Below are 229625 nucleotides of genomic sequence, written 5' to 3' on the forward strand. Positions count from 1 at the left end.
TTCGAGGAGAGCCGGCCGGTCTTCGACGAGATGACCCGCACCTTCCAGGTGACCGGCAACGGATAGCCGTCGCCAGACCACCGGCGGCCCCATCCCGCTCCGGCGGGGTGGGGCCGCGGCGTATCCCGGCCGGATCCCGGTCCCGGCGGGACGGCCGGGCCGGGGCGGCATACCGGGCCGGCCCGTGTTATCAAGACGGGATGGCAACCGGCACCGGCACGACCGGACTAGACGAACTGCGCGAGCGCGCCCGGATCTGGCTCGACGACGACCCGGATCCCGCCACCCGCGACGAACTCCGGCAGGTGATCGACCGGCTGCCGGGCAGCGCGGCCGAACTCACCGACCGGTTCGCCGGGCCGCTGACCTTCGGCACCGCCGGGCTGCGCGGGCCGCTACGGGCCGGCCCCAACGGCATGAACCTCGCCGTCGTCACCCAGGCCGCCGCCGGCCTGGTCGCCTGGCTCGCCGCCCGCGACGCCGACGGCCCGCTGGTCATCGGGTACGACGCCCGGCACGGCTCCAGGGCGTTCGCCGAGCAGACCGCCAAGGTGGCGACCGGTGCCGGCCGGGAGGCCGTCCTGCTCCCCCGCCCGCTGCCGACCCCGGTCCTGGCCTACGCCGTACGACGGCTCGGCGCGGCGGCCGGTGTGATGGTCACCGCCAGCCACAACCCGCCCCAGGACAACGGCTACAAGGTCTACCTGGGAACCGCGCTCGGCGGCCCGTCCGGCGCCGGCGCCCAGATCGTGCCCCCCGCCGACACCGAGATCGAGGCGGCGATCCGGGCCGTCGGACCGCTGTCCGCGGTGCCGCTCGGCGACCCCGGCACCGTCCTCGGCGAAGACCTCGTCGAGTCGTACGTGGACAGTGCCGCCGCCGTGGTCGACCGGGACGGGCCACGCGACCTGACGATCGCCTACACGCCGCTGCACGGGGTCGGGGCTACCGTGCTCACCGCCACCTTCGCCCGCGCCGGCTTCGGCACCCCCGCCGTCGTCACCGAGCAGGCCGCACCCGACCCCGACTTTCCGACGGTCAGCTTCCCCAACCCCGAGGAACCGGGCGCCACCGACCTGCTGACAGCCCTCGCCGAGCAGACCGGCGCCGACATCGCCATCGCCAACGACCCCGACGCCGACCGGTGCGCGGTCGCCGTACCCGACGGCGGGAAGTGGCGGATGCTGCGCGGCGACGAGGTCGGCATACTGCTCGCCGACCACCTGATCCGCCGGGGCCGGGCCGGCCTCTACGCCACCACCATCGTGTCGTCGTCGATGCTGCGGACCATCTGCGCCGCCCGCGGCCTGCCGTTCGACGAAACACTCACCGGTTTCAAGTGGATCGTCCGGGCCGGGGCGGGCGACGAGCCCCTCGCCTACGGCTACGAGGAGGCGCTCGGCTACTGCGTCGCCCCCGACCACGTACGCGACAAGGACGGGATCACCGCCGCGCTGACCGTCGCCGAACTCGCCGCCGGGCTCAAGGCCGAGGGCCGTACGCTCACCGGCCGGCTCGACGAGCTGGCCGCCGAGTTCGGGGTGCACGCCACCGACCAGCTCTCGGTACGCGTCGACGACCTCTCCGAGATCGACGCCGCCATGACCCACATCCGCAACCGCACCCCCGACACGCTGCTCGACGAGCCGGTCACGTCCACGGAGGACCTGCTGCCCGCCGCCGACGTGCTGATCCTGCGCACCGCGTCGACCCGGGTCGTCGTACGCCCCTCCGGCACCGAGCCGAAACTGAAGGCGTACCTCGAGGTGATCGAACCGGTCGCCGCGGACGACGTCCCCGGGGCCCGGGGCCGGGCGGCCGCGTCGTTGCAGGCACTGCGCACCGAAACCGCCGCCGCGCTCGGTATCTGGTGACCGACACCGGGCGCCCGGGCCGACCGGTGCGGGCGCCCGGGCTGCTGTTGCCCGTCGGCCGGACGGCTCGAGGGCTCGGCGGCCGGGACGGTCAGGCGGCTCGAGGGCTCGGCGGCCCGCCGGCCGGGACGGTCAGGTGGCCCGGCGGCCGGTGGTCAGGCGCGGGCGCCGAGGGCGGCGTCGATGGCCCGGGTCAGCGTGGCGATCACCAGCGCCACCGACGGCCGTACGGTCGACTCGTCGAGGCTGACCGTGCCGCCGAACCCTGCGCTGCCGGCGATCTCCTGCAGCCGGCGGTGCGCGTCGTCGATGGCGGAGCCGCTGAGCCCGAGGGTCGGCTCCATCCGCACGGCGGCGATCAGGGTGGCCAGTGCGGCCGTACGCTCGTCGGGCGTCCCGTCCCCGGTGAGCGCCTTCGCCAGCCGGTCCCGGGCATCGGTCTCGGCCGTCGCGTCGGTCATCGGGTAGCGGTGCACGTGGATGAACCCGAGGGCGGTCTCGTCGACATCCTGGACGATCCCACGGGCGACCAGGCCGGCGAGCACGCGGTCGCGCAGGCCGTGCCGCAGCCGCTGCACCCAGGCGGCCGGGCTGTTCGGGGTGTCGGCCGCGATCCGGGCCAGCACCTCGTCGGCGAGCGGTGAGCCGGTCGGCGTCTCGTCGATCACGACCATCGAGCCATCGGAATAGGCCAACCGGCCGGCGAGCGCCAGGTCGACCAGCACCGCCGCGGCCATCCCCAGGTCCAGGCCGATCCGCGAGCCGGTCGCCTTACCGGACTCGTCGTCGTAGGCCAGCAGCAGCAGCTCTTCGGCGAGAGCAACAGACGTCATGGCCCGGAACGGTAGTCGGTCCGCGCATGTCCCGCATCCATCCTGGCCGTCCGATCGTAGACACGCTCCGTCGCCGCTGCCGGCGGCGCCGTATCCGGGTGTACCGACCGTCGCACCAGCGCCCGGGCCGGTCCCCCGCCACCGGGCCCGGTCACCGGACCGCTGTTCGCCACCGGACCGTTCCTCTCGGCCGGACCGTTCCTCTCGGCCGGACCGTTCCTCTCGGCCGGACCGCTCTTCGCGGTCGGGCCGCCGGACGGCCGCGCCTACGGTCCCCCCGGCCCGGCCGGACCGGTTCGCTTAAGGTGGCCCGGTGCAGGCCATCATCGCGACGCTCGGCTACGTGCTGTCCCCCGACCGCCGGCAGGTGCTGATGCTCCGCCGCGACGCCCGCCCCGACGACCTGCACTACGGGTATTACAACGGCCTCGGCGGCAAGCTGGAGCCGGGCGAGGACGTGGTCGCCGGCATGCGCCGCGAGATCCACGAGGAGTCCGGCCTGGACTGCGAGACCGTCGAGCTGGCCGGCACGGTGTCGTGGCCGGGCTTCGGGCGGTCCGGCGAGAACTGGTTTGGCTTCGTCTTCCGTATCCCGTCCTGGACCGGCGAGCCGAAGCAGGACTGCCCCGAGGGCACCCTGCTCTGGACCGACCTGGCCGACATCCTGGCCGGCCGGGTGCCGATGTGGGAGAGCGACCACCATTTCCTGCCCCTGGTCTTCGCCCCCGAGCCCCGCGTCTTCCACGGCGTCATGCCCTTCAAGGACGGCAAGGCCCAAAGCTGGAGCTGGAGCTGACGCCGCCTGCTGCCCTTCGCCGGCAAGCCGCCGAAGGATGTTGATCTGAGCGGGAGAGACCCTATCCGGGCTGGATAGGGTCTCTCCCGCTCAGATCAACAACGCACACCCTCAGACAAAGCCAACGATCCCGACAAAGCAGACAGCCACTCGCCCGCAACCACCGCAAACCGAAACACCCCGAAGAAGCAATCGACGGACAGCTCTGACCGTGACCGGAGTCGCGAGTCGACCGAGCGCCGCCGCACCGTCTGGAGCCCGAGGACCGCGCCGCGAAGCGGTCGCGGCCCGCAGGGCGAAGACGGTGCGATTAGGCGGCGCGAAGCGGAGCGAGCCAGCCCTCGCGGAGCGAGGGCCAGCCAGCTCAGCCAGCCGAGCCGCAGGCGAGGCCAGCAAACTCAGAACCGGGGCATACCGCCGAACTGGCGGTCGCCGGCGTCGCCGAGGCCGGGGACGATGAACTTCCGGTCGTTGAGCCCTTCGTCGATGGAGGCGGTGACGACGCGCAGCGGCAGGCCGGAGCGGCGCAGCCGGTCGATGCCTTCGGGGGCGGCGAGTACGCAGAGCACGGTCATGTCGGTGCAGCCGCGTTCGGTGAGCAGCCGGCAGCAGTGTTCGAGCGATCCGCCGGTGGCGAGCATCGGGTCGAGGACGAGGACCGGGATGCCGGTGAGGTCGGCGGGAAGCGACTCCATGTAGGCGCGGGGCTCGTAGGTGTGTTCGTCGCGGGCGAGGCCGACGAAGCCCATCGACGATTCGGGAAGCAGGGCGAGGGCGGCGTCGGCCATGCCGAGGCCGGCGCGCAGGACCGGTACGAGCAGTGGCGGGTTGGCGAGCCGGGTGCCCTGGGTGGGGCCGACCGGGGTTTCGATGGGGTAGCGCTCGGCGGGGAAGGTGCGGGCCGCCTCGTACACGAGCATGGTGGTGAGTTCGTGCAGGGCGGCGCGGAACGCCGCCGAGTCGGTGCGGGCGTCGCGCATCGCGGTGAGTCGCGAGCCGGCCAGAACATGATCAACTACGAGTACGTCCACGATCGCTCAACCTACCCGCCCGTACGCACCTGCCCTTACCGAGGCGTGGGCGTACCCGTCGGCCCCGTACCGGGCGTGAGTGGATGGGGCGTCCGTCGATGGGCGCGCGAGCCGGATCGCGGGATCGGCGCGTGCGTAGACTCGGGCGTATGACGGCGACAACGGTGTCCGAGCTGTCCCATGTGACAGGGTCAGAGGCGGCTCTTCGTGCTTTCCTGCACGGGTTGCCCGGTGTCGACCAGGTGGGCGCGGAGCAGCGGGCCGCGATGCTCGGCACCCGGTCGATCAAGACGACGGCCAAGGCGTGGGCGATCGACCTGGCGATCCGGATGGTCGACCTGACCACGCTGGAGGGCGCCGACACCCCGGGCAAGGTCCGCGCGCTGTCGGCGAAGGCGGTGCGCCCAGACCCGGCCGACCCCTCCTGTCCGGCGGTGGCGGCGGTCTGCGTCTATCCGGCGATGGTGCCGGTGGCGGCCGAGGTGCTGCGCGGGACCGGGGTGCACCTGGCGAGCGTGGCGACCGCGTTCCCGTCCGGGCAGGCGCCGCTGGAGGTCAAGCTCGCCGACACCCGGGCGGCGGTGGCGGCCGGCGCCGACGAGATCGACATGGTGATCAACCGGGGTGCCTTCCTGTCCGGCCGCTACCTGGAGGTCTTCGAGGAGATCACCGCCGTGAAGGAGGCGTGCGGCGCCGCGCACCTGAAGGTGATCCTGGAGACCGGCGAGCTGGCGACGTACGACAACGTGCGCCGCGCCTCGTGGCTGGCGATGCTGGCCGGAGGCGATTTCATCAAGACCTCCACCGGCAAGGTTCCGGTGGCGGCGACGCTGCCGGTGACGCTGGTGATGCTGGAGGCCGTACGCGACTTCCGGGCCCGCACCGGCCGGCAGGTCGGGGTCAAGCCGGCCGGCGGCATCCGCACCACCAAGGACGCGGTCAAATACCTGGTGCTGGTCAACGAGACCGCCGGGGAAGACTGGCTCGACCCGGACTGGTTCCGGTTCGGCGCGTCGACGCTGCTCAACGACCTGCTGATGCAGCGGACCAAGTTGACCACCGGCGCCTACTCCGGCCCCGACTACTTCACGCTGGACTGATCATGGGTGTCTTCGAATACGCCCCGGCGCCCGAGTCGCGCGCCGTGGTCGACCTCAAGCCGTCGTACGGGCTGTTCATCGGCGGCGAGTTCGTCGATCCGGCCGACGGCGGCAGCTTCAAGTCGGTGAACCCGGCGTCGGAGGAGGTGCTCGCCGAGGTCGCCGAGGCGGGCGCGGCCGACGTCGACCGCGCGGTACGCGCCGCCCGGAAGGCGTACGACAGGGTGTGGGGCCCGATGCCCGGCCGGGACCGGGCCAAGTACCTCTACCGGATCGCCCGGATCGTCCAGGAGCGCGGCCGGGAGCTGGCGGTGCTGGAGTCGCTCGACAACGGCAAGCCGATCCGCGAGTCGCGTGACGTCGACATCCCGCTGGTGGCGGCGCACTTCTTCTACTACGCGGGCTGGGCCGACAAGCTGACCCACGCCGGGTACGGCCCGGACCCGCGCCCGCTGGGCGTGGCCGGCCAGGTGATCCCGTGGAACTTCCCGCTGCTGATGCTGGCCTGGAAGATCGCGCCGGCGCTGGCGGCGGGCAACACGGTGGTGCTCAAGCCGGCCGAGACGACGCCGCTGTCCGCGCTGCTGTTCGCCGAGATCTGCCAGCAGGCGGACCTGCCGCCGGGCGTGGTCAACATCGTGACCGGGGCCGGCGAGACCGGCCGGGCGCTGGTGGAGCACGACGGCGTGGACAAGGTGGCGTTCACCGGGTCGACGCAGGTCGGCAAGCAGATCGCCCGCTCGGTGGCCGGCACCCGTAAGAAGGTCACCCTGGAGCTGGGCGGCAAGGCCGCCAACATCGTCTTCGACGACGCGCCGGTCGACCAGGCGGTCGAGGGCATCGTCAACGGCATCTTCTTCAACCAGGGCCACGTCTGCTGCGCGGGTTCGCGGCTGCTGGTGCAGGAGTCGGCGTACGACGAGGTGCTGGAGTCGCTGAAACGGCGGATGGCCCGGCTGCGGGTCGGTGACCCGCTGGACAAGAACACCGACATCGGCGCGATCAACTCGGCGGAGCAGCTGGACCGGATCCGTACGCTGTCCGACATCGGCGCCGAGGAAGGCGCCCAGCGCTGGTCGCCACCGTGCGAGTTGCCCGACCGCGGCTTCTGGTTCGCCCCGACGATCTTCACCGGGGTCACCCAGGCGCACCGGATCGCCCGCGAGGAGATCTTCGGCCCGGTGCTGTCGGTGCTGACGTTCCGCACTCCGGCCGAGGCGGTCGAGAAGGCCAACAACACGCCGTACGGGCTGTCGGCCGGGATCTGGACCGAGAAGGGTTCCCGGATCCTGTGGATGGCCGACCGGCTGCGCGCCGGTGTGGTGTGGGCCAACACGTTCAACAAGTTCGACCCGACCTCGCCGTTCGGCGGCTACAAGGAGTCGGGCTACGGCCGCGAGGGTGGCCGGCACGGGCTGGAGGCGTACCTCGATGTCTGAGCGGCAGCGGGTGGCGGTGCGTAAGACGTACAAGCTGTTCGTCGGCGGGAAGTTCCCGCGCAGCGAGTCGGGACGGTCGTATCTGGTGCAGGACTCGAACGTGGCGCTGGCCTCGCGCAAGGACGCCCGGGACGCGGTCGTCGCGGCGCGGGCGGCGGTGAAGGGGTGGTCCGGGGCGACCGCCTACAACCGGGGGCAGATCCTCTACCGGATCGCCGAGATGCTGGAGGGCCGCCGCGACCAGTTCGTCGGACTGGGGCTGCCGGCCGACGAGGTCGACGAGGCGATCGACCGGTGGGTCTGGTACGCCGGCTGGGCCGACAAGATCGCCCAGGTGTACGGCGGGGCCAACCCGGTCGCCGGCCCGTACTTCAACCTGTCGGCGCCGGAGCCGACCGGGGTGGTGGCGGTCGTCGCGCCGTCGACGCCAGCGCTGCTCGGCCTGGTCAGTGTCGTCGCGCCGGCGATCGTGACCGGCAACACGGTGGTGGTGCTGGCGGCCGAGGAGTCGCCGCTGGCGGCGATCACCCTCGCCGAGGTGCTGGCCACCTCCGACCTGCCGGGTGGGGTGGTCAACATCCTGACCGGCCGGGTGGCCGAGACCGCGCCGTGGCTGGCCGCGCACATGGACGTGAACGCCGTCGACCTGACCGGGGTGACCGAGCCGGAGCTGGCCGCCGACCTGGAGCGGGCGGCGGCCGAGAACCTGAAGCGGGTGCTCCGCCCGCCGGCGGACGCACCGGACTGGTCGGCCGACCCGGGCGTGCACCGGATGACCGCGTTGCTGGAGACCAAGACAGTCTGGCATCCCCGGGGGATCTGACCGCACCGGGCATCTACTACACGCTGTAGGCTTAGCCCGTGATACGACTGGGTGACCTCGAGCGGGCCGTGATGGACGTGTTGTGGGATCGCGGCCCCGCCGCTGACGGGCGGGTCGGGGTGAGCGTCCGCGAGGTCGCCGAGGCACTGCACGACCGCGAGCTGGCCTACACGACGGTGATGACGGTCCTCGACCGGCTGGCCGGCAAGGGCATGGTCGAGCGCGAGCGCGAGGGCCGGGCCTGGAGCTACCGGCCGGCGGCGACCCGCGAGGCATACATCGCCCAGTTGATGCTGGACGCGCTCGACCTGGCCGGCAGCCGGGACGCGGCACTGGTGCGGTTCGCCCGGTCGGTGACCGGAACCGAGGCCGACGTGCTGCGGGCGGCGCTGGCCGCCGAGGCCGAGCCGGCCATGGCGGACGAGGCCGCGGACCGGCGAGGCTGATCCGGTGGTTCAGGCCGTCCACTTCGCCGCGTCACTCCTGGCCTGTTATGTGACCGCCCAGGTGCTGCTGCGTACGGGTTGGTTGGGTCGCTCGTGGACGTGGCACAGTCCGCGGGTGGCGATCGTGTGCTGGCAGGCGCTCGGCCTGGCGTTCGGGTTGTCGGCGATCGGCCTGCCGATGGCGCTGGGGCTCGGGCCGTACGGGACGGGCACCGGCGCGGCCCTGTGGATGCTGGCGACCGACCTGTTCGGTGGCCGGCTGCCGGCGGGGATGACCGTGGTGCACCTGGGGCTGGTCGGGATCGGGTTCGGGGTGGCCGCGACGCTGCTCGGGACGCTGGCCCGCAGCCTGCTCGGCGCCTTGCGCGTCCAGCGCCGGCACCGCGACCTGCTGACCCTGGTGGCGCGGAACGATCCGGCGGTGCCGGGCGCGCTGGTCCTCGACCATCCGAGCGCGGCGGCCTACTGCCTGCCCGGGGTACGGCCGCGTGTGGTGGTCAGTGCCGGCACCCTCTCCCTGCTCGACCGGTCGCAGCTGGCGGCGGTGCTCAGCCACGAACGGGCGCACGCCGACGAGCGGCACGATCTGGTGCTGTTGCCGTTCACCGCGCTGTGCCGGGCGCTGCCCTGGGTGCGCTGGGTGCGTACGGCGCACGACGAGGTGGCGCTGCTGGTGGAGATGCGCGCCGACGACAAGGCGCGGCGGCTGCACGCCGACGAGTCGCTGGCGGCGGCGTTGCTGCGGTTCGCGACCGCGCCGTCGCGGGTGACCCCGGCCGGGGCGCTCGGCATCGCCGACAGCCATCTCGACGCCCGGGTGAGTCGGCTGCGGGTGACCGGCCGGCCGCCGCGACTGCGGGTGGCGTCGGCACTGGGCGTGGCGGCGCTGCTGGTGTCAATACCGGTCACCCTCTTCGTTTCCTGAGCCCGGCCAGCCGCCCGGGCACGCGAGATACCGACTCCTATAGGTAGGCAAACTACGTGTAGCCTGCCCCGCAATGGTGGCCCGACCTGGGCCCGAAGACCGGAGGGTGGCCATGGACCCGCTGCTCCTCGCGCGCCTGCAGTTCGCCACGACGACCTCGGCGCACTTCCTCTTCGTACTGGTGACGCTCGGCCTCGTGACCCTGCTCGTCTACCTGCACACCGCCTGGTTCGTGACCAAGAAACCGGAGTACGAGCGGCTGCTGCGCTTCTGGGGCACCCTCTACGTGATCAACTACGTGCTCGGCATCGGCACCGGCATCGTGCTGGAGTTCCAGTTCGGGCTCAACTGGAGCGGGCTGTCCCGCTACGTCGGCAACGTCTTCGGGGCGCCGCTGGCGATGGAGACGCTGGTCGCGTTCTTCCTCGAGTCGACGTTCCTCGGCATGTGGATCTTCGGTTGGCACCGGCTGCGGCGGGGCGTACACCTGGCGCTGCTCTGGGGCGTCGCGCTGACCGCGTACCTGTCGGCGTTCTGGGTCATGGTCGCGAACGCGTGGCTGCAGAACCCGGTCGGCTACCGGATCGAGGACGGCGTCGCGCACCTCACCGACTTCGGCGCCCTGCTCACCAACCCCGCGCTGGGCAGCGCGCTCGGGCACGTCGTCGCCGCCGCGCTGGTCACCGGCGGGATTCTGATGGCCGGCGTCAGCGCCTGGCACCTGATCCGGCGTACGCCCGACCACGACCTCTTCCGGCGGTCGCTGCGGATCGGCCTGGTCACCACGACGGTCGCCACGATCGCCACGGTCGGCTTCGGCTTCGCGCAGTTCGTCGTGCTCGCCACCACCCAGCCCACCAAGCTCGGCGGCGACCCGGCCGACAGCGCCGCGCTGATAGACGAGTGGACCACCCGGTTCGGGCCTGGCGACTACTCGCCACCGGCATGGACCGGTGTCCCGCTCGAACTGATGATCATGATCGGATTCGGTCTGCTGCTCCTCGCCGTGCTCGTGCCGCTCTGCTGGCGGGACTACATCATCCGGCTCCGGTTCCCGCTCTACCTGCTGCTGTTCGCCGTACCGCTGCCGTTCCTCGCCTCGATCTCCGGCTGGATCACCCGTGAGGTCGGTCGCCAGCCCTGGGCGGTCTACGGGCTGCTCAGCACCACCGACGCGGTCACCCCGGCCAGCGGCGGGCTCATGCTCGCCTCGCTGATCGGCTTCACCCTGCTGCTCGGCGCGCTCGTGGTCGCCAACTGGATCATCTTCGCCCGGTACGCGGCCCGGGGCGCGCACCCCGACCTGGCTCTCGGCCGGCCGGTCGACGACCAGCCCGCGGCTCCCCGCCCCGACCCGGCGCTCGTCTGAGGAGGCCCCGATGGAAACCCTCTGGTACGCCCTGTTCGGCCTCTTCTTCGCCACCTACCTGGTGCTCGGCGGCTACGACTACGGCACCGGGCTGCTGCTCGCCCGCACCCGGTCCGTCGACGGCCGGCGGGCCATCCTCAACGCCGTCGGACCCTTCTTCCTCGGCAACGAGGTCTGGCTGGTCGCGGCCATCGGCATCCTCATCGGCGCCTTCCCGTTCCTCGAAGGCGAACTCCTCTCCGGCCTGTACCCCGCCGTCGCGCTCGCGCTGGCCGGTGTCGTCGTCGTCACCGTCGCCGTACAACTGCGCAGCCGGCCGGCCAGCCCTCGGATCCGCACCGCCTGGGACCGCGCCGTCATCGCCGGTTCCGTGATCGCCGCACTCGGTTGGGGTGCCGTGCTGGCCGGGCTGCTCCAGGGGGTCCCGCTCCAGGCCGGGCGGCACGCCATCGGCGTCGGGCACGTCTTCACCCCGTTCGTCGCCGCCGGGGCGCTCGCCCTGCTGGCCCTGGTCACCGTGCATGGCGCCGCCTTCCTCGCGCTGCGCCTGCCGGCCGGGCCGGCCGACCACTTCGCCCGGCTCGGCCGCCGCCTGGCACCGGCCGCGATCGGCGCCGTCGGCCTGGCCGCCGCCGTCGGCGCCCTGTCCGACCGGGTACGCGCCGCCGTCCAGCAGCCGGGTGTGGCCGTACTCATGCTCGTGGTCCTGGTCACCGCACTGGCCGTCGCCGGCACCGCGATCACCCGGCGTCCCGGGCTCGCGTTCGCCGCCACCTCGCTCGCGGTCGCCCTGCCGGTGCTGCTCGTCGGGGCCGCGACCTGGCCGTACGCGCTGTTCTCCAGTGCCGACCCGGCCGCCGGCATCACCGTCGCCGAGGCCGCCGCCAGCGACCCCACCCTGCGCCTGCTGACCTGGGCGGCGCTGCCGCTCCTGCCGGCCCTACTAGGCTTTCAACTGATGAGCTGGTGGGTCTTCCGCGGACGCACCGACGGCCGGGCACCGGTGTACTGGTGAGCAACCGCCGCCCCTTCGATCCGCGCCTGCTGCGCCGGGTCCCCGCGACCCGGCGCCACCTGGCCGTGCTCGGACTCCTGGGGGTCGGCGCCGCCGCACTGGTCATCACGCAGGCGACCGCGCTCGCGACCGTGCTGGCCGAGGCGATCCACGGCCGGCTCGACCGCACCGCGCTCGCCGTCTTCGTCGTCACCGTCGCCGCCCGGGCCGGGCTGGTCTGGGCACAGGGCGTGGTCGCCGCCCGCAGCGCCGCCGCGGTCAAGGCGGCGCTACGGGTCGACCTGCTCGACGCGGTCGGCCGGCGCGGGCCGGGCTGGCTCGCCGGCCAGCGGGCCGGCACGATCGCCACCCTCACCGGGCGCGGGCTGGACGCGCTCGACGCCTACTTCACCGGCTACCTTCCCCAACTCGTGCTCAGCGTCACCGTGCCGATCGCGGTGCTGGCCCGGCTGACCTTCGCCGACTGGAGTTCGGCGCTGATCGTCGCGGTCACCCTGCCGCTCATCCCGATCTTCGGCGCGCTGCTGGGCTGGCAGGCCCAGGCCGCGACCGAACGGCAGTGGCGCCGCCTCTCCCGGCTCGGCGGGCACTTCCTCGACATGGTCGCCGGGCTGCCCACGCTGCGCGCCTTCGGCCGGGCCCGGGCCCAGGTCGACGTCGTACGCCGGATGGCCGACGGTCACCGTCGGGCGACGATGAGCACCCTGCGCATCGCGTTCCTGTCGGCACTCGTCCTGGAACTGGTCGCCACGCTGTCGGTGGCGCTGGTCGCCGTACCGATCGGGCTGCGGCTGCTCGGCGGCGGGCTGACCCTCCAGACCGCGCTGCTGGTGCTGCTGCTCACCCCCGAGGCATACCTGCCGCTGCGGGCCGCCGGCAGCCGCTTCCACGCCAGCATGGAGGGGCTGACCGCGCTCGACGAGGCGCTGACCCTGTCCACCCGGGAGAAGCCCGGGCCCGGTGTCACGGCCACCCCGCGCGAGGCGGCGGCCACCCCGGCGCCGGGCGGCGCGATCCGGCTGGAGTCGGTGACCGTCGACTACGGGCGTACGGTCGCCCTGCGCGACGTCTCGCTGACCATCCGGCCCGGTGAACGGATCGCGGTCGTCGGCCCCAGCGGCGCCGGCAAGAGCACGCTGCTCGGCCTGCTGCTCGGGTTCGTCACCCCGACCGGCGGGCGGGTCGTCACCGGCGCCGACCGGTGGCCGGCCACCGGCGACGAACCCGGGCTGGTGCTCGTCGACGGCGCCGGCCCCGCCGACGTCGACCTCGACGCCTGGCGGCGGCGGATCGCCTGGGTGCCGCAACGCGCCCACCTGTTCGCCGCCTCGCTGGCCGACAACATCCGGCTCGGCCACCCCGATGCCCCGGCCGACGCCGTACGGCGGGCGGTGCGCGCCGCGAACCTCGACGACGTCGTACTCGGCCTGCCCGACGGGCTCGACACCCTGCTCGGCGAACGCGGTCACGGCCTGTCCAGCGGGCAGCGGCAGCGGGTCGCCCTGGCCCGCGCCTTCCTGCGGGTCGAGTTCGCCGGCCCCGAGCCGCTGATCCTGCTCGACGAGCCGACCGCGCGCCTCGACGGTGCCGCCGAGGCGGTCGTCCTCGACGCCACCCGTCGCCTGGTCGCCGGCCGGACCGCGTTGCTCGTCGCCCACCGGCCGGCACTGCTGCGGGAGGCCGACCGGGTGTTGCGCGTCGACGACGGGACGGTCCGCGAACTGACCCCCGACCGTCCGGCGCCCGACGTGGTGGCGACCGCATGACGCCCACCACCGCCGCCGACCGGACGAGCGCAACGGTCCCGTCGCCCACGCCGGCCCCGGCCGGAACCGGCGGCCGGGCGGACACCCGCGCCGGTGGCCGGGGCGGCGGTGGCACCCCGGCCGGAGCGCGCCGGCTCGGCGCCGAGCGCACCGTGCTGCGGCTCGCCCGCCCCTACCTGCCCCGGCTGGTCGGCGCGGGGCTGCTCGCCGCCGGCACCGAGATCGCCGGGCTCGCCCTGATGGCGACCGCGACCTGGCTGCTGATGACCGCCGCCGGCCGCCCCGAACTCGACACGCTGACCGTCGCCATCGTCTCGGTGCGGGCGCTGGCCATCGGGCGGGGCGTGCTGCGTTACACCGAACGGCTCGCCGGCCACGACGCCGTCCTGCGGATGGTCACCGACGTACGGGCCCGGGTGTTCGCGACGCTGGCCGCCCGGCCCGGCCCGGTCGCCGGCCAACGTTCCGGTGACGCGCTCAGCCGGCTGGTCTCCGACGTCGAGGCCGTGCAGGACCTGGTGCTGCGGGTGCTCGTACCGGCCGCCGCCGCGACCGTGGTCGGCCTGCTGGCGGTCGCCGGCACGGCGTTCGTCTCCCCGGTGGCGGCGCTGTGCCTGCTCGCCGGGCTGCTGGTCGCCGGCGTCGCGCTGCCCGTCGCGGCGACCGCACTGACCCGCCGTACGGCCGACCGGGTGGCTCCGCTGCGCGGCGCGCTCGCCGTCGACGCGGTCGACCTGACCCAGGGCGCGGCCGACCTGGCCGCCTTCGGGGCGACCCGGGGAGCACTCGACCGGGCCGGGACGCGCGCCGCCGAACTCGCCCGGCTCGAACGCCGGCTCGCGGTCACCGGCTGGGCGGTCGACGGCGCCGGCACCCTGGTCGTCGGCGCGACGGTGGCCGCCGTGGTGGTCGCCGCGCTGGGCGCCGACGTCGGCGGGGTCCTCGTCGGGGTGCTGGCCGTCGGCACCCTCGCCGCGGTCGAGGCGACGCTGGCGCTGGTCGGCGCCGCCCGGCAGTGGACGCTGCTGCGCGCCGCGCTCGGCCGGGTCGCCGACCTGCTCGGACCCGACCGGCCGGCCGCGCCCGCACCCGCCGCCCCAGGCCCGCCGGTGCCCGCCGACCCGAGCCCGCCGATGCCCGCCGGGCCGGCCGGCGCCGGGTCCACGCCTGACCGGGCGCCGGGCGGCTCCGGTCACGACTGCCGGCTCGACGGCGTGACGGTGCGCTACCGGGCCGGCGCCGCCCCGGCGCTCGACGACGTACACCTCGACCTGCCCGCCGGCCGCCGGATAGCGGTCGTCGGGCCGAGCGGCGCGGGCAAGAGCACCCTGCTCGGCGTGCTGACCGGCACGGTCCGGCCGACCACCGGCACGGCCACCGTCGACGGCACCGACCTGTTCGGCCACGATCCGGAACGACTCCCCCGGCTCGTCGGCGGCCTGCTCGCCGAGGCGTACGTGTTCCACGCCACCGTCCGCGAGAACCTGCTGCTCGGCCGGGCCGACGCCGACGCCGACGAGCTGGCCGCCGCGGCGGCCGCCGCCGGCCTGCTCGACTGGATACGCCAGCAGCCCGACGGCTGGGACACCGTGGTCGGCGAGGACGGCGCCCAGCTCTCCGGCGGCCAGCGGCAACGGCTGGCCCTGGCCCGGGCGCTGCTCGCCGCGCCCGCCGTACTCGTGCTCGACGAGCCGACCGAGGGCCTCGACCCGACGGCCGCGGACGCGGTCCTCGACGGTGTGCTCGCCGGCCTCGACCCGCGACGCAGCCTGGTGCTGGTCACCCACCGGCTGCGCGGGCTCACGGGCGTCGACGAGGTGCTGGTCCTCGACGCCGGGCGGATCAGGCAGCGCGGGACCGCCGCCGAGCTGGCCCGCCGGCCCGGCTGGTACCGCGACCAGTGGCAGCTCCAGGAGGCCGCCGAGCGCGGCTACCTGGCGCTCGGCCCGGCCTAGAGGATGGCCGGGCGTGAGGCCGGCCACCCTGATCCGGATATCCGGACAAGTCCTGACCCGCCGGCGGGCCCGTCCGTGGCAGGCTGGCGACCATGCCCGTCCCCGCCGCCGAGATCGACGACTACCTGCGTACGCTCGGCCAACGGCTGCACGGACCCCGCCGGCTGAGGGCCGACCTGCTCGCCGAGGCCCGCGACAGTCTGGAGGACGCCGCGGCGGCGTACGAACGGGCCGGGCTGGCGCCGGTGGCCGCGCGGCGCCGGGCGGTGGCCGAGTTCGGCACCCCCGGCGAACTCGTCCCCGGATACCAGGCCGAACTGGCCGCGGCGGGGACCCGGACCCTGGCGCTCCGGATCCTGGTCGTGGCCATCGTGCTGCTCTCGTCGGCCGACCTGATGTGGCAGGGCGCGCCGTGGACCGGCGTACGGCCGCCGGCCGGATATCTGGCGCTGTCCGCCTCGCTCGACCTTTTCTGGATCATCACCGGCGTGCTCGCCGCCGGGGCCTGGCTCGGGCTGAGGTACGCCGCCCGGCGCGGTGCGCCGGTTCGGCTGCCCCGCCTGCTCGGCCGGTCGATGGCGGCGTGCGTCGGGCTGGCCGCCGGTGCCGGCGTGACCCTCTACGCCTGGTCGCTCGTGATGTGGGACGCCGCGGTGCGCTGGCCGCCGATGCTGGTCGGGATGGTCGCGACCGGCGTGGCGTTCGTTTGGCTGGCGGGGGCGGTACGCGGCTGCCTGGCCGGTACCCGCTGAACGGCGCCGGTGCCCGGCGCTTCAAAGCGGTGGTACGGACCGGCGGTCAGGTGGCGGCCGGCGGCGGCTCGTCGACGCCGAGGAAGCGGCCGACGGTGGCGCTGAACTCCTGCCATCCGGTCCGTTCGGTGCGCAGGGCACCGTGTCCGGCCCGGGTGAGGCGGTAGGTGCGCCGCTGCCGCCCGCTGACCGTGCTCCACTCGCTCTCGACCAGTCCGGCGCGCTCCAGCCGGCGCAGCGCCGGATAGACGGTTCCGGTCGGCAGGTCGAGCACCCCGCCGCTACGCGCCCTGAGGGCCTCGATGATGGCGTAGCCGTGCAGGGCGCCTCCTTCGAGCACCGCGAGCAGCAGTGCGTCGAGGTGACCGTGCAGCGCCTGCGCCTTCATAGGTAGCAAGGCTACTAATGGTTGGACCGATCTCCAACGGGGTGCGCCGTTCGCCGCCGACGGCCGCACACTAGGGTGTGCCCAGAGTCACCGACCCGACAGACCGGGTCGGCGTCGCAACCTGATTGGACCCGGAGGTCAGCGTGGCCCGCAAGTCGACTCACCGACCCGACGCCGACGAGCCCGAGGTCGAGGCCGAGGCCGCCCTCGACACGGACACGGACACCGACGACGTCGACCTCGACAAGGACGACGACGGGGCCGCCGCCCCGCCCGCCGACCGGTCGCTGTGGTCGGACGTACGGATCGACCCGATCGAGATCGCGCTGCCGTCGGGTGCGGGTTTCACCCTCCGCGCCTACCGGATGTCGTCCGAGGTCACGCCGACCGACATCGGCGAGCGGGAGGACGAGGACCTTTTCGCCAGCCGGACCCGTCCCGTCGTCGACGACGAGGACGACGAGACCGTGGTGATCCTCGACGAGGAGTTCGCCGCGCTGTCGGCGGAGACCGACGAAGAGGAAGAGCAGGACCGCAAGTCCCGCCGCGGCAAGGACAAGAAGAAGGCGGACGCCAAGAAGTCGGACGACGACGAGTCGGCGGACGAGCCGGAGGGCAAGGACGCCGAGATCGACACGGACGAGGCCGCCGACGCCGAGGAGGCCGAGGAAGCCGAGGACGAGGAGCCGGACGACGAGGAGGTCCCGGCCTTCCTGAGCCACCGCGGCAAGTTGCTGCTCTTCAAGACGCCAGAGGCGCTGGTCAGTTTCGTCCGGTCCGGGGCGCCCAACGATCTGACCCAGTTGGACGGTTGGCCCCAGCTTGTCGAGCGACTCCAGCCCGCCGACGTCGCACCGCTCGACGAGGACTCGTACGAACTCGACCTGGTGGTGGAGAACCTCCGCGGCGGCCACGACGTCTGGGACGCGACGCTGCTCATCGAAGCCGGTGAGGTGTCACGTGACCTGGCCTACGCCCTGCGCCTGCCGGCGGTTCTCGACATGCTCTCGCCCGGATCCAGCCTCGACGATCTCGACGAGGCGCTACGGTCGACCGTGAAGGGTGGCCTCGGTGGTTTCATGGGACGCCGCCGCCTGAAGAAAATCGGGGCACAAACGGCAAGTCTCGGTTGGCGCACGATTATCGGGAAGATCTCTGCTGCTGTGGACTGGCGCGACTGACCCCTCAACGGGGAACATCAGTCCTTGGCACACGACATGTGTCCCGGGAGGAGGACGACGCCGTGGCGCTCGTGCGGGTGTACTGCGGTCTCGCATCGGTGGATTCGGCAGCCGCACCGGCCTCGGCCGGCACGACGCTGACAGCCGCAGTGGTCGACGACGCCGGACGGCTGCTCGACGTATGCGAGATCGGCGACGATCCGGCTGGCTACGCCAAGCTCGGTGTCCTGCTCGCCGGCCGATCGAGCGGATCGAGCGGAGCGGTGGTCGCCGCCGACAGCGACGACCACCTGGTGACCTCGCTCCTCACCGCCGCGGGCCGGCCGCTGGCGATCGCCGACGACGACTCGGTGGACGACTACGCCGAGCGGTTCGCCGACGACGACTCGCCCACCGAGATCTCCTCCCCGGCCGGGACCCGTCGGGCCGTCGGCCTCGCCCGGGCACTCCAGGCGGGCGCGATCTCCGCGACGACCCTGCCCGCTCCCCGTGACCTCGCCGCGTTCAAGCCGGCACTCGCCGCCCACCTCGCCCTCGCCAGCGGTCGCCATTCGGCCGCCGTCGCACTGCGCGAGGTGCTGCGCGAGCTGTACCCGGCCGCGCTGCGGGCCTACCCCGACCCCGCCGAGCCGCTGTCGCTGGCGGTCCTCGACGCGCTGCCCGAGCCCGGCATGCTCGGCGGCTCCGGCGATCGGGGCCGGGACACGACGGTGGCGGCCGAAGCGGTCGCCGCCCACCTGGCCGCCGACGGCATCGCCGACACCGAGACGATCACCAATGCGGTGACCGCGCTTCGGCTGGCCATCGCCGAGACCCCGGCTCGTGGCACCAACACGACCGCGATCACGTCGGCGACCGCGGAGGCCGTCCGCCAGGCGGTCGCGGCCGTACGGGCATGTGACGCCGGCTGCGACGCGCTCGTCGCCACGCTCTCGGCCCGGGTCACCGCGCCACCGTCGACCGCCGGCCGTCGCACCCGACGGGCCGCGTCGGCGTCTTCGGAGGCCCCGACGTCGGCACCCCCGGCCGCCGGACCTCGCCCGGTCCACCCCGCCACGGAGCGCACCCCGGTCGGTGGCCGTCGCAATCGCCTCGCGCCCGAGGCCGGCACCGCTCCGGCGGCACCTCGGCCGCTCGCGCCGCCACCGGTGGCCCCCGATCCGGTCGCGCCACCGCCGGTGGCGCCCCGCCCGGCGGCTCCCGCCGCGGCGCTGACGCCCACCTCGGCTCCGCCGGTATCGGCCCCGCCGGTGTCCGGGCCGCCTTTCCCGCTCGCCCCGGCGGCCCAGCACCGGCTCGACCCGCCGCACAACCGGCCGATCTCGGCCCCGCCACCGCCTCCGCCGGGCATGACGCCGATCGTGCCGGCCCAGCGGGTCGCCTCCTCCGAGGTCGACACCGACAACCGTTCGCAGCGGCCGTCGCCGCCTTCCGAGCCGTCCGGCCCGGGCCGACGGGCGGCCGCGGCCCGCACGCCCGAAGGGCTGCCCCGACGGGGTGCCGCGCCCGACGCCGACGCGCCGTCCCGGCGTCCCGGCGTCCCGGCACCGTCCACGCCGGACCGGCCGGCCCGGCGTGGCCCGGTGCCGCCGGCCGAGGCGGGCGAGCCGTTCCGGGCGCCGATCACCGCCGCGGCGATCAACAGTGCCCGCGCCGAACGGCAGCGCCCGACCCCGATCGTGCCCCGCCCGAACACCAGGGGTGAGCAGCCGCCGTCGAAGGCCGGCTTCAACGCGACCGACTTCGTGGTGCCACTGCCGGCTTCCCGGCCGCCGGCAGACGAGACGCCGGCGCCGGAGCCCGGTTCCCGGGCGGCCTGGCCCCTGGTCGGCCCCGCCGACGAGAGCGGCGAGGGGACCGACCGGCGGGAGCCGGCGTACGACCTCGACAGCCGGGACCGGTCCCGTGGCGGCCCCGACGAGCCGACCGGTGAGACCCGGGTCAAGCCGCCGTGGCTGGCCGACGACCTGCCGCCGGAGCCACCCTCACTGCGGTTGGTCGAACCGCGCCCGGTCGCCGCCCCGGCGGCGCGCCAGGAGCAGCCGACCGGACCGGCGGGTGCCGCTCGCCCGGCTCCCCGGCCCGACAAGCCCCGCTCCGACGCCCCGCAGCCGGACCCCGCGCCCCTGCGCCTGGTCGAACCCGGGTCCGACCGCGGCCCCCAGCCCCGCCGGGCCGGGCCCGAACGCGCCGCGCCGCCCGTCGTGTCGTCCGAGGGCGACAACGACCTGCTCATCTTCGCCGCCGCGTCCGCGTGGTTCTCCGGGCAGGACGAGGAGGGCACCGAACTCGAGTGGTCGTCCACGGCCGACAGTGGCTGGCGGGCCGCCGAGCAGGCCGCGCAGCCGTCGGTGGGCGCGGAGACCGCCGCCGGGCTGCCGAAGCGCGTCCCCCAGGCCAACCTCGTACCCGGCTCTCCGCTGCGGGAGGAACGGCCGCTGCGGATCGTACGGGACGCGGCCCGGATCGCCGAGAACACGACCGGCTACTTCAGCGGCTGGCGGCGCGGGCAGGAGATCGGCGGATACGCCGTCGGTGGCCGTCCGGGCCGGGAGGCCGCCGGTGGCTGGGACTTCAGCCGGGACCACGGTGGCCGCGAGGAGAGCGACCGGGAATACGAGTACCGTTCGGCCGGCCACCGGTCCTGACGTCGCCCGTACGCCCCGGCTCGTCCGGGGCGTTTCCGGGTCGCCCGGTCCGGCGTCCCACCCGACGATGGGCGGCCATCACGGCCGCAGCCACTCTCGTCCATCCCTTTCGCAGCCGGAACACGAACGCGGCGGGCCCTCCAGATGGAGGGCCCGCCGCGTTGTTCGGTCTGTGCGTGCCGAGCCGTCAGGCCGGGGCGACGGCCCGCGACCGGCGCATCGTCAGGACGTATTCGACCAGCGAGATCAGCACGTGCTTCGTCGACTCCCGGTTCCGCGCGTCGCACGCCACCACCGGGACCTCGCTCGGGATCGCGAGGGCGTCACGGACGTCCTGCGGGTCGTGGTACTGCATCCCGTCGAAGCAGTTGATGGCGATCAGGTATGGCAGCCGGCGATGCTCGAAGAAGTCGATCGCGGCGAAGCAGTCGGCCAGCCGACGGGTGTCGACGAGCACGACCGCACCGATCGCACCCCGGACCAGTTCGTCCCACATGAACCAGAAACGCGTCTGGCCCGGCGTGCCGAACAGGTAGAGGATGAGGTCACGGTCGATCGAGATACGCCCGAAGTCCATCGCGACGGTGGTGGTCGTCTTGCCCGGCACCTGCCGGGTGTCGTCCACGCCGACACCCGCCGAGGTCATGATGGCCTCGGTGGTCAGTGGCGTGATCTCGGAAACCGAGCCGACCAGCGTCGTCTTCCCGACGCCGAAGCCACCGGCGATCACGATCTTCGCCGATGTCACGCGTCCGGCCATCGGACGTTGCGACATGTCAGAGCCTGCGAAGTCCACTCAGCACCCTCTCCAGCAGTTCAGTGCCCACCGCGTCGTTCGTGTCGTCCAGGGAGGTCGGCTCGTACACCGCCACGAGGCCGTCCGCGGCCATGTCGGCGATGAGGACCCGGGCCACTCCGAGCGGCAACTGCATCCGCGCCGCGATCTCGGCGAGTGATTGCAACCGGCCGTCACACAGCGCGGCGATGTATTGGTGCTCCCGGCCTTGGCCGCCCTTGGCACTGCCCGCGGATCGGCCTCGCACCGTCGTCTCGACGAGCGCCTCGAGCGCGATGTGCAACCGCGGCCGGGTCCGTCCGCGGGTGACGGCATAGGGCCTGACCAGCGCTCCGGTTGGCTCGTCGCGTTCGATCACCTAGCCGTTCACCCCCTTCTGCCCTGCCGACAGTACCCACCCGTCGCAGCTCGCCGTTTCCAGTTGTTGCGACCGTGCCGGTGGAGGCCGGCACGGTCCGGTTCAGCCGAGCATTCCCACCGCGGTACGCGGCTGCGGCGTCAACGCGTCGCCGACCCGGTCGACGAGCAGCGCCATCTCGTAGCCGACCTGGCCGACGTCCGAACTGCGCGCCGCCAGTACGGCGAACGACGAGCCATCCGAAATGGACATCAGGAACAGGAAGCCGTTGTCCATTTCGACCACTGTCTGAAGGACGGCACCACCCTCGAAGCAGCGGGCCGCTCCCTGTGTGAGGCTCACCAGTCCTGAAGCGATCGCGGCGAGCTGGTCGGCCCGGTCACGTGGCAGGTCGCGTGACGACGCGAGGAGCAGTCCGTCCGCGGACACCGCGATCGCGTGGGCGACCCCGGGCACACGATCGGCGAAGTTGGCGAGCAGCCAACCAAGATCCTGCGTAGATGTCATCCCTCATGCTCCTTCTGGCCGCGGGCGACCGAAGCCACCCGCACCCTGCGAAGATTGCTGCCCGTCCGAAGTGCGCTCCGGGCCGGGGTTTTCGTCTTTGGGCTGGGTACGACCGCGCTGCACACCGCGGTGGTATGCGGACAGCAGCCCGCGTACCGCCTCGGGGGTGCGTCGCTGCACCGAGCTCGTCGGCTTGTCCACCCCTCCGGGTACCAGTTGAGCCATCGGTACCCGCTTGGGGAGGCCCGTCTGGGTGGTCGCCGTGGCCGACACCTCGGCGGCGGCCGAAGCCGCCCGCCAGCCGTCGTCGGCCGCGGTCTGCCACCCGGCTGTTGTCGCGGCCTCGCCTCCGCGTGTCGCGCCGCCACCGTTGCCGGCGGCTGTCGCGCCCGCGCTGGTCGCCGCCGGCCCCCTGCCACGGGATTCGCCCGTGGACCACGGCGTGTTCGCCATCGCTGCGTTACCTGTCGTCCCCGTCGATGTGCCCTGCCCCGGTCCCAGGACGCGCGCGGCATCCGCCGTGACGAACTGGTCCGAGCTGTCATCCGCCCCCGTGGTCGTCGATGGCGACGCATCCTCGGGGACCGAGCGCCGGGTGCGGAACCACGCGGATTCCAACTCCCGGAAAATCGGCAGCTCCATCGTCTCATCAGCGAACCGCAGTCGGTTCTCGGGGACCGGAGGTACCGTCAGGCTGGTGTCGGCGGTCCGCCGCGGTATGCGGGGCAGCTCGGTGGTCATGTCCAGTGCCGCCGCCAGATCCTCCGGCACCTGCGGTGTCACCTGCTCCCGCTCACCACCGGCCGGCTCGCGGTCGTCGGCGGCGACCGGGGGCCACGCCGGCGGGACGGCGCCGGACGGCGCCGCGGCCGGGCCGGGCGGCGGTGCGACCGGAGGTGCCGAGACCGGGGGCGAAGTGGCCGGCGGCCCCGAGGCGACCGGCGGCGCAGACACCGGCGGCACCATTCCGGTGCGGGACTCGGGCGTCGCCGGAAGCTGGCGCGGGATGCCGGGCATGCCGCCACCGCTGGCCGCGATCTCGCCGTCGACCGTCCAGTGGTCGTTGGCCCGGCGCTGCGGCAGCGGCTCGTTCGGCTCGCCGTCCGGATGCTGGCGCGGGGTGAAAACATCGACGGGACGGCCACGCCCGTTGCCGTTGCCGCCGTTGGCCGCGGCCGCACCCGTCAGGTCGGACCATGCCGGCATGCCACGGCCGCCGGCACCGAGCCCACCGCCGTTGAGCGGCATGGGATCGAAGGGGCGCCCACCGAGGCCGGGCCCGGATGGCGCCGGATCGCCGGGCAGCGGGCCGGCGGCGGCGGGCCGAGCCGGCTCACCACTGCCACCCTCCAGCGCCAGCGGCGCGGCGAAGGGCGATCCCTTCGTCGGGGGCGCCTGAAGGGACATCTCCAGCGCGCCGGCCGCGGTCCGTCCGCTGGAGATGGAGCGCGGTACGAGCACCGACGGGGGCAGCGTGACCTCGGCGACGGTGCCGCGCTCGGTGCCGGGACGCAGTTCGACCCGGACGTCGTGCCGGGCGGCCAGCCTGGCGACCACGACCAGCCCCATCATCCGGGACACCGCGACGTCCATCTGCGGCGGCGAGGCGATCCGGTCGTTGAGTTCGCGGAGCAGGTCGGGTTTGATGCCGATGCCCTGGTCTTCGACGTAGAGCCCGACGTTGTCACCGACCCGGCGCGCCTCGACCATGACGTGCGAGTCGGGTGACGAGAACGCGGTCGCGTTGTCGAAGAGTTCGGCGACCAGGTGCACGAGGTCGTTGACGGCGGGTGCGGCGACCTCGATGTCGCGGTCGACGACTCCGAACTCGATCCGGGTGTAGTGCTCGACCTCGGCCTGGGCGGCCCGCAGCACGTCGATGAGCGCGGCCGGCTCGCGCTGCACCCGGGTCGAGTCGGCGGCGGCGAGCACCAGCAGGTTCTCGTCGTTACGGCGCATCCGGGTGACCAGGTGGTCGAGCTGGAAGAGTTCGGCCAGCCGGTCCGGGTCCTCCTCGCCGCGCTCGAGCCGGTCGAGGTGCCCGATCAGCCGGTCGACCAGGATCTGCGAGCGGCGGGCGAGGTTGACGAACATCGTCGACACGGAGGCCCGCAGGGCGGCCTGCTGGGCCGCGGTGCGTACGGCCTCCAGGTGCACGGCGTTGAACGCCTCGGTCACCTGGCCGAACTCGTCGCGGCTGCGGACCGGCAGCGGCTCGGCGACCTGCTCGGCGATCTGCTCGGGTGAGTACTGCCCGGCGATCTTCGGGTCACGCAGCCGGCTGACCGCCTGGGGCAGCCCGTAGCGGGCGACGTTGAGCGCGCCGTGCCGCAACTCCTGCAGCGAGCGGGCCATCGAGCGGGCCACCAGCCAGGCGAAGAAGATGGCCAGCAGCACCGTGCCGAGCAGCAGCCCGGTCTCGATCAACAACTGCCGCTGTACGCCGTCGCGCAGGTCGGTCGCCAGATCGACCACGTCGCCGTCGAGCTTCGTCTCGACCGCACGGATCAGGTTGGCGTTGCCGGCCATCGCCGCGTCCCACTCGTCGGCGTCGAACGGCGCGTCGTCGAGGTTGTCGGTGGTCTTGCCGCGCACGTAGCCGCTGTAGGAGTCGGCTTCCCGCTGCTCGGAGCCGGCGACGGTCTGCTCGTAGAACGCCGACTCGGACTGGTTGGCGGCCGCCTGGAAACTCTGCAGCGCCTGCTGCTGTCCGGTCTGGGTGGCGATGTAGTCGGTGCGCAGCACCGGGGTGAGTGCGCCCTGGATCAGGGCCCGGTGCACCACGATCCGCCGCAGGGACAGGTATTCCTTCGACCGGGAGATCGCGGCGGCGGCCCGCATCCGCTCGCTCAGTTCGGTGTCGCCGGCGAGCTGCGCGGCCGAGTCGCGGATGTCGAGCAGGTCGCTGATCAGCCCCTCGTACGACTGTGCGGCGTCGTTGATCCGCAGGGTGCCGTTGACCACCTGACTGCGGATGCCGGGCAGGTCCACGAGGGTCTGGTCGATGCGGCCGAGCAGGCCGGAGAAGTTGGCCGGCAGGCCGTCGAGCGCGTTGCGCTGCGTGGTGTACGGCCCGGTGGCGTCGTCGACGTTCTTGCGCTGGCCGTCGTAGGTCTGGAGGTAGCGCTCCTTGAGCTGGGCGTTCTCCCCGGCACCGAGCAGCATGACGGCGGCGGCCCGCTCGTCCTGCAACGTCTGGACGAGTTCGCCGGAGACCTGTGAAAGGCTGGCCAGGCTGCGGGCCCGGTCGGCGGTCTGGTGGGTTTCGAGGTGCGTGATGAGCCCGTTGGCACCGACGATCACGGTGGCCAGGATGGGCACTACCATGATCAGCCCGAGCTTGGACCAGATCGGCAGGTCGCGCAGCCGCCCGAGCGGTCGACGGAGCCGTGACACCATGGAGTTCGCCGGTTCCGGCTGGCTGCTCACGTCACCGCCCCCCTAGTTCGGCGCCGGTCGGCGGCACCGGGCGCCGCCCATCGTCCGCCCCGGTCGGGTCGGACCTCCGAGATTCCATCACGCCGCAAGTCAAGAAGAAAGCCCACGTTCTTCGGCCCGGAGCGTGTGATGGGATGTTCATGAGGTTTAATAGCTGAACGCACGCCCGGAGTTACCTACAGTGATCGATCCCCCTGTCGGAGTTGTTCTTCTCGCTGGTCCATCCGGCTCCGGGAAGTCCTACATCGCCCGTCGCACCGGACTCCCCGTGCTCTGCCTCGACGACTTCTACAAAGAAGGCGACGATCCCACCCTTCCGCGGACAAACGGGGTGATCGACTGGGAGTCACCGGCCGCCTGGGATGCTTCGGCAGCGGTCCAGACCATCGCCCAACTGGTCCGAGACGGCAAGGCCGAAGTGCCGGTTTACGCGATCGGCGCGGACCGACGGGTGGCCACGCGGGTTCTCGATCTCGCCGGATCGCCACTTTTCATCGCCGAAGGTATCTTCGCCGCCGAAATCGTCTCGGAGTGCCAACGTGCGGGACTTCTGGCCGGGGCGTACGCCCTGCGCCGGCCGCGAGGTGCCACCTTCCTCCGGCGCCTGGTCCGTGATCTCGCCGAGCGGCGCAAGCCGGCCGGGGTGCTCCTGCGCCGCGGACTCGACCTGCTCCGGTCGGAGCCACGGGTGCTGCGCCGGCAGACCAGCCTCGGCTGCCAGCCGGCCCGCGGCGGCGAGTTCGTCCGGCAGATCGTCGCCCGGGTCCCGAAGACCGACCCGCGGGCCTGATCCGTCCCGCACCACCAACCGGGCCGGCCCGCGCCCCGGACCCGCCGCCCGACGGGTCAGCCCAGCAGCTTCGCGTACGCCGGCTTGATGGTCTCGTTGATGATCGCCAGCCGTTCGTCGAACGGGATGAACGCGCTCTTCATCGCGTTGATCGTGAACCACTGGAGTTCGGCCCAGCCGTAGCCGAACGCCTCCACCAGCAGCGCCATCTCGCGGGACATCGACGTGCCGCTCATCAGGCGGTTGTCGGTGTTGACCGTGACCCGGAACCGCAGGTCACGCAGCAGCCCGATCGGGTGCTCGGCGATCGACGCCGCGGCACCGGTCTGCACGTTGGACGACGGGCACAGCTCGAGCGGGATCCGCTTGTCCCGGACGTACGCCGCGAGCCGGCCGAGCACCGGCTGCTCGCCGAGGGTGATGTCGTCGACGATGCGGACGCCGTGCCCGAGCCGGTCGGCTCCGCACCACTGGATCGCCTGCCAGATCGACGGCAGCCCGAACGCTTCCCCGGCGTGGATGGTGAAGTGCGAGTTTTCGCGCTGGAGGTATTCGAAGGCGTCGAGGTGCCGGGTGGGCGGGAAGCCCGCCTCGGCACCGGCGATGTCGAACCCCACCACACCGTGGTCGCGGTAGCGGACCGACAGCTCGGCGATCTCCTGCGACCGGGCCGCGTGCCGCATCGCGGTCAGCAGCGTGCCGATCCGGATCGGACGACCGGCCTCGGCGGCCTGCGCCGCACCGGACTCGAACCCGGCCAGCACCGACTCCACCACCTGCTCCAGCCGCAGGCCCAGCTCCAGGTGCTGCTCCGGGGCGTACCGCACCTCCGCGTAGACCACCCCGTCGGCCGCGAGGTCGAGCGCACACTCGGCGGCCACCCGGAACAGCGCGTCCTCGGTCTGCATCACCGCGACCGTGTGCGCGAACGTCTCCAGGTAACGCTCCAGCGAGCCCGAGTCCGCCGACTCGACGAACCACCCGCCCAGCTCGGCCGGGTCGGTGGCCGGCAACTGATGCCCGACCGCCTCCGCCAGCTCGACCACCGTCGCCGGCCGCAGGCCCCCGTCGAGGTGGTCGTGCAGCAGCGCCTTCGGGGCCTTGACGATCTCTTCGTAAGCGATTGCGACCATGTGGAGACACTAGTGGGCGGAGGAACGTGGTCGACATCGTTACGCCGTACCTGCGTTGCCCGGTCTGCCGGCAACCGCTCGCCGCCGGCGCCGCCGGCACCGCGCGGGCGTTGCGCTGCCCCCGGGGCCACAGCTTCGACCTGGCCAGACAGGGATACGTCAATCTCGTCGCCGGGCGGGTCGCGCATGCCGGCGACACCGCGCAGATGGTGGCGGACCGCGACGCCTTCCTGTCGGCGGGCCACTACGACTTCGTCTCCGGGGCGCTGGCCGCCGCGGCGGCCGACGCCGTCGCCACGGTCGACGGCGACCCCACCGCACCCGGCGACCGCCCGGCCGGGCCGCTCGTGGTCGACGCGGGTGCCGGCACCGGCCGGCACCTCGCCGCGGTTCTCGACGCCGTGCCGGGCGCGGTCGGGCTCGCCCTCGACGTGTCCAAACCGGCGGTACGCCGGGCGGCACGGGCACATCCACGGGCGGCGGCGGCGCTGGCCGACTCCTGGGGCACCCTGCCGGTCGCCGACGGGGCGGCGGCGGTCCTGTTCAACGTCTTCGCGCCCCGCAACGGTGCCGAGTTCCGGCGGGTGCTGCGCCCGGACGGGGCGCTGCTCGTGGTCACCCCCGCCGACGACCACCTCGCCGAACTCGTCGACCGGCTCGACCTGCTACGGGTCGACCCGGCCAAGGCCGACCGGGTCGCCGGCAGCCTCGCCGACCACTTCCAACTGGCCGAACGGTCCACGCACCGCCGGACACTGCCGCTCGACCGGGTCCAGGTGCGGACGCTGGTCGGGATGGGACCGAGCGCCTGGCACACCGACGGACGCGGGCTCGACGCGCGGATCGCCGGCCTGGCGGAACCGGTGGAGGTGACCGCGTCGGTCGTGCTCGGCCGCTACCGCCCGCGTGGTCGGGCCGCCCGGGCCTAGGTCGACAGGTCGACCTCTTCCCAGCCCGGCGGCGGGTCGTGGAACGGGCCCCGGAAGACCACCGCCCACTCCAGCGCCCACCGGCGCTGGCCGATCGCGTTCGCGTCGATCTGCCCCGGCAGCGGGGTCCCGGTGCGTTCCGCCTCCAGGTAGGCCCAGTCGAGGCAGTAGTAGAGGTCGAGCAGGGCGGCCGCCTCCACCGCGTCGCGGGGGGCGGCGAGCGTACGCGACCGCCACGCGGTGAACGTCTCCCCGGTCGACAGGTCGGGCAGCACGTCCATCAGCCGCTCGTCGGGTGGGGTCAGCGGGTCGAGGTGCTTGGTCAGCCCCAGCAGCCAGGTGAGCGCGAAGACGGCGTCGTAGTGCAGCACGAACGACCGGTGGTCACCGCGCCCGCCCATGACGTACTGCCACTCCGGCGGGGTCACCAGCTCCACGAGGTGCGACCCGAGCAGCCAGCCCATCGCGTCCTGCGGTGCCATGCCGAAGCAGCGGGCCAGCACCACCTGCAACACCGCGGTCCGGGCCTCGATCTCGCCGGTGGAGCGCAGCGCGACCTCGTCGCCCGGCTCCCAGACCAGCGGGAACTGCGGCGGGGGGACGGGCAGCCCGAGCCGGCGTACCTCTTCGACGTTGGCCAGCCGGACCGGGCGGGGATCGGGCGCGGGTACGGTCATCGCATCGTCCCCTGTCGACGGTGGCGTGGGCGGCCGGCTCCCCGGTGGGGCAGGTCAGCGGCTACCGGCCTGCTGGCGAGGGCAGGATAGCCGCTGCCGGACCGGCAATACACGCGGACCCGCGAAGACGCCCGGCTCAGCCGATCCGTTCGATCACCAGCGGGGTCGGGGTGGGCGCGGCCGCCGCCACCACCGTGACCGCCTCGGCGGTGGTGGCCAGTGCCGCCGTGAGCCGGGACGGGTCGTCGGTCCGCAGCTCGTAGAGCGGGTCGCCGGCGCGTACCCGGTCGCCCGGCTTGCGGTGCAACACGATGCCGGCGGCGGCGCTGACCGGGTCCTCCTTCCGGGCCCGGCCGGCACCGAGCCGCCAGGCGGCCACCCCGATCGCGTACGCGTCGACCGACGCGACGTAGCCGTCGGCCGCGGCGCGTACGGTCTCGGTCTCGTGGGCGACCGGCAGCGGCGCGTCGGGGTCGCCGCCCTGGGCCCGGATCATCGCCCGCCACGAGTCCATCGCCCGCCCGTCGGCGAGCGCGGCGGCCGGGTCGGCGGCCGGCAGCCCGGCGGCGGCGAGCATCTCGCGGGCCAGGGCCAGGGTCAGTTCGACGACGTCGGCGGGGCCACCACCGGCGAGCACCTCGACCGACTCGGTGACCTCGACGGCGTTGCCGACGGCCAGCCCGAGTGGGGTCGACATGTCGGTGAGCAGCGCGACGGTCCGCACGCCGTGCGCCGTACCCAGCTCGACCATGGTCCGGGCCAGTTCGCGGGCGTCGTCGACGGACTTCATGAAGGCACCGGAGCCGACCTTGACGTCGAGGACGAGCGCGCCGGTGCCCTCGGCGATCTTCTTGCTCATGATCGAGCTGGCGATCAGCGGAATGGCCTCGACGGTGCCGGTCACGTCGCGCAGCGCGTAGAGCTTGCGGTCGGCCGGGGCGAGCCCCTCACCGGCGGCGCAGATGACCGCGCCGACGTCGCGGAGCTGGGCGATGAACTCGTCGTTGTGCAGTGCCGCCCGCCAGCCCGGGATCGACTCCAGCTTGTCCAGGGTGCCGCCGGTGTGCCCGAGGCCGCGGCCGGAAAGCTGCGGTACGGCCGCGCCGCACGCCGCCACCAGCGGGGTCAGCGGCAGGGTGATCTTGTCACCGACACCACCGGTCGAGTGCTTGTCGGCGGTCGGCCGGTCGATCGCCGACAGGTCGAGCCGCTCCCCGCTCGCGATCATCGCGGCGGTCCACCGGCCGATCTCCGGCGGGGTCATGCCCCGCAGCAGGATCGCCATGGCCAGCGCCGACATCTGCTCGTCGGCCACCAGTCCCCGGGTGTACGCGTCGACCACCCAGTCGATCTGCGGGTCCGAGAGCACCCCGCCGTCCCGCTTGGTACGGATCACGTCGACGGCGGTGAACGCGCTCATCGCTCGGGCCTTTCTGTCGGATCAGGAATGTGGCGGGCGCGGGCGTCAGCCCGGCCAGCGGGTGGGGACGTCGACGGGTGGCTCGCCCTCACCCGCCCAGAACGTCGCGCCCTCGGCGTCGACCACCACCACCCGGGGCGTGCGGGCGTGTCCCCAGGCGACCGCGTCGGCCGGATCGGACCAGGTCGGCGCCTCCTCCAGGATGCCCGGCTCGACGGGTTCGCCCCCGCCGCCGGACCGCTCCCAGTAGCCGGTCCACACCTGCTCGCCGCCGGCGACGTCGGGGTGCACGAAGACGGTGCCCCGGCCACGCCAGGCGGCGAGTCCCGCCGGCACCGACGGGATCGAGGGGCGGGCCGCCGCCGTCAGGTCGTCGGCGCCGAACGCGTGCGGCAGCAGGTCGGACATCCGCAGCGGCGCCGGCCGGGCCTCGATCAGGCAGTCGGGTCCGCCGTGTTCCCAGAGCAGTTGCCGGCAGCGCCCGCACGGCATGAGCGGCTCGCCGTCGCCGCCGACGCAGGACAGCGCCACCAGCCGGCCGCCACCGCTGGCGTGCAGTGCCGACACCACCCCGCACTCGGCGCAGAGCACCACACCGTAAGCGGCGTTCTCGACGTTGCAGCCGACGACGATCCGGCCGTCGTCGACGAGGGCCGCCGCCCCGACCGGGAACTTCGAGTACGGGGCGTAGGCGTTTGCCATCGCGGCGACGGCGGCGTCCCGCAGCCGGCTCCAGTCGATCTCCATGGTCACGTCGTCCATCCTGCCCTGCTCCGGCCGGTGCGGCTGGCACCGGGCCGGGTCACCCCTTGATGTACGGCTTGCCGTCGGCGGCCGGCGCCCGGACCCGCCCGACCAGACCGGCGACGGCGAGGATCGTGGCGAGGTAGGGCAGCATCGCCAGGAACTGGCTGGGGATGATGCTGTTGATCGCGCCGAGGTAGGCACCGAGCTGGTCGGCGAAGCCGAAGAACAGTGCGGCGAGCAGCGCCCCGGTCGGGCTCCACCGGCCGAAGATCAGCGCGGCGAGCGCGATGAAGCCCTTGCCGCCGATCATGTTCTTGGTGAAGGAGTAGAGCAGCAGCGTGTACGAGGCACCGCCGATGCCGGCGACCATGCCGGCCAGCAGCACGTTGCGGTAGCGCAGCCCCAGCACCCGGATGCCGAGGGTGTCGGCGGCGGTCGGGTGCTCGCCGACCGACCGGGTGCGCAGCCCCCAGCGGGTGCGGAAGAGCGCGATCTGGAGGACGACCACCAGGATCAGCGCCAGGTAGAGGAAGATGCTGCCGCGGAAGAGCGCCGGACCGATGACCGGGATGTCGGACAGCAGCGGGATCTCCCAGGTGCCGAAGTGCGGCGGCTGGTTGTATTCCTGCTGGTTGGTCTGCATCAACCGCTCGTAGAGGAAGCCGGTCAGGCCGATCGCGAAGAGGTTCAGCACGACGCCGACGACGACCTGGTCGACCAGGTAGCGGATCGCGAAGACGGCGAGCAGCAGCGAGATGAAGGCGCCGCCGAGCGCCGCGGCGATCAGGCCGATCCAGATGCTGCCGCTCATCGTGCCGATCAGGGCACCGGCGAAGGCGCCCATCAGCAACTGGCCCTCGATCGCCACGTTGACCACACCGGACCGCTCGCAGAGCACGCCGGCGAGCGCGCCGAAGATGAGCGGCAGGGCGAGCAGGAACGTGCCGCGGACCATGTTGACCATCGGCATGAAGTTCTGGCCGGGCGGCGCGTCGGAGATCTGCCAGCACAGGAACGACAGGACCAGCCCGACGATGCCGACGCCGAGCGCCCAGAGGAAGAAGCGCTTGTCGAGGCCGGCGAGCAGCGCGGCGCCGGCCGCCGCCGCGATGATCCCGAAGAGGATCGCGCCGAAGGTGCCACCGATCTCCAGGGCCGCGCCGCCGGAGTCCTCGCTGAGGGTGAACCGGGCGGACTGCTCGGTGGCCAGGCTGCCGAAGATGATCGCGGCGAGGACCCCGGCGACGAGCAGCCCCAGGCCCACCTTGCGGCCCTTGGTCCAGAAGCCGGTCGCCACGGTCACGTTCGTCATGTCCTGTGCGGTCGTCGTGGACACGCCGCTCACCAGCCCTTCGCCATGCTCGTCTGGAGCCGCGCGGCGCGGGCGGCCCGGAGCTGGAAGATCGCCTTCACCAGGGCCGGCGCGGCGATGAAGATGACGATCAACGCCTGGAGGACGGTCACGAGTTCGAGCGAGATGCCCGCGAAGGACTGCATGGTGTTGCCGCCGGCGCGCAGGGCGCCGAAGAGCAACGCGGCCAGCAGGACTCCCCACGGTTTGACCCGGCCGAGCAGCGCGACCAGGATGCCGTCGAAGCCGATCTGGGCGACGACCAGGGCGGTCAGCGCGTTGGCGGTGGAACCGACGACCATGTTGGCCCCGCCGAGGCCGGCGAGCGCACCGGCGATGACCATGATCATGACGTACGTGGCGGTGACGCTGATGCCGGCGGTCCGGGCGGCGTCCGGGTTGGCGCCGACGGCCCGCAACTCGAAGCCGAACGTCGACCGGTTGAGCAGCCAGGCCACCCCGGCGGTCACGGCGACCGCGACGAGGATGCCGGCGTGCACCCGCAGGTCGTCGCCGAGCAGCCGGGGCAACTGGGCGGACGAGTCGACCGGGCGGCTGATCGCGTCGGTGCGGTCCGGGTTCTGGATCCCGCGCTGCACGATGAGCCAGCCGAGGAAGTAGATCGCCACGTAGTTGAGCATGATCGTGTTGATCACCTCGTGGGCGCCGGTGCGCGCCTTGAGGAAGCCGGGGATGAAGCCCCAGATCGCGCCGCCGAGGGCGCCGGCCAGCAGGGCCACGATCAGGTGGACCACCGGCGGCAGCGGCAGCAGGAAGCCGGCGAGCCCGGCAAGGACCACGCCCATGATCGCCTGGCCCTGGGCGCCGATGTTGAACAGGCCGCCACGGAAGGCGAGCGCGACCGACAGGCCGGTGAAGACCAGCGGGGTGGTGTAGGTCAGCGTCTCGGAGATCGGCGCGAAGACCGGCTTCCAGCCGCCGTCGCCGCCGATCCACGCGCTGACCGCGCCGGGGTCGAAGACCGCGCCCTTGAACAGGCTCGAGTACGCCTCGCTGACCAGGATCCAGCTCTCGGTGAACGCGTCGCTGGGCCGGGCGAAGATGTAGCTGTACGTGGCCAGCACGTCGGGCTCGGAGACGATGATCAGCACTGCGCCGATCAGCAGGGCCAGCACCACGGCGAGCACGGTGACGGTGAAGGTGTTGGCCGCCCACAGGTTGTGCAGGAAGAGCTGGCCGAGGGATTCGCGTCCGCCGTCGGGTTGCTTGCCCTTGGCGTCCGCGGCCGGCTCCACCGCGGCGGTCCGCTCCGTCTTGGCGAGTTCCGACTCGACCGCCGGCTTCTTGTCCGGCGACGGAGGGCTGCTTTCGCTCATGCGTCCCGCCTCGCTACGCTCGGCAGCCGCATGAGTTCAACTGCGCCAATGATTCGCTCGCTGCGCTCGCTCATGCCGATTCCTTATTCACGGGGGCGTCGTCGCCCGCGTCCGGCGTGATGCCGGCCATCAGCAGGCCGATCTCCTCACGGGGGGTGTCCGGGCCGACGATCGCCAGGATCCGGCCGCGGTACATCACCGCGATCCGGTCGGCGAGCCCGATGACCTCGTCCAGTTCGCTGGAGACCAGCAGTACGGCGGTGCCGGTGTCCCGCTCGTCGACGATCCGGCGGTGGATGAACTCGATCGAGCCGACGTCGACGCCCCGGGTCGGCTGGGCGGCGATGAAGAGCTTGAGCGGGCGGGACAGCTCCCGGGCGACGATCACCTTCTGCTGGTTGCCGCCGGACAGCGTCCCGACGGTCGCCTCGGCCGAGGACGTGCGCACGTCGAACTGCTCGATCCGCTCCTTGGCCGAGGCGGCGATCGCCTCGGGCTTGAGCGCGAGGCCGGCGGCGAACGGCGGCCGGTCGTAGATGTCGAGCACCAGGTTCTCGGCGACGGTGAACTCCTTGACCACGCCGTCGACGCTGCGGTCCTCGGGCACGTAGCCGACCCCGGCGCGCAGCACCTTCTTGGTCGTCCAGCCGTCGGTGCGCTGCCCGTCCAGGCTGATCGTCCCGGCCCGGACCGGGCGCAGGCCCATGATCGCCTCGATCAGTTCGGTCTGGCCGTTGCCCTGCACGCCGGCGATGCCGAGCACCTCGCCGCCGCGTACGGTCAGGTCGACGCCGTCGACGACCCGGGTCTGCCGGTCGTCGTCGACGACCAGCCCCTCGACTTCGAGGACCGCACCGGCCGGCCGCGCCGGGGTCTTCTCGACGGTCAGGGTGACGTTGCGGCCGACCATCAGCGCGGCGAGTTCGTCCCGGCTGGCGTCGGGGGTGGCGGTGCCGACCGTACGACCGCGCCGGATCACGGTGATCCGGTCGGCGATGGCCTTGACCTCACCGAGCTTGTGGGTGATGAAGACGATCGACTTGCCCGCCTCTTTGAGCGAGCGCATCACGGCGAGCAGTTCCTCGGTCTCCTGCGGGGTGAGCACCGCCGTCGGTTCGTCGAGGATGAGCAGGTCGACCTCACGGGTCAGGGCCTTGACGATCTCGACCCGCTGCTGGATGCCGACCGGCAGGTCCTCGATCACCGCGTCCGGGTCGACCTGGAGGCCGTACCGGGTGGAGACCTCGGTGACCTGGCGGCGGGCCCGGCGCTGGTCGAGCAGGCCGAGGAGGCCGCCACGCGTCTGCTCGGCGCCGAGCATGACGTTCTCGGCGACGGTGAAGACCGGCACGAGCATGAAGTGCTGGTGCACCATGCCGATGCCGGCGTTGATCGCGTCCCGGGGGCTGCGGATCTGGATCGGCTTGTCGTCGACCAGGATCTCGCCCTCGTCGGGCTGGAGCAGGCCGTACAGGACGTTCATCAGGGTGGACTTGCCGGCACCGTTCTCGCCAAGGAGGGCGTGGATCTCGCCGGGCTCGATGGTCAGGTCGATGTGGTCGTTGGCGACCAGGTCACCGAAGCGCTTGGTCATGCCGCGCAGTTCGAGTCTCAGCGGAGCCTCCTGACGGACGTGCGACCCGGGATACGGACCGGGCCTCGGACAGGACGCCCCCACGTACGGGCGGCTACGGCCCGCGGGTGGGGGTGTCCTGGTGTTCACGCACCGTGCCGGACCCCTCGGTGATGGTCACCAGTGGGATCCGGCACGGTGTCGCGTGGAACTAGTCGACCTTCGGCTGGGCCGCCGAGGTGACCTTGATGGTGCCGGCGATGATGTCGGCCTTGACCTTGTCGACCTCGGCCTTCAGCTCGGCCGGGACCTTGCTGTCGAACTCGTGGTACGGCGCGATCGAGACGCCGTTGTTCTCCAGCGTGCCGAGGTAGCCCGGGGTGCTGGCGAGGGTTTCGCCGTTGGCGCCCTTGACCACGGCGTCCTTCACCGCGTCCTTGATGTTCTTGACGACGGTGGTGAGGAAGGTGGAGCAGTACTGCTGGGCGCTCTCGCAGCCGTCGACGTCGACCCAGATCACGCTGTAGGCGCCGTTGGCGGCCTGCGCGGCGGCGGCGGTGCCGAGCCCGGCGCCACCGGCGACCGGCATGATCACGTCGGCGCCCTGGGCGACGAGGGTGTCACCGACCTTCTTGCCCTCGTCCTGCTTGACGAAGTCGTTGGTGAACGAGCCGTTCTGGCTCGCCTTGTCCCAGCCGAGCACCTGGACGTTGGCGCCCTTGACCTGGTTGTAGTGCGCGACGCCGTCGGCGAAGCCGTCCATGAAGATGGTCACCGGCGGGATCTTCATGCCGCCGTAGGTGCCGACCTTGCCCGCCTTCGAGTAGCCCGCGGCCAGGTAGCCGGCGACGAACGCCGCCTGGGCGGTGTCGAACTGCATCGGGAAGGCGTTGGTCGCCTCGATCTTGGCGTCGACGATGCCGAACTGCTGGCCGCTGTTGGCCGCCGCGACCTTCTGCGTCGCCTCGCCCATCAGGCCGCCGACCGCCAGGATGAAGTTGCAGTCCTGGTTGACGTACTGGGTCAGGTTGGGCTCGTAGTCGGCCTCGGCGGTGGAGGCGACGTACTTCGGGTCGACGTCCGAGTTCTCGGTCGCCGCCGCCTGGAGACCCGCCCACGCCGAGGCGTTGAAGGAGCGGTCGTCGATGCCACCGACGTCGGTGACCATGCAGGCGGTGTATTTCTCGGCGGCGGTGCCGCCCTCGTTGTCGTTGTCCTCAGGTGCCTCACCGCATGCGGCGGCGCCCAGGGCCAGCCCGCCCACCGCGACGAGCGACACGATCCGCATCCCACGCACAGAGCGCAAGACGGTCTCCTTCCATTGCACACCGCTCACGTCTGCGGTGAATCCACGCACGGGAGCGTACGCGCGCGCCCGCCCAACGGCCGACAATCGTGCACGACTGTTGAGGGCTCGTTACCCTCGCGTAACTCTGTCGTGCGCGAGCCGACCTTCCGCCTTTACCAGAGTCACCCTAACGGCCGACCCAAACGATCGTTTGCCCCTTTTGTCGCGTCCCGGCGCCTACCGCCAGAAGACCGCCACAGCGGCGTTGACCAGCGTCAAACCAATGATCGCAAGGAAGTGGCCCTTGTTGACCGTCTCCCGCTTCCGGGCGAAGAAGACCATCACGAAGATCATTAACCCGAGCACCAGTTTGATAACAAGCTTCGCCGGATCCGGCTCGGCACCGTCGCGCAGCGGCGCGGACAGCCCGAGCCCGGTCAGCACCTGGATCGCCGCACCCCAGAGCATCGCCTTATTGATCCGGATCTTTCCGGACAGATACTGCACGGCCGCGCCGCCGAGCAGCAGCGCGAACCCGATCAGATGGACATACAGCAGCACGAGACGTAGAGCTTCCACGCCGTTCATCCTCTCCTACCCCGGTCGGCGATCTCGATCCGCCGTCGCCGCCCGGTCCCGGGCTACACCCTGGCCAGCAGCGTGGCCCGGTCGATCGGATCGATCCCGGTGCTGGGTACGGTGCAGGCGTGCGCCCCGGCGACGGCGCCGTAGCGCAGGCAGGTGTCGACCGGCTCGCCGGCCAGGTGGCCGAAGAGGAAGCCGGAGACGAACGCGTCACCGGCACCGTTGGAGTCGACGACCGGCGCCGCCGGCCCGGCCGCCGCGAAGGGCCGTACCCCGTCCTCGCCACGCACCAGGGCGTAGCCGCCCTCGGCCCCGGCGGTGGCGACCACGACCCCGGCGCGGCCCCGGTCGATGATCCGGCGCAGGGTGGCGGGGCCGTCGGCCAGCGCGGTCGCGGAGACGAAGACCACGTCGGCGGCGTAGGCGAACGCCTCGTGGTACGGATTCTCGCCGTCCCAGTTGTGCAGGTCGGTCGAGACCAGCGCCGGCGCGCCGGCCAGCAGGGGCAGGGCGTGCTGGCACGGGTGGGTGATCGAGACGTGCACCAGCCGGACGGTGGCCGCGTACCCCTTCACCAGGTCGGCCGGCAGCCGGTCGGTGTCGCTGCCCCTCGGGTCGTAGAGCGACAGCCGCCGGCCGGCCGGGTCGACCAGGTTGACCGCCCGCTTGGTGCCGGCCGCCGTCGGCACCGTGTGCAGCGGTACGTCGTACGCCTCGTGCAGCGCCCGGACCAGGTCACCCTCCCGGTCCTCGCCGAGCACGTCGATGTGCGCGGTCCGCAGGCCGAGGGCCCGCAGCCCCACCGCCACGTTGTCGCCGGTCTGCCCCGCGCGCGGCTCGACCGCGGGCACCATGTAGCTGTCCCGCAGGGGCAGCGGCAGTTCGGGTACGTAGACGATGGTGTCGACGCCGGCGCCACCGAGCACCAGCACGTCGCTGTCGTCGGACAACTGATCTCCTTCAGGCCAGGGTGAGTATGTAGGCGACCCGCTGGGCGGGATCGATCTCGACCTTCTGCGTACGGCCCCAGAGCCACCGCCGCCGGTCGACCTCGTCGAGCAGTTCGTGGTCGGTGCCGTCGGCCGGCACCGGGGTGCGGCGGTCGAGGGCGTACGGGTCCAGGGCGCGGGGGTCGAGGGTCAGCACGCCCCGCTCGACGGCGTACGGGTTGAGCGTGACGACGCAGATCACGGTGTCCCCGGTCGCCGGATCGATCTTCGAGTAGGCGATCAGGGCGTCGTTGTCGACGTCGTGGAACCGCAACGTCCGGAGCTGGTGCAGGGCCGGGTGCGCCCGGCGGATCCGGTTCAGCGTGGTCAGCCACGGCTCCAGCGACCGGCCGGCGGCCCGGGCGGCGGCGAAGTCCCGGGCCCGCACCTGGAACTTGTCGGAGTCCAGGTGTTCCTCGCTGCCCGGCCGCCGCGCGGCGTCCTCGAACAGTTCGTAGCCGGTGCAGATCCCCCAGCTCGGCGAGAGGGTGGCGGCCAGCGTGGCCCGGATCGCGAACATCGCCGGCCCGCCCTGTTGCAGGTGTGCGGGCAGCACGTCGTGGGTGGTCGGCCAGAGGTTGGGGCGCAGGCCGGCGTCGAGTGCGACCAGTTCCTCGCCGAACTGGACCAGCTCCTCCTTCGTGGTCCGCCAGGTGAAGTAGGTGTACGTCTGGCTGAATCCGATCCGGGACAGCCCGCGCTGCACGGCGGGCCGGGTGAACGCCTCGGCCAGGAAGAGCACGTCCGGGTACGCCGCCTTGGTGTGCCAGATCAGCCGGGCCCAGAAGTCGACCGGCTTGGTGTGCGGGTTGTCGACCCGGAAGATCCGCACACCGCGGTCGATCCAGTGCCGCAGCACCCGGAAGATCTCGGCGAAGAGCCCTTCGGGGTCGTTGTCGAAGTTCAGCGGATAGATGTCCTGCCACCGGCGCGGCGGGTTCTCGGCACACGCGATCGAGCCGTCCGGCCGGGTGGTGAACCACTCCGGATGCGTGGTGACCCACGGGTGGTCGGGCGCGCAGTGCAGGGCGAGGTCCATCGCCACCTCCAGCCCCAGTTCCCCGGCCCGGGACACGTACGCGTCGAAGTCGGCCAGGGTGCCCAGCCGCGGCGCGATGCTGTCGTGGCCGCCGTCGGCCGACCCGATCGCCCACGGGCACCCCGGTTCGCCGGGCTGCGCGGTCGGGCTGTTGTTGCGGCCCTTGCGGGCCACCGTGCCGATCGGGTGCACCGGCGTGAGGTAGACGACGTCGAACCCCATTCCGGCGATCCGGGGCAGGTCGGCCAGTGCCGTGCGCAGGGTGCCGTGGACCGGCTCGCCGTCGCTGCCGAGCCCGCCCGTCGACCGGGGGAAGACCTGGTACCAGGCGCTGAACTGGGCGCGGGGCCGGTCGACGTACACCGGGCAGTCGGTGCCGGTGGTGATCAGCTCACGGGTCGGATAGCGGTCGACGACGGCGCGGACCTCGGCACCGAGGGCGGCCGAGATCCGTTCGGCCGGTTCGCGGCCGGTGTCGCGCAGCAGCCCGGCGGCGTCGGCGCAGGTCCCGGCCGCCAGCGGGTCGCGGTCGGCGTGCGCCCGGCCGGCGACCGTGTCCAGCAGCCGGGCGCCGAGTTCGAGGTCGTTGGCGAGTTCGGCGGGCGGCAGGTCGGCCGCCGTCTTCGCCCGTACGGCCCGGCACCAGTCGAGCCACGGGTCGTGCCACGCCTCGACGTGGAAGCCGGCCCGGCCGACCCGGTCCGGCACGACGGTCGTCGTCCAGGTGTCCCGGCCGGCGTCGAGCACGGCCATCGGGACCCGGACCGGGGCGGCGTCGCCGGGGCCGCGCCAGACCGCGGCGACGGACAGCACGCTGTGTCCCTCGCGCCAGACGGTGGCCCGCAGCGACAGGTACTCCCCCACGACCGCCTTGGCGGGGTGCCGGCCGCCGTCCACGACCGGCGCGACCGCCTCGATCACGATCCGGGCGGTCATCGTGGACCGGTCCGGACGAGCACCCGTACGCCGAAACCGTCGACGTCGACATCGGGCGACGGACCGACGTATCCGGGGTCGAGCGCGTCGGCCCACCGCCCGCCGGTGTCCAGCGCGACCCGGCGCGGCTCGTCGGCGGTGTTCAGCACCACGACCACCTCCTCGTCGCCGTGCCGGCGGCTGAACACGTAGCCGCCGGGCCCGTCCGGGTCGGACCAGCGGACGGCCTGATCGCCCCGGCGCAGCGCGACGAACCGGCGCCGTACGTCGGCGAGCCGCCGGGTCCAGCGGAACATCGCCGAGGAGGTGTCGAACCGGTCGCCGGCCGAACTCGCCGAGACGAAGCGGCCGGCGGCGAACATGTCCTCGCGGTTGCGCGGCGCCGCCCGGTCGGCCGAGCACTCCCGCTCCAGCCGCCGGGTGGGCTGGCGGAAGCCCTGCTCGGTGCCGTAGTAGAGCATCGGGATACCGATCGAGAACATCAGGAACGCCAGCGCCACCCGCAGCCGGCCGTCGGGTTCGCCGTCACGCAGGAACCGGTAGACGTCGTGGTTGTCGATGAACCGGACCAGCCGGGGCAGGTGCGGACCGAAGGCGTCGGCGGCGGTCGCCAGGCTGTCGGCCAGGTCGCGGGCGGGTGCGGCGCCGTGCAGCGCCCAACTCTGCCGGCGGTACTCGGGATAGTTGTAGGCACTGTCGAACCCGAGCGCGAGGCTGTCGACGATCGGGCCGTCGGCGGTGCTGGAGTATTCGCCGAGGACGAGGAAGTTGTGCTTGCCCATCGTGGCGGCGTACCGCTTGAGGTCGGCGGTCAACTCGCGGACGAAGTCCGGGTCGAGGTGGCGGATGGCGTCGAGGCGTACCCCGTCGGCGTCGGTCTCCCGCAGCCACCATCGGGCGACCCGCAGGAGCAGCGCCCTGGTGGCCGGGTTCTCGGTGGCCAGGCGCCGGTAGCCGGGGGGAAAGTCGCCGAGCGCGGCGTGGTCGGGGTCCTTCCAGTCGGCGATCTGGCCGCGCCGGGAGAAGTGCTCGGGTACGGCGAGTTCGACCGGCTTGAAGTCGGTGGTCCAGGCGCCGATCGGGGCCGGGTGGGCGGCGCCCTTCCAGCCGTCGTCGCCGCCCTCGTACTCGAAGATCCGGGCGGCGTGGTTGACGACCAGGTCGAGCACCACCCGGATGCCGTGCCGGTGCGCCGCGCCGACCAGTTCCCGCAGGTCGGCGAGGCTGCCGAGGTAGGGGTCGACGGCGAGCAGGTGCACCGGCGCGTAGCCGTGGTAGCTGTCCGGGGTGGTCCGGGTGACCGGCGACAGCAGCAGGGTGGTGACGCCGAGGTCGCGCAGGTAGTCCAGCCGGCTGGTGATGCCCGCGAGGTTGCCGCCGTGCCGGGAGTCGCCGTCGGCCGGGTCGCCGTACCCGACCGGTCGCGGCCCGGCCTCGAACCGGTCGACCAGGACCGAGTAGAGCACCTCGTCGCGCCAGTCGGCCGGCGACGGGTGGCCGGGTCCGGCGGGCCCGGCCGGGAGGCCGGCGAGCGAGTCGGGGGCCGGCTCGGGCGCCGGCCCGGTGCCGCCGGCCGGCGGCACCGGGGTGGCCCGGTCGTCGACGATCACCCGACGGCCTGACCGGTGCCGGCCGCACCGCGCAGCCGCCACACCCGCAGCGCCGGCCCGTCGCCGGGCAGGGTCACCGTTCCGTCCACAGGGGACACGTCGACCGCGTCGTGGAGACCGGTCAGCGGTGCGTCCAGCGGCAGCTCGATCGCACCGGTGGTCGACCGGACCGCGGCGACCAGCAGCGACTCCGTCGCGGTCTCGCGTACGAACACGATGGCGTCGGCACCGGTGTGCAGCCAGCGCAGGCCGCCGTCCCGCAGTGCCGGCTCGGTCGCCCGCAGCCGGATCAGGTCCTGGTACGACTTGAACAGCACGTCGTCGCGGTCCTCGGGGCGCTGCCACGGCATCGGGGTACGGGCGTGCTCGCCGTTGCGCCCGGTCAGCCCCCACTCGGCGCCGCCGCAGACCATCGGCGTGCCCGGCAGCGTCACCTGCAACCCCAGGCCGACCAGGTGCCGTTCGCGGGAGCCGGTGACGGTGCGGAACCGGGGCACGTCGTAGGAGTCCAGCAGCTGCCACGAGTGGACCAGCGACCGCCAGGAGACCTGGGCGGCGAAGGCCCGCATGGTCCGTACGACGCTCTCGCCGTCACGGCGGGGCACCCCACCGGGTACGCCGATGAAGTCGGGCAGGTCGAGCCCGTCGCCGCGCAGCCAGGTCCACACCGGACGGGTGAAGCCGGCGTGGTTCATCGTGCCCTGCCAGCCGTCGGCGTCGAGGTCGCCGGTGAAGTCGTGGGTGTGCTCGGCGATCAGCATCGCCTCCGGTGCCCGGGCCACGACCTCCCGGCGCAGGCTGGCACCGATCGCGAGGGTGTCCTCCTGGGCGCCGAACCGGCCGGTCATGTTGGCCACGTCGACCCGCCATCCGTCGTAGACGTCGAGCCAGCGGCGCATGACGGCGCCGACCCGCTCGTGGACCAGCGGGCTTCCCCAGTTCAGCTTCGGCAGGCTGGGTACGCCGTACCAGGCCTCGTAGCCGCCGTCGGCGTCGAAGTAGAACATCGACCGTTCCGGCGCGTCGGGGTCGGCCTGCGCGGCCTGGAACCACTCGTGGCCGTCGCCGCAGTGGTTGGTGGTGATGTCGCCGATCAGCCGCATCCCCCGGGCGTGCAGGGCGTCGGCCAGCCGGCGCAGCGCCGGGTCGCCGCCGACGAGCGGGTCGACCCGGTCGAAGCTGGTCGCGTTGTAGCGGTGGTTGGACCGGGCCGGGAAGACCGGCCGCAGGTAGATGGTGTTGGCGCCGAGTGCCTGGATGTGGTCGAGGTGTTCGACGATGCCGTCCAGGTCGCCGCCGAAGAACTGCAACGGCGTCTGCGGTCCCTGGTAGATCACCGCGTCGGTGTCCCAGTCGCAGGGGATCGCCCAGTCGGGCAGGGTCGCCGGGTCGAGCGGGCCGGCGGCCGCGGACCGGGCGAACCGGTCCGGGAACACCTCGTAGACGACGGCGTCGGCCATCCAGGCCGGCGGCGGGGCGTACGTGACCAGGCGAAAGTCCGTCCGGTCCGGCACGTCGTGGTCGACGACGCCGGCCGCGGTCAGCCAGAGCGGCGCCCCGGTGGCCCGTTCGAGATAGAAGCGGTAGCCGGTGACCGGGTTGTGCGCGGTCACCTCGACCTGCCACCAGGTGTCGTCGGCGCCGTAGCCACCCACCGTCGACCCGGTGCGCTCCGGGTCGACCGCCGCCGGGTGGAAGACCGGCTCACCGTTGACGACGACGCGGACGTGCACCATCGTGACGTCGGCGGCGGCCGGCACCCGTACCCGGACGGTCACGGTCCGGCCGAGGGCGGGCGCCGCGTCCGAGACGTACAGGGACGAGCCGTCGTGGTGCGGCAGGTGCAGCAACTGCATGGGGTTCCTTCGGCTTGTTCGTGGATTCGGCCGGGCCGGGTGGCACCGGACCGGTCAGTCGGCCAGCCGCCACACCTGGAAGGTGGGTCCGTCGCCGGGCAGTGGATCGCCGGGCGCCAGGTCGGGCGCTTGGCCGTAGATGTTGTCGGCGGCACCGATCCCGGGCAGCCGCAGCGGTTCGGGCACCGGTCGCCGGGTGGCCAGGACGAGGAGCCGGTCGTCGGCGGTCTCCCGCAGGTAGGCCAGCCGGTCGGCGCCGACGTGCAGGAGGCGCAGGCCGCCGTGGCGCAGCGCGGAATGCTTGCGGCGCAGTGCCAGCAGGTCGGTGTAGACGGCCAGCAGCCGGTGGTCCCAGCGCTCGCGGTCGTGCCACGGGACCGTACGGCGGCCGTCCTCCGGCCAACTGCCGGAAAGGCCCACCTCGTCGCCGTAGTAGACCATCGGGGTGCCGGGCAGCGTCGCCATCAGCCCGACCCCGACCTCGACCAGGCCGGCCGAACCGCCGGCCAGCGTGCGGAACCGGGGCGTGTCGTGCGAGTCCAGCAGCGACCAGGAGGTGGTCAGGCTGCGCCACGACATCCGGGCGGCGAAGGCCCGCATCGTCGCCACCATCGCCGTCGCCGGCAGGCGCGGCACCCCGACCGGTACGCCGAGGAACGGCAGCGGCTCGGTGGCCAGCCAGGTCCAGACCGGCCGGGTGAAGCCGGCGTAGTTCATGGTCCCGTGCCAGCCGCCGGCGTCGAGGTCGCCGGTGGCGTCGTGGGCGTTCTCGGCGAGCAACAGGGCATCCGGCCGGCTGCGGGTCATCGCTTCGAGGATGCCCCGGGCGACCTCGTGCGTGTTGTCCTCGGCGATCCGCCGGCCGGTGGTGTTGGCGACGTCGATCCGCCAGCCGTCGAGGCCGGCTTCGAGCCAGCGCCGGACGACCGAGTCGGGGCCGTCGAGGAACCGCCGGCGCAGTTCGGCCGAGGTCCAGTTGAGCTTCGGCATCCGCTTGACGCTGACCCAGGTCTCGTAGCCGAATTCGAGGTCGTCGTCGAAGTAGTAGAGGTCGCGGTGCCGGCCGGCGAGCGCGTCGCGGAACCAGTCGTGCCGGTCGCCGGTGTGGTTGGTGGTGAGATCGCCGATCACCCGCATCCCCCTGCGGTGGGCGGCGTCGGCGAGCCGGCGCAGCGCCGCGTCGCCGCCGAGCAGCGGGTCGACCCGGTCGAAGGTCGTCGGGCAGTAGCGGTGGTTGGCCGGGGCCGGGAAGAACGGGGTCAGGCAGATGGTGTCGGCGCCGACGGAGGCGATGTGGTCGAGCCGGTCCGCGATGCCGTCCAGGTCGCCGCCGTAGATCTCGCGGGGGCGGTCCGGCCCGTCTCCGGAGACCGGGTGGTCCCAGTCGCGGGCGACGGCCCAGTCCGGCAGTTGCCGGTCGGCGGCGGCGGCCGAGCGGGCGAACCGGTCCGGGAAGATCAGGTAGACGGCCGCGTCGGCCGCCCAGGCCGGTGGGGCGTGGCCGCAGACGATCCGGAAGTCGGTGTCGTCGCCGACGTCGTGCCCGAACACGCCGGCCGCGGTGAGCCAGCGGTAGCCGCCGGCCCCGTCGAGCAGGAACCGGTAGCGGGACACCGGGTTGCGCAGCGGCAGGCGGGCCCGGAACCAGCGTTCGCCGGTACGGGCGGCGGGCGGGCGGGCGTCGGTGGCGGCGACGAACCGGGGTTCCCGGTCGAAGGTCCAGCGGACCCAGACCCGTTCGACGCCGGAGTCGGCGGACGTCCGGACGTACACGTCGGTGGTGCCGCCGAGCGTCGGGGCGGGGTCGGGTACGTACAGCGCGGACCCGTCGTGGTGGATCATCGGCGTTTCCTCTGTGCGGTGCGGCCGGTGGCCGCCGCCGTTGCCGGGCGGCGGCCACCGGGTTGATCAGTACTGCCAGTTCGAGGTGGAGCTACCGGTGCCCGAGCACGGGACCGTGTAGCTGTGGTTGGCGCCGTTCTCCCAGGTCACCGCCCCTCCTGAGGTGATCTTCAGGAACTTGAACTGCACCGTCGAGCAGGCCGGCAGGCTGACCACGGTGTTCCAGTTCGGATAGTTCGGGGCCAGCATCGGGCCGATCGCCACGCTCTTGCTGGTCGACCAGTTGCCCAACTCGTGGATGCTGCCGGAGAGGTAGATGTTGTCGCCCCATCCGGTCGGTGAGGCGTTGTTGACGGTGAACTTCACCGGAATCTGTGCTCCCCCGACCACCTGCACCTGGTAGGCGTTGCTGGTGCCGCCCGACGTGGTGACGGTCACCGGCCGCAGGCCGGCGGTCACCCCGGCCGGTACGGTCGCCACGACCCGGTTCGGCGACCAGCTCACCGTCGTCGCGTTGACGCCGTTGACCTTGACGGTGCCGGTGGCGCCGAAGCCGCGCCCCTCGACAGTGATCTTGTTACCCGGCCGGGTCAGGGTCGGGCCGACACTGCCGACGGTCGGCGCGCTCGGCTCGGCCGCCTTGTACGACCACACCCCGACCTGGCCGGCGCCGAGACTGAACGGGGTCACCGGGTTGTTGCCACCGGTGCCGCTGCCGACCGTGATGCCGCCGGCGCCCATCAGGCCGGTGAGCTGGTCGGTGTAGCTGCCGGCCGGCAGTGCGGTGTTCAGCCCGGTGAGCGAGACCGCGCTGCCGCCCTTGTTGATCGCGGTCAGCACCACGTCGTTGAAGTAGCGGCGCTCGTAGACGTACACGTCGTTGTTGATCCAGCGGCTCTGGTGCGTGCCGAAGGACAGCGCCGGCTGGTTCTGCCGCAGCGTCGAGAGCTTGTTGATGAGCTGGTACGCCGTGGTGCCGGTGTTGAAGCCCGGCATCATCGGCCGGTTGTACGGGTCGCCGCCGCCGGCGGTGTTGTTGTGCAGGTACTGCTCGGTGCCGTAGTAGACGCACGGCGTACCGCGGACGGTCATCATGAAGGCGAGCGCCTGGTGCAGCCGGTTCTGGTTGTTGTTCAGCGTCAGGAACCGCGACATGTCGTGGTTGTCGACGAAGGTGACCAGGTTCTCCGGGTAGCGGTAGTCGGTCGCCGTCTTGCTGATCGCCGCGTCGAGGTTGTGCATCGAGACGTTGGAGCCGAACGTCTCGCGCATCGAGATGTTGAGGTAGAAGTCCAGCACCGAGATGCCGCTCTCGTTGGCGAAGCGGACGTTGTCGTCGTACAGCGGGTCGGTCTTGCTGCCGAGGTACCACTCACCGAACAGGAACGAGTCCTTGTTGGTCAGGAAGCGGTCGGCCATCGAGCGCTGCCAGCCGGACGTCATGTGCTTGACCGCGTCGACCCGTACGCCGTCGACGCCGCGGTTCATCCAGTAGTCGGCGGAGGTCTTGAGGTAGTTGTCGATCGTCGGGTGCTGCTGGTTGAGGTCGGCGAGGTCGGCCAGGTTCTTGTACTGGCTCTGGTAGCGGTCGTTGTAGTCGGTGATGCCGCCGTTGTGGTGGAAGTAGCCGTTGGTGTCGCCGGTCAGGCCACCCATCAGCGTGCCGTTGTCGTAGAGCCGGCCGTTCTCGGCGAAGCCCGGGTTGGACTCGTCCGCCGGCGAGGTGTGGTTCGGCGCCCAGTCCATGATCACCTTGATGCCCCGGGAGTGGGCGGCGGCGATCAGCGAGTCGAACTCGGCCAGGGTGCCGAAGTGCTCCTCGGTCTTCTTGAAGTCGCGGGTCCAGTAGCCGTGGTAGCCGGCGTTGGGCACCCCGCCGTACGTGGCGGCCACGTCGATGTTGTCGACGTGCGGCGAGATCCAGATCGAGGTGACGCCCAGCCCCTGGAGGTAGTCGAGCTTCTGCTGGATGCCGGCGAAGTCACCGCCCCAGTAGAGCTTCCAGTTGGACTTGCCCGCGTCGTAGAGGCCGGGGCTCTTGGCGGGGTTGTTGTTGCTCGCGTTGCCGTCGAAGAAGCGGTCGGTCGCGATCTGGTAGCAGAGGTCGGCCTTGAGGCTCGCCCGGTTGCTCACCGGGGCGTCGGCGCGGGCGACGCCGGCCGGGCCGACCGTGGCGACGGCCAGGCCGGCGATGAGTAGCGTGGCCACGCGCCATGATCGTCTTGACAAGGGGGGCTCCTTACTACAACTACGGGTGCTCGCCGAGCGGGATCACCGCTCGCTGTCGCACTGCTTGATCAGTTGGTCGGCGAGGTCTCCGGCCAACTCGTACAGCCGATGGGTGTCGTCGTCGGACAGGTGCGCGAAGCGTTGCCGGTTGGTCTCGGCGAAGACCGCGTGGGCGGCGGTGAGCCGCTCGCGGCCGAGCGGGGTCAGGGACACCGCGACCAGCCGCTGGTCGGTCGGGTCGGATCCGGTCCGGACCAGGCCGGCCTCGACGAGCCGCCGGACGAGTCGGGTGATGTTGCCGCGGGTGCAGAGCAGGAGATCGGCGAGCTGGCTGACCGACCGGCCGCCGCCGGTCGGGGCACCGGGGACGGCGTCGGGCGCGTCGTCTTCGAGCAGGCGCAGCAGGTTGTAGTGGGTCGGGGTGAGACCCACCGTCGCCAACGCCCGCCGGTCGCCGTCGTCCAGCAGTACGTAGATCCGCTGGAGCCGCTGGTAGAGCTCGGCGAGTCGGACGTCCGCGCTGGACAACATATACCTCCAGATCGAAGATTTTCGATTTGATTACTAGTCAACAAACCGATTGCTGCGAAAGTTACGCCCCCGAAACGTCCCGGGTCAACAGATTGCAGAAAGTTGGCGCAAGAACCTGCAAGACCTGCCGGGAACCGGATTGCCGCTTGCAGCTCCGGCTGACAGGATGCCGGCATGGCGCTCGTGGAGGCTCATCACCTGACGAAGACCTTCCGCCGGCCAGACAAGGCACCCGGCCTGCGCGGCTCGCTGACGCACCTCGTCCGCCGCCGATTCACCACGGTCCGGGCCGTCGACCGGGTCGACCTGTCGATCGAGGCCGGCGAGGCCGTCGCGTACGTGGGCCCGAACGGGGCCGGCAAGTCCACCACGATCAAGCTGCTCACCGGCATCGTCGAGCCGTCGTCCGGACGGGTACGGGTCGCCGGCCGCGATCCGCACCGCGAGCGGATCGCCAACGCACGACAGATCGGCGTCCTCTTCGGACAGCGCACGCAACTCTGGTGGGACCTGCCGGTCCGCGAGTCCCTGGCCCTGCTGCGCGACATGTACGACGTACCGGCGGCGACGTACCGCGAACGGCTGGCCCGGTTCGACGCGGTCCTCGCCCTCGACGAGATCATGCCGGTGGTCGCCCGGCGGCTCTCCCTGGGCCAGCGGATGCGTGCCGACCTGGCCTGCGCCCTGATCCACGGCCCCCGGGTCGTCTACCTCGACGAACCCACCATCGGGCTGGACATCGCGGTCAAGGACCGGGTCCGGCAGTTCCTGCGGGAACTGCGGGCCGACGGCACCACCCTGATGCTGACCACCCACGACCTCGGCGACATCGAGGACACCTGCGACCGAATAGTGATCATCGACCACGGGCGGGTCATCTACGACGGCACCCTGGAACAGGTCAAGGACACCTACGCCCGGCAGCGCAACGTCCACCTCCAGCTCGCCGGCGACGTCGCCCTGCCCGACCTGGCCGCCCGGTTCCCGGCCGCGGCCGTACACGCGGGCCCGAACCCCGGCGAGTTCACCGTGGCGTTCGACAAGGCGGCCCTGACCGTCGGGCAGATCCTCGCCGGGGTGATCCCGCTGGCCGAGGTCGTCGAGGTACGCATCGACGAGCCGGCGATCGAGGACGTGATCCGCAAGGTGTACGCCGGTGAGCTGATCCTCTCGCCCGCCCCGACCCCGTCGTGAGCGTCAAGGCGTACGCCCGCCTGGCGGGAACGACGGTCCGGGCCACCTTCGCCCACCGGATCAGCATCGGGCTCGGCACGATCGGCGTCATCTTCCAACTGGTCGCGATGGTGGCGCTGTGGACCGCGCTGCTCGCCGACGGCACGCGGATCGGCGGCTACTCGCTGCCGGAGATGAAGGGCTACCTGCTCGTCGGCTTCGCCACCGGGATCGTCGGCCGCGGGCTCGGCGAACATGTCATGGCCGAACGCATCCGCAGCGGCGCGGTCGCCCTCGACCTGGTCAAGCCGCTGGATTACCAGAAGATGCGGTTCGCCGAGGTGCTCGGCGGCCTCGTCATCGAACTCGCGGTGATCGTCGTCGTCGGCGCGGCCTTCGTCGCGCTGGCCGGACCGGTGCAGGCCCCGGTCCGCCCCGACCTGCTCCTGCTCAGCCTCGTCGCGGTCGTACCGATCAAGTTCCTGATCATCTACCTGAGCACGATGCTCTGCTTCTGGACCCAGAACTACCACGGGCTCGCCTGGACCCGCACCGCCCTGACCCAACTGCTCTCCGGTGCCCTGGTGCCGCTCGCCCTGCTGCCCGGCTGGCTGCAGACGACCGCGGCGGTGCTGCCGTTCGCCGCCATCACCTCCACCCCGGCGCTGATCTACACCGGCAAGGCGACCGGTACCGGGGCGCTGCTCCTGATCGGCTACCAGTTCCTGTGGGCGGCCGGCCTGTGGTTCCTGGCCCGGCTCGCCTGGCGGACCGCCGTACGCCAGCTCACCGTCCACGGAGGTTGACCATGCGCCTCGTCCGCGTCTACCGGCGCAGCCTCGGCGCCCACCTGCGCGCCGTACTGGAATACCAGTCGGACTTCTGGCTGCTGGTCACCGCCGGAATCGTCACGCAGTCGCTCGGCTTCATCTTCCTGTCCGCGGTGTTCGCCCGCGTACCCACCCTCAACGGCTGGCGGTTCGAGGAGACCGTGCTGATCTACGCCCTGGCCGGGCTGGCCCAGGCGGCGGTGCCGCTGTTCGCCGACGGCGCCTGGCTGCTCGGCTCGCTGGTGCACACCGGCGAACTCGACTACCGGCTGGTCCGGCCGTACCCACCGGTGTTGCAGGTGACCAGCCACCAGATCGGGTTCAGCGGGGCCGGCGACGCGGTCGGTGCCGGCGTGCTGCTGGTCTGGGCGCTGAGCCGGGTCGAGGTGCACTGGACGCCGGTGAAGGTGCTCCTCGGGCTGCTGATCCTGCTCGGGGCGGTCGTCATCCGCATCGCGATCACCGTGGCGACGAACGCCATCGCGTTCTGGATACCGTCGCCGAACCCGATGTTCGCCTCCGCCGTCTTCCAGATCGGCGAACTGGCCCGCTATCCGCTGACCATCTACGGATTCGGGCTGCGGGTCGTGCTGACCGGCCTGCTGCCGTTCGCCTTCACCGGGTTCCTGCCGGCCGCCTGGCTGCTCGACGAGGGCGGGGCGGCCTGGCTCGGCCTGGCCACCCCGGTCGTCGCGGTGCTCTGCGCCCTGGCCGCGTACGCCGTCTTCCAGCGCGGCCTACGCCGCTACGAAAGCGCCGGCCACTAGCGCTCCTCGGGCGGCGAGTCGTCCAGGTGTGAGTAGAGGTGGGCGACCGCCGTCGGGCCGGGTGCCTCGGTCAACCGCTCCAGCGACACCGGGCGGCCGTCCGGATCGGCCACCGGCAGCCGCCAGTTGGGGAACTCGTCGACCGTGCCGGGCAGGTTCTGCGGGCGCCGGTCGCCGACCAGGTCCGGCAGCCACACCCCGAGCAGCCGGGCCGGGGTGTGGGCCAGGAACCGGTGCAGGGCAAGGGTGTCCGCGTCCAGCCCCGGCACCCCGTCGGCAGCCGACCGGAGCCCACCGCGATCCAGTTCGGCGAGCCAGCCGTCCCGTTCGGCGGCCTCCTCGGCGGCGACCTCGGCCCGGTCGCGGGTCAGCAGGCCGAGCCGGTCGTGCAGGTCGACGTGGTCGCCGGCCAGCCAGGCGGCGGTGCTGGGCAGGTCGTGGGTGGTCAGCGTGGCCAGGCAGTCGGCCCGCCAGTCGGCGGCCGGCAGCGGCCCGCCACGCTCCTCGGACCCGCCCCGGTATTCGAAGCGCAGCACCGACGTGCCGAGGATGCGCCGGTCGGTCAACTCGTCGCGGACCCGCCGCTCGACCGTGCCGAGGTCCTCGCCGATCACCATCGCGCCGGCCCGGTGCGCTTCGAGCGCCAGTACGCCGAGCAGCGCCTCGTGGTCGTAGTGCACGTACGCCCCGGCGCGGGCCCCGGCCCCCTCGGGAATCCACCACAGCCGGAACAGCCCCATGATGTGGTCCAGCCGCAGCGCGCCGCAGTGCCGTAGTACGCCCCGCACCACCTCGGCGAACGGCTCGTACCCGGCCTCGGCGAGGGTGTCCGGCCGCCACGGCGGCAGCCCCCAGTCCTGGCCGCCGGCGTTGAAGTTGTCCGGCGGGCAGCCGATCGTGATGCCGCCGGCCAGGAAGCGTTGCAGCCGCCAGGCGTCGGCGCCCTCCGGGTCGACGCCGACGGCGAGGTCGTGGACCAGGCCGATCGCCATGCCGGCGCCGGTCGCGGCGGCCTGGGCGGCGGCCATCTGCTCGTCGACGAGCCAGTTGAGCCAGCGGTGGAAGTCGACCCGGTCGGCCAGGTCGCGGCGGACCCGGGCGACCGCCGGGCCGTCGGGCGTACGCAACCCGGCCGGCCAGGACCTCCACCGGCTGCCGTGCGCCTCGGCGAGCGCACACCAGGTGGCGTAGTCGGTGAGGCCGGCTCCCTGGCCGGCGACGTACGCGTCGTACGCCGCCTGCCGGGCCGCCGTACGCGGCACCCGGTGCAGCAGTTCCAGCGCCTCGCGTTTGAGCGCCCACACCGCCGCCCGGTCGATCAGCTCGTCGCGGTGCAGCACCGCTTCGGTGAGTGCCCGGCCCTGGACGGCGAGGGCGTCGACCTGCCCGCGCAGTGCCACGTACTCGGGGATCGCCTCGATCCGCAGGTTCATCGGGTCCGGAAACCGGCGGGTGCCCGGCCGGTACGGCGACGGGTCGGGCAGCGGTCCGGGCACGTACGCGTGCAACGGGTTGAGCAGGACGAACGACGCGCCGAGCCGGCCCGACCAGGTGGCCAGTCCGCTCAGGTCGCCCAGGTCGCCCATCCCCCACGAGCCCGCGGAGAGCACCGAGTAGATCTGGGCCAGCAGGCCCCACCGGCGGCGGTCCGGGGTGGCCAGCACGTCGGGCGCGACGATCAGCGGCGCGGTCACGCTCCGGCCGGCGACCTCGGCGTGCAGGGTGTGGTAGCCGAGCGGCAGGAGTCCGAGGTCGCCGGCCGGGTCGGCCACGTCGTGCCAGTCGCCGGTCTCGGTACGGACCCCGTATGCGGCCGCCGGCCACGCCGATTCGGCCCGCCGCCCCTGCCGGACGACGACGCAGGACGGCAGCGGCCGGTCCCGGCCGGTGTCCGGGGCCGGTCCGGCCGGGTCGACGCCGAGGGCGGCGAGCACCCGGCGCAGGTTCTCCGGGGCGACCGCGATCCGCTCGCCGCGGTCGGTGGCGTACTCGGGGGCGACGCCGTGCCGCCGGGCCAGTTCGGCCAGTGCCGTCATGTCTGCTCATTCCTCGCGGGCGCGGACCCGGTGGCGAGCAGGCGTTCGAGCACCACCGCCACCCCGTCCTCGTCGTTGGTCAGGGTGGTTTCGTCGGCCCGTTCCCGCAGGCTGCGGTGGCCGTTGGCCATGGCGACGCCGTACCCGGCCCAGTCGAGCATCGGGATGTCGTTGGGCATGTCGCCGAACGCGATGGTGTCGGCGGCGGTCAGGCCCCACCGCCGCGCGGCGTACACCAGTCCGGTCGCCTTGCTGATCCCGGCCGGGAGCAGCTCGACCAGCCGCGCGCCGGCGTGGGCGACGGTCAGCGCCGGGCCGCAGATCCGTTGGGCGACCGCGACGAGCGCCTCGTCGTCGTGGCCCGGGTGGCGGATCAGGATCTTCTCCACCGGCCCGGCCCACAGGTCGGCTTCGGTGACCAGCCGCCAGTCGGCGCCGGGCCGCCGGTCGAAGTCGGCGGTGGCCAGGAAACCCTCGGCGGCGACGGCGGCCAGGGCCAGCGTCCCGGTCTCCCGGCTGATCGCCTGGACCAGGGCCCGCGCCACCTCCCGGTCCAGGGTGCGGGTGAGCAGCAGCCGGTCGGCGTCGAAGTCGTAGACCTGGGCGCCCTGCCCGCAGATCGCGAGCCCCCGGTAGTCGAGCTGGGTGAGCAGCCGCCGGGTGCCGTACACCGGCCGGCCGGTGACGACCACGTGCCGGGCGCCGCCGGCGCGTACCGCGGCCAGGGTCCGCAGGGTCCGGGCCGAGAACGTCCGGTCGCTGCGCAGCAGGGTGCCGTCGAGGTCGGTGGCGACGATCCGGTACGGCAGTTCGGCGGTCACGGCGCCACCGGCGGTACGTCCCACGTGCTGCGGCCGGAGGCGAGCCGCAGCAGGAACACCGGTACGCCCGGGGTGTCCGCGACGGGCAGCACGATGCGGAAGGCCGGGCCGTCGGGTTCGAGCGGGCGCGGCCGACCGTCCGGGGTGACCAGGTCGACGCCGGCCGCCCCGACGGCCCCGTAGCGCAGCTCGTTGCCGTCGGGGTGCGGCAGCACCCGGCAGCGCGATCGCAGTGCGCCGGCCCGGGCGGTGTCGCCGAGCAGTTCGGCCAGTTCGAGGCAGCGGTCGAGGTCGCCCCGGTGTTCGGCCGCCGCGTGGAGCCGGCGCAGGGTGTCGGCGTCGACCGGCCCGCACCGCCGTACGGTTTCCAGGTCGGCGAACCCGATCGCGGCGGCCCGGATCGCCGCCCGGTGGGTCTGCCACCGCCGCCCGTCGATCCGGTCGAACCAGCCGTAGCCGGTCAGGTGCTGGACCGGCGCCGGCAGGGGGTCGCCGGCCAGCAGCCGGGCGAACCGGTCCAGCCGCCGGTCGGCGGCGCCGGCGTAGGTGAACGTACGCGCCAGCGCGGCGGCGTCGGCCGACAGCCGGTGGTAGCCGGCCGGGTCGGTCCGCCACAGCCGGGCGGCCTCGTGGACGCGGGCGGTCAGCGCGGCGGTCAGCCGGGGGTCGTCGGGGGTGAACGAGCGCGGCAGGTCGAAGCCGGGTGCGCGCCGGTAGTGCCGGGTCGACTCCTGGGCGGTCGCGATGGGCACCGCGCCGCACGCCATCGCCTGCCCCTGGGCGATCAGGAACGTGTCGAGTTCGTACTTGGACGGGAAGAGGCAGTAGTCGGCGGCGACCGCCTCGCCGAAGAACGTCTCCTCGTCGGCCATCGACCAGAAGAGCCGGACCCGGTCGGGGAAGCGGTCGGCGACCCGCTGGAAGTACGGCTCGCCGACGGGTGCGTCGCCGCCGGCCGCGGTCGCCATCCGGAGCAGGAAGTTGACCTCGGGGTCGGTGTCGAGCACGGCCTCGACCGCCCGGACCAGCTCCCACTGTCCTTTGTGGTGCACCGAGTAGCGGGCGACGTGGTAGAAGGTCGGCCGGGCCGGGTCGAGTCCCAGCCCGCCGAGCACCCGGGTCCGGTCGACGGTCCCGGGATCACGGTCGAGCCACGGCCGGGGCACCCCGCAGCCGCCGACGAACTGCTTCGCCGCGTTGTCCCGTACGACGCGGGCGACCGCGGTCCGGCGGAACGCCGCCTCGTACGGGGTGTCCCGGAACGTGGAGTAGAAGTCGCGCTGGCCCGGGGTCAGGAAGTCGATCCCGTCGCAGTGGTCGGCGATCAGGGCGAAGAGGCTCACGTGGTCGGCGCCCCGGCCCGCCGAGAGCCGGGTGTGCGGCAGGTGCCCCGCCCACGCCGTCGCCAGCGCCGCCGCGCGGACCGATTCCGGGTCGTCGGGTACGGCGACCGGGGCCGGCGGGTCGAGGTAGCGGTCGAGGTCCACCCTGGTGCCGAACATCGCCAGCAGCCGGGCCAGCTGCGGCCGGTAGACGCCGAGGTCGATCGGCATGTTGCTGGCGATCGTGGACACCACCCGGAAGCGCGGGTCGGCGGCGAGCACCGCCGGCAGCAGGTAGTGGTAGTACGGCTCGTACGCCTGCACCAGCACCGGCTCCCCGCCAGTGCCCTCCCCATCGGTGCCGTGGCCGGCGGCCTCGCCGCCGTCGCCGAACCGGCGCAGCAGGAACCGCAGCGCGGCGAGCTGGAAGACCAGTGGCTTGAAGAAGGCCGGATCGGTGCCCTCGCTCGTCGCGGCCGGATAGATCCGTTCCGGGAGCAGGTCGAGCTGGTCGTTGCCGAGCAGGTAGACGTCGACGCCCTCGTGCCGGAGCAGGTGGGCCCGGGTGGTCACGGTGCGGTCCCCCGGCGGGTCCGGCCACACCGCCGGGTCGGGCACCAGCGGCACCGGATGCTCGTCGTGGTGGTCCAACTCGGTCACGTCGTAGCGGGCGGCGAGATGGTCGAGCCGGCCGTGGGTCGGGGTGACGACCGAGACCCGGTGTCCCCGGTCGACGAACTCCCGGGCCAGTTGCCAGACCAGCGGCGCCAGCCCGCCGCGCATCATCCGTACGTCGAAGCCGAGCGCCTCGAACGCGACCTTCACGACGTGCACGGCACCCCCCGGGCGTCGAGCAGGTCGCGGATGCCCTCGTCGACACCGCGTACCCGCAGCCCGTGCACTTCGAGGAAGCCGGCCAGGCGGGTGCTGGTCAGGCAGGTGTTGACCGGCCGCGAGGCATACCGGGTGCGGGCCAGCGGCACCCGGACCACCAGCCCGGCCGGTACGCCGAGACCGGCCGCGATCCGGTCCGCCCAGTCGGCCCGGTTGATCCGGTCCGGCCCGCCCAGATGCAGCAGGTCCGGCGTGCCGCCGGCGAGGGCGGCGACGGTGACCGCCGCGACGTCGTCGACCGGCACCGGCGTCGTCCACTGCCCGTCCGGCACCTCGACCGGCTCGCCAGCCCGCAACGCGTACGCGCACTTGGCGAAGAAGTTGAGCCACTTGCCGGTGCCGGCCGGCTCCCAGCCGTAGACGAGACTGACCCGCAACACGGTGCCGGCCCCGCCGAGCGCCCGCTCGGCCCGCAGCTTGGCCCGGCCGTACGCGTTGGCCGGGGCGACCGGGGTGGCCTCGTCGTTGCCGGGTGCGTGGCCGTCGAAGACGTTGTCGGTCGAGATCAGCACCAGCCGGCGGCCGGCGGTGGTGGCGGCCAGGTTGGCGGCGGCGGTCTCGTGCAGCCGGGCCGCCCGGTCGGGTTCCGCCTCGCACCAGGTGACGTCGGACGGCCCGTGTACGGCGACGACGCCGTCCGGGGCGACCCGGTCGACCACCTCGGCGCAGGCCACCGGGTCGGTGACGTCCAGGCGTATCCACCGGGGATCCGGGTGCCCGGTGGATCGGGCGGGCGGCCGCCGGGAGGCGAGCACGGCGCTCCCGCCGAGTTCGGCGACCCGCCGCGAGACGGCTCGCCCCACGAACCCACTCCCGACGATCAGAACCCGCACACCACACCCCCCGGCCCGTCCCCACTCTCGTCCGCCGCGCCACTCTCCCCCGCCGCCCTCTCCCCCGCGATCTTGCGGTTGTCTCCCCCTTCTGTCCCGTTTTGGGCGACGACAAGTGCAAGATCGCGGGGAAGGAGGGCGGCGGGGGGACGGGGGGTGGGGAGGGTGTGGGTCAGGAGGCGGCCGGCGCCGATCAGACCGTGGTCGTCGTCGGGCTCGCCGAGCACCACCATCCCGTCGATCTCCGCCGGGGTCAGGCCGAAGCAGCCGGCCCGGTGCAGCGCCTCGGTGAGCAGGGCGGCGTACCGGGGGCCGACGGCGAGCGCGAAGCCGCCGATGATGACGTACCGCCGCACCCCGATCGAGGCGAAGACCGCGGTGATCGCGGTCGCCAGGTGCCGCAGCCCGGCGCGCAGCACGCCGGTGGCGAACGGGTCATCCGCCCGCACCGCCGCGGCCAGCGCCACCGCGTCCACCTCCGCCCCGGCCAGCACCGAGCCGCCGTAGCCCACCGGATCGGCGACCGCTGCGCGCCGGGCGGCGGCGACGGCGCCCCGACCGGAGGCGACCGCACCGAGATGGCCCCGGCCCCCGCAGTCGCACGGCATCGCGTCCGGCGCCGGATCGCACGTCCAGTGGCCGAGTTCGCCGCCGTGCCCGTCGGGATGCAGCAGCACCTCGCCGGCCCGGAAGACCTTGTTGCCGATCCCCGAACTCACCGTGATCAGGCAGAACGCCTCCTGGTCGGCTCCCCCGACGTACCGCCAGGCGGCGGCGGTGAGGTCGTTGACCACGGTCACCGGCCGGCCGAGCCGCTCCCGCAGCAGGTCGCGAAGGGGCAGCGGATCACCGCGCCGGCCCCACACGGTCGGCGCGGCCGTCACCCGCCCGGCGGCGTCGATCGGCCCGGCGAACGCGACCGCGAGACGCCGCGCCCCGTGCCGGGCCAGGGCCGCCCCGGCGATGTCGACCAGTTGCCCGACGACCCGGCGCTGCAACACCGGCACCGGTTCACCCGGATACCGGTCCATGCCCTCGGTCGGCATCCGCCGTACGTCGTCCACCCGGTCGGTGTCGCTGTCGTAGCGTCCCACCCGCAGCGTGGTGCCGCCGACGTCCACGACGGTGTACGCGGTCACCCTGCCACGTCCTGTGTGGACGACGCTTCGACCAGCTGCACGGAGCCGTCCTCCAGCACGATCGCCGAATCGAGGCGGGCTCCGGGCGGGACCACCGCGCCGGGCAGCAGGATGCTGTGCCGTACCACCGCGCCGGCGCCCACCCGCGCCCCCGGAAAGACCACACACCGGTCCAGTTCGCCGTGGTTGACCAGGTCGCCGGGTACGACGCTACGGCTGATCCCCGGCGCGGCCGGCACCAGCGCGCGGCCCACCGCCGGGGCGACCACCCACGGCATCGTGTCCACCGGCATCGACGGCGGGTCGTCGACCAGGGCCAGGTGGGCCCGGTGGTAGCGCTCGACGGTGCCGATGTCCGCCCAGTAGCCGGGCACCTCGTGCCCCCGGATCTCCTCGCCGGCGGCGAGCATGGCCGGGATGACGTCACGGCTGATGTCGTGCTGCCAGCCGGTGCCGTCGAGCAGTTCCAGGTAGTGGTGCAGGACCTTGGCGTCGAAGACGCAGAAGGCGGCGAAGACGAGGTCACTGGTCGGCTCGGCCGGTTTCTCCACGAAGGACACCAGCCGGTCGGCGGCGTCGAACTCGACCATCCCGAACAGGTGCACGTAGCGACGCTCGATCCGCTGGTACGACACGGTGAGCGCGGCACCGCACGCCCGGTGCGCGGCGATCATCGGGCCGTAGTCGAAGCGGTAGACGTGGTCGGCGTGCTGCACCAGCACCTCGGTCACGTCCGGTTCGAACAGGTACGGCGCCTTGCGGATCAGCGCGTCGGCGGTGCCCCGCTCCGGCGGTCCGCTGACCGGTTCCAGTTCGGCCGGCGGCCCGTCGCGGTACGCGTCGTCGTACGGGCCGAAGTGCACCCGGAAGCCGGGCCGCCACCAGGTGTGCCGCAGGTCGTCCATGAGCTGCCGTTCGGCGTACTGGGACAGCAGCAGGACCCGGTCCAGCCCGGACGCCCGGGCGTTGGCGAGGGAGAAGTCGATCAGCCGGCCGGCGCCGCCGAACGGCACCAGCGGCTTGAGCCGTCCGGTCCCGAGCCGGCCCATCCGGCGCCCCTCGCCGCCGGCGAGCAGCGCGGCCCGTACCCCGCCGGTCATCGGGGCACCGCCCCACCGGCCGGCACCCGGTCCCAGGTCGCCCGGCCGCTGCGCAGGGTGAGCAGCAGGTGCAGTTCGCCGGCACCGGCCGGCACCGGGCCGCCGAAACCCTCCCCGTCGGGTTCCAGCCGAACCACGGTGGGCCGGCCGCGTTCCGGCGCGGCCAGGTCGGGTACGACCAGTTCGACCCGTTCGGCGTGGGCCAGCCGGTAGCTGATCCGGCCGTCGGAGACCGTGCACCGCCCGGCCAGCCGCGCACCGAGCCGCCGCGCCAGCTCGGGATGGTCGTCGGCGGCCAGGTCGACGCAGCGGGCGCAGCGGCCGAAGTCGGCGCGTTCCCAGGCCCGCTCGAAGAGTTCGGTCAGCGCGGCGGCGGTCAGCGGTGCGCAGCGCCGGTAGGCGTCTGCGTCGCCCAGCCGAAGGGCCGCGTCGGCGACCGACCTGTCCGTCCACGCGTCGTCGGGCAGCAGGTCGAACCAGCCGTGCCGCAGCAGCCGTTCCGTCGTCAGGACCGGTTCGTGTCCGGCCCACAGCGGTTCGAACGCGGCCAGGTGGGCGCGGGCCGCCCGGTCCCAGGTGAACTCCCGCGCCCGGTCGACGGCGTTGCGGGACAACCGCTCGTACTCCTCCGGCCGCTGGTGCCAGAGCCGTACGGCCCGCCGGATCCGGTCGGCGAGGGCGTCGACGAGCAGCGGGTCGTCCTCGTAGAAGGACCGGTTGACGGCGAAGCCGGTGGCTGTCGCGGCGTCCGGCCCGTCGACCGGGTCGGCGACGTGCCCGAAGTGCGCCATGCCGAGCTGGGCGGTGGCGATCGGCACGGCACCGGTCGCCATCGCCTCACCCTGGGCGATCAGGAACGTGTCCATCTCGAACTTCGACGGGAAGAGGCAGAAGTCGGCGCTGGTGGCGTAGCGGACGAGCTGGTCGTCGTCGACCCGCCACCACTGGAGGTGGACCCGGCCCGGGTGCTTCGCCACCACCTCGTGGAAGAGCGGGTCGGGGATGCCGGCGTCGCTGAGGCAGCGCAGGACGAAGTTGGCGGCCGTACCGTCGGTCAGCACCCGGTCGACGGCCCTGATCAGCTCGACCTGGCCCTTGTGGTTGACCGCGTAGCGGGCGTTGTGGAAGAACGTCGGCAGCGCCGGGTCGAGGCCCAGTTCGGCGAGTACGGCGGACCGGTCGACGGCGGGCAGCTCGCCGCGTACCCAGTTGTCGCCGACCGCGCAGCCGCCGACGAACTGCTTGTGCGCGTTGCGGCGGACCGTCTCGGCGACCGGCAGCAGGGTGAAAAGCTGCGCGAACGGGGTGTCGGCGAAGTCGGTGTAGAAGTCGCGCTGGCCGGGCGACAGGAAGTCGACCAGGTCGGCGTGCTCGGCGACCAGGTCGTAGATCCGGACGTGGTCGCGCGGGTATTCGTAGTGCAGGTGGGTGAGCTGCTGGTACTGGCTCATCGCGACCACGTGCGCGGACCGGTCCGCCGCCGGCTCGTCGGCACCGGGCACCGCCCCGGGCGGCACGTCGAGAAATTCCAGCAGCCGTTCCACCTCCGGCCGCCACAGCGACTTGCCGATCGGCATGTTGCTCTGCACCGTGCTGACCACGTGCTTCGTCGGGTCGGCCGCGAACGCCGCCGGCATCAGGTAGTGGTAGTACGGCTCGTGGGCGTGCACGATCGCCCGCTCGCCGGCGAACCGGTGCCGGATGAACCGTACGGCGGCCACCTGGTAGGCCAGCGGCTTGAAGAAGACCAGGTCCCGCCCCTTGGTCTCGTACGCCGGGTAGAACCGGTCCGGAAGCTGGTCGAGCAGTTCGTTGGAGAGGAAGTAGAGGTCGACGCCGCCCAGCCGGAGCAGGTGCGCGGTGGTCCGCAGCGGGACGTCGACCCGGGCCGGGAACCGTTCCCCCCACGTCCTCGGCTCCAGCGGGATCGGCAGCTCGTACTCGTCGACGTGGTCGAGCGTCTCGACGTCGTGCAGCCGGCGCAGGTCGTCGAGGCGGCCGTGGGCCGGGGTGACGATCGAGACCCGCTGGCCGAGCCGGGTCAGCGCGCTCGACAACTGCCACAGGTAGACCGACGTGCCGCCCTGGATGAACCGGTGGTCGAACCCTCCGCATTCGAAGTACGTCTCGATGACGTGCATGCTCACCCTTCCCCGGTCGCCGGCCGCAGCGTCTCCAGCGCGTGCCGCAGATTGATCGCCGCGTGGTACGGCATGTCGTGCGCGTACGCGTAGTCGAGTTCGTGGACCAGCCGGCGCAGCCGGAACATCCGCCAGGCGGGTTGCCGCTCGGGTTCGGTGCCTGGATCGGCGTACCCGGCGATCAGCAGCCGCCGGACCCGCCGGGCCCAGAGCTGCGCCGCCGCCTGCGACCGGCGCAGGACGGCCAGCCGGTCGGCGGTCCAGCCGGCGGTGTCCGGCCGGTGCCCGGCGGTGAGCAGCAGCGCCGTACGGCAGGTCTCGTCGCCGTCGGTGTCGAGGTCGAGGGCGGCCTGGTGGGCGAACTCGTCGGCGGTGAAGATCTCCAGCCCGCGCAGCAGCGACACCAGGTCCTGCCAGGGTGACTGGTCGGCGTGGTCCGGGTCGGCGGGGTCGACCGCCGGGGTGGACAGGTCGATCAGGCACATCCGCCAGCCGGCGCCGGTCTCGGCCCGCAGGAAGTGCGACAGGTGCAGGTCGCCGTGGGTGGCGCCGGACGGCCAGCTTCCGGGCGCCGCCGTGGCCTGCCGGGCGAGTTCGTCGGCGAGGGCGGCGGCGACGGCGGCGCGTACCGGCCCGGGGTGCCGGTCGTCGGCGAGGATCAGCGGGTTGAGCCGGGCCACCCGGGCGGCGGTCTCGGCCACGAAGCGTTCCGCCGGGAAGTCCGGGGCCGGGCCGAGCCGGGCCGCCAGTTCGTCGTGGAAGGCACGCAGGAAGCGGCCGGCCTCGGGCAGCCGGTCGACCAGGCCGCGCTGCACGGTGTCGACCGCGTCGGCGACCCCGGCACCGTCGGCGAGCAGCGGCCACATCGCCCGGATGCTGTGCCGCAGCGGCAGGTCGAGCCCGTCGCCGTCGGCGTACGCGTAGACGACGCCGAGCGGCAGCCGCCGGCCGGTGTCGCGGTCCACGTAGTGGTAGTCGCCGACCCAGCGCTGGGTCCGCCCGCCGGGGCCCATCAGCCGCATCATCCTGGGTTCCCGGGTGCCGGCCGACAGCCGCCGGTACGCCTTGTGCACGTGCGCCGCCCCACCGAGGTCCACGAGGGACAGTGCGTTGGAGGACCAGCCGGGGGCGAACGGCAACCCGCCCCGGTACGGCGGCGGCGTGCCGTCGAACTCGACGACGTTGCCGGCGGCGGTCGGCAGCCGCAGCCCGTCCCGCAGCGCCCGGACGACGGCCCGGTCATGGTCGTCGGTACGGGTCGCCTCCCGCCCGGGATCGGCGTCGAGCACGGGTACGAAGTAGCGGCCGGAGCCGACCTCGGGCGCGACGACCAGCAGCCGGGACGACCCCAGCACCGCCTGGTCGAGCACCCGGAACGGGCCCGGGCGTAGTTGTTCGTCCAGCCACGGCGCCGTACGCAGCAGGGCGGTGACGTCGGCGGGGATGTCGGTACGCATCGTCAGCTCCCGGTCATCTCGAAGCGGTCGACGCCCCGCCGCCACACCACGCCGGCCACGGCCAGCGTGGCGGCGGTGACCAGCGGCAGCCACAGCAGCAGGTCGGAGCGGTCGAAGAGCAGGTAGGACACCGGCACGTAGGCGGTGAAGGCGTACGGCAGCAGCCAGGTCAGCAGCCGGCGCAGCGACGGGTGGAACAGGTCGAGCGGATAGCCGCTGAGGTCGCCGGGCTGGCTGGCCGCGACCACCGCCGCGAAACTGGTGGTGGTCCAGAACGAGAGGGCGGCGAACACGACCTTGATCGAGGTGGTGATGAGCGCGCCGCAGAGCACCAGCAGCGGCAGCAGCAGCCACTGCAGCGGGGTGAGGGTCAGGTCGAGCTGGGCCGCCGCGGTGCCGACCACGGCCAGTCCGATGACCAGCTCGCCGAAGCCGTCCGGGTGCAGGAACCGCTCCGACAGCAGGGTGTAGAACGGGCTCGTCGGCCGCAGCAGGTAGCGGTGGAAGTCGCCGGTCCGGACCAGGTCGCGGGAGAGGATCCAGAGCTGGTCGGTGAAAAGCCGGTCCAGGGCCCGGGGCAGCAGCGCGAAGCCGGTCAGGAAGAGGACCTGGTGGTAGCTCCAGCCGGCCAGCGCCGGCACCTGCTGGAAGATGATCCCGAGCAGGGCGAGCTGGCAGGCGACCCGGACCACCAGGCTGCCGGCCCCGATCAGGAAGTCGGCCCGGTAGACGACCAGCCGGTGCAGGCTGACCCCGCTGAGGAACCAGGTGAGCCGGACGTACCACAACGTCCTCCCCAGCACGGTCATCCGCCCTGCACCTCTAGCCGGCGGATCGCGAGCCGCCAGACGACGGCCACCACCAGGAGCAGGGCGACCGCCCAGCCGAGCTGCACGGCCAGGATGCCGACCGCCTCGCCGGCGCCGGAGTAGCGGCCGAGCAGCAGCCGCAGCGGGCTGTCGACCATGCCGTGGAACGGCAGCAGCCGGGCCACCGCCGCCATCGGTTCGGGCATCACGGCCAGCGGCACGAGCTGCCCGGCCAGCAGTGCCACCGCGCTGTCCTTGATCGTCCGCAGCCCCCACACGTTGGTGCTGACGAAGCCCGTCAGCCCGACCAGCATGTTCACCGCGTACGCGATCAGCACCGAACCGACCAGGGCCGGGCCGAAGAGGGCCAGCCCGGACCAGGTCGGCGCCGCCAGCGGCAGCAGCAGCGTGTAGAGACCGAGTACCGGCACGCCGACCACGACGGCGTTGGCGACCGACACCGGCAGGCTGGCGAAGAACTTGGACACCGGATAGCTGACCGGCCGGATCAGCACCGCCGCGATGTCACCCCGGCTGATCTCGGCGGAGACGCCCTCGTCGACCCGGTTGTTCTGGAGCAGGGCGAGCACCTGGGCCAGTACGACGTACGTGGTGATCCCGGCGAGGTCGAAGCCGGCCACCGTGTCGCGGGCGGCGAACACCTCCCGCCACAGGTACGCCAGCAGCCCGGCGGTCACCGCTGCCGTGATGCCGCTGACTAGGAACGTGATCCGGTACTGCAACAGGCCCTGCAGGCCGCTGGTGACGTAGGGCAGGTAGCGCCGTAGGCCGGCACCGGTCCGCCGGGCCGCAACGGCCGGCGCGGTCATCCGGAGCCGCCGGTGGCGACGGTGGCCCGGGTGGCGTAGACCCGGCGCAACACGGTCTCCAGGTCCGGTTCGGGGGCGAAGCACTCGGTGACGTCGAAATGTTCGAGCACGAACGCCATCACCTGCCGCACCGACCAGCGCGGCACCGGGAAGTCGACCCTGATCCGGCCCGGACCGTCGGGCACCGCACGCACTCCGGGCAGCCCGGTCTCCAGCAGGGCCAGCGCGCCGGCCACCGGCCGGTCCGCCCCGTGGTCGAAGACGACCGTGCGGGTGTCCGCCGTACGCAGCAGGTCGGCCATGCTGCCCTGGTGCACCACGGCACCCTCGTTGACGACCAGCACCTGGTCGCAGATCGAGCCGATGTCGCCGATGTCGTGGCTGGTCAGCATGACCGTCGTACCCAGCTCCGCGTTGACCTGGTTGATCAACGCCCGGACGGCCTCCTTGAGGGTGAGGTCCAGCCCGATGGTCGGCTCGTCGAGGAAGACCACGGCCGGGTCGTGCAGCAGGCTCGCCGCCACCTCGGCCCGCATCCGCTGGCCGAGGCTGAGCTGCCGGACCGGGGTCGTACCGAGGGCGTCGAGGTCGAGCAGTTCGCGGAACCGGGTCATGTTGCGCCGGTAGACCGGGTCCGGGATGTCGTAGATGCGGCGCAGGATCCGGAACGAGTCGCCGACCGGCAGGTCCCACCAGAGCTGGCTGCGGTGGCCGAAGACGGCACCGATCACCGTCGCGGTGGCCCGCCGCTCCCGGTACGGTTCCCGCCCGTCGACCAGGCACCGGCCGGCGGTCGGGCGCATGATGCCGGTGAGCAGCTTGATGGTGGTGGACTTGCCGGCGCCGTTCGCGCCGACGTACGCGACCTTGGTGCCGGCCGGGATCCGGAACGACACGCCCGCGACCGCCCGCACGATCTGGTGGCGGCGGGTGAAGAGGCCGGCCAGGCTGCCGCGCAGGCCCGGCCCGCGCTCGTAGCGGCGGAACTCCTTGACCAGCCCCTCGGCGACGATCACCGCAGCTCACCGACCGCGGCGCCGATCGCCTGGTCGAGCAGGTCCAGCCCGTGCCGCAACTGCCCGTCGTCCAATGTGAACGGTGGGGCGAGCCGGATGACGTGGCCGCCGATGGCGGTGCGCAGCCCGCGGTCGAGCGCCACCTGATAGACCCGGCGGGCGAGTTCGGGAGCCGGTCGCCGGCTCTGCCGGTCGTGCACGAACTCCAGGCCGTGCAGCAGGCCGATGCCGCGTACGTCGCCGAGGTTCGGATACCGCTCGCGCAGTTCCGCCAGCCGGGGCGCCATCAGGTCGCCGAGCACCCGTACCCGGTCGACCAGGGTGTCGCGGCGCAGCACCGACAGGGTCGCCTTGGCGGCGGCGATGCCCAGCGGGTTGCTCGCGTACGTCGACGCGGTCGAGCCGGCCCGCGCGGCGGACGGCGAGCGGAGCACGGCGTCGGTGCCGGCGAGCACCGCGAACGGGAAACCCGACGCCATCCCCTTCGACAGCGCGACCAGGTCGGCCCGTACGCCGAGCGCCTCGCTGGCCAGGAACGACCCGGTGCGCCCGCCACCGGTCAGCACCTCGTCGGCGACCAGCAGCACCCCGTTGTCGCGGCAGGCGGCGGCGATCTGCTCCCAGTAGCCGGGCGGCGGCACGATCACCCCGGCCGCCCCGAGGACCGGCTCGAAGAACAGCGCGCTGACGTTCGGCTTCTCCGCGATGTGCCGGCGGACCAGGGCCGCGCACCGTACGTCGCACGACGGGTAGGTCAGCTCCAGCGGGCAGCGGTAGCAGTACGGTGAGTAGCCGAGCACGCTGTTGCCGGCGAACGACTGGTGGCCGACGTCCCAGTGCACGAGCATCCGCGCGCCCTGCGTCTTGCCGTGGAAGCCGTACCGCAGCGCGCCGACCCGGTTGCGGCCCGGCTCGGCAACCGCCTGCACCGTACGCAGCGCCGCCTCGATCACCTCGGCACCGGTGGAGAAGAACGCCAGCGTGGTCAGGTGTTCCGGCAACAGTTCGGCGAGCAGTTCGCAGAGCGCCGCCCGGTCGGTGGTCGCGAAGTCGTGCACGTTCCACAGTCGCCCCGCCTGCTCGGTCAGGGCGGCGACCACCTCGGGGTGGCAGTGCCCGAGCGACTGGGTCAGGGTGCCGGCGGCGAAGTCCAGGTATTCGTTGCCGTCGGCGTCGACCAGCACCGCGCCACGCCCGGAGACGAAGACCCGGCCGCCGAGGGCGGCCTCCTCGGAGGCGCCGGGCGCCAGGTGCGCCGCCTCCCGAGTCAGCAACTCCACCTGCCGGGGACCGGGCCCCGTCACGCCGGCTCCGGTCCGGGTGCGGGCGCGCCCATCGGCGCGATCTCGAAGACGAGCAGGTGCAGGTCGTCGGCGCCGCTGTTGGCCAGGCCGTGTTCGCCGTACGGCCGGTTGACCACGACGTCGCCGGCCGCCACGTCGAAGGTGTCGCCGTCCAGCGTCATCCGGCCGGTGCCGCGCAGGATCACGTACGTCTCCTGGTCGTCGCCGTGCCGGTGCAGCCCGATCGAGGTCCCGGGCGGCAGCACCACCAGGTCGACGAAGGCGACCCCGGCCGGGGCGTGCGCCCGGTCGAAGGCGCGGTGCACCCGGATGGTGCCGGTCCCGCCGTGGTCGCCGGTCACCTCGCGCATCAGGTCGCGGTGCAGGTTCGGGACCCGGGTACGGCGTACCACCGGGTCGTGCTCTCCGGCACCGGGCGTGGGACCGGTCATCCGGCGACCACCAGCCGGCCCGGCCGCCCGGCCCGGCCGGCGGCGGCGAGCGCGACCAGGGCCTTGTCCAGCACCCCGGCCGGCAGGTCGTCGAGGTCGTCGACGAAGGTGGCCGAACCGATGCCGGTGGGTACGACCAGGTGCAGCCGCCGGCCACGTCGTTCCCAGGCGCCGCGCAGCGCCTGCCACATCAGTTCGGGGGTGCAGGTCGCCGCGTCGTACACCGGCAGGCCGAGCCGCAGCAGCAGTTCGGTGATCCGGTCGCAGTCCGCCTCGGACAGCAGGCCGAGCAGCCGGGCGATCTGGCTGGACAGGGCCATGTCGATCGCCACCGACTCGCCGTGCGCGACGCGGTAGTCGCTGGCGGTCTCGATCACCGGCCCGAAGGTGTGGCCGAAGTCGACCAGCCGGGCCAGGTTCTCCTCGCGCAGGTTGGGGCAGAGTTCGCGCAGCATCGACTCCATCGCCGCGCGCAGCACGTAGTCCTCCACCCCGGCCGGGCCGCCCACCGCGCCGTCGGGACGCGGCGGGCCCACCCGGTCCGGCATGCCTTCGGGGCCCGGCGGGCCGACCCGGTCCGGCGCCGGTCGGAAGGCGTCGGGGTGCTCCACCAGGGTCTCGAAGAGCGCCCGATCCCTGATCACGGCCATCTTCACGATCTCGCCGAGTCCACAGCGGATCTCCCGGTCCGGGAGGGTACGCAGGAACGCCGGGTCGTTGATCGAGGCGTACGCCGGGTGGTAGGCGCCGAGCATGTTCTTGCTGCCGAAGGCGTTCACCCCGGTCTTGATCCCGACGCCGACGTCCACCTGTCCGACCAGGGTCGTGTTGACCTTGACGTACCGAACCCCGCGGGCGTAGGTGGCGGCGGCGAACCCGACCAGGTCGCACAGGACGCCGCCGCCGACGGCGAGCATCACCCCGTGCCGATCGAGCCCGTCGGCCTTGGCCAGGGCGCCGATCCGCTCGACCGAGGCGAGCGTCTTGAAGCGCTCGCCGGTTCGTACCACGTGGACGGTCCAGCTTCCCGGCGACAACCGGTCCCGAAGGTAGGCCCGGATCCGCTCGCCGTACAGCCGGTTCACGGTCGGGCCGACGAAGGCGACGACCCGCCGGCCGGCCAGGCGGTCGCGCAGCAGTAGATTTCCCGGGGCGAACAGGTCCATCGTGAGTTCGACCCGGTAGGCGGTGCCGTCCACGGCGTGGAGCGAGAATCCGGTGGCGTCGGCCCGTACGCCGGTCGTAGGCGCGCTGATGGACACGTCCAACTCCTCGTGACGCGAGCCGGCGATGGGACATCGACCGTGAGATACGAGAAGGCGAATCTAGGCTGACGCCCCTCATCGATGCAAGAGTCTTGCGTAAAGTCTGCAAAATCTTGCTAGCCGGCTTCCACCTAACGGCCGATCCGGGAGCGGATCGTCGGATCCCACCCGGGGCTCAGCCCCGCGTCACCGCCGGCCCGCCGGATGCCACCACCGGCACACCGGACGCGACCGGGTCACCGGGGTCGGCCGGCCGGTCCACCGACCGCCCGGGTACGGCGGGCACCGCCCGCCCGACCAGCAGGAGCACCAGCCCGACCAGCACGTAGCCGGCCAGGATCCACGCCGGTTGCGCGCCGCCCGCCCCGTCGAAGAACGCCGCCGAGCGCAGCAGGGTGCCGCCGGCTCCCACCGGCAGCCACTGCCCGACCGTGCCCCATGGCTGCGGAAGCAACTCCGGGGCCGCACCGACCGCCGACAGGGCGTTGCCCACCAGGAACACGATCAACGCACCGAGACCGATGCCCGGCAGGCCGAGCAGTGAACCGAGCCCGGCGACGGTGGCCGCGACGGCCAGCGCGGTGAGGCCGATGACGGCGGCGTTCAGCGGGTAGCCGCCGGGCAGCACGCCGAGCCAGAACTGCAGTACGGCCGCCCCGGCGAGGCCGGCCAGCACGCCGTACGTCAGCAGGCCGGCCAGCCGTACCGGCCGGGAGCGGACCGCCAGGGTCAGCGCGGCGGCGGCGATCAGGCTGGTCATCACCAGCGGCAGGAACCCGCCGGCGAATCCGCCGCCCCGGGGATCGTCGGGGTCGCCGGGTACGACGTCGACCACCGGCACCGGCCGACCGTCGCCGAGTTGCCCGGCGGCCTGGGCGAGCAGGGTGGCCACCGCCGGGCTGGCCGCCGACGCGGTGTGCAGGACCGGCCCGTCCGGGCCGACCACCACGGCACCGTACGCCTCCCGGTCGCGCAGGGCGCGGTCGGCCGCCGCCGCGTCGGGGCGGGCGATGATCTCGAACCCGCCGGGCAGGGCCTGCTCCATCCGGGCGGTGATCGCGGCGGTCGCCTCCGGTGGTCCGGCGACGACGATCGGCAGGTCGCGCGGTTGAAGGTTCGCGGCGGGTCCGGCGAACAGCGGTACGAGCAGCGCCTGAAGGGCGACTACCGCAACCCCGATCAGTACGGCGAGCAGGACCGGTGGTGGTTGGCGGCGCGTCATGACCATCTCCTTAAAACGAACGCTCGTTCTTTTATGCCTCCAGGGTCACCATGGTCCGGCCCGCCGTCAAGGAACGAACCCTCGTTTTACGCTGTGTGCCATGCCACGCGTATCCGAGCAGCACCTGGCCGCCCGCCGGCAGCAGATCCTCGACGCGGCCCGCCGGTGCTTCCTGCGCAACGGCTTCCACCAGACCTCGATGCAGGACGTGATCTCGGAAGCGGGGCTGTCGGTCGGTGCCGTCTACCGCTACTTCACCAGCAAGCACGAGATCGTCGCCGCCATCGCCGGACAGACCGTCGACGGCGTCGGCCGGGAATTCAACGCCATCGCCGCACACGAGCCGCAGTACCCGTTGATCGAGGCGATGGACCGGGTGCTGGCGGTGGTCGACACGCAACTCGGCCCGGACGGCATGTTCCGGCTGGCGGTCCAGGTCTGGGCGGAGGCGATGCGCGACCAGACCGTGGCCGCCCTGGTCGCCGAACGCTATCCCCGGCTCCGCGAGTTCTTCACCACGCTCGCCCAACAGGCCCTCGACCGGGGTGAACTGGCGGCCGACACCGACGTCACGGCGGTCGGCCACGTCCTGCTCGGCATGATCCCCGGCTACGCCCTGCAGCGGCTGCTGACCGGCGCCCCCGACCACCAGACCTTCATGGCCGGCATCCACGCCCTCATGTCCCACCCCCCAGGTCCGGCCTCGTTGACGGCGGACACGCGCATCCCTGACGCGCCGATCTAGGTGATGTAACGGGCGAAACGGGGCACGATCCGGGCAACAACTCCTTGATCAACGCATCGGCCGGCGGCGAGGACGGCGGGGACGGGGGCGCGGCGCGGGGTTGCAACTCCAGTGGGGGGAGGTCCGAGCATCGAACGCATGCACATCGGCGAGCTGGCCCGGCGCAGCGGACTGTCGGTCAAGACCGTCCGCTACTACTCCGACCTCGGCCTCGTACCGGAGGTGGCCCGCACCCACAGCGGACACCGCCGCTACGACGCGCAGGCCGCGGCGCGCCTGGACCTCGTCCGGACCCTGCGCGAACTCGGCCTCGACCTGGCCACCATCCGGCAGGTCCTCGACCGCCAGGCCGACCTGACCCAGGTCGTCGCCCGGCACGCCGAGGCGGTCGACGCGCAGATCCGGCTGCTGCGGGTACGGCGGGCCGTACTGCGCGCGCTGGCTCGCCGCCAACCGACCCCACAGGAGGTAGACCGGATGAACCAGATCGCCCAAGCCACCGCCGACGACCGGCGACGGATCATCGACGAGTTCCTGGACAGCATCTTCACCGGCATACCGGTCGACCCGGAGTTCGAGGGGATGCTGCGCCGGGCCAGACCCGAGCTGCCCGACGATCCGACCGACGCGCAGCTCGACGCCTGGCTCGAACTGTCCGAACTGGTCCGTGACCGCGACTTCCGCGGCCTGCTGCGCCGGATGAGCGAGAAGTCGTTCGGCGGGGAGAGCCCGGTCCCGGTCGAGGCGGAACCGGCGCGGGCCGTGGCCGCGCTCGTCGACGAACTGGCCGGGCCGGCCCAGGCCGACGGCATCGACCCGATGTCGGCCGAGGCCGGCCGGATCATCGACCGGGTCGTCGCCGCGTACGCCGAAGCCGTCGGCCGGACCGACGACCCGGCGTACCGGCGGGAACTGCTCGACGCCTGGGAACTCGGCGCCGACCCGCGGCCGGCGCACTACTGGCAACTGATGGCGGTCGTCAACGGGTGGCCGCCGTACCCGGAGGTGAGCCCGGTCTGGGCCTGGGTCTACCGGGCCCTCGCCGCCCACCCCGGCTGACCGGCCGGTGGCCGGCCCGCGCGACGCCAACACGCGCGGGCCGGCCGCCCCGACCGGAGTGGGTCAGCCCTTGACCGCGCCGGCCGTCAGGCCGGACACGATGTAGCGCTGCAGGAACTGGAAGACCAGCACCGTCGGGATGGCGGTCAGCAACGTGCCGGCACAGAAGATGCCGAAGTTGTTGTTCCGCTCCCCCGCGACCAGGCCCCACATGCCGACCGACAGCGTCTTCGACTCCGGGCTGGTGAGGAACACGTTGGCGATCAGGAACTCGTTGATCGTGCCGATGAACGCCAGCAGCGCCGTGACGGCGAGGATCGGCGCCACCAGCGGCAACATGATCCGGAAGAACACCTGGGTGTGCGAGGCGCCGTCCATCGTCGCCGACTCGTCCAGCTCGCGGGGCAGCGTGTCGTAGAAGCCCTTCATCAGCCAGGTGTTCACGCCGAGCGCGCCACCGAGGTAGAGCAGCAGCAGGCCCCACGGGGTGTTGAAGCCGATCGCCGGCCACAGGTCGGTGACCGTCGTGAAGATCAGGAAGATCGCCACGATCGCCAGGAACTGCGGGAACATCTGGATCAGCAGCAGCGAGAGCAGGCCGACCCGCCGGCCCTTGAACCGCATCCGGCTGAACGCGTACGCGGCCAGCGCGGACAGGAACACCGACACGGCCGCCGACACGCTCGCGATCAGCAGCGAGTTGAGGAACCACCACTCGAAGGCCGTGTCTCGGAACAGGTTGGCGAAGTTGCCGAACGAGGCACCCGTGGGCAGCAGGTCGGTCGACGAGAGCGTACCCAGCGGGTTGACCGCCGCCGAGACCACGAAGACGATCGGGAACAGCGCGAACGCCAGCGAGACCAGCAGCACCATGTGCCGCCACCCCACGTCCGCGAACCACCGCGACCGCCGGCGAGGTGTGGCAGAAACAGTGCTCACGCGTACACCTCTTCCTGTTGGCGCGACCGGCGGAAACTGATCGCCGAGATGACCGCGACGAGGGTGAAGATGAAGATCGAGATGGCCGCGGCGAAGCCGAACTGGGCACCGGCCGCGCCGAACGCCAGCCGGTACGTGTAGGTGATGAGCAGGTCGGTCGCACCCACGCTCGGGTTGTCGGCCGGGAACGGCCCCCCCTCGGTGACCAGGTAGATCGCGTTGAAGTTGTTGAAGTTGTACGCGAACGACGAGATCAGCAGCGGGCTCAGCGCGACCAGCAGCAGCGGCAGGGTGATCCGCCGGAACGACTGCCACGGCGTGGCCCCGTCGACCGAGGTCGCCTCGGTCAGCTCGCGCGGGATCGCCTGAAGGGCACCGGTCGCGACCAGGAACATGTACGGGTAGCCGAGCCACAACTGCACCAGTACCACCGCGGCCCGCGCCGACCAGGGCTGGCCCATCCAGTCCACGTCGAGTCCGAACAGGTTGTTGACCAGGCCGAAGTCGGTGTTGAACATGTCCCGCCAGACCAGCAGCATCGCGAACGACGGCATCGCGTACGGCAGGATCAGCAGCACCCGGTAGAGGGTCCGGCCGCGTACCCGGGGCGAGTGCAGCGCCAGCGCGCAGAGCAGGCCGAGCGCGAAGGTGACGAACACCGACCCGACGGCGAAGGCGAAGTTCCAGACCAGCGTCTCCAGGAACGGTCCGGAGATCGACGGCTCGGTCAGCACCCGGGTGAAGTTGCTCAGCCCGACGTTGACCCGCCAGCCCTGGAGCAGCCGCTCGCCGTCGGCGGCGACGAAGGCGCCACGTTCGGGGTCGGCGGTCCAGACCTTGCCGCTGTCGGCGTCGCGTACGCAGTCGCAGCCGGCGTCGTACGCCCGCGTCGCCTTGCCCTCGTACGCCCGGGAAAGCCCGGCCGAGCGGATGGCGCCGCCCTCGGTCGGCACCGCGAACTCGGTGATCTCCTGGCTGCGGGCGCTGGCCTGGCCGGCGTTGAGCACGGTGTAGCCGTCGGCGGCGGTCACCTTGCCGGCGCTGTTGACGGTGACGTTGCCCGCGTCGAGCGGCTCCAGGCCGTCGGCGTTGCCGGCCGAGACGGTCCCGGTGGTCGGATCGGTGACCAGGAAGACCAGCGGGCCGGTGGCGGCGTCGCCGGTGGTCGCCACCGAGAGGGCGTACTCGATCGATCCGGGGACCTGGACCACCGACGAGGACTGGATGGCGACGATCGCCTCGTCCTTGCTGCCCCGGTGGCCGTCACCGAAGTTGGTGAAGGCGGTGCTGGCCGTGTAGAGGACCGGGAAGACCTGGAACGCGATCAGGAACAGCGTGCCGGGCACCAGATACTTGGCCGGGATGTGCCGCCGGGACAGGTAGAGGTAGAACAGCCCGGCGGTGGTGGCCACGAGGATGCCCAGACCGACCCACGCCTCGGCCTCGATGAGCGGGAAGGCCGCCCAGAGCGCGATCCCGGCGACGAGGCCGAGGAGCACGACCTTGACGGTGAGCCCGGTGAGCGTGATCGGCCGGTCGTCGCGTACGGTCCGGCGTGCCTTGTCGGGGTCACGGCCCCGGCCCGGGGCCCCGCCCGGACCCCGGGGCGGGGCCTGCGTCGCAGGCCCCGCACCCGTCATGTTCTCGGTCACGGTGCCGCCTCGCCGCGCTCGGCGACACCATGTATGAGGCTGAGCCTGACGGCTCCCTCGCTCCGCTCGGTCACGGTACCTACTTGATCTGCTCGGAGATCGTCTTGCCGGCGGCGGTGATCGTCTGGGTGACGTCGGCACCGCCGACGATCGCGGATTCGGCCTTGCCGAACGGGTCCCAGATGGCCGCCATCTCCGGGATCGCCGGCAGCGGTACGGCGTTGGCACCGGCTTCCAGGAACTTCGCCAGGTCCGGGTCGCTGGCCTTGACCTGGTCGAAGGCGGCGGTCAGCGCCGGCGGACGCGGCTCGGCCTGGTAGAGCGCCACGGCGAGTTCGGGCGTGGTCAGGTAGTTGGTCACGAACTCCTGGGCCAGCGCCTTGTTCTTGCCCTTGGCGGCGACGTAGAACGCCTGGACACCGAGGAACGGCGTCGGCTCCTTGGCGCCGGCGAAGCCGGGGACCGGGCTGATGTCGTACTTGATGTTGGCGGTCTTGGCGTCGGTGATCGCCCACGGTCCGGCAACCAGGAAGGCGCACTTCTTGCCGGTGAAGGTGGCGATCGAGTTCTCCGCGGTGATGGACCGCTTCAGCGCGCCGTCGCCCTTCTCGCCGAGCTTCGCGATCTTCTCGAAGGCGGCGATCGACTCGGGCGTGCCCACGCCGAGTTGCTTCGGGTCGTAGTCGCCGGCGGCGTTGGTGCCGAAGAGCGTTCCGCCGGCCGAGGTGTAGAACGGGTAGAGGTGGTAGGCGTCGCCGTTCTGGCCCACCTGGAGGCACAGGATCTCGGACGCCTTCTTCTCGGCCTGGAGCCGCTTGCCGGTGGTGACCAGGTCCTCGACGGTCTTCGGGGCCTCGGGTGCCAGCTCGGTGTTGCGGATCAGGGCCAGGTTCTCGGTCGCGTACGGGACGGCGTAGACCTGGCCGTTGAAGGTGACCGCCTTCAGCGCGCCCTGGTTGAAGCCGGCCTTCTGGGCCTCGGTGAGCTGCACGGGGTCGATGGCGCCGTTCTGGACGAGGTTGCCGATCCAGTCGTGTGCGCCGACCATCACGTCCGGGCCGCTACCCTGCTGCGACGCGGTGACGAACGTGGTCTGCTGGTCCTTGGAGATCGCCTGCACCTCGACGGTGACACCGTTCTCCTGGCCGAACTTGTCGGCGAAGGGCTTGAGCGCGGCCGAGCGCTTGTCGTCGGCCCAGATCACCAGCTTGCCGCCGTCGGCACTGGGGGGCGTGGAGCCGGAAGCGTCGGGCTCGTCTCCGCCACCACCACAACCGGCGGCCGCGATCGCGAGAGCGACGGTGGCGACCACACCCGCGGTACGGATGCGCATCGGAACTCCTGTCGATCATGGGCGGACCGGCCCGCTCGCCGTATGGTCAGCCCGAATTCTGTGTAAGGTCTTTCAACCGGCGCCAAGATCGAACGCCGCATCAGTCATGTGTTGCGGGGACGTTAGCAAGACGTTGCAGGCAATGGAAGAGCTTGCAGGGCTGTACGCAAGATCTTGCCGCTTGGGCTACAGTGCCGCCATGCGCGCACGTCTAGCGGATATCGCACAGCAGGCCGAGGTCAGCGAGGCCACCGTGTCGCGCGTCCTCAATGGCCGCCCCGGCGTCTCGGCCGAAACTCGCCAGGCGGTCCTGACCGCACTCGACGTACTCGGCTACGAGCGTCCGGCCCGGCTGCGCAAGCGCAGCGCCGGGCTGGTGGGCCTGGTCGTGCCCGAGCTGGACAACCCGATCTTCCCGGCGTTCGCGCAGACGATCGAGTCGGCACTCGCCCAGTCCGGATACACCCCCGTGCTGTGCACCCAGACGCCGGGCGGGGTCACCGAGGACGAATACGTGGAGATGCTGCTCGACCGCCAGGTCTCCGGCATCGTCTTCGTCTCCGGCCTGCACGCCGACACCTCCGCCGACCACGACCGCTACCGCAAGCTGATCGCGCGTCCGCTGCCGATCGTGCTGGTCAACGGATACGTGGAGGGCATCGAGGCACCGTTCGTCTCGTGCGACGACCGGATGGCCGGCGAGCTGGCCGTGGCCCACCTGGTCGCTCTCGGCCACCGCCGGATCGGCCTGATCACCGGGCCCGACCGCTTCTCGCCCGTGCAGCGCAAGGTCGGCGGATACCGATCGGCGATGCGCCGCCTAACCGGCCTCACCGACACCGAACTCGACGAACTGACCGCGCTCACCCTCTTCGGCGTCGAGGGCGGCGAGGCCGCCGCCGCACGCCTGCTCGAACGGGGCGCGACCGGCCTGGTGTGCGGCTCGGACCTGATGGCCCTGGGCGCCATCCGGGCCGCCCGGCAGCGCGGCCTCTCGGTGCCCGGCGAGGTGTCGGTCGTCGGCTACGACGACTCGCCGCTGATCGCGTTCACCGACCCGCCGCTGACCACCCTGCGGCAGCCGGTGGCCTCGATGGCGGTGGCGGCGGTACGGGCCCTGGTCGACGAGATCAACGGCCACGCCGCGCCACACTCGGAGTACGTCTTCCGGCCGGAACTGGTCGTCCGCGGCTCGACGGCGATCGCGCCGGGGCCGGCCACGCCACCGCCGCCGTCGGCCGTACCGGCCTGACCGGCGCCACCCCGACCGTCGTCCGCGACCCGCGCCGCCGTCCGGCGTCCGGGCGTCGGACGGGCGCGTCCGGACGAGAGCCGCGTCACACCACGACCAACGGCACGATCCCGGACAGCGCAAGATCCAGCACTGTTTGCGCAAGAAATGCTTGACTCTTGCAGCCGTACCCGGGCATCCTGGGCGCACTCATTGACAATCGGGGTCCGCACGGCCGAAACCCGGCCGCACGGGCGCACCACGATCCCCAGAAGCAGGTAGCCATGACGTCCACCACCGGCGTGCCGTCCGACACCACCGACGACTGGTGGCGGTCCGCCGTCGTCTACCAGGTCTACGTCCGCAGCTTCGCCGACGCGGACGGTGACGGTACGGGCGACCTCCAGGGCATCCGCAGCCGGCTGCCTTACCTGCACGACCTCGGCGTCGACGCGTTGTGGCTCACGCCGTTCTACCGGTCTCCCATGATCGACGGCGGGTACGACGTGGCCGACTACCGCGATGTCGACCCGATGTTCGGCACCCTCGCCGACTTCGACGCCATGATCGCCGACGCGCACGCGCTCGGCGTACGGATCATCGTCGACATCGTGCCCAACCACACCTCCAACGCCCACCCGTGGTTCGTGGCCGCCCTCGCCGCCGCGCCCGGATCGCCGGAGCGGGGCCGCTACCTCTTCCGCGACGGGCGCGGCCCGGACGGCTCCGAACCGCCCAACGACTGGGAGTCAATCTTCGGCGGTCCGGCCTGGACCCGGGTGCCCGACGGCCAGTGGTACCTGCACCTCTTCGACCCGGCCCAGCCCGACCTGGACTGGCGCAACCCCGAGGTACGCGCCGAGTTCGAGGGCGTGCTGCGGTTCTGGCTCGACCGGGGCGTCGACGGGTTCCGCATCGACGTCGCGCACGGAATGATCAAGGAGGAGGGGCTGCCCGACGTCGGGCACAGCTCCGCCACCGGCCAGCGCCAGGTCGAACTGCTCGGCCGGGGCCGGCTGCCCTACTTCGACCAGGACGAGGTGCACGACATCTACCGGGCCTGGCGGCCGATCCTGGACAGCTATGCCGGTGGCCGGATGGCGGTCGCCGAGGCGTGGGCGGAGAGCCCACAGCGGCTGGCCCGCTACATCGGCCCCGACGAACTGCACCAGGCGTTCAACTTCGACTTCCTGGAAGCGACCTGGTCCGCCGACTCGTTCCGCAAGGTGATCGACACCGCGCTGGCCGAGTCGGCCATCGTCGGCGCCCCGACCACCTGGGTGCTGTCCAACCACGACAAGAAGCGGCACGTGACCCGCTACGGCGACGGCGCGGTCGGCCTGCGCCGGGCCCGGGCGGCGGCGCTGCTGATGCTGGCCCTGCCCGGCTCCGCCTACCTCTACCAGGGTGAGGAACTCGGCCTGCCGGAGTTCCTCGACCTGCCCGACGAGCTACGCCAGGATCCGTCGTTCCTGCGCACCGGGGAGAGCCGCGACGGCTGCCGGATCCCGCTGCCCTGGAGCGGCACCGTCCCGCCGTACGGCTTCGGCCCGGATGGCGGTGCCGACGGCTGGCTCCCGTCGCCGACCGACTGGGCCGGCCTCACCGTCGCCGCGCAGACCGGCGACCCCGCCTCGACGCTGGAGCTCTACCGCACCGCGCTCGGCATCCGGCGGACCCATCCCGCCCTCGGTGGCGGCGAGTTGACCTGGCTGGACACCGAGCCGGGTGTGTTGGCCTTCGCCCGGGCCGGCGCCGGCCCGGCGGGGCTGGTCTGCGTGATCAACCTCAGCGGCACCCCGGTGAAGATCACCGGGTACGGCTCGCCGGTCGTCTCCAGTGAGCCGCTGACCGACGCCGACGGCGCGTTCGATCTGCCGGTCGACGCGGCGGCATGGTTCCAACCGCCGTCGGCCGGGTAAGACCTGGTCCGGACCCCTTGTGGTGGGGGGTGATGGTGGCGGCGGTGCCCCCGGAGGTTTCCGGGGGCACCGCCGTCCGTCGTACGCGGTCAGGGTGCCCGGCTGATGAGCTGCTCGGCGATCCGGACGAAGCCGGCACGTACCTCGGTCGGGGTCGGCGGCTCCGCCGGCTCGAGCCGGCGCTCCTCGATCTCCTCCTGGTTCAGCCCGACGTCGACGAGTTCGTCGTAGTCGCCGTAGACCTCGGCGTCCTCGGCCTCGGCCTCCTCGTCCTCCGCCGCCGCCCGGGCCGCCCCGATCTCCCCCTGGATCTCGTCGACGGAGGCCAACGCGAGCAGCGGCTCGACCACCGCCATCAGCTCCTCGTCGGCGACCACCGCCTCGGCCAGGGCGATCGCGTGCGGCCGCTCGTACGGCCCGCAGACCACCGGCTCCCACTCGTCCTCGTCGCTGAGCGGCCCGATGGTGATGATCCACGGCAGGTCGAGCACCGGCGAGTCGTCCGGCAGCTCCAAAGTCACTAGTGCCCCCACCCGAGTCATAATGACCGTTCCGGCCGGTCCGCGTAGGGGTTCGCCACAATCTCCCCGCTATCCACAGGCCCGGCCGCGCCATCCCCGGCACTGTGGACAACCTCGCCGGACTGTCGGCGGCCTCCCACACAGTCTTCCCATGACCCCGACGACCGCGCCCGCCCGCCTCGCCGCCGTGGCCGCCGCCCAGCACGGCCTGTTCACCTGCGACCAGGCCCACCGGGCCGGCTTCTCCCCGTTCCAGGTCCGCCGCCGGCTGCGGACCGGGCAGTGGCGCCGGCTGCTCGGCCCGGTGCTGGCGCCCGCCGGCGTCCGGCCCGGTCCGCGGCTGCGCGACGCCGCCGGCCTGCTGGCCCTCGGCGGGGCGGTGCTCGCCGGGCCGTCCGCCGCCCGCCGGCACGGGATCACCGTGCCCGACCGGTCCACCTGCCTGCTCGTGCCCCGCGCCGACCGGCGCACGCTGCGCGGGGTCCGGCTGCTGCGCGAGGACCTGCCGCCGGCCGAGGTCACCCGGATCGGCGGCGTGCCGCTGACCGGCCGCGCCCGCACCGTCTTCGACTGCCTCCGGCTGCTGCCGGACGGCGCGGCACGGGCCCTGCTCGACGAGGCGTTCGGGGCCGGCTGGCTCACCCCGGACCGGTTGGCCGGCTATCTCCACCGGTTCACCGGCCGGCACGGCGCCGCCCGGCTGGCCCGCCTTGCCCGGGCCGCCGTCCCTCACCCACCGGACCGCTAGAGCGCGGGGTCACCCGGCGGGACGGCAAGGCCCCGGCCCGCCCGCGTGCCGTGGCCCCGCCGGCCCCGGGCCCCGCCGGGCCCCGGCCTTGCCGGACCTGAGCGCCGTCGGACCCGGGCGCCGTCGGACCCGGGCGCCGTCGGACCCGGGCGCCGTCGGATCAGAAGAGCGGGAGTTGTTCGTCGGCGGTCGGGGACCGGCGGCGCGGCCGCTCGGTCAGGTCGATCACCCGGCCGTGGTGACTGGTCGCCGCCAGCGACGCGCCGAAGAGCAGCAACTGGTTGAGCAGATACAGGTAGACCAGCAGGCCGACGGCGCCGGCGACCACGGTGTACGCCGGATTGCGCTCGGTGCGTACGACCCAGGCGTTGCCGGCGGTGTTGAGCAGGGTGATCCCGACCGCGACGACCAGGACCGGGGCGGCGAGCCGGCGCAGCGACATCCGCAGCCGGGGCACCGCCACCAGCAGGGCGGTCGCCAGGACCATGTTCACCACGACGGTCAGCAGCACGCTCGACACGGCCAGCGCGGGCGGCACCGAACGGCCCACCAGCCAGCGCAGCAGTGCCTCGACCGCGCCGACCGCCGCCACCGACAGGCCGAGCAGCAGGAACACCCCGACCAGTACGGCGAGATCGACGATCTGCCGCAGTCCGATGTAACCGGGCTGCTGGTTGAGGCCGTAGAGCAGCCGTTGGGAGGAGCGGATCGCCTCGACCCAGCCGATGCCGGTGATGATCAGGACGGTGATGCCGACTACGCCGACCGTACCGCTGCTCTGGTCGATCTGGTCGAGTTCGAGGAACGGCAGGTTCTGCCGGAGGAAGTCGTTGACCACGACCCGGACGTCGACGCTGCGTTGCAGGACGAATCCGAAGACCGAGTAGCCGACGAGGCCGAGGGCGAAGACGGCGAAGAACCCGTAGTAGGCGATGGCCGCCGCGAGCCGCCCGGCGAGCATGTTGACGTACAACTCGATCGCCCGGCAGACATGGTCGAAGCCCTCGGAGCGATTGCGGCCGGCGATGAGCAGCCGGTTCGCGCCCGTCCAGGCCCGGCTTACGGCTTTCACGCCGCCATCCTTGCCCATGCGGTCCCGAGTTGCCCGGCAGCGGGTCGGAAAACGCCGGCCCGGATCGGGAACCGCGCCCCAGGGTCCCGGGCGGACGCCCCATGGCCTGGGAGCCCCGGCCGGACTTCCGGGCCGGGCCGGTCAGCCGGGGCGTCTCGCCCGGCGGGGCCGGTCGACCGCCGCCGGAAGGTCGCGACGCGGGTCAGGTGCCGAGCCGGAAGTCGCGACGCGGCTTCCAGCGGGCCTCGCCGCAGTGCGAGAAGAGGGTGAAGTGCTCGACCTCGAAGAGCGCGGAAAACGAGGCAAGGTCCTCGAAGACCTCGTCGAGTGCCTGCGGGTCGACATCCTGCGCGACGGTCACGTGCGGGTGGTAGGGAAACCGGGTTTCCCGCCGCAGTTCCTCGGCGGAGTTGATCGCCTCGGCGATCAACTCGCATTCGCTGATCCCGGCCGCGACGGCGACGAAGACCACCTCGGTGATCGGCCGGAAGGTGCCGGTGCCCCGCAGGTGCAGGCTGAACGGCGGGTGGGTGGCGGCGACCGCGGCGAGGTGCTCCTCGACGGCCGGCAGGCTCGACCGGGCGATCTCGGTCGGCCCGAGCAGCGTCACGTGTGCCGGAACGTATTCCGCCCGCGGGTCGCCGGCCTCGGCCCGCCGGGCGGTCAGCGTGCTGCCCCACGGCTCCGGAATGTCGATGGCGACCCCGATCTGGGTCGACTCGACCGGGTGCGCCGTCACTCGGGGCGGGCCGGGGCGAGGAAACCCACCCGCTCGTAGGTGGTGCGCAGGGTCACCGAGGCGACCGCGCCGGCCTTGTCCGCCCCGATGGCCAGCATCTTGTCGAGCTGCGCCGGGTCGTCGAGATAGGCCCGGGTGCGTTCCTGGATCGGCCGGACGAACTCCACGACGACCTCGGCGAGGTCCTTCTTCAGGTCGCCGTAGCCCTTGCCGTCGTAGGCGACGACCAGGTCGTCGATGGTGCGGCCGCTGAGTGCGGCGTAGATGGTGAGCAGGTTGGAGATGCCCGGCTTGTGCTCGGCGTCGAAGACGATCTCACGCCCGGTGTCGGTGACCGCCGACCGGATCTTCTTGGCCGACCGGGCCGGGTCGTCGAGCAGCTCGATGATCCCGGCCGGCGACGACGCAGACTTGGACATCTTGGCCGTCGGGTCCTGCAGGTCGGTGATCTTCGCGGTTTCCTTGACGATGTAGGGCGCCGGCACCGTGAAGGCCTTGCCGAACCGGGTGTTGAACCGGTGGGCCAGGTCGCGGGTCAGCTCCAGGTGCTGGCGCTGGTCCTCACCGACCGGGACCGCGTCGGCCTGGTAGAGCAGGATGTCCGCCGCCTGGAGGATCGGATAGGTGAACAGGCCGACGCTGGAACGGTCGGCGCCCTGCTTGGCCGACTTGTCCTTGAACTGGGTCATCCGGCTCGCCTCGCCGAAGCCGGTGATGCAGCTCAGCACCCAGGCCAGCTGCGAGTGCTCGGGGACCTGCGACTGCACGAAGAGCGTGCACCGGTCGGGGTCGAGGCCGGCGGCGAGCAGTTGTGCGGCGGAGACCCGGGTGCGCTGGCGCAGCACCTCCGGGTCGTGGCCGGCCGTGATCGCGTGCAGGTCGACCACGCAGTAGAAGGTGTCGTGGGTCTCCTGCATGGCCACCCAGTTGCGGACCGCCCCCAGGTAATTTCCGAGGTGGAAGGAGTCGGCGGTCGGCTGGATCCCGGACAGTACCCGGGGCCGGGCGGCAACGTCGGACATGCCGTCGATTCTGTCAGCCGCACCCGGCACGTGTGGTGACGCCCCCGCCGATCACGGAAGACGCGGGACGCCGGCCCGCCCACGGCCCCGGTCCGGGCGGGACCGTGGTCCCGGTCATCCCCTCGGTGCCGACCGTTCGGCCGCCGGCACCCCCCGGCTGGCCGGCACGACGGCTGTGGCCGCGGCACCGACCGGCGCCCCGTCCGGTCCCGGCCCGGGAGCGGGCGGCACGGCGGAGATCCCGACCCGGGCCACCCGCCGCCCGTCGAGTTCGAGTACGCGCAACCGCCAGCCCCGCTCACCGTCCGGGGTGTGCGAACCGGTGGGTACGGTCACCTCGTCGCCGGTGGTCGGCAGCCGGCCCAGCGATGCCATCAGATAGCCGCCGACGGTCTCGTACGGCCCCACCGGCAGGGCGAAGCCGGTGCGCTCGGCGAAGTCGGCGAGGTTGAGCCGGCCGTCGACCGACGGCGGGACACCGACCGCCACCGGCTCGGGCGCGCCGTCGTACTCGTCGTGGATCTCGCCGACCAGCTCCTCGATCAGGTCTTCGAGGGTGACGATGCCGGCGGTGCCGCCGTACTCGTCGATGACGACGGCGAGGTGGTGCCGTTCCCGGCGCATCTCGGTCAGCGCGGCGAGCACCCGCTTGCTGCCGGGCAGGCGCTTGACCTCGCGGGTCAGTTCGCCGATGGTGGCGCGCCGGTCACCGTCGGGCCGGATCAGTACGTCGCGCAGGTGCACGAAGCCGACCACGTCGTCTGGGGTGCCGTCGACGACCGGATAGCGGGTGTGGGTCTCGGCGCGCACCAGCCGGGCGGCCTCGGCGAGGGAGAGCCCGGCGTCGAGGAAGACCACCTCGGTGCGGGGCATCATCACCTCGCGGACCAGGCTGGCACCCGCGACCAGCACCTCGTCGATGATGCGCCGTTCGACCGGGTCGAGCACGGTGTTGGCGGCGACCAGGTCGCGCAGCTCGGCCTCGCTGATCCGTTCCCGGCCGGCGGCCGGCCCGGTGCCGAGCAGGACCGTCACCAGCTTGGTGGCCGCGTCCGCGGCACGTACGACGACCCGGGCGAAGCCACGGGCCATCGGACCGGGTTCTCGTGGAGGGCGCCCCGCCGGTCTCGACCGTCGGGGCCCGGTACTGGCGGATTCCCGCATGTCGCACATGGTAGACAGCCGGGCCGGTGGTGGGGTGGAACCTTCGCCTGATGTTCGAATATGTTGACTATTGGGAGACAATGGTGGACAGTAGGCCGGCTGGCCGGCGGACGGCGGCAGCCTGCTCCGGCGCGTAGCCTGACCGGGTCCGCGCCGGTCACCGTCCGCCCCCGAAGACCCGCGCGCCGACCGTGGCGCGACCAGAAGGAGCCCCACCCGTGAAACTGCTCGTCACCGGCGGCGCCGGCTACATCGGCGGAGTCGTCACCCGGCTCCTGCTCGACGCCGGCCACGAGGTCGTCGTCCTCGACGACCTGCGCACCGGGCACCGGGAGGCGCTCGCGCCGGAGGCCACCTTCGTCGAGGCCCGCATCCACGACGCCGCCCGGGTGCTCACCCCCGGCGCCGGCTTCGACGGGGTCCTGCACTTCGCCGCCCTGATCGCCGCCGGCGAGTCGATGGCCCGACCGGAGATCTACTGGGAGAACAACACGATCGGGTCGCTGGCCCTGATCGACGCCGCCCGCGCGGCCGGCGTACGCAGGTTCGTCTTCTCCTCCACCGCCGCCGTCTACGGCAACCCGACCGAGCTGCCGATCACCGAGTCGGCGGTCAAGGCCCCGACCAACACGTACGGCGCGACGAAGCTCGCCGTCGACATGGCCCTGACCTCGGAGGCGCACGCCTACGACCTGGCCGCGGTGTCGCTGCGCTACTTCAACGTGGCCGGTGCCTACCTGCGTCCCGGCCACGCCCTCGGCGAACGGCACGACCCGGAGTCGCACCTGATCCCGATCGCGTTGCAGGTCGCCGCCGGACGCCGGGAGAAGCTGCAGCTCTTCGGCGACGACTACCCGACCGCCGACGGCACCTGCGTACGCGACTACATCCACGTCGAGGACCTGGCCCGCGCCCACCTGCTCGCCCTGGACACCGCCGTACCCGGCGAGCACCGGATCTTCAACCTCGGCAACGGCAACGGCTTCTCCAACCGGGAGGTCGTCGAGGTCGTACGCGAGGTCACCGGCCATCCGGTGCCGGTCGAGATGGCTCCCCGCCGCGAGGGTGACCCGGCCGCGCTGGTCGCGTCGTCGGCGCGGGCCCACGCCGAGCTGGGCTGGGTGCCGGCCAAGCCGACGCTGGCCGAGATGGTCGGCGACGCGTGGACCTTCTACCGCGACCACCTGTTGCCGTGACCGGGCGGAACCTCCTCGCCGCGCGTGCCGCGGCGGCCTTCGAGCGACTGTACGGCGAGGCTCCGGCCGGCCGGTGGGCGGCGCCCGGCCGGGTCAACCTGATCGGCGAGCACACCGACTACAACGACGGGTTCGTCCTGCCGTTCGCGCTGCCGCAGCGCACCGTCGTCGCCGCCACTCCCGTCGACGCACCACTGTGGACGGTGTGGTCGGAGCAGGCCGGCGAACAGATCACGTTCGACGGCACCGACGCCGGCAAGCCGGGCCAGGTCACCGGCTGGGGCGGCTACGTCGCCGGCGTGGTCTGGGCGCTGCTCGACGCCGGGCACCAGGTGCCCGGTGCCCGGCTCACCGTCGTCTCCGACGTGCCGCCGGGGGCGGGCCTGTCGTCGTCGGCCGCGCTGGAGGCGGCCGTCCTCACCGCGCTCGCCGACCTGGGCCGGATCGACCTGCCGGTCGACGACCGCCCGGCGCTCGCCCAGCGGGCCGAGAACGTCTACGCCGGCATGCCGTGCGGAATCATGGACCAGGCCGCGTCGATCCGCTGCCGGGCCGGGCACGCCCTGTTCCTCGACTGCCGCTCCCTGGCCCTCGAACACATCCCGTTCGACGCGGCCGGCGCCGGGCTCGCCGTACTGGTGATCGACAGCCGGGCTCCGCACCGCCACGTGACGGGCGAATACGCGGCCCGCCGGGCCGCCTGCGAGTCGGCGGCGCGGGCACTCGGGGTGCCGGCGCTGCGCGACGTCACCACCGACGGGCTGCCCGTGGCCCTCGCCCGGCTCGACGACGACGTGGTGCGCCGCCGGGTACGGCACGTGGTGACCGAGAACCAGCGGGTGCTGGAGACGGTGGCGCTGCTGCGGGCCGGCGACGTGCCGGCGATCGGGCCGCTGATGACCGCCTCGCACGCCTCGATGCGCGACGACTTCGAGATCACCGTGCCGGAGGTCGACACCGCCGTGGAGGCGGCCCTGTCCGCCGGCGCGTACGGCGCCCGGATGACCGGAGGCGGGTTCGGCGGCTGCGTCCTGGCCCTGGTCGACGCGGACCGGGTCGACGCCGTCGCGGACGCCGTCACCGCCGCGTACGCGGATCGCGGGTTCACGCCGCCGGTCTGGTTCTCCGCCGCACCCAGTGCCGGCGCGGCCGCACTTCCCTGAACATACGGCGGCGGGGCCGGCCCGGACACCGGACCGACCCCGCCGCCGGTCCGTCAGTTGGCCTCGACGATCATCCCGGCGCCGACCGTACGGTTCGTCGTCTCGTCGATGACGATGAAGCCGCCCGTCGTCCGGTTACGCCGGTAGGGGTCGGCCAGCAGCGGCACCGTCGTACGCAGCCGGACCCGCCCGATCTCGTTGAGCGACAGCCCGGCCGGCGACTCGTCGCGGTGCAGCGAGTTGACGTCGAGCCGGTACTGGAGACCACGGACGACCGCCCGGGCCGCCCGGGTGGTGTGCTTGATGGCGTACTTGCCGCCGACCTGCAGCGGACGGGTCTCGTCCATCCAGCAGATCATCGCCTCGACGTCCTGGGCGACCGCCGGGGCGTTGTTGGGCCGGCAGATCATGTCGCCACGCGAGATGTCGATCTCGTCGGTCAGCCGTACGGTCACCGACATCGGCGGGAACGCCTCCTCGACCGGGCCGTCGGCGGTCTCGATCGCGGCGATCCGGCTGGTGAAGCCGGACGGCAGCACCATCACCTCGTCACCGGGCTTCAGTACGCCGGACGCGACCTGGCCGGCGTAGCCCCGGTAGTCGGTCACCGTGTTGGACTGCGGCCGGATGACGTACTGCACCGGGAACCGGACGTCGACCAGGTTGCGGTCGGAGGCGATGTGCACGTGCTCCAGGTGGTGCAGCAGCGAAGGGCCCTCGTACCAGGGGGTGTTCTCCGACCGGCTGACGATGTTGTCGCCCTTGAGCGCCGAGATCGGGATGACCGTCAGGTCGGGTACGTCGAGCTTCGCCGCGAACGCGGTGAACTCGTCGGCGATCTTCTCGAAGACCTCCTGCGACCAGTCGACCAGGTCCATCTTGTTGACGCACAGGACCAGGTGCGGCACCCGCAGCAGCGAGCAGAGGAACGCGTGCCGGCGGGACTGCTCGACCAGCCCCTTGCGGGCGTCGACCAGGATCAGCGCCAGGTCGGCGGTCGACGCCCCGGTGACCATGTTGCGGGTGTACTGGATGTGCCCCGGGGTGTCGGCGATGATGAACTTGCGCCGCGGGGTGGCGAAGTAGCGGTAGGCGACGTCGATCGTGATGCCCTGCTCGCGTTCGGCGCGCAGGCCGTCGGTGAGCAGCGCCAGGTTGGTGTACTCGTCACCGCGGGCGGCACTGACCGCCTCGACCGCCTCCAACTGGTCGGTGAAGAGCGACTTGGTGTCGTAGAGCAGCCGGCCGATCAGGGTCGACTTGCCGTCGTCGACGCTGCCCGCGGTGGCGAACCGCAGCAGGTCCATGGGACGTCCCTCGGCGGTGCCCGTCAGCACCTCCGTCGTCGGAGCCGTCATCAGAAGTAGCCCTCCCGCTTGCGGTCTTCCATGGCGGCCTCGCTGACCCGGTCGTCACCGCGGGTCGCCCCGCGTTCGGTGATCCGGGTGGCGGCGACCTCGTCGATGACGAGTTCGACGGTGTCGGCGTCGGAGCGGACGGCGGCGGTGCAGGACGCGTCGCCGACGGTGCGGTAGCGGACCCGGGCGGTGAATGGCGTCTCGCCGCCACGCGGCCGGATGAACTCGTTGACGGCGTAGAGCATGCCGTCGCGCTCGATCACCTCACGGTCGTGCGCGTAGTAGATCGACGGCAGCGGGATCCGCTCCCGCGCGATGTAGTGCCAGATGTCCAGCTCGGTCCAGTTGGACAGCGGGAAGATCCGGATCGACTCGCCCGGGTGGTGCCGCCCGTTGTAGAGGCTCCACAGTTCGGGGCGCTGGTTCTTGGGGTCCCACTGGCCGAAGTCGTCGCGGAAACTGAACACCCGCTCCTTGGCCCGGGCCTTCTCCTCGTCGCGCCGGGCGCCGCCGAAGAGCGCGTCGAACCGGTATTTCTCGATCGCCGCGAGCAGGACCGGGGTCTGGATCCGGTTGCGCATCCCGTCGGCGGACTCGCGGACCAGGCCGGCGTCGATCGCCTCCTGGACGCTGGCCACCACCAGCTGCAGGCTGAGGTCGGCGACCCGGCGGTCGCGGTAGTCGAGCACCTCGGGGAAGTTGTGCCCGGTGTCGACGTGCATCACCGGGAACGGGATCCGGGCCGGGGCGAACGCCTTCTCGGCCAGCTTGAGCATGACGATCGAGTCCTTGCCCCCGGAGAAGAGCAGCACCGGCCGCTCCAGCTCGGCGACCACCTCGCGCATCACGAAGATGCTCTCGGCCTCGAGCGCGTCCAGGTGCGACACCCGGTAGGCGGCGGTGGCGCTCATGCCGGCACCGTCCCGGTGCCCGCCGGGCCGCCCGCCCGCGACAGGGCCGTCCCTCCCGACGGGGCCGTCCCTCCCGACGGGGCCGTCCCTCCCGACGGGGCCGTCCCTCCCGACGGGGCCGTCCCTCCCGACGGGGCCGTCCCTCCCGACGGGGCCGTCCCTCCCGACGGGGCCGTCCCTCCCGACGGGGCCGTCCCTCCCGACGGGGCCGTCCCTCCCGACGGGGCCGTCCCTCCCGACGGGGCCGTCCCTCCCGACGGGGCCGTCCTTAGCGACAGGGCCGTCCTCGACGACGGTTCGTCGACCATGGATTCCCAACCTTCCCGATCGGCCAAGGCCACTAGGGCATAGACAGCCATCATACTCCGATATGCCGTTGCAGCGCCGCAAGCAGCCTTGGTGCAAGATCCTTGCGGCATACCACGAGGTCGGGCAGCTTGGGATCAGGCTCGTTGTATTTCAGCGCAGATCCGTCGACTCGGGAAGCGTGCAGGCCGGTGGCCGTCGCCACAGCCACCGGGGCGGCCGAATCCCACTCGTACTGGCCGCCCGCGTGCACGTACGCGTCGGCCTCGCCGCTGATCACCGCGGCGATCTTCGCGCCGGCCGATCCCATCGGCACCAGCACCGCGCCGACATCCTCGACCAGGCCGGTGAGGAACGCCGGCGGCCGGCTACGGCTCGCCGCCAGCCGGACCGGCATGACACCCCCGGCACCGGCCGTCCCCACGGTCATCGGCGGGTAGGCCGGCGGCTGGTCCGTACCCAGCACCCGGTGCTGCGCCGGCAGGGCCACGGCGCCGGCGACCAACTGGTGGGAGGCGGAACCCTGCCGAGACCACAGCGCCACGTGCACCGCCCAGTCCGACCGGCCCTCCTCGGAGAACTCCCGGGTCCCGTCGAGCGGGTCGATGATCCACACCCGCTCCGCGGACAGCCGCGCGGGCGGTGCGCCGCCGTCCGGCGCCGGGTCGCCACCCGCGCCGGCACCGGCCACCCAGGCCCGCCGCGACCCGTCGTCCTCCTCCGACAGCACCGCGTCGGCCGGCCGCCAGCGGGCCAGCTCCGTACGCAGCAGGTCGTGCGCGACCTTGTCGCCCGCCGCCTTCAGCGCCGCCGGATCGTCGTGCCCGACCTCGGCCCGGACGTCGAGCAGGGCCTGCCCGGCCCGCTCGGCGAGCCACCTCGCGAACGCCCCGTCGATCACGGGAGGAGTAGCCATTATCAGACCTCCATCCGCAGCGGCCGAACCACGCAGACCCGTGGATCCGACATCAGTACGCTCCGGAAGTTCGGGCGACGGCGGTGACCGTACGCATCAGAATCACGATGTCGAGGGACAACGACCAGTTCTCGACGTACCGCAGATCCAACCGGATCGCCTCCTCCCAGGACAGGTCCGATCGGCCGGAAACCTGCCACAGACCGGTCATTCCGGGCTTGACCGCCAACCGCCGCCGGACGTCGTCCGGATACGCCGCCACCTCCTGCGGCAACGGCGGACGCGGGCCGACCAGCGACATCTGCCCCCGAAGCACGTTCAGCAACTGCGGCAGCTCGTCCAGGGACAGCCGGCGCAACCACCGGCCGACCGGCGTGACCCGCGGATCGTCACGGATCTTGAAGAGCACCCCGTCGTGCTCGTTGAGATGCGCCAACTCCGCCAGCCGCGCCTCGGCGTCGAGATACATGCTGCGGAACTTGTACATCAGGAACGGACTGCCGTCGCGGCCAGTTCGCACCTGACGGAACAATACCGGGCCGGGTGAGTCACGCCGGATGGCGACCGCCACCGCGAGCAGCACCGGGGCCAGCAGCACCAGCAGAAACGCCGCACCGACCCGGTCCACGACCTCCTTGACCACCCGGGCGCCCCCCTCCAGCCGGGGATGCTCGACGTGCAGCATCGGCAGCCCGTCCACCGGCCGGATCGTCGTACGCGCACCCGCGACGTCGATCAAGGCGCTCGCCACGATCAGGTCCACCTCGTCGCGCTCCAGCCGCCACGCCAACCGGCGCAGCGCCTGCCCGTCCAGTTCCGGGCAGGACAGCACGACCACGGTGTCCGCCGCCGACGCCCGCACCGCCTCGGCCACGTCGTCGAACGTGCCCAGGACCGGCAGGTCCACGTCGCCGGCCCGGCTCGGCGGCAGGCAGGCCCCCACCACCTCCATGCCGTGATACCGCTCCCGGCGCAACTGCCGGGTGACGTGCAGGATCGCCAACTCGTGCCCAACCACGACCACCCGGCGCAGGCACTCGCCCCGCTCGCGGGCCCGGTGCAGGCGCTTGCGCAGCGCGAACCGTACGACCACCGCCGCGAACGCCGCCGCCGGCAACGCCACCAGCACGTACGACCGGGCCGTCGGGATGTCGAACGCGTACGACACGATCGCCGCCCCGGCCGTCAGCCCCAGCCCCGCCCGGATCACCCGCTGGTACTCGTCGGTCCCGACGAAGAGGAACCTGCTCTCGTACGCCCGCGCCAGCGCCAGCACCGCCACCAGCGCCACCGGCAACAGCACCGAGAACAACAGATAGACGCGGTCCTCGACACTGGTCACCCGCCCGAAGCGCAGCACGAACGCCAGCGCCCCGGCCGCCAGCCCCACGCCGAGATCGGCGAGCAGCAGCGTCGACCGGTACCGGGACTCCCAGCCGGCCCGGCGCGGCACCGCGGCATGACGCCCCGGCACCCGGCGCGACCAGAACGGCGGCCGCGTCGCGTGCCGCGCCGGACGGGCACCGCCGGCCGACTCGCGGGCCCGGCGCGCCCGCCGTCCCGCGCCCGGATCGTCGAGAAGATGCGGGTCGTCGAGAAGACCGAACCGGTCGTCGAGATCGAGGCCCGACCGGTCCACCGGATCGAACGCCTGCTCGATGTCGCGAACCAGCTCCGGATCGGCCCGGGCGACCGTCAGCGGGCGACCGGCGCCACCGGCCGGCGCCGGACTGGTCGGCACCACCGAGAAATCGAAGAACGGCAGCACGATCGTGTCGTCCTGCCGCCCTGGCGGGGCCCCCGCGGTCGGATCGAAGTCACTCAACCACCACCGCTGCACCCTGCCTCCCGAAAACCCGCAACCACGAACAGACCACCACAACGGGTACGTCTGCCGTGACCAACGCGTAAACGGGACGGGCGACACGGCGTCGCCGGACCGCCGCTACGAAGCGTGGTAGGTGTTCTGGGCCCACTCCAGCCCGCGGGTCACCACCGCCTCCACCACGTCGGCGGCCCGGTCGACCAGGAACTCCAACTCCTTACGCTCCACGGTCGAAAAGTCGGACAACACATAGTCGGCCGGATCCTGCCGGCCCGGCGGGCGGCCGACACCGAACCGCACCCGCAGGTAGTCCTTCGTCCCGAGCGACTTCGACATCGAGCGCAGCCCGTTGTGCCCGCCCTCGCCGCCACCGGACTTCGCCCGCAACTGCCCGTAGGCGATGTCCAGTTCGTCGTGAACCGCGACGACCTGCCCCGGCGGCACCTTGTAGAACTGCGCCAGAGCCGCCACCGGCCCGCCGGACAGGTTCATGTACGTCAACGGCTTCGCGATCACCAGCTTGGGCCCGCCGAACCCCAGCCGCCCTTCGGCCACGTCCGCCACCGCCCGCCGGTGCCGGCCGAACTTCGCCCCGACCCGGCCCGCCAGCAGATCGGCGACCATGAAGCCGACATTGTGCCGGTTGCCGGCGTACTCCCGGCCCGGATTGCCGAGCCCGACCACCAACCACGGGTGAGCAACGTCCGACATGCTCGTCCTTCTCCTCGCCGACTTCCCCGGAATCCTCGCCGACAACCCGGAAACGGACCAGGCGTCCCCGAACGGATCGGGGACGCCTGGTTGAAGTGCTTTCGATCAGGCTTCGGCCGTGGCCTCGGCCTCGGCGGCCTCGCCCGTCTCCTCCGCCGCGTCCTCGGTGACCTCGGCGGTCTCCTCGGCGACCGGCTCGCCACCCTCGGCCTCGAGCTGCTCGGCGGTCGGCGCCACCGTCACCGCGGCCACCACCAGCTCCGGGTCGACGGTCAGCTCGACACCGGCCGGCAGCTTCACGTCGGCGGCGGTGACCTGCGAACCGGCCGCCAGGCCCTCGATCGAGGCCTCCAGGTGGTCGGGCAGCTTGGTCGCGTCGGCGTTGACCGACAGCGTCGAGTGCTCGTGCACGATCAGCGTGTCGCGGGCCGCCTCGCCGATCAGCTGCACCGGTACGTCGACGGTGATCTTCTCGCCGCGGCGTACGAGCAGCAGGTCGACGTGCTCGAACGTGTCACGGATCGGGTCACGCTGAATCGCCTTCGACACCGCGAGCACCTGGGTGCCGTCGGTGACGTCGATCGCGAAGAGCGCGTTGGCACCGTTGTGCCGGATCGCGGCGGCGAACTCCCGCGCCGGCAGCGCGATGTGGCGGGGCTTCTCGCCGTGGCCGTAAAGCACGGCCGGAACCTTGCCAGCCCGGCGGGTACGACGGGCACCACCCTTGCCGAACTCGGTACGGGGCTCGGCGCTGATCTTTACCTCGGACACGGGGAAACTCCTGATGCTATGGCTGCGGCGGGACGTCGGCTGGCGGTGCCGGGCGGGGGGCTCGCTGGGGCTCCTCGAAAGAGGCGCACTGCCCGGAGCACCGTGTCGATGACGGTGCCCCCATGCGGCTGTGCCTTCCCGGCACCGCGCTCTTCGCACGGTGTCGACACCGCACCTTCCGGCACTGTGTCACATCGTGCCGTCAAGCGCTGGTTCGGTCAGCAGCGGCCCGCAGGGCACCCTCGCCATGGCAACCGCATAAGTCTACCCGAGCCACCGACCGGCCCTGACGCCGTACCCTGCCAATCGGCTCTGATCCCCCGGACGAGGGCGTCCCCCGCGCCGGTAACCGGCGCGGGGGACGCCTCAAGTCAGCTCAGCCCACCGAAAAGGGTGGTCACCGAACCGTCGTCGAAGACCTCCCGGATCGCCCGCGCCAGCAGCGGCGCGATCGACAACACGGTGATCTTGTCGAGCCGCTTCTCGGGCGGCAGCGGCAGCGTGTTGGTCACCACCACCTCGCTGATCCGGCTGTTCTTCAACCGCTCCGTCGCCGGATCGGACAGCAGCGCGTGCGTCGACGCCACCACGATGTCGGCCGCACCGGCGTCGTAGAGGATCTCCGAAGCCTTGGTGATCGTGCCGCCGGTGTCGATCATGTCGTCGACGATCAGGCAGACCCGACCCTCGACCTCACCCACCACCCGGTTGGCGACCACCTGGTTGGGCTTCGACGGGTCACGCGTCTTGTGGATGAACGCCAGCGGGCAACCACCCAACCGGTCCGTCCAGCGCTCCGCCACCCGCACCCGGCCGGAGTCCGGCGCGACGACCGTCATCGGCCGGCCGGCGAACTTCGACTCGACGTAGGCGGCCAGCGTGTCCATCGCGAACAGGTGGTCGACCGGGCCGTCGAAGAAACCCTGGATCTGCGCGGTGTGCAGGTCCACCGTCAGGATCCGGTTGGCTCCCGCCGTCTTCAGCAGGTCGGCGACCAGCCGGGCCGAGATCGGCTCCCGGCCGCGGTGCTTCTTGTCCTGCCGCGCATACGGATAGAACGGCAGGACCACGGTGATCCGCTTGGCCGAGCCGCGCTTCAGCGCGTCGACCATGATCAGCGTCTCCATGACCCACTTGTTGACACCGTGCGTCACGGACTGGACGACGAAGGCGTCCGAGCCACGCACCGACTCCCGGTATCGAACAAAGATCTCACCGTTGGCGAACTCGTAGGAATCGCTCGGCGTCGGTGCCACGCCCAGCACCTGGCCGATCTCCTCGGCAAGGTCGGGAAACCCCCGACCGGAGAAGAGCATCAGGCTCTTGCGGTTTTCGGCGACGATGCTGCCCATCGGCTCGTCTGCTCCCGTACGTTCGGTGGTGCCGGTGGCTCCGGGACTATTCGAGTGCAGTATCACCCGAGGTCGAATCCCGTTCACTTGCGTCGGCCATGACGTGCAATCCCTCACCCTCGACACCGGCCCCCGGCCCCGTCCCGGCAGCCCGCGCCGCGGCCTCCGCCGCCGCCGTACCCGGCCGGCGCCGCTCGACCCAGCCGGGGATGTTGCGCTGCTCACCACGCGCCACGCCCAGCGCACCCGGCGGCACGTCGTTGATGATCACCGAACCGGCCGCCGTATAGGCACCGTCACCGACCGTCACCGGCGCCACGAACATGTTGTCGGCACCGGTACGCGCGTGACTACCGATCGTCGTATGGTGCTTGGCCACCCCGTCGTAGTTGACGAACACCGTCGCCGCACCGATGTTGCTCTGCTCGCCGATCGTCGCGTCACCGACGTACGACAGGTGCGGCACCTTCGACCCCTCGCCCACCGCGGCGTTCTTGGTCTCGACGAACGTACCGACCTTCGCCTTACGCGCCAGCCGCGACTTCGGCCGCAGATAGGCGTACGGGCCGACGCTCGCCTGCGGCCCGATCTCGGCCTGCACCGCGTGCGCCCGCAGCACCGTGGCGCCCCCGCCCACCGTCGTGTCGATCAGCGTCACGTCCGGACCGACGATGGCCCCCTCGCCGACGACGCTGCTCCCCCGCAGCTGGGTGTTCTGGTCCAGCACGGCATCCCGCTCCAGCCGCACCGTCACGTCGACCCAGGTCGTCTCCGGGTCGAGGATGCTCACCCCGGCCCGCATCCAGCCGGCGTTGACCCGGTCGCGCAGCAGCCGGCGCAGGGCGGCCAACTCGACCCGGTCGTTGCAACCGAGCGTCTCCGTCGCGTCGGCGGCCACGTGCACCGCGACCGCCTCACCCGCCGCCGACAGCAGCCCGAAGACGTCGGTCAGGTATTCCTCACCCTGGTCGTTGTCGGTCGACAGCTTGCCGAGCGCCCCGCGCAGCAGCCGGGCGTCGAAGGCGTAGATGCCGGCGTTGATCTCACGGATCGCCCGCTGCTCCGCGGTTGCGTCGCGCTCCTCCACGATCTGCTCCAGGCCACCCCGGGCGTCCCGGACGATCCGGCCCAGCCCGGTCGGGTCGGTGACCTCGGCGGCAAGCACCGTGGCGGCGGCACCAGCGGTCTCGTGCGCCTCGACCAGCGCGGTGACCGTCTCCGGCCGCAGCAACGGCACGTCGCCGTTGAGCACCACGACGGTGCCCTCGGCGTCGGAGATCGCCTCGACCGCGATACGTACGGCGTGACCGGTGCCGCGCTGCTCGGCCTGCAGCACCGGAACCGCGTCCGGGGCGATCTCGCCGAGATGCGCCGCGACCTGGTCCGCGCCGTGGCCGACCACGACCAGGGTGCGATCCGCGGCAGCCGGCGCGGCCGCCGCCAGGACGTGACCGACCAGGGTACGACCCAACAGCGGGTGCAGGACCTTGGGCAGTGCTGACTTCATCCGCTTGCCCTCACCGGCGGCAAGGACGACGACGGTGCGGGTACGGGACTGAGGCACGAGAAAGGCTCCCGTCGGGGCGACTGGTTGTCTGCGGCCCCATGCTAGCCATGACCGGGCTGACGCCGTCCGGTTACACCGGAGTAGAAACCCGCCCAACGGGCTGAGCTCGGCCGCCAGGGTTCGAACCTGAAATACGGGTACCAAAGACCCGGGTGTTGCCAGTTACACCACGGCCGAAAGAGACGGTGTCAGCCTACTGCCTCGCCCACCACCGGCCGCAACCTTAACCGTGCCGGCCGACCGCCGCATCGACAATTCCCTCGATCGTCCAGTACAGCTCGCGGCTGCGTGGCACCTCCACGACAAGGCATCCGTGGTAGTCGTCGCCGGTGTTGTGGCGGGTGGTCGTCGGGCGGTGGCGTTTCAGGGTGGCCCGCCGGAACCGGTGGGCCGGCAACTGGAGGACCTCGACCCACCACGCCGCGGCCGCGGCCACGTCGGCGGACTCGTGGATGCTGACCCGATAGTGCGGCACGTCCCGTTCTATCCCGCACACCGCCAGAAACCGTAGGAACAGCTCCACCAGACGCGGGTCGCTGTTGGTCAGGGTGACCCGCTCGTCACGGCGCCACGGCTTCGACTTGCGTCCTTCGGACCAGTAGATGACGGCGCCGGCCAGCATCAGGTCGCGGTCGCCGACGACGCCGATCCGGGCGCGGACGGCGTCATGGGCCACGGCCCGCCGCCGTTCCCGTTCGTCGTGATGTCCCGCCCAGCGGGCATCCGTCATCACCTTCGCGTGTGCCCGGCGATGTTCGGCCCGACGCTCCGGGTCGACCGGGATGTGCCGCACCCATCCGTAGACGGTGGACCTGGCGACCTGCAACTCGTCGGCGATCTTCGGCACCGACCGGCCGGCGGCCCGCATCGCCAGTGCTCTGGTCCTTCGCTCGGCCGGTTGGGCCTCGGTGGCCAGGGGATCCGTCATGCCCTCGACACTCGCACAGACGTACGGATTCGAGCGAGGGTTCCACGTACGCAGGACGGTCGATGAATAGCTACGGCACCGTAAGTTACGGTAACGTAGGCGTAAGTTATTGATCTCCCCGCACGCATCGAGGTGCCATGACCACCGCAGTCCAGCCACCACCGCCCCGGACCGCCAACGCCCCCAAGCCGCTCACCGAGGGCAAGGAGCCGCTCGGCATCCTGATCGCCCTCTGGTCCTTCGTGATCATCCCGTTCCTCGCCCTGATCGCCGCCGTACCCGTGGCCTGGGGTGGCTGGCTGAGCTGGACGGACGTGGCGATCGGCCTGGTCTGGTATCTCGTCGCGGGCCTCGGTATCACGGTCGGCTTCCACCGCTACCTCACCCACGGATCGTTCAAGGCCAAGCGGTGGCTGCGGATCACCCTGGCGGTCGCCGGCTCGCTCGCCGTCGAGGGCAACGTCACGCAGTGGGTCGCCGACCACCGGCGCCACCACGCGTTCTCCGACGTCGAGGGCGACCCGCACTCGCCGTGGCGGTTCGGCACCAGCGTCTGGGGGCTGACCAAGGGCCTCTTCCACGCCCACGTGGGCTGGCTCTTCCACCGCGAACTGTCCAACCGGGCCCGGTTCGCCCCCGACCTGCTGGCCGACAAGGACATCCGGCGCGTCGACCGCCTCTTCCCGGTTCTCGTGATCATCTCGGCGCTGGCTCCGGCACTGATCGGCGGCCTGGTCACCTGGTCGTGGCAGGGCGCGCTGACCGCGTTCTTCTGGGCCGGTCTGGTCCGCATCGCCCTGTTGCACCACGTCACCTGGTCGATCAACTCGGTGTGCCATGTCTACGGCGAGCGCCCGTTCGAGGTGCGGCAGGGGGACCGCGCCTCGAACTTCTGGCCGCTGGCGATCGTGTCGTTCGGGGAGAGCTGGCACAACCTGCACCACGCCGATCCCACCAGTGCCCGGCACGGCGTGCTGCGCGGGCAGGTCGACATCTCGGCCCGGGTGATCTGGCTGTTCGAGAAGCTGGGCGCCGCGTCGGACGTACGGTGGCCGAAGCAGGAGCGGATCGCCGCGAAGCTGGTCAAATCAACCACACCGCAGTGAGCAGCGCGGTCCCGGACATCCCGCCCATGTCCAACGCCTGGCAGGATGGCCCCCGTGACCGAGCGAAGCGAGGGAACCATCAGGCTCAGTGATCCACGGTGGCGCCGAGCGCAGCGAGGTGACGCCGTGACCGAGCGGAGCGAGGGAACCATCAGGCTCAGTGATCACCACGGTGGCGCCGAGCGCAGCGAGGGGACACCGTGACCGAGCGGAGCGAGAGTCCGGCTGTCACAGGCGGTGGACGTGCCCGGCCGGCTGCCTCGGCGGCCAAGAGCGGTTCCCGGGTACGGATGTCGGCCGCCCAGCGGCGCGAGCAGTTGATCGCGACCGGCCGGCAGTTGTTCGCCGAGCGCGGCTTCGACGCGACGTCGATCGAGGAGGTCGCGGCCCGGGCCAAGGTTTCGAAGCCCGTCGTGTACGAGCACTTCGGCGGCAAGGAGGGCCTCTACGCGGTGGTGGTGGACCGGGAGGTGCGGGCGCTGCTCGACCGGATCACGACCGCGTTGACCGCCGGGCATCCGCGCGAACTGCTGGAGCAGGCGGCGCTGGCGCTCCTCGACTACATCGAGAACGAGACCCACGGCTTCCAGGTGCTGGTCCGCGAGTCGCCCGTGTTGTCGGCGACGGGCAATTTCAGCAGTGTCATGAACGACGTGGCGCACCAGGTCGAGCACATTCTGGGTGCCGAGTTCAAGAGCCGGGGGTACGACCCGAAGCTGGCGGAGCTCTACTCGCAGGCGCTGGTGGGCATGGTGGCGTTGACCGGCCGCTGGTGGCTGGAGGTGCGCAAGCCGCGTAAGGAGACGGTGGCGGCCCATCTGGTCAATCTCGCCTGGAACGGCCTGTCGCACCTGGAGGCCAAGCCCACCCTGCTCACCCGCTGAGCACGGTCACGGGGCGGTCGGTCAACTTCGGGAGGACGGCTGGCGGCGGTACATCTCTTCGGCGTGGGCGTCTTCGGGTGAGCCGACCTTGTCGTAGAGGCCGGTCGCGAGAAATATCAGCCCGAAGATCATCGACACGATCACGGTCGACATCGAGAAGTTGAGGAAGTTCAGGTCGGTCTGCATCACGGCCATCATGCCGATGGCGGCGGCCATGAACAGGATGCCGATACCGAGGTTGAGGTAGTGGGAGAAGTTCCTGCCGAGGACCGAGCCGATCAGGATGACCAGTCCGAAGACGACCGACATGATGGCGAAGGCCAGGTTGGTGCGTAGGCCGAGCACCCAGACGGGGCCGCGTTCGAAGAGCGGGTCGCCCCAGGTGCGGACGGTGCCGACGATGCCGAAGAAGAGGACGTACGCGCCGACGAGGCCGGCGATTGTCCGGTAGAGCGGCCGCAGCGGGTGGTTGACGGGTATGTGCGCCATCGCGTCTTCTCCTGCCGTACCTTCGTGGGGGCTCGGCCTGATTCTCACCCGGGACGCGCACGGGCGTCCGCCGAACGGCGGACGCCCGTGGTGGCTACGGCGGGAGGGGTGACTAGAGGATGAGGCGGGCGTCCTGCCAGGCGCGGTGCTCGTCGTCGGTGCCGACCTTGCCGTACATGCCGGCCATCAGCAGGACGATGCCGATGATCATGGTGACGACGACGGTGGCCACGGTGAAGTTGAAGATGTTGGCGTCGGTGCGCAGCACGGCGAGTTCGCCGAGGCCGAGTGCCATGAAGAGGTAGCCGAGCCACTTGTTGACGGCGGCGTCGATGTTGCGGCCGAGTCCGGTGGCCACCAGGATGATCACCCCGAGTACGGCGGAGACGACCGAGAAGCCGAGGTTGGTGCCCTGGCCGAGCACGGCGCTGCCGTCCTGCGCGAAGAACTCCCCGCTGCCGGTCTCGATGAAGCCGAGCACGCCGAAGACGATCAGGTAGAGGCCGATCAGCGCGCCGATGGCCCGGTAGATCGGCCGCGCGGGATGGTTGACGGGGTTGTGCGCCATGTCTGAAGTCTCCAACGCCGTTTCCAGTGGTGGTCGCCGACGATTCTCGCGCACAGCCCCGGCGTGACGGCGGACACCCCTGGTGGTCAGGTGTCGGGGAGCTGTTCGGCGAGGGCGAGCCAGGCTTCCTCGACGGCTTCGCGGTCGGCGGTGACGGTCCGCAGTTGGGCGTCGAGTTCGGCGACCTTGGCGTAGTCGGTGGCGTTGGCGGCGAGCTGCTCGTGCAGTCCGGCCGCCTTCTGTTCGAGCTTGGCGACCTGGCGTTCGAGCCGGGTGAGTTCCTTGCGGGCGGTGCGGACCTCGGCCGCGCTGAGTCCCGGCGCACCGGCGTCGGGCGTTCCGCCGCCGGCCGGGCGGCCGGCACCGTCCCCGGCACGCCCACCGGACGTACCAGCTGTCCGCGCGGCGGGGCCGGTGACCCGGGCCAGGTATTCGTCGATGCCGCCGGGCAGGTGGACCAGCCGGCCGTCGCCGAACATCCCGTACGCGACGTCGGTGACCCGTTCGATCAGGTAGCGGTCGTGGCTGGCGACGACGACGGTGCCGGGCCAGGAGTCGAGGAGGTCCTCTAGCGCGGCGAGGGTGTCGGTGTCGAGGTCGTTGGTCGGCTCGTCGAAGAGCAGCACGTTGGGTTCGGCGGCGAGCAGACGCAGGATCTGGAGGCGGCGCCGTTCGCCGCCGGAGAGGTCGCCGACCGGGGTCCAGAGCCTCCGGTCGTCGAAGCCGAACATCTCGGCGAGTTGGGAGGCGGCGAGTTCCCGGTCGCCGAGGGTGACCCGGCGGGCGACCTCCTCGACGGCTTCGAGGACCCGGAGTTCGCGGGGCAGTTCGGCGAGTTCCTGGGAGAGGAACGCGGGCCGGACGGTGGAGCCGGTGACGATGCGTCCCTTGTCAGGTTCGCGTACGCCGGCGAGCAGCCGGAGCAGGGTGGTCTTGCCGGCCCCGTTCGCGCCGAGCAGGGCGATCCGGTCGCCGGGGCCGACCTGCCAGGTGAGGTCGTCGAGGATGAGTTTGGGGCCGGCGAGCAGGGTGACGTCGGTGAGGTCGTAGACCTGCTTGCCGAGGCGGGCGGTGGCCAGCCGTTGCAGGGTGACGGTGTCGCGGGGTTCCGGCACGTCGGCGATGAGCGCGTTGGCGGCCTCGATCCGGAAGCGCGGCTTGGACGTACGGGCCGGCGGGCCGCGCCGCAGCCAGGCGATCTCCTTGCGGAGCAGGTTCTGCCGGCGGGCCTCGGTCGCGGCGGCGACCCGTTCGCGTTCGGCGCGGGCCAGCGTCCAGGCGGCGAATCCGCCTTCGTAGACGCGTACGGCGCGGTCGGCGACCTCCCAGGTGGTGGTGCAGACGGCGTCGAGGAACCAGCGGTCGTGGGTGACGACGACGAGGGCGCCGCGCCGGCCGGTGAGGTGGCGGGCGAGCCAGTCGACGCCGGCGACGTCGAGGTGGTTGGTGGGCTCGTCGAGGATCAGCAGGTCGGCGGTGCGGACCAGGAGGGCGGCCAGTGCCACCCGGCGCCGTTCGCCGCCGGACATCGGTCCGACGGGCTGGTCGAGGCCGAGGTGGGGCATGCCGAGGCCGTCGAGGATCGACCGTACGCCGGCGTCGCCGGCCCATTCGTGTTCGGCGCCGAAGCCCTCGGGCAGCCAGGCGGTGCCGATGACGACGTCGCGGACGGTGGCTTCGGGGGCCAGGTCGAGGGTCTGCGGCAGCCAGGCGACCCGCAGGTCGCGGCGGTGGGTCACCCGGCCGGCATCCGGTTCCTCGATCTTGGTCAGCATCCGGAGCAGGGTGGACTTGCCGGCGCCGTTGAGGCCGACGACGCCGATCCGGTCGCTGTCGTCGAGGCCGAGGGAGACGTCGGTGAGGAGCTGGCCGGCCGCGCCGTAGCCCTTGGACACCCGGTCCAGGTTGACGATGTTGGCCAAGGCTCCACCTCTGCTGGCTGTGCGCATGTGTGCGGTCGTCCGCGGGTGCGGGCGACCGCCAGAACTAATGTGCGACCGCGGGTTTTGCGGGCGACCGCCAAGACTAGCTGCGACCGCGGGTTGTGCGGGCGACCGCCGGGACTAACTGCGACCGCGGGTTGTGCGGGCGACCGCCGGGACTAACTGCGACCGCGGGTTTGTGCGGGCGACCGCCGGGACTAACTGCGACCGCGGGTTTGTGCGGGCGACCGCCGGGACTAACTGCGACCGCGGGTTTGTGCGGGCGACCGCCAAGACTAACGCGGGCGGTCAGACGATCCGGGCGCCGGCGACGGGTCCGTGGGCGGTGCGGGCTTCCCGGCAGACGCCGCTGGCCGCCAGTTCGTCGGCGATGCGGCGGGCGTCGGCGGCGTCGGCGGCCAGGAACACGCAGGTCGGGCCGGAGCCGGAGACGAGGCCGGCGAGGGCGCCGGCGGCCCGGCCGGCGTCGAGTACGTCGGCGAGGGCCGGGCGCAGCGACACGGCCGCGGGTTGGAGGTCGTTGCCGAGGGCGGCGCCGAGCACGGCCGGGTCGCGTTGGCGCAGCGCGGCGAGGAGGGCGTCGGCGCTGCCGAGGGCGGGGGGTGCGGTGCCCGTGTCGCGCAGCCGGTCGATCTCGTGGTAGACCGCCGGGGTGGACAGGCCGCCGTCGGCGATGGCGACGACCCAGTGCCAGGTGCTGGGGCGGGCGAGGACGGGGCTGACCGTCTCCCCGTGGCCGGTGCCGAGCGCGGTTCCGCCGTGGACGAGGAACGGTATGTCGGAGCCGAGTCCGGCGCCGATGTCGGCGAGTTCGTCGCGGCTGAGGCCGGTGCCCCACAGCGTGTCGCAGGCGAGCAGGGTGGCGGCGGCGTCGGCGCTGCCGCCGGCGAGGCCGCCGGCGAGCGGGATCTGCTTGCGCAGGTGGAGGCGGGCGTGGGCGGGCATCCCCGCGTGGGCGGCCAGGGCGCGGGCGGCCCGGATGATCAGGTTGGTCTCGTCGAGGGCGAGTTCACCGGCGCCCTCGCCCTCCATGGTGAGGATGAGGGTATCGCCGTGGCGGGCGGTCAGCTCGTCGTGGATCGAGATCGCGTGGTAGACGGTGTTGAGTTCGTGGTAGCCGTCGGGGCGCAGTGGTCCGACCCCGAGATGCAGGTTGATCTTGGCGGGCACGCGTACCCGGACCGGTCCGGTCGCCCCCCGGCGTGGCTGGTCGCCGTCGCCACCCGGTCCCCACGCCTCGGTCACCGGACGCGACCAGCGGCGAGGCGGCGGGGGGCGGGGGGCCTGATCGGCTCGGCCCGCCCGGTCGTTGATCTCCTGTCCGGCACGGGCGACAGCCTACTCGGCGGCCGCCGTACCGCCGGGAGCCGCCGCGGCGATCGCCGCGAACTGCTCGACGGTCAGCGACTCACCGCGCGCGCCGGGGTCCACCCCGGCGCGGGTCAGCGCGCCCGTGGCCCGGTCCGGGCCGCCGGCCCAGCCGGCGAGCGCCCCGCGCAGCATCTTGCGCCGCTGCGCGAACGCCGCGTCGACGACGGTGAAGACCACCTCCCGGGGTACGTCGGCCCGGGGCGGCTCGCGCCGGGTGAACGCGACCAGTCCGGAGTCGACGTTCGGCACCGGCCAGAAGACGTTGGGCGGCACCCGGCCGGCATTCTTCGCGCTGGCGTACCAGGACAGCTTGACCGACGGGATGCCGTACACCTTGGAGCCGGGACCGGCGACCAGCCGGTCGGCGACCTCCTTCTGCACCATCACCAGGCCGCGCCGCAGGCTCGGCAGCTCGGCGAGCAGGTGCAGGACGACGGGTACGGCGACGTTGTACGGCAGGTTGGCGACCAGTGCCGTCGGCGCCGGGGCGGCGAGGTCGGCGGCGGTGATCCGCAGCGCGTCGGCGTGGTGCACGGTCAGCCGGGCGGCCTCCGCCGGCGTCGCGTACGTCCCGACGGTGTCCGGGAGAGCGCCGGCCAGCACCGGGTCGAGTTCGACGGCGTGGACGTGCCGGGCCACCGGCAGCAGGGCGAGGGTCAGCGAGCCGAGGCCCGGCCCGACCTCGACGACGACGTCGTCGGGGTCGAGGTCGGCGGCGGCGGCGATCCGGCGCACCGTGTTGGGGTCGTGGACGAAGTTCTGGCCGAGCTTCTTCGTCGGTGCGACGCCGAGCCGCGCGGCGAGTTCCCGGATCTCCACCGGCCCAAGCAGTCCCATGCCCGCAGAGCCTACGGTCCCCGTCGTCGGCCGCTGGCGGGGCAGGTTCAGGCGGTGCGGCCGGCTCGCCGGACCCGGCCGTCGGCCAGCAGCGCGAACAGTGCCAACGCGACGCCGAGGCCGACGGTCACGCTGATCACCAGCGGGCGATCGGGGTGGGTGGCGGCGGGCGCCGACATGATCCCGGCCACCGCCGTGGCAAGTGCGGCGGCCAGCATGAGGTAGCGGGCGATGGTCACCGGCGCGGCAGGCGCGGCGGAACCCGCCGACCCGGTCGGGACGGCCGCGCCGCGGGCAGTTGGGTGGCTGACGAGCAGCGCGGCCACCAGGATCGTCAGCGAGCCGACGACGCCGCCCAGGCCGGCGATCAGCCACGGCAGGCCGATTCCGGTCACGCCCGCGGTGATCCCGTTGCCGCCGGCAGCCGCGACCAGGCCGAAGGTCACCACGGCCAGTAGGTGTGACGGCGCGACACGGAGCAGCCGGCGACGCCCCGTCTGGTCAGCCCTCATCCGCGTGCCCTTCGGTGATCCACCTGTGCCCGCCCGGCGGCGTACGCCGGGCCAGGGCCCGACCGCTGCCCCGTTACCAGGGGCCGAAGACGCGGTCGCCGGTGGCGGAGATGGCCGCGCAGAGTTCGTCGAGGTCGGTGCCGGTCGTCTCGGCCAGTGCCCGCACGGTCAGCGGGATCAGGTACGACGCGTTGGGGCGACCCCGGTGCGGCATCGGCGTCAGGTAGGGCGCGTCGGTCTCGACCAGCAACTGGTCCAGCGGGGTGATCTTCGCGGCGTCGCGCAGCGCGGTGGCGCTGCCGAACGTCACGGTGCCGGCGAAGCTGAGCACGTAGCCCCGGCGTACGCACTCGGCGGCGAACTCGGCGTCGCCGGAGAAGCAGTGCAGTACGACGGTCTCCGGCGCGCCTTCGTCGTCGAGCACCCGCAGTACGTCGGGGTGCGCGTCCCGGTCGTGGATGACCAGTGCCTTGCCGAAGCGCTTGGCGATGGCGATGTGCGCCCGGAAGCTGCGCTCCTGGGCCGCCCGGCCGTCCTCTCCGGTGCGGAAGAAGTCCAGGCCGGTCTCGCCGATGCCGCGTACGCGGTCGTCGGCGGCGAGCGTCTCGATCTCGCGCAGCGCCTCGTCGAGGTCGGCCAGCCGGGGCGCCTCGTTGGGGTGCAGCGCGACCGTGGCCAGCACCGAGGGATGCCTGGCCGCCGTCTCGACTCCCCACCGCGACGACGCGACGTCGACACCGACCTGCACCAGCCGGTCGACGCCGGCCTCGGCCGCGACGGCGATGATCGCGGCAACCGGATCGGCCGGCGGGGTGTCAGCCGCGCGGTCGCCGGTCGCCGGACCGCCGCCGGGCGTGCCGGCCTCGGTGATCGTGATGTCGAGGTGGGTGTGGCTGTCGATCACCGGCCGGGGCAGCGGCTCGGGCGCGGGCGGAAACTCACCGGCCCGCCGGGCCGCGCGCTGGCGGCGGGCCTCGGACGGCTCGGTCACTCGTTGCCGCCGAGCCGGTCGAGTTCCTCGTCGACGATCGACGGGTCGAGCTTGCGGAAGACCGGCTTCGGCACGGCCAGCGGACGGCCGACCGGCAGCGGCACCGACTCCCAGCGGGTGCCGACGGTGTAGTCGCCGGTCAGCACCGGGTAGGCCGGCCCGCCGTCGAGGTCCTCGACCTCGACGATCGACGGCATCGGGGCGTGTACGCCGGTGCCGCCGAGCAGCTCGTGCACCTTCTGCGCCGAGTGCGGCAGGAACGGGGTGAGCAGCGTGTTCGCGTCGCTGACCACCTGGAGCGCGACGTGCAGGATGGTGCCCATCCGGGGCTTGTCGTCGTCGCCCTTGAGCTTCCACGGCGCCTGGTCGGACAGGTAGCGGTTGGCCTCGGCGACGACCCGCATCGCCTCCCCGATCGCCTGCTTCTGCCGGTGCCGGCCGATCAGGTCGCCGACGGTGTCGAAGCCGGCGCGGGCGGTGGCGAGCAGCGCCTCGTCGGCGGGGGTGAGCCCAGCCGGGTCGACCGGCGGGACGGCGCCGAAGTTCTTCGCCGCCAGTGAGATCGACCGGTTGACCAGGTTGCCCCAGCCGGCGACGAGTTCGTCGTTGTTGCGGCGGAGGAACTCGGCCCAGGTGAAGTCAGTGTCGTTGCTTTCCGGGCCGGCGACCGCGATGAAGTAGCGCAGCGCGTCGGCGTCGTAGCGGGCCAGGAAGTCGCGTACGTAGATGACGACCTGGCGCGACGACGAGAACTTGCGGCCCTCCATGGTCAGGAACTCGCTGGAGACGACCTCGGTCGGCAGGTTGAGCCGACCCAGTTCGCCGGGGTTGCCGTCGCGGTCGCCCTCGCCGGAGTAGCCGAGAAGCAGCGCCGGCCAGATCACCGAGTGGAAGACGATGTTGTCCTTGCCCATGAAGTAGTAGCCGCGGGCGTCCCTGCCCTCGCCGTCGGCGGCCCACCACCGACGCCAGGCGTCGGAGTCGCCGGAGCGGCGGGCCCACTCGATGGAGGCGGACAGGTAGCCGATGACCGCGTCGAACCAGACGTAGATCCGCTTGTCGCCGCGGTCGCGCCAGCCGTCGAGCGGGATCGGCACCCCCCACTCCAGGTCGCGGGTGATCGCCCTCGGCTGCAGGTCGTCGAGCAGGTTCTTGGAGAACCGCAACACGTTGGTGCGCCAACCCTCGCGGGTGTCGAGCCACTTGCCGAGCGCCTGGGCGAAGGCGGGCAGGTCGAGGAAGAAGTGCTCGGTCTCGACGAACTTCGGCGTCTCGCCGTTGATCTTCGAGCGTGGGTTGATCAGGTCGACCGGGTCGAGCTGGTTGCCGCAGTTGTCGCACTGGTCGCCGCGGGCGCCGTCGTAACCGCAGATCGGGCAGGTGCCCTCGATGTAGCGGTCGGGCAGGGTACGGCCGGTCGACGGCGAGATGGCGCCCATGGCGACCTTGGGCACGATGTAGCCGTTGGCGTACAGCCCCTCGAAGATCTGCTGCACGACCGCGTAGTGGTTGCCGGTCGTGGTCCGGGTGAAAAGGTCGTACGACAGCCCGAGGCCGTGCAGGTCCTCGACGATGACCCGGTTGTAGCGGTCGGCCAGCTCTCGGGGGGTCACCCCCTCCTTGTCCGCCTGGACCTGGATCGGGGTGCCGTGCTCGTCGGTGCCGGAGACCATGAGTACGTCGTGCCCGGCCATCCGCATGTACCGGCTGAATACGTCGGAGGGCACTCCGAAGCCGGAGACGTGGCCGATGTGGCGCGGGCCGTTGGCGTAGGGCCAGGCGACCGCGGCGAGAACGTGACTCATGGCCGACAAGCCTAGTGACCGGGTACGCGACGACGCGAACGGATAGCCGAGCCGACCGACTCCCGGCCTTCTTCACGCCAGCCGGGCGACTTGTCCGCTTTGTCGGCCGACACGCGCGGCCGGCTGCGCCACCATCCGACCGGGGCGTAGTCCAATGAAGGTTGTGACGGGCGAATCTACGGCGGCGCGACCGGGCGACAGCACCGACAGCACACCGGCCACGACGGCCCGGCCCGGGACCGGCCGGGGCGGCAGCGGTGCCGGCCCCTGGGCGGAAACGGGCCCGGACGCCGCCTGGTGGCGGGGCGATCCGGCCGCCACGGCGGCCAGGTTCGCTTCGGCACCGGCATCCGAACCGGCCGTCCCGCCGGCCCCGACCGTCAGCCTGACGCCGGAGGCCCGGACCGCGCCACCCACCGAGACGGAGGCCGACCGGCCCGGCCCGGTGCGGGAGCCCGTCGAGCCGGACCCGATGCCGACGCCCGTCGCGCCCGGTCCGGCCGCCCTGGGTGCGGCGGTCCCCGGCCGAATTGCGGCTCCGGCCGAACCCGCCCCCGCGGTGCCGGCGGATCCGCCGGCACCGTCCGACGACGCGCCCCGAGCCGCCGAGTTCGTGAAGCCGGCCCCCGCGCCCACGGACGCGACCACCCGGCCCGGCACCGACCTCCCCGCACCCCGGGCGGCCGCCCCGATCCCGGCGGCCACGGACACCCCGGATCCGGACACCCCGAATCCGGACGAGGCACCGACCGCCACGACCGAGCCGACCGAGCCGACCGAGCCGACCGAGCCGACCATGGTGAGTGCACCCGTCGCCGCGCCCGACGTCACCGACGAGCCCGAGCCGGCCGATGCCCCTGAAGCAGGCAAAGCACCCGAACCCACTACGGAACCCGAACCAGCCGACGAGGGGTCGACCGGCGGAGCGGGGACGGCCGGAGAACCCGAGGCCGCCGAAAGGCCCAAGCAGGCCGACGACCCCGAACCGGCACCCGAACCGGCACACGGACCCGAGCCGGCACACGAACCCGAACCGGCACACGAACCCGAGCCGATGCACGAAGCCGTGGCCGGCACGGTGCCGCTCCCGGCCGGCGGCCACGCCCCCGCGACAAAACCCGACCCGGCCGGCATCCCCGAGGGCGTCCGCGCCGAACCCGACCCCGAGCCGGCCGTCGTCGACGGTGACAGTGGTGCCGGCAGCCGGCGCGACGGGGTCGAGCCGACGATCGGAGTGGAATCCGCCCAGCTCGAACTGCCGGCGCAACCGGTCGTGGTGGCGCGGCCGGTACCCGCCGTACCGGATGGGGGTGGCCGGGCGACGGCCCGGGCCGCGGTCCCTGCCGCACGCGCGGCGGAGCCCGCGCGGACGGCCCCGGCGGACGGCGAACCGTTCTGGTTGCCGACCGAGGACGTGCCCGGTGGCGGGCCGGAGTGGCCGGGGCAGCGGATGCGGGCCGGCCGGCGGCAGCCGGCGACGGCCGCGCCGCGACGGGGCAAGGTGCCCCGGCCGCCGCGCCGCCCGATCGCCGGCCTGGCGTCGCTGGTGCTGTTGGCGCTGGTGGCGACGTTCTTCGCGTGGGTGAGTGCCGAGCCGCTGTGGCTCGCGCTGGGGCGCGGCAGCGCCGGTACGGCGACCGTGACGAACTGTGCCGGCGACGGTGTCGGCCAGCGCTGCGAGGGTGCGTTCACGTCGGCGGGCGGGACGTTCACCAGCGGGTCGGTGCGGCTGCTCGGGGTGACACAGGAGCAGCGGAGTGCGGGTACGCAGGTGTCGGCGCGGATGGTCGACTCGGACAGCGGTACGGCGTACGTGGCCGGCGACACGGCGACGCTGCATCTGCGGTGGGCGCTCGGGCTGACGCTGGTGCTGCTGTGCGGGGTCGGCATCGTCTGGGCGACGGGCGCGCTGCGCCTGACCGACCGGCGGTCCCGGCGCCTGGCGACCCTGACCAGCCTGGCCGCCCCGCTGCTCCTGACCATCGGCTTCCTGGCCGCAACGTTCTGACCGCCGCCCCGCATGATCCTGGTGATCAGGGAGTGGGTCGGGCGTGTCGTCGGCGCGTCGGGGTGCGAACTCCCTGATCACGCGGATCTTGGCGGTCAGGCCGGGGCGTGGACGATCTGGTAGACGTCGCGTCGGCGGAGCGCGTGGGTGGTCGCCACCGCTTCGATGGCGTCGCGGCGGGTCATGCCGGCGGCCTCGTGGCCGGCCACCTCGGCCCGTAGCTCGGCGTCGGTCGGCCGCGGCGGCGGGCCGGCCGGCGCGCCGGCCACCACCAGGGTGATCTCGCCGCGCGGTTCGCCGGCGGCGGCCCAGGTGGCCAGTTCGCCGAGCGGCTGGCGCAGCACCTCCTCGTACGTCTTGGTCAGCTCGCGACAGACGGCGGCCGGCCGGTCGGGGCCGAAGGTGGTGGCGAGGTCGGCGAGCGTGCCGGCGATCCGGTGCGGCGACTCGAAGAAGATCAGGGTGCGTTCCTCGGTGGCGAGGGCGCGTAGCCGGGCGCGGCGCGGGCCGCCGGTGCGGGGCAGGAAGCCCTCGAAGCAGAACCGGTCGCTGGGCAGGCCGGAGACGGCGAGCGCGGTGGTGACGGCGCTCGGACCGGGGGCGGCGGTGACCGGTGCCCCGGCGTCGAGGGTGGCCCGGACGAGGCGATAGCCGGGGTCGGAGACGCTCGGCATGCCGCCGTCGGTGACCAGCGCGACCAGCGCGCCGTCCACGATGGCCCGAACCAGGTCGGCGGTGCGCCGTTCCTCGTTGCCCTCGAAGTACGACACGATCCGGCCGGCGACGGTGATGTCGAGGTCGCGGGCCAGCCGGGTGAGGCGTCGGGTGTCCTCGGCGGCGACGATGTCGGCGGCGGCGAGCGTGTCCCGCAGCCGGGTGGAGGCGTCGGCGGGGTTCCCGAGCGGTGCGCCAACAAGCACCAGTCGCCCTTTTGCGGACAAATTTCCCACCAATCGAGCCCTTCATCGACACGCGTGACTTACAACAGTTGGACAACGGACGTCGTTTTACGCCTCCGCAGCCTACGATCGCGGGGTGACCCCGGCGGCGACAGCGCAGAAGCGCATCGACAGCGCGCAGACCGTCCGCGAACAACCGGACGAATCGGTGCCCACCGCGTCCGGCGGCGGACCGGACGACGGCCCGGCGCGCGGCATCCCGGCGATCGTACGGCGCCGCCTGGCGCCCTTCGACGCACGCCTCGACCCGTGGTCCTGGGTCGCGACCGGCGTCGTCGTGGCGATCGCCGCGATCCTGCGCCTGGTCGGGCTGGGACATCCGCCGGGCAAGATCTTCGACGAGATCTACTACGCCCGCGACGCGTGGGGCCTGGTCACCAAGGGCGTCGAGTGGAACTACACGGACAACGTCGCCTCCTACGTGGTGCATCCGCCGCTCGGCAAGTGGCTGATCGGGCTCGGCCAGTGGGCCTTCGGCTACGCCGACACCGAGCAGAACATCTCGGTCGCCGGCAACATCGTGACCCTCTCGCCGGAGGTCGGCTGGCGGATCGCCCCGGCGATCATCGGCGCCCTGTCCGTGCTCATCATGGTCCGGACGGCCCGCCGGCTCTTCCACTCCACCGTGCTCGGTTGCGCCGCCGGTCTGCTGGTCGCCCTCGACGGCTTCCACCTCGTACTGTCGCGCACCGCGCTGCTCGACATCTTCATCATGTTCTTCGTCTTCGCCGCCTTCGCCGCCCTGGTCGTCGACCGTGACGTACGGCGCCGCCGCTGGCTGAACGCGATGGAGGCGGGCCTCGACCCGAGCCGCCCCGGGCGGGCCGGCCGGCCCGCCTTCGACTGGCGCACCGGGATCCCGTGGTGGCGGCTGCTCGCCTTCGTGCTGATGGGCTGCGCGGTCGCGGTCAAGTGGAGCGCCCTCGCCTTCGTGCCGGTCTTCGTGCTGATGATCCTGTGGTGGGAGGCCGGTGCCCGCCGGTCGGCCGGCGTACGGCGCCCGTGGCGGGACACGCTGCTCGACGAGTCCGGCTGGCTGATTCTCGGTGGCGTGGTGCTGGCGCTGACCTACCTGGCGACCTGGACCGGCTGGTTCATCAGCGACGAGGGCTACTACCGGCACTGGCGGGCCGACTCCGGCCTGTCGGAACCGCCGATGATCGGGGCGCTGCTGAACCTGGCGCACTACCACTCCGAGGCGTACAGGTTCCACAGCACCCTCGACACCTCACACACCTACCAGTCGTGGCCGTGGCAGTGGCTGCTGCTCGGCCGTCCGGTGGCGTTCTACTGGTCGACCGACGGGGCCTGCGGGGCGGCGAGCTGCGCGGCCGAGATCCTGCTGCTCGGCACACCGCTGCTGTGGTGGTCGTTCCTGCCGGCCATCGTGGCGGTGGCCTGGCTCGGCATCGCCCGGCGCGACTGGCGGGCCGGCACGATCCTGCTCGCCCTGGCCGCCGGCCTGCTGCCCTGGTTCTACTACGCGCTCGACAGCCGCACGATGTTCAACTTCTACACCGCGCCGGCCCAGCCCTTCCTGGTGCTGGCGGTGGTCTACGTGCTCGGGGCGATCATCGGCCAGACCCGGCCGGCGGTGCCGGCCGGCGGTGCCGACGCGTCCCCGGCACAGCCGGGCGACACCGGCGGACCGCCGGACGCCGGCCCGCCGGAGAGCGTCGCCGGCCCGGGGGTGGGGCGGCCGAGCGAGCCGCCGCCCAGGTCGGAAGCGGCCGGCGCCGCGCCGGCCGAGGGCTCCGACGTGGTCGTGGTTGGCGAGAAGTCGACGACCACCGAGCCGGAGCCCGCGTCGTCGGGTAGCTCCGACCGCCGGCTGGTCGGCGCGGTCATCGCCGGCGTGTACGTCCTGCTGGTGGCGGTCTGTTTCGCGTACTTCCACCCGGTGTTCGTCGGGAAGCTGTTGCCCTATGCCGAGTGGTCGGCGCGGATGTGGCTGGGCAGTCGCTGGATCTGATCGGGTCGACCGGCCGGGGCGCCACGGGTTCCACCGCGGCGTGCCGGCCCGGTGGGCTGCGGCCCCGCACGGCTTGACACCGGGCTGATCAGGCACGACAGGCGGCAGGCTCAGGCGCGACAAGCAGGCAGGATCAGGCGCACCTACCAGGCGGATCAGGCGCAAAAAGGTGCGCGCCCCGATCGCCTGCCACGGGGGAAGCGGGCGATTGGGGCGCGCACGCATGAGCTTAACCACCCTGGATCACCCGCACAACGGGTGACCTCCGGTCAGATTTCTGACCATAGCCTCAGCTTGCGACCGGCGGGACCGCCATGATCGCCGGTTGGCCGGCTCACCTTCTCCCACTGTTTACGCAAGATCCCTTCCCCCAAGGGAACCGCATATGTCTATATCTGCGTCAGACGATTTATCTCTCGACGTGGATGGAGTCGACATGTCACGGACCCTCCGTTGGGCTGCCGCCCTACTGGCCGGCAGCACCGTCGCCGTACTCGGCGTCGCCGCCCCCGCTCAGGCCGCCACCATCTCCCAGCCACTACGTACGATGATTGCCAACCTGCCCGTCGCCAGCGAGGTCCGTACGGGTTACAACCGGGACCTCTTCCCGCACTGGATCGACGCGAACAGCAACGGCTGCAACACCCGTTACGAGGTGCTCATCGCCGAGGCGACCACCCGGCCCTCCGTCGGCTCCGGCTGCACGCTGTCCGGCGGCCGCTGGTACTCGTACTACGACGGTGTCTCCACCACCACGCCCAGCGGCTTCGACATCGACCACATGGTGCCGCTGGCCGAGGCGTGGGACTCCGGCGCCCGCAACTGGACCAACTCGCGCCGGCAGTCGTTCGCCAACGACCTCGGCGACGCCCGGTCCCTGGTCGCCGTCACCGCCAGCAGCAACCGCTCGAAGGGCGACAAGGACCCGGCGGAGTGGACGCCGTCGCGCGACCTGTGCCGCTACATCGGCGAGTGGACCGCGGTGAAGACCCGCTGGCGTCTCACCGTCGACACCGCCGAGAAGAACGCCCTGACCAGTCGCGCTGCCGGCTGCTCCAACGTCACGCTGACCGTCACCCACGCCTTCTGACCCCGGGTCCGGTCCACCGCCGGAAGATCACGGGATAGTCCGGCGGTGGACCGGGTACGTCCTTCGGGACCGTCGTCGGCGGAACCGGAGGGTATGTCGTGAACGTCCAGACAACCGAAACCCAGATCAAGATCGGCCAGATACGCCTCGACGCCGACCTGGTGGTGCCGCCCGACGCCGAGGGCCTGGTCGTATTCGCCCACGGGAGCGGCAGCTCCCGGCACAGCCCGCGCAACCGGGCGGTGGCCGCCGTGTTCAACGAACGTCACCTGGCCACCCTGCTCGTCGACCTGCTCACGCCCGAGGAGGAGCAGACCGACCTGCAGACCGCCGAGCTGCGGTTCGACATCGGGCTGCTCGCCGACCGGCTGGTCAACATCGTGGACTGGCTGGGCGACAGCCGGGCCACGCCGCCGCTGCCGATCGGGCTGTTCGGCGCCAGCACCGGCGGGGCCGCCGCCCTGGTCGCCGCCGCCGCGGCACGCGACCACATCCGGGCGGTGGTGTCGCGTGGCGGCCGGCCCGACCTCGCCGGCCCGGCGCTCGGCGACGTACGGGCACCGGTCCTGCTGCTGGTCGGCGAGCTGGACCACGACGTACTCGAACTGAACCGGCAGGCCGCCAAGATGCTGTGCGCCGGCACCGAGCTGCGGATCATCCCCGGCGCCACCCACCTCTTCGAGGAGCCCGGCGCGCTGGAACAGGTGGCCGACGAGGCCGCGACCTGGTTCCACGACCACCTGACCATGCCGGCCTGACCGACGGATCACCCGCCTTCTGTCCGACCCCCGCCGTAGCCTGACCGGACCGGCTACGGAGGGGCGGACGGATGGACCTGCTGGCGGGCGTACGCAAGATCTGTCTCGGGTTTCCCGAGGTCACCGAGCGACTGAGTCACGGCACACCGACCTGGTTCGTGCGTGGCAAGAGCACCTTCGTGACGCTGCACGAGACCGGCCATCACCGGAACCAGTTCCCGCACCTGTGGTGCGCGGCGCCGGCGGGCGCGCAGGAGGAGCTGATCGCGGCCGAGCCGGAGCGGTTCTTCCGACCGCCCTACGTCGGCCACCGGGGTTGGCTCGGCGTACGCCTCGACGGCGACGTGGACTGGACCGAGATCGCCGAACTGTGCGAGGACGCCTACCGGGTGATCGCGCCGAAGGGTCTGGTCGCCGAACTCGACGCCCGCTAGCGCCACGGCTAGGCGTCAACTGTCGTTGACAGCCTTTCGGACGTCAACTACCGTTGACTTATCAACCAAAGTTGACGGACTCCCGGAGTCTGCCCAGACTGTCGGGCATGGAGGCTGACGAGCTGATGAGCCTGGTCAAGGTAGCCGGCGACGACGATCCGAAAAGGGCCCTCGCCGCCACCGCCGCCGCCCGCCGCGAACTCGAACGCCTGGAAGCGGTGCAGGTTCGCCGCGCCCGCGCCCAGGGCGGCACCTGGGCCGAGATCGCCACCGCCCTCGGCGTGAGCAAGCAGGCCGTACACAAGAAGTACGGCGGCCGCGTCCTATTCCACAGCGAACGATAGCCCGGACCGCGCGGCCGGCCGACCCGGCTCAGCCGGCGGCGCGGGCCTGCGCCGCGAAGTATTCGGCCTGCGCCGGGAAGTAGTCGGCGAAGTCCGGCAGTGGCCGCCCGTCCCGCGCCGCCACCAGCATGTCGAGGTAGTACTCCCAGCCCGGGCCGGCGTTCTCGGCCATCCCCGGATCGGCCAGGTGGTGCACGAGTTCGAGCGTGGTCACCCCGCCGTCCTCGGTCAGCCGCACCTCCATCCGCCAGTCCCCCGCCTCGTCAAGCATCGAGACGGCGAGACGCCGGGGCGGCTCACACACCTCGATCCGCAGGTCGCACCAGGGCGTGCCCTCCTCGAAGCCCATCTGCACCTCGACGGTGCGACCAGGGCCGGGCTCGCCGCGCCAGGCGCCGAACCAGCGAACCGTCCGGTCCGACTCGGTGACGCTCGCCCAGACGTCGTCGATCGAGGCCCGGAACGTCCGGGTCAGGACCATGTCGTACGCCCCGGCCGCGCCCCTGCCGACCCGCCCGGTCGGCTTCGGGGCGCCCCCCTCACTCCGCTCGCTCATGCGCCCTCCTCACTTCGTTCGGCTGACGCATCGCCACTGAGCCAGCCGGCTCCCTCACTTCGTTCGGTCACGCGATCTCCTCCTGATCGGCTGTGGTGCGCCGTCCGGACCGGTCGGTCGGGGCGGCGCGACGGTCGCGCCGGGTGCGGCGCACCTCGGTGTCGAGAGCGTCGAGCCGGCGCTCCCACGCGCCGGCCCGGTCGAGGCCGGTGATCCACGCGACCAGCGGGCCGAGTGGCCCGGTGTCGATCGAGTAGACCCGGTGCCGCCCGTCGATCCGGTCCACGACCAGGCCGCTTTCCCGCAGCACCCGCAGGTGGCGACTGATCGCGGGGCGACTGACGGTGAACCGTGCCGCGATGTCGCCGGCGGCGAGCGGACGCTCGCGCAACGCCTCCAGGATCTCCCGACGGACCGGGTCGGCGATGGCATGGGCGACGGCATCCACGAAAACATGTAACCACATGGTTACGAGTACGGCAAGAAGCCGGCCGCCGCGGAAACCTCCCCGCGACGGCCGACCTCCGACTCGACAGCACCTCGGGCGGCGCCGCGCAGCATCGCCACCCGGACACCAACCCCTGGCGGTAGATCCAGAGGGTGTAGGTGCAGAGACCGTTCCAGTCACAGCGGTGGTCGAGCCAGCGCCCCCGGACCATGCCCTTCGCCCCAGCCGGTTCACACCGCGCCTTGGCGGCGTTCGGGTCGCCGACGTTGACCCATGTCGCGTTTTGCTCCAGCCCGTATTCCGACTGGAACAACAGAAGGTCGGCCAACCCGGAACCAATACTCGTCGGCGGTGTGCGACGGGCCAGGAAAATGCCCATTCCGACCCGCAGGCAATTGATAGCGTTTGATTTATGGGTGGCTACCCCACGCAACGGAAGACGCCGGTTACCCCCGGCCCGCAGACCGATCCCAGCGTCCATCAACTCCGGCTGCTGCTCGTCCTCGCCGAGGAGCTGCACTTCGGCCGGGCCGCAGCCAGGCTGTTCATGACCCAGCCGGCGCTCAGCAGACAGATCAAGACCCTGGAGGACCGCCTCGCCGTGCGCCTGGTCGAACGCACCACCCGTACGGTCCAACTCACCCCCGCCGGGCGGGCCCTGCTCCCGGCGGTACGGGAGACGGTGAGCGCGATGGACCTGCTCCGTCGGGAAGCCGACACCCACGGCCGGACCCTCACCGGGCGCCTGTCGATCGGTTCCATCGGTGCCGAGGCGGCGATGCCGTTCACCCGCGCCATCCTCGACGAACTGCGCGGCCGGCACCCCGACCTCGACGTACGGATGTCCAGCCTGAACTTCGTCGAGCACATCGCCGCCCTGCTCAGCGGCGTTGTCGACGTGGTCTTCCTACGCCCGCCGGTGCCGCCCGGCATCGGCCTGCTGCACCTCGCGACCGAGCCACGGGTCGCCTGCCTGTCCGCCGACGACCCGCTCGCCGCCGAGCCCCGACTCACCCTCGCCCGGCTGTCCGGGCACACGTTCCTCGACGTACCGCCGGCGGCGTCCCGGGTCTGGTGGGATTTCTGGGCGGTGAACCCCCGCCCGGACGGCACGGCGGTGCGCTTCGGTCCGGCGGTCGCCGACATGGAGGGTCTGTTGCACGCGGTGTCCCGGGGCGAGGGCATCTGCTTCCTACCGGCGGCGGCGCGGGAGTTCTACCCCCGGCCCGGCATCGCCTATCGCGACGTGGCGGATCTCCCGCCGAGCACGTCGGCGCTGGCCTGGCTGGACGGCAACCGGGACCAGCCGGCCGTCGCCGCGATCCGGCACGCCGCCCGTACAGTGCTGGCCTGCCCATCGCCGACCTGAATTCAATAGCACGCCGGCGCAAAACCGGGCTTGAGCGCAATTCCTACCTTGTGCCGATGCAGAGATCTGACCACCTGGCCGTTATCCAGGAACTGGACCCGCACCGGGACTATGCGGAAATCTACCGGCTGATGGTCTTCCACGAATTCCCGTGGGATCTGCGAACAGCCGGCAAACTGATGATCTGGCATTTGTACGCCCTACCGTCGACCGCCCGGGTCGTCGGGTCGACCGACGCACTGCTCGAACGGGCCGAGGGCACCGCGCTGACCTTCGGTGACCTCATCGAGCACGGCCTCGACTCGCCGCAGGGCCGGGCGACCATCCGCCTCGTCAACCGGTCGCACCGGGGCTGGCCGATCACCACCGAGGACCACCGCTACGCCCTCGCCGGGCTCACCGTCACCACGCTGCGCTGGCTCGACCGGCACGGCTGGCGGCGACCGTCCACCAACGAACGCGTAGCCGTGGCCGTCTTCTTCGCCGAACTCGGCCGCCGCATGGGCGTACCGGACCTGCCCCGCGACCCCGACGTCCTGGCCGACTACCTGGCCGGGTACGAACGCGACCGGCTCGCGTACACCGCCGAGGGCCGGCGGTGCAGCGAGCGGACGATCGCGATGGCCCGCGCCCGGGTGCCCCGACCGCTGGCCCCGCTCGTCGGCCCGGCCATCGCCGCCCTGCTCGACGACCCGGTACGCGCCGCGGTCGGCCTGCCCCGCGCGGGCCGGGCCGTCTGCTGGTCACTGCGGACCATGCTGTACGTCCGGCGCCGGCTGCTCCGGTTCCTGCCGCCCCGACGGGTGCCGACGACGCCACGTACCCGCCGTGGCCTGCCACCGCTGCTGCCGGGCGATCCGCTGCCGGCGGCCGGCCACGCCCCGGTTCCGGGCTAGTCGATGATGTCGAGCCCGGACCGGTGGGCGATGACCGCCAGCGCGGTCCGGTCCCGGGCACCGAGCTTGAAGAGGATCCGGCTGACGTAGGTGCGGGCGGTCGCCGGACTGATGTGGAGTGCGGCGGCGATCTCGTCGTTCGTCGCGCCGGACCCGATCCGGGCGAGGACGGCGAGTTCCCGTTCGGTCAGCGCGGCCAGCCGCGGATCCGGTACGGGCGGCTTCGGCGCCCGGGCGAGGCGTTCCATCACACGCCGGGCGATCGACGGCGAGAGCAGGTTGCCGCCGGCCGCCGCGGTGTGGACCGCCCGCCGGAGTTCGTCGGACGAGGTGTCCTTGAGCAGGTAACCGGCGGCGCCGAGCGCGATCGCCTGGACGATGTCCTCGTCGTCGTCGAACGTGGTCAGGATCAGGACCCGGGAGCCGGCCAGGGACTCGTCGGCGCGGATCGCCGCCGTCGCCGCCAGCCCGTCCATGCCCGGCATCCGGATGTCCATCAGCACGATGTCGGGACACAGTTCCCGTACCTGGAAAAGCGCGGCGCGGCCGTCGGCCGCCTCGCCGACGACGGTGATCTCCGGGTCGTTCTCCAGCAGGGTCCGCAGCCCCGCCCGGACCAGATCCTGGTCGTCGACGACAAGCACCCTGATCACGACGGCTCCTCCAACGGAAGCACCGCCCGGACCACGAACCCCGGCTCCTCGCGCCCGGCGGTCAGCGTGCCGCCGAGCGCTTCGGCCCGCTCCCGCATCCCGGTGATGCCGTGCCCCCGGCCGGTGATGCCGTGCTCGCGACCGGCGCCAACGGACCCACCGGCCCCGTCGTCGGCCACCCGCAGGTGCAGCACGCTCCCGTCGTCGTACGCCGTCACCAGCGCCCGGCTGCCGCGCGAGTGCCTCACGACGTTGGTGACCGCCTCCTGCACGATCCGGAACGCGGACGCGTCCACCGTGGCCGGAAGTTCGGCGCCGACCCGTACGTCGAATTCGAGGTCGATCCCCGCGGCCGACGCCGACTCCCGCAGCGTGCCGACGTTCGACAGCGAGACGACCGACCGGGAACTCTCGTCCGGCGCCCGCAGCAGGGCGACCGTCCTGCGCAACTCGCTCATCGTACGGGTGGCGGTCGATTTGATCAGATCGAGCGCCGCCCGGGTCTGGGCCTCGTCGCGGCCGAGCGCCTCGCGGGCCACATCGGCGTGCAACGAGATCACCGACGTGGTGTGCCCGATCGAATCGTGCAGTTCCCGCGCGATCGCGAGACGGTCGGCGTGCACCCGCGCATCCGCCTCCTGCCGGTACCGCTGCGCGGTCAGCTCGGCGATCCGCCGCGCCCCCTCCTGCACCGACCGGCGCGAGCGCACACTGTCACCGAGCGCGATCGCGGCGGCCATCAGCAGGATGTGCCCGGCCAACTCGTAGTTGACGACGAACGAGAAAGCCTGCCCCTCGACCAGTCGGAAGAACACCGACACGGCGACCACGACCACCCCGGTCACGACCGCGTGGACCAGCCGACCGAACTCGGCGGCCGAGAACAGCGCCGCCGCGACCGGAACGCCCAGACCGACGGCCGGATAGCCGGCGGCGTAGTAGGCGAACAACCCCAACGCGGTGACGGCGAGCACGACCACCGGATAACGCCGGCGGGCGAACATCAGGGCGCCCAGGCCGACCGCCCACAGGTAGGCGACCGCATCCGGGCCGTGCCGTCCGCCCTGGTTCGCCGAGATGGCGACCGACACGACGAGCGTCACCCCCGCACCGAGCAACGCGTCGACCGCCCACGGCGGCAGCCTCCTCGACGCCCACATCATGGTTTCCACCGTACGGAACCCGATGGCGCTTGACCGTCGTCGGAAGGCGACACCCGGAGTCGCTTCCGGACGTATCGACATCGAGAGCGGATACGGATGTGCCGCACCCCCGCCGGTTCCTAACTTCGATCCATGACCTACCACAACCATCCGCCGCGCCAGACGTCCGCGCCCCACCGTCCGACTCTCGGGCTGCCGCTGCTCGCCGTGATCAGCCTCGCCCTGCTCGCGACCCCCCGGGTGGTACTCCACGACCTGGAACTCATTCAGGAGGGGACGCTCGTCAACACCCTCTTCGTGTTCGTACCGCCGATCATCTGGATCGCGGTCGTCCTCTGGAAGCGGGTGCCGAACCCGTTCATCACGCTGCTCGTCGTCGGTCTCTTCTACGGCGTCTTCCTCGCCCTCGGGCACCAACTGCTCTGGAACGTCAGCTTCGGTGACAACCCGCCCGCGCTCGGCGGGAACCTGACCGACCTCGACCCGGCCGCCCAGTCCGTCATCCTGCGTACGTTCGCCGGAATCAGCAGCGTCTTCACCGGGGTGATCGTCGGAGCGATCACCGGTCTGATCGCCTGGGGTCTGAGCAAGGTCATCGGCCCGAAACGCTGATCCGCGTTCCGGGACGCATGAACTGCAAAAGGCCGTCTCTCTTCTAGAGAAACGGCCTTTGACCTGAGGTGGAGCTGAGGGGATTTGAACCCCTGACCCCCTCGATGCGAACGAGGTGCGCTACCAGTCTGCGCCACAGCCCCTCACCGGACCGGAGCCCGGAAGGTCGACCCGGCACCACATCTCGTGGAGCGAGCCGGGAGTCAGGCTAACAGGTCCGGCCGCCGCTCCGCGAATCAGTACCCGGCGCGTCACCCCGTCGGCCACCCACCCGGCAGCGCCGTCCGGTCCGCACCCGCTCCGGTCGTCGTGATCGTCTGCACTTCAGGCGTCCCGGGACGGCGTGTCGACTGTCTGAGCCGCAGACGATCAAGGCGGCGCCCCGGCCCGCTGACCCGGTGCAGGGACAGGTCAGCGGGAGTTCGGGCGGCGGGCCTCGTACGCGCGCCCGCGCAGCCCACCCGCCCGCCGGTACGACACCGAACCCGTGACGCCACCCCCGGACGCCGCCTGCGGCAGGTCCCGGGCCCCGTCCAGGCCCATGGCGGCCCGGCGTACGGCCTCACGCTGGGCGGCGAGCCGGCGCTGCGCCTCGCGCCGGGCGGCTGCCCGGCGGGCCTGCTCGCGGCGTACCTCGGCCTGCCGGGCGGACAGCCAGGCGGCTTCGCGGGCGTCGGCGCGCTGGCGGCGCCGGCCGGCGATGGCCCGGTTGCGCAGGTGCACCACGTAGAGGGCGAGCAGGACGGCGGTCACCGCGAAGCTGATCCAGAAACCGGGGCCGACGACCACGACCCCGATCAGCTCGACGACGTTGAGCAGCAGGAGGGCGGCGAAGACCCGGCGGCGGCGGTGCATGGCGCTCGGGCCGCGCCGGGCCGGTTTGCGCCGGCGGGGGCGGGTGGCGCCGAACGGCACGAGGCGTAGCCGGGTGGAGCGGCGGGTGCCGGGTGGGCCGGACACGGACACCGGTGGTCCGGAGACGGGTGCGTTGGCCCGGGGGGTGGGTGTCGTGGAGTGGCCGGCGTTGAGTGGCCGCCGGCCGGGCACGGTCCGGCGGCGACGGCGGCGCTGCAGCACCCGCGCCGTCGACTGCGCCCGCTCCGCGACCAGCCGCTCGGTGGCGTCGTATCGGCGTACGAGTGCCGGTGCGAGAGCGAGTAGGCCGGCGGCGGCGAGGACGGCGAGGAGCACCGAGGTCGGCACCCTCTCCCCTCCCGTCACCCCAGCGGCAACCGACGTTCCCGACAAGATCCGGGCGGGACGCGCCGACGACGCTCAGGGGCGGTCCGCTGACCAGGTGGATCATGAAGGTGTGTGAGTTGCCGTACGTCCCAGTTACCTGAGGTTACGGCCGGTTGCCGCGATTCTCGTGCGCCGCGCCGACCAGGGCTGCCGGAAAAGATCAAGAGGCGGCGGCGTGCAGCCGGTGCCAGCGGGCCAGCAGGCCGCCTTCGGCCGCCACTTCCTCGCTGGTCAGGGCGTATCCGATGTGGTCGCGCCAGGCGCCGGCGATGTGCATGTAGCGCGGGTGGTAGGACTCTTCACGGAAAGCCAACTTCTCCACGACGCGCCGTGACGGCTTGTTCTCGGGACGGATGTTGACCTCGACGCGGTGCAGCCCACCGGTGGTGAAGGCGTGGTCGACGGCCAGCGCCATCGCGGTCGGGATGACGCCGCGGCCGGCCACCCGGGCGTCGACCCAGTAGCCGACGTAGCCGGAGCAGAACGCGCGGCGCACGATGTTGCCGATGTTGAGGTGGCCGACGAAGCGTTCCCGGCCGTGTTCGCGCAGGCAGACCGCGAAGGGCATGCTCTCGCCACGGCGGGCCGAGCGGCGCTGGTCGCGGTGGACGTAGCGGAAGGCACTGGGCGAGTTGAGCTCTTCCCACCGTCCGACGGGGGTCGACTCCCACGGCGCCAGCCAGCGTTCGTTGGCCCGCCGTACCTCCGACCAGGCCGTCGCGTCGGAGCGCCGGTAGGGACGCAGCAGGACCGGGCCGTCGGCGAGGACGACCGGCCATCCCGGCACGCCGTCGAACATCACCGTCTGCGGTCCAGGAGCAGGGCGTCCACCGTGGAACCGGCGGCGGCCGTGGTCACCCGCTCGCCGAGCACCAGCAGGCCGTTCGCCTCGGCGAGGCCGGAGAGGGTGTAGGGGCCGCCGGGCAGCGGCTGGACGGTGTAGCCGCCGCCGCGCCGTTCGGCGACGTGGGCCGGGCGGAACTCGCGCAGCCCGGCCGGCGACGACACGGTCTCCAGCAGGTGGGCGCGCACGCTGGGACGGAAGACCGGGTCAGCCCCGGCCAGGAGCTGGATCGCCGGCCTGGCCAGCACTTCGAAACCGATCAACGCCGCACCTGGTTCACCGGGTAGACACACGACCGGCACCTCCTCGGCACCGACCGTACCGAATCCGAGCGAGGTTCCAGGGTATAGCGCGACATCGGTGAATGCGACCGGTCCGGGCCGGCCGCCGTCCCGGCGGGACAGGATGCGGCGCACCATGTCGCCGGGGCCGGTGCCGGTGCCGCCGGTGGTGATGATCAGGTCGGCCCGCAGCGTCTGGTCTTCGAGGAGCCCGCGCAGCCCTTCGGGGTCGTCGTCGCAGATCCCGATCCGGTACGCGAGCGCCCCCGCCTCGACCGCCGCCGCGGTCAGCGCGTGCGAGTTGGCGTCGACGACCTGGCCCGGCTGGCTGCCCCGGCCGACCTCGACCAGTTCGTCGCCGGTGGCCACGAGGACCACCCGGGGGCTGGGGCGTACGACGACGTGCCCGATCCCGGTGGCGGCGAAGACGGCGACGAGGGCGGGTGAGACGTACGTGCCGGCGCGGGCCAGCACCTTGCCGGCGGGCAGTTCCTCACCGGCCCGGCGTACGCCGTATCCGCGCTTGGGGGTCCGGAAGATCTCGACGGCGGCCATGCCCTGGTCGGTCCAGTCGATCGGCACCACGACGTCGGCGGCGATCGGCAGCGGCGCACCGGCGGCGACGGAGAAGCAGGTGCCCGGGGTGAGCCGGACCGGGCGCCAGCTGGCGGCACCGAGGTCGCCGACGACGTTGATGCGTACCCCGCGCCCGCGTCCGTCCAACGCGGAACCGGCCGAGGCGAATCCGCCCCGGCCGGCACCGGTGATGTCCTCCCAGCGCGCCGCGTAGCCGTCGATGGCGGCTTGGGCGAAGGCCGGGAAAGAGTGCGGCGCGACGACGTCCTCGGCGAGGACGTTGCCGTACGCCTGGGTGAGGTCGAGGTCGAGCGGGGGCAGCGCCCGCAGCCTGCGCAGCACGCTGCCCAGGTAGTCGGCGAGCGGCGTCAACTCGTTGGCGGCCGCCTCGGCATCGGCCGTAGCTGTCACATCGTCACCTCGTCACGTTCAGTGACCACGTGGCCGGCACCTGACCCGTCGGGCTGGCCTGTCATGTGCCGGGCCCCCGGAACGATTCGGAGCCGGCGAACTGGCCGAGCCACTCGCGGAACGCCGGGCCGATGTCCTCGCGCTGGACGGCGATCTGCACGACCGCCTGGAGGTAGCCCAGCGGCATGCCGGTGTCGTAGCGGGTGCCGCGGTAGACGATGCCGTGCACCGGCAGGCCCTCGTCGAGCAGCGTCTGCATGGCGTCGGTGAGCTGGATCTCGCCGCCGCTGCCCGGGCCGGTCCGCCGGATCGCCTCGAAGATCACGCCGGGCAGTACGTAGCGGCCGAGGACGGCGAGGTTGCTCGGGGACTCGGCCGGTGCCGGCTTCTCCACCAGGCCGGTGACCCGTACGACGTCGGCGATCGCGTCGAGGCCGTCCTCGGCCGGGGCGACCGAGGCGATGCCGTACCGGTTGGTCTCCTCCGGGTCGACCTCCATGAACGCCAGGACGATGCCGCCGGTGCGGGCCTGCAACTCCAGCATCGCCGGCAGCAGCGGCTCGGCGAGGTCGACGAACTCGTCGCCGAGCAGGACCGCGAACGGCTCGTCGCCGACGTGCGACTCGGCGCAGCCGACCGCGTGCCCCAGCCCGAGCGGCTCGTGCTGGCGGGTGGTGAAGATCTCGGCCAGCTCGCTCGGCCGGCGTACGGCCTCCAGCCTCTTCTTGTCGCCCTTCTCGGCCAGCCGGGATTCCAGGTAGGGCTGGCGGTCGAAGTGGTCCACCATCGATGTCTTGCCCCGACCGGTGACCAGCAGTACGTCCTCGATGCCGGCCGCGGCGGCCTCCTCGACGATGTACTGCAGGACCGGCCGGTCGACGACCGGCAGGAGTTCCTTGGGCACGACCTTGGTCGCCGGCAGGAATCGGGTCGCGAGTCCGGCAGCCGGGATGACGGCCTTCACCGCCCGCCGTCCGGTCGCTGGACTGGTGGTCGTTCCTGGGTTGGCTGCACGCTCCGACATTCCGCGAGACTATCGGCCGCGGCTCTGTCGTGGCGGTTGTGGCCCGGATGACGCGCCGCCCGGCCCATCGGCGGACCGTCCACCCGCGTGGGGGACGCCGTCGTCCGGTGGCCGCGGGCCGACCGAACCAGCGATTTTCCCCGGTTCCGGTCGCGGGCCCGTCGACGCGACCCGGTGGGTGTCGCGTCCGGCCGCCTTGGCCGCGTAGAGCGCCTCGTCGGCGGCGTCGAGCACCTGGTCGCCGGTCGCGCCGTGGTCGGGGTATACGGCGATTCCGATGGAGACGGTCACCGGGATGCTGGTCGGCGGGGCGCCCAGGTGCGGTTCGATCGGGACCGGTACGTCGCGTACGGCGGCCGCCAGCCGCTGGGCGACGATGGCCCCGCCGGCCGCGTCGGTCTCCGGCAGCAGCACGACGAACTCCTCGCCGCCCTGCCGGAAGGCTAGGTCGACCTCCCGGATCTCGGCCCGCAGCCGGCGGGCGAACTCGGCCAGGACGGTGTCGCCGGCCGCGTGCCCGTGAGTGTCGTTGACGTGCTTGAAGCGGTCGAGGTCGAGGGCGAGGACGGTGAGCATGCGCCCGAAGCGGTTGGCTCGTTCGACCTCGCGCCGGATCGACTCCTTCAGGTAGCGGTAGTTCCACAGCCCGGTCAGCGGGTCGGTGAGCGAGAGCCGCTGGGCCTCCTCGTGCACCCGTACGTTGTCGACGGCGACGGCCGCCTGGCCGGCGAACGTGCGCAGCGTGACCAGGTCGGTGTCGTCGAACTCGTCGGAGCCGAGCCGGTCGTAGAGGGCGAGGACGCCGAGCGCGGTCGGCAGCGTCGGCGGCCACAGCCCGCCGGGCAGTCGCCCGGCGGGAACCCCGGTGGCCGGGGCGTCGGTGGCCGGCCCGGGTGCCGAGAAGGGTACGGCCACGTAGGTGCGGCAGCGCGGCTCGTGCGTCGACAGGTGTGGCCCGTCGCGGTCGACGCGGCCGCGGCGCGGCTCGCCGGTGGCGGCGACGGCGCCGAGCAGGCCGCTGCCGAGCGACACCCGCAGGGCCGCCGGGTCGTGGTCGGGCCGGCCGGGCCGGTCCTGGAGCGCGACGGCGACACCGACGACGGCCCCGTTGGTGCGGACGCCGGCCTTGCCGGCGCCGGCCTTCGCGGCGCCGGGCCGGGCGGTGAGGCCGACCGGCCAGCGTTCGTCGAGTCCCTCGGCGCACTGGCCGACCAGGAGTCCGCTGGCCGGGTCGAGCAGGAGCACCACGCCGGCCCGGGCGCCGGTCGCGGCGAGCGCGGTCTGGAGGATCACCTGGAGGATCCGTTGCAGGTCGTGGGTGCTGGACAGGGTGTCGCCGAGCACCGCCAGGTGTCCCCGGAGCTGGTCGCGGCTGGCGGTCAGGGCCTGGACGTACGACTGCGTCTCGCGGGTCATCCGGTTGAACGTGGTGGCCAGCCGGCCCACCTCGTCGTGCCCGTGCACCGGCACCCGGGCGGCGAGGTCGCCGTCGGCGACCCGGTCGGCGGCGCGGGCCAGTTCGGCGAGCGGCCGGGTGGTCGAGCGGGCCAGCCACCAGGCGGCGACGACGGCGGCGAACCCGGCGGCCAGGACCGCGCCGATCAGCACCACGTAGAGGCCCTGCGGCTGTCCCCGGGGCACGGAGAGCGCCAGCGGTAGCGGCTGGCCCGGTGACGGGTTGATCCGGCGGACGTACCGGCCGGTGCCGGTCTCGGCGATGGCGTCGCCCTCGGCGCGTGCCGCCGCGTCGAGGACCGCGTCGACGCCGGTCGCCGGCTCGGTGGTGTGCCGTACGGTCGGGGCCGCGACGCCCGGCAGGAGGGTGACGCCGGTGCCGGTCGCGGCGGCCAGCCGGGAGAGGAAGGCGTGGTCGAGGACCTGGGTGACGACCACCTCGCCGATCAGGGCGCCGCTCTCGGCGCGCATCTCGACGCGTACGGCGATCGCCTCGTAGTCGGCGTCCGGGGCGGTCTGCGCGGCGCAGTCGGCCCACGGCTGGGGTGGGTTGCCGGCGGTGGCGAAGGCGGCGCGGCCGTCGGCGTCGCTGATCAGGACCGCCGAAACCAGCCCGCGGGCGACCAGTTGGCTCGCGGTCCCGGCCCGGCGGGCCGGGTCGGCGGGTACGGCCACCGCGTCGGCCGCGGCGTGCATCTGCTGGCAGAGGGCGCTGACCGAGGTGCGTACGGTGGCGGCGGCGGTGTCCAGCCGGTCGACGGTACGTTCGTAGCTCACCGCGGCGACGGTCGTACCGACGAAGACGGCGCCGAGCAGCACGGGACCGAGGACGACCGCGAGGAAGGCGGTCGTCAACCGTCCACGCAGCGTCACTCTTCCCCCCGGAGGTTCCGCACCCGTTGGTGCGATGCTGACACAGACGGACCTTTCAGTTACGGCCTGTTGCAGGAGCGGTCGATGTCGGATTTGTCGAATGGAGCGAACGCGGCGCGCCGCCACAAGACGGACATCCGTATCAACGTCCTGGCCCGCCGTCGGTCACTGCCGGCGGCGCTCCGATCGGCCGCCGCCGGCCGCGTGCAGGCTGGCCTGGCCGACCTGGTACGGCGGCATCGGCCACGGACGGTGACCGCCTACGTGCCAGTCGGTTCCGAGCCCGGCGGACCCGACCTGCCGGAAGCCCTGCTGGCGATGCTCGCCGCCGGTGGCGCGCCGGGGTCGAGGCTGCTGCTGCCGGTGCTGTGCCCGGATCTCGACCTCGACTGGGCGGAGTACGCCGGTTCGGAGCCGCTGGTGGCCGCCGGGCGCGGATTGCGCGAGCCGGCCGGGCCGCGCCTCGGGCCGGCCGCCGTCGGCGCCGCGGACCTGGTGGTGGTGCCGGCGGTGGCGGTGGACCGGCGGGGGCTCCGGCTGGGCCGCGGCGGCGGCTCGTACGACCGCGCGCTCGCCCGCGTCGCCCCGGCGACCCTGACCGTGGCGCTGCTGCACGACGGCGAACTGCTGGACGCCGTACCGGCCGAGGAGCACGACCGTCCGGTCCACGCGGTGATCACTCCCAGCGGCGTACGGCGGCTCCCGGCCGGCTGAGTGTCGCGCCCCACACTCCCGCTGGACGAATCCGGTGCGGATAGCGCACCATTGGCACTCGAACGCGTCGAGTGCCAACCGATGATCATGATCCGGAGGAGACAGTGCCCACGTACCAGTACGCCTGCACCGCGTGCGGCCACCAGCTCGAGGCGGTGCAGTCGTTCGCCGACGAGCCGCTGACCGAGTGCCCGGCCTGTGAGGGGCGGCTGCGCAAGCTCTTCAACTCGGTGGGCATCGTCTTCAAGGGTTCCGGGTTCTACCGCACCGACTCCCGGTCCGGCTCGTCGGAGTCGGCCACCAGCGGCAAGCCGGCCAAGGCGGAGTCGTCCGGTTCCTCGGGCTCCGGGTCGAACGGCTCCGGCGGCAAGGACTCGGCCGGCTCCGGGTCGAAGGAGAAGCCGGCGTCGAGCGGCACCGCCTCCAGCGGCTCCAGCTCCTCTTCCGGCGGCTCGTCGTCGGCCGGCAAGGCCGCCACGTAGCGGCTCGGCCGAAGCGGCACCCGCCGGCTCGGGCATAACAGATCGACCCGGCCGACGGGGGTTGTCCACAGGAAGCCCCGTCGTCCACAGGCGGACGGCTCGGTCCAACGGGACCGGGCCGTCGGCGTCTAGCGTCCCTGCCGACCGGCGGCCCACGGTCCCCCACCGCCAGCCGTCCGAAGCCGGTCGGAGGGAGGCACCCCGATGTTCCGTCGCACCCGGTCCGGCGACGCCGACGGCGCGCTCACACCGGTCCGCTGGCCAGGCCGGCCCCGTCCGGCCACCGTGCTGCGGGCCGCCCTGGTCGCCGTCCTGCTGGCGCTGGCCGCCGCGGTGTTGACCGCGCGGGCCGACCCCGACCGCACGGCCGCCTGCGGCCCCCCGATCGCCGCAGACCCGACCGGACCACCATCCGGCGGGTCTTTCCCCGCCCCGGACGCCCCACCGGGCCGGCTCGCGGTGCCCGCCGGATCGGTCGGGGTACCGGTACGGCCCGCCGAACCCGCCGCTCTCGCCGTCGTACGCCCCGGCAGCCGGATCGACCTGCTGGCGCTACCGGCCGGCGCCGGGGCACAGCCGGCGCCGGAACCGCTCCGGCTGGCCACCGGGGCGCTCGTGCTCGACGTCGTGGCGGTCGACGGCGCTACCGCCCTCTACCTGGCGCTCACTCCGGACCAGGCGAACCGCACGCTCGGTATGCCCGAGACGACCCGCTTCGGGGTCGTCGTGCCACCCTGATCGACCGGATCCGGCCCGGCTCAGTCCCGATATCGACCGGCCCCTGGCCGACTCAGTCCCAATATCGACCGGCCCCTGGCCGGCTCAGTCCCAGTAGTGCGGCGGGCGCTCGGCCAGCAGCCGGTCGTCGTTCGATCCGGGCCGCTCGCCCCAGCCCCGGTCGGTGTCGTCCGCGGTCTGCTCCGGCAACACCACCAGCTCGTCCTCGCCGAACTCGACCGTCCGGTCGTCGGCGTCGATCCGTACCCGCGCCGGCTCGGTCGCCGCCGCCCCGTCCGCCATACGTGCCGATCTGTCCACGGCAGAAAGCGTACCCAGCCACGGGCCGGCACACCGAACGTCAGCGGGTCCCGACGGCGACCGGTTGGTAGCGTCAGTCGGCGTGACGACGCCCAGCGGTGACCCGACCGACCACGAGTACTGGCGCCGCCCCGCCGACCTCGAACCGGGCCAGCCGGCCCCACGGCCCGCCGCGCCGGCCGCCCCCGAGACGCCCGGCTACCAGGGGCCGCCGCCGACCACCCCGGCCACGACCGGCTGGCGGCCACCCACCGTCGTCAACCCGATGGCACCACGCCAGCTCCCGTCGCAGGACCAGGATTCGATCGACGCCGACGAGCGCGGCGCCCGCACGCTCACCTACGGCATCGCGATGGTCGGCGGCGCCGTACTGGTCATCGTCATCTGTCTGCTCTGCTCACGGGTGCTGTTCTGAGCCGTCAGACGACGCCGCTCCAGACCGCCTGCGCACCGGTCTCCCCGGTCAGGTAGACGTAGATCATCGTCACCACACCGAGGATCGTGACCAGCACCGCGAGAACGGTGGGCACCCATGCCGGCACGTGGGGCCCACGCTCGCCGCGGGTGGTGAGGAACACCAGCGCCCCGGTCGCGATCGCCAGCGCCAGCGAGAACCAGAAGGTCAGGTCGCCGTACGCCTGGTGCTCGTTGACCTTGTCGAGAATCTCCTGGCCGTAGCCCGCCGTGATCAGGCGTTCCTCCAGCGCCTCGCCGGAGATCTTCGAGAACAGCGCCGACACCGGTGCGGCCACGGCCAGCAGCACGGCCGCCCAACCGATGCGGGTGCGTGCCCTCGGCACGAACCCGTAGACGATCCCGACGACGGCCAGCAGCGGCACGAAGACCACGGCCGCGTGCACGAGCAACGGGTGGGCCGGCAGGCCCATGAACTCATCGAACACGGACGCCTCCTGGGGGCGGATACGACGTGACCCTTCGACGTTCTACACGATGCGACGGGGTCCGACGGTTCACCGCGTCGGCGCGGCCGTGGCAGTCTTGGTCGCATGGCTGCCACCGATCCCAGCGACGACGACCTCGGCCTGTTCGGTCCGGGTTCGGTGACCTGGCGGGTACACCAGGAGCCGGTGCTGCTCGTCGCCGGGCTGCGTTCGCTCTACCTCCAGGCGCTGCACCCCCGGGCGGTGGCCGGGGTCGCCCAGAACTCGAGTTACCAGAGCGACCCCTGGGGGCGGCTGGTCCGCACCGCCACCTACGTCGCCACCGTCGTCTACGGCAGCAGCACCCAGGTGCGGGACGCCGGCCGGCGGCTGCGCGGCCTGCACGCCCGGATGCGGGCGGTCGACCCGGCCACCGGGGAGACCTTCCGGATCGACGAACCCGACCTGCTGCGCTGGGTGCACGTGACCGAGGTCGAGTCGTTCGTGACCACGGCACGCCGGGCCGGTGCCGCGCTGACCGACGACGACGTCGACGCCTACTACACCGAACAGCTGCTCGCCGCCGAACTCGTCGGCCTCGACCCGGCGACCGTGCCCGGCACCGCCGCACAGGTCGCCGACTACTACCGGCAGGTACGCCCCGAACTGCGCCTGACCAGGGACAGTGCCGAGACGATGGTGTTCCTCACCGCCCCGCCGATGCCGCCGCTGCCGTGGAAGATGGGTCTGCCGCTGCGGTTGGCGGTCGAGCTGGGGCCGCCCCGGTGGGCATACCTCGGGCTCGCCGGGACCGCGATCGGGCTGCTTCCCGCGTGGGCCCGCCGGCTGTACGGCGGGCTCGGCCTGCCGACCACCGACCTGTCGGCCGACCTTTCGGTGCGCGGCCTGCGGCTGGCGCTGAGCGCGATCCCGCGCCGTTACGTCGAGGGTCCGATCTACCAGGCCGCGATGGCCCGGGCCGCCCGGCTCGGGGCGGCCGCCTGAGGCACCCGGTCAGGCGTCGGGGGTCAGCAGGCGCTCGACGGCGGCCCACTGCTCCTTGACCGGTGCGTCGGCGCCGGCCGGGCAGTGCCGGCGGTAGTCGCACCAGGTGCACAACGTGCCCGGGTTGGTGGGGAACGCCTCGTCGGCGTCGCCGCCGTCGGCCACCACCTTCTCGGCCGCCATGATGTCCCGGGCGGTGTCCTCGGCCCGCCCGACCTGGCGGGCGATCGACTCCGTGGTGTGCTCGTGCGCCGCGACCGTGCCGGTCGGCAGGTGGTGCAACTCGACCCGGCGGCACGGGCGGCGGAAGACCCGCTCGGCGGCGTAGGCGTACAGCGCCAGGGCCTGGGAGCCGCGCGCGTCGCCGGCGTCGGTGCCGCTGCGGCCGGTCTTGTAGTCGACGATCACCAACTCCGGCTCGCCGTCCGGGCCGGGCCGCGAGTCGATCCGGTCGGCACGGCCGTTGAAGGCCAGCACCGCGGTCTTGACCGCGACGACCCGCTCGACGCCGAGCGGGTCGGCCCCGGGCTCGAGCCCGTCGACATAGGACTCCAGCCAGTCCAGCGCTCGCCGGAACAGCTCGCGCTCCTGCTCCACGTCGCGGTAACCCTCCCGGACCCAGGTGGCCTTGAGCAGGCCGGCGACCGCACCCGTATGGCGCCGGTCGGCCGGCAGCGCGTACCAGTTGCGCAGCGCGGTGTGGACGCTGGCGCCCAGCGAGTTGTGCGCCCACGGCGGCCCCTTCTGCGGCGCCGGCCGGTCCACGTAGGAGTAGCGGTAGCGGCGCGGGCAGTCGGCGTAGGTGCCGAGCTTGCTCGGTGTGCACACGAACAGCCGCTCCGGCATCCCGTCGAACCCGAGCTGCTCGGGCTGGCCGCCACGCGGCCGGGGGGTGGCGCCCCGCGAACGGGACGAACTGGTCGGGGAAGAGGTCGGCCTGCGCACGCCCCGATCCTGCCATCCGGGTCCGACAGGTCGGGCACAGCACGCCCGGCCGGTCACCCCTGCTGGACGTACTGGGTGACGAACGCCGCCACCGCGTCGGCGATCAACTGGACCGCGATCGCGGCCAGCAGCAGGCCGGCGATCCTGGTCAGCACCTCGATGCCACCCGGCCGCAGCACCTTGACGATCCCGCCGGAGAAGCGCAGGGTCAGCCAGACCACCACCATCACCGCGACGATCCCGCCCCCGATCGCGAGATAGTCGGCCGCCCCGTCGGCCCGCTGCACGAAGAGCATGGTCGCCACGATCGCGCCGGGGCCGGCGAGCAGCGGCGTACCCAGCGGGACCAGGGCGATGTTCGCGGTCGCCTGCTGGTCGGGGTCGTTCGCCTTGCCGGTCAGCAGTTCGAGGGCGACCAGGACGAGCAGCAGCCCACCGGCGGCCTGCAACGCCGGCAGGTCGATGTGCAGGTAGTCGAGCAGCGTCTGCCCGGCGACGGCGAACACCACGATCACACCGAGCGCCAGGGCCACCGCCTGCCACGCGGCCCGGTGCCGCTCGCGGCGGGGCAGCGTGCTGGTCAGGGCGACGAAGATCGGCACCATGCCCGGCGGATCCGTGATCACCAGCAGGGTCAGGAAGACCTCGCCGAACAGTTTCAGATCCATCCGGTCAAGGTAACCGCAGCCCGGCTCAGCCGACCGGCGGGACGCCGCGGGCCGCCGACACGATCCGCTCGTACGCGTCGGGCGCGGTGGTGTGGGCGCCGAGCCGTACCGTCTTGTGGCTGCCGTGGAAGTCCGACGATCCGGTCACCACCAGCCCCAGCTCGGTGGCGAGGGCCCGGACGTGGGCCCGCTCGGCCGGTGAGTGGTCGGTGTGGTCGGCCTCCAGGCCGAAGAGCCCGGCCGCCGCCAGTTCGACGATCAACTCGTCGGGCACGATCCGCCCGCGCCGGGTGGCCCGCGGGTGGGCGAAGACCGGCACCCCGCCGGCCTCCCGGACCAGTCGTACGGCGGTGAACACGTCGATGTCGTCCTTCGGCAGCCGGTAGCGTTCCCCGAGCCAGCGCGGCTCGAACGCCTCGCTCGTGGTGGCGACCAGCCCGGCCCGGATCAGGGCGGTGGCGATGTGCGGCCGGCCGACGGTGCCGCCGGCCGCGTAGCCGCGTACCTCGTCCCAGGTGATGTCGACCCCGTCGGCACGCAGCAGTTCGACGATCCGCTCGCCGCGCGCCTCGCGGGCGACCCGTACCCGGGCCAGTTCCGCCGCCAGCGCGCGGTCGGTGGGGTCGAACAGGTATGCCAGCAGGTGCAGCGGGATCGCCGTGTCGGGCCCGTACCAGCGGCAGGAGATCTCGGCTCCGCGGACGAGGGTCAGGCCGGCGGGGCGCGCGGTGGACGCCGCCGCCCAGCCGGCGGTCGTGTCGTGGTCGGTGAGCGCGACGACGTCGAGCCCGGCCCCGCTGGCGGCCGCCATCAGTTCGCCCGGGGTCAGCGTGCCGTCGCTGGCCGTGGAGTGGGTGTGCAGGTCGATGCGGGCCGGCGCCGGTGCCCCGGTACCGGCGGTCACGACCGGCCGGACCGGTCGGCGGCGGTGATCGGCTTCGCGGTCATCCGCGGCACCGGCTGCCAGTCCGCGCCGGCATCGGGGGGCAGCGAGACGACCTGCTGGGTGCCGTCGGTGCGGCACTGCACCACGCCGCGGTCGTCACCGGCCACGACGGTCATGTCGTCGGCCCAGACGGCCGGCACGGTGCTGCGGACCGGGCAGCCGACGGTCGCGTAGTCGCCGGTCAGGGCCGCGTCGATGTCGACCAGGGTCAGCCCGTCGGCGGCCGGCGCGACCAGCCAGCCGCCGCCCGGGGCCAGCCGGCCGGGGGTGAACTCGGCGCGCAGGCCGAGCGTGCAGGCCCCGGAGCGGTCCACCCGCAGCCGGTGGGCCCGGCCGTCGAGGGCGGCCAGGCAGAGGCCCCGGTCACCGGTGCGGATCAGGGCGGCGACGGCTCCCCCGGCGGTCCCGTAGATGGCGGTGACGTCGAGGTTCCAGGACGGCCGGTAGGGGCCGGTCGGGTCGAGCAGGTCGTAGCCGCGGGAGTGGCCGACCCGTCCGGCGACCACCACCCGCCGGTCCAGGAACGCGACCGGCACGGTTCCGGGCGGCACGTCGGTGGTGGACCGGACGGACAGCCCGTCGGCGGTCAGGTCGGCGACCCCCAGCGCCCCGTCGGAGACGTACGCGAAGCGGGCGCCGTCGGAGCTGACGGTCCAGCCGTCGCCACCGCCGCGCAGCGGCACGCTGTCGCCGTCGGGCCGCAGCAGGCGGACGTTGGTGGCGCCGCCGTAGACCCAGCCCACCGGGACCCGGTAGGCGCGCAGGACCTCCCCCACACCGGACAGTGGCAGCCGGCGGCCGTCGGTGGTCCACAGTTGATCGCCGACCCGCAGGTCGATCCCGATCGTGGTCTCGCGGTCGGGCGCGTGCATCAGGACGGCGGCGTCGGCGCCGGGGACGACCGCGGCCGGGGACGGTGGTGGCGGTGCCGCCGGGGCGCCGGTCGGGACGACGTGGCCGGTCGGGGCCGGCGTCGGCGTGCTTTCCAGGCCCAGCCGGTGTGCGGGCGGGTCGTCCGGCTGCCACCAGGACCGGGCCGGGGCGACGCCGGCCGCCACGAGCACCAGCACCAGGGCCGCTCCGATCGACGCGCCCGCGCGGCGGCGACGCCGGACGGCCGCACCGTGCCGGATGGCCCGGTCCGCGGCGTCGGCGGCCGGCAGCCCGCCGTACGGGCCGGACGTCGCCCGGTCGGCGAACATGTCCCGTAGGTCTTTCTCGATCCTGCTCACCGGCCCTCCAGAGTGGCCGGACCGGCACCGGCCGCGAGCACCGCCGGCCGGATGCCGGACGCGACCGGGGGCCGGCTGCGGGGCGCGGCCGGCGACCGCTCACCGGTCGGCTCGATCACCTGGTCCGCCGGCCGTCGCACCCCGTCGTCGGCCAGCCGCCGGCGCAGGGTGGACAGTGCCCGGGAGGTCTGGCTCTTGACCGTGCCCACCGAGATGCTGAGCATCGCCGCAGTCTGCGCCTCCGAAAGGTCCTCGTAGAAACGGAGTACGAGCACCGCCCGCTGGCGGGCCGGCAGCATCTTGACGTGCTGCCAGAGCGCGTCGCGCTCCAACTGCTCCTCGATCCGGTCCGGGGCGGCCCGCTCGGGCAGCACCTCGGTCGGACACTCGCCGTGCCAGCGCCGCCGCCACCAGCTCGTCGCCGTGTTGACCAGGACCCGGCGGGCGTACGGCTCGACGGCCTCGATCTCGCCCAGCCGCTTCCACGCCAGATAGGTCTTGGTCAGCGCGGTCTGGAGCAGGTCTTCGGCGGTGGCCCAGTCGCCCGCGAGCAGGTAGGCGGTGCGCAGCAGCGACGACGAACGCCTGGCGACGAAGTCGCGGAACTCGTCCTCCACCCGCTGCCCGCTCACCTGCCGCCCTTCGCTAGCGCTTGTGCGGAAAGGCTTTCACGAAGCGCCGGCCGGCACCAGGGAGGAGCGTTCCGACCTCATCCGATGTTCGGACAGAGTTCGTCAGGCGCCGTCGTCGGCCTTGTTGTCCTCGCCCTCCTTGCCCAACCGGGCCTCGACCGCCTGCGGTTCGTACATCTCCTCGACGACGCGCAGGTAGAGCTCGTTGGGGTTGGGCAGGTGCTTGACCTCGCGCAGCGCCTGCTCCTGGCCGGCGGACTCCAGCACGAACGTGCCGTAGTTGAGTGCCCGGCCCAGCGGCGACTGCTCGTATTTCATGTCGGTGACCCGCAGCAGGGGCATCATGGCGACCCGCCGGGTGATGATCCCGTTCACCACCATGACCCGCTTGTTGGTGAGGATGAACCGGTCGAAGTACCAGTCGGCGACCTTCCACGCCACCCAGCCCATGATGCCGAGCCAGATGATGACCGCCACGGTGGTCAGCCCGCCGACCTCCTGGCCGGCGAGGAAGCCGGACAGGTAGCCGAGCACGAAGGTGGCGGCGACCCCGATCAGCAGCGGCGTGCTGAGGTGCACCCAGTGCCGCTTCCACTCGCCCCGGTAGCGCTCGGTCGGGAAGAGGTAGCGGGCGACCAGCGGCGTCGGCTCGTCTTCGAGCGGAAGGACCCGTCGGGGGCCGAGCGGCATGCCGGAGGCGTCGACCTGGAGGCCGGCGAGTTCTTCCTCGGAGATGTCGGTCGGCGGGTAGGCGGTGTCATCGACCCAGGTGGTCGTGCGCGGACGCTGCTCGTGCCCGAAGCCGACGCTCTCTCCGTAGGAGGCCCCTTCCGAGTAGGACGGACCGTCCGAGTAGCCGGGCCCGTCGTCGCGGGCCACCGGGATCGGCTCGGTGTCGTACTCCCGGCGGTCCCGTCGCCGTCGGTCAGGCTCGTCGGGGTCGGGTGGTTCGACGGGAGGGTTGGCCATCGGCGCCGCTAAGCCACGAGGCTCGTGAAGAAGTCACCGAAGCCCTGGGCGATGTCCATGATGCCCCCGCCGAGGGACTTGAAGACGTCCGCGGCGGAATCGGGCCGGAAGGCGATAAAGAAAACTAGGAACGCGAGTCCGCCCCAGGTGAGGACCTTCTTGACCATTACGGGCCATCCCCCTCCGCGCGGCGCCGGGTCTCTGCCGCAGCAGCACCCAGAGTATCAGTCGTACGTCTCACAGTGAATCAACTGCATGCATCTTGGACCACCCGAACGGCTATCAAACCTTGCCATGCAGGTAGGGCGAGGGTGCACCGAAAACAAGCTCGGCCGGAGTCCACTCGGAGAGATCCTGCAGCACGACATCCTCCGCGAGAACGTAGCCCGCACTCGCCGGCCACGTTATCGCATAAAGCCACATACCCCTCGCCTCGCCCACGTAGACGCTGCGATCTGTCGGGGATTTGACGGACCAGAGTGGAGTGGGGTGCCCCCCTGCCCGGATCTTGGCGTGCGACACCCCGTTCTCGGCGTGTCCCGGTGCGACCTCGGTCATCGCGTCGGCGAGCAACGCGCCCGGGTCCGGTCCGGGGATACCCGCGAACCGGTTGCCCAGTCCGAGACCGGGCTCCTCGGCGACGAGTACGAGGTCGGCCGGGCCGCCGGCGAGCGGATCCGGCCCGCTGCAGGCGACCGTCGCCGCCCGTACCCCGGTGTGCACGTCGCCGGCCCACGCGACGCCGGTCACCGTCCAGCCGGCCAGCAGCGGCCACGGGCACCACAGCGGGCTCGGCGGCCGGCCGTGCCCGGAGTGCGCGTCGGCCATCCCGGCGACCGTGCTGTGCAGGATCTCGGCACCGATGTGCCGGGCCGTGTGCAACGGGGGGACGGCGCCGTCGTCGTCGCAGCGCCAGTCGGTGTGCATCAGGTCGGGCGGCCGCACCGGACCACCACATCGGGGACAACTCACCGCAACAGCCACAGCACCCACGTTGCGCCGATCGTCCCGCAGAGTCAAGCGAAGCGGCCTTTTCGGTCATCTCAGACCACCTCGGCGGGTCAGTCCGGTGGCGGACCCGCGTGGCTCCTGATCCAGGCGTGCATCGCGATACCGCTCGCCACCCCGGCGTTGATCGACCGGGTGGAGCCGTACTGGGCGATCGAGAAGAGCTGGGCGCAGCCGGCCCGGGCGGCGTCGGACAGGCCGGGCCCCTCCTGCCCGAAGAGCAGCACGCAGCGCCGCGGCAGGGTCACGGTCTCCAGCGGGCGCGCTCCCGGCAGGTTGTCGATTCCCACCATGACCAGCTCGTTCTCCCGTGCCCACGCGGCGAGAAGATCGACGCTCTCGTGGTGCCGTACGTGCTGGTATCGATCGGTCACCATCGCCCCACGCCGGTTCCACCGCCGCCGGCCGACGACGTGCACCTGCGCGGCGAGGAAGGCGTTGGCATTACGTACGACGGTCCCGATGTTGAAGTCGTGCTGCCAGTTCTCGATCGCGACGTGGAAGTCGTGCCGGCGCCGGTCCAGGTCGGCCACCACGGCCTCGAGCCGCCAGTAGCGGTAGCGGTCGACGACGTTGCGCCGGTCGCCGAGCGCGAGCAGTTCTGGGTCGTAGCGTGGATCGGTCGGTGGGTCGCCCACCCAGGGTCCGACGCCGACCTCCAGTTCATCACCGCTCACGGTTGTCAGAGGGTACGCGGCCCTGGACCAGGGGCGACGGTCCCCTGGCCACGCCGCCGGCCCGGACCGGGATCAGCCGCCGGTCGGGCCGGGATCAGCAGAGCCCCAGAGCGGCCCCGAGGTCGTCGAGGAACCGCCGCCCGGCCGCGCTGACCGGCTCGTCGCCAGCACCGGCCACCCCACCGGCCCGGCGGGCCCGGCACACCCGCGCCGCGATCGACTGGACCCACTGCCGGTAGGCCGCCGAGTCGGCCGGATCGGCTCGCGCGCCCAGCACCCGGACCGCCTCCCGGCACGACCCGAGTACGTCGGCGAGCGCCGGCGCCCGGCCGGTGGCCGGCCGGTCCTGCTCGTGCTCGGCGTAGATCGTGCTGGCCACCACCCGGACGAGTTCACTGTCGAAGGCGCGCCCGGCCGCGATCCCTTCGAGGCCGGCCAACCCCTCACGGACCCGGTGCCCGGGATCGTCGGATTCGGCCGAGGTGGCCGCGACGACGATCCGACTGGGCAGCCGGGTGAGCAGTTCCCACTCGGCGGCCGGATAGGCGAGCGTGGAGAGCTGGCCAACCGGGCGACCTGGGAAGACGGGGCCTCCGGACGGGATCTGGCTCGACATTGGGCGACCTCCCGCGGCCAGCATATGCCTGACTCTTGCGAAAGCAGACGTTCAACCCCTAAAAGCATCAAGAAGGGGCGTAGCACCTATCCCTGGCAGAGCCCGCCGGTCCCGGGCCGCGCTGATGCCGGCCCGGGGTCGGCCGCGAGCGGCGTACGGCGGGCAACTCGGGCCGGGAGCAGCCGGACACCGGGGAAAGTGAATTCGCGGCCCGCCGTATTCACATTGCATCCGGAAGATGAACCACATCGAAACTTCCGACACCACGACGGCGAAGTGCCACATGGCACGCCTTACCGATGATTAAGGCAGCGTCACGGCGTTTCGAGCGGGAAGAGCCGGCAGGGGAGAAAACTCCTGCGGACGCAATGAGCGGCGGGGCCCTCCCCGGCACCCGCCGCCCACGCTTTGATGAAGAAGATTCTGCCCGAGACGCGGATCACTGAGAAGAGGTGAACCCGAGACGGAGGTCACAGTTATGATTTTGTGACACTACTTACCGTGAGAGTTGACGTTCCCGCAACCGATCGTCACGCTTCCCATTTGCCCTTGCCAAGCACTGATTCGACCCCGGAGCGAGGTTCGGCCGGCGTCACCACCTGGAAACGCTCCCATCACCATCGGTGAGCACTCCGGAACGCCTGCTCAAGCTGCGGTTAACACTATGCAGGTCGATGACAGACACGTACGGTAAGCACCGTGCGGCTCGTCCGTTTCCGCCGGCCGACAGCGGGGAATGCGGCAGCCGGACTCCAGGTTCTTCCCTGGCGTAGGCCCCGAAACCGGTGATCGGAGAGATCAATGGCGACCGTTGAGTTGACCACGGCGAACTTCGACGAGGTGACCAGCCAGGAAGGCATCGTGCTGGTTGACTTCTGGGCGAGTTGGTGCGGGCCGTGCGTCCGCTTCGCCCCCGTCTACGACCGCTCATCCGACAAGCACCCGGGCATCACTTTCGGCAAGGTCGACACCGAGGCCCAGCCGGAGATCGCCGCCAAGTTCGACATCCGCTCGATCCCGACGATCATGGCGATCCGTGACGGCGTCATCGTCTTCGCCCAGCCGGGCGCCCTGCCCGAGTCGGCGCTCGAGTCGTTGATCAGCCAGGTGGAGGCGCTCGACATGGCCGAGGTCAAGGAGAAGCTCGCCGCGCACGAGCACTGAGCCCCGCGGACAGCGGCCCGGCCGGACACGCACATGTGTCCGGCCGGGCGCTGTTTTGGCGGATTGTCCGGTCCGCCGATGCTGGCGGGACGGTAGGGTCAACGTTCCAATGGAGACCCTGACGGCGCGCGGGCGCGCCTACCGAGTGCTGGCCACCCTGGTAGCTGGGGCACTGCTCCTGGTCGGCACCTTCTGGGGCCAGGACGACCACTTCCCGTTCGGCCCGTTCCGGATGTACTCGACCTCCAACCCGCCCGACCAGCCCGCACCGGACACCCGGGTCGAAGCGGTCGGCACCGACGGGTCGGTCGTCGTGCTCTCCGAACGCAACAGCGGGATCCGGCGCGCCGAGATCGAAGGACAGCAGGCCCGCTACACCGACGACCCGGCGCTCCTCGCCGAGATCGCGCAGGCGTACGCACAGCGCAACCCCGGTCAGCCGGCCCTGGTCGAGGTACGCATCGTGGTGCGCTGGCACGGCATCGTCGACGGCCGGCCGACCCGGACGTACGTCGACGAGACCGTCGTACGGTGGCAGGCATCGTGAGGGCGCTCGGTCGTTGGCTCACCGAAGCCGTGCCCCGGGGGCGCGTCGCCGCCTTCCGTACGCTGGTCTACCTCTTCGTCGTCGGCGACCTGCTGCTCTTCACCCCGTGGGTACGGGACCACGCCACCGTGCCGGGGGCGCTCTACCAGCCGCTGTTCGTCGGCCGGCTGCTCCCGCTGCCCACCCCCAGCCCCGAACTGGTGTCGGTCGTCTTCTGGTTGCTCCTCGCCCTCGCGGCGCTCGCCGCGACCGGACGGGCGCCGCGGGTGCTCGGCTGGTCGATCTTCCTGCTCTACTTCGAGTGGATGATCATCGCGATGAGCTACGGCAAGGTTGACCACGACCGGTTCGGCCTGCTGGTGGCACTGGCCGTACTGCCGACGGCCGGCCGGGCCCGGCACGGCGACCCCACCCGCACCGAGGCGGGTGGATGGGCACTGCGGGTCACCCAGATCGCGGTGGTGTGCACGTACTTCCTCGCCGCCTGGGCCAAGCTCCGCTTCGGCGGGGTGGAGTGGCTCACCGGCTCCGTCCTGGCCCGCGCCATCATCCGCCGCGGCACCGAACTCGCCGACGTCATCGCACAGGTGCCGGGGCTCCTGATCGCCGCCCAGTTCGGCATCATGGCGTTCGAGATACTCAGCCCGGTCGTGTTCCTGCTCAACGAGCGCTGGCGCAACCGCGCGGTCGCCTTCTTCTACTCGTTCCACGTGGTCACGTTCGCGACCATCACCATCTCGTTCGCGCCGCACCTGGTGGCGATGGCCAGCTTCCTGGCACTGGAACGGGTCCGCCCGATCGTCTGGGTACGCCGTCGCCTGCGCCGGACGGACGGTCGCAAGGGGACCGCCGAGCCGGCCCCGGATCAGTTGGCGGATCCGGCGGGCGGCGCACCGTAGAGCCGCTCGCGGGTGGCCTGCGGGAGCGAGCAGGCCGCCGTGCCGCCCGGCATCCGGTGCCGGTTGGCCGCCACCCAGCGGTAGACCGGCCAGGCGACCGCGCGCACCGGCCGGAACTGGAGGATCCGGCCCGCCACCCGCCACAGCCACGAGCTGCCACGCAGCAGCAGCGCGATCGCGTCCGGTCCGGCCGCCCGTCGCCCGTCGGCACCGACCCACTGCACCGCCTGCTCGCACTCGTCCACGGTGAGCCCGAGCGTGGCCAGGTCGGCGAACTGCCACGGCACGATCGTCGCCGGCCCGGGAACCCGGCGCTCCGCGAACCGGGCACACGTCGTACAGAACGCGCAGTCGCCGTCGTACACGAAAGTCGCGGTTTCCATGGGTCCATCATTCCCGTACCGGCGGCGGACTCCTACAGGACGTGCCCGACGTAACCCTGGATCGTCTCGTCGAGCACGTCGCGCCCGGGCCGGGCCCAGACGTCGGCGTGGAAGACCTCGACCTCGATCGGGCCGGTGAAGCCGGTGGCGTCGACCGCCTCCCGGAAGCGTCGCAGCTCCACGCTCCCGGTGCCCGGCAGGCCCCGCCCCAGCAGCACGCCCTCGGGCAGCGGCGTGATCCAGTCGGCGACCTGGAAGCAGGCGATCCGGTCCTCCCGGCCGGCCCGCCCGATCTGCGCCCACACCTGGTCGTCCCACCACACGTGGTAGGTGTCGACCACCACCCCGACGGCGGCCGACGGGTGCGGTGCCGCCAGGTCGAGGGCCTGGCCGAGACTGGCGACCACGCACCGGTCGGAGCAGAACATCGGGTGCAGCGGCTCGATCGCGAGCCGTACGCCGGCGGCGAGCGCGTGCGGCACGAGCTGGCCGATCGCGTCGCCGATGTGCGCCCGGGCGCCGTCGAGGTCGCGGCTGCCCTCGGGCAGCCCGCCGGAGACGAGCACGAGCGCCGGGGCGCCGAGGGTGGCCGCCTCGTCGATCGCCCGCCGGTTCTCGTCGTACCAGCCGGGCTGGTTGAAGAACCCGCCGCGGCACAGCGACGTCACCGTGAGCCCGGCGTCGCGGACCAGGGCCGCGGTCTTGTCGAGGCCGTAGGCCGCGGTCTCCTCCCGCCACAGGCCGATCTGGCTGACACCGGCGTCGACGCAGCCGGCGACCAGGTCGGGGATCGGCCAGTACTTGGTGGTGGCCTGGTTGAGCGAGAAGCGGTCGAGCGAACTCATCGGGTGGTCCCCCACTGTGGTCGGCCGGTCAGGACTCGAGTTCCGGGATCTCGACGCGCCGGCCCTCGCGGGCCGACTGGATGCCGAGTTCGGCGAGTTGCACGCCGCGGGCGCCGGCCCACAGGTCCCAGGTGTACGGCGCGTCCTCGACGACGTGGCGCAGGAACAGCTCCCACTGCGCCTTGAACCCGTTGTCGAACTCCTCGTTGTCCGGCACGACCTGCCACTGCGAACGGAAGTCCTCGGTGGCCGGCAGGTCGGGGTTCCACACCGGCTTCGGGGTCGTCGACCGGTGCTGGATCCGGCAGTTGCGCAGGCCGGCGACGGCGCTGCCCTCGGTGCCGTCCACCTGGAACTCGACCAGTTCGTCGCGGTAGACCCGGACCGCCCAGGACGAGTTGATCTGGGCGACGACCTTGCCCTGGCCGGGCCGGTCGATCTCGAAGATGCCGTACGCCGCGTCGTCGGCGGTGGCGTCGTACGCCTCGCCGGCCTCGTCCCAGCGCCGGTCGATGTGGGTGGAGAGGTGGGCGTTGACCGAGGTGACCCGGCCGAAGATCTGCTCCAGCACGTAGTGCCAGTGCGGGAACATGTCGACGGTGATGCCGCCGCCGTCGGCGGCCCGGTAGTTCCACGACGGACGCTGGGCGGCCTGCCAGTCACCCTCGAAGACCCAGTAGCCGAACTCGCCGCGGATCGACAGGATCTGCCCGAAGAAGCCGCCCTTGACCAGCCGGTCGAGCTTGCGCAGCCCGGGCAGGAACAGCTTGTCCTGCACCACGCCGTGCTTGATGCCGGCGGCGTCGGCCAGCCGGGCCAGGTCGACCGCGCCGGCGAGGTCCTCGGCGGTCGGCTTCTCGGTGTAGATCGCCTTGCCGGCCTCGATTGCCAGCCGCAGCGCCTTCTCCCGCTGGGCGGTGACCTGCGCGTCGAAGTAGATCTCGACGTCGGGCCGGGCCAGTGCCGCGGTCAGGTCGGTGGTCCAGTCGGTGAGCCCGTGCCGGTCGGCGATCTCGCGCAGCTTGGTCTCGCTCCGGCCGACCAGGACCAGCTCGGGCCAGAGCCGGTCGCCGTTGACCAACGGGAGGCCACCCTGCTCACGGATGGCGAGCAGGGAGCGGACGAGGTGCTGCCGGTAACCCATTCGGCCGGTGACACCGTTGAGTACGATCCCGATGGTCTTGCGGGCCATGCGGCTGCCTCCTCGGCCAACGTCGCTTGTCGCGTGGGATGCTCGGGCGAGCATCAGGTAAGCGCTTTCCTGCTGGAGATTACCGATACTGCAACGGTTAAGGCAAGGGCTTTCCCAGGCATTCGTCCGGGCTGACGGCGCGCTATCCTCACGTTCATCCGGCATCGGGCGGCCGGGGAAGGGCTGGACCGATGGCCACCTTGGCGGATGTCGCACGGCGGGCGGGTGTCTCACCCGCGACCGCCTCCCGGATCATCAACGGCAGCCCCAAGCCGGTGACCGAAGGCTTGCGCGAACGGGTGCTCGCCGCGGTGGAGGAACTGCAGTACGTCCCCAACGCGCACGCCCAGCTACTCGCCCGGTCGCACCGCAGCGCGGTCGGCGTCATCGTCCACGACGTCTCCGACCCCTACTTCGCGGAGATCACCAAGGGGCTGCAACGGGTCGCCACCGAGAACGGGCGACTGGTGATCATCTGCAACAGCTACCGCGACCCGGACAAGGAACTCGAATACGTCGAGCTGCTGCGCGCGCACCAGGTCGCGGCCATCATCCTGGCCGGCTCCGGCTACCACGACGAGTCCTACACCACCACGCTGGACAACAAGCTGCGGGTCTACGAGGCGACCGGCGGCCGGGTCGCCGTCATCGGCCGGCACCAGCACGCGGGCGACGCGGTCGTACCGGCCAACACGACCGGCGGCCACCTCGCGGCGACCGAACTGTACGAGCTCGGCCACACCCGGATCGGAGTGATCGCCGGGCCGGCACACCTGACCACCACGACCGACCGGCTGGCCGGCATCCAGCAGGCCGCCGCCGAGCACGGGCACACGATCGCCCCGACCCACATCACCTACGCCGACTTCGACCCGCCGAGTGGCGCCACGGCGACGGCCCGGCTCCTCGAGGCGCACCCGGACATCACCGCCATCGCCGCCCTCAACGACTCGATGGCGGTCGGCGCCCTGCGCCACCTGCGCCAGGCCGGCCGCACGGCGCCGGGCGACATCAGTCTCATCGGTTTCGACGACATGCCCGTCGCCCAGGACGTCACGCCCACCCTCACCACCGTGCGGCTGCCGCTGGCCGACATGGGTGCCCGGGCGATGACCCTCGCGTTGCGCCCGCCGGACGACACCGCGACCCCACAGATAGAGGAGGCCGGCGCCACGCTGGTCCGCCGGGAGAGCACCGCGCCGCCACGCCGCTGAACAGCTTGCACATTCCTCGTACGCATGTTCGAATGAGTTACATGCGCTGGGACAACCTGTCGGCTCCCCCCGACGCAGGAGTCCCAGGAAGGGCAGCGCCAGCGGCCCCACCCCTGCCGCTGGCGCTGCCCGGCGCGACCGTCCGCACCTTCGACACCCCGGACTTCGCCGGGATGACCTTCTACGAGGTGCGGGCCAAATCAATCGTCAACCGGGTGCCCGGCACCTCCCACGTGCCGTTCGAGTGGACGGTCAACCCCTACCGCGGCTGCGGTCACCGCTGCACCTACTGCTTCGCCCGCAACACCCACACCTACCTCGACCTCGACGCGGGGCAGGACTTCGACAGCAAGGTCGTCGTCAAGGTCAACGCGGGCGAACTGCTGCGCCGCGAGCTGGCCGCGCCGAAATGGCGGGGCGGGCACATCGCGATGGGCACCAACGTCGACTGTTACCAGCGCGCCGAGGGCCGCTACCGGCTGATGCCGGAGATCATCGCCGCGCTGCGCGACTTCGCCAACCCGTTCTCGATCCTGACCAAGGGCACGCTGCTGCTACGTGACCTGCCGCTGCTGCGCCAGGCGGCGGAGGTCACCAGGGTCGGCGTCGCATACTCGATCGGCTTCGTCGACGAGCCACTGTGGCGTTCGGTCGAGGCCGGCACCCCCGGCCCGCGCCGGCGGCTCGACGCCGTACGCGCGCTGGCCGAGGCGGGCTTCCGGGTCAGCGTGCTGATGGCGCCGATCCTGCCCGGGCTGACCGACACCGACGACTCGATCGAGGCGACCGTTTCCGCCATCGCCGCCGCCGGCGCGGCCAGCCTCACCCCGATCCCCCTGCACCTGCGCCCCGGCGCCCGGGAGTGGTACGCGCGCTGGCTCGCCCGCGACCACCCGCACCTCGTGCCGCTCTACCGGGAGCTCTACCGGGCCGGTTCCTACCTGCCACAGAGCTACCAGCGGGAGCTGGTGGCCCGGGTCCGGCTGGCCGCCCGCCGGCACGGCCTGCGCCGTTTCGAGCCGGAGGCCGCCCCGGAGCGGCCGCCACCGGCCCGCCCCGAGCAGCTGACCTTGCTCTAGCGGTCACGTCTCGGCGGCTCCGGCCAGAAACTGGGCGGCGTACGACGCCGACGGCTCGATCGGCGTGATCACGTCGATGAGCACCCCGTCCGGGGCGGCCACGATGAAGTGCCGCTGGCCGAAGTCCTCGCTGCGCAGCGACAGCTCCTCGGTCAGCCCGGCACGGCCGACCAGCCGCTCGTGTTCGGCGTCGACGTCGGGCACCTCGAAGTTGAGCAGGAGCCCCCGCGCCGGTGCCCGGTAGCGCTCCGGCAGCGTCTCGTGGGTGTGGTCGAGCAGCGCCAGTTCGTAGTGCGGCGGCCCGGGCCGGCGCAGGCTGACGTACCAGTCGGCCTCGAAGGTCACCTCGAAGCCGAAGTGCCGGGTGTAGAAGGCGCGGGAAGTCGCGACATCGGCGGTGCAGATCACCGGGTAGAAGCTGTCGAGCCGGCCGTTCATCGGTCCTCCAGAGAGTTTCGCATACCTTGGGTATGCCAACGACGCTAGTAACATACCCCGGGTATGTCAACGCGACGGGGAGTGTGACCATGACCTCCAGGGCCGAACAGCGAGCCGCGACCCGGCGGGCGCTCCTGACCGAGGGCCGGCGCCGGTTCGCCCGCGACGGCTTCCACGAGGTGGTCCTGGCCGAGGTCGCCCAGGGCATCGGCGCGACGAAGGGCGCCGCCTACCACCACTTCGGCAGCAAGGCCGGGCTCTTCCGCGCCGTCGTCGAGGAGGCGCAGCGTGAGGTCGCCGACCGGGTGGCCCGCGCCGCCGGGGAACACGACGACCCGTGGGAACAGTTGCTCGCCGGCTGCCGGGCCTTCCTGGCCGCCAGCTCCGACCCCGAACTGCGACGGATCATGCTGGTCGACGCGCCGACCGTACTCGGCTGGAACGAGTGGCGGACGATGGACGAGTCGTCGTCCGCGCGGCACCTGGCCGAGGCACTGGAGTCCCTGATCGCCGCCGGTGTCATCGAGCCGCAGCCGACCGGGCCGCTGACCCGGTTGCTGTCCGGGGCGATGAACGAGGCCGCCCTCTGGCTGGCCCAGGCCCCCGGCCCGGACCCGGTCACCCCGGGCCGGCCGGACGGGTCCACGCTGGACGCCACGATGGCGGCACTGACCCGACTGCTCGACGGGCTGCGCCGCCCGTCCCGGTGACGGGCGGGCACGGCCGGGCCGTACGGGATATCGTCGCAGCGTGCGTGACGCCCTGCAGATCCTGGCCGAAGCCCGCGTGATCGCGGTCGTCGGCGCCTCCCGTGACCCGCACAAGCCGGCCCACAGCGTGCCGTTGCAGATGCAGCGGCACGGCTGGCGGATCATCCCGGTCAACCCCTACGCCGGCGACGAACTCTTCGGCGAGCGGGTCTACGCCTCGCTGGCCGACATTCCGCACCCGGTCGACATGGTCAACGTCTTCCGGCCGGCCGCCGACGCGCTGGAGGTGGTCCGCGAGGCGATCGCGATCGGCGCCCCGTCGGTCTGGCTGCAACTCGGCATCGTCTCGCCAGAGGCGCGCCGGCTCGCCGAGGAGGCCGGCGTCGACTACGTCGAAGACCGCTGCCTCGCGGTCGAACGCGCCGTCGGCGGGCTGAGCCTGACGTAGCACCCGTCGCTCGTCCTGTACCTGCTGTTGTGTGTCCTCTGGTCGGCCTGATGCCCTGGGACATGTCCGTGAGCACCTGCTGAGCCGCGCCCGCCGGCCGGCGGGCGCGCGGCCGGCTCACCGGAACTCGGCCTCGCGGACGCTGTTGCCGCCGTCGACCACGATCATCTGCCCGGTGATGTACGACGCGGCCGGCGAGCACAGGAAGGCGATCGGCGCGGCCACCTCGTCCGGGGTGCCGGGGCGGCCGACCGGTGTGCCGAGCCCCTGCTTCAGCTCGGCGACCGTCGACGCCGCCGTGTAGATCGTGCCCGGCGCGACCGCGTTGACGGTGACCCCGTCGGCGACCATCTCCATCGCCAGTGCCCGGGTCAGCCCGATCACCCCCGCCTTCGCGGCCGCGTACGCCGCCTCGGTCGGCAGGGCGTTGACCGCGCCGGCGGTGGCGGCCAGGTTGACGATCCGCCCCCAGCCACGCTCGGCCATCCCGCCGATGAAGGCGCGGCTGCACAGGAAGGCGGTGGTCAGGTTGCGGTCGATCTCGGCCCGCCACTCGTCGTAGGTCAGCTGGGCGACCGGGCGCAGCACCTCGGGGCTGGCCCGGCTGGCCAGTCCGGCGTTGTTGACCAGCACCTCGACGTCACCGAGCTGCTCGGCGACCGCGTCGGCTAGGGCGCCGACCTCCGCCTCGTCGGTCAGGTCGGCGACGAAGCCGGTCGCGTCCAGTTCGGCCGCGCGTTCGTGGATCCGCCGGGTGGTCGACACGATCGCGACCCGGGCGCCGAGACCACGCAACCGCCGGGCGGTGGCGTAGCCGATACCGTCGGCGCTGCCCGCTCCGGTCACCAGCGCGACCCGGCCGTCGAGCCGAAGCGTCGCCGGGCCGGGCTCGGCGGCGCCGTCACCGGCCAGGAGGTCGCTGGTCCGTCCACCGGCGCGTACGTCGAAAGCCATGCCGCCGATCCTGCCCGGTCCCGGCGGCGCCGGCAACGACGCCCAGCCGTTACGGTCCCGTGCCCAGGTGTCGGACACCGCCGCTGGCCGGCGGCGACTACCCTGACGGCGCATCCTCGATATGACGGAGTTGAGTCCATGAGCTATCCCCAGCAGCCGGGCAACTGGTCGGACCCGTCCTGGCCGACGCCACAGCCGGGTTACGGTGACCCGTCCTACCCGGTCAGTGGGCAGCCGGTCGGCAAGGACGCCTACCCGGTGTCCGGCTACCCCCCGCCGCCGCAGTACGGCTACCCGGTGACGCCGCCGCCGACCAACGGCATGGCGATCGCCGCGCTGGTCTGCTCCCTCATCGGTCTGGCGACCTGCGTCTCGGCTCCGGTCGGCGCGGTCCTCGGACACGTGGCCCGCCGACAGATCCGGGAGCGGGGCGAGGCCGGTGACGGCATGGCCCTGGCCGGCATCATCATCGGCTGGGTCATCACCGGGCTGTACCTCCTGGGTGCCATCGGCTACATCGCCCTCATCGCCTTCGTCATCAGCGCCGACACGACCAGCACCTACTGACGATCGGGAGCGCACCGTGGACAAGCCCGACGGCGAACCGCAGGCGACCGGCACGCCGGGTGCGACCGGCACGCCGACGCCGGGACCGGCCAGCCTCGACAAACCGGGGGTCCCGCCGGGACCGGCCGACGCCGGTCGCACGGTGCCGGGGCCGGCCCGGCCGGTGTGGCCGGGGCCGGTGAGCCGTCCGTTCGCACCGCCCCGGCCGACCAACACCCTGGCCGTCACCGCACTGGTGATCGCCCTGGTCAGCCTGGCCACCTGTCCGCTGATCGGCGGTGTGGCCGTCTACCTGGGCAATCGGGCCCGTGCCGAGATCCGGTCCAGTGGTGAGCAGGGCGACGGCCTGGCCCTGGCCGGGGTGATCGTCGGCTGGTGCGCGATCGCGCTGAGCGCCGTGCTGCTGCTGTTCATGGTGGCGTACTTCGGCTTCCTCGCGATCATGTTCGGCGCGATGTTCGCCACCGGCGTCTAGTCCCGCGGCGGGGTGAACCCCGACGTACGCACCAGGCCGGCCGCCCGGCCCTTCGCCGCGATCACGAGCGCCATCTTGCGGGACGCCTCGTCGATCATCTCGTCACCGAGCATGACCGCGCCGAGCCGCCCGCCGGCCTCCGAGGTGTAGTGGTCGTAGGCGTCCAGGATCAGTTCGGCACGGTCGTAGTCGGCCTGCGCGGGCGAGTACACCTCGTTGGCCGCCTCGATCTGGCCGGGGTGCAGCACCCACTTGCCGTCGAAGCCGAGCGCCGCGGAACGCCGGGCCACCTCGCGGAAGGCGTCGACGTCGCGGATCTGCAGGAACGGGCCGTCGATCGCCTGCTTGTCGTACGTCCGGGCGGCCATCAGGATGCGCATCAGGATGTAGTGGTAGGGGTCGCCCGGATAGTCGGGAAGCAGCGCGCCGACCACCAGCGACCTCATGTTGATCGAGGCCATGAAGTCGGCCGGGCCGAAGATGATCGTCTCGACCCGGGGCGAGGCCGCCGCGATCGCGTCGACGTTGACCAGGCCGGCGGCGTTCTCGATCTGCACCTCGATGCCGATCCCGCCGACCGGCAGGCCGAGCGCCTTCTCGATCTGGGTGAGGGTCAGGTCGAGCCACTCGACGTGACCGGCGGCCTGCACCTTCGGCAGCATCACGCAGTCGAGGTTGGCGCCCGCCCCCTCGACCACCTCGACCACGTCCCGGTACGTCCACGGCGTGGTGAGGTCGTTGACGCGTACGACCCGGGTCTTGCCGTCCCAGCCGCCCTCGTTGAGGGCCGCGACGACGTTGCGCCGGGCATCGGGCTTGGCGAGCGGGGCGACCGCGTCCTCCAGGTCGAGGAAGACCTGGTCGGCGGGGAGCCCTCGGGCCTTGTCGAGCATCTTCCGGCTCGATCCGGGGACCGCCAGGCAGGACCGGCGGGGGCGTCCGACTACGGCCATCAGCGGCTCCTTCTCCCACGGGCGGTCGCCACCTCGGCGATCGACAGAGGCACCGTAACCGGGCGACCGGACGCCGGGTCCGCGGTGTGCAGGATCTCACCGCACCGGGCGTCGTTCAGGGCAGCGGGTCGGCGACCGGCGGTTCCGGGCGGCGGGCGGCACGGCTCCCGCCGAGTACGACGACCGCGACGCCGACCAGCAGCAGGGCCAGGCCGGGCAGCGCCGCCGGCCGGGGCGCCTGCCCCAGCCAGGCCCACGCGATCAGAGCGGCCGCCGGAACCTCCAGCAGGATCAGGATGCTCACCGTGGTCGCGGACACCTTCCGCAGGGCGTAGCTGAACATCGAGTGCCCGAGCAGTTGGGCACCCACGACCAGGCCGAGAATGGCCAGCCAGGCCGAGTTCGAGAAACCGGTCAGCGGCACTCCGGCCAGCAGGCAGGCCACCAGCAGGGCCAGTCCGCAGGTGGCGTAGCAGATCATGGTGTAGGTGACCGTGCTGGTCGCCTGGCGGGCCTGCTCGCCGAAGGCCGTGTAGACCGCGGCGAAGACGGCCCCGGCGAGCGCGAGCAGGTCGCCCAGGACCGCCTGGGGGGAAAGCCCGAGGTCGGCTCCGGTGGCCAGCGCCGCCCCCACCACCGCCACCGATATGCCGATCCACGCGACGGCGGGCAGTCGCCGGCCCTGGCCGAGCGCGATCAGCCCCTGCCATACCGGCTGGGTCGCCACCAGGGCCGTCGCGGTCGCCACCGAGGTGAGCTTGGCACTCGGTATCCAGGTGGCGAAGTGCACCGCCAGCGCGAGCCCGGCGAGCACGCAAAAGATTCCGGCCCGGCGTCCGTCGCCGCGGACCAGCGCCCGCAGTTCGGACCGCCGCCGCAGCAGTGCGAACGGCCCGAGCAGGGCCACCGCCAGCCCGTTGCGCCAGAAGGCGATCGCGAGCGCGGGCGCGGCGGCGAACGCGATCAACGGAGCGGACGACGACACCGCGATGATGGCGATCGAGATGGACGCCGTGGTCAGCGGGTCGACAGTCGGCCGGTGCACGATCGCCCATCCTGACATGCCAATTCGCCCCGATCGGCCGACAGTGATGATCACCTCCAACCTGATGCACTGTCCGTGAGCAGCCAACTACGGTGTTTGCACCATCCTCTCCCCCTTGGAGGCTGATTCACCGATGACCCCGTTCCGTGCGGTGCTGTTCGATTTCTTCGGCACGCTGACCACGGCCGTCCGGCGCGGACCGCGCCACGCCGTGATCGCGCAGATGCTCGGATCCGACCTGGAGACGCTCACCACCGTCCTGGACCGCACCTACTACACCAGGGCCAGCGGCATGTTCGGCTCGGCAGAGGCCGACCTGCGCTTCGTCTGCGACCGGATGGGCACCCGGCCGTCCGACGACACCCTGCGCGACGCACTCGCCGCCCGCACCGACGCCCTGCGGGCCGAGACCCGGTTACGGGCCGACGCGGCGGCCGCCCTGCGGGCCGTACGCGACCGGGGGCTGCGCACCGCGCTGGTCAGCGACTGCACGTACGAACTGGCGGCGTACGTGCCGCACCTGCCGGTCGCCACGCTGCTCGACACGCTGGTGTTCTCGACCGAGGTCGGCGAGTGCAAGCCGGCCGCCCGGATGTATCTCACCGCCTGCGAGCGGCTCGACGTCGCGCCCGAAGAGTGCCTGTACGTCGGCGACGGCGGCAGCCGCGAACTGACCGGGGCGACCGAGGTCGGCATGACCGCCGTCCGGCTGGCCGCCCCCGACCTGCACCAGCACCTGACGTTCAACGCCGACGCCGGCTGGACCGGCCCGATCGTGGCCAGCCTCACCGACGCCGTCACCATGGTGGATCCGGGGCTCCGGCGGCACCCGCCCCGCGTCGGCCCGACCCTGCCGGCACGCGGATGCGACCGGTCGCCGGTCACGGTGACCGTGCGGGAACGCACCCCGGTACGGCAGGATGCAGGGCGTGACTGACGAGGCAGGCGGCCCCGCGACGACACCGCTGGTCGAGGAGGCCGTCAAGAAGGCGGCGGTGGCGTGGGTGGCGGTCGGCGACGGCCCCGCCCGGGCCCTGTGGTGCCTGCCGGTCGACGGCACCCTCTACGTGGTCAGCGGGCCGGGCGAGCAGTCCGCACCCGGACTCGCCGAAGCCACCACCGCGGCGGTCACCCTGCGCGGCGACCACGGTGGACAGATCGTCACCTGGCCCGCGACGGTCACCCGGATCGCGCCCGGCTCCGACGAGTGGGCCACGGTGGCGCCGCAGGTCGCGACGAAACGGCTCAACGCCCCCGGCGGCGCCGCCGACCTGGTCGCCCGCTGGGCGGACGAATGCGCGCTGAACCGGCTGACGCCGGCCGGCGAGCCGCTGGCCGCCGGGCCGACGCTGCCCGACGACTCGCTCGCCGCCCCGCCCCGGCCGACCCCGGCCGCACGGCAGGTCAGGAAACCGTTCCGGCTGCACCGGGTACGGCGCCGCTGATCCGCCGGCGGGCGGGCGGATCAGCCGACGAACGGCGGGACGGCGATCTCGCCGCGGGCGATCGGGACCACACTCCCGGTGACCGTCGCCGAGACGGCCGCCCCGCCGACCGCCACCACCGTGCAGTCGAGGCTGGACGGGCGGCGGAGTTCCGCGCCCTGCCGGACGGCGTACGCCGACTCGCCGTCCGGCGGCAGCAGGCCGCTGGCCACCAGCCACACCCCCATGCCGAGGGCGGCCGACCCGGTGGCCGGATCCTCCACGACCCCCGTACCGGGGGCGAAGACGCGGGTGTGCGCGCTGCGTTCCTCGGCCGACCAGGCCAGCACGCTGACGTGTTCCACCCCCAGCCGCTCGGCCCCGGGCACGTCGATCTGGGCCCGGCCGACCGCGTCGGCACGGACCGCCAGATAGGGGAACTCCAGGCCGCAGCCGGCGACCCGCGGCACCGGGCCGGCGTAGTCGTCGAGGGTCAGCCCCACGATCGACAGCAGCGGCTCGGGGTCGAGTTCCGGCCCGAGCGTCGGGGCGGCACCGGTGAGGGTGGCCCGGTTGTCGGACACGTCGATCGGCAGCAGACCCGCCTCGCACTCCTGGGTGACCCGGCCCTTGCCGAAGAGGCCACGCCGGGCCGAGGTGACGGCGGCGCCGACACTCGGATGACCGGCGAACGGCAACTCCTTCTCCGGGGTGAAGATCCGGGCCCGGTACGTGGCGCCGGCCTGCGTCGTCGGCAGTACGAACACCGTCTCGGACAGGTTGAACTCCTGGGCTATCGCCTGCATCTGCTCGCCCGCCAGGCCCTCGGCGCCGAAGACGACGGCAAGCGGATTCCCGGCGAACGGCCGGTCGGTGAAGACGTCCACAATCTCGTACGCCAAGGTCGACATGGTCGGTAACGATATGCGGTCCGACCCACGGGACCGCAGCGTGTCCACGCAGGTCACCGGTGACCCGAGGGGTCGCCCGCGGGGTCGCCCTCGGGCTCCGCTTCCGAGCAAGATCCGTGGTGGTGCCCCTAGGCTTGACCCGTGACGATCGGGAACCGGGTGTACATCGCCCGACTCGCCGGCCTCGCCGTCTTCGACCCCAACGGCGACCAGGTCGGCCGGGTCCGCGACGCGGTGGCACGGCTGCGCACCACCAACCGTCCGCCACAGGTCGTCGGCCTGGTGGCGGAGATGCCGATGCGTCGCCGGATCTTCCTGCCGATCAACCGGATCACCTCGATCGACAGCGACGCCGTCGTGCTCAACACCGGCACCCTCAACCTGCGCCGGTTCGAGAAGCGACCCAACGAACTGCTGGTGCTCGAAGACCTCCTCGACCGGCGGGTGACCATGGAACCGGCCGAGCGGCCCGGCGTCGTCGTCGACGTCGCCATGGAGGCGAACCGGATCGGCGAATGGTCCCTGAGCCGGGTCGCCGTACGTGAGCAGACCGGGCGGCTCGCCCGCCGCGGGCACCTCCAACAGCTCGACTGGGACCGGGTCCGCGGGCTGATCGGCGTACCCGACACCCGGGGCACCGCCAACCTGCTGGCGGTGCTCGACCAGATGCGCCCCGCCGACCTCGCCAACGCGCTCCAGGACCTGCCGGACGGCCGGCGCAACGAGGTCGCGGCGGCCCTCGACGACGAGCGGCTGGCCGACGTACTCGGCGAACTGCCCGAACACGACCAGGTGGAGATCCTCGCCGCGCTCGGCCGGGAACGCGCCGCCGACGTGCTGGAGGAGATGGACCCCGACGACGCCGCCGACCTGCTGGGTGAGCTTCCACCGCCGGAGCAGGAGGTGCTGCTCGACCTGATGGAGCCCGACGAGGCCGATCCCGTCCGGCAACTGCTCAAATACAAACCGGGTACGGCCGGCAGCGTGATGACCTCCGAGCCCGTCATCCTCACCCCGGACGCCACGGTCGCCGAGGCCCTGGCCCGCATCCGCGAACCCCAGCTCCCGCCGGCGGTCGCCGCGCAGGTCTTCGTCGCCCGCGCCCCGATGGCGACCCCGACCGGCAAATACCTCGGCGTCGTGCACTTCCAGCGCCTGCTGCGCGAACCACCGGCCGAGATGCTCGGCGGGGTGGTCGACAACGGCATCGACCCGTTGCAGCCGGCCACACCGCTTCCCGAGATCACCCGCCGGATGGCCACCTACGACCTGGTCGCCATGCCGGTCGTTGACGCCGCCAACCGGCTGGTCGGGGCGGTCACCGTCGACGACGTACTCGACCACTCGCTGCCGACCGACTGGCGCGACCGGGACGCGCCCACCCCCGCGCGGCCCGCCGCCACGAGCACCGAGGGCCGGATCGATGGCTGAGCCGCGCCGCGCGCAACGGCTCGACCAGCCGCGCGAACGCCACCGCATCAGCATGCCCCGGTTCGACCCCGAGGCGTTCGGCGCCTGGTCGGAGGGGATCGCCCGGTTCATGGGCACGGCGAAGTTCCTCGTCTACATGACCGTGGTGATCCTGCTGTGGATCGGCTGGAACGTGCTCGCCCCGCCCGCGCTGCGCTTCGACCCGTACACGTTCACGTTCCTGACCCTGGTCCTGTCGCTGCAGGCGTCGTACGCGGCACCGTTGATCCTGCTCGCGCAGAACCGCCAGGCGGACCGGGACCGGGTGGCGCTGGAAGAGGACCGGCGGCGCGCCGAGATGCAGAAGGCGGACACCGAATACCTGTCCCGGGAGATCGCGTCGCTGCGCATCGCCATGGGCGAGGTCGCCACCCGCGACTTCCTGCGTTCCGAACTCGGCCGGCTCGCCGAGGAACTCGACGAGCAGGCGCAGCGCCGCCAGCGGCTGGAACGCATCCAGCAGCAGCGGGAAATGCGCGGGGCGGCGCCACGGGCGGCGCGCAACGGCTTCGACGAACCGTACGACGAACTCGGCAGTCCCTGAGCGTCGCCGCCCGGTCGAGCCTGGTCGGCCAGCTGGCCGGCGGCGGAAAGACCGGCCGGCGGCGGAAAGACCGGCGCCGCGCGCCCCAAGGGGCGGGGCGCGCGGCGGTCTTCAACGATCGTTGCACCAGGTCGGGTACGGCGTCCAGCCTGAAAACCACATTTTGCAAAGAGCCGCCCAGGACGGACGAGATGCCTATAATGCCGCTCCGGGCCTCCTATCGACCTTCGTCACACCCGGCCACCGCAGCCGCCGATCGCCCTCGTCACCCGACGTAACATGGCCGCATGTCTGCACCCGTGAGCACCGTCGAGGAAGCCATCCAGGCCGCCCTCGCCACAGTCGACGACCCGGAGATCCGCCGCCCGATCACCGAACTCGGCATGGTCCGATCAGCGGTGATCGACGACGAGGGCGTCGTACGGGTCGAACTGCTGCTCACCGTCGCCGGCTGCCCGCTCAAGGACAAGCTGCGCACCGACATCACCGCCGCCGTCGGCGCGGTCCCCGGCGTCGAACGGGTCGAGATCGAATTCGGTGTGATGAGCGCCGAACAGCGGCAGTCGCTCCAGGCCAGGCTCCGTGGCGGCGGCGCCACCGAAGAGCCCGTCATCCCCTTCGCCCAGCCCGGCTCCCGCACCCGCGTCTACGCGGTCGCCAGCGGCAAGGGCGGCGTCGGCAAGTCCAGCGTCACCGTCAACCTGGCCGCCGCACTCGCCGCCCGCGGCCTCTCCGTCGGGGTCGTCGACGCCGACATCTACGGCCACTCCGTCCCCCGCATGCTCGGCGCGGACGGGCGCCCCACCCGGGTCGAAGACATGATCATGCCGCCGCAGGCGCACGGCGTGAAGGTCATCTCCATCGGCATGTTCACCGCCGGCAACGCGGCCGTCGTCTGGCGCGGCCCCATGCTGCACCGCGCCCTCCAGCAGTTCCTCGCCGACGTCTACTGGGGCGACCTCGACGTACTCCTGCTCGACCTGCCGCCCGGCACCGGCGACGTCGCCATCTCACTCGCCCAACTCCTGCCCAACGCCGAGATCCTCGTCGTCACCACCCCGCAGACCGCCGCCGCCGAAGTCGCCGAACGCGCCGGCGCGATCGCGCTGCAGACCCACCAGCGTCTCGTCGGCGTGGTCGAGAACATGTCCTGGCTCGAACTGCCCGACGGCAGCCGCATGGAGGTCTTCGGCGCCGGCGGCGGAGCCACCGTCGCCGACTCGCTGACCCGCGTCGTGGGCGCCCAGGTCCCGCTGCTCGGCCAGATCCCGCTCGACACCCGCGTACGCGAAGCCGGCGACGCCGGCACGCCGATCGTGCTCGCCGAGCCGACCGCACCCGCCGCACTGGCCCTGCAGGGGGTCGCCGACCGGCTCGCCGTACGGCGCGAATCCCTGATCGGCAAGCCCCTGGGCCTCCGCCCCAGCTGAGCTGATTGGCCCTCGCTGAGCTGGCTGGCCCTCGCTCCGCGAGGGCTGGCTCGCTCCGCTTCGCGCCGCGTGAATGCACCGTCTTCGCCCTGCGGGCCGCGACCGCTTCGCGGCGCGGTCCTCGGGCTCCGGACGGTGCGGCGGCGCTCGGTCGACTCGCGACGTGAGTTGCGGTCACACCTGTCCGCCGATTGCTTCGCCGGGGCCTTACCGCTTATCGCCGGCCGCCCCGCCCAGGTGCACCACCGACACGGGGTGGCCGTAGACATGGCCGCCCGGCTCGGGGTGGCCGCAGGCACGACCGCCCGACCCGAGGCCCGAGGCACGAGGGGCGCCCAACCAGCCCCTGCCGGATTTGCCGGAACTACGGCCAGCAATCGTTGTTGATCTGGGCGGGAGGGACCTTATCCAGCCCGGGTAAGGTCCCTCCCGCCCAGATCAACGTCACCGCCCACGTCGGCCAGGCAAGGTGCCCCCGGGTCTGCTTGCCCCTCGCCCGGACACGGCCGCGAGGGTTCCGACCGTTAGATGGTGCGCCGGCGGGGGTCCCGAACCCACCGCGGACGTCAGCGGCGGCTTCACCGCCAACGGTTGCCGGGTGCAGTTGTGGACCTGTAACCGCAAGGTTCGGCGAAGCAATCGACGGACAGCCCTGACGCAACCCAGGTCGCGAGTCGACCGAGCGCCGCCGCACCGTCTGGAGCCCGAGGACATGCGGCGAAGCCGTCATGCCCGCAGGGTGAAGACGGTGCATTCAGGCGGCGCGAAGCGGAGCGAGCCGTCCGAGCGGAGCGAGGACCAATCAGCTCAGCGAGGACCAATGAATCACGTCGCGTCGACGTCGAACGACCGGGTGGCCGGTGCCGGGGCGGCCGCGGTGCCGTTGGCTTCGGCGGTGCGGGTGGCCGACTTGGTGAGCCTCGGCTTCTGCAGGCTGGTGGCCGACTTTCTCAGGTCGGCCGCGCTGGCGACATCCTTCAGTTCGTCGTGCACACCGGTCAGGTCGGAGCGGACGTTTTCGTACGCCGACTGGAGCGGCTTGCGCAGCAGGGCCTCGTCTTCCTCGCTGAGGACGTGCTTGCGGATGAACGCCTTCGGGTGGAGGTCTTCGAGCTGGATGTCGGTGCCGAGTTCGCGGCTGAGGTCGCCGGTGGCGTTGGTGGCCATCTGGCGGAGGTTGCGCAGCATGCGCAGGCCGTCGTTGATCACGTTGGGCAGCCGGTCACCGAAGATCAACAGGGCCAGGAGCAGCAGGGCTCCGATCTCCCACCAGTTCAGGTTCTCGAACACGGTCCCGCCCTCCTCGTCGCTCCCGGCCAGAGTACGCACGTCATCCCCGGTCCGGCAGGGGGTGAACGGTCGTTACTTGACGTCGGCGGCCAGGGTGACGGATGCCGTCTGCTGGGCGGTGCCGCGCCGGTATTCGACGGTGACGACCGAGCCGGGCGCGTACTTGCGTACCAGGGCGATCAGGTCGGTCGCCTCGGCCAGCGGGCGCCCGTCGAGTTTGAGCACGACGTCGCCGCCGCGCAGCCCGGCGCTTTCGGCCGGTCCGCCGGGTTCGACGGACGAGAGTCGTACGCCGCCGGCCCCACCGGGGGCCCGGCCGCCGCCGACCTGGGCGCCGATCACGGTACGGCGTGGCTTGCCGGTGTCGATGATGTCCTGCGCGACGCGCTTGGCCTGGTTGATCGGGATGGCGAAGGCGAGGCCGATGTTGCCGGCCGTCTCCTCGTCGGCGGCCAGGGACTTGATCACCGAGTTGACGCCGACGACCCGGCCGGCGGAGTCGACGAGCGGACCGCCGGAGTTGCCCTGGTTGACGGCGGCGTCGGTCTGGATCGCCGCGTAGTAGCGCACCTGGCCGCCGGGTTCGCCGGCCTGGATGGTCCGGTCGAGGGCGCTGACGATGCCGGCGGTGACCGTGTTGGCCAGCGACAGCGGCGAGCCGATGGCCAACACCGGGTCGCCGACGGCGAGGGCGTCCGAGTCGCCGAACTCGACCGGCACCAGTCCGCTCCGGTCGATCTTGATTACGGCGATGTCGGATTCCGGGTCCTGCCCGACGACCGGGCCGCTGGCCGTGCTGCCGTCGTCGAAGACCACGGTGGCCGGGCCGGTGCTGTCCTCGACCACGTGGTCGTTGGTGATGACGTAGCCGTCGGCGGTGGCGACGAACCCGGACCCGACGCTGACTCCCCGCCCGGTCCTGGCCTGTACGGTCACCACGCTCGGCAGCAACCGTTCGGCGACGCCGGCCAGTGATTCGGGCGGACGCTGGGCGGCGGCCGGCGCCTGTCCGCCGGTCGGGGCGCCGAGCACCGTACCGCCGCCGAGGCCGCCGCGGACGGCGGCGACGTAGCCGATCGCGCCGCCGAGCATGCCGGCGAGCAGGGCGGTGACGAGCGAGACCAGCATGACCCGGCCGAGGCCACGGGGACGCGGCGCGTCCGGGTCGACGACCGGTTCGGGGCCGGGGGTGCCGGGGGCGGGTACGGGGTTCACGACGATCGCCGTCGGCGCCTGCGGGTCGCGCCACGGGTCGTGCAGGGCGTCGGACCACCAGGGCGAGGAGTTCGCGCCCGCGGCGCTGGTCGGGTTTGCTGACGGCGGCGGCGCCGGCGGGTATGCCGAAGTCGCGTTCCCGTCAGGCTGGCGCCAGTTCCAGCCGTCGGTCACGTTGGTGCCTCCCAGTCCCATCCCCGGAGCCCGGGTGCGCCACGCCGGCGGCGAACCGCCCCGGAGGGCCCCGGCCCGCCTCCAGGATTGCATGGATGCTCGATAGCCGGTCGGCGGATCCCGCACGGCTTCGTCGGCCACCCATGTCCTGACTGCCAATCCTGTACCACCGGATCTAGGCTCTACCCAGCCTCGTCCGCCCACCCCCGCCGCTGGAGGTGTCCCATCGCCACGGTTGCCGGCTCAGCCGCCGCGACGACTGCCCAGGCCGTCCAGTTCACCGAGACATACGTCGCGGAGGACGTCGTCCTGCGTACGGCCCGAAGCCTGGCCCAGGAGGTCGGCCTCGACGCCGTGACGCCCGGCACCGGCGCGCTGCTGCGCCTGTTGGCGGCGGCCGGGAACGCCCGGGCGGTCGTCGAGATCGGCACCGGTACGGGTGTCAGTGGGGTGTGGCTGATGCGCGGCATGCGCCCCGACGGGGTGCTCACCACCATCGACCTGGAGCACGAGCACCAGCGGATCGCCCGCCGGATCTTCGTGGAGGCCGGCTTCGTGGCCGGCCGTACCCGGATCATCACCGGGCGGGCGTTGGACGTGCTGCCGCGGCTGGCCGACGGGGTCTACGACATGGTCTTCGTCGACGCCGACACCGCCGAGTACGCCCCGTGCGTGGACGCGGCGTTGCGGTTGCTGCGCCCGGGCGGGGTGTTGGCGGTGCACGGTGCGCTGGCCGGCGGGCGGATCGCCGACCCGGCGGCCCGCGACCTGGAGACGGTCGCGGTGCGCGAGGTGGTCAAGGCCGTACGGGAGTCGGAGGAGTGGATTCCCGCGCTGCTCCCGGCGGGCGCCGGACTGCTGACCGCGGTGAAGCGCTAGGGGCGTCGCACAGCGCCTCCGCGCTGTGCGACGCGCCGGAACGGCGCTGGAGCCGGGAGAGCGCTACGGCCGGGAGAGCCAGCGGAGCAGGGTCCGCACGCCCCACCCGGTGGCTCCCTTGCTCAGCTCGCGGTCGTCGCTGTCCGCCCACGACGGGGCGGACATGTCGATGTGCACCCAGCGGTCGTGCAGGTCACCGGTGAACTCGCGCAGGTAGAGCGCGGCGGTGACCGATCCGGCGCCGCGTTCGGGCGCGCTGTAGTAGTCGGCGATCTCGCTGCCGAGGTATTCGACGTAGTCGCCGACCAGCGGCATCCGCCAGGCGAACTCGCCGGCTTCGGCGGCGGCGTCGACCATCGACTCGGCCAGTTCGTCGCTGTCGCTGTAGAGCGCGGCGGTGCGCTTGCCGAGCGCGACGGCGTTGGCGCCGGTCAGGGTGGCGAGGTCGATGATCAGGTCGGGGGCGAGCCGGTCGACGGCGTACGCGATGGCGTCGGCGAGGACCAGCCGGCCTTCGGCATCGGAGTTCGTCGTCTCGCTGGTCGTGCCGCCGTAGTGCGCGATGACGTCGCCGGGGCGGAACGCCGAGCCGCTGACCATGTTCTCGGCGAGCGGGGCGAGCGCGGTGACGCGTACGGGCAGTTCGAGCCGGGCGGCGCCGATGGCCGCGGCGACGACGGCGGCCGCTCCGCCCATGTCCTTGCGCATCAGTTTCATGCCCTCGCGGGGCTTGATCGAGACGCCGCCGGTGTCGAAGGTGATGCCCTTGCCGACGAGTACGACGTGCCGGGTCGCCGCGGGCGGCCGCCACTCGACTTCGACCAACCGGGGCCCCTGCGCGGAGCCCTTGCCGACGGCGAGGATGCCGCCGAAGCCCTCGGCCGCGAGTTGGTCCGGTTCGCGGACGGTGATGCCGAGCCCGGTGCCGGCGGCGGCTTCGGTCACCCGGTCGGCGAACCAGGCCGGGTTCTTCACCGACGACGGCGTGTTGGTGAGGTCCCGGGCGAGCCGGGTGGCCTCGGCGGTGATCCGCGCGGCGGCGAGCGTCGGCCGGAAACGGTCGGCGTCGTTCACCGCCACGACCACCTCGGTCAGGGTCTTTCCGTCGCCCGCCGACTCGTCGGTCAGCCGGTACCGGTAGGACCCGAGCCAGAGCCCTTCGGCGAGCCCGCGGAGCACACCCACGGACACATCGACAGGCGTGACAGTCGTGACGTATGTCTCACTTGCCGCGGATCGAGCGATCGCCGCACCGGCGGCCCGCCATCCGCCCTCTCCACCGTCCCCGACGCCGACCAACAGCAACCGGTACGGCGTGCGCAGCGGCCGGGGCAACTGGTGCACCACCCCCGGCGCCCCGTCGTGCTCGACCTGCTCGATCAGCGCGGCGGCCTCCGCCACCAGGTCGTCGGGCACGCCCGGCAACGGCGCGAGGAGCGCCGCCCGGCCGTCGTCGTCCGCGGCACCCACGGGCAGCGCGACCACACCGGACAGGTCCGGATCCACCGCGAGTCGGATGGCGAGCACGGTGCGATGACCTCCAGGTCTTTGTGCATAGAAGGCCCGCCGGTACGGCAGTGCCGTGCCGGCGGGCCTCGTGGTTATCAGCCGGCGGCAGCCTTCAGCGCATCACCGAGCGCATTGGCCTCGTCGGGCGTCATCTCAACGACGAGCCGGCCACCACCCTCGAGCGGAACACGCATGACGATGCCCCGGCCCTCCTTGGTGACCTCCAGCGGACCGTCTCCGGTCCGCGGCTTCATCGCCGCCATGTTGTCTCCCCTCAGACCTACACCAGGGTCGGTGGGTTGCCCCACAGCCACTTCGTTTCGCAGGCACCGCACTACACGGCCCGCGGTGCCGACCAACGATTTTCCCTGATGAAACCCGCCGGACCCAAACCGAACCAGCATTGATGTGACAACATCTAGCATAACCTGCCGTTCGCTGTCACAATGTGCGGTCATGCAGGCACGGTCGGCGCTCTTCGACCTCTACGGCGACCACCTCCGCCCGAGAGGTGGCCGCGCACCGGTCGCCGCGCTGGTCAAGCTGCTCGCACCGCTCGGGATCGCACCCCCGGCCGTACGCACCGCAGTCTCCCGTATGGTCCGCCAGGGCTGGCTCCATCCGCTCAGACTTTCCGCCGGACCCGGCTACCTACTCACCCCGAAGGCCGCCCGCCGTTTGGACGAGGCCGCCGCCCGGATCTACCGGACCACCAAGATCGGTTGGGACGGCCGGTTCGATCTGATCACCCTAGAGGTACCCGCCAACCGCCGCGACCGGCTCCGGCTGAACTCCAACCTCACCTTCCTCGGCTACGGCATGCTCACCGAGGGCACCTGGGTGGCCACCCGGCCCGGCGAGGACATCGACGTGGTGCTGACCGAGTCCGGCGTCCGGTTCGAGCGCTTCACCGCCACCCACGCCGCCGGCACCACGGGCGCGATGGCCGTCGTCCGCCAGGCCTGGGACCTCGGCGAGATCGGTGAGGCGTACGAGGGATTCATCGCCGAGCAGCGGCCCCTCCTCGCCGCGATCACCGTACGCAGCGACGACGAGGAGGCGTACGCCGCCCGGTTCCGGCTCGTGCACGCCTGGCGTACCTTCCTGTTCCGGGACCCGCAGCTCCCTCCGGCGCTGCTGCCCGAACGGTGGCCCGGCACCAGCGCCGCGGCGTTCTTCGACCGGCACGCCGCCCGGCTGCGGCCGGCCGCGGACCGCTACGTCGACCAGTGCCTCGACGCCTGCACCCGGCCGACCCGACAGAAGGGCACCTGAACCATGACTGAGCCGCTGCTCGTCGACCGCGCCGACGGAGTGGTCACCCTGACCCTCAACCGGCCCGACGCGCTCAACGCGCTCGACACCGCGCTGAAGGAGGCGCTGCGGGACGCGCTGGCCAGCCTGGAGGGCGACCGGAGCTGCCGCGCGGTGGTGCTGGCCGGTTCGGGCCGCGCCTTCTGCGCCGGGCAGGACCTGCGCGAACACGTCGACACCCTCACGGCCGGCGGATCCGACCCGCTGGACACCGTCCGCACGCACTACAACCCGATCGCGGCCCGGCTGGCGCACCTGCCCAAGCCGGTGGTCGCGGCGGTACGGGGCACGGCCGCCGGGGCCGGCGCCGGCCTGGCCTTCCTGTCCGATTTCCGCATCGGTGGACCGCGTACGAAGTTCGTGATGGCCTTCGCCAACGTCGGCCTCGCCGCCGACACCGGTGCCTCGTGGTCGCTGCCGCGGCTGGTGGGTCACGCCAAGGCGGTCGAGCTGCTGATGCTGGCCGAGCCGGTCGACGCGGCACAGGCCGAGCGGCTCGGGCTGCTCACCCGGCTGGTCGACGACGACGAGCAGGTGCTGCCGGTCGCCCAGGAGTTCGCGGCGCAGCTCGCGGCCGGGCCGACCGTGGCGTACGGGGCGATCAAGCGTGAGCTGTCCATCGGCGACGCGGGAACGCTGTCCGACGCGCTGGCCGCCGAGGCGGAGGCACAGACGATCTGTGGCCGTACGGCCGACCACCGCAACGCCACCCTCGCCTTCGTCAACAAGGACAAGCCCGTCTTCGAAGGCCGCTGACCGCACTTCTCACAAGATCGCGGTGATCAGGGGCCGGCACGGGCGTGTCGTCGGCGCGCCCGCCCGGCCAGGTCCCTGATCACGCGAATCTTGGAACGCGAGCGGGCTAGTCGTCGTCTTCCTCGGGGTCCTGGTTGGCCTCCTCGCCGAGGACGAAAGCCTGCATCGCCAGCTCGTCGCTGGACGGGGAGACGAACGTCGGCAGCTCGCGCGGGCCCAGCTCGGCCACGTAGGACCAGAAGATCCGGACGGCCTCGGCCGGCGTCGACGCCTCGATCGGCAGGTCCAGGCTCACCAGCCAGGTCCGCCGGTCGGGCTGTGGAGCGAACCGCCCGGCGACCTCGTCGTACGTCGCCCGGTCGATCTCCACCACCGGCCCGTCCACGACGACCGGATCGGCCGGCACCGGCTCGTCGAAGGCCCGCCGGGTGTACGTCACCACCAGCGTGGCCTCGCCCGTGTCCGACTCCGGATCGTCGGGATCGGTCGGCACCCCGGCACCGGCCGGTTGCGTGACCCGGCCGAGGGCCACCACCTGCGGCTTTCTCTCCTCGCTCACCACCAGCACCGGGTCACCGACGCCGGGGCGCAGCCGGCTGTCGAGACCGGTCAACTCCAGCGTTTCATGGTGGTAAAGGCGTTCGGCCGCGAACCGGCCCTCGGGAATCGTCACCGCCCAGGCGCTCATGCCCTCATCCCATCACGCCGCGTGTGGCCGGCCCGACGTGACAGCCGAGCAGGTGATCGTCGACCATCCCGATGGCCTGCATCAGGGCGTACGACGTGGTGGGCCCCACGAAGCGGAAGCCGCGCCTCTTCAGCTCCTTCGCCATCGCCGTCGACTCGGGCGTCACGGCGGGTACGTCGGCGAACCCGGCCGGACGCCCGGCCCGTGGCGGCGGCGCGTACGACCACAGCAGGCTGGCAAGGCCGTCGGGCAGATCGGCGGCGGCCCGGGCGTTGACGATGGCCGCCTCGATCTTGGCCCGGTTACGCACGATGCCGGCGTCGGCCAGCAGCCGGACGACGTCGGAGTCGTCGTAGCCGGCGACCGTCTTGATCTGGAAGCCGTCGAAGGCGGTCCGGAAGGCGGCCCGCTTGCGCAGGATGGTCAGCCAGGACAGCCCGGACTGGAAGGCTTCCAGGGTGAGCCGTTCGAAGTGGGCGTCGTCGCCGTGGACCGGCCGCCCCCACTCGTCGTCGTGGTAGGCCGCGTAGTCAGGGGTGCTACCGCCCCAGCCGCACCGGGCGAGCCCGTCGGCACCGATCACCAGGTCTGTCACCGGACCACTCTAGGTCGGCGCCACGACACCGGCCCGAAGCCGTGCTCAGGGCAGACGCGTGCGCCGCGGGTGCTCCGGGGGTGTGTGGCCCGCGGGTGCGTGCTGCGTGCCACGGGACTGCCGCCGGCGGGAATGTCGACGCCGGGTCGGACGGCTGCGGTCAGGGCAGGACGCCGGTCTCCACGAGCCGGCCGAACTTCTTCAGGGCCCGGGTGAGGCTGACCTTGGACCCCGGCCACATCACCGGCCACGCCACCCGCCCCGCCACACCACCGGGCAGGTGGAACCACTCGTGCCAGACCACCTGGGTGCGGTCGTGCTCCATCTGGGTGCAGCGCAGCACTCCCGGCCCGCGCAGCACCCGCCCGAGGTGGACGACCTGGACCTCGTAAGGCGGGTCGAGCCGGGCGACCCGCATCCGGTCGCGGAGCACCGCCGGGCCGACCGCGGTGACCGCCTCGATCAGGCTGCCCTCGCCGCCGTCGCCCTCGATCACCCGCACCGTGGTGAACGGGATCCAGTCGGACTGCCGATCCCAGGCGGTGAAGGCCGCGTAGACCCGTTCGGCGGGGGCGTTGACGATGACGGTCGCCGTGACCTCCCCTGCCCCCGGTTGCGCCGACTCCTGTGGGTCGCCGGATCCACTCACTTGCGGTCCACGGCAGCCCTGCCGCTGTCAGCCGGGTCGGGACCGGTTTCCGTCGCCTCGGCGGCGCGGGCGTCGGCGGTGTCGTCACGGGCGGCGCCCGTGGCGTCGTCGCCGGACGTACCGTTGTCGGCCGTGGCCCTGCCGCCGGCGTCCTCGCTGGCCGCGGCCTTGCCGGCGGCGTCCTCGTCGGTGTCGCCGGAGCGGGCGGCCGCGATCGCGTCGGTGTCGGCGGTGCCGCCGGCCCCGGCCGGGGTCGACGCGGCGACGTCATCGGCGGCCGCGGACGGGCCGGTGTCGCCGGTCGAGGTCCGGTCGGCCGGCGGGTCGAGGAGCGCCACGGCGGCACCCTTCGGCGCGGCTGCCCCGGACTGGCCCGCGTCGACGGAGCCGGCCTTCGCGAGACCGGAGCCGGGCACGGTGGCACCGGAGCCGGCGCCGCCGGCCGCGGCCGGACCGAGCGCCGCCTCCCGGGCCTGACGCAGCAGGTCGGCATCAGCCGTGCGGCCGTCGCGCAACGCGATGACCTCGGCCTCCAGCACACCGATCAGCTCGTCCTTGTAGCCGATGTCGTAGGCGGCCCGGCGCAACGCCTGGTCGACCTGCTCCATCCGGTAACCGCGCAGGGCGGTGTCGAAGCGGGCCTCGGCGACGTCGCCCTCGATCAGCGGCCGGGTGCCGGGTAACGGGACGGCGCGACCGTCCGGCTCGGCGGGCGCGAGGCCCTGGTCGCCACCGGAGACGAGAACCGTCACGCCGAAGACGACCGCACCGACCGTCAACGCCACGACCAGAAGGAGCAGAAACTGACCCATGACAAGGATCGTGGCACGTGCGACCGGTGCGGGGCGACCCCGCCACCCCACGAGCGGGTGCCGGACCGGCGAAAGCCGAGCGTGCCGGCGCGGGCCAGCCGGGCCTTCACAGTTGTCGATCAAGGAGGCGCCGGGGGACCGGTCGGATGCCCCGGCACGGTCAGCGTCGTCTAGCGTCGGGGACGGCCAGCCGACGGTGATCAAGGAGGTCCGGATGCCGGGAACGTTACGGCTCGGCGCACGCACGTTCGGGCCCGGGCAACTCGCCGTCATGGCGATCGTGAACCGTACGCCGGACTCGTTCTTCGACCGGGGTGCGACGTTCGCGGCGGACGCGGCGCTGCGGGCCGTCGAGACGGCCGTCGCCGACGGCGCCGACATCATCGACATCGGCGGGGTGAAGGCCGGCCCCGGCGAGCAGGTGGACGTCGCCGAGGAGATCCGCCGTACGGTCGCCACGATCGCCGCCGTACGGGCCGCCTTCCCGGACGTGGTGATCTCGATCGACACGTGGCGGGCGGCGGTGGCGGTGGAGGCCGTCGCGGCCGGCGCCGACCTGCTCAACGACACCTGGTCGGGGGCCGACCCGGAGCTGGCCGAGGTGGCCGCCCGAACCGGTGCCGGGCTGGTCTGCTCGCACGCGGGCGGGCTGCGCCCCAGGACCCGGCCGCACCGGGCGGCCTTCGACGACGTCGTGGCCGACGTCGTCTCGACCGTCACCCGGCTCGCCGACCGGGCCGCCGACCTCGGGGTACGTCGGGACGGCATCCTCATCGACCCGGCGCACGACTTCGGCAAGAACACCCGGCACTCGCTGGAGATCACCCGACGGCTGGCGGAGCTGGCCGCGACCGGGTGGCCGCTGCTCGTCGCACTTTCCAACAAGGACTTCGTCGGGGAGACCCTGGACCTGCCGGTGGACCAGCGGCTGGAGGGGACGCTGGCGGCAACGGCGGTGTCGGCCTGGTTGGGTGCCCGGGTCTTCCGGGCCCACCAGGTACGCGAGACCCGGCGGGTGCTGGACATGGTCGCGTCGATCCGTGGTGACCGGCCACCGGCGGTGTCGCGGCGGGCGCTCGCCTGAGCGAGCACCCCTGTCCGCCTTGCCCGATAAGAGAATCAGGTCCAGCGGAGGATGTTCTTGCGCCAGGCGTAGAGAATGCCCAGGGCGAGGACGGCCACGAAGATCGCCATCTCGGCGACGGTGACGAGCCCGAAGCCCGGACGGTCGAAGACCACCGCCCACGGGAAGAGGAACACCGCCTCGACGGCGAACAGCACGTAGAGGTAGGCGTAGACGTAGTAGCGGATCTGCACCTGCGCCCAGTCGCCGCCGACCGGGTCGAGCCCACACTCGTACGTCTCCCGCTTGCCGGGCGGCTCCGCGGGCCGCGCCGGACGCAGCAGCCGGTTCGCCGAGAAGGCGCCGACGAACACGACGACGCTGGCGAGCAACAGGAGCCCGAGCGTCGCGTACGACCCCAGGTATCCGCTCATGGCCGGCAGCCTACCGGCGACGGTGACCGATCAACGACAACGATCGCCGCCCACCTGCGGCACGATTCGCTGTTACGGATTTGTTTCGCACGGGGACTAGTGCACAAGTGCAAGCATCGCCGATCCTGGCAGCCCACCGCCCCGGAGGTTCGATGTCACGCGTCACGGCAGGGCCCGTACTCGCCCGGGCCGGCGCCGCGGGGCTCGTCGCCCTGCTCGCGCTCGTGACCGGTCCGGTCCCGGCCGGGGCCGCCGACCCCACGGTCGGCGACCGCGCGGGTGCCGCCCGAGTGCTTGCCGCCCGCGCCGCGACCGAGCCGGACGAAAACCAGACACCGCGGCCGGAGCCCACCCCTTCGGCACCGGCCGCCACCGAGTCCGCGTCACCCGTACCGGAGCCGACGGCCACCCCGCCGGCGGCCGAAACCCCGGCGTCACCGACCGGGGCGCCGACCGAGGCCCCGGCCACCATGCCCCCGGCCGGAACGCCGAAGACCGCACCGCCCGGCCCCGACCTGCCCGGCCGGCCCCGGCTCGGCGTCCACGTCTCGACCGGCGACCTACCGCTGACCGCCACCTACTGGACGGGCGGAGGGGCCGTCGCCGACCTGCGGGTGACGGTGGCCAACACCGGTGGGACCCGGCAGGTGATGCGACTGGGCTACCGGCTGCCGGCAGGGGTGTCCGACGACGGCACCGCCGGGTGCGCACCGGCCGGCGACGGCCACGCCTGCGGCGCGTGGACAGCCGACCCCGGCGCGCAGTGGACGACGCTCATCCGGCTCCGGATCGCCCCGGACGCCTGGCGGCACATGCCGCTCAGCGGATCGGTCCGGGTGACCGCGACCGCCCCCGGAAACCCGGATCTGCCCGCCGTCTCCGACGACGAGGGCTTCGCGGTCCTCTTCCCGCCCGGCCCGCCGGCCGTCGGGTTGTCCCTCGACGCCGACGAGGTCAGCTTCGACATCAGCGGGCAGTCCAGCACGCTCGACGTACGGCTGGGCAACACCGGCGACACGGACTCAGCCGGCACGGTGGAGGTGATCCTGCCAGCGGGCGTGACCGTACCGGCACCACCGGCCAACTGCAGCGCGGTCGACGCCGCCCGTACCCGGTGCGCGCTCGGGACCGTTTCGGCCGGCGGGGTCGGGTCGCTACGTCTGCCGGTCGCCGCCACCGCAGAGGCCCAGCGGACCGCGCCACTGTCCGGGGCCGTGATCGGCATCATCGACGCGGCGTACGGCCCGACCCGGCGGATGCAGATGAGTTTCCGGATCGTCGCCGCGGCGGCGACCGCCACCCCGCCGGTCCTCGACGGCGCCGGGCCGACCGGTTCGCAGGGCGTCCTGCCGCCGCCGGGAGCGCCGCCGAGATCCGGCCCGCTGACCAGGGTGGAGAAGACGGCGATCGCGCTGATCACGGTGTCTTCCCTGCTGGTGGTGCTGGCCCTGGCCCTGGCGACCACCTCGCTGCGCCGCCGGCTGCGGCCCGAGGACCGCACGGGCGCATCGACGCCGGTCGCCGCCGCCGACTGAGCGATCAGGGCGTTTCGATGGGCCGGACGTGTAGGCGGCCGCTGGGTGGGTATCCGCCGCCGGCGAAGTAGGGCTGTGTCACACGTTGGACCCGGGGCGGGGTTGGACGGGCGATCCGACGTACGCTTTGCGGTGAACAAGACTGCGGGTCGGCCATTCCGGGGGCGGCCCGCGGCCGTCGGCTTGCAAGGAGGTCAGCTTCGTGACCAAACAGGTCCGCCAACTGGATCGGGTGGTCATCCGTTTCGCTGGCGACTCCGGCGACGGCATGCAGCTAACCGGTGACCGGTTCACCTCGGAGACGGCGCAACTGGGCAACGACATCTCCACGCTGCCCAACTTCCCCGCCGAGATCCGGGCCCCCGCCGGCACCCTGCCCGGCGTGTCGAGCTTCCAGGTGCACTTCGCCGACTACGACATCCTGACCCCGGGCGACGCGCCGAACGTCCTGGTCGCGATGAACCCGGCCGCGCTCAAGGCCAACCTGGTCGACCTGCCGCGCGGTGCCGACATCATCGTCAACACCGACGAGTTCACCAAGCGCAACCTCGCCAAGGTCGGCTACCAGGTGAGCCCGCTCGACGACGGGACCCTCGACGGCTACACCCTGCACCCGGTCGCGCTGACCTCGATGACCGTCGGCGCGCTCGCCGAGCACCAGATCTCCAAGAAAGACGCCGAGCGGGCCAAGAACATGTTCGCCCTCGGCCTGCTCTCGTGGATGTACTCGCGCCCGTACGAGTCGACGCTGCGGTTCCTCGAGCGCAAGTTCGCGAAGCGGCCCGAACTGGTCGCCGCGAACGTCGCCGCCTTCAAGGCCGGCTGGAACTTCGGCGAGACGACCGAGGACTTCGGCGTCCGCTACGAGGTCAAGCCGGCCCAGATGAAGCCCGGCACCTACCGCAACATCACCGGCAACGCGGCCCTGTCGCTCGGCCTGGTCGCCGCCGGCGTACGCGCCAAGCTGCCGGTCTTCCTCGGCGCCTACCCGATCACCCCGGCGTCGGACATCCTGCACGAGCTGAGCAAGCACAAGCGGTTCGGCATCACGACCATGCAGGCCGAGGACGAGATCGCCGCCATCGGTGCCGCGCTCGGCGCCTCCTACGGCGGTGCGCTCGGGGTGACGACCACGTCCGGCCCGGGCGTGGCGCTGAAGGGCGAGACGATCTCGCTGGCCGTGGCGCTGGAGCTGCCGCTGGTCATCGTCGACGTGCAGCGGGCCGGCCCGTCCACCGGCATGCCGACCAAGACCGAGCAGGCCGACCTCAACATGGCGCTGTTCGGCCGGCACGGCGAGGCCCCGGTGGCGGTGATCGCGCCGCGGTCGCCGTCCGACTGCTTCCACGCGGCGATCGAGGCGGCCCGGATCGCGCTGACCTACCGCACCCCGGTCATCCTGCTCTCCGACAACTACGTCGCCAACGGCTCCGAGCCGTGGCTGCTGCCGGAGGTCGACTCGCTGCCCGACCTGCGGGTCGAGTTCGCCACCTCGCCCAACGGCGAGGACGGCAAGACCTTCCTGCCCTACCTGCGCGACCCGGAGACGCTCGCCCGGCCGTGGGCCATCCCGGGTACGCCCGGACTCGAGCACCGCATCGGCGGGCTGGAGAAGGCCGACAAGACCGGCGACATCTCGTACGACCCCGCCAACCACGACTTCATGGTCCGCACCCGGGCGGCGCGGATCGAGTCGATCCCGGTGCCGGACCTGGAGGTCGAGGACCCGGACGGCGACGCGCGGGTCCTCGTGCTCGGCTGGGGCTCGACGTACGGGCCGATCGGGGCCGCCTGCCGGCGGCTGCGCCAGCACGGGCTCTCGATCGCCCAGGCGCACCTGCGGCACCTGGCGCCGATGCCGGCCAACGTCGGCGAGGTGCTGCGCTCCTACGACCGCGTCGTCATCCCGGAGATGAACCTGGGCCAGCTCGCGCACGTGATCCGGGCCCGCTTCCTGGTCGACGCCATCGGCTACAACCAGGTCCGCGGCCTGCCGTTCACCGCCGCCGAGCTGGAGATCATGCTGGAAGAGGTAGTCAAGAATGCCTGAGGCCAACACCTCCGGTGGCGGCGCGGCAACGCCGGTCGCCCTCAAGCTCACCGCCAAGGACTTCAAGTCCGACCAGGAGGTGCGCTGGTGCCCCGGCTGCGGTGACTACGCCATCCTCGCGGCGGTGCAGTCCTTCATGCCGGAGCTGAACATCCCGCGGGAACGGACCGTCTTCGTCTCCGGCATCGGCTGCTCGTCGCGTTTCCCGTACTACATGAACACGTACGGCATGCACTCGATCCACGGGCGGGCGCCGGCGATCGCCACCGGCCTGTCGGTGTCGCGGCCGGACCTTTCGGTGTGGGTGGTGACCGGCGACGGCGACGCCCTGTCGATCGGCGGCAACCACCTGATCCACGCGCTGCGCCGCAACGTCAACCTGAAGATCCTGCTGTTCAACAACCGGATCTACGGGCTGACCAAGGGGCAGTACTCGCCCACCTCCGAGGTCGGCAAGATCACCAAGTCGACGCCGGTCGGCTCGGCCGACGCCCCGTTCAACCCGCTCTCGCTCGCCCTGGGCGCCGAGGCGTCGTTCGTGGCCCGCACCATCGACTCCGACCGCAAGCACCTGCAGTCGGTGCTGCGGGCGGCGGCCGAGCACCAGGGCTCGGCGTTCGTCGAGATCTACCAGAACTGCAACATCTTCAACGACGGCGCGTTCGACCAGCTCAAGGAGCCGGAGACCCGCGACGACTACCTGATCCGGCTCGAGCACGGGCAACCGATCACCTTCGGTCGCGAGGGCCAGTTCTGCGTCGTACACCCGCCCGGCGCGTTCGGTCTGGAGGTCCGCGACACCGCCTCCACCCCGGCCGAGGACATCGTGGTGCACGACGCGACGGTGGCCGAGCCGGCGTACGCCTTCGCACTGTCCCGGCTGCCCGGCTTCGCCCTGCGGAACACCCCGATCGGCGTGTTCCGCAACGTCGACCGGCCGTCCTACGACAGCGTCGTGCAGGAGCAACTGGCGACCGCCGTGTCCGGCGCCAGCGGCACCCCGGAGGAGCAGCTCGCCGGCCTGCTCGGCAGCGGCGACACCTGGACCATCCTGTAACCCGCGCAACGACGGGGGCGACCGCCGATCGACGGCGGTTGCCCCGCTGTGGCAGCGTGGCGTCGTGCGTCGACTCGCCCTGCTTACCATCCTCGCGCTGACCGGCCTCCTCCTCGTCGTCCCGCCAGCCGCCGCGTGCGCCTGCGGGGCCGTCGTCACCCAGGAGGGCGTACGGGTCAACGAGGAAACCGCCCTCATCCGGCACGACGGCCAGACCGAAGAGATCGTCATGGGGCTCACCATGACCGACGAGCCTCGGGACGCGGCCTGGATCCTGCCCGTACCGGCCGACCCGTCCTTCGAACTCGGCCCCGAGGACCTCTTCGCCGACCTGGCCGTCCTCACCCGGCCACGCACCGTCGTGGTCCGCGACTGGTTCCCGCCCTGGGGCCGGGGCGGCGCCACCGCCGGCAGCGCGCCCGGCGACGGCGCCACCGTGCTCGACCAGATCACCATCGGCCCGTACGACGTCACCACCCTGGCCGCCACCGACGGCGACGCGCTCGCCAACTGGCTGAACGGGCACGGCTACCGCCTCGATCCGGCGCTCGCCGGCGGCTTCGCCCCGTACGCGGCGGCCGGCTGGCGCTACGTGGCGGTGAAGCTGACCGCCCCCGACGACCGGGAGCGGCTCAGCCGGCAGCTGCCCCCGCTACGGGTCAGCTTCGCCAGCGCCGAGATCGTCTACCCGATGCGGCTGACCGCCCTCGCCCGCGACGCGCAGAGCGTCCGGCTCTACGTGCTGACCGACCACCGGGTCCGCAGCGCCGGTCCGGTCGGGCCCACCGACTCGCACGTACGGTTCGCCGGCTGGATCGGCCCCGAAGCCGTCGCCGGCACCACACTCGCCGGCCTGGTCGACGGCCGCAGGTTCCTGACCCGCTTCGACCAGCGCATCGAGTCCCCCGAGTCGATCACGGACGACTACCGATTCGTGGCCGCCGGGGCGGACGACGACCACCGCGACGTCGTCTACCGCACCGAGCCCGTCTACCTCGCCGGCCTACCCGCCGGCCCATTTCTGATCATCCTGGGTGTCCTGCTCACCTTCATCGTGGCCGGCACCGTCACCGCCGTCCTGATGCGCCGCCGCACCCGCTGAGCTGGTTGGCCTCGCCTTCGGCTCGGCTGGCTGAGCTGGCTGGCCCTCGCTCCGCGAGGGCTGGCTCGCTCCGCTTCGCGCCGCCTGAGTGCACCGTCTTCGCCCTGCGGGCCGCGACCGCTTCGCGGCGCGGTCCTCGGGCTCCGGACGGTGCGGCGGCGCTCGGTCGACTCGCGACGTGAGTTGCGGTCACACCTGTCCGCCGATTGCTTCGCCGGCGGGTTGCGGTTGGTGGTCGGCACGGCCGACGGGCAGCCGGACGCTTCGCAGCTTCCGTCGGACGGTGGCCGGAGCCACCTGGTGCCGGGAGCGTCGTTGGTGATCACCCTCGTTGATCTGGGCGGGAGGAACCTTATCCACGCTCGATAAGGTTCCTCCCGCCCAGATCAACCACGTGGCTCCACGACCCACTCCCCGCCCAGGGCGGACTTTCCGCGCATATCGCCCCGCTGGACGAATATCCCGCAGGACGAACTGAGCGCGGGCGGGGTTATCCGGCCGGAACAATCCCGCCCGCGCTCACCTCGCCAGCCGGCCGGACTGTCGGGTCGGCTTGGGCGCGACCGCCCGACCACCGAACTCGGACAGCCTCTTGACCCGCGACCCCGTCCCAACCAGACACAGATCGGCGAAGCAATCGGCGGACAGGTGTGACCGCAACTCACGTCGCGAGTCGACCGAGCGCCGCCGCACCGTCCGGAGCCCGAGGACCGCGCCGCGAAGCGGTCGCGGCCCGCAGGGCGAAGACGGTGCACTCAGGCGGCGCGAAGCGGAGCGAGCCGTCCGAGCGAAGCGAGGACCAACAAGCCAGCGAGGCCGGTCAACTCCGGTCGTCGCGGACGTACACCAGGAGGTCGCCGGTTTCGATGGCGGTGGCGCCGGGTTCGGCCAGCGACACGACCTTGCCACGCCGTACGAGGGCGATGACGAGGGTGTCGAGGTCGCGGGGGGAGGAGCCGACCTCGGCGCGTTCGGCCGAGCGCATGGCCAGTGCCATGCCCTGGCCCGGGGTGAGCAGGTCTTCGACGACGTCGATGAGTGGCGGGGCGGACGTCGACAGGCCGAGCAGGCGACCGGCGGTCGCCGAGGAGACGATGACGTGGTGGGCGCCGCTCTGTTTGAGCAGGGGCGCGTTCTCGGCTTCCCGTACGGCGGCGATGATCCGTACCTGGCCGGCGGTGAGTTGCCGGACGGTCAGGGCGACGAGTACGGCGGCGTCGTCGCTGTTGGTGGCGATGATGACGGCCTTGGCGTTCTTGACGTGTGCTTCGTTGAGGGTGGACGAGCGGGTGGCGGAGCCCTCGATGGCGACGAGGCCGGCGGCGGTGGCCTGCCGTACGCCGGTGGCGTTGCGCTCGACGACCACGATGCGCTGCTTGTCGACGCCGTTCTCGAGCAGGGCACTGATGGCGCTGCGCCCCTTGGTGCCGTAGCCGCAGATGATGACGTGGTCCTTCACTCGTTTCCTCCACCGGGTGAGGCGCAGGTTGGTGCGGTACTGCTCGGTCAGGACCTCGAGGGTCGTGCCGACCAGGATGATCAGGAAGAGCACCCGGGCGGGCGTGATCACCAGAACGTTGACCAGGCGGGCGGTGTCGGTGATCGGGGTGATGTCGCCGTACCCGGTGGTGGAGAGGGTGACCACGGCGTAGTAGAAGCAGTCGATGAGGTTGAGTTCGTCCTCGTTGACGTCGCGGTAGCCGTCGCGGTCGAAGTACACGACGGCGACGATGGCCAGGACGAGGCCGATCGCGGCGGCGAGCCGCAGGCTAAGGGCGCGCAGCGGGCCTTTGTTGATGGCGGGAAAGTGGATCACTGCTGGTCTCGCCCCGCCCTTTCGTCGGCGTGCACGTCCACAACATAGCGGGGGGCGGGTGGCCCGGTGGCGGAAGGCCGGGCCGAGTCGGGTCTTGCGCTCGCCGGGCACTTGTGAAAATTTCCTTCTAGCGATGCATCGCTAGCGACGGATGTTGCCGGAACCGCCCGGCCCGTCCCCGTCCGCGGTCACCGCGCCCACACAGGACACGGGAGCCCCAACGAAGGGACGCACCGCATGAAGGCACATCGACTCAGAGCCGCCGGGCTGGCCGTGGCGCTGCTCGGCTCGCTCGCGGTCGCCGCCACCCCAGCGAGCGCCGCGCCGGTCGTGACCCACACCCCCTCGAACGCCGGCTGCGAGACCGATCCGGCAACCCCGAAACGCCAGTTCCGAGCCATGTGGATCGCGTCCGTGGTCAATATCGACTGGCCGACCAAGGCTTCGTACACCGCCCCGGACCGGATCGCCACGCAGAAGGCGGAGTTCCAGGGCTGGCTGGACCTCGCCGAGCGACTCAACCACAACGCCGTGGTCGTGCAGGTCCGCCCGACCGCCGACGCCTTCTGGCCGTCGCCGCACGAGCCCTGGTCGGAGTTCCTGACCGGCACCCGTGGCCAGGACCCGGGCTGGGACCCGCTGGCCTACCTGGTCGCCGAGTCGCACAAGCGCAACCTGGAGTTCCACGCCTGGTTCAACCCGTACCGGATCTCGATGCCGGACGGCGCGGGCGCGGACCTGGACAAGCTCGCCCCGGGCCACCCGGCTCGGCAGAACCCGGACTGGACGGTTGCCTACCCGGTCAACGCCGCCGGGTCGAGGCTCTACTACAACCCGGGCGTTCCCGAGGTCCGTGCGTTCGTCCAGACCGCGATGATGGACGCCGTGCTGCGGTACGACATCGACGGCGTGCACTTCGACGACTACTTCTACCCCTACCCGGCCGCCGGCCAGGACTTCGGCGACGCGGCGACGTTCGAGGAGTACGGCGACGGGTTCGCGAACAAGGCTGACTGGCGCCGGAACAACATCGACCTCCTGATCAAGGAGATGGGCGAGAAGATCAAGGCCGCCAAGCCCTGGGTGAAGTACGGCGTGAGCCCGTTCGGCATCTGGCGCAACAAGGCGGCCGACCCGCTCGGCTCGGAGACCAGCGGCTCGCAGTCGTACGACGCCAACTTCGCCGACACCCGCAAGTGGGTCAAGGAGGAGTGGATCGACTACATCGTGCCGCAGGTCTACTGGAACATCGGTCTGGCCGTCGCCGACTACGCCAAGCTGGTGCCGTGGTGGTCGGACGTCGTCGACGGCACCGACGTGCAGCTCTACATCGGTCAGGCCGACTACAAGATCGCCGATCCGGCCCAGCCGGCGGCGTGGCAGGACCCGCGAGAGATGTCGAAGCACCTGACCTTCAACCGCGACTACCCGAACGTGGCCGGCAACATCCACTTCAGCGCGGTGCAGGTCCGGGCGAACCGGCTCGGTTCCGCCGACATCTACGCGGCCGAGCACTACTCGCGGCCGGCGCTGGTGCCGACGATGGACCACCTGCCGAGCCGCCCGCTGATGTTCCCGGTGGTGACCGGGGCGACCCGGCAGGCCGACGGGGTCAAGCTGAGCTGGCGGCAGCCGGCCGACGGGGTCGGGCCGTTCGGCAAGGCCACGTCGTATGCCGTGTACCGCTTCGACGGTCTCGGCCTGCCGGCCGCCTGCGACTTCGCCGACGCCTCGAACCTGGTCGCCACGCTGCGGGCCACCGGTTCCGGCACCCAGTCCTACGTCGACCCGACGGCGGTGCCGGGTCAGCGCTACACCTACTACGTGAGCACGCTCGACCGGCTCTACAACGAGAGCATCCCGAGCCCGCCGCGGTTCGTCGTCCGCTGACCTGACCGACCGCTGCCCGCCAGACCAGGCAGACCGCCGATCTGACTAGGCAAATCGGACACATCGCTGGACCGGATGCCCCGGGATCACATTGATTCCGGGGCATCTGTCCGTTTACCCGTAAGACGCAAAAGATCTACTTCGCCTATACATCGGCGCCAGCCTATCCCCCGAGACTGGTGACCCCCTGGTTACCCACCGGTCACCAGGGCTGACCGCCCCGCCCGAACGACGGGCTCCCCCGTTCCCCCGGAGGTACGCAATGCGACGTCGGCTTCTGACGATTCTCGCCGGCACCACCCTTGCCGTCCTGACGACCATCGGCATGTCCACCCCGGCCGCCGCCGTCACCCAGGCCCAGAAGCTCTCCGTCCTGTCGAGCTTCACCCAGACCAGCGCCAGCAGCTACAACTCGTGGAACTCCGCCCGGCTGAACCAGGGTGCCTGGGCCGCGTACAACTTCAACTGGACGACCGACTACTGCTCGTCGAGCCCGGACAACCCGCTCGGCTTCACGTTCAACCTGTCGTGCTACCGGCACGACTTCGGCTACCGCAACTACAAGGCGGTCGGCCAGTTCTCCACCCACAAGGCCCGCCTGGACAGCGCCTTCTACGAGGACCTCAAGCGGGTCTGCGCGACGTACAACTCGTTCGTGCGGCCGGCCTGCACCAGCCTGGCCTGGACCTACTACCAGGCGGTCCGGACCTTCGGAAAGGTCGTCCTGAGCCAGGCCGACCTGGACAAGGCGGCCAGCCTCAAGGCCGCCGGCGAGAAGCGGATGGCCCAGGCCGACGCCCGCTGATTCACGGCAGTTCGCGCCGGTCGAGGACCTCACGGGACACGTCGGAGACGTACCCGAAGGCTCCCGACCGGTGCGGCGCCGGTTCGGCCGGCAACCGCGGCGGCAGCCCCGGAAACTGCCCCGCGCCGGCCGCGAACCGGCTCGACCCGGCGGCGAGATCCGGATGCTCGATCCCGAGTGCCAGCTCGACCGCCTCCTCCAGGGACAGCTTCGCCCCCTGCGCGTAGGCCCGGTCGAACTCCCCGTCACCGATCACGGTCCGCAGGTCGGCCTGCTGCTGCGCCCAGTAGCCGCCGAACATGCCCGCCGTCGTACGCAGCACCGACCGGTTGGCCTGGGCGGCGCCGAACAGCAGCGCGGCGGTCGACGGATCGCCGCCCAGCGCACACCGGACCGCCATCGCATTGAGCGCGTCGCAGGTCCGCCGATGGAAACCGTGCAGCATCCGCGACCGCAACGCCACCACCAGGTGGTCGTGCGCGGCGACCAGGTCACCCCGGGCCAGCGCGACCATGCCGAGCAGCATGTCGACCGTACGCCGGCCCCGCTCCACCGGTCGGGACGCCTCGACCGGGCGGGCCGCGCCCAGCAGCTCCGCCGCCTCGTCCAGCGCCCCCCGCTGCCAGAGCAGCTCGGCGAGGCCGTAGACGGCGAAAAGGGTCTCCCCGGTCACGCCCTCCCGGCCGGCCCAGTCGAGCAGCTCGCGGCAGATCTGCTCGGCCTCGCCCAGCCGGCCCATGTCGACCAGCGGCGCGGCCCGCCCGGAAAGCACCCGGGCCAGCAACGCCGCGTCGCCGGCCTGCCGCGCCGCCGCCTCGGCCTGCTGCGAGAAGCGCAGTTCCTCGGCGAACTCGCCGTCGGCGCCGGCGTGCAGCGAGTGCATGTGGTAGGCCGCCGCCAGCTCCGCCTCCGGAATCCGCTCCCCCGTCTCGGCGATCCGTCCGTAGAGCCGGAACAGCCACAGCCGGCCCTCGCGGGCCAGCCCACGTTCGCGCCACCACTGGTCGAGGCCGCTGGCGATCTGGAGCCCCAGCCGGGCGCTGCCCCCGGTCGCCGTCCAGCGCAACGCGGCGCGCAGCTCGTCGGCGAGCGGGTCGAGACTGTAGAGCGACAGCGTCACCGGACGGCCGTCCGACCCCAGGTGGGCGCGCTGCAACGCGTGCAGCGACCACGCCACGTGCCGGTCCCGGGCGGCCCGCTCCTCGCCCGCGTCGACCAGCCGGCGGGCCGCGTACGCCCGGATCGGGTCGAGCATCCGGTAGGTGCTGCCCGCCGCGTGCGGCTCGACCTGGAGCATCGACTTGTCGACCAGCACCGCCAGCGGGTCCAGGGCGTCGTCGTCGAACAGCCACTCCACCGTCGTCAGGTCGACCGGCCCGGAGAAGACCGCGAGCCAGCGCAGCAGCCGGGCCGCGCGAGGCCCCAGCGTCCGGTACGACCAGGTGACCGTGGCCTGCATGGTGACGTGCCGTTGGGTGGCCGTACGGCCGTGGACGGCCGGCGCCACCGCTCCGGCACCGCCGAGGTCGATGGTGTCGACCTGGCTGGCGACGAACCGGCCGTCGGTCGAGGCGGCGCCGACCGGCTCGTCGCGGCCGGCGTCGAGGGTGCCGAGCACATCGTCGAGGCGCTCGGCGAGCTGGCTGGCGGACAGCACCCGCAGCCGGGCCGCGGCCAGTTCGATGGCGAGCGGCAGCCCGTCCAGCCGGCTGACCACCCGCCGCAGGTCGTCGGTCTCGACCACGCCGGCCCGCCGGCCGCCGCGCGCCGCCACCGTCCGGGCTAGCAGCAGCGCGACCGCCTCGCTCGGGCCGCCGTCCGGCCCCGGGTCGGCGGACAGCGGCGGTATCCGCCAGACCACCTCGCCGGGCAGGCCGCAGGGTTCCCGGCTGGTGGCGAGCACCCGGACGCCGCCACCACCGGTGAGCAGCCGCGAGATGACCTCGGCGGTCGCCGCCGGCTGGGCGTCGCAGGTGTCGAGCAGCAGCAGCATCCGGCGCGCGGCGGCGTATTCGACCAGCGTGTCGACCATCGGCCGGCCGGGCTCGGGCCGCAGCCCGAGGACCGCGGCGATGGCGAAGGCGACCAGGCCGGGATCGGTCACCGGGGCGAGGTCGACGAACCAGACCCCGTCCGGGTACGACTCCACGACACCGCCGGCCAGCTCGACGGCGAGCCGGGTCTTGCCGGCGCCACCGGCGCCCACCACCGTGACGAGCCGCTGTTCGGCGACGAGTTCGTGCAGTTCGGCGCGTTCGGCCTGCCGCCCGACGAACGAGGTGATCTGGGTGGGCAGGTTGTGCGGTACGGCGTCGGCGGTGCGCGGGCGCGGGAACTGCCGTTCGAGTCCGGGCGCCACCAGCTGGAACAGCCGCTCCCGGTCGTCGAAGCCGCGTAGCCGGTGCAGGCCCAGGTCGAGCAGGGAGACCCCGACCGGCAGCGGCGCGGCGTGCTGGGCGGTCGCGCCCGAGCAGAGCACCTGGCCGCCGTGGGCGGCGGCGGCGATCCGGGCGGCGCGGTGCACCTCGGGGCTGGCGTACTCACCGGACAGTGGCACCGCGTGTCCGGTGTGCAGTCCCATCCGGACCCGGGGTGCCGACTCGGGACTCGGCCAGTCGTGGCTGGCGAGCGCCCGCTGGGCGCCGAGGCAGGCGTCGAGGGCGGCGGCCGCGTCGGCGAACGCGACGAAGAAGGAGTCACCCTCCGTGAAGAGTTCGATGCCCTCGCTGGCGGACAGGATGGACCGCAGCAGCCGCCGGTGCTCGCTGAGCACCGGGCGGTAGCCCGGACCGAGCATCTGGGCCAACCTCGTCGAGCCCTCGATGTCGGTGAACATGAAAGTCACCAGGCCACTCGGCAGGTGATTCCGTGCCGACACGGTGAACCTCCGCCCCCATGGAAGTCGGCTTCATGCTTCCGTACGCCCCACGGTCCGCGCATCGTAGAAAAGGACGGCAAGACTCCATCCCAGACGCCAGGGCCTGGGACGATGTCATCGACCGGTGTTCGACGTGCGGCGTACGGGGGCGATGCTACGGGTGGCGTAACGACAACGGGTGGCCCCGGTTGTGGCACGACAGGTCAGATCTCGGAGCCTTACGGATGATCGGCCCGAGCGGAATCTGCCCAGAAACAGCCTCAAATACCAGCAAAAGCCGGGTTTCGGTCGTACGTCAACAACCGCAGCCGCCGCCGCAGCAACCGCCCCCACCGGCAGGAACCGGGCCGCTGCCAGCGGTTGTGCCACCCCGGCCGGTGAACGCGACGGTGGAAAGCAGCTTCACCGTGTCGTCGTGACCCTGCGGGCAGGTCGCGGCCGAGGAAGACTCGGCCATCGGACGGTTGACCTCGAAGGTGCTGCCGCACGCGCGGCAACGGAACTCGTACCGGGGCATGCCGCCAGGGTACGGCTGGACCTGACGAGTTGCGCGCGATGGGTAATACTCGACAGCGTGACAGGCGGGGAGGAAACACCGGTGGCACGACGACTACGTCCGGCCGTACCGGCATCCGCCGAGTTGGCGGCGGCCGGGCCGCTGGCCAGTTCGGGCGCCGCGCCCGACGACGCACCGCCACCACCGGTGCCCGCCCAGCCGGGCAAGCCGCCGACCGAATCGACCACCTCCGACGCCACTCCGGCGGCCGAGGCGCCGCGGTCGCAGAGCCCGACGACCGGGCCGGACGCACCGGCCGCGCAGGCTGAACCACCGGCGGGCGACCCGGCCACGACCGACCGACCGGCGACCGCCGAGAGTGCCGACCCGACACCGGCCACGGACGGCAAGGACGGCACCGACCGGCCGGCAGCGGGCGACGCGTCGACCACCGCCGTCGCCGCACCGGCCGGCAGCCCCGCCACCGCCGTCGCCGCACCGGCCGGCAGCCCCGCCACCGGCGGACCGGACCCGGCCGGCACCCCGGCCGCCATCGACGCGGCGGCCCCGCCCGCCGGGACCGCCGCGGGTTCCACCCCGGCCGAGGGGACCGGCACCGCCGATCCCACCCCGGCCACTGATCCCGCCCCGGCCGCCGGGACCGGCGCCATCGATCCCACCCCGGCCGCCGGGACCGGCGCCATCGAACCCACCGCCACCGCGCCGACCAGCACCGGCAAGCCCGGCGACACCGACACGAAGATCGACCTGACTCCCGTCCCGGCAGCCGCACCCGCCAGCGACGCTCCGACAGCACCCGTCGCCGCCGTCGCACCCAAACGCCGCAGCCGGATACGCGTCCCGTTCGCGCACGCCGTACGCCGGCCGACCCGGCAGGCCGCGGCGTCCGCGGCCCGGTCGGTCGGTGCCTGGTCGCGCCGGCCGAGCGGCCGGCTCACCCTGCCCGCGCTGTTGCTGTTGCTGGTCGTCGCCGCCACCGGCACCGCGGGCGCCGTGATCGTCCCGGCGATCGCGCCGGACCCCACGCCGGTCGCGGGCCCGGGTGAGGTCTCGCCCGACCCCGACCTCGAACTGCTGCCGACCCTGCCCACCACGGCACCGACCACCTCACCGGGCGCGGTGCCGGGACTGCCCCAACCGACCGGCCGCCCGGCCGACGTGCTCGCCGGCTGGGCGCAGCAGACCGGCGAGCGGATCGGGGTGCCGGCGGTCGCGGTCCAGGCGTACGGCTACGCCGAACTCGTCGTCAGCCGCACCACGCCGAACTGCCGGCTGACCTGGACGACACTGGCGGCGATCGGGCTGGTGGAGTCCAACCACGGCCGGGCCAACAGGGCGTCGCTCGGCCCGGACGGCAAGGCGATGCCGCCGATCATCGGCCTGCCGCTCGACGGCCAGGGTGGACGGCAACGGATCGCCGACACCGACGGCGGCCGGCTCGACGGCGACCCGGTCCTCGACCGGGCGGTCGGACCGATGCAGTTCATCCCCAGCACGTGGGCGATCAGCGGTGTCGACGCCGACAACGACGGGGTCAAGGACCCGCACGACATCGACGACGCCGCCCTGGCCGCCGCCAACTACCTGTGCAGCAACGGACGCAACCTGTCGACGTCGCAGGACTGGTGGAACGCGATCCTTTCCTACAATGACGTCCGACAGTACGCACAGGCCGTGTTCGACGCGGCGAACCAATACGGGGCGGCCAGCCGCGCCTGAGCCGGCGTCACCGCCCGCACACATTCGGGGACTGAGCACTTTCGTCCGGGTCCGGTTAGCGGCAAGCTAGACGGGTGATTGTGCGCGAGTGGGATCCACGAACAGCGCCGGCCGACGAGATCGGGTCGATGTTGGACACGCTCAACGCGGTCGTCGCGACGGACGTGCCGGAAGATCCGTTGTGGCAGGACAGCTTCCTGCGCGAATACCTGGCCGAAACGATGCCGGGTGAACGACGGATCTGCTGGATCGCGGAGGAGGAAGCAGGCCCCGACGGGCGGCCCGGCCGGCTGCTCGGTCACGTCAATGTCCTGCTCCTGGGTGACATCGGCGTCGTCGAACTCCTGGTCCACCCGTCCGTCCGGCGCACCGGGCTCGGTCAGCGGCTGCTCGCCAAGGCGGCCCGGCGGGCCTACAACGAGGGGTTCTCGTCGATCGGCGTCGAGGTCGTCGGCAACACGCCGGCGGTGGCCTTCTACGAGTCGCTGGGATTCATCCGCGAATACGTCGAAACGCGCAGCGTACTGAAGTTGTCCACGGTGGACTGGTTGACGCTGGGCGAGATGGCCGGGGGAATCGCCGCCGGCTACCGGGTCGAGTTCTATCCGGGCGGGCCGCCCGACGAGCTGATCGAGCCGTACGCGAAGGCGAAGGCAGAGGTCCGCGACATCGACGACGGCGACCTCGACCTGCGCCCCAGTTCCTACGACCCGCAGCGGCTGCGGGACAGCCTCGCCTGCCTGCGCCGCCGCGGCCTACAGCCCTACATCGTGCTGGCCATCCACGAGAAGACGGGCGAGGTGGCCGGCCTCACCGAGGTCGTCGTGCCGGCGCAGCACCCGACCCGGGCCGACCAGTACGACACGATCGTCGCCCAGGACCACCGCGGATACGGCATCGACCGGGCGATCAAGGCCCGAATGCTCTTCGAACTACGCGGCGCCGAGCCGAAACTCGCCGAGGTGCAGACCTGGAACGCGCAGGCCAACGAGCCGATGCTCAAGGTCAACGCCGAACTCGGCTTCCTCGCCGACCGTGAGTGGTGCGAATACGGCATCGACGTGGCCGAACTCGTACACCGGTTCAACAACCGCGACTGAACGGGGCGCCGCGGCGGCGGTCTGTCGCCCCGGCCCGTCGGGTGAGTTCACCCTTCGGACCACTGTGGGATAGACGTCAGCCAGCGACGGGCCTTAACGTGCGTTGACTCCCATTCACCCAACGTGGAGGCTTGATGCGCCCGCGCCGATTGTGCGCCGTACTCACCGCGACCGCAGCCCTGACCGCTGCGGCCGGTCTCGCACCGACTGCGGCACTCGCCGCACCCACCGAGCTGCTCATCTCGGAATACATCGAAGGCTCGTCCAACAACAAGGCGATCGAGATCTACAACGGCACCGGCGCGGCGGTCAACCTCGCCGCCGCCGGCTATTCGCTACAGGTCTTCTTCAACGGCAGCACCACCGGCACCAGCTTCCCGCTGACCGGCACGGTGGCCAACGGGGACGTGTTCGTCTTCGCCCACGCCTCGTCCGGGACGGCGATCCTCGCCCAGGCCGACCAGACCACGACCGCCGGGCTGTTCAACGGCGACGACGCGATCGTGCTGCGCAAGGGCAGCACCGTCGTCGACTCGATCGGCCAGGTCGGCAACGACCCGGGCACCGAGTGGGGCAGCGGGCTGACCAGCACGGCCGACAACACGCTGCGTCGCAAGCCGTCGGTCACGACCGGCGACACCAACCCCGACGACGCGTTCGACCCGGCGGCCGAGTGGATCGGCTACCCGGTCGACACGTTCGACGGCCTGGGCTCGCACACCGTCGACGGCGGCGGCCCGGTCGACCAGCCGGCGACGCTCAACTGCGGTGGCGCCCTCGTCACGCAGGCCGGCACCGCCGCCAGCCGCGAGGTGACCGCCACCGACGTCGACGACACCATCGTGGACCTGGCCGTCACCGCGGTCAGCCCGGCCCCGTCGGCCGGCAGCATCTCCCGTACGGCGTTCACCGCCGCGTCCGCTGTCGGCGGCACCGCGACCGCGACCGTCACCGCCAGCGCCGACCTGCCCGGCGGCACCTACGCGGTGACGCTGACCTCGACCGACGCCGACGGCACCACCGCCACCTGCACCCTCAACGTGCAGGTGACCTCGGTCCTGTCGATCGGTGAGGTGCAGGGCCCGGTCTCGGACACCGCCAACGCCCGGCTGCACCGGTCGCCGCTCGCCCCCGCCTCCGGCAACGGCACGAGCAGCACCCTGCACGACGTACGCGGTGTCGTCACCCAGCGCACCCTGGCCCGCAACAGCTCGGGCGCCAACCAGTACGGCTTCTTCATGCAGAGCCGGCTCGGCACCGAGGACGGCGACCCGAACAGCTCCGACGGCATCTTCGTCTTCATGGGCGGCTTCGACACCCTGATCGGCGGCTACGCGCCGACCGTCGGTGACGAGATCGTCGTCCGGGCCCGGGTGTCGGAATACTTCAACCTCACCCAGCTCTCCAGCGCCTCGCTGGTCGAGAAGCTCGCCTCCGGACTCGACGTGAACACGGCGGTCAAGGTGACCGACGCGATCCCGCCGGCCGACCTGGCGCAGGCCGACCGGTTCTGGGAGCGGCACGAGGGTGAGCGGATCCGGGTACGCGCCGGCAGCGGCGCGATCAGCGGCCGCAACGTCTTCGCGTCGACCGCCGACTCGGAGATCTGGCTCGTCGACCGGGACGACCCGCTGCTCGACCGGGCCGACCCGTACGCCCGCCGGGTCTTCCGCGACACCCACGAGCTGGACAACCAGCCCGGCCAGGGCTTCAACGACGGCAACGGCCAGCGCATCATGTTCGGCACGATGGGTGTCAAGTGGACCGCGCAGGACAACACCGCGCTGCTCCCGCCGGCCCGCGCCTTCGACAAGCTGACCGGCGACGCCGTCGGCGCGCTCTACTACTCGTTCGAGAAGTACGGCGTACAGGTGGAGCAGGCGGCGTTCACCGCCGGCACCGACCCGGCGAAGAACCACGCGCCGCGGCCGGCGAAGCGGTCCGAGGAGTTCTCGGTCGCCGTCTACAACGTCGAGAACCTGTACGACTTCCGCGACGACCCGTTCGACGGCTGCGACTTCGCCGGCAACTCCGGCTGCACCGGGGTCAGCCCGCCGTTCGACTACGTGCCGGCCAGCGAGGCCGACTACCAGGCACAGCTCGGCGACCTGGCCGACCAGATCATCAAGGACCTGCACTCCCCCGACCTGCTGCTCATCCAGGAGGCCGAGGACCAGGACATCTGCACCGTCTCCGGCGACCAGCTCGTCTGCGGTGACACCAACAACGCCGACGGCGCCCCCGACACGCTGCAGGAACTGGCGTTGCGGATCAAGGCCGCCGGTGGACCGGCGTACGACGCGGCGTACGACCGGAACGGCGCCGACGCCCGGGGCATCGTCTCGGCGTTCATGTACCGCACCGACCGGCTGACGCTGGCCGAGGCCACCGAGGGCGACGCGGTGCTCGGCTCCGCGCCGACCGTGCAGTACCGGTCCGCCGGGCTGCCGAGCAACGCCGACGTGCAGAACCCGAAGACCCTCAACGCGGTGCTGCCGGCCGACGTCGACCGCTCCACCGGCGTCGACGGGTCCAACGTCTACACCCGGGCCCCGCAGGTGGCGAAGTTCCTGGTCGCCGCCGCGCCGGGGTCGAACGACCGGTTCGCGCTCTGGGCGGTCAGCAACCACTTCTCGTCGACCCCGGACGCGCGGGTCGGGCAGCGGACCGAACAGGCCGCGTACGGGGCGGCGATCGTCGCCGCGATCGAGGCCGCCGACCCGCACGCCCGGGTGGCGTACGGCGGTGACCTGAACGTGTTCCCGCGTCCGGACGACCCGATCGCGACGGCGCAGAACCCGATCCCGTCGGACCAACTGGGCCCGCTGTACGACGGCGGCCTGCACAACCTGTGGGACGACCTGAACGCGGCCAACCCGTCGGCGGCGTACTCGTACGTCTTCGAGGGCCAGGTGCAGACGCTCGACCACATCCTCGTCAACGACGCCCTCTACGGCGACCTGATCGAGATGCGGGCCGCGCACGTCAACGCGGACTTCCCGGCCGACTACGAGGGCGACGGTTCGCGCGGCGCCAGCGACCACGACCCGCAGGTGGCCCGGTTCCACTCGCGGGCGGCGCTGTCGGTGGCCGACGTTTCGGTCGTGGAGGGCAACTCGGGCACCACCCCGATGACCTTCACCGTCGAGGTGTCGCGGCCGCTGAGCCACCCGGTGCTGCTCTGCGCCACCGCGCTGCCCGGCACCGCGCTGCCGCTGTTCGACTTCAACCTCTTCGCCGGCTGCAAGACGCTGGCGGCGGGGCAGACGTCGGTGACGTTCACCGTGCAGGTGCGCGGTGAGCGGGTGAAGGAGCGGAACGAGACGTTGAACTTCGTGGTCGCGGGCGTGCCCGGGCTGCGGACGCTGACGGCGACCGCCACCGGCACCATCGTCAACGACGACTGATCCGTACCGACACCGCGGCCCCCGTCGCCTCGCAGGGCGACGGGGGCCGTGTCGTGTTCGCGTTCGGGGGGTACGCCCTCAGCCGCCTGGGCGCGCACCGTCCGCGATGCCGAGATGCCGCGCGATCGCCAGCACCTGCACGGCCACCGCATCGACCTTGCCATCCAGCACGGTGACCTTGCCGTCCAGTGCCGTCACCTTGCCCTCCAGCGCCGTCACCTTGCCGTCCAGTGCCGTCACTCGGCCGTCCAGTACGGCGACCTGGTCACGCAGTTGTCCCATGCCCTGGCGCAGTTCCCGGATGTCCAGACGCAGCTCGCGCTGCCCCTGCGACAGATCCCCGACAGCGTTGGTGAGATACGACAGACGTGCGTCGACCAACTCGAACCGCTGGTGGAACCGGGCAGCCTCGGATTCCAGGCTGTCGATTCGCTGAAGTGGAATCTTCACGCGCTCATCGTGGCACGCCAGACGGCCAGACCAGGGGCTTTGAATCTGGGCTCCACAGGGTTACGACATTTTGCGACACCCGCGGTGGCAGAAATGACAGTCGCGACAGCGGGTCAGTATCCGGCGCGGAGCAGCCGGGCGGCTTCCACCGCCCAGTAGGTGAGGATGACCTGCGCCCCGGCACGACGGATCGACGTCAACGTCTCCAGCATGACCCGGTCGCGGTCCAGCCAGCCGTTGGCGGCGGCCGCCTCGACCATGGCGTACTCGCCCGACACCTGATAGGCGGCGACCGGCACGTCGACCCGGTCGCGGACCGCGGCCACGACGTCGAGGTAGGGCAGCGCCGGCTTGACCATCACCATGTCGGCGCCCTCGGCCACGTCGAGTTCGACCTCGCGCAGCGACTCGCGCAGGTTGGCCGGCGACTGCTGGTAGCTGCGCCGGTCACCCTCCAGCGCCGACTCGACCGCGTCCCGGAACGGGCCGTAGAACGCCGAGGCGTATTTGGCGGCGTACGCCAGGATCGCCACGTCCTGGTAACCGGCCGCGTCGAGCGCGCGGCGTACGACGCCGACCTGGCCGTCCATCATGCCGGACGGCCCGACCACGCCGACCCCGGCGGCGGCCTGGGCCACCGCCATCTCGGCGTAGGCCGCCAGGGTGGCGTCGTTGTCGACCTCACCACCGGGGGTGAGCAGCCCGCAGTGCCCGTGCGAGGTGAACTCGTCGAGGCAGAGGTCGCTCATCACCACGGTGGAGTCGCCGATCTCGGCCACCACGTCGCGGATCGCCACGTTGAGGATGCCGTCCGGGTCGATGCCGCCCGAGCCGGTCTCGTCGCGGGTCGCCGGTACGCCGAAGAGCATGATGCCGCCGATCCCGGCCTGCACCGCCTCGACCGCAGCCTTGCGCAGCGAGTCACGGGAGTGCTGGACGACGCCGGGCAGCGAGGCGACCGGACGGGGCTCGGTGAGCCCCTCCTTGACGAACATCGGCAGCACCAGCTCGGCCGGCGCGACCCGGGTCTCCTCGACCAGCCGGCGCATCGCCGCGTTGCGCCGCAGGCGGCGCGGACGCATGTCCGGGTAAGACATCAGGAACTCCTCGGCGTCAGCGGAACCGCAGCGCGGTCGGCCCCTGCACCTTCGAGCCACGGCGCTGCTTGGCGGGCATCGCGGCCAGCTTCTCACGCAACTCCACGGCGTATGCCGCGAGCGCCTCGACCAGGTCGGGCACGGAGGCGTGCGGGGGCTGCACGTCGACCCGCAGCCCGAACTCGGTCGCGGTCTCCGCCGTCTTCGGGCCGATCACGGCGACGACGGTGCGGGCGTGCGGCTTGCCGGCGATGCCGACCAGGTTGCGTACGGTCGACGACGACGTGAAGAGCACCGCGTCGAAGCCGCCGGACTTGATCGCGTCCCGGATCTCGGCCGGCGGCGGCGCTGCCCGGACCGTGCGGTAGGCGGTGACGTCGTCGACCTCCCAGCCCCGTTCGGTCAGGCCGGCGGCCAGCGTCTCGGTCGCGATGTCGGCACGCGGCAGCAGCACCCGGCCAACCGGGTCGAGGATCTCGTCGTGCGGCGAGAACTCGGCGAGCAGGCCCTCCGAGGACTGCTCACCGGAGGGGATCAGCTCGGGCTGGATGCCGAAGGCGCGGACGGCGTCCGCGGTCGCCTCGCCGATGCACGCGATCTTGACGCCGCCGAAGTGCCGGGCGTCGAGCCCGTGCTCGGCGAACTTCTCCCAGACCGCGCGTACGGCGTTGACCGAGGTGAAGATCACCCAGGCGTAACGGCCGTCGACCAGGCCCTTGACCGCACGCTCCATCTGGGCCGGGGTACGCGGCGGCTCGACCGCGATCGTCGGCACCTCGCACGGGATCGCCCCGTACGCCCGCAGCCGTGCGCTCATCGCCCCGGCCTGCTCCTTGGTGCGCGGTACGAGCACCTTCCAGCCGTACAGCGGGCGGTTCTCCCACCAGCTCAGCTTGTCGCGCTGGGTCACGCCGGCACCGAGGGTGAGCACGACGCGGCCGGTGAAGCCGAGGGCGGCGGCGACGAAGCTGTCGACGGTCGAACTGGTCGTGTACTGCGTCTCGCCGGTGCCGTCACCGGTCACCGCGACCGGGGTGGTGCCGTCGACCCCGGCGGCGAGCAGCCCGTCGCGGACGGCGGCGAGATCACCGGCGTCGACGGCGAGGGCGAGGGAGCCACGGTTGACCGCCGCCGAGAGGGCCTCGAAGTCGAGCGTGCCGACGTCGTCGACGTCGGCCGCGGTGCGTACGCCGGGCAGCGGCACGCCGGCGTAGGCGGCGACGCCCTCGGCCTGGCCGACGCCGGGCACCACCTCGAAGTGGACCGCGGTGCGGGCGACCGCCTGCACCTCCTTGACCACGGAGTCGTGGCCGAACGGGTCACCGGCGACGAGGTGTACGGCGGACAGGCCGGACCGGGCCGCGGAGATCAGCACCTTGGCGACGTCGCCGGGCGCTCCCTCGGCGGGCGTGAACTGCGCGTCTTCCTTGGCCTCGGCACGGATCGCGTCGAGCAGCGACTCCGGCACGCCCCGGTCGTAGATCACCTGGTCGGAGTCGACCAGGGCGTCGTGCGCCCGGCGGGTCAGCAGGCCGGGGTCGCCGGGGCCGGCCCCGACGAACGCGATGCGGCCTGCGGGCTTACGGGTGCGGGTCATTCTGTGCTCCCCAATAGGGTGTCGGCGCCGGCGTCGAGGAGGTCGGCGGCGAGCGCCTTGCCGATCTCCGCCGCGTCGGCGGGCGTTCCGGTACGGGACAGCCGGAGGTCACGGACGCCGTCCGGGCTGATCACCGCCCCGCGCAGGTAGATCTCATCGCCGTCGTCGCCTTCGGCGATCTCGGCGTAGGCCGCGACCGGGGCACTGCACCCCGCTTCGAGCGTGGCCAGCAACGCCCGCTCCGCGGTGACCGCGGCCCGGGTCGGTGCGTGGTCGAGCGCGGCAAGCGACTCGACCAGGTCAATGTCCTCGGCCCGGCACTCGACCGCCAGCGCGCCCTGGGCCGGCGCGGGCAGCATCAGCATCGGGTCGAGGGTTTCGGTGATCTCACCGGCGCGGCCGAGCCGGGCCAGTCCGGCGCGGGCGAGTACGACCGCGTCGAGGTCGGCGGCGGGGCCGAGCACGCGCGCCATCCGGGTGTCGACGTTGCCCCGGATCGGGACGACCTCCAGTTGCAGGCCGAGGGCCCGGAGCTGGGCGATCCGCCGGAGCGCGCCGGTGCCGACGACGGCACCGGCCGGCAGTTCGGTCAGGGTACGGCCGTCCCTGGCGATCAGCGCGTCCCGCGGATCCTCGCGGGGCGGTACGGCCGCGATGTGCAGGCCGGGGTGACCGGCGGTCGGCAGGTCCTTGTAGGAGTGCACGGCGAAGTCGATCCGGTGGTCGGTGAGCGCGTCGCGCAACGCGGACACGAACACCCCGACGCCGAGCCGTAGCACGGGCGCGGAGGAGCGGTCGCCGGCCGTGACGATCTCGACCAGCTCGACCTCACGGCCGGTGGCGGCGTGCACGGCGGCGGCGACCAGCCGGGACTGGGCGAGCGCCAGTGCGCTGCCCCGGGTGCCGAGGCGCAGTGGTGCGTTCATCACCGTTCTCCGATGTCGGGCACGGAGTCGGCCTGGGCGCTGCCGGGCACCTCGAGGTCGAACAGTTCGCGCAACAGGGCAGTGTACTGGTCACCACCGGGCTCGGCGGCCAGTTGACGAGCGCGTACGGTCGGCGAGTGCAGCAACCGCTGGACCACCCGGTGGACGGTGTGGGCCACCTCGGCGCGCTGCTCCTCGCTGAGGTCGGGGCGGCGCTGGGCCAGCCGGCGCAGTTCGGCGGTGACCACGTCGTCGGCGCGGGCCCGCAGGGCGGCCACGGTGGGGGCGACGTCGGCACCGCGCAGCCAGGAAAGGAACGCCTCGACCTCGGTGGTGACGATCCGGGTCACGGCGAGCTGGTCGGCGGCGGCGGGACCGTCGCGCAACGCGGTGGCGAGGTTGTCGATGTCGACGACGACCACACCGGGCAGTTCGGCGGCGGCCGGCTCGACGTCGCGGGGCACCGCCAGGTCGAGCACGACCAGCGGGGTGTCCCGGTCGGCGAGGGCGGTCGCGAGCATGTCGCGGGTCAGCACCGGCTGGGTCGACGCGGTGGCCGCGACGACGACGTCGACGCCGGTCAGCGCGGCGGCCAGGTCCTGGTACGGCACGGCGCTGGCGCCGTACGACTCGGCGAGCCGGACGGCGCGGTCGTTGCCCCGGTTGGCCACCGACAGCGGACCGACCCCGGCGCGGGACAGCGTGGCAACGGAGAGCGCACCCATGGCGCCGGCCCCGATCACCAGCGCCGGCCGGCCGGGGAGCCCGCCGTCGAGGTGGGTGGCGGCGACGTCGAGCGCGGCGGTGACCACGCTCTGGCCGGCCCGGTCGATGCCGGTCTCGGAGTGTGCCCGCTTGCCGACCCGCAGGGCCTGCTGCATGAGTTCGTGGAGCAGGCGGCCGGTGGCCTCGGCCTCGGTCGCCGCGTGGTAGGCGTCGCGGAGCTGTCCGAGGATCTGTGCCTCGCCGACGACCATCGAGTCCAGCCCGGCGGCGACCCGGAAGGCGTGTTCGACGGCGGCGCCGTCGTAGTGCACGTAGAGGCGGTTGGCCAGGTCGTTCTGGACACAGCCGGCGTGGGCGGCGAGCACCTCGCAGATGTCGCCGAGGCCGCCGTGGAAGCCGGTGACGGCGGCGTAGACCTCGACCCGGTTGCAGGTCGAGACGACGACGGCTTCGCCGATGTAGGGCTGGGCGAGCAACCGGTCCAGGGTTCGGGTGAGGTCGGCCGGCGCCACCGCGAGCCGCTCCAGGGTCGCGACCGGGGTGGTGCGGTACGACGCGCCGACGACGAGCAGGTTCACGAGCCGACCGCCTCCTGCGTGCCGGTTGCCGCGAGCCCGCCGGGCAGGGCCGTGAGACCCGCCGCCGGTCCGCTGGCCGGAATCCCGGTCAGCGAGGCCTTGCGGTGCTCGTGGAAGGAAAGGATCTGCAGCTCGATGGCGAGGTCGACCTTGCGTACGTCGACCCCGTCGGGCACCGAGAGCACGCACGGCGCGAAGTTGAGGATGCTGGTGACCCCGACCGCGACGAGCCGGTCGGCCACGCTCTGCGCGGCGGGCGCGGGGGTGGCGATCACGCCGATGGCGATCGCCTCCTGCGCGGCGATGGTCGCCAGGTCGTCGATGTGCCGTACGACGAGACCGTTGATTTCCTCGCCGACCCGCGACTCGTCGGCGTCGAACAGCGCGGCGATCCGGAATCCCCGGCTGACGAAACCGGCGTAGCCGGCGAGGGCGTGACCGAGGTTACCGACGCCGACGAGGGCGACGGCACGGCGCTGGGTCAGCCCCAATACGTATTCGATCTGGTCGATCAGCAGGGCGACGTCGTAGCCGACGCCACGGGTGCCGTAGGAGCCGAGGTGGGAAAGATCCTTACGCAGTTTCGCCGAGTTGACCCCGGCGGCTGTCGCGAGCGCCTCGCTGGAGACGGTGTCGTGACCGGTCTCGGCCAGATTGTGCAGGGCACGGAGGTATTCGGGGAGCCTGGCGACCGTCGCTTCAGGCAGGTCCGGGAGCGCCGGAACAGCGCCGGTGTGACCGGACGCGCCTGGATGGCGGTGCTGACTCATGGGACTCCGTGCGGTGCGCTCATGGACCAGCCGGGCCGGCGGCTGAGGCGACCGGGCCGGCGGGTCGGATCGGCAACCCTCCCGCAACCGCCGTGACCGGCTGTGCTAGCAGGGCTCGTCGGGGTTACAGAGTAGGCGCTTGTGAAGGCGTGCACAAATCGCGATCTTGATCGACCACCGTGGTGATCCGCCCCACCTGCGGTTCGTAGATCACCTGGCAGACCGGCATCAGGGTCGCCCGTCGATTATTGCGCAATTCTGAACCAACCGGCCGTGATGCCACCGACATCGACCACGGTCCGCGACCGGGCGCCCCGGAGACCGGCTCCGGTAGGGGCAGCCCTACCGTGAAGAGGCCGGCCGACGGGATGGGGGCGAAACGGCCTTATGCCTAGCGTCGACGACATGAGCGCCGCCAGCCTGTCCACCACCTCGGCCGTCGATCCGGCCGCATCGCGCAGCATCGTGCGCCAGCTCGGGATCGACTCGGGCTACATCCTGCTCGGCTTCCCCCTCGCCCTGGCCAGTTTCATCGTGCTGATCGCCGGGCTCGCGGTCGGCACCGGACTGGCCGTCACCGTGATCGGCCTGCCGATCCTCGCCGGGGTCCTGTACGCGGCGCGCGGGTTCGCCGACATCGAGCGCCTGCGCCTGCCGCCCGTACTGCACCAGCCACGGATCCGGCCGCACTACCGGACACCGGATCCGGGCGCGAACGCCTGGCGGCGGATCTTCGTCCCGATCGCCGACGCCCAGTCCTGGCTCGACCTGGCACACGGCTGCCTCAAGGTCTTCGTCTCCCTGATCGCCTTCGTCATCACCGTGGTCTGGTGGGCCGGGGCCGTCGCCGGCAGCCTCTACTGGGCGTACGACTGGCTCCTGCCGCGGCCCACCGAGGGCGGCTCGCTCAACGAACTGCTCGGTCTCGGCGGCTCCGGCCTGGCCCGTATCGGCCTCAACACCGCCATCGGCGTCTTCTTCCTCGTCACCCTGCCGATCGTGGTACGCGGCTGCGCCCTGCTCCAGGCCAGTTTCGGCCGGGCCCTGCTGACCGGGGTGGCCGAGATGCGCAACCGGATCACCGTGCTGGAGGAACAGAAGCGGGCCGCGGTGTCCGCCGAGGCGACCGCGCTGCGCCGGCTCGAACGCGACATCCACGACGGGCCGCAGCAGCGGCTCGTCCGGCTGGCCATGGACCTCGGCCGGGCCCAGCAGCAACTCGCCAACGATCCGGACGCCGCCCGCCGGACCCTGGACGAGGCCCTGGTGCAGACCCGGGAGACCCTGCACGAGCTGCGTGCCCTCTCCCGTGGGATCGCCCCGCCGATCCTGATCGACCGAGGGCTGCCCAGCGCGCTCGCGGCGCTCGCCAGCCGGGGGGTCATCCCGATCGAACTCACCGTCGACCCCGCCCTGGGCACCCCGGGCGGCCGGCTCGACCCGGCGGTGGAGAGCACCGCCTACTTCGTCGTCGCCGAGGCGCTCGCCAACGTGGCCAAGCACAGCGCCGCGTCGGACTGCTGGCTGACCGTCTCCCGGACCGACCACGACCTGCGGATCGAGGTGGTCGACGACGGGGTCGGCGGGGCACATGTCTCCAAGGGGCACGGGCTGGCCGGCATCGCCGACCGGTTGCGGGCCAACGGTGGCATGCTGAGTGTGCTCAGCCCGCCGGGCGGACCCACCGAGATCCGGGCCGAGCTGCCGTGTTGACCCTGCCGAAACGGAAGACGCCGACCAGATGCGGGTAGTGATCGCCGACGACGCCGTACTCCTGCGCGAGGGGATCATCCGGCTGCTGACCGAACACGGCCACGATGTGGTGGCGGCCGTCGGTGACGGGGACACCTTCGTCGAGGCGGTCGTCGTCCACAAGCCCGACGTCTCGATCGTCGACGTACGGATGCCGCCGTCACACACCGACGAGGGGCTGCGCGCCGCCGTCGAGGCCCGCCAGCGGGTGCCGCGTACGCCGATCCTGGTGCTGTCCCAGTACGTCGAGGTGTCGTACGCCGACGACCTGCTCGCCACCGCCGCCGGGGCCGGCGGGGGCGGCGGTGGGATCGGCTACCTGCTCAAGGACCGGGTGGCCGCGATCGAGGAGTTCCTCGACGCGGTCGCCCGGGTGGCCGCCGGCGGTACGGTCCTGGACCCCGAGGTCGTCGGCCAGTTGCTCGTACGTCGGCGCCGCGACGACCCGCTGCGCGAGCTGACCCCCCGCGAGCGTGAGGTGCTGTCGCTGATGGCGGAGGGCCGGTCGAACACCGCCATCGCGCGATCCCTGGTGGTCAGCGACGGCGCGGTGGAGAAGCACGTCCGCAACATCTTCACCAAGCTGCAGCTGCCGCCGGACGAGGAGCAGCACCGCCGGGTCCTGGCGGTGCTCGCCTACCTGCGCGGCTGAAGCCGTCCGGCCAGGGTGACCGCCTCGGTGAGCGTCTCGGCGACCGGGTGCCCGGAGGCCCGCAGCCGGCCGGGGTCGGTGAACCCGCCGGTGTAGAGGACGCAGCGGGCGCCCACCGACTCGGCGGCGTCGGCGTCGTCGAGCGAGTCGCCGATCAGCACCACCGAACGCGGGTCGACACCCAGCTCGGCGAGATGGCTTTCGAGATGTCCGGCCTTACGGTCCCCGCCGACGGTGCCGCGCAGCCCGTCGACCCGGTTGAACAGGCCGGACAGCCCGTACGTCTCGACGGCCGGCACCAGCTCGTCGTGGAACCACATCGACAGCAACGACTGGCTGCCGGACCAGTTCCGCATCGCGCTGGTGGCGTCGGCGGCGAGTTCGCAGGTGGTCAGCCCGGTGCGGTAGGCGTCGTGGAAGATCCGGTCGAGCCGGCCGAACTCGTCGTCGTCGACGGCCCGGCCGAGGACCTCGGCGTAGTAGTCGGAGATCGGCCGGCGGAACCGGCCCCGGTGCTCGTCGGCGGTGACCGCCGGGCCGGCGACCGCGGCGAAGACGACGTTGGTCGACTCGACGACGAGGTTGAGGTCGTTGAGCAGGGTGCCGTTCCAGTCCCAGACGAGGTGGGTGGGTGCGGTGGTCACCGCAGCACCCTACTCAGCCGGGCGGCGCCGGTCGAGGCCGTCGCAGGTCGCCCAGCAACCGCTCCTCCTCGACCCGCCAGTAGCCGTGTTCGCGGCCGTCGAGCAGCACGACGGGCAGCCGGTCGCCGTAGTCGCGTTCGAGTTCGAGGTCGCCGGTGACGTCGACCTCGACCCAGCGGTCGCCGGTGACGGCCACCACCCGGTCGATGGCGGCCTTGGCGTCGTCGCACAGGTGGCAGCCGGGGCGGGTGATCAGGGTCAGGCGTGGCTCAGCCACCGGCGTACTCCGATCTCAGCATGGTCTTGCGGACCTTTCCTATCGCCGAGTGTGGCAGCGCGTCGACGAACTCCAGCGTGGCGGGGCACTTGAAGCGGGCCAGCCGGTCAGCGCAGTGCCGGCCCAACTCGGCGGAGGTGACGGTGCCGCCGGGGGCACGGACGACGTACGCCGCGACGGCCTGCCCGGCGGTCGGGTGCGCGATCCCGAGCACCGCCGACTCGGCGACGTCCGGGTGGGCGTCGAGCACGAGTTCGACCTCGTGCGGGTAGACGTTGAAGCCGTTGACGATGATCAGCTCGCCGACCCGGTCGACGAGGAAGAGGTCGCCGTCGGCGTCGGCGTACGCGATGTCGCCGGTCGCCCACCAGCCGTCCGGGTCGGGGCCGTCGTGCCCGTCGGGCCAGTAGCCGGAGAAGAGGTTGGCGCCACGTACGACGATCTCGCCGGGATCGGTGCCGGGTGAGCCGTACTCGACGGCGAGTTCGTCCTCCTCGCCGGCCTCGGTGGCGCCGTCGCGCCACAGGTCCGCGCCGTCCGGCCCGACGAGCCGCAGTTCGACGCCGGGAATCGGCTGGCCGATCGAGCCGCTCTTCGGTGCCGGGCTGGCCAGGGTGGCGGTGAGCACGGGCGCGGTCTCGGTCAGGCCGTACCCGACGAAGGCCGGCCGCCCGGCGGCGGCGGTGAACCGCTGCGCGGTGGCCGGGTCGAGCGGCGCCGCGCCGCAGACCGCGACCCGGACCGAGGTCATGGCCGCGCGCAGGTCGGGCTGGTCGGCCCAGCCGGCGAACATCGACGGCACGCCGACGACCCCGCTGACCCGGTGCCGGGTGATCGCCGCCAGCGCCTCGGCCGGCTCGAACCGGTCGAGCAGTACGCCGCACGCGCCGTGGTAGGCGACCGCGCCGAGACCGGTGTTGAGCCCGTACGCGTGGAACAGCGGCAGCGCGAGCAGCAGCCGGTCGTCGGTGCCGACGACGGCGGGCCGGATGCGGGCGATCTGCTCGTGGTTGGCCATCAGCGCCCGGTGGGTCAGCATGGCGCCCTTCGGCTGCCCCTCGGTGCCGGAGGTGTAGAGCAGTACCGCCACCTCGTCGCGGCCGGTCGGCCCGGTCGGGGTGGGTGCCGCGCCGTCGGGGACCGGCGGTGGACCGGTGTGTACGCCGGTGAGCGCGGGCAGTTCGGCGCGGATGCCGTCGACGAGTTCCCTGATCTCTTCGGTGCAGATCAGCAGGGTGGCTCCGGAGTCGGCGAGCACGTGCCGCAGCTCGCGGGCGGTGAACGCGGGGTTCACCGGCACGGCGATCCGGCCGGCGCGCAGGGCGGCGAAGTAGCTGACGACGAATTCCGGCGAGTTGGGCAGTGCGATGGCGACGCGGGGCCGCGGTTCGCCGGGCGTCGCCGGGGCGAGTCGGGTCAGAGCCGCGGTGGCGGTGTCGATGCGGGCGTCGAGGTCGCCCCAGGTGATCGTCTGGTCGCGCCAGACGAGGGCGGGACGTTCGGGGCCACCTGCGGCGGCCCGCCGTACGCGTTCGGCGAGGGTGCCGCCGGGGCGCGCGACGACGGGGTCGGGGGTGCTGGCTGGTTCCTGCACGGTCGCTGAGTCTGGCACAGTGCCACCCGTCCCGACTACGCCCGATCGTCGATGGACGGCCGGTGCCGGGGCGGGTCCGCTGGCCAGCAGGCCGGGTCCGATTCGACGGCCTTCGGAAGGCGCGGTACCGTGCACGGGACTGATCGACTCGCCGGTGCCGGCCGCAGAACGATCACCGTGGCAGGGTCCGGGCACCACTCATCCGGGTGAAGCGGACCGTGGATACCAGAAGCTCGGGTGGCTCGCCAGATCGCGTGCCACCTGTCGGCGCGTCTCCGCGTTTGCGCTGGTCATCGCCATCCACCAGAAGTACGTCAATTTCTCGGCGCCGCACACTTTGTGCGACGGGTCGATCCACGTCCAGTAAATACTTTGGCTCTGTGTAACGGACTCCGCACGCATCGGTGACGTTGCCCCTATCATCACCAGGGTTGACCCACCCGTTTTGCCGTGAGTCGACACCCCTCAGCCTGAGGAGGCCTCAGTGCCCGGTAAAGCACTGCACCAGCACCTCAACGACGTGTGTCGCACCGCCGACACCGCGGTGGCCCACGTCGGCCCGAGCGGACACACCTCCATTCCGGGTGCCGGGTCGCGGTGGCCGTACGGCCCGACGTCCGGACCGGTGTCCGGCTGGGCGGAGGAGAGCCGGTGAGCGGATACGCCTACGGCGACGGGCTGGTCAGCCGCGAGATCCTGGCGGCGCGTAACGCCCTCAACGAGGGGCTCGCCAGACTCCGGCTGGAGATGTACGACATGTTCAGCCTCGCGGTGCGCGGCGACGGGAGCACCAAGCCCAGCCGCAACCGACCGCACCCGAACGAGACACCCGGTCGCCACACGCCGGCGGGCGGCAACGCCAAGACCGTCGGTGGCCGGGTCGCCACACCGGCCCGGCCCACCATGCCGGCCCAGCCCGGACCGGCGGACGCGGGGCTGCGCCCTGGCGGCACGGACACCGACACGGCGATCATCCCGGCCGTGCCGGCGACCGACACCGCCGTCATCCCGGCGGTCACGGCCACCGACACGGTCGTCATCCCGGCCGTACCGGCCGAGAAGTCGACCGGCAGCGGCGGACCACCGCCCGGCTATCCGAGCCGGCCCGACCCGTCCGACCCGGCCACCGAGGTGTGGAAGCTGGTCGAGCGGGCCCAGGCCGGCGAGGCCGAGGCGTTCGGCCTGATCTACGACCGCTACGTCGACACCGTCTTCCGCTTCGTCTACTTCCGCGTCGGCAACCGCCAACTCGCCGAAGACCTCACCTCCGACACGTTCCTGCGGGCCCTCAAGCGGATCGGCAGCTTCACCTGGCAGGGCCGCGACCTCGGCGCCTGGCTGGTGACGATCGCCCGCAACCTGGTGGCCGACCACTTCAAGTCCGGCCGCTACCGACTGGAAGTTACTACGGGTGACGTTTTGGATGCGGAACGCGAGGACCGTGGGCCGGAGGGAAGTCCGGAGGCCGCGGTCGTCGACCACATCACCAACGTCGCCCTGCTGACCGCCGTCAAGCAGCTCAACCCGGAGCAGCAGGAGTGCATCGTGCTCCGCTTCCTCCAAGGCTTTTCGGTCGCGGAGACGGCGAAGGCGATGGGCAAGAACGAGGGTGCGATCAAGGCCCTGCAATACCGCGCCGTACGCGCCCTGGCCCGGCTGCTGCCGGACGGGTTCCAACCGTGACCGATCGGTACCCGCCCGCGGCGGCACCGGTGACGCCGCTCACTCTTGGTAATTATTCTTCGCCCCGACCCGTAACCGCCCGGCCCCGCCGGGCGTTTGTCCGGGTGCGACCGGTGGTGACCCTCGCATCCCCTCACAAGGGGGCGGGCCGGGCACGGCATCCGGTGACGGCTGTGCTGGTCCGGGCCGGAACCGTGGTCGCAGCGGTCGGCGACGGGGCCGATCTCCTAGCCGTGACCAGCGAAGGGAGGTGCCCGCGGTGAATACGACCGTGTTCCACCGCCGGCGCGCCGAGCGCTTCGCGCAACTGCTCGAAGAAGCAAACGGCGGCCGTCGCCAGCACGTCCGGTCGACCGAAGACCGTGACCTCGCCGACCTGGTGGCCATCGGCCACCGACTACCGGCTGCAACCCCGACCGTGGAGGTCGACTCCGAGTTCCGCAGCGGGCTGCGGGCGATGCTCGTCGCCACCGCCGAACGCGAGGGCATCGGCGCCACCGCGACCCGGGAACCGGCCCAACCGACCCGCACCGGCTGGCGGCTGTTCCGCCCCGCGCTCAACGGCCGGCGGGCCCGCACCAGGGGCGCCATCGTCGTCGGCGTCGCCGTCGGCGCGGTCGCCGTCTCCGGGATCTCGGCGGCCAGTGTGGACGCCCTGCCCGGCGACGCCCTCTATGGAATGAAGCGGTCGACCGAACGCGCCCAGTTGGCGCTGACCGGCTCCGACCTCAGCCGTGGCCAGCTCTTCCTCGACTTCGCCCGCACCCGGCTCACCGAGGCCGGCGCCGTACGCGGCGACAACGCCGGCTTCGCCGCGGTGCTCGACGACATGGACGGCGACACCCGCGAGGGCGTCAAGCTCCTGACCACCGCGTCGACCGGCCGCACCGGCGCCATCGCGCTCGACGCGATCACCTCCTTCGTGGAGGGCCAGCGCACCGGCGTCAACGGGCTGATCGACGGGCGACCGGCGGGTGACCGGGAACGCGCCTCGGCGTCCCTGGCCCTGCTCGACGCCGTCGAGGACCGCACCGACCGGCTGCGGGCCGCCCTGGCCTGCGGGGCCGCGCCCGCCGGGACCGACGCCCTCGGGCCGTTGCCCGGCTCGTGCGCCTCGACGCCGTCGGCGGGGCCGGGTCCCGCCGCGAGCGAGGCCGGCACGGCCGGGCGGACCGGGCCGACCCCGTCGGCCGGCCCCTCCGTGGGCACCACACCCACCGTCGAGGCCAACCCGTCCACAGCACCCTCGGCGGGCCCGACGACACCCGCGCCGAGCACGTCACCGTCCAGTTCCCCCAGCCCGGCACCGAGCGACGACGGCGGCCTGCTGGGTGGCCTCGGCCGGTTGCTCGACGGCATCCTCAACTGACCGATCCCGCATGCTCCGGGGCTCCGACCTGCGCCATGGTCGGAGCCCCGTGCGCTGTCAGGCCGGCCGGATACCCTCGCTGGAGTCAGGCCGCCCGGCCCCGACGGCGCAAGGAGGTCAGCGCGTGGCCCGCATCCGTCCCGCTCGCCGAGGCCGCGCCCCGGTGTCCCGGACCGTCAGCACCGACGCGCAGGGCCACACCACCGGCTGGGCCACCACGGGCCTCGGAACCGGCGTGGTGGACCGGCCCGACCCGACCGCGGCGGCGTTCTTCGACATCGACAACACGATGATGCAGGGCGCCTCCATCTACTGGTTCGCCCGCGGGCTGGCGGCCCGCAGATACTTCACGACCGGTGACCTGGCCCGATTCGCCTGGCAGCAGATGCGGTTCCGGGTGCTCGCCAGGGAGCACGCCGGCGACATGTCCCAGGCCCGGGAGGCGGCGCTCGCCTTCGTCGAGGGCTGGCGGGTCGACGACATCGAACGCCTCACCGAGGAGATCTTCGACGAGCTGATGGCGCCCCGGATCTGGGCCGGCAGCCGGGCCCTCGCCGCCGCCCACCTGACCGCCGGGCAGCGGGTCTGGCTGGTCAGCGCCGCACCGGTCGAGATCGGCCGGGTCATCGCCCGGCGACTCGGGCTCACCGGCGCGATCGGCACCGTCGCCGAGATCCGCGACGGCGCCTACACCGGACGACTCGCCGGCGAACTGATGCACGGCCCGGCCAAGGCCGAGGCGGTCGGCCAGCTCGCGTCGGTCGAAAGGCTCGACCTGAGCCGGTGCACCGCCTACAGCGACTCGGCCAACGACATCCCGATGCTGTCGGCCGTCGGGCACGCGGCCGCCGTCAACCCGGACAGCGCGCTGCGGGCGGAGGCCCGCACCCGCGGCTGGGAGATCCACGACTTCCGCACCGGACGCCGGGCCGCCCGGATCGCGATCCCGTCCACCGTCGCCGCCGGCCTGCTGATCGGCGCCGTCACCGCCGGCCGGGCGGTACACCGCCGCTGGCGCGGCCGGTGACCCTCACCGCCGACCGCCCGGAGTCGGCCGTGTCCCCGTCCGCCCGCCCACCCGGCCGGCTGCGGAGCACGGTCGGCCTGATGACGGCGCTGGGCGCGGCCGCACTGCTGCTCGCCCTGCCCCCGGTGGACGACGGCTCGCCGGCCGGCGAGCGGATGCGGACCGTCGAGTCGCGGTGGCCGGCGGCCCAGCGCGCCGACCTCGCCGCCACCCTGCCCGACGGGTCCGCCTACAGCCCGGTGCACTACCTCGACGTACGGTCTTCGCTGGGCACGGCACCGACGCCGGACGGCAGCGCGCTGCGCCTGATCACCCGGTCGGCCGACGGGACGACACGCGAACTGCGACGGCTGCCGCTGGACCTGATCCCGCAGTTCACCGGCTTCACCGTGGCCGGTGGCCAGGTGGCCTGGGCCGAGACCGTCGCCGACGACGACGGGCTGGGCCGCACCGAAATGTGGACGGCGGCCGTCGACGCGGCCACACCGGCCCGCCGGGTGACCGCCGACAGCGGCGACGTCGTCTTCTTCAACTCCCAGTACGACATGGTGATCGAGGCCGGGGTGCTGCACTGGGCGGCGGTCGCGCCGGGCACCGAGGTCGCCACCGAACTGCGCTCCGTACCGCTGGCCGGCGGTCCGGTCCAGGTCCGCACCGAACCCGGCACCTGGGCGATGTCCGCCTGGCCGTGGCTGGTCAGCGCCGGCAGCGGCCAGAACGGCCCGGTACGCCTGCACAACCTGGCGACCGGGCAAGGGCTCGAGGTCGACGCCACCGCCGACGAGGTGGTCACGTGCAGTCCGGTGTGGTGCCGGATGCTGGTCCTGCCCGGTGCCGAGCCGGCCCGGATCGACCTCGTCCGCCCCGACGGCGCCGACCGCCGGCAGGTCGCCGGCGGGATGACGGCCGCCGCGGTCATCGACGTCGCCGTACTCGACCGGTTCGAGGTGTTGTCGCTGGCCGGGGCGCCCGACGTGGCCGTCGCCAGCCAGCGCCTGATGCTCTACGACGAACGCGACCGGCAGACCTTCGTGGTGGCCGAGGGCGTCGGCATGGTGCAGTGCCGCGACGGGATGCTGTGGTGGTCGACCGGCGACAACGAGACCGCCACCTGGCACTCGCTCGACCTGCGCTCCCTGACCTGACTGCCGGCCGCACCGGCCCGCCGGGTCCGGACGGGTCAGCGACCGAACGGGTCGGGGCGGCGTTCGAGCAGCTCGTGCAGGGTCTGCTGGATCGTCTCACGCACCTGGTCGGCGAGGTTGAAGACGACCAGCGGGTCGTCGGCGTGGTCGACCAGATGCTCGGTCGGGATCGGTGGACAGAACTCGATCAGCCACTTGCTGGGCAGCGGCACCACGCCCAGCGGCCCCAGCCAGGGAAAGGTCGGCGTGACCGGGAAGTACGGCAGCTTGAGCAGCCGGGCCAGCGGCTTGATGTCGGCCAGCATCGGATAGATCTCCTCGGCGCCGACGATGGCGGCCGGGATGATCGGCGTACCGGTGCGCAGCGCCGCCGAGACGAAGCCGCCCCGGCCGAACCGCTGCAGCTTGTAGCGGTCGGCGTAGAGCTTGCCGACGCCCTTGAAGCCTTCGGGGAAGACCCCGACGAGTTCGCCGGCGCCCAGCAGCCGCTCGGCGTCGGGATTGCAGGCGACCGTGCTGCCGGCCTTGCGGGCCAACTCCGACAGCACCGGCATCCGGAAGACCAGGTCGGCGCCGAGCAGCCGCAGGTGGCGCCGCTCCGGGTGCTGGTCGTGCAGCGCGGCGGCGAGCATCAGCGCGTCGAGCGCGAGCGTGCCCGAGTGGTTGCCGACGACCAGGCCGGCGCCCTTGACCGGCAGGTTGTCGATGCCGGACACCTCGGTGCGGAACCAGTCGCGGTAGAGCACCCGCAGCACCGGATGGAACACCTGGTCGGTCAGTTCGGCGTCGAAGCCGAACTCGTCGACCTCGTACTGCCCGGCCAGTCGGCGCCGGAGGAAGGCGAGGCCGGCGGCGACCCGGCGGTCCCAGACGTCGTGCGGCTCGTCGACGATCGCCGGATCGACCGGCGGCGGTACGTGCCCGTTCTGGGCGGCCCGGTCGGCGACGCTCGGCTCTTCGCTGCTCATACGCGCTCCTCACCGGCCGGTTCCGCCACCGGCCGGTCGGTGACCTCGCCGGGCGCCGGCTGGTCGGTCGCACCGGTCGTCACCGGCGGGTCGGTCCCTTCGGCGGGCGCCGCCCGGTCACCGAGCATCTCGGTACGCACCTGCCGGATCCCGTCGAGGATCGCCTGCTCGGCGACGGCGAGTTGGGCGGGGGTGACCACGGTGCCGCCGGTGTGCCCGAGGATGAAGTCCTCGAACGCCTCGGCGGTCGAGCGGGGGGTGAAGTCGTACTCCCGGATCAGCCGGCCGGTGTCGACGACCCGGCCGTGCACGAAGAGATCGAGCTGGTCCAGCCCGTAGCGGCCGAAGCCCATCAGCCGGGCGACGCTGGCCGCGCCGGACAGCCCTGGTTCGACGATCGGTACGGCGACCCGCCCGGCCCGCCGGATCGCCTGGGACAGGGCGAGCACCCCCGGCCCGGCGACGTTGAACGTGCCGCCGTGCGTCTCGACGACGGAGCGGTGCAGCACCTCCAGCGCGTCGTCGAAGTGCACGAACTGCAACCGCGGGTCACGGCCGAGCACCGTCGGCACCAGCGGCTGGGCGAAGTAGCGGGTCAGCGTGGTGTCGGCGGTCGAGCCGATGAACGGCGCGAACCGCAGCACGGTCGCCGTGACGTCGGGACGTCGCCGCCGGAAGCCGCGTACGTAGCCCTCGATGTCGAGGATGTCGCGGGCGAAGCCGCCCCGGGGCACCTGGCGCGGCTCGGTGTCCTCGGTGAAGACCGCCGGATCGCGGAACGACGCGCCGTACGCGGCCGTGGACGAGCGCACGACGAGCTTGCGCAGGCGCGGCGCCCGCTGGCAGGCGGCGAGCAGCTGCATCGTGCCGATGACGTTCTGCTCTTTCATGCCCGCCCGGCCACCGTGCTGCGGGTCGGGGGCCGTCACCAGGGACAGGTGCACGACAGCTTCGGCGTCGAGGTCGGCGATGACGCTGCCCACCGTGCCGGCGTCGGCGCGTACGTGCTCGACCGTGCCGATGGCCGGAACGACGCCCGGAGCGGGGTCGTGGGCGTCGAGGCCGACGACCCGCCCGATCCGTGGATCGTCGGCGAGCCGGGCCGCGACATGGGCGCCGAGATACCGGCTGATGCCGGTGACCACGACGACCTTCGGAGACCGGGCGTCGGTCACGACGCCCACCCGACCGGTGGGCACGGCTCGGGAGGACACTGCCGCGACCTCTCCATCCGGGCCTCCGAAGGTCGACCGATCAACGCGGGCCGGGCCGGAGCCCGGCCGCGGTCACTTGCCGAGGCGGCGACGCTGGACGCGGGTCTTGCGCAGCAGCTTGCGGTGCTTCTTCTTAGCCATGCGCTTGCGGCGCTTCTTGACCACCGAGCCCATACGACAGCCCTTCCAAAAAACGTGCGGGTCGGTCCGGACGTCACGGGGACGTGATGCCGGCATCCGATCTGGACAGCGAACCGGCCCAGGCCGGTGGGTGACGCGGCCATCTGGACGGGCTCCGGATGTGGAGCCGTCCGGATGCGTTCCGCGCATGCCGGCACCTGACTGGGGTCACGGTCGCGGTCCAGGGTAGCCCGCACGGCTGTGCAGGGCCAACGCGACCCCATGGACGGCGGTCGCGGCATGGTCGGCCGACCCCCGGCGTACGCCGTTACGCCGACTCCCGAAAGGCGCCCCGGAGGTATTCGTGCACCGCGTGCTCGGGCACCCGGAACGACCGGCCGACCCGTACGGCGGCCAGTTCGCCGGAGTGCACCAGCCGGTAGACCGTCATCTTGGATACCCGCATGAGCGTCGCCACCTCGGCGACGGTCAGGAACTTGACCTCCGACAGCCGGCCGTCCTGTGGTGATCCCGCCATGGCTCACCAACCCATCCATCCCCGGCGCGTGTCGCCCGGTGGGGTCCTTCCGCGCCGGGGCGACAACGCGCGTGTTACCAGTACGGTAGCGAGACGACTGTGACAGCGGGCGCCATTCGCCCATTTCGCCCAGGTCAGTCAAGTCGCCACGCCGACCGGTCAAGCCGGTCGCATCGACATTCACCCGCCGGGGCGTCCGGACGCCGACGCACGACCCGACCGGGCGGCGCCCGGCGGCTCCGGCGGCGCCACCGGAGCCACCGGACGGGTGCCCCGGGCCGCTTCCGGACGCGGCCGGGACTCCGCGCTGGGAGCGGGATCCACTATCTCAGGCCGGACCGCCACGGACACAGCCGCCGGGCCGGGGACGCGGCGAAACAGGCGATCGTGGTCGGCCCGGCCGTACCGGTCAGCCGACCGCGCTCCGGATGTAGGCCACGCAGGCGTCGTGCAGGCCCGTCCAGGACGCCCCCAGGACCTCCTCCGACGCGTCCTCGACCGACTTCCCGTCGACCACCACCGCCCGGTAGAAGGCGAGCATCCGCTCCTCGCCGAACCGGTCGACGAGGTGGCGTACGGCCAGGTAACCGATCCCGTACCGGGCGCTGACCTCCCAGGCCTCGGCCGTCGGGCGCGGCTCGGTGTCCGCCAGCCGCCCGCTCCAGGACCCCTGGGCCACCAACCGCCGGACCTCGTCCAGGCTGCTGTAGCGGCTCACCGGACGGCCGGCGGCCGCGGCATAGTCGGCCAGTCCCTCGACCAGCCACCACTGGCCGCCGTCGGTGTGCCCGTCGCCGGGCAGCGACGCGGCGTGGGTCAACTCGTGCCGCAGCAGGTCGTCGAGCACGCTGCTGTGCAGATCCTTGGCGTTGAGCACGACCTCGTAGTGGTCACCACCGACCGGCACCACGTACCCGGCCGTCCATTCCGGACGGCCACCGCCGTACCAGCGGTTCCACTCCGGGTCGCCGGCGTAGAAGATCCGGTAGCGGTCGGGCGGGGTGCCTCCGGCGGCGAACCGGTCGGCGACCGCCGCCGCCCGTTCGGCCTCGCCGAGCAGTTCGGGGAGCCGGGACCGCAGGTCGGGGGTGGTCGCCACGACGGTCCGCGCGCCAACCTGCACGACGAGTTCGCTGACCTCCCACGGACGGGGACCGTTCGCCTGGTTCGGCTCGATCGCGACCATCGCCAGGCGGCCGTCCGCGTCGATCCACCGGGTGCTCAGGTCGACCGGCCCGGTGCGGCACTGCGGTACGACGAAGCAGTGCTCGACGGTGACCGGCACCCGCCATTCGACCCGGCCGTCCTCCTCCAGCCGCATCGGCAGGCTCGTGACGGTCGGGCGCCAGGTGGTCACCTGCATCGCCCGCAGCGCCGCGAACCGCCGCTTCAGGTCGGCCACGACCGGCTCGGCGGTCTGGTCGGCGACCGCGAGCCAACCCGCCTCGTCGCCGCGCAGCAGCGCACCGGCCTGCTGGTCGAGCAGCGCGCCGATCCGCTGGCGCAACCACGCCTGGGTCGTCGCCAGCGGGTCGCCGGGCTCCGGGCTGGAAGCCGGGCCGGACGAGGGCGGGCCGGCGGCCGGCGACCGGTCCAGCGCCCGTACGCCGAGCACCACCGTCGCGGAGCACAGGAGCAGGACGAGGACCAGACCGAGCCCCGCCCACAGTGGCCACCGGCGGCGCGGCCTCGGGTCGTACGGGGGTGGCATCGGCGCAGCACCGGTCGTGCCCCCGTACGGGGGTGGCACCGGCCCGCCGCCGAAAGGTGGGGCGGGCCGGACGCCGCCGGGGGCAGGTGGCGGACCACCGGCCGGTGCCGGTGGGCCACCCGTCGGAGCCGGCGGCGTACGCTCCCCGTCGATCACGGGCGGACGGTACGGTGAGCCACCCGGAAGCGGGATCGGCCGTTCAGTCGAGTTGCCGGCCGGATCGGCACCACGTCGGGGCTACTTCTTCGACACCAGCGCGCGGGCGAAGAACGCCATGTTGGCCGGGCGTTCGGCGAGCCGGCGCATCAGGTAGCCGTACCACTCGTCGCCGTACGGCACGTAGACGCGGACCGTGTAGCCGTCGGCGCTCAGCCGGGCCTGCTCCTCCGGCCGGATGCCGTAGAGGAGCTGGAACTCGAAGGTGTCGGGCGAGCGGTCGAACCAGCGGGCCCGGTCCTCGGCGATCGCGATCAGTCGCGGGTCGTGGGTGGCGAGCATCGGGTAGCCCTGGCCGGACATCAGGATGTTCATGCACCGCACGTAGGACTTGTCGACGTCGTTCGCCGCCTGGTAGGCCACCGACTCGGGCTCCTTGTAGGCGCCCTTGCACAGCCGTACCCGGGATCCGGCCGACGCCAGCTCGCGGCAGTCCGACTCGGTACGGCGCAGGTAGGCCTGGAGCACCGCACCGGTGGTCGGGAAGTCGGCCCGCAGCTTGGCGAGGATCTCCAGCGTGGAGTCGGTGGTGGTGTGGTCCTCCATGTCGAGGGTCACCGTCGTGCCGGCCTCGCTCGCGGCGGCGCAGATCGCCCGCGCGTTGTCGTAGGCGAACTTCTCGTCGAACTTCTGCCCGATGGCCGAGAGCTTGAGACTCACCTCCGCCGCCGGGGTGAGTTCGGCCGCCGACAGGGCCGCCAGCAACGACAGGTACTCGTCGCGGACGGCGACGGCCTGTTCCGCGGTGACGGTGTCCTCGCCGAGATGGTCGAGAGTCACCGACAGCCCGTTCGTCACCAACTCTTGGGTGGCACGAAGGGCGTCGTCAGTTGCGGTGCCGGCGACGAACCGGCGGACGACATCCCGAGTGAACGGTGCCGTCTCGACGAGCCGCTCCACCCGGGATGACCGGGAGGCGGCGAGGATGACCGAACGGAGCATGACGGCAGCGTAGCGCCCGCGATCGGAGGTGGCTGCCGCGACCAGGCAGGATAGCTGTCCGAGCCGACTTGCGTCGATGCGTTACAACAGACGCGTGCACAAGACACCCCGCCGCCGTCTGCGGTCGGCCAGCGTCCAGTTGGGGGCCCTGACCGCACTCGCGCTGACGCTGACCGCCTGTGACTCCGACGATGACGACGACTGCGCGATGGGCCCGGTCGGTGGCGGTGGCGCGGTGGCGATGGCGTTGCAGAACCCGGTCTCGAAGACCGCCGGTGGCGAGCAGCGCGGCACCGCTGCCGTGCCGGAGCGCGGCGGGTTCGGCACCCATCTCGCCTCCTGCGGCGGCTGACGGTGCGCCGGGAGGCGTCGACCCCCCGGCCGGACTGGGACGCGACCGTACGCGCCCAGGGCCTGGTCTACATCGACACCGAACTGCCCGACGGCGGCCTGATGTCGTACTGGGACGAGACGGCCTGCTACCGGCTGGACCTCGACGAGGTGCTGCGGCTGGAGGAGGCGACCGAGGAGCTGCACCGGATGGCGGTCGCGGCGGCGCGGCACGTCGTCGACCGTCGGCGCTACGCCGAGTTCGGCATCCCGGAGTGGGCGGCCGACGCGGTCGCCCGGTCGCTGCGGGAACATCCGCCGACCCTGTACGGCCGCTTCGACCTCTGGTACGACGGCTCCTGGCCGCCGAAGCTGCTGGAATACAACGCGGACACCCCGACGGCGCTGGTCGAGGCGGCGATCACCCAGTGGTACTGGCTGGAGGACACCCGCGCCGAGCACGACCAGTGGAACGGCATCCACGAGGCGCTGGTCGGGGCGTGGCGGCGGATCGGCGCCGACCTGCACGACCCGCTGCTGCACGTCGCCTGGTCCGACGAGGAGGAGACCGGCGAGGACCACATGACGGCCGGCTACCTGGCCGAGACGGCGCACCAGGCCGGGCTGCTGACCGAGTTGATCCCGATGCGGGAGGTCGGCTGGGACGGGCGACGCTTCCGCGACGCCGCCGACACCCCGGTCAACACCTGCTTCAAGCTCTATCCGTGGGAGTGGATGCTCGCCGAGCCGTACGGCCCGCTGGCCCTCGAACCGGGGACCCCGACCACCTGGATCGAGCCGGCGTGGAAGCTCCTGCTGTCGAACAAGGCGCTGCTGGCGGTGCTGTGGGAGCTCTACCCCGGGCATCCCTACCTGCTGCCCGCCTACCTCGACTCGCCCCGCTCGATGACCGAGTACGTCGTCAAGCCGCTGCTCGGCCGGGAGGGCGCGTCGGTACGGATCGTCACGCCGGCCGAAGAGATCACGAATCCGGGCATCTACGGCGACGAGGGCTGGTGCTACCAGGAATTCCGGGCACTGCCGTCGTTCGACGGTAACCGGCTGGTCCTCGGGAGCTGGGTCGTAGGGGACGAATCGGTCGGTGCCGGACTGCGGGAGAGCACGAGTCTCATCACCGACGGCTACGCGCGGTTCCTGCCCCACTACGTGTCCACGCCGAAGGGTGCGTGAGTCGTCTACGGTTGTCGAGTGAATTTCGACGCGTACGCCAGGACCGCGGTTGACCTCGTCAACACGTCGCTGGACGGCGTAGACGACCTGAGATCGTTGTTCACCGACGAAAACGTGTGGATGCGCGACGAGGTGGCCGAACGCGACCTGGCCACCTTCCGGCGCGCCCAGAAGCGGCTTCGGGACGTGTTCGAATACGGCACGACCGGGCGCGACGGTGAGGCGGTCGTCGAACTCAACGGGCTGCTCGAGGCGTTCCCGGTGCAGCCGCGCATCTCCGGCCACGACTCCAGCGACTGGCACATGCACGCGAGCAGCCGGGGTGCGTCGGTGAGCGCGGAATACCTGGCCGGGGCGGTCTGGGGCCTTTCGGTGTGGTTGTGCGAGTACGGCAGCGCCCGCTTCGGGGTCTGCGCCGACGACCGGTGCGGCAACGTCTACCTGGACACGTCGTCGAACTGCTGCCGGCGGTTCTGCTCCGAACGGTGTGCGACCCGTTCGCACGTCGCCGCCCACCGGGCCCGCAAGCGGGCGGCGGTCGAGGAGAAGCAGCTCAGCGCGGTGAGCTGACCGGTCAGGCGTCGACCCGGGTCGCCGCCGGCGTCGACGGGTTGCCGCTGGTCAGGTGCTGCCGGGCGAACTCGAGCGAGGCACGCAGGTCGGCCTCGCGGATCGCCCTGCTCTTGGCGCCCCGGGTCGCCACCTCGACGGCGACCGAGCCGGTGAAGCCGCGCCCGGCCAGCGACGCCAGCAGCGGCCCGCACGGCTGGTTGCCCCGGCCCGGCACGAGGTGCTCGTCGCGGCCCTCACCGGTGCCGTCGCCGAGGTGTACGTGGGCGAGATTGGCGCCCATCGCGTCGGCCATCCGCAGGGCGTCGGTGTGTGACGCGGCGCAGTGCGACAGGTCGAGGGTGTAGGAGTCGTATCCGGTGTCGGTCGGGTCCCAGCCCGGCTGGTAGGGGACGAACTCCCGGCCCGCCATCCGTACCGGATACATGTTCTCGACGGCGAACCGGACGTCCGGGTGCTTGGTGACCAGGCGACTCAGGCCGGCGGTGAACGTACGGGCGTATTCGCGCTGCCAGGTGAACGGTGGGTGCACGACGACGGTCGGCGCCCCGAGGGTCTCGGCGAGCACGGCCGCCCGCCGCAGCCGCTCCCACGGGTCGGGGCTCCAGACCCGCTGGGTGACCAGCAGGCAGGGGGCGTGGACGGAGAGGACCGGCACCCCGTAGTGGGCGGCCAGGCCGCGCAGCGCGCCGGCGTCCTGGCTGACCGCGTCGGTCCAGACCATCACCTCGACACCGTCGTAGCCGAGCGACGCGGCCAACTCGAACGCCGCGGCGGTCGGCTCGGGGAAGACCGAGGAACTGGACAGGAGCACGGGAACACGGGAGGTCACGGTTGCCAGGGTAGCTCCAAGAAGCCCACCGGCCACGGACAAGCAGCCGCAAATCGCCCTTAACCTACCGCCTCACGCCGTGCCCAGGTGGTCGAGATGACGCAGGATCACACCCTCGCGCAGCGCCCACGGACAGATGTCCAGCGCCTCGACGCCCAGCCGGCGCATCGTGGCCTCGGCCACCACCGCCCCGGCCAGCAACTGGTGTGCCCGGCTGGCGCTGACCCCCTCCAGTTCGGACAGTTTGCCGGGCGGGATGTGCCGGATGAAGCCGATCACCTGCCGCAGGCCGGTCAGCGGCAGCCTGCGCGGCGCCCACAGCCCGGCCGCGGACGGCGCCGCCCCGGTCAGCCGGGCCAGCGTGCGGAACGTCTTCGAGGTGGCGACCGGCCGCTCCCAACCGACCCCGCCGAGACGCGCCACGACCGGGTCGAGTGCGGAATCGACGTACTCCCTGAGGTCCTCGACAGCCTGGGCCGGCGGCGGGGCGGGCGTGCCGGGATCGATCCCGAGCCACTCCCGGGTCAGCCGGCCGGCGCCCAACGGCAGCGACATCGCCTGGTCCGGCTCCTCGTCGATACCGGCCGCGAGTTCCAGCGAGCCGCCACCGATGTCCAGCACCAGCAGCCGGCCGGCCGACCAGCCGAACCAGCGCCGTACGGCGAGGAAGGTCATCCGGGCCTCGTCGGCACCGGAGAGCACCCGCAGGTCGACGCCGGTCTCCTGGCGTACCCGGTCCAGGACCGCCACCGAGTTCGTGGCGTCGCGGACCGCGGACGTGGCGAAGGCGAGCAGTTCGTCGGCGCCCAGCCGGAGCGCGGCCGCCCGCGCGTCGGCGGTGGCGGCGACCAACGCGTCCTCACCGGCCCGGGTGAGCGCTCCGTCGGCGCCGATCTGCTCCGCCAGTCGCAGTACGGCCTTCTCCGAGTACGCCGGCCACGGATGTGCGCCCCGGTGCGCGTCCACCACCAGCAGATGCACGGTGTTGGATCCGACGTCGAGCACACCCAGTCGCATGGACAAGACATTAGGCCCCTGATGTGCGGTGCCGGCCGGTCGGCCGGTCGCACCGGGCGTACGCTGGCCGGATGGCAACCCGAAAACTGCTGCGTGTCCTGGTCGACGAACCCGCTGACCCGCGCAGCCTGGAAGTCGGGCTCGACTTCCCCCGGGAGTGGGTGGAGTTCTTCGACCCGGCCGATCCCAAGCACCTCGTGCGGGCCGACCTGACCTGGCTGCTGTCCCGCTGGACGTGTGTGTTCGGCAAGGCCTGCCACGGCATCATCGCCGGCCGGGAGGCCGACGGCTGTTGCTCGCACGGTGCGTTCTTCACCGACTCCGATGACGAGAAGCGGATTCGGAAAGCCGCGAAGCGGCTTACTCCGCAGACTTGGCAGCATTACCGGCGTGGGTTCGAGAACTACACGGAGATGGACACCGTCGACGGCGAGAATCCGGCCCGGCGCACCGCCACCCAGGGCGACGAGGGTCCGTGCGTCTTCCACAACGACGCCGAGTTCCCCGGGGGCGGCGGTTGCGCGCTGCACGCCCAGGCGCTGCGCGACGGCGTACACCCGCTGGAATACAAGCCGGACGTGTGCTGGCAACTGCCGGTCCGCCGGGACCACGAATGGACCAAGCGACCGGACGGTTCCCGGGTCCTGGTGTCGACGCTGACCGAATTCGACCGGCGCGGCTGGGGCGCGGGCGGCCACGACCTCGACTGGTGGTGCACGTCGTCGCCGGAGGCGCACGTGGGCACCGAGCCGATGTACGTCTCCTACCAGCCGGAACTCACCGCGTTGATCGGATCGGCGGCATACACGAAACTGGCCGAACTGTGCGCGGCCCGGCTCGAGCACGGGATGGTGGCACCGCACCCGGCGTCGCCGGCGGAGGCGCTGCCGTCGGCGGACGCGTCGACGCGGACGGCCTGAACAGGTCATAACAGCTGAGCAGCTTATAGACGGGCGACTATCAGTTAACTATCTTAACGGTAGTCGTCACAGCCGGGCGACGGTCCCTCGCCGACGGAGGACCCGGTGCGCAGATCCGTCCCGTCCCACCGCCTCGCCGTGGCCGGCGGTCTCGCGGCCGCCGTGGTCACCCTCGCGACCCTGGTCGCGCCCACCGCCTGGGCCGCCACCGCGCGACTCACCGCCGCGTTCGTCCAGACCTCAACCTGGAGCACCGGCTACGGCGCCGACTATGTGCTCACCAATACCGGCGACGCCACCGCCACCGGCTGGACCGTCGAGTTCGACCTGCCGGCCGGCTCGACCGTGACCAGCAGTTGGAGTTCGGTACGCACCCAGACCGGCCAGCGCTACCGCTTCACCAACGCCACCTGGAACGGCACCGTCGCACCCGGCACGCAGCGGTCCTTCGGCTTCAACGTCACCGGACTGGGCACACCGGTCAACTGCACGGTCAACGGCAACCCGTGCGGCGGCGGCACCCCGTCCCCCACGCCCACCCCGTCCCGCACGCCCACGCCGAGCCCCACACCGACGACCACCGCGCCGGCCGGCCCGGTCGTCGACGTCGCCACCGGCGCCCAGCTACGGACCGCCCTGGCGAACGCCCAGCCCGGCCAGACCATCCGGCTCGCCGCCGGCACCTACCGCGGCGCGTTCCTGGCCAACCGGCCCGGCACCGCCACCGCCCGCATCACCCTGACCGGGCCACGCACCGCGGTCCTGATCAACGACGGCCCCGCCGGCAGCGGACCCTCCTGCCCCGCGCCGACCGCCGGCTGGGACCCCGGGTACGGCCTCTGGCTGTTCGACGCGCCGTACTGGAACCTGACCGGTTTCACCGTCACCGAATCCAAGAAGGGGATCGTGCTGGACAACTCCCGGCACGTCACCATCACCGGGGTGCACGTACACCACGTCGACGACGAGGGCGTGCACTTCCGCCGCTCGTCCGCCGACGGCGTCATCCGCGACTCGGTCATCGAGCACACCGGCCTGGTCCAGCCCGGCTACGGCGAAGGCGTCTACATCGGATCGGCGCAGTCCAACTTCGGTTGCCACGGCAACAGCGGCGGCATCGACCGGTCCGACCGGGTCCAGGTGCTGAACAACCGGATCGGGCCGTACGTCACCGCCGAACACATCGACGCCAAGGAGGGCACCGAGGGCGGCGTCGTACGCGGCAACACCTTCGACGGGCGCGGCATCTCCGGACAGAACTCCGCCGACTCGTGGGTCGACGCCAAGGGCAACGGCTACCTCTTCGAGAACAACACCGGCACGTACGCCCCGCCCGGCACCTTCGCCAACGGCTACCAGACCCACCACCTGCTCGACGGCTACGGCTGTGGCAACGTCTGGCGCGGCAACCGGTCCGACCTGGGCGGCGTGGGCGCCTACGCGATCCGGGTGACCTCGACGTCGAAGTGCCCCGGCAACCTCAACCGGGTGTACACCGACAACACCGTCACCAACGCCACGATCGGCCTGACCAACATCGCCGTCACCCCGTGAGTGCCAGACGACGTGGCGGCAGCCGCCAGCCCTTTGTCGATCTGAGCGTCAGGGACCTTATCCGGGGTCGGAAAGGTCTCTGGTGCTCAGATCGACGGCCGGCAGCGGCCGGTCACGGCTCGAACTTGTAGCCCAGGCCGCGGACGGTGACGATGTAGCGGGGCGCGGACGGTTCCGGCTCGACCTTGGAGCGCAGCCGCTTGACGTGCACGTCGAGGGTCTTGGTGTCGCCGACGTAGTCGGCACCCCACACCCGGTCGATCAACTGGCCGCGGGTCAGCACCCGGCCGGCGTTGCGCAGCAGCAGCTCCAGCAGCTCGAACTCCTTGAGCGGCAACTGCACGGCCGCGCCGTCGACGGTCACCACGTGGCGTTCGATGTCCATCCGCACCGGGCCGGCGGACAGGGTCGGGGTCGACACGTCGGTGCTCTCCGGGCTGTGCCGGCGCAGTACGGCCCGAACCCGGGCAACCAGCTCACGCGGCGAGTACGGCTTGGTCACGTAGTCGTCGGCACCGATCTCCAGGCCGACGACCTTGTCGATCTCGCTGTCCCGGGCGGTGACCATGATGATCGGCACGTGCGACCGCTGCCGCAGTTGGCGGCACACCTCGGTGCCGGACATCTCGGGCAGCATCAGGTCGAGGAGCACGATGTCCGCGCCGGTGCGGTCGAACTCGGTCAGCGCGGTGGGGCCGGTCGCGGCGACCGACACCTCGAATCCCTCTTTGCGCAGCATGTAGGACAGGGCGTCGGAGAACGACTCCTCGTCCTCGACCACGAGTACGCGGGCCACGGGACTTTCCTTTCCTGGTCGTCAGGCCTGCCGGAGCTCGGCCGGACCGTTGTCGATCTCGAGCGATGGTGGTAGCGGAAGGGCCGCGTCGGGTGGGCTCGACGGTAGCCGCAGCGTGAACGTCGACCCTCCTCCCAGCGTGCTCGCCACGTCGACCCGACCACCATGGTTGCTCGCGATGTGCTTCACGATGGCCAGCCCGAGGCCGGTGCCGCCGGTGGCGCGGGAGCGGGCCTGGTCGGCCCGGTAGAACCGCTCGAAGATCCGTTCGACCTCGTGCGGGGCGATACCGACACCCTGGTCACTTACGGCCAGTTCGACGTATCCGTCGGAGCGGCCGATGGTGATGGTGACCCGGGTCCGCTCGCCGGAGTAGGCGATGGCGTTTTCCACCAGGTTCGACAGCGCCGTCGCCACCTGGGTGTCGCTGCCGTAGACGGTCAGCCGGCGGTCGCCCTCGACCGCCACCTCGATGTGCCGGGCGGCGGCGGCCGTCCGGGTACGGTCGATCACCTCGGCCACGACCCATTCGATGGCGACCGGCTCCGGCGCGGGCAGCGGCTCGGCGCCCTGCAGGCGGGTGAGTTCGAGCAGTTCGTTGACGAGCCGGCCGAGCCGGGTCGACTCGTGGTGGATGCGCTCGGCGAACCGGCGGGCGGCGGCGACGTCCTCGACGATGTCCTGCGCGTCGGCGGACTCCGCGGCCTCGGTGGCGTCCAGCAGCGCCTCGGAGAGCAGTTGCAGGGCGCCGATCGGCGTCTTCAGTTCGTGGCTGACGTTGGCGACGAAGTCCCGCCGTACCCGGCTGACGCGGTGCGCCTCGGTGACGTCGGAGGCCTCGACGGCGACGTAGTTGGTGCCGAGCCCGACCGCGCGCAGGTGCACGCCGAGCGGCTCCTGGGCGCCCTCCCGGCCCCTGGGCAGGTCGAGTTCGACCTCCCGGCGTACGCCGGTGCGGCGTACCTGGCCGGCGAGGGTGCGGATGATCGGGTGGGCGGCGACGGTGCCCTGCGTCGGTCCGACCCGCAGCAGTCCCATCGCCCGGGCGGCCGGGTTGACCAGGACCGGTACGTCGTCGACGTCGAGCACGACCACGCCGACGCGCAGCGAATCGAGACTCTTGCGGCCGAGCCCGGTCAGGGCGGCCTGCTGGTCGGTGCTGATCTGAGCCCTCCCCAGGGTCGACCGGCCCGGTCGGCCGGGCCGGCGGGAAGTCCGGTGGCGTATCCAGGCGCGTTGGACAATCGGCAGTACGGTGAGTCCGGCCACCATGCCGGCCACCGCTGCGCCGGCAATACTGGCCACGACCACCCAATCCACGAGGCGATCGTAGGGTCACTGTTAACCTTTTGACCTCGCATAACGGGACGAATCACAGCCACGTCGGAGAATATTCACTGTCCCGCCCGGCGTCGTTCACCGCTGTTCACTCCGTCGCCGCCGCGTTCACCTACGGTTGGCCCGGCCCACCCGACGGCCGCCACGCACACCCGCGCGGCCGGCCCCGACGCACAGGGACGTGATCATGCGCGAGGAGTTCCGCGCCGACCTGCACACCGTCAGCCAGCTGCTGGTGGACATGGCAGAGGCCGTACGCGCCGCCATGCGTAACGCCACCCGGGCACTACTGACGGCCGACCGGACCGCGGCGGAGGCGGTGATCGCCCGGGATGCCGAGATCGACAGCCTCTACGCGCAGGTCGAGGCCAGGGTCTCCGACCTGCTCGCCCGGCAGGCCCCGGTCGCCACCGACCTGCGTACGGTGGTCACCGCGCTGCATGTCGCCGCCGACCTGGAGCGGATGGGTGACCTCGCGGACCACGTGGCGAAGACGGCGCTGCGCCGGCACCCGTCGCCGGCGGTGCCCGCCGAGCTGCGGCCGATCTTCGTGTCGATGGCCGAGGTGGCCGACCGGATCGCCGACAAGATCACCAACGTGCTGTCGAAGCCCGACGCCGAGCAGGCCGCCGAGTTGGAGCGCGACGACGACGTCATGGACCAGCTGCACCGCAACCTGTTCAGCACGCTGCTCGACGACGCGTGGCCGTACGGGGTGGAGACCGCGATCGACGGCGCGCTGCTCGGCCGGTTCTACGAGCGGTACGCCGACCACGCGGTCAACGCCGGCCGGCACGTGCACTACCTCGTCACCGGAGAACACCCCTACTGATCCGGGCCGACCACCTACGGCCCGGGACATAGAGCGGCGGGCGGTGCCACCGGCACCGCCCGCCGTCGTTCCGGCTGCTCAGCGGCCCTGGTTCGCCACCGCCGCGGCGGCTTCCTTGGCCGCCCCGGGGTCGAGGTAGCTGCCGCCGGCGGTGACCGGGCGCAGCTGCGGGTCGAGGTCGTAGCGCAGCGGGATGCCGGTCGGGATGTTGAGCTTGGCGATCGCCTCGTCGGAGATCCCGTCGAGGTGCTTGACCAGCCCGCGCAGCGAGTTGCCGTGCGCCGCGACCAGCACCGTACGGCCGGCGAGCAGGTCCGGCACGATCGAGTCGTACCAGTACGGCAGCATCCGCTCCACGACGTCCTTCAGGCACTCGGTGCGCGGCGCCAGCTCCGGCGGCAGGGTGAAGTAGCGCGGGTCGTCGGTCTGCGACCACTCGCTGTCCGCCTCGATCGGCGGCGGCGGGGTGTCGTAGGAGCGTCGCCAGATGGTGAACTGCTCCTCGCCGTACGCCTCCAGGGTTTCCTTCTTGTTCTTGCCCTGGAGCGCGCCGTAGTGCCGCTCGTTGAGGCGCCACGAGCGGCGCACCGCGATCCAGTGCCGGTCGGCGGCGTGCAGCGCCAGCTCGGCGGTGCGGATGGCGCGGCGCAGCACGCTGGTGTGCACCACGTCGGGCAGCAGGTCATGATCGCGCAGCAGCTCGCCGCCGCGCCGGGCCTCCGCCTCCCCCTTGGCGTTCAGGTCGACGTCGACCCAACCGGTGAAGAGGTTCTTGGCGTTCCACTCGCTCTCGCCGTGCCGCAGCAGCACCAACGTCCCCACAGTCATGAATCTCATCCTGCCGTAGCCGTCGGGCGCCGGTGCCCCGACCCGGTGGTGACGACCACCACGTGGAAATGCCGCTGACCCGGGACACCGGCCGGCACTAGGTTGTGTAAGGCACCGCACGGGACGCGGTCATTACGGTACGGATGAACGGGGCGGCGGCGTGCGGAGCGTACGAGGTTGGGTGCGGGACACCGCCGGCGGACTACCCCGGGCGTTCTGGTACCTGTGGGCCGGCACGCTGATCAACCGCCTCGGATCATTCGTCCTGATCTTCCTCGCGGTCTACCTGACCAGCGAACGCGGCTTCTCCGAGTTGCAGGCCGGCGTCGTACTCGGCCTCTGGGGCGCCGGCGGCACGGTCGGCACCCTGGCCGGCGGCACCCTCGCCGACCGGTGGGGACGGCGGCCCACGCTGCTCACCGCACATCTCGGCGCCGCGACGATGATGCTGGGCCTCGGCCTCGCCCGCGAACTGTGGGCGATCGCCGTCGGGGCGTTCCTGCTCGGCATGTTCGCCGAGGCGGCCCGGCCGGCGTTCTCCGCGATGATGGTCGACGTGGTGCCGGAGCGGGACCGGCTGCGCGCCTTCTCGCTCAACTACTGGGCCCTCAACCTCGGCTTCGCCTGCGCCGCGATCCTCGCCGGCTTCGCCGCACAGGCCGACTACCTGCTGCTCTTCATCGTCAACGCGGTCACCACGACGGCGACCGCGGTGATCATCTTCCGCAAGGTCCGCGAGTCGGCGCCGGCCCGCACCGCCGTGAAACTCACCGGTACGCCGGCGGCGCCCGGCGGGCTGCGTTCCGCCCTGACCGACCGGGTGTTCCTCGTCTTCGCGGGGCTGAACCTGCTGCTGGCGCTGATCTTCATGCAGCACATCTCGATGCTGCCGATCGCCATGGGCCAGGACGGGCTGTCACCGGCGACGTACGGCTCGGTGATCGCCCTCAACGGGGTGCTGATCGTGGTCGGGCAACTCTTCGTGCCACGCCTGATCCGGGGCCGGAGCCGGTCCCACGTACTCGCCCTGGCCGCCCTGATCACCGGCATCGGGTTCGGACTCACCGCGTTCGCCGAGGTCGCCTGGTTCTACGCGCTCACCGTGCTGATCTGGACGCTCGGCGAGATGCTCAACTCCCCGTCCAACTCCACGCTGATCGCCGAACTGTCGCCGAGTACGCTGCGCGGCCGGTACGCCGGCGTCTTCTCGCTGTCCTGGTCGCTGGCGTCGTTCGCCGCCCCGATCGCCGGTGGCTGGGTCCAGCAGAACCTGGGCAACTCGGTGCTGTGGCTCGGCTGCGGCGCGCTCGCCGGCTTCGTCGCGATCGCCCAGCTGCTCTCCGGACCGGCCCGCGAACGGCGGGCCGCCGCCCTGCGCGCCGCGTCGGCGCCGGCCGCGCAGCCGGACACCCCGGCCGCGTCGTCGACCGGTACGCCCGACGACGCGGCGCCGGCCACCGAGCCGCTGGTGGCGCCGCTGCCACCGGCCCAGGCCACCGCGGCGGCGATCACGCCGACCAGGAAGGGCGTCAGCACCACCGGGTGACGAGCGACACGCTGGCGCACCGGGTCACCACTTCCTAACGTCTACACGACCGACTGGAAACAAACCTTCCCGGAGGGCGCCGCGTGCGTACCTGGCTGCGCGACACGGCCGGCGGCCTCCCGGCGACGTACTGGTACCTGTGGACCGGTCTGCTGATCAACCGGACCGGCGCCTTCGCGATGCTGTTCCTGTCGCTCTACCTGACCGACGTACGGGGTGCCCGGGCGGCGGTCGCCGGCCTGGTCGTCGGGGCGTACGGCATCGGCGGGGCGGCCGGGGTGCTGCTCGGCGGGGTGCTCGCCGACTCCTGGGGGCGGCGCCGCACGCTCTTCTGGTCGCACCTGGTCGCCGGCCTCCTGATGATCGCGATGGCGTTCGCGGGCGGCATCGGCACGATCGCCGTGCTCGCCACGCTCGTCGGGATCGTCCACTCGATGCCCGGCCCGGCGTTCGTCGCCGCGATCGTCGACATCGTGCCCGAGGAGCGCCGGTCGCGGGCCTTCAACCTGCAGTTCTGGGCGTTCAACCTGGGGATGGCGGCGGCCTCGCTGCTCGCCGGGGTGCTCGCCGGGGCCAGCTTCACCGCCCTGTTCCTGGTCGACGCGGCGGCCACGCTGACCACCGCCGCGATCATTCTCTGGAAGGTGCCCGAGACGCTGACCGGGCGACGGACCCGGCGGGCGCGGGGCGGCCCGGGGCTGCGTACGGCGCTGACCGACCGGGCGTTCCTCGTCTTCGTCGCGCTCACCTTCGCGCTGGCGGTGCTGGTCACCCAGACCTCCACGATCATGCCGCTGGCGATGCGCGCCGACGGCCTCGGCCCCGGCGCGTACGGCCTCGTCGTCGCCGTCGGCGGTGCGCTGATCGTGGTCGGGCAACTCTTCGTGCCCCGGCTCATCGACGGCCGCCGCAAGCACCACGTGCTGGCGCTGTCGACCGGCCTGCTGGCCGTCGGCTTCGGCTCGCTGGCGTTCGCCGACCATCTCGCCGCCTACCTGGCGGCGGCGTTCGTCTGGACGGTCGGGCAGATGCTGGCCGCACCCCCGAACGCCGAGATCAACGCCGAACTCGCCCCACCCGCGCTGCGCGGCCGATACCAGGCGGTGTTCTACCTGACGTTCCCGGCCGCGTCGTTCGTCGCGCCGGCCCTCGGCGGGGCGAGCCTGGAATACCTGGGCGACTGGCACTGGATCATCACCGGCGTCGCCGGACTGCTCGCCGTCGGCGGGCACCTGCTGGCCGGACCACCCCGCGAGCGCCAGGTCGCGGCCCGGCTCGCCCGCTCCGGCGGGCCGGCCACCGGGAAGCCCACGGCGGCACCGGCCGCTGCGCGGGGCGCCTGACGGCCGGGAGCACCGGGTCGGGGGGTGCCGGCCGGCGGCGGTCAGTCCTGGACCACGATGCCGTCCCGCAGCAGTGCCGCGCCGTCCGGAATCGACCAGCGGGCAAGCACCGTCTCGGAGTGCTCTCCGGGCCGGGGCGGCGGCGACGCGGGCGGGCCGGCCGGGGTCGCCGAGAAACGCGGCGCGGGCGCCGGCTGCCGGACGCCGTACGACTCCACGAACACGTCCCGCGCGGCCAGGTGCGGGTCGTCGGGTGCCTCGCCCAGCGACAGCACCGGCGCCACGCACGCGTCGGAGCCGGCGAAGACCGCCACCCACTCGTCCCGCGTACGCGACGCGATCCGCTCGGCGATCAGCGCCCTCAGCCGTGGCCACCGGGTGACGTCGTACTGGTCGGGCGGCTCGGTGCCGAGGCCGCCGAGCCGCTCGACGAACTCCGCGTAGAACCTCGGTTCGATCGGGCCGACCGCCAGATGCCGGCCGTCCGCCGTCGGGTAGACGCCGTAGAAGGGTGCTCCGCCGTCGAGCAGGTTGGCGCCCCGCCGGTCCTGCCACAGTCCACCATGGACCAGTCCGAAGAGCTGGGTGGCCAGCAGCGCCGTGCCGTCGACGATCGCGGCGTCGACCACCTGGCCGGGTCCGCCACGGCCGGTCTGCCAGAGCGCGGCGAGCACACCCGCCGCGAGCAGCATTCCGCCGCCGCCGTAGTCACCGAGCAGGTTCAGCGGCGGCACCGGCGCACCATCGGCCGGACCGATCGCGTGCAGCACACCGGTCGCCGCGAGATACGTCAGGTCGTGTCCGGCCGTACGCGCCCGCGGGCCGTCCTGCCCCCAGCCGGTCATCCGCCCGTACACCAGTCGCGAGTTGACGGCGTGACAGTCGGCCGGACCGATCCCGAGACGCTCGGCCACCCCCGGCCGGAAACCCTCGACCAGTACGTCGGCGGCGGCGGCCAGGGCCAGCACGACGGCCGCCCCGCGCGGATCCTTCAGGTCGACGGCGATCGACAGCTTGCCGCGATTGAGCACGTCGTGACGGGGATCGGCGATCAGGCCGGGCTCACCCGGCCGGTCGACGCGTACGACGGTGGCACCCAGATCGGCGAGCAGCATCCCGGCGAACGGAGCCGGTCCGAGGCCGGCGATCTCGACGACGGTCAGGCCGGTCAGCGGTCCGCTCATGAGGCGGGACTCTACGGGTCGGCCCGGCGGCGGCGGGCGACGCTCACCCCCGTAAGCGTCGCCCGCGCACACCGCCGGCTTGAGGTGGCGCCGTCCCCCAACGGCCCAGAATGCCACCCGTCCCCGTCGCCAGCTCGTGCGCGGATCGAACCGATCCGCTGCTCCCCCGAACATTTCCGAGCTTGGCGCGTACAGATCACGTTAGTTCGGAGCCGGCGCGACCGACAACCCTAATACCATGTCTTGCCGGTCACACCCTGCGATCGCCGTCACTTTTTCATCCGCGGCGTTTAAGGACCGAAAAATCTCGGTACGTGCGCGCGGGGCCACTCTCAGCCGTCTTCGCGCAACGGTGACTCGAGCAGGAAGAAATTGCTCTGCTGCCCACTGCGCATCTGTTCCTGGTAGATGAAATTGAGCTGCCGCTCGTCGAACGTACGCAACCACTCGGCCCAACTCACCTCGGTCAGCGGCCGGCCGCGGTGGTACCCCGGGAAGTCGAAACGCAACACCCCGAGATGGCCGTCGTGGTCGGTGTTCTCGATGGTGGCCGGCTTCGCGTTGCGGGCCTGCGCCCACCGCTTGATCACCTCGTGGTCGGTGGTGACCAGGCTGCGGCCCGCACGCTCCGGCCGGTCCTGGGTCGACGAGATGCGTTGGGCGTACTTCGTCGTCCGGGAGGTGACACCGCCCTGCCGCGGCCGGCCGGACGCTCCCTGCGACGACTTGCCGGCCGCGGACGTGCTCTTCCGGGCCGACGTGGTCTTCTTCGCCCCGGCGCCCCGCCCGGTCGTGGCCTTGCCGGCCGCGGACTCCGTACGCTTGCCGGCGCCGCCGGCCTTCGGCGCGGTCCCGGCCTTGGCGGCCCCGCCCCGGCGCTGATCCGCCCGCATCTCCTTGACGACCCGCTTGACCAGTTCGTCCTTGCGCAGGCCCGACGTGCCGGAGATCCCCCGGCGCCGCAACTCCCCGCGCAGGTCGTCGACCCGCCGCTGGGCGATGTCGCTCTCCCTGATCTCGGTCGCCGCCGAACCCGACCGGCTCTTCGTGGCGGTCGCGGACCCGCCGCGACCCGAACTGTTCCGCTGAGCCATTTCCTGCTCCCTCGACAGTCTGTCCTCGGCGGGCGGCGGTTCCCGGCACGGTCACCGGCCGCCCCGACAGCGATACCCGTCAGGGGCGGTCCAAACCCGTGTCACCGGCCGCCGAGGGCTCGAAGAGATGCGCGAACGCCCGCAGATTCGCCGTCGATTCGCCGTTTCGGACCCGCCACTCCCATTCGCGCCGGATCGCCGTACCGAAGCCGATCTCGAGCATGGTGTCGAACGACTCGTCCGCGTACGTCAGCACCGAGCCCAGCAGCCGGTCGAGTTCGTCCTCGTCGACCCCACCCAGGCCGACCCGGCCGGTCAGGTAGACGTCACCGACCGGGTCGATGGCGAACGCGACGCCGTACATGCGGGAATTGCGCTGGAGCAGCCAGGCCCACAACTCCTCGCGCCGCTCGTCGGGCTGCCGCATGACGAACGCCTCGATCCGCAGCGCGTGCTCGCCGACGATCAGATTGCAGACCGTCTTGAGCTTGTGGGTGCCGGGCAGCGTGACCGCGTACGAGAACTCGCCGGTCGACTCGTACTCCAACTCCCGGTCGGTGCACACCGACTCGACCAGCGCCGCCACCTGCCCCTGAACACCCAACTGGATCGCCTTTCGTTCACGACTGCGGGGCTCCGCTTCGCCGCACTCCTCGCGCGAACCGAACCTGCCTTCCGGTTCACGACTGCGGGGCTCCGCTTCGCTGCACTCCTCGCGCGAACCGAACCTGCCTTCCGGTTCACGACTGCGGGGCTCCGCTTCGCTGCACTCCTCGCGCGAACCCAACTAGAACGCACCGGCGCTGATCGCCGCCGCCCCGTCGGTCAACTGGGACAGGGTCCGGCTGCGGTGTTCGGCCACCGCCTCACGGTAGACCGCGATCAGCCCGGAGGCCGTACGCGCCCACGAGAAGTTGCGGGCGTGGCGTACCGCTCCCCGGCCCAGGCCGGCCCGGCGGGCCGGCGCGGCGAGCAGGCCGCCCAGCACCCGGGCCCAGTCGACCGGGTCGTGGCCGTCGACGAGCATGCCGCTGATCTGGTCGCGTACGGCGGTCACCAGGCCGCCGACGGCGGCGGCGACGACCGGCGTGCCGCACGCCTGCGCCTCCAGCGCCACCAGGCCGAAGGACTCGTTGTGCGACGGCACCGCCACCAGGTCCGCGGCCCGGTAGAGGGCCGGCAGGTCGTCGCCGGTCTGCGGCGGCAGGAAGCGTACGGCGTCGGAGATGCCCAGCGACGCGGCCAGGTCGATCAGGGCGGTCGGCCGGTCCAGGCCGGTGCCGCTCGGACCGCCGACGATCACCACGGTGAGCTGGTCGGCGATCTCCGGGTCGCGGGCGCGCAGCGCGGCGGCGGCGTGCAGCAGCACGTCGGGGGCCTTCAGCGGTTGGATCCGGCCGACGAACGCGACGATGTGCCCGTGCTCGGGCAGGCCGAGCCGGCGGCGGGCGGCGAGGCGGGTGGCGGCCTCGGTGCCGGCGGTGGGTGGCCGGAAGCGGTCGAGGTCGACGCCGGGTTCGACGACCGCGACCCGGGTCGGGTCGGCGCCGTAGCTGTCGACCAGGTCGTGGGCCTCGACGCGGGTGTTGGCGACCAGCCGGTCGGCCTCGACGACCAACTGCTCCTCGCCGATGATCCGGGCCTTCGGTTCGGGGCGGTCACCGGCGGCGAGCTGGGCGTTCTTGACCTTGGCCAGGGTGTGCGCGCTGTGTACGAGCGGCACTCCCCACCGCTCCTTGGCCAGCCAGCCGACCTGTCCGGAGAGCCAGTAGTGGGAGTGCACGAGGTCGTAGTAGCCGGGGGCGCGGGCCGCTTCGGCGCGTAGTACGCCGGTGGTGAAGGCGCACATCTGGGCCGGCAGTTCCTCCTTGGCGAGCCCCTCGAACGGCCCGGAGATGATGTGCCGGACCTTGACGCCGGGGGCCATCTCGACGGTGGGGGGCAGGTCACCGGCGGTGGCCCGGGTGAAGATCTCGACCTCGACGCCGGCGTCGGCGAGGCGGCGGGCGACCTCGACGATGTAGACGTTCATGCCGCCGGCATCACCGGTGCCGGGCTGGTGCAGCGGCGAGGTGTGCACGGACAGGGTGGCGATCCGTCTGGGTGTCGGCCACGGCTGGAGACCTCGCTGCCGCGCCACGCCGGTGTGCATTTCCGCCACATCTGCTCCTCAAAGTCAGCTATGCGCCGTTCTGCGCGACCGGCCTCATAGAGCAACCGCTGCACCGCGTGCCATCTTCCCGATTCAGGCAACCCCATACATCGAGGCCGCCCCCGTACGTGACCCACCTCATCCCGGCAGCCCCGCAGCGGACCGGTGGGAAAGAATGGGGCCCATGACCCCTGTCGCGATCGTCACCGGAGCGTCGAGCGGGATCGGCGCGGCGACCGCGCGGCGGCTCGCCGCCGAGGGCTTCCACGTCGTCCTGGCCGCTCGCCGGACGGACCGCCTGGAAACCCTGCTCGCCGAGATCACCACGGCTGGCGGCCGGGCGACCACGGTGGCCTGCGACGTCACGTCCGACAAGTCGGTCGCCGGCCTGGCCGAGGCGGTCGGCGACCTGCCCGGACCGGTGACCCTGCTGGTCAACAACGCCGGCGGAGCGCGTGGCCTCGACCAGATCGAGGACGCCGACGTCGGCGACTGGCAGTGGATGTACGACGTCAACGTGCTCGGCACGCTGCGGGTCACCAAGGCGCTGCTGCCCACCCTGGAACGGTCCGGCGCCGCGACGGTGGTCGTCGTCAGCTCCACCGCCGGGCTCGGCGTCTACGAGGGCGGGGGCGGCTACACGGCGGCCAAGCACGCGCAGACCGCACTGGCCGGCACGCTGCGCCTCGAACTCAACGGCCGCCCGATCCGGGTGGTCGAGATCGATCCGGGCATGGTGCGCACCGACGAGTTCGCCCTGGTCCGGTTCGACGGCGACGCGGAGCGGGCCGCCGCCGTCTACGCGGGTGTCGCCGAGCCGCTGGTCGCCGACGACGTCGCCGACTGCATCGCCTGGTGCGCCACCCGCCCGCATCACGTCAACATCGACCGTCTCGTGGTCCGGCCGCTGGCCCAGGCCGCGCAGCACAAGGTGCACCGGGTGAGCTGATGACCCGACCGCGTCGGCCGCTCGGGGTCGTCACGCGCGGCACCACCAACCCCAACCGGCTGCGCCGGGTGGACAAC

Annotated in this window: 212 protein-coding genes, 2 tRNA genes and 4 pseudogenes (2 of these 218 running past the window's edge); 87 read left to right on the forward strand and 131 right to left on the reverse strand. The window is 72.4% G+C overall.

The features are described from left to right. On the forward strand, nt 1-66 hold the final stretch of the coding sequence (locus tag QCD66_RS32220) for a protein kinase domain-containing protein (protein ID WP_364211823.1). Its footprint begins 1959 nt before the window's first position; 66 of the gene's 2025 nt are visible here — the last part of the coding sequence; its start codon lies off the left edge, out of view; its stop codon occupies nt 64-66. A gap of 134 nt (nt 67-200) precedes the next feature. After that, nucleotides 201-1874, forward strand: a complete 1674-nt coding sequence (locus QCD66_RS32225) for a phospho-sugar mutase (protein ID WP_375732925.1) — start codon at nt 201-203, stop codon at nt 1872-1874. A 155-nt stretch (nt 1875-2029) separates the two neighbouring features. Here QCD66_RS32225 and QCD66_RS32230 read toward each other — a convergent pair whose 3' ends face one another. Continuing rightward, the gene (locus QCD66_RS32230) at nt 2030-2707 is read right to left on the reverse strand and encodes a GPP34 family phosphoprotein (protein ID WP_357538839.1); all 678 of its coding nucleotides are present in this window, start codon (nt 2705-2707) and stop codon (nt 2030-2032) included. Nucleotides 2708-3020: 313 nt separating this feature from the next. Between QCD66_RS32230 and QCD66_RS32235 the strand changes: the two genes are divergently transcribed. Next, nucleotides 3021-3503, forward strand: a complete 483-nt coding sequence (locus tag QCD66_RS32235) for an 8-oxo-dGTP diphosphatase (RefSeq protein WP_364211817.1) — start codon at nt 3021-3023, stop codon at nt 3501-3503. Nucleotides 3504-3901: 398 nt separating this feature from the next. On the opposite strand, the gene upp is transcribed toward QCD66_RS32235, so the two are convergent. Then, nucleotides 3902-4534 carry a uracil phosphoribosyltransferase gene (gene upp / locus QCD66_RS32240; RefSeq protein ID WP_375732926.1) on the reverse strand — a complete coding sequence of 211 codons (633 nt, stop codon included), beginning with the start codon at nt 4532-4534 and terminating at the stop codon, nt 3902-3904. A 149-nt stretch (nt 4535-4683) separates the two neighbouring features. Here upp and deoC point away from each other — a divergent pair, with 149 nt between their 5' ends. The 10 genes from deoC (at nt 4684) to QCD66_RS32290 (ending at nt 16124) form a co-directional block, all read left to right on the forward strand. Next, nucleotides 4684-5634, forward strand: a complete 951-nt coding sequence (gene deoC, locus QCD66_RS32245; RefSeq protein ID WP_364211811.1) for a deoxyribose-phosphate aldolase — start codon at nt 4684-4686, stop codon at nt 5632-5634. Between the two features lie 2 nt (nt 5635-5636). Continuing rightward, entirely contained in the window at nt 5637-7073 is a 1437-nt protein-coding gene (locus QCD66_RS32250; RefSeq protein ID WP_364211808.1) for an aldehyde dehydrogenase family protein, read from the forward strand. Then, nucleotides 7066-7896 carry an aldehyde dehydrogenase family protein gene (locus tag QCD66_RS32255; RefSeq protein WP_364211805.1) on the forward strand — a complete coding sequence of 277 codons (831 nt, stop codon included), beginning with the start codon at nt 7066-7068 and terminating at the stop codon, nt 7894-7896. Before QCD66_RS32250 ends, QCD66_RS32255 begins: the two co-directional genes overlap by 8 nt. 38 nt (nt 7897-7934) lie before the next feature. Beyond that, on the forward strand, nt 7935-8342 hold the full coding sequence (locus QCD66_RS32260) for a BlaI/MecI/CopY family transcriptional regulator (RefSeq protein ID WP_357538845.1): 408 nt from the start codon (nt 7935-7937) through the stop codon (nt 8340-8342). A 4-nt stretch (nt 8343-8346) separates the two neighbouring features. Further along, nucleotides 8347-9267, forward strand: a complete 921-nt coding sequence (locus tag QCD66_RS32265) for a M56 family metallopeptidase (RefSeq protein ID WP_364211801.1) — start codon at nt 8347-8349, stop codon at nt 9265-9267. 112 nt (nt 9268-9379) lie between these two features. Next, nucleotides 9380-10636 (forward strand): cytochrome ubiquinol oxidase subunit I, encoded by a 1257-nt coding sequence (locus tag QCD66_RS32270; RefSeq protein WP_364211799.1) that lies wholly within the window; start codon nt 9380-9382, stop codon nt 10634-10636. Between the two features lie 10 nt (nt 10637-10646). Further along, a complete protein-coding gene (locus tag QCD66_RS32275; protein WP_375732927.1) occupies nt 10647-11651 on the forward strand; it encodes a cytochrome d ubiquinol oxidase subunit II in 1005 nt (334 codons plus the stop codon). Continuing rightward, nucleotides 11648-13417, forward strand: a complete 1770-nt coding sequence (gene cydD, locus QCD66_RS32280) for a thiol reductant ABC exporter subunit CydD (RefSeq protein WP_375732928.1) — start codon at nt 11648-11650, stop codon at nt 13415-13417. Before QCD66_RS32275 ends, cydD begins: the two co-directional genes overlap by 4 nt. Further along, nucleotides 13414-15372 (forward strand): thiol reductant ABC exporter subunit CydC, encoded by a 1959-nt coding sequence (gene cydC, locus QCD66_RS32285; RefSeq protein WP_407566906.1) that lies wholly within the window; start codon nt 13414-13416, stop codon nt 15370-15372. The genes cydD and cydC overlap by 4 nt, the downstream gene beginning before the upstream one ends. A gap of 92 nt (nt 15373-15464) precedes the next feature. Beyond that, nucleotides 15465-16124: a permease prefix domain 1-containing protein gene (locus QCD66_RS32290; RefSeq protein WP_364211787.1), complete on the forward strand. Its 660-nt coding sequence runs from the start codon at nt 15465-15467 to the stop codon at nt 16122-16124. A gap of 46 nt (nt 16125-16170) precedes the next feature. Here QCD66_RS32290 and QCD66_RS32295 read toward each other — a convergent pair whose 3' ends face one another. Continuing rightward, entirely contained in the window at nt 16171-16512 is a 342-nt protein-coding gene (locus QCD66_RS32295; protein WP_364211784.1) for a helix-turn-helix transcriptional regulator, read from the reverse strand. Between the two features lie 143 nt (nt 16513-16655). Here QCD66_RS32295 and QCD66_RS32300 point away from each other — a divergent pair, with 143 nt between their 5' ends. Continuing rightward, a complete protein-coding gene (locus QCD66_RS32300; RefSeq protein ID WP_375737253.1) occupies nt 16656-17693 on the forward strand; it encodes a DNA primase in 1038 nt (345 codons plus the stop codon). Between the two features lie 38 nt (nt 17694-17731). Continuing rightward, nucleotides 17732-20341 (forward strand): transposase, encoded by a 2610-nt coding sequence (locus QCD66_RS32305; RefSeq protein WP_407566907.1) that lies wholly within the window; start codon nt 17732-17734, stop codon nt 20339-20341. Nucleotides 20342-20528: 187 nt separating this feature from the next. Here the strand turns inward: QCD66_RS32305 and QCD66_RS32310 are convergent, their stop codons facing one another. From QCD66_RS32310 to QCD66_RS32325, 4 genes are all read right to left on the reverse strand, one after another. Continuing rightward, nucleotides 20529-21116, reverse strand: coding sequence for an ATP/GTP-binding protein (locus tag QCD66_RS32310; RefSeq protein ID WP_357538855.1), 588 nt, complete (start codon nt 21114-21116; stop codon nt 20529-20531). A 1-nt stretch (nt 21117) separates the two neighbouring features. Beyond that, entirely contained in the window at nt 21118-21495 is a 378-nt protein-coding gene (locus tag QCD66_RS32315) for a DUF742 domain-containing protein (protein ID WP_212828119.1), read from the reverse strand. A 102-nt stretch (nt 21496-21597) separates the two neighbouring features. Continuing rightward, complete coding sequence (locus QCD66_RS32320; protein WP_212826392.1) at nt 21598-22002, reverse strand: roadblock/LC7 domain-containing protein; 405 nt, start codon at nt 22000-22002, stop codon at nt 21598-21600. Nucleotides 22003-22005: 3 nt separating this feature from the next. Further along, nucleotides 22006-25431 carry a nitrate- and nitrite sensing domain-containing protein gene (locus QCD66_RS32325; RefSeq protein WP_375736162.1) on the reverse strand — a complete coding sequence of 1142 codons (3426 nt, stop codon included), beginning with the start codon at nt 25429-25431 and terminating at the stop codon, nt 22006-22008. 460 nt (nt 25432-25891) lie between these two features. Between QCD66_RS32325 and QCD66_RS32330 the strand changes: the two genes are divergently transcribed. Beyond that, nucleotides 25892-26230 (forward strand): hypothetical protein, encoded by a 339-nt coding sequence (locus QCD66_RS32330; RefSeq protein ID WP_407566908.1) that lies wholly within the window; start codon nt 25892-25894, stop codon nt 26228-26230. A gap of 56 nt (nt 26231-26286) precedes the next feature. On the opposite strand, the gene QCD66_RS32335 is transcribed toward QCD66_RS32330, so the two are convergent. Beyond that, a complete protein-coding gene (locus QCD66_RS32335) occupies nt 26287-27363 on the reverse strand; it encodes an adenosine deaminase (protein WP_357538858.1) in 1077 nt (358 codons plus the stop codon). Here QCD66_RS32335 and QCD66_RS32340 point away from each other — a divergent pair. After that, on the forward strand, nt 27354-28292 hold the full coding sequence (locus tag QCD66_RS32340) for a putative RNA methyltransferase (RefSeq protein WP_375736164.1): 939 nt from the start codon (nt 27354-27356) through the stop codon (nt 28290-28292). The two genes, QCD66_RS32335 and QCD66_RS32340, sit on opposite strands and share 10 nt — an antisense overlap. Here QCD66_RS32340 and QCD66_RS32345 read toward each other — a convergent pair. The 15 genes from QCD66_RS32345 to QCD66_RS32415 all read right to left on the reverse strand — a co-directional run bounded on the left by QCD66_RS32345 (nt 28289) and on the right by QCD66_RS32415 (nt 48302). Beyond that, a complete protein-coding gene (locus QCD66_RS32345) occupies nt 28289-28969 on the reverse strand; it encodes a DUF4272 domain-containing protein (protein ID WP_357538860.1) in 681 nt (226 codons plus the stop codon). The two genes, QCD66_RS32340 and QCD66_RS32345, sit on opposite strands and share 4 nt — an antisense overlap. 136 nt (nt 28970-29105) lie before the next feature. Continuing rightward, the gene (locus QCD66_RS32350) at nt 29106-30389 is read right to left on the reverse strand and encodes a thymidine phosphorylase (RefSeq protein WP_375736165.1); all 1284 of its coding nucleotides are present in this window, start codon (nt 30387-30389) and stop codon (nt 29106-29108) included. A gap of 45 nt (nt 30390-30434) precedes the next feature. Next, on the reverse strand, nt 30435-31136 hold the full coding sequence (locus QCD66_RS32355) for a cytidine deaminase (protein WP_375736171.1): 702 nt from the start codon (nt 31134-31136) through the stop codon (nt 30435-30437). A 55-nt stretch (nt 31137-31191) separates the two neighbouring features. Further along, nucleotides 31192-32448 carry an ABC transporter permease gene (locus tag QCD66_RS32360; protein WP_357538933.1) on the reverse strand — a complete coding sequence of 419 codons (1257 nt, stop codon included), beginning with the start codon at nt 32446-32448 and terminating at the stop codon, nt 31192-31194. 29 nt (nt 32449-32477) lie between these two features. After that, nucleotides 32478-33824, reverse strand: a complete 1347-nt coding sequence (locus tag QCD66_RS32365) for an ABC transporter permease (RefSeq protein WP_364211757.1) — start codon at nt 33822-33824, stop codon at nt 32478-32480. 70 nt (nt 33825-33894) lie between these two features. Beyond that, the gene (locus tag QCD66_RS32370; protein ID WP_364211754.1) at nt 33895-35418 is read right to left on the reverse strand and encodes an ABC transporter ATP-binding protein; all 1524 of its coding nucleotides are present in this window, start codon (nt 35416-35418) and stop codon (nt 33895-33897) included. 190 nt (nt 35419-35608) lie between these two features. After that, nucleotides 35609-36685 carry a BMP family ABC transporter substrate-binding protein gene (locus QCD66_RS32375; protein WP_357538934.1) on the reverse strand — a complete coding sequence of 359 codons (1077 nt, stop codon included), beginning with the start codon at nt 36683-36685 and terminating at the stop codon, nt 35609-35611. Between the two features lie 237 nt (nt 36686-36922). Then, entirely contained in the window at nt 36923-37264 is a 342-nt protein-coding gene (locus tag QCD66_RS32380) for a hypothetical protein (RefSeq protein WP_357538935.1), read from the reverse strand. Nucleotides 37265-37326: 62 nt separating this feature from the next. Further along, entirely contained in the window at nt 37327-38220 is an 894-nt protein-coding gene (locus tag QCD66_RS32385; RefSeq protein ID WP_375736168.1) for a PfkB family carbohydrate kinase, read from the reverse strand. A 10-nt stretch (nt 38221-38230) separates the two neighbouring features. Then, a complete protein-coding gene (locus tag QCD66_RS32390; protein WP_407566909.1) occupies nt 38231-40234 on the reverse strand; it encodes a maltotransferase domain-containing protein in 2004 nt (667 codons plus the stop codon). Then, nucleotides 40231-41844 (reverse strand): alpha-amylase family glycosyl hydrolase, encoded by a 1614-nt coding sequence (locus tag QCD66_RS32395; RefSeq protein ID WP_407566910.1) that lies wholly within the window; start codon nt 41842-41844, stop codon nt 40231-40233. Before QCD66_RS32395 ends, QCD66_RS32390 begins: the two co-directional genes overlap by 4 nt. Then, a complete protein-coding gene (locus QCD66_RS32400; protein WP_375735408.1) occupies nt 41841-43700 on the reverse strand; it encodes a glycoside hydrolase family 13 protein in 1860 nt (619 codons plus the stop codon). The genes QCD66_RS32395 and QCD66_RS32400 overlap by 4 nt, the downstream gene beginning before the upstream one ends. 54 nt (nt 43701-43754) lie before the next feature. Continuing rightward, the gene (locus tag QCD66_RS32405; protein ID WP_375735407.1) at nt 43755-45542 is read right to left on the reverse strand and encodes a glycoside hydrolase family 13 protein; all 1788 of its coding nucleotides are present in this window, start codon (nt 45540-45542) and stop codon (nt 43755-43757) included. Between the two features lie 66 nt (nt 45543-45608). After that, the gene (locus QCD66_RS32410; RefSeq protein ID WP_364211736.1) at nt 45609-47750 is read right to left on the reverse strand and encodes an alpha-amylase family glycosyl hydrolase; all 2142 of its coding nucleotides are present in this window, start codon (nt 47748-47750) and stop codon (nt 45609-45611) included. Between the two features lie 63 nt (nt 47751-47813). Continuing rightward, entirely contained in the window at nt 47814-48302 is a 489-nt protein-coding gene (locus QCD66_RS32415) for a MarR family winged helix-turn-helix transcriptional regulator (RefSeq protein WP_375735404.1), read from the reverse strand. A gap of 174 nt (nt 48303-48476) precedes the next feature. On the opposite strand from QCD66_RS32415, the gene QCD66_RS32420 reads away from it, so the two are divergent. Genes QCD66_RS32420 through QCD66_RS32430 form a run of 3 tightly spaced genes read left to right on the forward strand, consistent with a single transcriptional unit; the run spans nt 48477 to nt 51072 of the window. Beyond that, on the forward strand, nt 48477-49496 hold the full coding sequence (locus tag QCD66_RS32420) for an ATP-binding cassette domain-containing protein (protein ID WP_375735403.1): 1020 nt from the start codon (nt 48477-48479) through the stop codon (nt 49494-49496). Next, on the forward strand, nt 49493-50281 hold the full coding sequence (locus tag QCD66_RS32425) for an ABC-2 family transporter protein (protein WP_364211727.1): 789 nt from the start codon (nt 49493-49495) through the stop codon (nt 50279-50281). Before QCD66_RS32420 ends, QCD66_RS32425 begins: the two co-directional genes overlap by 4 nt. Nucleotides 50282-50283: 2 nt before the next feature. Continuing rightward, nucleotides 50284-51072, forward strand: coding sequence for an ABC-2 family transporter protein (locus tag QCD66_RS32430; protein ID WP_364211724.1), 789 nt, complete (start codon nt 50284-50286; stop codon nt 51070-51072). On the opposite strand, the gene malQ is transcribed toward QCD66_RS32430, so the two are convergent. From malQ to QCD66_RS32505, 15 genes are all read right to left on the reverse strand, one after another. After that, the gene (gene malQ, locus QCD66_RS32435) at nt 51069-53108 is read right to left on the reverse strand and encodes a 4-alpha-glucanotransferase (RefSeq protein ID WP_375735402.1); all 2040 of its coding nucleotides are present in this window, start codon (nt 53106-53108) and stop codon (nt 51069-51071) included. The genes QCD66_RS32430 and malQ overlap by 4 nt on opposite strands. Next, nucleotides 53105-53953 (reverse strand): HAD family hydrolase, encoded by an 849-nt coding sequence (locus QCD66_RS32440; RefSeq protein WP_407566911.1) that lies wholly within the window; start codon nt 53951-53953, stop codon nt 53105-53107. The genes malQ and QCD66_RS32440 overlap by 4 nt, the downstream gene beginning before the upstream one ends. Next, nucleotides 53926-56076 carry a glycogen/starch synthase gene (locus tag QCD66_RS32445; RefSeq protein ID WP_375735400.1) on the reverse strand — a complete coding sequence of 717 codons (2151 nt, stop codon included), beginning with the start codon at nt 56074-56076 and terminating at the stop codon, nt 53926-53928. Before QCD66_RS32445 ends, QCD66_RS32440 begins: the two co-directional genes overlap by 28 nt. Beyond that, a complete protein-coding gene (locus tag QCD66_RS32450; RefSeq protein WP_375735399.1) occupies nt 56073-56948 on the reverse strand; it encodes an SDR family oxidoreductase in 876 nt (291 codons plus the stop codon). The genes QCD66_RS32445 and QCD66_RS32450 overlap by 4 nt, the downstream gene beginning before the upstream one ends. Before the next feature lie 17 nt (nt 56949-56965). Further along, the gene (locus tag QCD66_RS32455) at nt 56966-58117 is read right to left on the reverse strand and encodes an ROK family protein (RefSeq protein ID WP_375735398.1); all 1152 of its coding nucleotides are present in this window, start codon (nt 58115-58117) and stop codon (nt 56966-56968) included. Continuing rightward, nucleotides 58114-59217, reverse strand: a complete 1104-nt coding sequence (locus tag QCD66_RS32460) for a sugar phosphate nucleotidyltransferase (RefSeq protein ID WP_375735397.1) — start codon at nt 59215-59217, stop codon at nt 58114-58116. The genes QCD66_RS32455 and QCD66_RS32460 overlap by 4 nt, the downstream gene beginning before the upstream one ends. Next, the gene (locus QCD66_RS32465; RefSeq protein ID WP_375735410.1) at nt 59214-61358 is read right to left on the reverse strand and encodes a glycogen/starch synthase; all 2145 of its coding nucleotides are present in this window, start codon (nt 61356-61358) and stop codon (nt 59214-59216) included. Before QCD66_RS32465 ends, QCD66_RS32460 begins: the two co-directional genes overlap by 4 nt. Nucleotides 61359-61360: 2 nt before the next feature. Further along, complete coding sequence (locus tag QCD66_RS32470; RefSeq protein WP_375735396.1) at nt 61361-62815, reverse strand: hypothetical protein; 1455 nt, start codon at nt 62813-62815, stop codon at nt 61361-61363. A 2-nt stretch (nt 62816-62817) separates the two neighbouring features. Continuing rightward, the gene (locus QCD66_RS32475; protein ID WP_375735395.1) at nt 62818-63624 is read right to left on the reverse strand and encodes an ABC transporter permease; all 807 of its coding nucleotides are present in this window, start codon (nt 63622-63624) and stop codon (nt 62818-62820) included. Beyond that, nucleotides 63621-64454: an ABC transporter permease gene (locus QCD66_RS32480; RefSeq protein WP_375735394.1), complete on the reverse strand. Its 834-nt coding sequence runs from the start codon at nt 64452-64454 to the stop codon at nt 63621-63623. Before QCD66_RS32480 ends, QCD66_RS32475 begins: the two co-directional genes overlap by 4 nt. After that, nucleotides 64451-65470, reverse strand: a complete 1020-nt coding sequence (locus QCD66_RS32485; RefSeq protein ID WP_375735393.1) for an ATP-binding cassette domain-containing protein — start codon at nt 65468-65470, stop codon at nt 64451-64453. Before QCD66_RS32485 ends, QCD66_RS32480 begins: the two co-directional genes overlap by 4 nt. Further along, nucleotides 65467-66774, reverse strand: a complete 1308-nt coding sequence (locus QCD66_RS32490; RefSeq protein WP_375735392.1) for an aspartate aminotransferase family protein — start codon at nt 66772-66774, stop codon at nt 65467-65469. The genes QCD66_RS32485 and QCD66_RS32490 overlap by 4 nt, the downstream gene beginning before the upstream one ends. After that, on the reverse strand, nt 66771-67205 hold the full coding sequence (locus QCD66_RS32495) for a cupin domain-containing protein (protein WP_364211688.1): 435 nt from the start codon (nt 67203-67205) through the stop codon (nt 66771-66773). The genes QCD66_RS32490 and QCD66_RS32495 overlap by 4 nt, the downstream gene beginning before the upstream one ends. After that, nucleotides 67202-68467, reverse strand: coding sequence for a sedoheptulose 7-phosphate cyclase (locus QCD66_RS32500; RefSeq protein ID WP_375735391.1), 1266 nt, complete (start codon nt 68465-68467; stop codon nt 67202-67204). The genes QCD66_RS32495 and QCD66_RS32500 overlap by 4 nt, the downstream gene beginning before the upstream one ends. 178 nt (nt 68468-68645) lie before the next feature. Continuing rightward, nucleotides 68646-69692 (reverse strand): hypothetical protein, encoded by a 1047-nt coding sequence (locus QCD66_RS32505; RefSeq protein ID WP_364211682.1) that lies wholly within the window; start codon nt 69690-69692, stop codon nt 68646-68648. Nucleotides 69693-69792: 100 nt separating this feature from the next. Between QCD66_RS32505 and QCD66_RS32510 the strand changes: the two genes are divergently transcribed. Both QCD66_RS32510 and QCD66_RS32515 read left to right on the forward strand, forming a co-directional pair. Then, the gene (locus tag QCD66_RS32510; protein WP_375735390.1) at nt 69793-70437 is read left to right on the forward strand and encodes a TetR/AcrR family transcriptional regulator; all 645 of its coding nucleotides are present in this window, start codon (nt 69793-69795) and stop codon (nt 70435-70437) included. A gap of 138 nt (nt 70438-70575) precedes the next feature. Beyond that, nucleotides 70576-71496, forward strand: a complete 921-nt coding sequence (locus QCD66_RS32515) for a MerR family transcriptional regulator (protein WP_364211676.1) — start codon at nt 70576-70578, stop codon at nt 71494-71496. A gap of 63 nt (nt 71497-71559) precedes the next feature. Here QCD66_RS32515 and QCD66_RS32520 read toward each other — a convergent pair whose 3' ends face one another. From QCD66_RS32520 to QCD66_RS32530, 3 genes are all read right to left on the reverse strand, one after another. Next, nucleotides 71560-72369: a sugar ABC transporter permease gene (locus tag QCD66_RS32520; protein WP_364211972.1), complete on the reverse strand. Its 810-nt coding sequence runs from the start codon at nt 72367-72369 to the stop codon at nt 71560-71562. 62 nt (nt 72370-72431) lie between these two features. Continuing rightward, nucleotides 72432-74075 (reverse strand): ABC transporter permease subunit, encoded by a 1644-nt coding sequence (locus QCD66_RS32525; protein WP_375735409.1) that lies wholly within the window; start codon nt 74073-74075, stop codon nt 72432-72434. Nucleotides 74076-74166: 91 nt separating this feature from the next. Next, on the reverse strand, nt 74167-75420 hold the full coding sequence (locus tag QCD66_RS32530; protein ID WP_364211673.1) for a maltose ABC transporter substrate-binding protein: 1254 nt from the start codon (nt 75418-75420) through the stop codon (nt 74167-74169). Nucleotides 75421-75601: 181 nt separating this feature from the next. On the opposite strand from QCD66_RS32530, the gene QCD66_RS32535 reads away from it, so the two are divergent. Together QCD66_RS32535 and QCD66_RS32540 are read left to right on the forward strand one after the other, a co-directional pair. Then, complete coding sequence (locus tag QCD66_RS32535; protein WP_375735389.1) at nt 75602-76672, forward strand: LacI family DNA-binding transcriptional regulator; 1071 nt, start codon at nt 75602-75604, stop codon at nt 76670-76672. 263 nt (nt 76673-76935) lie between these two features. After that, on the forward strand, nt 76936-78573 hold the full coding sequence (locus QCD66_RS32540) for a glycoside hydrolase family 13 protein (protein WP_364211667.1): 1638 nt from the start codon (nt 76936-76938) through the stop codon (nt 78571-78573). Between the two features lie 89 nt (nt 78574-78662). Here QCD66_RS32540 and QCD66_RS32545 read toward each other — a convergent pair whose 3' ends face one another. Continuing rightward, entirely contained in the window at nt 78663-79106 is a 444-nt protein-coding gene (locus QCD66_RS32545) for a hypothetical protein (RefSeq protein WP_364211664.1), read from the reverse strand. Between the two features lie 139 nt (nt 79107-79245). On the opposite strand from QCD66_RS32545, the gene QCD66_RS32550 reads away from it, so the two are divergent. After that, entirely contained in the window at nt 79246-79842 is a 597-nt protein-coding gene (locus tag QCD66_RS32550) for a type IV toxin-antitoxin system AbiEi family antitoxin domain-containing protein (RefSeq protein WP_407566912.1), read from the forward strand. 205 nt (nt 79843-80047) lie between these two features. On the opposite strand, the pseudogene QCD66_RS32555 reads toward QCD66_RS32550, so the two are convergent. The 4 genes and pseudogenes from QCD66_RS32555 to QCD66_RS32570 all read right to left on the reverse strand — a co-directional run. Further along, nucleotides 80048-80914 (reverse strand): annotated as a pseudogene (locus tag QCD66_RS32555) (YhjD/YihY/BrkB family envelope integrity protein); the annotation flags it as partial. 202 nt (nt 80915-81116) lie between these two features. Then, nucleotides 81117-81653 carry a 2'-5' RNA ligase family protein gene (locus tag QCD66_RS32560; protein WP_357538899.1) on the reverse strand — a complete coding sequence of 179 codons (537 nt, stop codon included), beginning with the start codon at nt 81651-81653 and terminating at the stop codon, nt 81117-81119. Continuing rightward, complete coding sequence (trpS, locus tag QCD66_RS32565; RefSeq protein WP_375735824.1) at nt 81650-82675, reverse strand: tryptophan--tRNA ligase; 1026 nt, start codon at nt 82673-82675, stop codon at nt 81650-81652. Before trpS ends, QCD66_RS32560 begins: the two co-directional genes overlap by 4 nt. Nucleotides 82676-82789: 114 nt before the next feature. Next, nucleotides 82790-83767, reverse strand: coding sequence for a hemolysin family protein (locus QCD66_RS32570; RefSeq protein ID WP_375735823.1), 978 nt, complete (start codon nt 83765-83767; stop codon nt 82790-82792). Between the two features lie 290 nt (nt 83768-84057). On the opposite strand from QCD66_RS32570, the gene galE reads away from it, so the two are divergent. Together galE and galK are read left to right on the forward strand one after the other, a co-directional pair. Then, nucleotides 84058-85035, forward strand: a complete 978-nt coding sequence (galE, locus tag QCD66_RS32575) for a UDP-glucose 4-epimerase GalE (protein ID WP_375735822.1) — start codon at nt 84058-84060, stop codon at nt 85033-85035. Then, nucleotides 85032-86198: a galactokinase gene (gene galK, locus QCD66_RS32580; protein WP_375735821.1), complete on the forward strand. Its 1167-nt coding sequence runs from the start codon at nt 85032-85034 to the stop codon at nt 86196-86198. Before galE ends, galK begins: the two co-directional genes overlap by 4 nt. Nucleotides 86199-86251: 53 nt before the next feature. Here galK and cysN read toward each other — a convergent pair whose 3' ends face one another. The 10 genes from cysN to QCD66_RS32630 form a co-directional block, all read right to left on the reverse strand. Beyond that, on the reverse strand, nt 86252-87556 hold the full coding sequence (cysN, locus tag QCD66_RS32585; RefSeq protein ID WP_375735820.1) for a sulfate adenylyltransferase subunit CysN: 1305 nt from the start codon (nt 87554-87556) through the stop codon (nt 86252-86254). Continuing rightward, entirely contained in the window at nt 87556-88467 is a 912-nt protein-coding gene (gene cysD / locus QCD66_RS32590; protein WP_375735819.1) for a sulfate adenylyltransferase subunit CysD, read from the reverse strand. The genes cysN and cysD overlap by 1 nt, the downstream gene beginning before the upstream one ends. Before the next feature lie 358 nt (nt 88468-88825). Then, a complete protein-coding gene (locus tag QCD66_RS32595; RefSeq protein WP_364211636.1) occupies nt 88826-89689 on the reverse strand; it encodes a 3'(2'),5'-bisphosphate nucleotidase CysQ in 864 nt (287 codons plus the stop codon). Between the two features lie 52 nt (nt 89690-89741). After that, nucleotides 89742-91163: a sugar transferase gene (locus QCD66_RS32600; RefSeq protein ID WP_375735825.1), complete on the reverse strand. Its 1422-nt coding sequence runs from the start codon at nt 91161-91163 to the stop codon at nt 89742-89744. A gap of 471 nt (nt 91164-91634) precedes the next feature. Next, nucleotides 91635-92225, reverse strand: coding sequence for an aminoacyl-tRNA hydrolase (pth, locus tag QCD66_RS32605; protein ID WP_357538908.1), 591 nt, complete (start codon nt 92223-92225; stop codon nt 91635-91637). Nucleotides 92226-92330: 105 nt separating this feature from the next. Further along, nucleotides 92331-92996, reverse strand: a complete 666-nt coding sequence (locus QCD66_RS32610) for a 50S ribosomal protein L25/general stress protein Ctc (RefSeq protein ID WP_364211630.1) — start codon at nt 92994-92996, stop codon at nt 92331-92333. 371 nt (nt 92997-93367) lie between these two features. Continuing rightward, complete coding sequence (locus QCD66_RS32615; protein WP_357538910.1) at nt 93368-94348, reverse strand: ribose-phosphate diphosphokinase; 981 nt, start codon at nt 94346-94348, stop codon at nt 93368-93370. Nucleotides 94349-94394: 46 nt separating this feature from the next. Then, entirely contained in the window at nt 94395-95912 is a 1518-nt protein-coding gene (gene glmU, locus QCD66_RS32620; protein ID WP_375735818.1) for a bifunctional UDP-N-acetylglucosamine diphosphorylase/glucosamine-1-phosphate N-acetyltransferase GlmU, read from the reverse strand. 108 nt (nt 95913-96020) lie between these two features. Further along, nucleotides 96021-96092 (reverse strand) — tRNA-Gln (locus QCD66_RS32625). Between the two features lie 46 nt (nt 96093-96138). After that, nucleotides 96139-96843 (reverse strand): helix-turn-helix domain-containing protein, encoded by a 705-nt coding sequence (locus tag QCD66_RS32630; protein WP_375735817.1) that lies wholly within the window; start codon nt 96841-96843, stop codon nt 96139-96141. A 137-nt stretch (nt 96844-96980) separates the two neighbouring features. On the opposite strand from QCD66_RS32630, the gene QCD66_RS32635 reads away from it, so the two are divergent. Together QCD66_RS32635 and QCD66_RS32640 are read left to right on the forward strand one after the other, a co-directional pair. Continuing rightward, on the forward strand, nt 96981-97949 hold the full coding sequence (locus tag QCD66_RS32635; RefSeq protein ID WP_375735816.1) for an acyl-CoA desaturase: 969 nt from the start codon (nt 96981-96983) through the stop codon (nt 97947-97949). A gap of 290 nt (nt 97950-98239) precedes the next feature. Then, complete coding sequence (locus QCD66_RS32640) at nt 98240-98833, forward strand: TetR/AcrR family transcriptional regulator (protein ID WP_364211966.1); 594 nt, start codon at nt 98240-98242, stop codon at nt 98831-98833. Between the two features lie 21 nt (nt 98834-98854). On the opposite strand, the gene QCD66_RS32645 is transcribed toward QCD66_RS32640, so the two are convergent. The 8 genes from QCD66_RS32645 to metG form a co-directional block, all read right to left on the reverse strand. Further along, entirely contained in the window at nt 98855-99322 is a 468-nt protein-coding gene (locus tag QCD66_RS32645; RefSeq protein ID WP_375735815.1) for a DUF4383 domain-containing protein, read from the reverse strand. Nucleotides 99323-99434: 112 nt separating this feature from the next. Next, nucleotides 99435-99890, reverse strand: a complete 456-nt coding sequence (locus QCD66_RS32650; RefSeq protein ID WP_364211615.1) for a DUF4383 domain-containing protein — start codon at nt 99888-99890, stop codon at nt 99435-99437. Between the two features lie 86 nt (nt 99891-99976). After that, complete coding sequence (locus tag QCD66_RS32655) at nt 99977-101812, reverse strand: ABC-F family ATP-binding cassette domain-containing protein (protein WP_375735814.1); 1836 nt, start codon at nt 101810-101812, stop codon at nt 99977-99979. 309 nt (nt 101813-102121) lie between these two features. After that, nucleotides 102122-103078 carry a 4-(cytidine 5'-diphospho)-2-C-methyl-D-erythritol kinase gene (locus QCD66_RS32660; protein ID WP_375735813.1) on the reverse strand — a complete coding sequence of 319 codons (957 nt, stop codon included), beginning with the start codon at nt 103076-103078 and terminating at the stop codon, nt 102122-102124. 93 nt (nt 103079-103171) lie between these two features. Beyond that, on the reverse strand, nt 103172-104041 hold the full coding sequence (gene rsmA / locus QCD66_RS32665; RefSeq protein ID WP_375735812.1) for a 16S rRNA (adenine(1518)-N(6)/adenine(1519)-N(6))-dimethyltransferase RsmA: 870 nt from the start codon (nt 104039-104041) through the stop codon (nt 103172-103174). A 47-nt stretch (nt 104042-104088) separates the two neighbouring features. Continuing rightward, a complete protein-coding gene (locus QCD66_RS32670) occupies nt 104089-104553 on the reverse strand; it encodes a hypothetical protein (protein WP_375735811.1) in 465 nt (154 codons plus the stop codon). Nucleotides 104554-104626: 73 nt separating this feature from the next. Further along, the gene (locus QCD66_RS32675) at nt 104627-105544 is read right to left on the reverse strand and encodes a TatD family hydrolase (protein ID WP_375735810.1); all 918 of its coding nucleotides are present in this window, start codon (nt 105542-105544) and stop codon (nt 104627-104629) included. Next, the gene (metG, locus tag QCD66_RS32680; RefSeq protein WP_375735809.1) at nt 105541-107349 is read right to left on the reverse strand and encodes a methionine--tRNA ligase; all 1809 of its coding nucleotides are present in this window, start codon (nt 107347-107349) and stop codon (nt 105541-105543) included. Before metG ends, QCD66_RS32675 begins: the two co-directional genes overlap by 4 nt. A gap of 163 nt (nt 107350-107512) precedes the next feature. Between metG and QCD66_RS32685 the strand changes: the two genes are divergently transcribed. Then, nucleotides 107513-109357 carry a hypothetical protein gene (locus tag QCD66_RS32685; protein ID WP_407566913.1) on the forward strand — a complete coding sequence of 615 codons (1845 nt, stop codon included), beginning with the start codon at nt 107513-107515 and terminating at the stop codon, nt 109355-109357. 95 nt (nt 109358-109452) lie between these two features. On the opposite strand, the gene rsmI is transcribed toward QCD66_RS32685, so the two are convergent. After that, nucleotides 109453-110298: a 16S rRNA (cytidine(1402)-2'-O)-methyltransferase gene (rsmI, locus tag QCD66_RS32690; RefSeq protein ID WP_375736461.1), complete on the reverse strand. Its 846-nt coding sequence runs from the start codon at nt 110296-110298 to the stop codon at nt 109453-109455. Between the two features lie 166 nt (nt 110299-110464). On the opposite strand from rsmI, the gene QCD66_RS32695 reads away from it, so the two are divergent. The 5 genes from QCD66_RS32695 (at nt 110465) to QCD66_RS32715 (ending at nt 114914) form a co-directional block, all read left to right on the forward strand. Further along, on the forward strand, nt 110465-112288 hold the full coding sequence (locus QCD66_RS32695; RefSeq protein WP_407567265.1) for a dolichyl-phosphate-mannose--protein mannosyltransferase: 1824 nt from the start codon (nt 110465-110467) through the stop codon (nt 112286-112288). A gap of 436 nt (nt 112289-112724) precedes the next feature. Then, the gene (locus QCD66_RS32700; RefSeq protein WP_364211590.1) at nt 112725-113378 is read left to right on the forward strand and encodes an HNH endonuclease family protein; all 654 of its coding nucleotides are present in this window, start codon (nt 112725-112727) and stop codon (nt 113376-113378) included. Nucleotides 113379-113476: 98 nt separating this feature from the next. Then, nucleotides 113477-114136, forward strand: a complete 660-nt coding sequence (locus tag QCD66_RS32705) for a dienelactone hydrolase family protein (protein ID WP_364211587.1) — start codon at nt 113477-113479, stop codon at nt 114134-114136. Between the two features lie 71 nt (nt 114137-114207). Beyond that, complete coding sequence (locus QCD66_RS32710) at nt 114208-114570, forward strand: MmcQ/YjbR family DNA-binding protein (RefSeq protein ID WP_357538927.1); 363 nt, start codon at nt 114208-114210, stop codon at nt 114568-114570. Nucleotides 114571-114677: 107 nt separating this feature from the next. After that, entirely contained in the window at nt 114678-114914 is a 237-nt protein-coding gene (locus QCD66_RS32715) for a helix-turn-helix domain-containing protein (protein WP_357538928.1), read from the forward strand. A gap of 28 nt (nt 114915-114942) precedes the next feature. Here the strand turns inward: QCD66_RS32715 and QCD66_RS32720 are convergent, their stop codons facing one another. Then, a complete protein-coding gene (locus tag QCD66_RS32720) occupies nt 114943-115470 on the reverse strand; it encodes an SRPBCC family protein (protein ID WP_375736459.1) in 528 nt (175 codons plus the stop codon). Between the two features lie 67 nt (nt 115471-115537). Next, nucleotides 115538-115918, reverse strand: coding sequence for a metalloregulator ArsR/SmtB family transcription factor (locus QCD66_RS32725; protein WP_375736458.1), 381 nt, complete (start codon nt 115916-115918; stop codon nt 115538-115540). Nucleotides 115919-116330: 412 nt separating this feature from the next. Between QCD66_RS32725 and QCD66_RS32730 the strand changes: the two genes are divergently transcribed. Beyond that, nucleotides 116331-117287, forward strand: a complete 957-nt coding sequence (locus QCD66_RS32730) for a LysR family transcriptional regulator (RefSeq protein ID WP_375736457.1) — start codon at nt 116331-116333, stop codon at nt 117285-117287. Between the two features lie 56 nt (nt 117288-117343). Continuing rightward, complete coding sequence (locus QCD66_RS32735; RefSeq protein ID WP_375736456.1) at nt 117344-118183, forward strand: oxygenase MpaB family protein; 840 nt, start codon at nt 117344-117346, stop codon at nt 118181-118183. Here QCD66_RS32735 and QCD66_RS32740 read toward each other — a convergent pair. Together QCD66_RS32740 and QCD66_RS32745 are read right to left on the reverse strand one after the other, a co-directional pair. Beyond that, nucleotides 118180-118836 (reverse strand): response regulator transcription factor, encoded by a 657-nt coding sequence (locus QCD66_RS32740; RefSeq protein ID WP_364211571.1) that lies wholly within the window; start codon nt 118834-118836, stop codon nt 118180-118182. The two genes, QCD66_RS32735 and QCD66_RS32740, sit on opposite strands and share 4 nt — an antisense overlap. Next, a complete protein-coding gene (locus QCD66_RS32745; protein ID WP_375736455.1) occupies nt 118833-119999 on the reverse strand; it encodes a sensor histidine kinase in 1167 nt (388 codons plus the stop codon). Before QCD66_RS32745 ends, QCD66_RS32740 begins: the two co-directional genes overlap by 4 nt. A gap of 132 nt (nt 120000-120131) precedes the next feature. Here QCD66_RS32745 and QCD66_RS32750 point away from each other — a divergent pair, with 132 nt between their 5' ends. Beyond that, nucleotides 120132-120611: a hypothetical protein gene (locus QCD66_RS32750; RefSeq protein ID WP_375736454.1), complete on the forward strand. Its 480-nt coding sequence runs from the start codon at nt 120132-120134 to the stop codon at nt 120609-120611. Nucleotides 120612-120680: 69 nt separating this feature from the next. Here the strand turns inward: QCD66_RS32750 and QCD66_RS32755 are convergent. The 6 genes from QCD66_RS32755 to QCD66_RS32780 form a co-directional block, all read right to left on the reverse strand. Next, nucleotides 120681-120754, reverse strand: a tRNA-Ala gene (locus tag QCD66_RS32755). A gap of 268 nt (nt 120755-121022) precedes the next feature. After that, nucleotides 121023-121814: a hypothetical protein gene (locus QCD66_RS32760; RefSeq protein WP_364211562.1), complete on the reverse strand. Its 792-nt coding sequence runs from the start codon at nt 121812-121814 to the stop codon at nt 121023-121025. A 199-nt stretch (nt 121815-122013) separates the two neighbouring features. Beyond that, nucleotides 122014-122652: a GNAT family protein gene (locus QCD66_RS32765; RefSeq protein ID WP_357543699.1), complete on the reverse strand. Its 639-nt coding sequence runs from the start codon at nt 122650-122652 to the stop codon at nt 122014-122016. After that, on the reverse strand, nt 122652-123965 hold the full coding sequence (glp, locus tag QCD66_RS32770; protein ID WP_357543657.1) for a gephyrin-like molybdotransferase Glp: 1314 nt from the start codon (nt 123963-123965) through the stop codon (nt 122652-122654). Before glp ends, QCD66_RS32765 begins: the two co-directional genes overlap by 1 nt. A 61-nt stretch (nt 123966-124026) precedes the next feature. Further along, nucleotides 124027-124989 carry a UTP--glucose-1-phosphate uridylyltransferase gene (locus QCD66_RS32775; protein ID WP_364211555.1) on the reverse strand — a complete coding sequence of 321 codons (963 nt, stop codon included), beginning with the start codon at nt 124987-124989 and terminating at the stop codon, nt 124027-124029. Between the two features lie 9 nt (nt 124990-124998). Beyond that, nucleotides 124999-127317, reverse strand: coding sequence for a diguanylate cyclase (locus tag QCD66_RS32780; protein WP_375736453.1), 2319 nt, complete (start codon nt 127315-127317; stop codon nt 124999-125001). Between the two features lie 84 nt (nt 127318-127401). Here QCD66_RS32780 and QCD66_RS32785 point away from each other — a divergent pair, with 84 nt between their 5' ends. The 3 genes from QCD66_RS32785 (at nt 127402) to QCD66_RS32795 (ending at nt 129251) form a co-directional block, all read left to right on the forward strand. After that, nucleotides 127402-128031, forward strand: a complete 630-nt coding sequence (locus tag QCD66_RS32785) for a 5-formyltetrahydrofolate cyclo-ligase (RefSeq protein ID WP_364211549.1) — start codon at nt 127402-127404, stop codon at nt 128029-128031. Nucleotides 128032-128135: 104 nt separating this feature from the next. Next, nucleotides 128136-128513, forward strand: coding sequence for an FmdB family zinc ribbon protein (locus QCD66_RS32790; protein WP_364211546.1), 378 nt, complete (start codon nt 128136-128138; stop codon nt 128511-128513). Nucleotides 128514-128717: 204 nt separating this feature from the next. Next, nucleotides 128718-129251: a flagellar biosynthesis protein FlgA gene (locus QCD66_RS32795; protein WP_375735084.1), complete on the forward strand. Its 534-nt coding sequence runs from the start codon at nt 128718-128720 to the stop codon at nt 129249-129251. A gap of 84 nt (nt 129252-129335) precedes the next feature. Here the strand turns inward: QCD66_RS32795 and QCD66_RS32800 are convergent, their stop codons facing one another. Further along, nucleotides 129336-129533 carry a hypothetical protein gene (locus QCD66_RS32800; protein ID WP_364211963.1) on the reverse strand — a complete coding sequence of 66 codons (198 nt, stop codon included), beginning with the start codon at nt 129531-129533 and terminating at the stop codon, nt 129336-129338. A gap of 100 nt (nt 129534-129633) precedes the next feature. Here QCD66_RS32800 and QCD66_RS32805 point away from each other — a divergent pair, with 100 nt between their 5' ends. Continuing rightward, entirely contained in the window at nt 129634-129966 is a 333-nt protein-coding gene (locus QCD66_RS32805) for a translation initiation factor 2 (RefSeq protein ID WP_375735083.1), read from the forward strand. Nucleotides 129967-129970: 4 nt separating this feature from the next. On the opposite strand, the gene QCD66_RS32810 is transcribed toward QCD66_RS32805, so the two are convergent. Then, a complete protein-coding gene (locus tag QCD66_RS32810; RefSeq protein ID WP_357543667.1) occupies nt 129971-130453 on the reverse strand; it encodes a DUF2231 domain-containing protein in 483 nt (160 codons plus the stop codon). Nucleotides 130454-130558: 105 nt separating this feature from the next. On the opposite strand from QCD66_RS32810, the gene QCD66_RS32815 reads away from it, so the two are divergent. Then, a complete protein-coding gene (locus tag QCD66_RS32815; RefSeq protein ID WP_375735081.1) occupies nt 130559-131437 on the forward strand; it encodes an oxygenase MpaB family protein in 879 nt (292 codons plus the stop codon). A gap of 9 nt (nt 131438-131446) precedes the next feature. Here QCD66_RS32815 and QCD66_RS32820 read toward each other — a convergent pair whose 3' ends face one another. The 10 genes from QCD66_RS32820 to QCD66_RS32865 all read right to left on the reverse strand — a co-directional run bounded on the left by QCD66_RS32820 (nt 131447) and on the right by QCD66_RS32865 (nt 139130). Beyond that, entirely contained in the window at nt 131447-132283 is an 837-nt protein-coding gene (locus tag QCD66_RS32820; RefSeq protein WP_375735089.1) for a RecB family exonuclease, read from the reverse strand. A 152-nt stretch (nt 132284-132435) separates the two neighbouring features. Then, the gene (locus QCD66_RS32825) at nt 132436-133050 is read right to left on the reverse strand and encodes a MarC family protein (protein WP_357543669.1); all 615 of its coding nucleotides are present in this window, start codon (nt 133048-133050) and stop codon (nt 132436-132438) included. Nucleotides 133051-133075: 25 nt separating this feature from the next. Next, complete coding sequence (locus QCD66_RS32830) at nt 133076-133954, reverse strand: PHP domain-containing protein (protein ID WP_375735080.1); 879 nt, start codon at nt 133952-133954, stop codon at nt 133076-133078. Continuing rightward, on the reverse strand, nt 133951-135228 hold the full coding sequence (locus QCD66_RS32835; protein WP_375735079.1) for a hypothetical protein: 1278 nt from the start codon (nt 135226-135228) through the stop codon (nt 133951-133953). The genes QCD66_RS32830 and QCD66_RS32835 overlap by 4 nt, the downstream gene beginning before the upstream one ends. After that, nucleotides 135225-135860, reverse strand: a complete 636-nt coding sequence (locus tag QCD66_RS32840; RefSeq protein ID WP_375735078.1) for a SigE family RNA polymerase sigma factor — start codon at nt 135858-135860, stop codon at nt 135225-135227. The genes QCD66_RS32835 and QCD66_RS32840 overlap by 4 nt, the downstream gene beginning before the upstream one ends. A gap of 102 nt (nt 135861-135962) precedes the next feature. Continuing rightward, nucleotides 135963-136829 carry a PH domain-containing protein gene (locus QCD66_RS32845; RefSeq protein WP_357543673.1) on the reverse strand — a complete coding sequence of 289 codons (867 nt, stop codon included), beginning with the start codon at nt 136827-136829 and terminating at the stop codon, nt 135963-135965. Between the two features lie 8 nt (nt 136830-136837). Next, on the reverse strand, nt 136838-136996 hold the full coding sequence (locus QCD66_RS32850; protein ID WP_212826204.1) for a hypothetical protein: 159 nt from the start codon (nt 136994-136996) through the stop codon (nt 136838-136840). A gap of 115 nt (nt 136997-137111) precedes the next feature. After that, the gene (locus QCD66_RS32855; RefSeq protein WP_407566914.1) at nt 137112-137822 is read right to left on the reverse strand and encodes a DUF6758 family protein; all 711 of its coding nucleotides are present in this window, start codon (nt 137820-137822) and stop codon (nt 137112-137114) included. Nucleotides 137823-137890: 68 nt separating this feature from the next. Then, nucleotides 137891-138514 carry a TrmH family RNA methyltransferase gene (locus tag QCD66_RS32860; protein WP_375735077.1) on the reverse strand — a complete coding sequence of 208 codons (624 nt, stop codon included), beginning with the start codon at nt 138512-138514 and terminating at the stop codon, nt 137891-137893. 94 nt (nt 138515-138608) lie between these two features. Then, nucleotides 138609-139130 carry a hypothetical protein gene (locus tag QCD66_RS32865; RefSeq protein WP_364211517.1) on the reverse strand — a complete coding sequence of 174 codons (522 nt, stop codon included), beginning with the start codon at nt 139128-139130 and terminating at the stop codon, nt 138609-138611. Between the two features lie 801 nt (nt 139131-139931). On the opposite strand from QCD66_RS32865, the gene trxA reads away from it, so the two are divergent. The 3 genes from trxA (at nt 139932) to QCD66_RS32880 (ending at nt 141740) form a co-directional block, all read left to right on the forward strand. Beyond that, a complete protein-coding gene (gene trxA, locus QCD66_RS32870) occupies nt 139932-140294 on the forward strand; it encodes a thioredoxin (protein WP_357543677.1) in 363 nt (120 codons plus the stop codon). Between the two features lie 109 nt (nt 140295-140403). Beyond that, nucleotides 140404-140841, forward strand: a complete 438-nt coding sequence (locus QCD66_RS32875; protein WP_375735076.1) for a hypothetical protein — start codon at nt 140404-140406, stop codon at nt 140839-140841. After that, on the forward strand, nt 140826-141740 hold the full coding sequence (locus QCD66_RS32880; RefSeq protein WP_364211511.1) for an HTTM domain-containing protein: 915 nt from the start codon (nt 140826-140828) through the stop codon (nt 141738-141740). The genes QCD66_RS32875 and QCD66_RS32880 overlap by 16 nt, the downstream gene beginning before the upstream one ends. On the opposite strand, the gene QCD66_RS32885 is transcribed toward QCD66_RS32880, so the two are convergent. From QCD66_RS32885 to QCD66_RS32895, 3 genes are read right to left on the reverse strand one after another with little or no spacing between them, the layout of a single operon-like run. Further along, complete coding sequence (locus QCD66_RS32885; RefSeq protein ID WP_375735075.1) at nt 141707-142123, reverse strand: thiol-disulfide oxidoreductase DCC family protein; 417 nt, start codon at nt 142121-142123, stop codon at nt 141707-141709. The genes QCD66_RS32880 and QCD66_RS32885 overlap by 34 nt on opposite strands. 32 nt (nt 142124-142155) lie before the next feature. Continuing rightward, nucleotides 142156-142968 (reverse strand): sugar phosphate isomerase/epimerase family protein, encoded by an 813-nt coding sequence (locus QCD66_RS32890; protein WP_375735074.1) that lies wholly within the window; start codon nt 142966-142968, stop codon nt 142156-142158. Nucleotides 142969-142996: 28 nt separating this feature from the next. Next, on the reverse strand, nt 142997-144160 hold the full coding sequence (locus tag QCD66_RS32895) for a Gfo/Idh/MocA family oxidoreductase (RefSeq protein WP_357543682.1): 1164 nt from the start codon (nt 144158-144160) through the stop codon (nt 142997-142999). 191 nt (nt 144161-144351) lie between these two features. On the opposite strand from QCD66_RS32895, the gene QCD66_RS32900 reads away from it, so the two are divergent. Together QCD66_RS32900 and QCD66_RS32905 are read left to right on the forward strand one after the other, a co-directional pair. Then, a complete protein-coding gene (locus QCD66_RS32900) occupies nt 144352-145374 on the forward strand; it encodes a LacI family DNA-binding transcriptional regulator (RefSeq protein WP_375735073.1) in 1023 nt (340 codons plus the stop codon). A 41-nt stretch (nt 145375-145415) separates the two neighbouring features. Beyond that, nucleotides 145416-146453, forward strand: coding sequence for an Rv2578c family radical SAM protein (locus tag QCD66_RS32905; RefSeq protein WP_407567266.1), 1038 nt, complete (start codon nt 145416-145418; stop codon nt 146451-146453). 3 nt (nt 146454-146456) lie between these two features. Here the strand turns inward: QCD66_RS32905 and QCD66_RS32910 are convergent, their stop codons facing one another. After that, entirely contained in the window at nt 146457-146891 is a 435-nt protein-coding gene (locus QCD66_RS32910; protein WP_375735071.1) for a VOC family protein, read from the reverse strand. A gap of 89 nt (nt 146892-146980) precedes the next feature. On the opposite strand from QCD66_RS32910, the gene QCD66_RS32915 reads away from it, so the two are divergent. Then, on the forward strand, nt 146981-147601 hold the full coding sequence (locus QCD66_RS32915; protein ID WP_375735070.1) for a TetR/AcrR family transcriptional regulator: 621 nt from the start codon (nt 146981-146983) through the stop codon (nt 147599-147601). Between the two features lie 40 nt (nt 147602-147641). Further along, entirely contained in the window at nt 147642-148049 is a 408-nt protein-coding gene (locus tag QCD66_RS32920; RefSeq protein ID WP_364211492.1) for a CoA-binding protein, read from the forward strand. Nucleotides 148050-148166: 117 nt separating this feature from the next. Here QCD66_RS32920 and QCD66_RS32925 read toward each other — a convergent pair whose 3' ends face one another. Continuing rightward, nucleotides 148167-149003, reverse strand: a complete 837-nt coding sequence (locus QCD66_RS32925) for an SDR family NAD(P)-dependent oxidoreductase (RefSeq protein WP_357543687.1) — start codon at nt 149001-149003, stop codon at nt 148167-148169. Between the two features lie 138 nt (nt 149004-149141). Here QCD66_RS32925 and QCD66_RS32930 point away from each other — a divergent pair, with 138 nt between their 5' ends. After that, nucleotides 149142-149570 carry a DUF4190 domain-containing protein gene (locus tag QCD66_RS32930; RefSeq protein ID WP_364211486.1) on the forward strand — a complete coding sequence of 143 codons (429 nt, stop codon included), beginning with the start codon at nt 149142-149144 and terminating at the stop codon, nt 149568-149570. A 16-nt stretch (nt 149571-149586) separates the two neighbouring features. Continuing rightward, the gene (locus QCD66_RS32935) at nt 149587-150045 is read left to right on the forward strand and encodes a DUF4190 domain-containing protein (RefSeq protein WP_375735069.1); all 459 of its coding nucleotides are present in this window, start codon (nt 149587-149589) and stop codon (nt 150043-150045) included. Here QCD66_RS32935 and QCD66_RS32940 read toward each other — a convergent pair. Both QCD66_RS32940 and QCD66_RS32945 read right to left on the reverse strand, forming a co-directional pair. Further along, nucleotides 150042-150998, reverse strand: coding sequence for an HpcH/HpaI aldolase/citrate lyase family protein (locus tag QCD66_RS32940; RefSeq protein WP_375735068.1), 957 nt, complete (start codon nt 150996-150998; stop codon nt 150042-150044). The genes QCD66_RS32935 and QCD66_RS32940 overlap by 4 nt on opposite strands. 115 nt (nt 150999-151113) lie before the next feature. Then, on the reverse strand, nt 151114-152061 hold the full coding sequence (locus QCD66_RS32945; protein ID WP_375735067.1) for a DMT family transporter: 948 nt from the start codon (nt 152059-152061) through the stop codon (nt 151114-151116). 115 nt (nt 152062-152176) lie between these two features. On the opposite strand from QCD66_RS32945, the gene QCD66_RS32950 reads away from it, so the two are divergent. Further along, complete coding sequence (locus QCD66_RS32950) at nt 152177-152980, forward strand: HAD family hydrolase (protein ID WP_375735066.1); 804 nt, start codon at nt 152177-152179, stop codon at nt 152978-152980. Next, nucleotides 152964-153488, forward strand: coding sequence for a hypothetical protein (locus QCD66_RS32955; RefSeq protein ID WP_375735065.1), 525 nt, complete (start codon nt 152964-152966; stop codon nt 153486-153488). The genes QCD66_RS32950 and QCD66_RS32955 overlap by 17 nt, the downstream gene beginning before the upstream one ends. Before the next feature lie 20 nt (nt 153489-153508). Here the strand turns inward: QCD66_RS32955 and QCD66_RS32960 are convergent, their stop codons facing one another. Further along, nucleotides 153509-154378, reverse strand: a complete 870-nt coding sequence (locus tag QCD66_RS32960; RefSeq protein WP_364211472.1) for a PhzF family phenazine biosynthesis protein — start codon at nt 154376-154378, stop codon at nt 153509-153511. A 141-nt stretch (nt 154379-154519) separates the two neighbouring features. On the opposite strand from QCD66_RS32960, the gene QCD66_RS32965 reads away from it, so the two are divergent. The 3 genes from QCD66_RS32965 (at nt 154520) to QCD66_RS32975 (ending at nt 157822) form a co-directional block, all read left to right on the forward strand. Further along, nucleotides 154520-155809 carry a magnesium transporter MgtE N-terminal domain-containing protein gene (locus QCD66_RS32965; RefSeq protein ID WP_364211469.1) on the forward strand — a complete coding sequence of 430 codons (1290 nt, stop codon included), beginning with the start codon at nt 154520-154522 and terminating at the stop codon, nt 155807-155809. After that, nucleotides 155802-156392, forward strand: a complete 591-nt coding sequence (locus QCD66_RS32970) for a DUF1003 domain-containing protein (protein WP_364211466.1) — start codon at nt 155802-155804, stop codon at nt 156390-156392. Before QCD66_RS32965 ends, QCD66_RS32970 begins: the two co-directional genes overlap by 8 nt. Nucleotides 156393-156679: 287 nt before the next feature. Further along, nucleotides 156680-157822 (forward strand): Mrp/NBP35 family ATP-binding protein, encoded by a 1143-nt coding sequence (locus QCD66_RS32975; protein WP_364211463.1) that lies wholly within the window; start codon nt 156680-156682, stop codon nt 157820-157822. Between the two features lie 825 nt (nt 157823-158647). Here QCD66_RS32975 and QCD66_RS32980 read toward each other — a convergent pair. Further along, complete coding sequence (locus QCD66_RS32980) at nt 158648-159112, reverse strand: preprotein translocase subunit TatB (protein WP_375735064.1); 465 nt, start codon at nt 159110-159112, stop codon at nt 158648-158650. A 72-nt stretch (nt 159113-159184) separates the two neighbouring features. Further along, entirely contained in the window at nt 159185-160516 is a 1332-nt protein-coding gene (locus QCD66_RS32985) for a S1C family serine protease (protein WP_375735088.1), read from the reverse strand. Nucleotides 160517-160810: 294 nt separating this feature from the next. Here QCD66_RS32985 and QCD66_RS32990 point away from each other — a divergent pair, with 294 nt between their 5' ends. Then, entirely contained in the window at nt 160811-161380 is a 570-nt protein-coding gene (locus QCD66_RS32990; RefSeq protein WP_357535695.1) for an O-methyltransferase, read from the forward strand. Between the two features lie 63 nt (nt 161381-161443). On the opposite strand, the gene QCD66_RS32995 is transcribed toward QCD66_RS32990, so the two are convergent. Further along, nucleotides 161444-162907 (reverse strand): leucyl aminopeptidase, encoded by a 1464-nt coding sequence (locus tag QCD66_RS32995; RefSeq protein ID WP_364211457.1) that lies wholly within the window; start codon nt 162905-162907, stop codon nt 161444-161446. 77 nt (nt 162908-162984) lie between these two features. Then, on the reverse strand, nt 162985-163152 hold the full coding sequence (locus QCD66_RS33000; RefSeq protein ID WP_007455245.1) for a DUF3117 domain-containing protein: 168 nt from the start codon (nt 163150-163152) through the stop codon (nt 162985-162987). Between the two features lie 193 nt (nt 163153-163345). On the opposite strand from QCD66_RS33000, the gene QCD66_RS33005 reads away from it, so the two are divergent. Both QCD66_RS33005 and QCD66_RS33010 read left to right on the forward strand, forming a co-directional pair. Then, entirely contained in the window at nt 163346-164164 is an 819-nt protein-coding gene (locus tag QCD66_RS33005) for a PaaX family transcriptional regulator C-terminal domain-containing protein (RefSeq protein WP_357535648.1), read from the forward strand. Between the two features lie 3 nt (nt 164165-164167). Beyond that, nucleotides 164168-164959, forward strand: a complete 792-nt coding sequence (locus QCD66_RS33010; RefSeq protein WP_375735063.1) for an enoyl-CoA hydratase-related protein — start codon at nt 164168-164170, stop codon at nt 164957-164959. A gap of 106 nt (nt 164960-165065) precedes the next feature. Here the strand turns inward: QCD66_RS33010 and QCD66_RS33015 are convergent, their stop codons facing one another. The 4 genes and pseudogenes from QCD66_RS33015 to QCD66_RS33030 form a co-directional block, all read right to left on the reverse strand. Then, entirely contained in the window at nt 165066-165647 is a 582-nt protein-coding gene (locus QCD66_RS33015) for a hypothetical protein (protein ID WP_364211449.1), read from the reverse strand. Nucleotides 165648-165651: 4 nt separating this feature from the next. After that, nucleotides 165652-166242: a DNA-3-methyladenine glycosylase I gene (locus QCD66_RS33020; protein WP_364211446.1), complete on the reverse strand. Its 591-nt coding sequence runs from the start codon at nt 166240-166242 to the stop codon at nt 165652-165654. Between the two features lie 160 nt (nt 166243-166402). Further along, nucleotides 166403-166891 (reverse strand): SRPBCC family protein, encoded by a 489-nt coding sequence (locus tag QCD66_RS33025; RefSeq protein WP_375735062.1) that lies wholly within the window; start codon nt 166889-166891, stop codon nt 166403-166405. Between the two features lie 436 nt (nt 166892-167327). Further along, nucleotides 167328-167703, reverse strand: a pseudogene (locus tag QCD66_RS33030) (DivIVA domain-containing protein); the annotation flags it as partial. A 214-nt stretch (nt 167704-167917) separates the two neighbouring features. On the opposite strand from QCD66_RS33030, the gene folP reads away from it, so the two are divergent. Next, nucleotides 167918-168787, forward strand: a complete 870-nt coding sequence (folP, locus tag QCD66_RS33035; RefSeq protein ID WP_357535639.1) for a dihydropteroate synthase — start codon at nt 167918-167920, stop codon at nt 168785-168787. A gap of 35 nt (nt 168788-168822) precedes the next feature. Here the strand turns inward: folP and ndhC are convergent, their stop codons facing one another. Then, on the reverse strand, nt 168823-169200 hold the full coding sequence (ndhC, locus tag QCD66_RS33040; RefSeq protein ID WP_212826131.1) for an NADH-quinone oxidoreductase subunit A: 378 nt from the start codon (nt 169198-169200) through the stop codon (nt 168823-168825). 152 nt (nt 169201-169352) lie between these two features. On the opposite strand from ndhC, the gene QCD66_RS33045 reads away from it, so the two are divergent. The 4 genes from QCD66_RS33045 to QCD66_RS33060 all read left to right on the forward strand — a co-directional run bounded on the left by QCD66_RS33045 (nt 169353) and on the right by QCD66_RS33060 (nt 174944). Next, the gene (locus QCD66_RS33045; protein ID WP_375735061.1) at nt 169353-170735 is read left to right on the forward strand and encodes a hypothetical protein; all 1383 of its coding nucleotides are present in this window, start codon (nt 169353-169355) and stop codon (nt 170733-170735) included. A 202-nt stretch (nt 170736-170937) separates the two neighbouring features. Next, nucleotides 170938-172785 carry a 2-oxoacid:acceptor oxidoreductase subunit alpha gene (locus QCD66_RS33050; protein WP_364211434.1) on the forward strand — a complete coding sequence of 616 codons (1848 nt, stop codon included), beginning with the start codon at nt 170938-170940 and terminating at the stop codon, nt 172783-172785. Beyond that, nucleotides 172778-173842, forward strand: coding sequence for a 2-oxoacid:ferredoxin oxidoreductase subunit beta (locus QCD66_RS33055; RefSeq protein WP_364211431.1), 1065 nt, complete (start codon nt 172778-172780; stop codon nt 173840-173842). Before QCD66_RS33050 ends, QCD66_RS33055 begins: the two co-directional genes overlap by 8 nt. Nucleotides 173843-173906: 64 nt before the next feature. Next, complete coding sequence (locus tag QCD66_RS33060; RefSeq protein ID WP_375735060.1) at nt 173907-174944, forward strand: DUF2330 domain-containing protein; 1038 nt, start codon at nt 173907-173909, stop codon at nt 174942-174944. A gap of 820 nt (nt 174945-175764) precedes the next feature. Here the strand turns inward: QCD66_RS33060 and QCD66_RS33065 are convergent. Next, the gene (locus QCD66_RS33065) at nt 175765-176760 is read right to left on the reverse strand and encodes a potassium channel family protein (RefSeq protein ID WP_364211425.1); all 996 of its coding nucleotides are present in this window, start codon (nt 176758-176760) and stop codon (nt 175765-175767) included. A gap of 237 nt (nt 176761-176997) precedes the next feature. On the opposite strand from QCD66_RS33065, the gene QCD66_RS33070 reads away from it, so the two are divergent. Further along, nucleotides 176998-178650 carry a family 10 glycosylhydrolase gene (locus QCD66_RS33070; protein ID WP_364211422.1) on the forward strand — a complete coding sequence of 551 codons (1653 nt, stop codon included), beginning with the start codon at nt 176998-177000 and terminating at the stop codon, nt 178648-178650. Nucleotides 178651-178912: 262 nt separating this feature from the next. Further along, a complete protein-coding gene (locus QCD66_RS33075) occupies nt 178913-179455 on the forward strand; it encodes a phospholipase (RefSeq protein WP_357535625.1) in 543 nt (180 codons plus the stop codon). 1 nt (nt 179456) lies between these two features. Here QCD66_RS33075 and QCD66_RS33080 read toward each other — a convergent pair whose 3' ends face one another. Then, nucleotides 179457-182333, reverse strand: coding sequence for an adenylate/guanylate cyclase domain-containing protein (locus QCD66_RS33080; protein ID WP_364211419.1), 2877 nt, complete (start codon nt 182331-182333; stop codon nt 179457-179459). A 295-nt stretch (nt 182334-182628) separates the two neighbouring features. Beyond that, nucleotides 182629-182850, reverse strand: a complete 222-nt coding sequence (locus QCD66_RS33085) for a zinc ribbon domain-containing protein (RefSeq protein WP_357535621.1) — start codon at nt 182848-182850, stop codon at nt 182629-182631. Between the two features lie 81 nt (nt 182851-182931). On the opposite strand from QCD66_RS33085, the gene QCD66_RS33090 reads away from it, so the two are divergent. From QCD66_RS33090 to QCD66_RS33100, 3 genes are all read left to right on the forward strand, one after another. Next, the gene (locus tag QCD66_RS33090) at nt 182932-184569 is read left to right on the forward strand and encodes a lytic murein transglycosylase (protein WP_375733713.1); all 1638 of its coding nucleotides are present in this window, start codon (nt 182932-182934) and stop codon (nt 184567-184569) included. Between the two features lie 77 nt (nt 184570-184646). Next, nucleotides 184647-185669 carry a GNAT family N-acetyltransferase gene (locus QCD66_RS33095; protein ID WP_375733751.1) on the forward strand — a complete coding sequence of 341 codons (1023 nt, stop codon included), beginning with the start codon at nt 184647-184649 and terminating at the stop codon, nt 185667-185669. 134 nt (nt 185670-185803) lie between these two features. Further along, nucleotides 185804-189076, forward strand: coding sequence for a lamin tail domain-containing protein (locus QCD66_RS33100; protein ID WP_375733714.1), 3273 nt, complete (start codon nt 185804-185806; stop codon nt 189074-189076). A gap of 78 nt (nt 189077-189154) precedes the next feature. Here QCD66_RS33100 and QCD66_RS33105 read toward each other — a convergent pair whose 3' ends face one another. From QCD66_RS33105 to QCD66_RS33130, 6 genes are all read right to left on the reverse strand, one after another. Beyond that, nucleotides 189155-189526 (reverse strand): hypothetical protein, encoded by a 372-nt coding sequence (locus QCD66_RS33105; protein WP_375733715.1) that lies wholly within the window; start codon nt 189524-189526, stop codon nt 189155-189157. Between the two features lie 113 nt (nt 189527-189639). After that, entirely contained in the window at nt 189640-190623 is a 984-nt protein-coding gene (gene hemB / locus QCD66_RS33110) for a porphobilinogen synthase (RefSeq protein WP_364211404.1), read from the reverse strand. Nucleotides 190624-190639: 16 nt separating this feature from the next. Next, nucleotides 190640-192220, reverse strand: coding sequence for a uroporphyrinogen-III synthase (locus QCD66_RS33115; protein ID WP_364211401.1), 1581 nt, complete (start codon nt 192218-192220; stop codon nt 190640-190642). Then, nucleotides 192217-193146: a hydroxymethylbilane synthase gene (gene hemC / locus QCD66_RS33120; protein ID WP_364211398.1), complete on the reverse strand. Its 930-nt coding sequence runs from the start codon at nt 193144-193146 to the stop codon at nt 192217-192219. Before hemC ends, QCD66_RS33115 begins: the two co-directional genes overlap by 4 nt. Beyond that, nucleotides 193146-194450, reverse strand: a complete 1305-nt coding sequence (locus QCD66_RS33125) for a glutamyl-tRNA reductase (protein WP_375733716.1) — start codon at nt 194448-194450, stop codon at nt 193146-193148. The genes hemC and QCD66_RS33125 overlap by 1 nt, the downstream gene beginning before the upstream one ends. Beyond that, a complete protein-coding gene (locus QCD66_RS33130; RefSeq protein WP_357535608.1) occupies nt 194447-195220 on the reverse strand; it encodes a redox-sensing transcriptional repressor Rex in 774 nt (257 codons plus the stop codon). The genes QCD66_RS33125 and QCD66_RS33130 overlap by 4 nt, the downstream gene beginning before the upstream one ends. A gap of 405 nt (nt 195221-195625) precedes the next feature. On the opposite strand from QCD66_RS33130, the gene QCD66_RS33135 reads away from it, so the two are divergent. Together QCD66_RS33135 and QCD66_RS33140 are read left to right on the forward strand one after the other, a co-directional pair. Beyond that, the gene (locus QCD66_RS33135) at nt 195626-196933 is read left to right on the forward strand and encodes a sensor histidine kinase (RefSeq protein ID WP_364211392.1); all 1308 of its coding nucleotides are present in this window, start codon (nt 195626-195628) and stop codon (nt 196931-196933) included. Between the two features lie 28 nt (nt 196934-196961). Continuing rightward, nucleotides 196962-197624 (forward strand): response regulator transcription factor, encoded by a 663-nt coding sequence (locus QCD66_RS33140; protein WP_357535605.1) that lies wholly within the window; start codon nt 196962-196964, stop codon nt 197622-197624. On the opposite strand, the gene QCD66_RS33145 is transcribed toward QCD66_RS33140, so the two are convergent. From QCD66_RS33145 to QCD66_RS33155, 3 genes are read right to left on the reverse strand one after another with little or no spacing between them, the layout of a single operon-like run. Next, entirely contained in the window at nt 197609-198268 is a 660-nt protein-coding gene (locus tag QCD66_RS33145) for an HAD family hydrolase (RefSeq protein WP_375733717.1), read from the reverse strand. The genes QCD66_RS33140 and QCD66_RS33145 overlap by 16 nt on opposite strands. A 13-nt stretch (nt 198269-198281) precedes the next feature. Continuing rightward, on the reverse strand, nt 198282-198545 hold the full coding sequence (locus QCD66_RS33150) for a glutaredoxin family protein (protein ID WP_357535603.1): 264 nt from the start codon (nt 198543-198545) through the stop codon (nt 198282-198284). After that, the gene (locus QCD66_RS33155; RefSeq protein ID WP_375733718.1) at nt 198538-200139 is read right to left on the reverse strand and encodes an AMP-binding protein; all 1602 of its coding nucleotides are present in this window, start codon (nt 200137-200139) and stop codon (nt 198538-198540) included. Before QCD66_RS33155 ends, QCD66_RS33150 begins: the two co-directional genes overlap by 8 nt. Before the next feature lie 484 nt (nt 200140-200623). On the opposite strand from QCD66_RS33155, the gene QCD66_RS33160 reads away from it, so the two are divergent. From QCD66_RS33160 to QCD66_RS33180, 5 genes and pseudogenes are all read left to right on the forward strand, one after another. Next, entirely contained in the window at nt 200624-200794 is a 171-nt protein-coding gene (locus QCD66_RS33160; RefSeq protein WP_375733719.1) for a hypothetical protein, read from the forward strand. Continuing rightward, complete coding sequence (locus tag QCD66_RS33165) at nt 200791-201822, forward strand: ECF subfamily RNA polymerase sigma factor, BldN family (RefSeq protein WP_375733720.1); 1032 nt, start codon at nt 200791-200793, stop codon at nt 201820-201822. The genes QCD66_RS33160 and QCD66_RS33165 overlap by 4 nt, the downstream gene beginning before the upstream one ends. A 259-nt stretch (nt 201823-202081) precedes the next feature. Next, nucleotides 202082-202933 (forward strand): annotated as a pseudogene (locus QCD66_RS33170) (DUF5667 domain-containing protein); the annotation flags it as partial. Nucleotides 202934-203240: 307 nt separating this feature from the next. Continuing rightward, nucleotides 203241-204218 carry an HAD family hydrolase gene (locus tag QCD66_RS33175; RefSeq protein ID WP_375733721.1) on the forward strand — a complete coding sequence of 326 codons (978 nt, stop codon included), beginning with the start codon at nt 203241-203243 and terminating at the stop codon, nt 204216-204218. Continuing rightward, nucleotides 204215-205363, forward strand: a complete 1149-nt coding sequence (locus tag QCD66_RS33180; protein WP_375733722.1) for a hypothetical protein — start codon at nt 204215-204217, stop codon at nt 205361-205363. Before QCD66_RS33175 ends, QCD66_RS33180 begins: the two co-directional genes overlap by 4 nt. A gap of 35 nt (nt 205364-205398) precedes the next feature. Here QCD66_RS33180 and QCD66_RS33185 read toward each other — a convergent pair whose 3' ends face one another. The 6 genes and pseudogenes from QCD66_RS33185 to QCD66_RS33210 form a co-directional block, all read right to left on the reverse strand. Continuing rightward, complete coding sequence (locus QCD66_RS33185) at nt 205399-206256, reverse strand: lysophospholipid acyltransferase family protein (protein WP_375733752.1); 858 nt, start codon at nt 206254-206256, stop codon at nt 205399-205401. A 185-nt stretch (nt 206257-206441) separates the two neighbouring features. After that, nucleotides 206442-207506 (reverse strand): annotated as a pseudogene (locus tag QCD66_RS33190) (NAD-dependent epimerase/dehydratase family protein); the annotation flags it as partial. Between the two features lie 111 nt (nt 207507-207617). Next, nucleotides 207618-207719, reverse strand: coding sequence for a 30S ribosomal protein bS22 (locus tag QCD66_RS33195; protein WP_007465623.1), 102 nt, complete (start codon nt 207717-207719; stop codon nt 207618-207620). A gap of 274 nt (nt 207720-207993) precedes the next feature. Further along, nucleotides 207994-208203, reverse strand: coding sequence for a helix-turn-helix domain-containing protein (locus tag QCD66_RS33200; RefSeq protein ID WP_357535592.1), 210 nt, complete (start codon nt 208201-208203; stop codon nt 207994-207996). A gap of 409 nt (nt 208204-208612) precedes the next feature. Then, nucleotides 208613-209914 carry a hypothetical protein gene (locus QCD66_RS33205; protein WP_375733723.1) on the reverse strand — a complete coding sequence of 434 codons (1302 nt, stop codon included), beginning with the start codon at nt 209912-209914 and terminating at the stop codon, nt 208613-208615. Between the two features lie 237 nt (nt 209915-210151). Then, nucleotides 210152-211072, reverse strand: coding sequence for a proline dehydrogenase family protein (locus QCD66_RS33210; protein ID WP_364211363.1), 921 nt, complete (start codon nt 211070-211072; stop codon nt 210152-210154). A gap of 94 nt (nt 211073-211166) precedes the next feature. On the opposite strand from QCD66_RS33210, the gene QCD66_RS33215 reads away from it, so the two are divergent. The 3 genes from QCD66_RS33215 to QCD66_RS33225 are packed head-to-tail and all read left to right on the forward strand — an operon-like array spanning nt 211167 to nt 213163. Then, a complete protein-coding gene (locus QCD66_RS33215; protein ID WP_357535586.1) occupies nt 211167-211424 on the forward strand; it encodes a hypothetical protein in 258 nt (85 codons plus the stop codon). 2 nt (nt 211425-211426) lie between these two features. Further along, nucleotides 211427-212593: a glutathionylspermidine synthase family protein gene (locus tag QCD66_RS33220; RefSeq protein WP_375733724.1), complete on the forward strand. Its 1167-nt coding sequence runs from the start codon at nt 211427-211429 to the stop codon at nt 212591-212593. 18 nt (nt 212594-212611) lie between these two features. Beyond that, the gene (locus tag QCD66_RS33225) at nt 212612-213163 is read left to right on the forward strand and encodes a CGNR zinc finger domain-containing protein (RefSeq protein ID WP_357535583.1); all 552 of its coding nucleotides are present in this window, start codon (nt 212612-212614) and stop codon (nt 213161-213163) included. A 4-nt stretch (nt 213164-213167) separates the two neighbouring features. Here QCD66_RS33225 and QCD66_RS33230 read toward each other — a convergent pair whose 3' ends face one another. Both QCD66_RS33230 and QCD66_RS33235 read right to left on the reverse strand, forming a co-directional pair. Continuing rightward, nucleotides 213168-213995, reverse strand: a complete 828-nt coding sequence (locus QCD66_RS33230) for a sugar phosphate isomerase/epimerase (protein WP_357535581.1) — start codon at nt 213993-213995, stop codon at nt 213168-213170. A 72-nt stretch (nt 213996-214067) separates the two neighbouring features. After that, nucleotides 214068-215012 carry a Ppx/GppA phosphatase family protein gene (locus QCD66_RS33235; RefSeq protein WP_375733725.1) on the reverse strand — a complete coding sequence of 315 codons (945 nt, stop codon included), beginning with the start codon at nt 215010-215012 and terminating at the stop codon, nt 214068-214070. A 71-nt stretch (nt 215013-215083) separates the two neighbouring features. On the opposite strand from QCD66_RS33235, the gene QCD66_RS33240 reads away from it, so the two are divergent. Then, nucleotides 215084-215932: a hypothetical protein gene (locus QCD66_RS33240; RefSeq protein ID WP_375733726.1), complete on the forward strand. Its 849-nt coding sequence runs from the start codon at nt 215084-215086 to the stop codon at nt 215930-215932. A gap of 105 nt (nt 215933-216037) precedes the next feature. After that, nucleotides 216038-217486 carry a cellulose binding domain-containing protein gene (locus tag QCD66_RS33245; RefSeq protein ID WP_375733727.1) on the forward strand — a complete coding sequence of 483 codons (1449 nt, stop codon included), beginning with the start codon at nt 216038-216040 and terminating at the stop codon, nt 217484-217486. A gap of 112 nt (nt 217487-217598) precedes the next feature. Here the strand turns inward: QCD66_RS33245 and QCD66_RS33250 are convergent, their stop codons facing one another. Continuing rightward, nucleotides 217599-218282, reverse strand: coding sequence for a response regulator transcription factor (locus tag QCD66_RS33250; protein WP_357535574.1), 684 nt, complete (start codon nt 218280-218282; stop codon nt 217599-217601). A gap of 21 nt (nt 218283-218303) precedes the next feature. After that, the gene (locus tag QCD66_RS33255; RefSeq protein ID WP_364211944.1) at nt 218304-219593 is read right to left on the reverse strand and encodes an ATP-binding protein; all 1290 of its coding nucleotides are present in this window, start codon (nt 219591-219593) and stop codon (nt 218304-218306) included. Nucleotides 219594-219807: 214 nt separating this feature from the next. On the opposite strand from QCD66_RS33255, the gene phoU reads away from it, so the two are divergent. After that, entirely contained in the window at nt 219808-220452 is a 645-nt protein-coding gene (phoU, locus tag QCD66_RS33260; RefSeq protein WP_375733728.1) for a phosphate signaling complex protein PhoU, read from the forward strand. 78 nt (nt 220453-220530) lie between these two features. On the opposite strand, the gene QCD66_RS33265 is transcribed toward phoU, so the two are convergent. Then, entirely contained in the window at nt 220531-221289 is a 759-nt protein-coding gene (locus QCD66_RS33265) for a phosphoglyceromutase (RefSeq protein ID WP_375733729.1), read from the reverse strand. A gap of 151 nt (nt 221290-221440) precedes the next feature. On the opposite strand from QCD66_RS33265, the gene QCD66_RS33270 reads away from it, so the two are divergent. Further along, nucleotides 221441-222826 carry an MDR family MFS transporter gene (locus QCD66_RS33270; RefSeq protein ID WP_375733730.1) on the forward strand — a complete coding sequence of 462 codons (1386 nt, stop codon included), beginning with the start codon at nt 221441-221443 and terminating at the stop codon, nt 222824-222826. A gap of 83 nt (nt 222827-222909) precedes the next feature. Next, nucleotides 222910-224169 (forward strand): MFS transporter, encoded by a 1260-nt coding sequence (locus tag QCD66_RS33275; protein ID WP_375733731.1) that lies wholly within the window; start codon nt 222910-222912, stop codon nt 224167-224169. Between the two features lie 41 nt (nt 224170-224210). Here QCD66_RS33275 and QCD66_RS33280 read toward each other — a convergent pair whose 3' ends face one another. The 4 genes from QCD66_RS33280 to mshA all read right to left on the reverse strand — a co-directional run bounded on the left by QCD66_RS33280 (nt 224211) and on the right by mshA (nt 228608). Next, nucleotides 224211-225353 (reverse strand): CaiB/BaiF CoA transferase family protein, encoded by a 1143-nt coding sequence (locus tag QCD66_RS33280; protein WP_375733732.1) that lies wholly within the window; start codon nt 225351-225353, stop codon nt 224211-224213. A 332-nt stretch (nt 225354-225685) separates the two neighbouring features. After that, nucleotides 225686-226447, reverse strand: a complete 762-nt coding sequence (locus QCD66_RS33285; RefSeq protein WP_375733733.1) for a hypothetical protein — start codon at nt 226445-226447, stop codon at nt 225686-225688. Nucleotides 226448-226526: 79 nt separating this feature from the next. Then, a complete protein-coding gene (locus tag QCD66_RS33290; RefSeq protein WP_364211330.1) occupies nt 226527-227051 on the reverse strand; it encodes a YbjN domain-containing protein in 525 nt (174 codons plus the stop codon). 183 nt (nt 227052-227234) lie between these two features. After that, complete coding sequence (mshA, locus tag QCD66_RS33295; protein ID WP_375733734.1) at nt 227235-228608, reverse strand: D-inositol-3-phosphate glycosyltransferase; 1374 nt, start codon at nt 228606-228608, stop codon at nt 227235-227237. A gap of 175 nt (nt 228609-228783) precedes the next feature. On the opposite strand from mshA, the gene QCD66_RS33300 reads away from it, so the two are divergent. Both QCD66_RS33300 and QCD66_RS33305 read left to right on the forward strand, forming a co-directional pair. Continuing rightward, nucleotides 228784-229548 (forward strand): SDR family oxidoreductase, encoded by a 765-nt coding sequence (locus QCD66_RS33300; protein WP_364211324.1) that lies wholly within the window; start codon nt 228784-228786, stop codon nt 229546-229548. Continuing rightward, on the forward strand, nt 229548-229625 hold the beginning of the coding sequence (locus QCD66_RS33305; protein WP_375733735.1) for a class I SAM-dependent methyltransferase. The gene runs 723 nt beyond the window's last position; only the first 78 of its 801 coding nucleotides appear in the window; the start codon lies at nt 229548-229550; its stop codon lies beyond the right edge, outside the window. Before QCD66_RS33300 ends, QCD66_RS33305 begins: the two co-directional genes overlap by 1 nt.

The organism is Polymorphospora sp. A560 (assembly GCF_045781765.1).
Classification (GTDB): domain Bacteria; phylum Actinomycetota; class Actinomycetes; order Mycobacteriales; family Micromonosporaceae; genus Polymorphospora; species Polymorphospora lycopeni.

Coding starts and splice junctions, on each gene's coding strand:
- QCD66_RS33010 (WP_375735063.1), top strand. CDS start 164,168: ATGACTGAGCCGCTGCTCGTCGACCGCGCCGACGGAGTGGTCACCCTG.
- QCD66_RS32510 (WP_375735390.1), top strand. CDS start 69,793: ATGCCACGCGTATCCGAGCAGCACCTGGCCGCCCGCCGGCAGCAGATC.
- hemC (WP_364211398.1), bottom strand. CDS start 193,146: ATGAACGCACCACTGCGCCTCGGCACCCGGGGCAGCGCACTGGCGCTC.
- QCD66_RS33055 (WP_364211431.1), top strand. CDS start 172,778: ATGCCTGAGGCCAACACCTCCGGTGGCGGCGCGGCAACGCCGGTCGCC.
- metG (WP_375735809.1), bottom strand. CDS start 107,349: ATGAGTCACGTTCTCGCCGCGGTCGCCTGGCCCTACGCCAACGGCCCG.
- folP (WP_357535639.1), top strand. CDS start 167,918: ATGCCGGGAACGTTACGGCTCGGCGCACGCACGTTCGGGCCCGGGCAA.
- QCD66_RS33070 (WP_364211422.1), top strand. CDS start 176,998: ATGAAGGCACATCGACTCAGAGCCGCCGGGCTGGCCGTGGCGCTGCTC.
- QCD66_RS32745 (WP_375736455.1), bottom strand. CDS start 119,999: ATGATGTGGGCGTCGAGGAGGCTGCCGCCGTGGGCGGTCGACGCGTTG.
- QCD66_RS32845 (WP_357543673.1), bottom strand. CDS start 136,829: ATGGCCAACCCTCCCGTCGAACCACCCGACCCCGACGAGCCTGACCGA.
- QCD66_RS32515 (WP_364211676.1), top strand. CDS start 70,576: ATGCACATCGGCGAGCTGGCCCGGCGCAGCGGACTGTCGGTCAAGACC.
- QCD66_RS32945 (WP_375735067.1), bottom strand. CDS start 152,061: ATGTCAGGATGGGCGATCGTGCACCGGCCGACTGTCGACCCGCTGACC.
- QCD66_RS32505 (WP_364211682.1), bottom strand. CDS start 69,692: ATGACGCGCCGCCAACCACCACCGGTCCTGCTCGCCGTACTGATCGGG.
- QCD66_RS33265 (WP_375733729.1), bottom strand. CDS start 221,289: ATGAGATTCATGACTGTGGGGACGTTGGTGCTGCTGCGGCACGGCGAG.
- QCD66_RS33280 (WP_375733732.1), bottom strand. CDS start 225,353: ATGAGCGGACCGCTGACCGGCCTGACCGTCGTCGAGATCGCCGGCCTC.
- QCD66_RS32525 (WP_375735409.1), bottom strand. CDS start 74,075: ATGACGGGTGCGGGGCCTGCGACGCAGGCCCCGCCCCGGGGTCCGGGC.
- QCD66_RS32710 (WP_357538927.1), top strand. CDS start 114,208: ATGGACCTGCTGGCGGGCGTACGCAAGATCTGTCTCGGGTTTCCCGAG.
- QCD66_RS33285 (WP_375733733.1), bottom strand. CDS start 226,447: ATGGCTCAGCGGAACAGTTCGGGTCGCGGCGGGTCCGCGACCGCCACG.
- QCD66_RS33235 (WP_375733725.1), bottom strand. CDS start 215,012: ATGCGACTGGGTGTGCTCGACGTCGGATCCAACACCGTGCATCTGCTG.
- QCD66_RS32230 (WP_357538839.1), bottom strand. CDS start 2,707: ATGACGTCTGTTGCTCTCGCCGAAGAGCTGCTGCTGCTGGCCTACGAC.
- QCD66_RS33085 (WP_357535621.1), bottom strand. CDS start 182,850: ATGCCCCGGTACGAGTTCCGTTGCCGCGCGTGCGGCAGCACCTTCGAG.
- malQ (WP_375735402.1), bottom strand. CDS start 53,108: ATGACGGCACTGGCCGAACTGGCCCGGCGGCACGGCGTCGCCCCCGAG.
- QCD66_RS32250 (WP_364211808.1), top strand. CDS start 5,637: ATGGGTGTCTTCGAATACGCCCCGGCGCCCGAGTCGCGCGCCGTGGTC.
- QCD66_RS32650 (WP_364211615.1), bottom strand. CDS start 99,890: ATGGCGCACAACCCCGTCAACCATCCCGCGCGGCCGATCTACCGGGCC.
- QCD66_RS32550 (WP_407566912.1), top strand. CDS start 79,246: ATGACCCCGACGACCGCGCCCGCCCGCCTCGCCGCCGTGGCCGCCGCC.
- phoU (WP_375733728.1), top strand. CDS start 219,808: ATGCGCGAGGAGTTCCGCGCCGACCTGCACACCGTCAGCCAGCTGCTG.
- QCD66_RS32955 (WP_375735065.1), top strand. CDS start 152,964: ATGCAGGGCGTGACTGACGAGGCAGGCGGCCCCGCGACGACACCGCTG.
- QCD66_RS32470 (WP_375735396.1), bottom strand. CDS start 62,815: ATGCGTACCGACATCCCCGCCGACGTCACCGCCCTGCTGCGTACGGCG.
- QCD66_RS32960 (WP_364211472.1), bottom strand. CDS start 154,378: ATGTCGACCTTGGCGTACGAGATTGTGGACGTCTTCACCGACCGGCCG.
- QCD66_RS33240 (WP_375733726.1), top strand. CDS start 215,084: ATGGCAACCCGAAAACTGCTGCGTGTCCTGGTCGACGAACCCGCTGAC.
- QCD66_RS32255 (WP_364211805.1), top strand. CDS start 7,066: ATGTCTGAGCGGCAGCGGGTGGCGGTGCGTAAGACGTACAAGCTGTTC.
- QCD66_RS33140 (WP_357535605.1), top strand. CDS start 196,962: ATGCGGGTAGTGATCGCCGACGACGCCGTACTCCTGCGCGAGGGGATC.
- QCD66_RS32750 (WP_375736454.1), top strand. CDS start 120,132: ATGACCTACCACAACCATCCGCCGCGCCAGACGTCCGCGCCCCACCGT.
- cysN (WP_375735820.1), bottom strand. CDS start 87,556: ATGACGGCTCCGACGACGGAGGTGCTGACGGGCACCGCCGAGGGACGT.
- QCD66_RS32390 (WP_407566909.1), bottom strand. CDS start 40,234: ATGACCGCCCGGATCGTGATCGAGGCGGTCGCGCCGGTCGTGGACGGC.
- QCD66_RS32475 (WP_375735395.1), bottom strand. CDS start 63,624: ATGACCGTGCTGGGGAGGACGTTGTGGTACGTCCGGCTCACCTGGTTC.
- QCD66_RS32890 (WP_375735074.1), bottom strand. CDS start 142,968: ATGAGTTCGCTCGACCGCTTCTCGCTCAACCAGGCCACCACCAAGTAC.
- QCD66_RS32310 (WP_357538855.1), bottom strand. CDS start 21,116: ATGTCGCAACGTCCGATGGCCGGACGCGTGACATCGGCGAAGATCGTG.
- QCD66_RS32895 (WP_357543682.1), bottom strand. CDS start 144,160: ATGGCCCGCAAGACCATCGGGATCGTACTCAACGGTGTCACCGGCCGA.
- QCD66_RS32950 (WP_375735066.1), top strand. CDS start 152,177: ATGACCCCGTTCCGTGCGGTGCTGTTCGATTTCTTCGGCACGCTGACC.
- QCD66_RS32345 (WP_357538860.1), bottom strand. CDS start 28,969: ATGACCGTACCCGCGCCCGATCCCCGCCCGGTCCGGCTGGCCAACGTC.
- QCD66_RS33130 (WP_357535608.1), bottom strand. CDS start 195,220: ATGAGTCAGCACCGCCATCCAGGCGCGTCCGGTCACACCGGCGCTGTT.
- QCD66_RS32350 (WP_375736165.1), bottom strand. CDS start 30,389: ATGAGCGCGTTCACCGCCGTCGACGTGATCCGTACCAAGCGGGACGGC.
- QCD66_RS32700 (WP_364211590.1), top strand. CDS start 112,725: ATGTCACGGACCCTCCGTTGGGCTGCCGCCCTACTGGCCGGCAGCACC.
- QCD66_RS33005 (WP_357535648.1), top strand. CDS start 163,346: ATGCAGGCACGGTCGGCGCTCTTCGACCTCTACGGCGACCACCTCCGC.
- QCD66_RS33075 (WP_357535625.1), top strand. CDS start 178,913: ATGCGACGTCGGCTTCTGACGATTCTCGCCGGCACCACCCTTGCCGTC.
- QCD66_RS32370 (WP_364211754.1), bottom strand. CDS start 35,418: ATGACCAAGCGCTTCGGTGACCTGGTCGCCAACGACCACATCGACCTG.
- hemB (WP_364211404.1), bottom strand. CDS start 190,623: ATGTCTTACCCGGACATGCGTCCGCGCCGCCTGCGGCGCAACGCGGCG.
- QCD66_RS32595 (WP_364211636.1), bottom strand. CDS start 89,689: ATGGCTACTCCTCCCGTGATCGACGGGGCGTTCGCGAGGTGGCTCGCC.
- QCD66_RS33195 (WP_007465623.1), bottom strand. CDS start 207,719: ATGGGCTCGGTGGTCAAGAAGCGCCGCAAGCGCATGGCTAAGAAGAAG.
- QCD66_RS32820 (WP_375735089.1), bottom strand. CDS start 132,283: ATGCCGGAGCGGCTGTTCGTGTGCACACCGAGCAAGCTCGGCACCTAC.
- QCD66_RS32865 (WP_364211517.1), bottom strand. CDS start 139,130: ATGTCGAGCCAGATCCCGTCCGGAGGCCCCGTCTTCCCAGGTCGCCCG.
- QCD66_RS32275 (WP_375732927.1), top strand. CDS start 10,647: ATGGAAACCCTCTGGTACGCCCTGTTCGGCCTCTTCTTCGCCACCTAC.
- QCD66_RS32715 (WP_357538928.1), top strand. CDS start 114,678: ATGGAGGCTGACGAGCTGATGAGCCTGGTCAAGGTAGCCGGCGACGAC.
- QCD66_RS32530 (WP_364211673.1), bottom strand. CDS start 75,420: ATGCGCATCCGTACCGCGGGTGTGGTCGCCACCGTCGCTCTCGCGATC.
- QCD66_RS32270 (WP_364211799.1), top strand. CDS start 9,380: ATGGACCCGCTGCTCCTCGCGCGCCTGCAGTTCGCCACGACGACCTCG.
- QCD66_RS32355 (WP_375736171.1), bottom strand. CDS start 31,136: ATGGAGATCGACTGGAGCCGGCTGCGGGACGCCGCCGTCGCCGCGATG.
- QCD66_RS33205 (WP_375733723.1), bottom strand. CDS start 209,914: ATGCCACCCCCGTACGACCCGAGGCCGCGCCGCCGGTGGCCACTGTGG.
- QCD66_RS32320 (WP_212826392.1), bottom strand. CDS start 22,002: ATGACATCTACGCAGGATCTTGGTTGGCTGCTCGCCAACTTCGCCGAT.
- QCD66_RS32540 (WP_364211667.1), top strand. CDS start 76,936: ATGACGTCCACCACCGGCGTGCCGTCCGACACCACCGACGACTGGTGG.
- QCD66_RS32800 (WP_364211963.1), bottom strand. CDS start 129,533: ATGGCGGACGGGGCGGCGGCGACCGAGCCGGCGCGGGTACGGATCGAC.
- QCD66_RS32460 (WP_375735397.1), bottom strand. CDS start 59,217: ATGACCGGCGGGGTACGGGCCGCGCTGCTCGCCGGCGGCGAGGGGCGC.
- rsmA (WP_375735812.1), bottom strand. CDS start 104,041: ATGGGACTGCTTGGGCCGGTGGAGATCCGGGAACTCGCCGCGCGGCTC.
- QCD66_RS33210 (WP_364211363.1), bottom strand. CDS start 211,072: ATGCTCCGTTCGGTCATCCTCGCCGCCTCCCGGTCATCCCGGGTGGAG.
- QCD66_RS32850 (WP_212826204.1), bottom strand. CDS start 136,996: ATGGTCAAGAAGGTCCTCACCTGGGGCGGACTCGCGTTCCTAGTTTTC.
- QCD66_RS32785 (WP_364211549.1), top strand. CDS start 127,402: ATGTCGGATTTGTCGAATGGAGCGAACGCGGCGCGCCGCCACAAGACG.
- QCD66_RS32975 (WP_364211463.1), top strand. CDS start 156,680: ATGTCTGCACCCGTGAGCACCGTCGAGGAAGCCATCCAGGCCGCCCTC.
- QCD66_RS32910 (WP_375735071.1), bottom strand. CDS start 146,891: ATGAACGGCCGGCTCGACAGCTTCTACCCGGTGATCTGCACCGCCGAT.
- QCD66_RS32295 (WP_364211784.1), bottom strand. CDS start 16,512: ATGAAGGCGCAGGCGCTGCACGGTCACCTCGACGCACTGCTGCTCGCG.
- QCD66_RS33000 (WP_007455245.1), bottom strand. CDS start 163,152: ATGGCGGCGATGAAGCCGCGGACCGGAGACGGTCCGCTGGAGGTCACC.
- QCD66_RS32365 (WP_364211757.1), bottom strand. CDS start 33,824: ATGAGCGAAAGCAGCCCTCCGTCGCCGGACAAGAAGCCGGCGGTCGAG.
- deoC (WP_364211811.1), top strand. CDS start 4,684: ATGACGGCGACAACGGTGTCCGAGCTGTCCCATGTGACAGGGTCAGAG.
- QCD66_RS32765 (WP_357543699.1), bottom strand. CDS start 122,652: ATGTTCGACGGCGTGCCGGGATGGCCGGTCGTCCTCGCCGACGGCCCG.
- trpS (WP_375735824.1), bottom strand. CDS start 82,675: ATGTCCGACGTTGCCGCCCGGCCCCGGGTACTGTCCGGGATCCAGCCG.
- QCD66_RS32915 (WP_375735070.1), top strand. CDS start 146,981: ATGACCTCCAGGGCCGAACAGCGAGCCGCGACCCGGCGGGCGCTCCTG.
- QCD66_RS32290 (WP_364211787.1), top strand. CDS start 15,465: ATGCCCGTCCCCGCCGCCGAGATCGACGACTACCTGCGTACGCTCGGC.
- QCD66_RS33200 (WP_357535592.1), bottom strand. CDS start 208,203: ATGGCGGGATCACCACAGGACGGCCGGCTGTCGGAGGTCAAGTTCCTG.
- QCD66_RS33115 (WP_364211401.1), bottom strand. CDS start 192,220: ATGACCCGCACCCGTAAGCCCGCAGGCCGCATCGCGTTCGTCGGGGCC.
- QCD66_RS32495 (WP_364211688.1), bottom strand. CDS start 67,205: ATGACCGGTCCCACGCCCGGTGCCGGAGAGCACGACCCGGTGGTACGC.
- QCD66_RS33045 (WP_375735061.1), top strand. CDS start 169,353: ATGTCACGCGTCACGGCAGGGCCCGTACTCGCCCGGGCCGGCGCCGCG.
- QCD66_RS32775 (WP_364211555.1), bottom strand. CDS start 124,989: ATGTCGGAGCGTGCAGCCAACCCAGGAACGACCACCAGTCCAGCGACC.
- QCD66_RS32735 (WP_375736456.1), top strand. CDS start 117,344: ATGCAGAGATCTGACCACCTGGCCGTTATCCAGGAACTGGACCCGCAC.
- QCD66_RS32885 (WP_375735075.1), bottom strand. CDS start 142,123: ATGGAAACCGCGACTTTCGTGTACGACGGCGACTGCGCGTTCTGTACG.
- QCD66_RS32420 (WP_375735403.1), top strand. CDS start 48,477: ATGGCGCTCGTGGAGGCTCATCACCTGACGAAGACCTTCCGCCGGCCA.
- QCD66_RS32905 (WP_407567266.1), top strand. CDS start 145,416: ATGCGCTGGGACAACCTGTCGGCTCCCCCCGACGCAGGAGTCCCAGGA.
- QCD66_RS32570 (WP_375735823.1), bottom strand. CDS start 83,767: ATGGCCCGTGGCTTCGCCCGGGTCGTCGTACGTGCCGCGGACGCGGCC.
- ndhC (WP_212826131.1), bottom strand. CDS start 169,200: ATGAGCGGATACCTGGGGTCGTACGCGACGCTCGGGCTCCTGTTGCTC.
- QCD66_RS32465 (WP_375735410.1), bottom strand. CDS start 61,358: ATGCACGTCATCGAGACGTACTTCGAATGCGGAGGGTTCGACCACCGG.
- QCD66_RS32335 (WP_357538858.1), bottom strand. CDS start 27,363: ATGGTCGCAATCGCTTACGAAGAGATCGTCAAGGCCCCGAAGGCGCTG.
- cysD (WP_375735819.1), bottom strand. CDS start 88,467: ATGAGCGCCACCGCCGCCTACCGGGTGTCGCACCTGGACGCGCTCGAG.
- QCD66_RS32795 (WP_375735084.1), top strand. CDS start 128,718: ATGTTCCGTCGCACCCGGTCCGGCGACGCCGACGGCGCGCTCACACCG.
- QCD66_RS32925 (WP_357543687.1), bottom strand. CDS start 149,003: ATGGCTTTCGACGTACGCGCCGGTGGACGGACCAGCGACCTCCTGGCC.
- trxA (WP_357543677.1), top strand. CDS start 139,932: ATGGCGACCGTTGAGTTGACCACGGCGAACTTCGACGAGGTGACCAGC.
- QCD66_RS32670 (WP_375735811.1), bottom strand. CDS start 104,553: ATGAGGGCTGACCAGACGGGGCGTCGCCGGCTGCTCCGTGTCGCGCCG.
- QCD66_RS32480 (WP_375735394.1), bottom strand. CDS start 64,454: ATGACCGCGCCGGCCGTTGCGGCCCGGCGGACCGGTGCCGGCCTACGG.
- QCD66_RS32225 (WP_375732925.1), top strand. CDS start 201: ATGGCAACCGGCACCGGCACGACCGGACTAGACGAACTGCGCGAGCGC.
- QCD66_RS32415 (WP_375735404.1), bottom strand. CDS start 48,302: ATGTTGTCCAGCGCGGACGTCCGACTCGCCGAGCTCTACCAGCGGCTC.
- QCD66_RS32875 (WP_375735076.1), top strand. CDS start 140,404: ATGGAGACCCTGACGGCGCGCGGGCGCGCCTACCGAGTGCTGGCCACC.
- QCD66_RS32645 (WP_375735815.1), bottom strand. CDS start 99,322: ATGGCGCACATACCCGTCAACCACCCGCTGCGGCCGCTCTACCGGACA.
- QCD66_RS33300 (WP_364211324.1), top strand. CDS start 228,784: ATGACCCCTGTCGCGATCGTCACCGGAGCGTCGAGCGGGATCGGCGCG.
- QCD66_RS32930 (WP_364211486.1), top strand. CDS start 149,142: ATGAGCTATCCCCAGCAGCCGGGCAACTGGTCGGACCCGTCCTGGCCG.
- QCD66_RS32360 (WP_357538933.1), bottom strand. CDS start 32,448: ATGACGAACGTGACCGTGGCGACCGGCTTCTGGACCAAGGGCCGCAAG.
- QCD66_RS32520 (WP_364211972.1), bottom strand. CDS start 72,369: ATGGTGCTGCTGGTCTCGCTGGCGTTCGCGCTGTTCCCGATCGTCTTC.
- QCD66_RS32940 (WP_375735068.1), bottom strand. CDS start 150,998: ATGGCCGTAGTCGGACGCCCCCGCCGGTCCTGCCTGGCGGTCCCCGGA.
- QCD66_RS32615 (WP_357538910.1), bottom strand. CDS start 94,348: ATGGGCAGCATCGTCGCCGAAAACCGCAAGAGCCTGATGCTCTTCTCC.
- QCD66_RS33100 (WP_375733714.1), top strand. CDS start 185,804: ATGCGCCCGCGCCGATTGTGCGCCGTACTCACCGCGACCGCAGCCCTG.
- pth (WP_357538908.1), bottom strand. CDS start 92,225: ATGTCGGACGTTGCTCACCCGTGGTTGGTGGTCGGGCTCGGCAATCCG.
- QCD66_RS32825 (WP_357543669.1), bottom strand. CDS start 133,050: ATGGATCTGAAACTGTTCGGCGAGGTCTTCCTGACCCTGCTGGTGATC.
- QCD66_RS32815 (WP_375735081.1), top strand. CDS start 130,559: ATGGCTGCCACCGATCCCAGCGACGACGACCTCGGCCTGTTCGGTCCG.
- QCD66_RS32630 (WP_375735817.1), bottom strand. CDS start 96,843: ATGACGGATCCCCTGGCCACCGAGGCCCAACCGGCCGAGCGAAGGACC.
- QCD66_RS32720 (WP_375736459.1), bottom strand. CDS start 115,470: ATGAGCGAGCGGAGTGAGGGGGGCGCCCCGAAGCCGACCGGGCGGGTC.
- QCD66_RS33015 (WP_364211449.1), bottom strand. CDS start 165,647: ATGAGCGCCTGGGCGGTGACGATTCCCGAGGGCCGGTTCGCGGCCGAA.
- QCD66_RS32405 (WP_375735407.1), bottom strand. CDS start 45,542: ATGATCCACCACGACGGGTCCGCGCTGTACGTACCCGACCCCGCCCCG.
- QCD66_RS32430 (WP_364211724.1), top strand. CDS start 50,284: ATGCGCCTCGTCCGCGTCTACCGGCGCAGCCTCGGCGCCCACCTGCGC.
- QCD66_RS32640 (WP_364211966.1), top strand. CDS start 98,240: ATGTCGGCCGCCCAGCGGCGCGAGCAGTTGATCGCGACCGGCCGGCAG.
- QCD66_RS33135 (WP_364211392.1), top strand. CDS start 195,626: ATGAGCGCCGCCAGCCTGTCCACCACCTCGGCCGTCGATCCGGCCGCA.
- QCD66_RS32900 (WP_375735073.1), top strand. CDS start 144,352: ATGGCCACCTTGGCGGATGTCGCACGGCGGGCGGGTGTCTCACCCGCG.
- QCD66_RS32400 (WP_375735408.1), bottom strand. CDS start 43,700: ATGCAGTTGCTGCACCTGCCGCACCACGACGGCTCGTCCCTGTACGTC.
- QCD66_RS32970 (WP_364211466.1), top strand. CDS start 155,802: ATGGCTGAGCCGCGCCGCGCGCAACGGCTCGACCAGCCGCGCGAACGC.
- QCD66_RS32730 (WP_375736457.1), top strand. CDS start 116,331: ATGGGTGGCTACCCCACGCAACGGAAGACGCCGGTTACCCCCGGCCCG.
- QCD66_RS32375 (WP_357538934.1), bottom strand. CDS start 36,685: ATGCGGATCGTGTCGCTCGTCGCGGTGGGCGGGCTGGCCCTGGGCGCC.
- cydC (WP_407566906.1), top strand. CDS start 13,414: ATGACGCCCACCACCGCCGCCGACCGGACGAGCGCAACGGTCCCGTCG.
- QCD66_RS32635 (WP_375735816.1), top strand. CDS start 96,981: ATGACCACCGCAGTCCAGCCACCACCGCCCCGGACCGCCAACGCCCCC.